Raw genomic sequence first — 230686 nt, 5'->3', positions numbered from 1 at the left:
TTGCCTCCACCAGATCCCGTTGTTCGGTCGGGCCGTGATTGACGAGCTCGAGGAGGACCGCGAAATGGCGCATCTCGATTCCGAGCGGGTGAAGCGCCTCCGACATGACCTCCGCCGCATGCCAATGGGCGCGCCTCAGCAGCAATCCGAGAGCGAACGGCGAAGCGTCGCCGGGGCGGTCGGTGGCCCGAGGGGTGGAGGCCTCCCTGGGGGCGTCGGCGGTCATGTCGCGACCGTAGACGCCAAAGACGCCGAATGGCCGGTTATCGCACGGTGATTCGTAGTCCGTGCGACAACCGGCCAAGCGGTGGGCTGTGTCAGTGCAGCGGGCGCAGCACGATCGGCATGCCGTCGATCGGCACCGGCATGCCGCCGTAGTCGTAGTGCGGCCGGTAATCCGGGCTGGCCAGCTCGAGCTTGTAGCGACGCAGGAGCCGGTGCATCACGGTCTTGATCTCCAGCTGGCCGAACACCATGCCGATGCACTTGTGCGCGCCACCGCCGAACGGGGCGAACGCGTAACGGTGGCTCTTGTGTTCGCTGCGCGGCTCGGCGAACCGCTCCGGGTCGAACTTGTCCGGATCGGTCCACAGCTCGGGCAGCCGGTGGTTGATCGACGGCCAGGTGACCACGCTGGTCCCGGCGGGGATGAAGTAACCCAGCAGCTCGGTGTCACGCACGGCCTCGCGGAAGTTGAACGGCAGCGGTGTCTGCATCCGCAGCGACTCGTTGATCACCAGGTCGTAGGTTTCCAGCTTGTCCAGCGCCTCGAAGTCCACTGGCCCGTCGCCGATCCGCGCCGAATCGTCGCGCATGCGTTCCTGCCACTCCGGATTGGCCGCGAGGTGGTAGGCCATCGTCGTCATCGTCGAGGTCGATGTGTCGTGGGCGGCCATCATCAGGAAGATCATGTGGCTGATGATCTGGTCGTCGGTGAAGGTCTGCCCATCCTCGTCCGCGGAATGACACAGCACGCTGAACATGTCGGTGCTCTCTGACCGTCGCTTCTCGCCGATGCGGCTGGCGAAGTAGTCCTCCAGGGTCTTGCGGGCCTGGATGCCCCGCCACCACTTCAGCGGGGGCACCGACGTCCGCACGATGGCGTTGCCGGCCCGCGTCGTGGTGGTGAACGCGTTGTTGATCGTGGTGACCAGGGCGCGGTCGGTTCCCGCCGGAACGCCCATGAACACTTCCGAGGCGATGTCGAGGGTGAGCTCCTTCATCGCCGGGTGCACCAGGAACCGCGGGTCATTGGCCACCCAGTCGTCGGCCAGCACTCTCGAGGCCACCGAATCAATGTGAGAGATGTAGCCGCTCAGCCTGCTGCGGGTGAACGCCTCCTGCATGATCCGGCGGTGGAACATGTGCTCGTCGAAGTCGAGCAGCATCAGGCCGCCTTCGAAGAACGGGCCGATCACCGGGTCCCAGGCGCGCTGCGAGAAATCCTTGTTGCGGTTGGAGAAGACCGCCTGGGTGGCGTCTGGGCCCAGCGCCATCACCGAGGACAGGGCGGGGGACTGCGCGTAGTAGAGCGGACCGTTCTTGCGGTACTGCTCCAGGATGTAGTCGGGGCCACCGCGGAAGATCTCGATCATGTGGCCGATGATCGGCAAACCGGAGTCGCCGAAGATCGGCTTGAGGCCGCTGCCGGCAGGGGGCTCGGCGAAGACGAACTGATCCCAGTCCTTGGCCTTGAGGCGCTTTTCCAGTGCACCCATGCCCGGCAAGGTGTTGGGCGTCGGGGTGAACCGGCGCTTGGCCTGATCGAGCAGGTAATTCGGGGTGCTGATGGTTGCCATGGGCCGCTCCTGACCAACAAAGTCCGACGAAGTGTGGTCGATGTCACCACTTGAGGCCATCCTGACTGTCAGACTTGACGCATGTCAAGTTTTGAACTGGCGCGTCGTGGATGCAAAGGTCTAATGCCATGACCGCCGAATCGATACCGGGGAGCAGCAATGGCTCCACCGGGCGTCCGCAGGCCCGTCGCAGCCGAGGCGACCGGCAGCGCGAGGCCATCGTGGCGGCCGTGCGGGACCTGCTCGAAGAGCAGTCGTTCGCCGATCTGTCGGTGAGCACCATCAGCGAACGCGCTGGGGTGGCCCGGTCGGGCTTCTACTTCTATTTCGATTCGAAGTACGCGGTGCTGGCCGTGATCGTGTCCGACGCGATGGAACAACTCGCGGCGTTGACGCACAACTACGCGCCCCGGGACGCCGGTGAGACACCGGCCGCCTTTGCCAAGCGGATGGTCGGCAGTGCCGCAACCGTCTTCGCCACCAACGACCCGATCATGTCGGCCTGCACCGTCGCGCAGAACACCGACGCGCAGATCCGGGAGTTGATGAACGACTACGAGGACGCCGTGATCGACCAGATCGTGGGCCTCGTCGAGCAAGACGCAGGTGCCCGCCCGATCTCGGACGACCTCCCGGCGCTGGTACGGACCCTGGTGGCGACCACGGCGATGACGCTGTCGCACGACTCTGCCTTCGTGGGACGGGGCACCGACCCGGACCGTGCGCTCGACGTGGTCGAGCGACTGTGGCTCAACGCACTGTGGGGTGGCCAGGAGGGCTAGCGTCACAGGTAAGGTCACCGCTATGGGGAGTGATACCGCGGGTAACGCCCGGGCGGACTTTCGGGGCAAGAAGTGCTTGATCACCGGCGCGGCCAGCGGAATCGGCCGCGCCACAGCCTTGGCCCTGGCAGCCAGGGGCGCCGAGTTGTACCTGACCGACCGGGACGAGGTCGGTCTGGCCCAGACCGTTGCCGATTCCCGTGCGCTGGGCGCCCAGGTCCCCGCCCACCGGGCCCTGGACATCTCCGACTACGACCAGGTGGCGGCGTTCGGTGCCGACATCCATGCGGCGCATTCGTCGATGGACGTGGTGATGAACATCGCCGGGGTGTCGGCATGGGGGACCGTCGACCAACTCACCCATCAACATTGGCGCTCGATGATCGACGTCAACCTGATGGGCCCGATCCACGTGATCGAGACGTTCCTGCCGCCGATGGTGGAGGCCCGCCGAGGTGGACACCTGGTGAATGTGTCCTCGGCCGCCGGCATCGTCGCACTGCCCTGGCACAGCGCCTACAGCGCCAGCAAGTACGGGTTGCGCGGGCTGAGTGAAGTGCTGCGCTTCGATCTGGCCCGGCACCGCATCGGGGTGTCGGTCGTGGTGCCGGGTGCGGTGAAAACCGGTCTGGTGCAGACCGTTCAGATCGCCGGTGTGGACCGGGAGGATCCGAACGTGCAGAAGTGGGTGGACCGGTTCGCCGGCCACGCCATCTCGGCGGAGAAGGCGGCCGACAAGATTCTGGCCGGGATGGCGCGCAACCGGTTCCTGATCTACACCTCGGTCGACATCCGCGCCCTGTACGCCTTCAAACGCGCCGCGTGGTGGCCCTACAGCGTGGCCATGCGACAGGTCAACGTGTTGTTCAGCCGGGCGTTACGGCCGAAATCCGTGCAGCCCTAGCGTTTTCCCCAATGCCAGGACGGCGTGTTGAGCATGCCGAACCCTTCCACCTTCGTCTCACCCCACTGCTTGTAGAGCTCCACCTCGATCGCCGTGCTCCGCTGCTCGTCGGCGGCCGGCGTGGTGTCCAGGAAATCCAGCAGCGCGCGTGAGTGCGTCACCACGACCACCTGGGACTGTTTGGCGGCGGTCTTGATGAGGGCGGCCAGCGGCCGGACCAGATCGGGATGCAGCGAGGTCTCGGGCTCGTTGAGCACCATCAGCGACGGTGGCCGTGGGCTGGCCAGGGCTGTCGCCCACAGTAGGAAACGCAGTGTGCCGTCGGATAATTCGGCCGCGCGCAACGGACGCAGCATGCCGCGCTGGCGTAGTTGCAGGTCGAACAGCCCGTCGTTGACCGCAACCGAGACGGTGGCCCCGTCGAACGCGTCGGCCACCGCGCGGGCCAGATCGTCGAAGGTCGTTTCGACGATCGTCTGAACAGCCGCGGCCAGATCGGAGCCGTCGTCGGAGAGCACCGGGGTGCGGGTCCCGACCTGCGGTTGGCGGGCAGGCGCTCCCGCGTCGACCCGGAATCCGTCGTAGAACCGCCAGTCGCGCAGCCGATCCGACACGGCCGACAGCTCCGGAAGCGCGTCCGGGTGTGCGTATTCGGCGAGCACGCTGCGGTAGGAAGGCAGCGAGCGGGTCAGCTCGTCGAAACCCCGGCCCGATTGCGCGGCGACCTCGGCGTACTCGCGGGTGCGGCTCACCAGCGTCGAAGCCGGACGCAGCACCGGCCCGGCGAACACCACTTCGCGTTTGATCTCGGGATCCTGGGCGAATGCCGACGGCTCGCCACCCGATCCGGCCATCTGCGGCAGGCCCAGGTCCACCAGGTATCCGAAATCGTCTGCGGAGAAGCCGAGTTCGAGCGACACCGGGCGAGTCCGGACGGTGCCCTGGGTCTGCTCGTTCGGCTGCTCGGGACCCGCCCACAAGACTGACTGCAGGCCACCCTCGCGGGCCAGTGAGCCGATCACCTGGCCCCGGCCGCAGTCCGCCAGTAGCCGCAGCGCGCGATAGATCGATGACTTGCCGGTGCCGTTCGCGCCGGTGACCACCGTGAGGTCGGTCAGCGGCAGGATCACCTCCCGCAGCGAGCGGTAGCCCCGGATCGCGATGGTCTGCAGCATGGGTTCGAGGCTATTGGTCGACTGTGACAACTTGGCCGGTGGGAATCCCGTCCATGGACAGTTCCAGCCGAACACCCAGCAGCCGGATCGGTCGGTCCAGCTCGAACTGGTCGAAAACCGCCAGTGCGGTCTCGGTGATGACGCCGGCGTCGGTGCTCGGTGTGGCCAGCTTGCGGATCTTGGTGCGGGTGTAGAAGGTGCTGGTGCGCACCGTGACCGCCACCCGCGTGACGATGCGGCCCTGCTCGACCACCTCGTCGAGGGTCCGCCGGGTCAGCTCGCGGATCGCGTCGTCCATCTCGCCGCGCTCGGTGAGATCGGCGGCGAAGGTGATGACGTGACTGCGGGAACGCGGGATCCAGGGTTCGGAGCTCACCTCGGTATCGCCGCCGCCTTTGGCCAGCAACAGGATCCACAGCCCGGTGCTGGGCCCGAACACCGAGGTGAGCACGGTCGCATCGGTGGCGGCCAGATCGGCAACCGTGGTGATACCCAGCGTGGCAAGCTTTTTCGTGGTCTTTGGGCCGACGCCCCACAGCGCATCGGGCGGACGGTCACCCATCACCGACATCCAGTTGGCTTCGGTGAGCATGTAGACGCCCGGGGCCTGATCTGCTCCTCGCGTGCTCTCCTGTTGAATTGCTCCTTGCGTGCTCTCCTGTTGTATTGCTCCTTGCGTGCGCAGCGGCTTGGCGAGCCCCGTCGCGACCTTGGCCCGTTGCTTGTTGTCACTGATGCCCACCGAGCAGGACAGTCCGGTCTCGGCGGCGATGACGGTGCGGATGCGCTCGGCCAGCTCGACCGGGTCGCTGACCTCGGCGCCGAGGTAGGCCTCGTCCCATCCCCAGACCTCCAACGGGTGGCCGAGATCGCGTAGCAGACCCATCACCTGTTCGGACGCCGCGTCGTAAGCCTCCGGGTCCGATGGCAGAAAGGTGGCGTCGGGGCATTTGCGGGCCGCCGTGCGCAGCGGCATGCCGGCGTGCACACCGAACTCACGTGCCTGATACGACGCGCAGGTGACCACCTTGCGGGGTTCGGTCGGATCGCCGTTGCCGCCGACGATGACGGGCAGGCCCTCGAGTTCAGGGTGACGGCGCAGCTCCACCGACGCCAGGAACTGGTCCAGGTCGACATGCAGCACCCAGGCGGTCATGGTGCTAGTGGCCACACAACTTGCGGGCGGTGTCCTGCCACGCCGCCGTGAGCTCGTCGAGGTTCCGGCCGTGGGCGAGTTGGTGTGCCAGGTAGTCGGGGTTCAGCAGTGCGATCAGGGCGTCGGCCTGGGCATCGAGATCACCTGTGGTGCCCGCGGTTTCGAGCAGCATCCGGACGTGGGTGCGGTGCAGGGTGAACGGGCCGGCGTAGCGCAGGGCGGGATCGCGGATGGCGTCGGACAGCAACGCTTGGTGGCAGTGCACGAAGCGGAGGCGATCGGCGCCGTAGGCCAGTAGCCGTTCCAGCGGGGGCGCGCCTGGTCCCAAGGGGGGCGGGCCGAACATGAAGGCGTCCTGTTCGGCGGTCTCGTCCTGGTCGAGCAGCACCATCATCAGCCCCGCACGGCTGCCGAACCTTCGGAACACCGTGCCCTTCCCGACGCCTGCCTCTACCGCGATATCGTCGGTGCTGACCGCGTCGGGTCCGCGTTCGGCGATGAGCCGGCGCGCGGCATCGAGAATAAGGGCACGGTTTCGCGCGGCATCGCCGCGTTCCTGTGGCGCCGGGTCGAAGCCCGCAAGCTGGGTCGGGCGGTCGGAGGCTGCCACAACTGCACTTTAACTCAGGTGGAATTAATCGGACCACAGTCCGGTTGATCGTTGCGAGAATCGGGTCAGACGAACAAGGGAGTGGTGAACATGGCCGATGTGAAGGTCCTGGTGTTGGTAGGAAGCCTGCGTGCGGCGTCGATCAACCGGCAGCTCGCCGAACTGGCGGTGGAGCAGGCGCCCGATGGGGTGGAACTGCGGATCTTCGACCGGCTGGGGGAGCTGCCGTTCTATAACGAGGACATCGACACCGACGACGTGGCCGAGCCTGTGGTCGCGCTGCGCGCGGCGGCCGCCGAGGCTGACGCCGCGTTGGTGGTCACTCCTGAATACAACGGCAGCATCCCGGGTGTGTTGAAGAACGCGATCGACTGGCTGTCGCGGCCATGGGGCAACGGCGCGCTCAAGGACAAGCCGCTGGCGGTCGTGGGTGCCGCGCTGGGGCAGTACGGCGGCGTGTGGGCGCACGACGAGACCCGCAAGTCATTTGCCATCGCCGGGCCGCGCGTGGTCGAGGATCTCAAGCTCTCCGTGCCGTCCAAGACTCTCGACGACAAGCATCCGAGGGAGAACGCGGAGGTGGCCGAGGCGCTGCGCGACATTGTGGGCAAGCTCACAGTTGAGGTCGACTGAGGGTTCGTCTTCGCGTTTTGCCGTTCGCGCCGCTTTGCGGCAAAATCTTGCCGCCGGCTGGGTCACTGCGACCCGGCCGGCGGCTTTGCTATTGGGGGGTCTTGCGCTTTGCGGCGGCCTGGCTTGTCGGTGGCTGGTGGTACATCTAGGGGTGCGGCGCGACACGGTCTGTCAAGTCGGGCACGACACGCCGTCGGTGTGGTTGCTGGCAAGCTTACGACCAGGGAATTTCAGAAATGTTATTCAGAACATGTTGTATGGCTTCGAACTGTCGGCCACTAGGTGTAGTGTCTGTGAGACCGACAGGCCACCACAGTTCGGGAGCCGGCCGGAGCGTAGCGAATCCGGCCGAGTCGGTTTCAAGACCAGCCGGAGAGCGGCTTCGACCGGCAGGAATTTTGGCGGCCCGAAGGTCGCTGAACTTAAGCGAAACGTAAGACCCGATCAGTTGCCAGTCACCTGTCTAGTTTTTTCACTTTCCGCAAGAGGAGCCGTACCGAAGATGACCGTCACCGTGTACACCAAGCCCGCATGCGTGCAGTGCAACGCCACCTACAAGGCGTTGGAAAAGCAGGGCATCGAGTTCGAGAAGGTCGACATCACCCTCGACAGCGAGGCCCGTGACTACGTCATGGCGCTCGGCTACCTGCAGGCCCCGGTTGTGGTGGCCGGCAATGACCACTGGTCGGGCTTCCGGCCGGATCGGATCAAGGCACTCAGCACGGTCGCGGCCAGCGCGTAACGGAAGGTCATCAACGGGGGAGGACGGAGAACACGATGAGTCATCTCGTCTACTTCTCCAGTGTCTCGGAGAACACCCATCGCTTCGTCGAGAAGCTGGAGTGGCCCGAAGGCCGAGTCACCCGGATCCCGCTGCACGGCCGCATCGAGGTGAACGAGCCCTATGTTCTGATCCTCCCGACCTACGGCGGCGGCCGTTCGACCCCCAACATCAACGACGGTGGCTATGTGCCCAAGCAGGTCATCGCGTTTCTGAACAATGAACACAATCGGTCGTTGATCCGCGGCGTCATTGCCGCGGGCAACAACAACTTCGGTGCGGAATTCGCCTACGCGGGCGACGTAATTTCGCGCAAATGCGGCGTGCCGTACCTGTACCGCTTCGAACTGATGGGAACTCCGGACGACGTAGAAGCCGTTCGCACGGGGTTGAAAGACTTTTGGAAGGACCAGACGTGCCACCAACCGTCACAGCTGCAGAGCCTGTAACCACCGCCGCGCACGCGCTTCCCGGCGAGACGGATTACCACGCTCTCAACGCGATGCTGAATCTGTACGACGCCGACGGCAAGATTCAGTTCGACAAGGATGTGCTCGCCGCGCGGGAGTACTTCCTGCAGCACGTCAACCAGAACACGGTGTTCTTCCACAGCCAGGACGAGAAGCTCGATTACCTGATCGAGAAGGAGTACTACGAGCGCGAGGTGCTCGATCAGTACAGCCGCAACTTCGTCAAGCAGCTGCTGGACCGCGCCTTCGCAAAGAAGTTCCGGTTCCCGACGTTCCTGGGTGCGTTCAAGTACTACACGTCCTACACACTCAAGACCTTCGACGGGAAGCGTTACCTGGAGCGTTTCGAGGATCGCGTCGTGATGGTGGCGTTGACCCTGGCCGCCGGTGACACCGTGCTGGCCGAGAAGCTCGTCGACGAGATCATCGACGGCCGCTTCCAGCCGGCTACTCCCACGTTCCTCAACTCGGGCAAGAAGCAGCGCGGCGAGCCGGTGTCCTGCTTCCTGCTGCGCATCGAGGACAACATGGAGTCCATCGGGCGCTCGATCAACTCGGCCCTGCAGCTGTCCAAGCGCGGCGGCGGAGTTGCCTTGCTGCTGACCAATATTCGTGAGCACGGCGCGCCGATCAAGAACATCGAGAACCAGAGCTCGGGCGTCATCCCGATCATGAAGCTGTTGGAGGATTCGTTCTCCTACGCCAACCAGCTCGGTGCCCGTCAGGGTGCCGGCGCGGTGTACCTGCACGCGCATCACCCCGACATCTACCGGTTCCTCGACACCAAGCGCGAGAACGCCGACGAGAAGATCCGGATCAAGACGCTGTCGTTGGGCGTGGTGATCCCGGACATCACCTTCGAGCTGGCGAAGAAGAACGAGGACATGTACCTCTTCTCGCCGTACGACGTCGAGAAGGTTTACGGCGTACCGTTTGCCGACATCTCGGTGACCGAGAAGTACCACGAGATGGTCAACGACGGCCGGATCCGCAAGACCAAGATCAAGGCGCGCGAGTTCTTCCAGACGCTGGCCGAGCTGCAGTTCGAGTCGGGTTACCCATACATCATGTACGAGGACACGGTGAACCGGGCCAACCCGATCGCCGGCAAGATCACCCACTCCAACCTGTGCTCGGAGATCCTGCAGGTCTCCACCGCCTCGGAGTTCAACGACGATCTGTCCTACTCCAAGGTGGGCAAGGACATCTCGTGCAACCTGGGGTCGATGAACATCGCGAAGACGATGGACTCACCCGACTTCGCCCAGTCGATCGAGGTGGCCATCCGGGCGCTGACCGCGGTGAGCGATCAGACCCACATCTGGTCGGTGCCGTCGATCGAACAGGGCAACAACAGCTCGCACGCGATCGGCCTGGGGCAGATGAACCTGCACGGCTACCTGGCCCGCGAACGGATCCACTACGGCTCCGAAGAAGGTGTCGACTTCACCAACATCTACTTCTACACTGTGCTGTTCCACGCATTGCGGGCCTCGAATCTCATTGCGATCGAACGTGGTACGAGCTTCGGCGGGTTCGAGGACTCGAAGTACGCCTCCGGTGAGTTCTTCGACAAGTACACCGAGCAGGTGTGGGAGCCGGCCACCGACAAGGTCCGGCAGATCTTCGCCGACGCGGAGATCCACATCCCGACGCAGGACGACTGGAAGCAGTTGAAGGAGTCGGTGCAGAAGCACGGCATCTACAACCAGAACCTGCAGGCAGTCCCGCCGACCGGGTCGATCTCCTACATCAACCACTCGACGTCCTCGATCCACCCGGTGGCGTCGAAGATCGAGATCCGCAAGGAAGGCAAGATCGGCCGGGCTTACTACCCGGCGCCGTACCTGACCAACGACAACCTGGAGTACTACCAGGACGCGTACGAGATCGGGTACGAGAAGATCATCGACACCTACGCCGCAGCCACCCAGCACGTGGATCAGGGGCTTTCACTGACGCTGTTCTTCAAGGACACCGCCGACACCCGCGAGGTCAACAAGGCGCAGATCTACGCGTGGCGCAAGGGAATCAAGACGCTGTACTACATCCGATTGCGGCAGATGGCCCTGCAAGGCACTGAGGTCGAAAACTGCGTCAGCTGCATGTTGTGACGCTGTAAGCACGCACGTTCAATAGCCAGTTACTACACGCAGATTGCGAAAAAGCGTGTGGTAACTGGCTATTCGACATTCGGCAGACTGTGTGTGGAAGGCATTGAGTGGCTCTGAGGGGGATTGACGATGGCCGCACTGGCAGGACAGCTGCTCTTCTTCGCGATGGTCGCGGCGCTGATCGGCGGTGTGATCTGGGCGGTGTTCGTGATGCGTGAACCGCGCCAGCCGCTTGAGGACGACGACGATGGCGACGATGGCGACGATGGCGAGTGGTGACCCGATTCTCCGCGGCGAACACAGCACGTAGGGACGGCCACGATGCGGGAGGCACTGGAACGGCAGTGCCGCTGGCAAACACGGAGTTTCGCTCGGCAGCTATTATCGCGCGGTGACCGATAACGGCGTTCCTCCTCAGTATTCGCATGACCCGCAGAACCCGTACGCGGCGCAGAACCCGTACGGGGCGCCCAACCCCTACGCGGCACCGAACCCCTACGGGGCGCCCGCACCGGGCCCGGCGGCCTTCGAGGTGCCCGAGAAGTGGCGCAGCCGGTTCGACTTCTTCTCGCGCTACGGCCAGCCCGCATCCTCGCCCGAGGCGACGGCCGCGTTCAAGCAGCTCTCGTTCGGACAGCGGATGCGGCTCGGGGCGAACGGTCCGGCATTCTTCTTCGGTCCCATCTACTTTGCGATCAAGGGGCCTTGGCGCAAGGGCCTCAGCCTGTTCGGCATCTCGTTCGTCGTGGGCTTCATCATCGCGCTCATCGAATTCGCCCTGAACTTCACCTTCCCGCCGGCCGCCTACGGCGCCGCGATCGGCGCGCTCTACTCCAGCACCGCGAACTGGGCCTACTTCCTCCACGTCACCCGCGGCAGTACCAGTTGGAACCCGTACGAGGGCGTGCCGCTCTTCCGCCGGAAGAGCTGACGTCCGACTACTCGGCCGAGCGGCAGCAGGGTAGACCTCTGGGACGCAGCTCGGAGGGGGAGAAGATGTTCCGATGTCGACAACCGTTGAGGCAATCCTTGTCACCGCTCTGGTTTTCGGGATCGTCGTCGCGATGTTCGGCGTGATTTATGTGTGGGAGAAGTGGGGCAAAGGCACGCGACTGGAGCAACGCATCGATCGCTTCTTCGATCGCGTCAGCGACCTCTTCGACCGGTAGCGGTGCGGTTCAGAATCAGCTCTCGCGAGCCTGTTCCGCACGCAGCGCCTTCAAGCGTCGCTGTTCGGTCAGCACGTTCTGGTAGCTCTCGCGTTCGGCGACCAACCACTCCGGCTTCTCCTCGAGCAGCTGATCGATCTGCTCGGTGGTAAGGGCATCCCCGACGCCGCCGCGTGCGAGGCCGGCGATCGAGATGCCCAGCTTGGCCGCCACAAGGTTCTTCGGGTGCGGCCCGTCCTTGCGGAGATCCTTGAGCCACTGCGGCGGGTCCGCCTGCAGGGCGGCGAGATCAGCGCGGGTGATCGCGTTCTCCTGGAATTCCACAGGCGTCGCGGGCAAGTACACGTCCAGCTTCTTCGCCGCTGTGGCGGGTTTCATGGACTGCGCGTTTGGCCTGCTCATGGATTCAGCGTATCGGTAACCTGATGCGGTGACCCCGCAGTCCCTCACCCTCGGGTATGTCCCCGGCGGGACGCCCGCGAAGTGGGCTCGGATCTGGGCGGAGCGCCACCCCAGCGTGCCGCTGCTGTTGCATGCCGTCGCCGCGGCAGATGCCGCCGACGCTGTGCGCGACGGCACCGTCGACATGGCGTTGCTCCGGCCGTCCGCCGACACGTCTGGGCTGGCCATCATCCCCCTTTACGAGGAGACGACGGTCGCGGTGGTCCCGGCCGATCACCTGCTCACCGCCGTCGACGAGATCACCGCCGCCGACCTCGACGGCGAATCTGTCCTGGTGCCGCTCGATCACGTCGTCGACTGGGCGAATGCTCCCGGCGTTGTCGTCGATCACCGACCCGAGACCACCGGCGACGCAATAGAACTCGTGGCGGCGGGGATGGGCGCCCTCATCGTTCCCCAATCGCTGGCGCGGCTGTATCACCGCAAGGACCTCACGTACCGTCCGATCACCGATGCACCCACCTGCCCCGTGGCGCTCGCTTTCCCCGAGGGGCCGCAGCCGGAACTGGTCGAGGAGTTCATCGGAATTGTGCGGGGCCGTAAAGCCGGTTCGTCGCGGGGGCAGGCCCAGCCTGCTCCGAAACGTACCGCGCGGGAGAAGACTCTCGCGAAGCAGGCGGCCCGCGCCGCGGCCGGAAAAGTCGCCCGCAAGCCGGGCCCGACCAAGCGCGGGCGACGCTGACGGTACCGGCAAAGCGGCGTGAGCGGACCGGTGAAAGGTTGGCAAAGCCGTTGTGTCCGCGGGGGACACCAGTGGGCATTCTGCCGGCGGCAAGATTCTTGAGGTTTGCCAATTATGCAATTGCTGGTTTGTCTGGTGATTGTTGAGCCTGTTTGAATAACGGACGCAGGTATGGGTTCGAGAGTTTCGATACGTAGTTTTTCACAGTGACGATGGGGTCGATTCGTTCAAAACCCTGGTTATTGCCATTATCTGTCCGGGGGTTAGCCGAGTGGCCGGTATCGCGAGTGGTCGGCCAACAACCTGTTCCGGCAGTGCCGCTCAATGTTCTTTGGTGCGAATTGAATGTTTGCCGTCAAGGACGGAGCAATTCGACTGTCGTCATCGTCATTATTGTGTATGAATTGCCCAACGCAATTTTTCGCGAACGATGGATAGGGCACTAACCTCCACATTATTCTTCTCCGGTACGGGAGATTGGCGGGCCAGGTGTGACGGGTTTGGGGACCGTAGCCGTCGATTCTCGGGGGAGGAATCATGAGTGGAGACCCGTCACTGCGATTACTGTCGATCGACTTGCTCGATGACGACGAGCACGACAGCTTGGATGTCTGGGGCAACCGCGCTGCCCTGACTCGGCCGGCGGCCGCGCCCGCATCAATTCCGGAGTTGTTCTCGGCTCAGGTGACCCGGACCCCCGCTGCGGCGGCATTGGTATGCGGCGAGCGGTCGTGGACCTACCACGAGCTGGACCGGGCCGCCAACCTGCTGGCGCACCAACTGGCCCGCCACGGAGCGGGCCCGGGCGCGACTGTCGCGCTGCTGTTCACCCGTTCCGCCGAAGCGATCATCGCGATTCTGGCCGTACTCAAATCCGGGGCGGCTTATCTGCCGATCGATCCGGCGCATCCTGACGCGCGGATAGCCTTCATGATCGCCGATGGCGCACCGGTCGCCACACTCACGACAACTGATCTGAGCCCGCGGTCGGCCGAGTTCGGTGTCCCGGTAATCGAAGTCGACGGCCCTGCTCCCGACGCGCCGTCCGGCAGCCGATTGTCCGATCCGGCCCCCGAGGATCTGGCGTACCTGATCTACACGTCGGGAACGACGGGTGTGCCCAAAGCTGTTGCCGTGACGCATCACAATGTCACCCAACTGCTCCAGTCGTTACCCGCCGTCTTGCTGTCGATGCCGGAACAGGTCTGGTCACAATGGCATTCGCTGGTTTTCGACGTGTCGGTGTGGGAGATCTGGGGTGCTCTGTTGCACGGCGGTCGACTGGTGGTGGTACCCGAGTCAGTGGCAAGTTCACCGGTGGATCTGCACGATCTGCTGGTCACCCAGAAGGTCACGGTGTTGTGTCAAACCCCTTCCGCGGCAGGCATGTTGTCCCCGGAAGGTTTGGACTCGACGACGCTGGTGGTGGCCGGTGAGGCCTGCCCTGCTGATCTGGTCAGGCGCTGGGCGCCCGGGCGCGTGATGATCAACGCCTACGGGCCGACGGAGACCACGATCTACGCGGCTGTCAGCGCACCGCTTTCGGGACACACGAGCGTGGTGCCGATAGGTCATCCGGTGCCGCGCGGTGCGGCGTTTGTGCTCGACGAATTCTTGCGGAACACGCCCGATGGCGCGACGGGCGAGCTCTATGTGGCCGGGGCGGGGGTGGCGGTCGGATACATGCGGCGGAGCGGCATGACCGCATCGCGGTTCGTGGCCTGCCCGTTCGGTGCGCCGGGGCAGCGGATGTATCGCACCGGGGACCTGGCGCGATGGGGCGCCAACGGGCAGTTGGAGTATCTGGGGCGTTCCGACGAGCAGGTCAAGATTCGTGGTTACCGCATCGAACTGGGCGAGATCCAGGCCATGCTGGCGGAGTCGGACGGTGTGCACCAGGCCGTGGTGATCGCCCGGGAAGACCGTCCCGGCGACAAGCGGCTGGTGGGTTACATCACCGGTCCTGCCGATCCGGCCGGGATTCGCACCGAACTGGCCAACCGATTGCCGGGATACATGGTCCCGGCCGCTGTGGTGGCGCTGGAATCGTTGCCCCTGACAGTCAACGGAAAGCTCGACCGGCGCGCCTTGCCGGCTCCGGAATACCGCAGCGGTGCAGATGAATTCCGGGCTCCGAGCACCGAGCTCGAGACGATTCTGGCCGAGATCTACGCCCAGGTGCTGGGCCAGGGGCGGATCGGCGTCGACGACTCGTTCTTCGCCCTGGGTGGGGACAGCATCCTGTCGATGCAGGTGGTGGCGCTGGCCCGGGTGCACGGCGTGCAGTTCCGGCCGCGTGATGTGTTCGTCGAGCAGACGGTGGCTCGGCTGGCGGCGGTGTGCCGTGCGGTTGGTGCCGATGACGTCGTCGACGAAGGTCTCGGCCCGGTGGCTCCGACACCGATCATGCGGTGGTTGCAAACCGTCAAAGGCCCTGTCGGACAGTTCAATCAGGCAGTGGTGTTGCAGGCGCCCGGGGAGGCGACCGAAGCCGGTCTGATCGCTGTGCTCCAAGCCCTGCTGGACCGCCATGCAACGTTGCGGCTAGGGGTTCGGGTGGAAGAAAGCGGCTGGTCGCTGAGCGTGCCGGATACGGGTTCGGTGGATGCCAGTGCCTGTCTGCGAACCGTCGAGGCGCTGTCGGACGAGGCGTTGGCGGCGGCACGGGACCGCCTTGACCTGTCTGCAGGCCGAATGCTCTCGGCATTGTGGCTGCCGGCTACCGGGCAGCTGGCGCTGCTCATCCATCATCTTGCGGTCGATGGGGTGTCATGGAGAATCCTCTTGGAAGACTTCAATATCGCCTGGTCTCAACTGGAGCGTGGCGAGCCGGTGCACTTGCCGCCCGGTGGAACTTCGTTCGCCCGGTGGTCAGCGGTACTGCACGACTACGCCAGTAGCGCCGAGGTGGTCGAGCTGGCAGACACCTGGCGGCAGGTGATCTCGAACCCGCCCGCCCTGCCCGGAATCGACCCCGCCCGTGACACCTACGCCAACGCCGGGCACCTGTCGGTGTCACTGGATCCCAAGACCACCGGCCAGTTGCTCGGTGCGGTGCCTGCTGCGTTTCGTGCTGGGGTACAGGACATCTTGTTGATCGCATTCGGATTGGCATGGAACGAATTCCTGGGAGCCGGCGCGGCACCTGTCGGTATCAATGTGGAAGGACACGGCCGGAACGAAGAGCTGGCATCCGATATCGACCTGTCGCGTACCGTGGGCTGGTTCACCAACAGGTATCCGGTCTCGTTGTCGACCGGTAGTCCGAGTTGGGAGCAGGTCGCCGCCGGCGCGGACGCTGTCGGCCCGATCGTCAAGGCTGCCAAGGAGCAGTTGCGTGCCGTGCCGGACGGACTCACCTACGGACTGCTGCGACATCTGAACCCAGAGGTGGATCTGGATGGTTCGGAGCCGACCATCGGGTTCAACTATCTGGGGCGCGTCGGTGCCGGTGGGGCAGTGGACTCGGACAGCTTGTGGCGCATCGACCAGGAAGCGCTGGCTGTCGCTGACGCGGCATCGACGGTGTCCATGCCGTTGATGCACACGGTGGAACTCAACGCGGGTACCCAGGACAGCGCTGACGGCCCGAGCCTCCGCGCCACGTGGACCTGGGCGCCGGCGCTCGTGGACGAGGCACAAGTGTTTCGACTGAGCCAGTTGTGGTTTGAGGCGCTGACCGGGATCTGTATGCATGTGTCCGCCGGAGGTGGCGGCCTGACTCCGTCGGACATCGCGCCCGCCCGGCTGAGCCAGCAGGAGATCGACGAACTGGAGCAGCAGTACCGCATCGCCGACGTACTCCCGCTGACCCCGGTACAGAAAGGACTGCTCTTCCACACCGGCATCGGGCATGGGTCCGATGACGCAGCAGCGGCTGATGTGTACACGGTGCAGCTGGATCTCACCGCCACCGGGGTACTGGATCACGATCGGTTGCGCGACGCGCTGCACACGGTGGTGGGCCGGCACCCCAACCTGGCGGCCAGGTTCTGCGTGCAGATGGGTGAGCCGATGCAGGTCATTCCCAGCGATCCGGTGCTCGCCTGGCGGTACCTCGATCTGCGGGCAGACGACCGCAAGCCCGACGCCGAGGTCGACCGGCTGTGCGCGGCCGAACGGGCCGCGGTCTGCGACCTGCGCAGCCGGCCGGCATTTCGGGCGGCGCTGATCCGGACCGGAGGCAATGAGCACCGAATAGTGCTGACCTTCCACCACATCGTCATCGACGGCTGGTCGCTGCCGATCCTGATGCAGGAGATCTGCGCCAGCTATTTCGGACAGCGGTTAGCGGTGACCGGCGCGTACCGGGACTTCGTGAGCTGGCTGGCCGGACGGGACGACGACGCCGCGCGGGCGGCCTGGCGCCACGCGCTGGACGGATTCGAGCATCCCACCCTGGTCGCCGCACCGGCAGATCCCGGGCCACGCGGCGTCGAGTCCTATCGCGTTTCAGCCGATGTCACGAAAGCCGTTGGGGAACTGGCACGCTCGTGTCACACCACCGTCAACACAGTGCTGCAGGCAGCGTGGGCGCAGCTGTTGATGACGCTGACCGGCCGGCGTGACGTGGTGTTCGGCACGGCGGTCTCGGGCCGCCCGGCGGAGTTGGCCGGGTCCGACACGATCGTGGGTCTGCTGATCAACACCGTGCCGGTCCGGGCCCACGCCACGGCGGATCACACCGTCGTCGATCTGTTGCGCCAGTTGCAAAGTGCCCACAACGACACCGTCGAGCACGAACATCTTGCGCTGAGCGAGATCCATGAGCTCACCGGTCACGACCGGCTGTTCGACACGCTGTTCCTGTACGAGAACTACCCGCTGGACCTCAGCGCCTTCACCGGCGCCCAGGAACTGGCGTTCACCGGCTTCAGCACCCGCGAGTTCAACCATTACCCGCTGTCGGTGATCGTGATTCCCGGCCATGAGCTCGGCATTCGGGTGGAGTTCGATACGGCGGTATTCGACGTGGCGAGCATCGACTTGCTGATCGAGCGGTTCCGGCGGCTGCTGGCCGCGATGATCGCGGAGCCTGGCCGGCCGCTGTGCGCCATCAGCGTGCTCGATGCGGTCGAGCGCGAGCAGCTCGACCAGTGGGCACACCAAGAGGCGTTGTCCGGGCCCTTGGGCACACCCACCTCCATTCCGCAGTTGTTCGCCGAACAGGTGGCGCGGACCCCGCAGGCACCCGCAGTGACGTTCGAGGACCGCTCCATGAGCTATCGCGAGCTCGACGAGTCGGCTGACCGGCTGGCGAACCAGTTGGCGGTGCGGGGTGCGGGACCTGGTGAATTCGTGGCTCTGATGGTTCCCCGCTGTGCCGACGCGATCGTGGCGATGCTCGCGGTGCTGAAAACCGGGGCGGCATATCTGCCGATCGATCCCGCGGTGCCACTCGCCCGGTTGAGTTTCATGATCGCCGATGCCGCGCCGATCGTCGCGGTCACCACGAGTGAACTGCGTCCGCGGTTGGACGGCTTGGACGTATCGGTCATCGAAGCCGACTCTGCGGCCGATGGCGTCGGCCACGCCGCCGAACTGCATGCGCCCGTGCCCGGAGACGTCGCCTACGCGATCTACACCTCGGGTACCACCGGAACTCCCAAAGGCGTTGCCGTCACGCATCACAACGTCACCCGACTGTTCGATTCACTAGATGTCGGCCTCGCGTCGGCGCCGGGGCAGGTGTGGACGCAGTGCCATTCCTATGGTTTCGACTACTCGGTGTGGGAAATCTGGGGAGCTCTGCTACACGGAGCGCGGCTGGTGGTGGTCGCCGACTCGGTAGCCGCGTCGCCGCGGGATCTGCATGAATTGGTGATCACCGAAGGGGTCACCGTTCTGAGTCAGACGCCCGCCGCATTGGCGGCGCTCGAACAAGCGGGTCTGGAATCCACGGCGCTGATGGTGGCCGGCGAGGAGTGCCCGTCTGAATTGGTGGGCCGGTGGGCTTCTGGTCGAGTGATGGTCAATGGCTACGGTCCGACCGAGACCACCATCTATGCCGCGATCAGTGCTCCTTTGACGACCGGCACGGCCGTCGTCCCGGTCGGCTCGCCGGTGGCCGGGGCGGCGTTGTTCGTTCTGGACGACTGGCTGCGGCCGGTGCCGGCCGGCGTGGTGGGCGAACTGTACGTGGCCGGACTCGGTGTGGCTGTCGGATACATCGGCAGGCGCGAGCTGACCGCATCGCGATTCGTGGCGTGCCCGTTCGGCGGGTCTGGAGCGCGCATGTATCGAACCGGGGATCTGGTCCGGTGGGGCGAAGACGGGCAACTGCAGTATCTGGGGCGATCCGACGAGCAGGTCAAGATCCGCGGTTACCGTATCGAGCTGGGTGAGATCCAGTCCGCCCTGTCAGAACTCGACGGCGTGGTTCAGGCCGCGGTGGTTGCCCGTGAGGACCGTCCAGGCGACAAGCGTTTGGTCGGCTACGTCACCGAAACATCGTCCGGCAGAGTCGATTCCGCTGAGATGCGACGTGCGCTGACCGATAGGCTCCCGGCGTACATGGTGCCGGCTGCGATCGTGGTCGTCGATGCGCTGCCGCTCACGGTCAACGGCAAGCTCGACAAACGTGCACTACCCGCGCCGGAATTCCAGAGCGCCGATCCGTACCGGGCACCGGCCACCGAGGCCGAGGCGACGGTGGCCGGCATCTATGCCCAGGTTCTCGGAGTCGAGCGGGTCGGGGTCGACGATTCCTTTTTCGAGCTGGGCGGTGACTCGATCTCAGCGATGCGGGTTGTCGCTGCGGTCAACACCGCACTGGATGCAGACCTCGCTGTACGCACATTGTTCGAAACGCCCTCGGTGAGCGGCTTGTGCCGGCAGCTGGAACGCGAGGCCGAATCGCATGTCCAGCCGGGTGTCGGCGGAGGCGACTTCGAATCCGTGCACGGCGTTGGAAGCAACGAACTGCGGGCCAGTGACCTGATGCTGGAGAAGTTCGTCGACGGGCCCACGCTGCGTACCGCCCCAACCCTGCCGCGCCCCGACCGTAGGCCACAAACCGTGCTGCTGACCGGGGCCACCGGCTTCCTCGGCCGCTATCTGCTGCTGGACTGGCTCAGGCGCCTGCGCCGTGCCGACGACGCTGTTGTCTGTCTGGTGCGCGCCGCCTCCGACGCCGACGCGCGACGCAGGCTGGAGACGACATTCGACACCGACCCGGTCCTGTACCGCCATTTCCGCGAACTGACCGACGGACGGCTCAAGGTGATCGCCGGGGACAAGGGCGAACCCAATCTCGGGTTGGACGAACCCACCTGGCGTCAGTTGGCCGAAACTGTCGATGTGATCGTCGATTCCGCGGCGTTCGTCAACGGAATCCTTCCCTACAGTGAGTTTTTCCAACCCAATGTGGTGGGCACCGCCGAGCTGATCCGGTTCGCGATCACCACGAAGCTGAAACCGTACACGTTCGTGTCGACCGCCGACGTACGCCATCAGATCGAGCCCTCGGCGTTCACCGAGCACGCCGACATCCGGGGTATCAGCCCGGTTCGCGCGCTCGACGGAAGCTTCGCCAACGGTTACGGCAACAGCAAGTGGGCTGGGGAAGTGCTGCTGCGCGAGGCCCACGACTTGTGCGGTCTTCCGGTCGCTGTCTTCCGCTGCGACATGATCTTGGCCGACACCAGCTACGCCGGCCAGCTCAACGTGCCGGACAATTTCACCCGGATGGTGCTGAGCGTCGTGGCCACCGGACTCGCGCCGGCGTCGTTCTATCAACTCGACCCCGATGGCAACCGTCAACGAGCCCACTACGACGCATTGCCCGTCGGGTTCGTCGCTGAGGCGATTACCACGCTGGGCTGGCGGATGGCCCGTGCAGGCTCGGCCGACTTCGAGACGTATCACGTGATGAACCCGCACGACGACGGAATCGGCATCGACGAATACGTCGACTGGCTGATCGAGGCCGGCTACCGGATCGAGCGCATCGCCGATTTCGGAGAATGGTTGCAGCGCTTCGAGATTGCCTTACGGGCGTTGCCCGAGCGGCAGCGCAGGCATTCGGTGCTACAGATCCTGGCGTCTCAGTTCACAAGGGATTTGAAAGCCCCGGAGCCCACCCACGGATCCTATGGCCCGACCGATCGATTCCGGGCCGCGGTGCGGGAAGCCGGAATCGGTCCTGACACCGAGAATCCCGATATTCCACGCATCTCACCGCCCATCATCACCAAGTACGTCACCGAACTGGAGCGGTTCGGCCTGCTTCCGCCGCTGGAATCGTCGGCATAGCGGGTTGTACTCGTGAGGTGGGACTCGGGAGTACGGGAATCGCAAGCCGGTGTGCACGGTTCGTCCACATATGACAACAAACGTTGATGTTGCGTCGTTCGGTCCTAACGCGCCCGGATACGTATGGAAATCGACTACGGACGTCGAACCGATCGAAGTCTTTCCCGGAATCACCGTTCAACCGCTCTGGCGGGGAGCCAACGGCGCCAAGGCGGCGGTCACGACGATCGCGCCAGGCGCTGTCTGGGACGGCGAAGACCTCCATGACCCGGGCCCCGAAGAGGTCTATGTCGTCTCCGGGGTCTTCAACGACGGAGTCAACGACTACGCCGCAGGCACATTCCTGCACGCACCGGCCGGGTCGTGGCACGTTCCGCAATCCGCGGAGGGTTGCGTGCTGTTCCTTTTCTATCCGGAGGGTTAGGGCGGGCGAGCCGGGGCGCGACCGCGGCGCCGTAGGTCAGATGACCGAAGCTCCCGCGCGCTTTCCATGCTGGGGGTTACCAGCCTGTCGTTTGACCGTTATTTCGCTATAGCAGAACGCCATTCGGCATACAGGGCATCGATCAGTACCGCGACCTCGTCGTAGGTATCCCACGTGTCGGGTGTTTCGTATGTCGAGTCATGGCGGGCGACGGCAGGTACATCCCGATACTGTCGAAGGTAGGGGCGGTAGGCGGCCGAGGTGAACGCATTGCCGGTGTCGGTCAGCATGAACGGATCGATCTGGGCGACACAGTGCCGCCGTAGGTATTCACCCGGCGTGATCGTCCGCTCGTGTAACTCTGACGGGGCATAGTCGGGCTGCGCCATTCCGTGCAGCGCGAGCCATGCCATGAACATCCCGATGTGCGTGCCGGCAGCTGCCGGCTGCAGACCGTTTTCGATCGCCGTGTCGTAGTGCCAGCCGGCGTCGTCATACGTCATGGGTCGAGGCTAAGCCCTGCGAGGCGTGCTCTGCCGCACCAATTTTCCATCTACGAACCGTGATCCGCTGTCGGTGTGTTCACTTTGCAATTGGTGAATATTCATTTGCTGATTTGGTAGCGTCCCCGTCAATATCACTCTCGGGTTGGGGGACCCACGTTGACAATCACACCTACTTCTCTTCTGCGTGCCCGGATCGCGGCCGGCGCTCTGGCGGTCGCCGTTCTGGCCGGAACCGCTGTTGCGCAACCGCCGGGCATGACTGTCGCAGCTCAGCCGCGCCACGTGGTCCAGATCGATGTGCAGCTGCTCACCGGAATCACCGACACCCCAACAACTTTTGGGGTAGCAGATTCCAACCTGTACAACCTCGATCAAGCGCAGTTGGTCGAGCGGCTCAACGCCATGAAGGGCTTGGGGGTCACCGACCTGCGTATCGGCGTGCCCTGGGTGTACATCCAGCCGACCAGTTCCACGTCCTACGACTGGACCAAGATGGACAACGTCGTCAACACGGCGACGTCCATGGGCTTCTCCGTCACCGCTGACATCACGGGCAACCCGGCGTGGGACGGCTTGGTCCTGGCGGGGGCGCCCGACCCCTCCGCCTACGCGAACTTCGCGTCCGCGGTCGCCACCCGCTATGGCAATCAGATCTCCACCTACGAAATCTGGAACGAGCCCAACGGGATCGTCTTCTACGCTCCGGTCAGCGCTGCTTCATACACTGCCGTGCTCAAGGCCGCCTACACCGCGATCAAGGCGGCAAACCCGGACGCCACCGTCCTCGCGGGCGCGCTCGGCGCGACCAAGACCATCAACGGGATCAGTGTCAGCCCACAACAATTCCTCGCCCAGATGTACGCGGCGGGCGCCGGGGGGTATTTCGACGCCCTGTCCTACCATCCCTACCACTACACGTTGCCGTTCTCGGCGGGTGAGGGCGTAACGGACTCCCCTCCGGAGCAGGTTCGAGCGTTGTACGCGATCATGGCCGCGAACGGTGACGGCGACCTGAAGATATGGGCCACCGAGTACGGCACCGCCACCACGCCGGGCATAGGTAATACGCAGGCCGAGCAAGCCCAGCTCATGCGGGACTTCCTCACCGCCTGGTCCAGGCTCTCCTTCGCCGGGCCGGCGTTCATCTACACCGCGCAGGACATCAAGACCGGTGATCTGAATGCCGAGGCGAACTTTGGTCTGTTCACCTCCGACGGCAGACCCAAACAGGCCGCGCTGATCTTGGCTGCCCTCATCTCCGAGCTCGACAGCACGGGCAGTTTGACCGACTACACCGCGCCGACAATGCCTCTGTCGCGGGAGCTGTACCTGCAGCTCGCCTCCCTCGGCTTCGGTCTCGTCAATCAGGCGCTGGTCATCCCCAACGCGCTCGTCGCGGCCGTACTGAGTGCCCTGCCGGTTCCTGTTCGACGGGCGTTCACCGTCGTCGCCGATGCGGTCTCAGCCGGTGTGGCACATGTAGTGACGATCATCGCTCCCATTGCGCAGGCCGCCATCGGCCTTCTGGTCGATGCTGGACCGAACCTGCGCAACACAGAAATCACCGTCAAGAATGCTGCGCAGAAGCTCGGCGATACGATCGCCGAAGACCTGCACAACTCTCAACTGACACTGCAGAAGAATCTGCGTGACACCGGACTGACGTTGGCCGGGGCGCTTCGCGGCACACGGATCACGTTGAGCCGTCTGCATGACGCCAACGTACTGAAAACCGCCGGTGTGGCTACCGATCTCGATGAACCGTCATCTGTGGCATCGCCGGAACCAGGTGCGCTCGACACTGTCGATCAGGGTGCATCAGGGGGTACGGATTCGCCGCGGTTGTCGAGTGCCAAGACCGTCGATGCCGCGGCAGGCTCCTCCGCAGAACCGCACTCGTCCACGGTGCGTGCCCGGGTCCGTTCGCTCTTGCCGGGCGAGAAACGTTCGGAACTGGGCGCGAAGCATCGAAAGGACCTGTCGAAACCTGAAGATGCGTCGACGAATTCAGGCGCACCGGCTGCTACCAAGGGCGGCAAGAGTCCCTCCCTGAAAACTCGGCACGCGCGAACGGAGCAGGCCGCGAAGAAGCCCGGACAAGCCCGCTGACCGTGAGGCCGCGTCGATCACTCCGGGATGATCCGGTGCCGTTGCCATGCACAGTGTTTCGAGCCTGGCGGTGAATCAGGCAGGAAGCGCCTTGAGGATTTCGGATGCCGCCCGCGTCCACGCTGCGACGTCGGGTGGCGCGGGGATGTTGCCGACCACGAGTACCACGTTCGCCAGGTAGTTGTCATTGGCCACTCGCATCGCCGGGAAATCCTCTGGGCGCGTCAGCGGTTCGATGATCATGCGTCGTCCGATACCGGGAACGTCGGTGGCACCCGGTTTTCCGATGTCTGCCAGGAGCGCCTCGGTGATGACACCGGTGGACGGTGCCTGGACTTTGATGGTTGCCGTGAACGACAGGACGCCGCCGGCGGCGGTGTAATAGCTGCAGTTGTGTCCGACGGTCCCGTCGGCCTTCTTGATGTCGGTATCCAGGCCGTCGTCCAGTTCGACGCCCGCGAGGTCCGACATCTGTCTACCGCTGAGTAGACAGTCCGAGGGCAGGACGTGTTCACGCCACGTCACGGTGGGCGAGCCCTGAGTCGCTGCATCGTGCACCCCGGCGACTGGTTGCCCGGTCACGACTTGCGAACAGGCGGTGACGCACGCCAACGCCCCGAGGGTCGCAGCTGATGCGCAGCTCTTGCTGAATCGGCGTAGCCCATGCACATGGCCACGTTAACTGCGGATCCGCTCGCAGGTGTTGCGACCAGCTCTGGATCGTGCATATAGTACGAATCGCAGATAATACGAATCTCGTAATAAATGCTCGGAGGAGTCAGCCCATGGCTGAGAGATACCCGCCCCCACCATTCGGTGCCGTCATTCCCGATCCGTTCGTGTACGTGGGATGGAGCGTCGACCCGGTGCGATTCGGGCCGTTCTTGCGGCCCAGCGCTGCGCGCCGCCACGAACTTGTCAGGTTGGGGGCCGTTGCCCGCGACTTGTCCGAACGTGCAGATGTGTTGGACGTGCGTCTGTTTCAGACGAGCGTCATCGTGCCCATCGCCGGAGCGCCGTTGCACGACGTGGTCATGCTGATACGTGCTCGCGACGTGCCGACCGCGGCAGCGGTGCTCAACGATGCGGCCCTGACGCACACCAGCCCGCTGACGGCATTCACGGCAAAAAACCGGGCGCGGTTCGGTGCCACCGAGGACGATTCACCGACTCCGAACATTCTGCTCAACCATTTCACCGGCCCGGCTGAAGAAGAATCTGCGATCGATACCTGGCGGGCGCTAGCGGCCTGGTTCGGCGCGAAAACCGGGATCGACAATTCCACGCTCCTGGTTCCCGACCGGTCTGCGCCCTACGTGTTGGTCAACTATGCCCGCATTCCCGGTGCCGTACCTGCGTTCATGGCGCGACAACTGTTGCGTCCGAGCTTCTACCGGTTCGTGCGGCGGTTACTCGCTCAACAGCACCTCACCTCACTGCCGATCTTCGTGCGACCCGTCGATCTGAAAGGGCAATGATGGCTGAGCAACCACCTGGCGTTGAAGTCGGCAACGACGCAACCCTGCGTACGGCATTGCAGGACCTACGCATCGCGCTGGCATTGAGCACGCGAAAGGTGGCCGCGATTGCGGGTTTGAAGGATTCGGATCTGGAGGTGCTGGACGTCCTCACGCGCGGGGGACCGCAATCACCGACCGCGTTGGCCCGCAGACTGTCAATGCAACCAGCCACCATGACCGGCGTCCTGCGACGATTGGAGGACGCCCAGTGGGTCGTTCGCCGACACCAGGACCACGATCGTCGCAGCGTCGAGATCGAATCCGTGGGATTCGCGCGCTTGTCCGACATCTACCGCGACGGCAGCAGCCGACTAGACGCCCTTCAAGCGAGCATGACCCCTTCGCAGGTAACCACCGTACTGGCCTACCTCAACGATGCATGCGCCCTGGTCACGGAAGCCACCCGGGCACTGGATGATTCACCGCAGGCACGCGCCGCGACGAAGGCGGCACGACCGTGAAAGTCACCGTGTTCGGGGCCAGCGGCCCAACCGGCAAGTTGTTGACCGCGCGGGTTTTGGCCGACGGCCACGACGTGGTCGCCATGGCACGACGTCCGACCATGTTCCCGGTCACGGCCGACAGGTTGCGCGTCGTTGGCGGCGACGCCACATCGCCGGAGGATGTTTCGGCAGCGATCGCCGGATCTGATGCCGTCGTGTCCGTACTCGGTGCCAGCTTCAGCCGTCACCCCATCCATCTGTATTCCGCATCGGCACAGGCGATTTGTGCCGCCATGGCGCGGGTCGGCACCGGACGGCTGATCGTCACCAGTTCTGCGGTCCTGAGCGACTGGACAGATCCGGAGTGGGGATGGGCCGAGCGGACCGTGGCCCGGCAAATCCTGGGACGCCTGGGCCGCACGCTGTATGCGGACATGGCCCGGATGGAATCCATCGTTGCCGCCTCCGGCGCGGACTGGACGATCATGCGTCCGCTCGGGCTGGCCAACCTCGACCCGCCCACCACCTACTGCATTGCCGAAGACCACGTCGCCGGACGCCAGACGGCACGCCGCGATCTGGCGGCGGCAATCGTCGACCAGCTCACCCGAACCGACTATCACCGCAAGGCGGTCGCCGTTGCCACCACCAACCGGCACCAGAGCGTTGCGCAGACGATCTGGCGCGAAGGGATCAAACCCAACCTGCCCGCCGCACTTCACCGCAGCTGGGCCGGATCTCACAGCGGAAGAGAGAAGGTAACCCAATGACCCATCCGGACAACAACTCTGACATCGGAGATCAGACGCTGACCCTGATCAACACCGTGGACGTCCCCGCCGACCGTGTCGATGAGTTTCTGGCCGACTGGCAACAGCGTGCCACCTTGATGAGCACCCTGCCCGGGTTCATCGATTACACGCTGCACCGCGCGGTGGACCAGGACGCTCGATTCCAGCTCGTCAACGTGGCGCACTGGGAAAGCCGGGAAGCGTTTGAGGCAGCGCTGAGCAATCCCGAGTTCAACGCCCTGCGTGATGCCGCTCGCCGGGCATTCGATTTCACCGTGACCGCCACCCCTGCGCTCTACCGGGTGGTGGCCAGCGCTCGTCGCCATGAGTAGGTTCAGGTGCTGACGATGCTCGCGGCGAGGGCGCACTCCGGTTCCCTGGCAGTACATCTCGACGAGATCGACGTCCCTGTTCTCGGGCCCGACGAGGTGTTGATCAAGGTGGTCGCGGCGGGAATCTCACCAGGAATGCTGCGGGTCTTGGAAATGGGCCGCTTCTCGCACCTGCCGTCCACGCTGGGCCCGGACGGTGCCGGCACCGTCGTCGCCGTCGGCAGCATGGTCGACACCGTGAATGAGGGTGATCGGGTGCGCATCCATCCGAACCTCAACTGCCGCAACTGTGTCCACTGTCGAAGCGACCGGGACATGATGTGTCCGCGGCTGGCGATCATGGGGCACGGGGCGTTCGGCGACGGTCCGCTGCCGCTATATGCCCGCTATCACGACGGGGCCTTGGCTGAGTACATCCGCGTCCCGTACTGGCTCGTCGACCCGCTGCCCGACCGGGTCAGCTTCGAGGTCGGCGCGAAGGTCAACCATCTGGCGACCGCCGCACGCGCTCTCGCCTGTGCCCGCATCGCACCCGGCGCTACGGCGATCCTCACGGCCGCCACCGGCAGTATCGGCGCGGCGACGGTGCTGCTGGCCAAGGTCTTCGGAATTGCCCGCCTGGTCCTTGTCGGCCGAAATCGGCAGCGTCTCGCAGCGGTCAGCGCCCTTGGCGGCGGCATCGCAACCGACCTCATCGCAACGGACGAACTGCCGTCGGGGTGGGCCGCCGACGGTGCCCTGTCGAGCGCGCTGAAAGCCCTGCTGCCCCATGGGGCGGATGCCGTCATCGACTACACGCCCAGCGGTCCGACGGTGGCGCAATGTGCTGCAGCCCTGTCCACCGGCGGGTGCCTGGTGCATCTGGGATCGAACGCCGACCCACCTCCGTGGCCGTTGAGCACGGTCATGATGAACTGCTGGACCATCGTCGGAATCCGCGGTGCCACCCGCAACGATTCCGACTACATCCTCGCCTTGCTCGGCAGCGGAGCAGTGAGTGCCGACACGCTGATCACTCATCGGTACCCGTTACGCGATACACCCGAAGCGGTCCGCGCCCTGCGCGAGCGCAGGGGTGATCAGCCGATGTGGATGGTGGTGGCGCAGCCGTGAGTGCCGCTCGAAAACCAGTGGCGATCGTGAGATCGAGCAGCCACGCTGGTACGAGTGGAGGCCCACCTGTATCAGTCGCCGGCCGACTTCGAATCGGCGGAGCGGTCCGTGTACCGCCCGGACCCGGTGCTGTTCACCTTGGAGCTGACCACGCTGCACACGATGCCCTGGCCCGCCGAGCGGATCTTGTTGTCGGTCACCAACGGAAACGGTGTCGCAGGCGCGGCGGTGCAGACGCGCGACTCGGTGCTGTTGGTGAACGGCCTGCCACCCGCGACTGCGCCGGCTGCAGCCCAGGCGCTGGCTGTCACGGGGGCGAACCTGTCGGGGGTGCGCGGAACACCGTCGACGGCAACGGCTTTCGCTCAGGCGTGGCATGCGGTGACAGGTGTGCAGGCGAGTGAGTCATCACGCGACGTGCTCTACCGGCTGGGTGAGCTGGCAGTTCCGAATGGTGTGGCCGGTGAATGGCGAACCGCCAGAACCGGGGACGCCGAGACTGTCGTGCAGTGGCTGAACGAGTTCTTCATCGAGGCATTCGGCGAGCCGTCGAACGTCGAGGCGAGTCGGGAGATGCTCACCTCGATCGTCGATGCCGGTGACCGCGTCCTGCTGTGGGCGGTGGACGGCGAACCGGTCACCATGGCTCGGGTGCGCGCCGCCGTCGTCGGTGCCTCACGTATCGGCCCGGTCTATACCCCGCCCGGACACCGTGGCCACGGGTATGCGGCCGCGGTCACCGCCGCAGCCGCGCAATACGCGCGCAGCGAAGGCGCGCGCGAGGTGGTGTTGTTCGCCGACACCGACAATCCGGTGTCCAACCGGGTCTACCGGCGCATCGGGTTCGAGGCCGTCGCCGAGGACGTGCGGTACTCGTTGCGCGAAGTCTGACGCTCACCGGCGCTCGCCTGGTCGTCCGTGTATGCGGGCCTGATGGTCGCGTTTCTCCGTAGTCGCGGAAGAGGCCTCTAGACGCTGGCAACTTACGCGCATAAGCTCGCGGTGATTTGGTGCAGCGCGACGAAAGGATGAAGGACATTGAGTAGCACCATTGCGGTCTTCAACCCGTCGAACGAGGAGCAGATCGCGGAGGTCCCTGATTCAGATCAGGCTGCCGTCGACGCGGCGGTGGCCCGGGCGCGTGACACGTTCGAGTCGGGGGTGTGGCGCAAGTTGCCCGCCGCGCACCGAGCGGAGGTGCTCTTCCGGGCGGCCGAGATCATCAAGGCGCGCACGGAGGAACTCGCTGAGATCGAGGCGCGCGACAATGGCATGAACGCGATGGCTGCGCAGCAGATCATCAAGGTGGCCAACGAGATGCTCATCTACTACGCGGGCTGGGTCGGCAAGATCCATGGCGAATCGGCCAATCTCATCTCCGACGGGCTGCTCGGCCATTTCGAGGAGTACCACACCTTCACGCAGCTCGAGCCGGTCGGCGTCGTCGGCCTCATCATCCCTTGGAACGGACCGTTTTTCGTCGCGATGCTCAAGGTCGCTCCGGCTCTGGCGGCCGGATGCAGTGCGGTGCTCAAGCCGGCCGAGGAAACTCCGCTCTCGGCGCTGAAGCTCGAAGAGATCTTCCGCGAGGCGGGGCTGCCCGATGGTGTCCTCAACGTCATCACCGGCTATGGCGAGACCACGGGTGCGGCGCTGACGGCGCACCCCGATGTGGACAAGATCGCGTTTACCGGGTCGACGGAGGTCGGGCGGCTGATCGTGCAGGCCGCTGCGGGCAACCTCAAGCGCCTGACACTGGAGCTCGGCGGGAAGTCGCCGCTGATCATGTTCGACGACGCCAACCTGGACAAGGCGATCATGGGTGCCGGCATGGGCCTGCTCGCCGGTTCCGGGCAGAACTGTTCGTGTACTTCGCGGATCTATGTGCAGCGCAAGATCTATGACCAGGTCGTGGAGGGCTTGGCGGGGTTCGCCCAGATGTTGCCGATGGGTGGATACGAGGATCCCACCTCGGTGTTGGGGCCGCTGATCAGTGAGAAGCAACGCACGCGGGTCGAGGGCATCGTCAGCGACGGCGTGGCCGGCGGTGCGGAGGTGATCACCGGCGGCAAGCCGATGGACCGCAAGGGCTATTTCTATGAGGCGACGATCGTCACCAACACCACCCCGGACATGCGGCTCATCACCGAGGAGATCTTCGGACCGGTCGGTTCGGTGATTCCCTTCGATGACGAAGAAGAGGCGATCGCGGCGGCCAACGACACCGAGTACGGGTTGGCCGGGGCCATCTGGACCGAGAACCTCGGCCGCGCCCATCGGGTGGCGAATGCGCTTCGCGGCGGCCAGATCTGGGTGAACTCGGCGTTGGCAGCCGACCCGTCGATGCCGATCTGCGGTCACAAGCAGTCGGGTTGGGGCGGCGAACGCGGCAAGAAGGGGCTGGAGGCCTACTTCAACACCAAGTCGGTCTACATCGGCCTCTAGCGGCCGGTGCAAAAAGTGAAGCCTCTGCGACAACATCGCAGAGGCTTCACTCTTTGGTGCTCCGAACGGCTACGTGTGCTGTGGGCTCTGCGCCTTCTTGTACAGAGACTTGAGCAGCAGGTCACGGAAGGTGTGGTTGTCCAACGCCTTCAGGCCCGCGCCGGCGACCGCGGGATACCCGGCGAGCTTGTTGAAAAAGCGGCCGCGGCGGTATTCACGACCCCACGCCGCGCGCATGCGCTGCTCGTAGTTGGTGAAGTCGTCGGGGCCGCCGTTGGTGAGCGCGGCAATCGCGCATTCGCCCGCGGTCAAACCGGATTCGAGCGCCTTGGAGATACCCGCACCGGACACCGGCTTGCCCGCACCCAGCGAGTCACCGGCGAACAGCACGCCCGGACGCCACGGCGGCCACGCTGTGAAGCCCATCGGCAATCGCCAGGCCCGAACGCTCTTGTTCTTCTTGAGTTCCTCGATCGGCGGCAGTTCCCATTCGGCCGGCAGGGTCCGCATGAAGTCGCCGAGGAATTGGGTGGCGTTGATCGACTGCCAGTTCTTGTAGCTGTTCACGTAGCCCAGGCCGATGTTGAACCGGCCCCCGCCCATCGGGAAGATCCAGCCGTACCCGGGCAGCTGATCACCCTGGAACATCAGCTTGAGGTAGATCTCGAAGGCATCGCTGTCGGGGCGGTTGGCGTGCATCTCGGACCGGATGGCGATGGCCGAGTAGCCGTTGTACTCCGAGTCGATCTTGAGCGCGCGCTTGATGGGGGAGTAGGCGCCGTCGGCCGCGATGACCGCGTCGCCGTAGACCTTCTCACCGCTCTTGAGCACGACGCCGACCACGCGGCCCTTGGCGTCGAACTCGGGTCCGGCGACCTCGGCGCCCTGGCGCACCTCGGCGCCGGCCGACTCGGAGTGCTTGAGCAGCAGTGTGTCCAGTTCGGTCCGGCTCACGGTGTGACCGTGGTCGGGCATACCGGGACGCCGAGGGAAGGACAGATCCCACTCGCTGGGGCTGTACACGGTCACCTTGTTGACCCGATGGAACTTCGAGACCTCGTCGGACAGGCCCATCTTCTGCAGGTAGCTCACCGCGCGGGCGGTCAGCCCGTCACCACAGGGTTTGTCGCGGGGGAACTCTGCCTTGTCCAGGACCAACACCTTGGCGCCGGTCTGAGCGGCCTGCCACGCCGCGGCTGACCCCGACGGGCCGCCACCTGCTATGACCAGGTCGTATCGCTGCGTCATGAGCCTCGTCTCATCGGTTGACTGTGGCTGCGATAGTACCCAAGCGAGGTGTCGGTGGCTTGACAGGCGAACGCCCGGGTCAAACGGTACAACCGCGTGTTGTGAGGCGGTCTGGGCAGGTCAGCGCTATCAGGGCGGGTACAGTGATCGCGTGCGGCGAACGTCGAGATCACATTCCAGCGATAGCCCGGGCGTCAAGGTTGACGCCCGCAGCGAGCGCTGGCGTGAGCACCGAAAGAAGGTGCGGTCGGAAATCGTCGACGCCTCGTTCCGGGCGATCGACCGGTTGGGCCCCGAGGTCAGCCTGCGGGAGATCGCCGAAGAGGCCGGTACGGCCAAGCCGAAGATCTACCGTCACTTCGCCGACAAGTCCGACCTGTTCCAGGCGATCGGCGAGCGGCTGCGCGACATGCTGTGGTCGGCGATCTTCCCGGTGATCAACCTCGGAGCCGATCCGGCCCGGGAAGTCATCCGCCGCAGCGTCGAGCAGTACGTGCTGTTGGTCGACGAACACCCCAACGTGCTGCGGTTCCTGATTCAGGGCCGGTTCGCCGAACAGAGCGAATCGACCATGCGCGCACTCAACGAGGGCCGCGGCATCACCCTGGCGATGGCCGACATGTTCTCCAACGAACTGCGCGAGATGGAGCTGGACGGGGCCGCGATCGAACTGGCGGCGTTCGCCACCTTCGGTGCGTGCGCGTCGGCCACGGACTGGTGGCTGGGCACCGAAGAGGACAGCCCGCGCCGGATGCCGGCCGAGGAGTTCGTCAACCACCTGACGACGATCATGGTCGGTTCCATCAACGGGACCTGTGAATTGCTCGGCATCTGGATCGACCCGGATCTGCCGCTTCACGAGGGTGTCCAGCGTCGCCAGCACGCCAGCTGATCATCTCGTTGACAGTCGGGTCCCGGGTCCGGAGACTGGGAAATATCCGGTACCGCCGTTCCCAGAAAAGGACCTGAGCTATGACGGCTGCCCAACCCTCTCCGCAGGGTCAGCAACCAATCCACACCCGCGCCCTGATCATCGGCAGCGGGTTCTCGGGGATGGGGATGGCGATCGAGCTGCAACGCCGTGGCGTCGATTTCCTCATCCTGGAGAAGGCCGACGAGTTCGGCGGGACATGGCGCGACAACACCTACCCCGGGTGTGCCTGCGACATCCCGTCGCACATGTACTCGTTCTCCTTCGAACCGAAGGCCGACTGGAGTCACATGTGGTCATTCCAGCCCGAGATCCAGGACTACCTGCTGGGCGTGGCCGCCAAGTACGGGCTACGCCGGTACACCCGGTTCGGTACCCATGTGGACCGCGCGCACTGGGACGACCAGGAGCTGCGCTGGCACGTGTTCAGCGACACCGGCCAGGAATTCATCGCCCAGTTCCTGGTCTCGGGCGCCGGCGGCCTGCACATCCCGCAGATTCCTGACATTCCAGGCGCCGAGGAATACTCGGCCGCTGGAGGCGCAGCTTTCCATTCCGCGGAGTGGGACCACAGCGTCGACCTCACCGGCAAGCGGGTCGCGGTGATCGGCACCGGTGCCAGTGCGATCCAGATCGTGCCCGAGATCGTCCGGGACGTCGCCGAGCTGCATCTCTACCAGCGCACCCCGGCGTGGGTCATGCCGCGGGTGAACAACAAGTTCCCGCAATGGATTCGGCGCACGTTCAGCTATGTGCCCGGCACCCGGGCGGCGATGCGCGCGGCCATCTACTGGATCCACGAGGGCGTCGGCTTCGCCATGACACAGCAGCCGCGGCTGCTCAAGATCGGCGAGGCGATGGGCCGCTACAACATCAACCGCAGCATCGAAGACCCCGAGCTGCGCCGCAAACTCACGCCGCGCTACCGCGCCGGGTGCAAGCGAATCCTCAACTCCGACACCTACTACCGCGGGATCGCCAATCCCAAGACGCAGGTGATCACCGAGTCCATCGCCCGGATGACCCCCACCGGCATCGTCACCGCCGACGGCGTCGAGCACCCGACCGACGTCGTGGTGTTCGCCACCGGTTTCCACGTCACCGACTCCTATACCTACGTCGACATCAAGGGTGCCGGCGGCGAGGACCTGGTGGACCGCTGGAACCGCGAGGGAATGTCCGCCCACCGTGGCGTCGCAGTCGCGGGGATGCCCAATCTGTTCTTCCTGCTCGGGCCCAACACCGCACTGGGGCACAACTCGGTGGTGTTCATGATCGAGCAGCAGATCCGCTACGTGGGGCAGGCGATCGGCGCCGTCGACAAGGCCGGGGCCGAGGCGCTCTCACCCAGCCCCACCGCCCAGGCGGAGTTCAACGCCGAGTTGCAGCACGATCTGGCGCACACGGTCTTCAACACCGGAGGTTGCCGGAGCTGGTACATGGACGCTCACGGCATCAACCGCACCCTGTGGAGCGGCATGACCTGGCAGTACTGGCTGGCAACGCGCAGGCTGGACCCCGCCGAGTTCGATTTCATCCATGAGGCGCGCGACACGAAAACACAAGGTGTTGCGGTCACCGCGGGTAGCTGACCCCAGGGGTAGTGTCGTAAGTACTGTCCGGCAAACAAAACAACCTGGTGGAATGGGGTCCTGGTGAGCGAAGGCATGAAGCTGATCGACCGTGTCTCAGCGATCAACTGGAACCGGCTCCAGGATGAGAAGGATGCCGAGGTCTGGGATCGGCTCACCGGCAATTTCTGGTTGCCGGAGAAGGTGCCGGTGTCCAACGACATCCCGTCGTGGGGCACGCTGACCGCGCACGAGAAGCAGCTCACCATGCGGGTGTTCACCGGTCTGACGCTGCTGGACACGATCCAGGGCACCGTCGGTGCGGTCAGCCTGATTCCCGATGCGCTCACCCCGCACGAGGAAGCCGTCTACACCAACATCGCCTTCATGGAGTCGGTGCACGCCCGCAGCTACTCCAACATCTTCTCGACGCTGTGCTCGACGGCTGAGATCGACGACGCGTTCCGCTGGTCGGAGGAGAACCCGAACCTGCAGCGCAAGGCAGAGATCGTCATGCAGTACTACAAGGGTGACGAGCCGCTCAAGCGCAAGGTGGCCTCCACGCTGCTGGAGAGCTTCCTGTTCTACTCCGGCTTCTACCTGCCGATGTACTGGAGCAGCCGGGCCAAGCTGACCAACACCGCCGACATGATCCGGCTGATCATCCGCGACGAAGCTGTGCACGGCTACTACATCGGCTACAAGTACCAGCGCGGGCTGGCCCTGCTCGACGAGGAAAAGCGTACGGAGCTCAAGGATTACACCTACGAGCTGCTCTTCGAGCTCTACGACAACGAGGTCGAGTACACCCAGGACCTCTACGACGAGGTCGGACTGACCGAGGACGTCAAGAAGTTCCTGCGCTACAACGCCAACAAGGCGCTGATGAACCTCGGCTACGAAGCTCTGTTCCCCAAGGACGAGACCGATGTGAACCCGGCGATCCTGTCCGCGCTCTCGCCGAATGCCGACGAGAACCACGACTTCTTCTCGGGCTCGGGGTCGAGCTACGTGATCGGCAAGGCCGTCGTCACCGAAGACGAGGACTGGGACTTCTAGTCTTTGCAGCCGATCTCGCGATCAGTTGGCGTACGGGTTGCGTCCCTCGCCGGTGTTGAGCAGCAGTGGATTGTTCACATCGAGGGTATGGCTGCCGCCCGGGTTGAGGACGAACCCTGCACCGTCATAGGAGTTGGCGCACATCGTCACCGTGCCGTCGGTCCCGCACGTCACATCGCGGAAGCTGATGCGTGATCCGGGCAGCAGCCGGTTCGGCAGCTTGTCGAACACGAACAGCGGCCGGTTGTCGCTGACGAACGTGGGCAACCCCCGCTGTCCGCCGGTGACCGCGTTGGCTCCGTCGGGTGCTGCGGGCAGCGGGCCGCTGCAACCGTAATTGCCCGACCCGCGACTGATGGCGCATGCGATGTCGCCGGGCACCGCAAATGCGTAGTATTCGCCGTTCTGCATCGCGAAGTCCGACGGCTTCACCGGCGTCAGCGCGTTGAGATTGAGTGGCGGTGGGGGCGGAGGCGGCGGCGGGTCCGCTGCAGCCACGCCGGGGGCACCAGGGCCCGCGCCGACCGCCGCGCTCACCAGGGCTGCCAGCAACATCCTTCTCATCACGTCACTGTAGAGCGTCACGCGCCGGCAGTCGTGCCCAAGCGCACTGTGCTGCCGCGGTGACCGCCGTTCTTCGGTCGCTCGCTCAGCGTCCGTCCAGTGAGCTGCCAGCTGGCGTTGATATGAAATGAGCTGATGTACCAGCTCATTGCGCCGATCTCGCTGATCCACGGCTGGTTCCCCGTCGTCGTGCAACTGATCGCCGCGTTGCTGCTGGGAACCGCCGTGGGCTGGCGTTCGCCACGCTGGCGCTTCCGGATGTTGCCGGCGCTGGTAGCCGCGGCGGCAGTGCTGGCGGGCGTGACCTATTGGTACATCGATTCGATCGGGGTGGCCGGCAACGCCGGCCCACCGGAGTTGTGGGTATGGATCGCGCTGACCGCGCTGGCCGTCGGTGTGGCGCTGCTGGGATGGCTGAGTGCCCGGTGGTGGCGGCGCACCGCGTCGGTGGCGGCGATCGGGGTCTGCGGGCTGGCTTGCGTGCTGACACTCAACATGTGGGTCGGATATTTCCCGACCGTGGACGCCATGTGGAAGCAGCTCACGTCGAGCCCGCTGCCGGGGCAGACCGATCGGTTGACCGTGACCAAGATGCAGCTGGCCCACTTCCGGCCGCCGAGCGGGGTCCTGGTCCCGGTGACCATCGATTCGGCTGCGTCCGGCTTCGCGCACCGCGGTGAACTCGTCTACCTTCCACCGGCGTGGTTCGCCAGCAACCCGCCGCCGCGGCTTCCCGCGGTGATGATGATCGGCTCACAACTGAACACCCCGGCCGACTGGCTGCGGGCGGGCAACGTGCTGGGCATCATTGACGGATTCGCGGCCACCCATGGCGGCAATGCGCCGGTGTTCGTGTTCGTCGACGCAACCGGTTCGTTCACCAACGACACCGAGTGCGTCAACGGGACCCGGGGCAACGCCGCCGACCACCTCACCAAAGACGTTGTTCCGTATCTGATCTCGAACTACGGGGTGCGCGCCGACCGTGACGGGTGGGGGATAGCGGGCTGGTCGATGGGCGGCACCTGCGCGGTGGACCTGACCCTGATGCACCCGGATATGTTCCGGTCGTTCATCGACATCGCCGGCGACCTGCGACCGAACACGGGAGACAAGACGCAGACGATCAACCGGCTCTTCGGTGGGGACACCGACGCGTGGGCGGCCTACGATCCGGTCACCATCCTGCGTCGCCACGGTCCGTACTCCGATGTGACGGCGTGGTTCGAGGTGCCTGTTTCCCGGCGTGGCGGAACCACTCACGATCCCGCGGCGAATCCCGAGTCGCAGGATGTCGCCGCCACCACGTTGTGCAACGCGGCCCGTACCGATGCGATCGCTTGCTCGGTGCAAACGGCGCCTGGCCGGCATGACTGGGCATTCGCGGCCAACGCCTTTGGCGCCGCACTACCGTGGCTGGCCGGTCAGCTCAATACGCCCGGGGTGGAGGAGACCGACCTGCCGCCGTCGACGGTGGGGCAGCAACCCACCAACGTCCAGGCCGCGCCTCGCTAGATTGACCGGGCGAGCAGACGCATAAGTACCCGAGAAGGCTGGATTTTGGGTACTTTCACGTCTGCTCGGCGAGCTAGCGGCCCCGCGCCGGCTGAGCAGCCGTGGACGCAGACGAGGACGGCAGCGTCGACGGACGCTCGATGATCGTCGAATTGGGCCCGCCCACCCGGTAACCGGCGCCGCGGTGCTCGTCGGCGAGACGGTCGCCGTGCCCCAGCAGCTTGTTGCGCAGGCTGCCCGGTGCGTACGCCGACTGGTAGGCACCGCGTTCGGTGAGGACCGGAACGACGTGGTCGATGAACTCCGCGAAGGATCCGGGCGTGATCGCATAGGCCAGGTTGAAGCCGTCGACGTCGGTCTCCTCGACCCACTCCTGCAGGGTGTCGGCGACGTGCACGCCCGAACCGACGATGCGCGGTCCCATGCCGCCGATCTCACCCCACTCGGCGATATCGCGGACGTTCCACTCGCCGCCCTTGTCCGAGGCCGACTGAAAGGCCTTGACCGCGGACAGGATCGCGTTGGAATCGACATTGCCGATCGGCTCGTCGAGGCCGTAGCGGGCCAGGTCCACGCCCATCCAGCCGGACATGAACACCAGTGCGCCCTCGGGATCGCCGTAGGCCAGGTACTCGGCATGCCTGGCGTGGGCTTCTTCGTCGGTTTCGCCGGTGATGATGGTGGTGAGGTTGAAGATCTTGGCCGCGTACGGGTCCCGGCCCGCCAACTCCAGTTCTGCCCGGATCGTGGAAACCGTCTCGCGTAGAAGAGCTTTGGTGGGCGCCGCGGTGAAGATCGCTTCGGCGTTCTCGGCGGCGAATCGCACCCCGCGTGGTGAGGAACCGGCCTGGTAGATGACCGGGGTGCGTTGCGGCGACGGCTCGGCCAGATGCACGCCCGGGACGCTGAAATGCGCACCGGAATGGCCGATGTGGTGCACCTTGGCCGGGTCGGTGAAGACTCCGCGCTCGGCGTCGCGTACCACCGCGTCGTCTTCCCAGGAGCCTTCCCACAGCTTGTAGAGCACCTCGAGGTACTCGTCGGCATGGTCGTAGCGTGCGTCGTGTGCCGGCTGGTCCGTCTGGCCCATGTTGCGTGCAGCGGCAGGCAGATACCCGGTGACGACGTTCCAGCCCACCCGGCCGTTGGTCAGATGATCGAGGGTCGACATGCGTCGGGCGAACGGATAAGGATGCTCGAATCCGGTTCCGGTGGTGATCCCGAACCCCAGGTTCTCGGTCACCAGTGCCATCGCCGACACCAGCAGCATCGGGTCGCCCACCGGGATCTGCGCGGCCTGGCGGATCGCCGCCTCGTCACTGGCCCCGTACACGTCGTAGGTGCCCAGCACATCGGCGATGAACAAGCCGTCAAAACGGCCGCGTTCCAACAACTTCGCGAGTTCGGTCCAGTAGGTGATGTCCTTGTAGCGCCAGGACTGGTCCTCTGGGTGGCGCCACAGGCCCGGCGACTGATGGGCGACGCAGTTCATGTCGAAGGCGTTGAAGCGGATCACACGAGTCACTGTGCCGAGCATGCCGGGATGCGGGCAAAAGGTCAGCGGTTGCGCTCAGCGGGATTGTTTTTGGCAATGAACCACGAATGAATGGCCCACCAACTGTCGGCTCCTCCAGTGGTGGGTTTGCCGGCTAGCCGCGAAACTTACCGCGTGTCAACAAAGTCGCTACTGATCTCGGTCCTGAACTGGTTGCGCGCCGGCTATCCGGAAGGAGTGCCGGGGACCGATCGGGTGCCCCTGCTCGCGCTGTTGCGGGCCACCCCACTCACCGAGGAGCAGGTGGCCGAGGTGGTGCGCAACATCGCTGAAGCCTCAGCGCCCGCCGACGTTGACGATCCCATCGAACGCGACGAGATCGCGGAGTTCATCGCCGAAGTCACCGACCACGATGCGGGTCCGGAGAACATTGCGCGGGTGGCGGCCAAACTGGCCGCCGCCGGTTGGCCGTTGGCCGGCGTCGATCTGGTGCCCGATCCTGCCTCCGGCTCAGACGGCCAATAGCGCGTTACGCCGAGGATTGCGGTCACCAGTTGACCGCAATCCTCGGCGTTGACGGATTGTAGAGACGGACTGCTAGCCGCGCAGCGAGGCGGTGTCGATCACGAAGCGGTACCGCACATCACTGGCCAGCACACGCTCGTAGGCCTCGTTGATGTAATCGGGCTGGATGACCTCGATCTCCGGGGTCACGTTGTGCTCGGCGCAGAAGTCGAGCATCTCCTGTGTCTCCGGGATACCGCCGATCATCGAACCGGACAGGCTGCGGCGCATACCTGCCAACGGGAACGGCGGAACCTCCATCGCATGCTCGGGCATGCCCAGCTCTACCAGCGTGCCGTCGACGGCCAGCAGGCCCAGGTAGGCGCCCAGGTCGAGATTGGCCGACACGGTGTTCAGAATCAGGTCGAACTTGCCGCGCAGCTTGCGGAAGGTGTCCGGGTCGCTCGTCGCGTAGTACTCGTCGGCGCCCAGCCGGAGGCCGTCTTCCATCTTCTTCAGCGACTGCGAGAGCACGGTGACGTGTGCGCCCATGGCATGGGCGAGCTTGACGCCCATGTGACCCAGGCCGCCCAGCCCGATGACGGCGACCTTCTTGTCCGGCCCCGCGCCCCAGTGGCGCAGCGGAGAAAACAGTGTGATGCCCGCGCACAGCAGGGGAGCGGCCGCGTCCAGCGGGATGCTGTCGGGGATGCGCAGGACGTAGTTCTCGTCGACGACGATCGCGCCGCTGTAGCCACCGTAGGTGGGGGAGCCGTCGCGTTCGGTGGAGTTGTAGGTGCCGTGCATGCCGTAATCGCCGGTGCAGTACTGCTGCAGACCGGCCTTGCAGTTGTCGCACTCCCGACAGGAGTCGATGAAACAGCCGACCCCGACGTGGTCGCCGACCTTGTACTTGGTCACCTCCGAGCCCACCTCGGTGACGACACCGGCGATCTCATGACCGGCCACCACGGGGTAGTTGGGGGTGCCCCACTCGCCCTTGACGGTGTGGATGTCGGAGTGGCAGATGCCGGCGAAATGGATGTCGAAGGCCACGTCATGCGGGCCTACTTCACGGCGGGTGATGGTGGTCTTGGCCAGCGGCTCGGTCGCCGAGTTGGCGGCGTAGGCATAAACAGTGCTCATCAAAGCCCTCTTTGTTCGTCGTCTGTGTGCGTATCCCGGAAAGGTTAGTCCGGTTAACTGACTACTGCCTGACAAGGCAGTGCGTAGCGTGCAACGACGCAGGCGGCGACAGTAATCCCGCTACCAGGTGTGACATATCTCCCGACCCAAGGCCGGCGCGGTCACAACCCGGGCGCGCGGAACGCCCCGTTGAAGGAGGTGCGCTCGCAGCGGATCAGCCCGGCCAGGGTGTAGGGATCGCGGGCGATGACATCCTCGACCTCCTCGTCGCTGAGGTCCCCGGTGACGAGCACCGCGCCGGTGGCCGATTCCAGACGTCCGGCCAACACGATGCGGCCCGCGGCCACTTCCTCCTCGAGCCACGCGATGTGGGCGGGGCGGGTCTGGTCGACGACGTCGATGGGTTGCACGTAAGTCGTGGTGAGGACGTGGAACATGCCATGCAGACTACGGGTCGGATGAGCTGTTCTCGTTATGCCTGTCGATTTCGCGGTGACTACGCGAACGCAGGGCCGCGGCCGCATCGTCGGTGATGCCCAGGACGCGCATACAAGCATCCGCCACGTGGAACGGCATTTCGGAACGTTCCGGACCGGGCGGCATCGACCACACGTTGACCAACGATTCGACGAGCCGGAACGGGAGGTCGGCGGCGGCTTCGTGAACGCCGGTCCGCCGGCTCAGCGCGCGACTGACGGACAGGTAGTGCAGCCGTAGCCGCTCCCGGTCCGACCAGAACGGTTCGAGCTTGGCTTCACGCAGTTCGGGCAGCAGATAGAGCGCACCGAGATTCCACCGGCCCGACATCAGTTGGGCGCCGTCGAACGCCGCCAAGGCGTGCAGATGTTCATCGGCGGTCAAAGCGGGTTCGGTGCCCAGCAGGCTCGGGATGAACTCGAGGGTCGGCGCAACGGTCTGCTCGAGCAGCGCGCACAGTATGTCGTCCTTGGTCTTGAAGTAGTGATAGAGGGATGCCTGGCGAACGCCGACCGCTTCGGCGATCGCGCGCGTCGATGTTCCCGCGTAGCCGGTCGCGGTGAACAATTCCCCTGCGGCGTCGAGGATTTCGTCACGAGCGGTGTGCCCTTGCCGGCGCTGGGCGTGTACCCGTGGTCTTCCTGCCATAGGGCCATGGTTGGCTCTTCGGCCGCGAAGGGCCAGCGCACGCGGTATCGGTCACTCGATAGAAACGCGCGACACGTGACGGTTACCGGGCCCGTCAATTCCTTTACACCTCATTAACGCGTGTGACACCCAGCGACGCGGCCCCCGGTGAAAACTGTCGCTCGACAGGCTGCGGCACACGGTGGTGGCGCGGAATTGCCAAATCGCTTCTGGGAGGCCCACGATGGCTGAGGTCACGATCGACATGACCTTCCCCGCGGATCTCGGCGCAGATGACCCCGCGACTGAGGAATCGGCTGCACGCGCCCAGACGGCGTCACTCTCACCGCCGCAACCGGTTGCCGCCATCGACGACCTGCGCGTCACCTTTCGCCGCAACGGCCGCGACGTCCACGCGTTGCGCGGAGTCTCCCTTTCCATCGCCCCGGGGGAGATAGTCGGCCTGGTCGGTGAATCCGGTTCGGGCAAAACCGTTCTGGGCTTCACGATGCTCGGTCTGCTGCCCGAGAGCGCCAAGATCGGCGGGTCGGTCCGCGTGGCGGACTCCGACATGGTGAACGGCGGAACCAAGGCGTTGCGGAAGGTGCGCCGCCTCGACCTCGGAGCGGTGTTCCAGGACCCGATGACCTCGCTCAACCCGACGATGCGTATCGGCAAGCAGGTGGCGGAGGCGGCAGGCAGCGAGCAAGAGGCGCTGCGACTGCTCACCGCGGTCGGCATCCCCGAACCCAAGCGTCGGATGCGGGCCTATCCGCACGAACTCTCCGGCGGGTTGCGTCAGCGCGTGATGATTGCGATGGCGGTCGCGGGTGACCCCGAACTCGTCATCGCCGACGAACCGACCACCGCACTCGATGTCACCGTTCAAGCCCAGGTATTGCGGCTGCTGCAGCGGTTGCGGGACGAGATCGGTTGCAGCATTGTGCTGATCACCCACGACCTGGGTGTCGCTGCGCAGATCTCGGACCGCATCGCGGTGCTCTACGCGGGGCGTATCGCCGAGATCGGCCCCGCCGCCGAGGTGCTGGCCCGCCCCGCCCACCCCTACACCAAAGGACTCCTCGGCAGCCGGCTCACCCTGGATACCGCACGGGACCGGAAGCTCGCGGCGCTGCCCGGTTCAGTGCCCAGCCCGGCGTCACCGCTGCCCGGATGTGCCTTCGAGCCGCGGTGCACCGCGGCCACCGGAGAATGTTCGGCGTCATTGCCGGAACCCGTTTTCGTTGCACCCCAACGGGTCAGCGCTTGTATCCGGCCGATAGCGGACATCGGCGGCATGCTGGCATCGTCGGACGTCGGCGAGTTGTTCCCGGTCAAGGAGCCTGACAGCGTCGACCAACCACCGGCTGTGGCGCTGGCCAATGTCACCAAGACGTTCGCGGTGTCTCGGCGGTGGCTGGACCGTTCGGCCGACAATCACGGAAAGCTGCACGCGCTGCGCGGCGTGACCATGCGTGTGCGCCAGGGCGAATCCGTGGCACTGGTCGGCGAGAGCGGTTCGGGCAAGTCGACACTGTTGCGGATCATCGCCGGGCTGGAGACTCCGACCTCGGGATCTGTCCAGGTGGCCGGCGGTCAACGCCCGCAGATGGTCTTCCAGGACGCGGGTGCCTCGCTGACACCGTGGCTGTCCGTCGGTGAGTTGATCGCCGAGCGGTTGCGGGCCACAAAGATGTCGGCGGCTCAGCGCCGCACCGCCGTGGCAGCGGTACTCGAACGGGTCGGTCTTCCGGCCGAGGTGGCGAAAGCGCGCTCAGGGGAGCTGTCCGGCGGTCAGCGCCAACGAGTTTCGCTGGCGCGGGCCACCGTCGTGCCACCGTCGGTGCTGCTGTGCGACGAGCCGACCAGCGCGCTCGACGTGTCACTGGCGGCATCCGTCCTCAACCTGATCGGGGATCTGCGCCGCAGCCTGGACATGTCCGTCGTCTTCGTGACCCACGATCTGTCGGTCGCCCGGGTGGTGGCTGACCGGATCGCCGTGATGTACCTGGGTCGCATCGTCGAGATCGGACCGGCGGATCGGGTGATCGGCGATCCAGCCCATCCGTACACCCGGGCACTCGTTGACGCGATCCCCGACCTGGGCCGCGAATCACACGTGCTGCCCGGCGAGCCGGCCAGCCCATTGTCCCCGCCGGATGGCTGCGCATTCCATCCCCGATGTCCGATCTCGGTACCGGCATGCGGCGGTAGCGAACTCGACGTCCGGTTGGAGGGCACCCCGGGCAACCCCCATCACGTTGCATGTATCGAAAGGCGGGCGGTCTGATGGCGATTGCCGTTGCGTTCCCCACGCTGGCCGGCGGGCGGACCCGGCCGCGGTTGTCGTGGTCATGGCCACGGTCCACGGTGCTCAACTGGGCCGGATTCTCGATGGTGATCGTGCTGACGATGCTCGTCATCGCGGTGCCGCTGATCGCCCCGCACGACCCGCTCACACCGGTGGGTATGCCGCTGCAGGCGCCGGGCAAGAACGGGTTCTTGCTCGGCACCGACAGCGTCGGCCGCGACATCCTGTCCCGCGTTCTCTACGGCGCCCGGTCCAGCTGGTTCGCCGCGCTGGTCGTGGTCGCCGTCGGCCTGGCGATCGGCGGACTGGTCGGCCTGATCGCCGGCGCGTCGGGAGGCTGGATCGACTCCCTGCTGATGCGCATCACCGACGCGTTCCTGTCCCTGCCCGCCCCGGTGCTCGCGATCGCCGTAGTCGCCGCGCTCGGACCGAGTTTCGTGCACACCCTGATCGCGGTGTCGATCGTCTGGTGGCCGTTCTACGCCAGGCTGGTACGCGGCGAGGTTGCGCGCATGGCCGCCCGGCCACACGTCGAGGCCGCCAAACTAGCTGGGGTGAGCCGATTCCGGCTCGCGACGCGCCACCTGCTCCCGGGTGCGGTGCCGAACGCCCTCGTCGCCGCCAGCCTGGATCTGGGCACCCTGATCCTCACCGTGGCCGCACTGTCGTTCCTCGGGCTCGGGCAGGCCGCGCCGGCGCCCGAACTGGGTGCCGACTCGGCCCGAAACCTCAGCTATTTCCTGCAGCAGTGGTGGATCCCGGTGATGCCGGGTCTCGGTGTCCTGGTTCTGGCGCTCGTCGGCAACATCGCCGGGGACTGCCTGCGCAACCTGATGAAGAACCGCTGAGTGAGAGGAGAACCGCCGATGAGCGCTTGCGCGAAGAGAGGAGTGCCGCCGATGAGCGCTTGCGCGAAGAGAGGAGTGCCGCCGATGAGCGCTTGCGCGAAGAGAGGAGAACCTGAGTGAAGACTTTCGTTGCCTCCCGGCTGAGCGCGATGGTGGCCATCCTGATCGCCCTTACCGGAGTGATGTTCGTGCTCCAGCACGTCTCGCCGCTGGACCCCGTGAAGGCGCAATTGGGCGCACAGGCTTCGGCGCAAGCGGTCGCCGCCCGGCGCGAGGAACTCGGTTTGAACCAGCCGGTGCTCGTGCAGTTCTGGCACTACCTGACCAATGCGGTGACCGGTGATCTCGGAACCTCCTACCGCACCCGTCACCCGGTTTTGTCGGACCTCGGCAGCTTCCTGCCGGCCACCTTGGAACTCGCGTTGTTCGGGATCGCCATCGCACTGGTGCTGGCGGCCCTGCTGGCATTCAGTACAACGTTGAAGTGGCCTGGTGCGCAGGCACTTCGGGCGGTGTTGTTCACCGGTGCGGCGGCGCCGATGTTCCTGCTCGGCATCCTCGGGCTGATCGTGTTCTACCAGAACCTGGGGTGGGTTCCGGCCAACGGGCGTATCGCGGTGGCGAATCCACCCACCGGGCCGACAGGCCTGCTCACCTTCGACGGACTTGTGCACGGCCGGCTCGACGTGGTGGTCGACGCCGTGCAGCACCTGATGCTGCCGGCCCTCGTGATCGCGATCGGCCCTGCCGTGGCGATCGGGCGGGTGCTGCGCAGCAGCCTGATGACCGACATCGACAGCGACTACGCGCGGACTGCCCGGGCCAAGGGGCTGTCCGAGGGCCGGATCATGACGCAGCACGTGCTGCGCAACTCCGTCGGGTCTGCGCTGTCGATGACCGGTCTTCAAGTGGGCCTGATGTTCTCGGGTGTGCTCGTTGTCGAGCAGGTGTTCGGGTGGCCGGGCATCGGCCAGTACATCGCGCAGAGCATCCCGGTCGCCGACTTCCCGGCCATCGCGGGCGTCACCTTGATGTTGGGTGCGCTCTATGTAGTCATCAACACCGCCGTGGACCTGCTCCAGGCGGCAGCCGATCCCCGTATCGCAGTAATAGGAGGTTAGGTGCCCAAACAGCCACTCATCGTGGGTAATCCAGTTCTTGTCGTGGTCGACATACAGGAAGGCGGTGGAATGTCGGCCCAGGATGCCGGGATTCCGGTGATGCCCGGTCACGCCGAGCGCGTCGCCGTCGCCGAGAAGCTGCTCGCCGCGGCTCGTGCGGCGGATGTTCCGGTGGTGTTCTTCCAGGAGGTGCACCGGCCCAGCGGCATCGACTTCGGCCGAGAGCTCGACGGCACCGAGGGCGTCCACTGCGTCGAGGGGCGGCCCGGCACCGACCTGGAACCCACCCTGCGGCCGCTGCCCGACGAGTTCCACATCGTGAAGCGGCGTTACTCCGGTTTCATCGGAACGGATTTCGAGATCGTGCTGTCAGGCCTCAAAGCCTCGACGCTCATCCTCATCGGCGGACTCACGGACGTGTGTGTGCACTACACCTTCGCCGACGCCCACCAGCGTGACTTCTACGTCCGCGTCGTCACCGACTGCGTCGGCGGGTCGTCGCAGTACCGGCACGATGCCGCACTCGACGCCATGGAGTACCTGCAGACCGGTGCACTACGAACCTCCGACGAGATCCTCGCCGCCTTCTCCGAACTCGCCACGTCCCAACCCGTTCTCGAAGGAGCCGCCCGATGATCAAACGATGGAAGACCATGGCCGCCGTGAGCGCGGCGGCGGCATTGATGCTCAGCGCCTGTGGCGGTGCGGATTCCGGGAGCGGCACACCCAGCGCGGCGCCGACCGACAAGGTGCTGCACCTGTCGTTCCTGCAGGACCCGGGCCAGCCGCCCGACCCTGACATCTACTACGCCGGCCAGGGCCTGCTGCTGACCACCAACATCTACGAGGGCCTGCTGCAGTACAAGGCGGGGACCGACAAGCCCGTGCTGGAACCCCTGCTCGCCACCGAGTGGAAGGTGTCGCCGGACAACAGGGTCTTCGATTTCAAACTGCGTGAAGGCGTCAAGTTCCATGACGGCACCCCGTTCACAGCGGATGCCGTCAAGGCGTCCTTCGATCGCAGACTGGCGGTCAACCAGGGTCCGGCCTACATGGTCAAGGACGTGGAATCGGTTACCGCGAAGGGCGATTACGACGTCACCATCACCCTGAAGGCGCCCAACGCGGCCTTTCTCGACTATCTCGCGTGCGCATACGGGCCCAGGATGATGAGTCCTGCGGGCCTACAACAGAACGCGGGCTCCGATCACGCACAGAGCTACCTGACCAACCACGATCTGGGGACCGGCCCGTACACGCTCACCGCGGCCGAGGTCGGATCGCGCTACGCGCTGGCGTCATTCCCCGAGTACTGGGGCGCCAAGCCGTATTTCGAGAAGGTCGAGATGCCGGTGATCACCGACGTTTCGGCGCAACAGCTCCAGTTCAACAACGGGCAGCTTGCCGCGATCCTGCATGACCTGCCCTCGTCAGCGGTCCAGTCCTATTTGGACAACAAGGCATTCGCGAACTACTCACTGCCGACCATGATGTCCAACTACCTGTACGTGAACCCGCACAAGGGCATGATGACCGATGCCAAGAACCGCACCGCGGTGCTGCAGGCGATCAACGTCGACGAGCTGGTCAAGCAGACGTACTTCGGGCGCGGCGATGTGGCCGGACAGATCTATCCGCCGAACATGATGGCATCGGACTTCGCCAATCAGGGCGTGGCTCACGATCCGTCGGTGCTCAGCGGCATCGCAGGGGGACTGCCCGCCGACCAGAAAGCCATCACGATCGGCTATGACTCGAGTAATCCCGACAATCAGCTGGTCAGCAATCTTCTTCAGACACAGCTTGCCGCTGCGGGACTGACCGCCAAGGTTCAGGCATACCCGACGTCAGAAATCTACGGCTGGGTCGGTACCGACGGTCAGTCGGCTCCGGAGATCTTCACCGCCCTGGCCTGGCCGGACGCGCCGTCGCCGTACACCTGGGGGCACATCTCGTGGGATCCCGACGGCGGGCTGAACTACCTGGGCTGTTCGGCACCGCCGGTCACCGACGCCTTGGCCAGTGGCTTGCCCACCGGCGATGCCGCGGTGTTCTCGCGGGCCGGGCTGGAAGCGGTGAAGACCGGCTGCTGGCTGAACATCGCCGACGTCAACGACTTCATGGTGGCCCAGCCCTGGCTCAAGGGCGTCGAACAGTCCCACGTGGTGACCAATCCCAACTCTCTGCGGCTCGCCGCACTGTCGGTGGGCTGATGGCGACGCTGGTCCGCAAGAGCGGAGTCCGCCACATCATCCTGCTCACCCTGGGTTGGGAGGAACTGCCGAAATCGGTGTCGGTGTACGGGGCGCCGGCCGAGGAGCGCGTGCGCGAACCCGTTCCGGGCGTGTTGCTCCAGACCGACGGGGGCTGGGTGCTCCTCGATACGGGATTCAACACCGCGCTCGTGCGGGACCCCGCGTTGTACCGGCGGTTCTTCCCGACTGTGGAATACCGACCGGTGCTACCGGGGCCCGGCGAGCCGATCGAGCAGCGGCTCGCCGAGGTCGGGGTGGACTTCGACGACATCCACACCGTCGCGGTGAGCCATCTGCACCACGACCATGCCGGTGGACTCAAGCTGTTCGCAGGCAAGGTCCCGGTGCATGCCCAGCGCCGCGAGCTCGAATACGGTCTGTCGAACCACCCTGAGCCGGAACGCAATGCGATCGTCCGGGTGGACTTCGACGATCCGAACATCGACTGGCGGCTGGCCGACGGCGAGGCCACGATCGCTCCCGGCATCACCGCGATCCCGACGTACGGACACACGCCAGGGCATCAGAGTTTCGCGGTGGAGCTCGACGAGTCCGTCGGCGGAGGAGGGTTCGTGTTCGCCTTCGATGCCGCGGATCTGACGGAGAACATCGAGCATGAACTCCCGATCGGCGGGTACATCGACGTCGAGCCCGAGGAAACGGTCGAACCGATCCGCAGGCTCAAGAAGTTGGCGCGCGACAAGGGATACCAGTTGATTCCCGGCCATGACCCAGAGGTGTGGCCCGGTCTGACCGAGCACTTCCACGGGCGCTTCGGGCCCGTCACCTCGGAAGCCCATCATGGCTGATCTCGTGCTCCGGGCGCAGCGGGTGCTGCTCGACGGGGAGCTCCGGCCGGCGTCCGTGGTGGTCACCGGCGGAGTCATCACGGACGTCGGGGACGTGGACGCCGACGCGCGGGCACCGATCCAGATCGATGTCCCGGCTCACGCGGTTCTGCTGCCCGGTTTCGTCGACACCCATGTCCACGTCAACGAACCGGGCACGGACTGGGAGGGTTTCGTAACCGCGACCGCCGCGGCGGCCGTCGCCGGGATCACCACCATCGTGGACATGCCGCTGGATTGCCGTCCCGTGACGACCACCGTGGCGGCATTGCAGTCCAAACAGGCAGTGGCCGAGGGTAACTGCCGTGTCGACGTCGGGTTCTGGGCGGGCGTCGTGCCCGAGAATCCGGGTGAGCTGGGGGCGTTGGCATCCGCAGGCGTCCGCGGGTTCAAATGCTTCCTCGCCGACTCCGGGAACCCCGACTTCGGGCATCTGACTCCCGCGCAGTTCCGTACCGCGATGAGCCGGATCGCCGAACTCGGTTCGGTGCTGTTGGTACACGCCGAAAGCCATCGGGTGATCGCCGGCAGTGCGCCGCCGCACGGGCGGCACTACTCGTCGTTTCTGCGATCCCGTCCCGATGCCGCCGAAGAGGATGCGGTGGGGCTCGTGATCGATACGGCGGCCGCGAGTGGCGCACGTGCCCACATCGTGCACGTGTCCAGTGCGAACGTGCTGCCGATGCTTGCCGAAGCCAAACGCGCGGGTATCCCGGTGACAGCCGAGACCTGTCCGCACTATTTGACGTTCACAGCCGAGGCGATTCCCGACGGCGGCACGGAGTTCGCCGCCTGCCCACCTGTCCGAGACGCCGCCAACCGTGACCGGCTGTGGGACGGCCTGCTGGACGGGACCCTGGACATGGTGGTGTCGGATCACTCACCGTGCTCCCCGAAGCTCAAGGCAGACGGGGATTTCGGGCGGGCCTTCGGCGGTGTCAGCTCATTGCAGGTCGGGCCGAGCGCGGTGTGGGCACATGCGGCGCAACGCGGGTTCGGACTGCCCGATCTGAGCCGCTGGATGGCGCAGCAGCCCGCCGCGCTCGCCGGGTTTGCCGACCGGGGGAGCATCGCACCCGGTCTGCGGGCCGACCTGTGCGCCTTCGATCCCGATGCGGAAACGCCCGTGCGCACCGATGAACTGCGCCACCGCCACCGCGTGAGCCCGTACGACGGCGTGACGGTCCGGGGCGCGGCGTTGCAAACCTGGGTGGCCGGCGTGCCGGTGCTGGAGACGGTGGCTGCATGAGGATCCTGGTACTCAATCCCAACACCTCAGGGTCGATGACCGCCGAGATCGCCGCTGCTGCCAACGAAGTGGCTCATGCCGACACCGAGATCATCTGTCTGGCACCGCGGTTCGGCAGCGTGGCGATCGACTCGGCCGCCGAGAGCTATCTGGCCGCCGTCGGCATGATGGACCAGGTCGCCAGGCTGACCGAAGCCGGCGAGTTCGATTTCGACGCCGTCGTCGTCGCCGGATTCGGTGAGCACGGCAGGGATGCACTCGCCGAAATGCTGACCGTGCCGGTGTTCGACATCGCCGAATGTTCGGCTCACGTCGCGCATCTGATCGGCCGGAGGTTCTCCGTCGTGACCACGCTCGCCCGATCGATCGCGCCCATCGAGGACCGGCTGCTGCTGGCCGGGCTCGACGCACACTGTGCGTCGGTGCGGGCCTGCGGACTCGACACCGCCACAGTCGATGCCGATCCGGAAGGCGCGATCCAGGCCATCTTGGATGAGGCGGCGCGAGCGGTCAGCGAAGACGGGGCCGACGTGATCTGCCTGGGGTGTGCGGGGATGGCCGGGGTCGTCGACGCGGTCACCGCCAAGCTGGGCGTGCCCGTCGTCGACGGGGTTGCCGCGGCCGTCGGTCTCGCCCAGGCCGTGGTCGGACTGGGGTTGTCGACCAGCAAGGCCGGGGTCTACGCAGCGGGTCCGGACAACCCGCGCAGCCACTGGCCGATCTCGCACGCCCTCGGAGTGGACGGATGATCCCGGCAGTGCCGAGCGTGGACCTCGCCTCACGGGTCCTCGGCGGCAGCGTGGTGGCCGCCAGCGACGAATCGTTCGGCTTCAAGGAGCGGCTGGTCGATCCGGCCGAACCGGCGTTCGTGCCGGGCACCTTCGATCTGCGCGGGGAGGTCGTCGACGGCTGGGAGACCCGTCGCCATGCCGGGCCCGGCGGCGATTGGGCGATCGTGCGTCTGGGCGCGCCGGGGCGGCTGCGGGCTGTCGATGTCGACACCCGCTTCTTCTCGGGCAACCATCCGCAAGCCTGCCGCCTGGACGCGGCCGTGCTCGCACCGAGCGCCGACGCGACGGATCCCGACGTGCAATGGACCACCATCGTGGAATCCACCGCGTTGAAACCCGATTCGAACAACCTGATGACGGTGACCGACCGCCGTCGCTGGACGCACGTACGGCTGTCTCTGGCGACTGACGGTGGTGTGGCTCGGTTGCGCGCCTATGGCGAGGTGATACCCGACCCGGCGTTGTGGTCCGACGTCACCATCGAGGTGTCGGGCCTGGAGCAGGGCGGCCGCGTCGAATGGTGCAGCGACGCGTTCTATTCCGATGCCGGTTCGCTGGTGGCCCCCAACCGGCCGCGCAACATGGGTGATGGCTGGGAAACACGCCGCCGCCGGGACGTCGGCCCGGAGGATCACGATGCGGTGGTGATCTCCTTCGCCGTACCGACCGATCTGAAGCGCATCGAGATCGACACGTCCTACTTCGTGTTCAACGCGTCGCTGGAGGTGGCCGTTCTCGGCACCGCGGTGGATCTGGACGACGAACAAGGCTGGGCGGCCGTGTCATTCGACATTCCGGTGCTCAGCCGCGTCCGGCTGGCCGCCGACGCCAGGCAGGTGTTCGTGGTCGACGCCCGTGGCGTCACCGCATTGCGGGTGCAGGCGTATCCCGACGGCGGGATTGCCAGGGTGCGCGCATCGGGCACGCCGACCGCCCAAGGGCTGCAACAGCTTCGAGAGCAGTGGACGGAGTGCTCGTGAGCGATGTTCTCGCATCGGACTGCGCGGGATTGTGGCGGCGCACCTTGCTGATCGAGGCCGACGGATCGCGTGACACCGGGACGGACGTCTTGTGGCTCCAGGCCGGTAGCGCTTACGTCGACTCCCGCGGCTTCGGCGGTGAGCTGGTTCAGCGTGGCACCGTGTTCTCCTGGCGACGTGATGTCGAGCTGACGCCGTCGGGCCCGGCTCCCGACGAGGGTGAGATGCGTTGGGACGGTGACACGCTGATCGAGACCGGCGTGCATGAGGACTACGTCGAGCATTGGGTGCGCGATCGGTGTCCGACGACGCCTCACGGCGGGTTTTTCCTGCGCGCACCCGACGGAGACCAGGCCCTCCTGGTGCGGGTCGGGCCGATCTTCGGGTGGCTGGGCGCCGGTGAGGCGGTGATCGACACGGTGGGCGGACCGCGATGGGCCGCACTCGCCATCGAGTTTGAAGGTAAGCAGATTCAGGCCAACGGCGTGCTCTGGGTCGTGGAACGAACTGAAGGGACAGTGAATCTGTGAGTGGCACAACATCGTTGGCGGCATTCAACTCCGTGCCGATCATCGACATCAGCGGGCTGCGTTCGCCCCGGCGCGACGAGCGGGAACGGGTCGCGGCCGAGATCGGCGCGGCGGCCCGCGAGGTCGGCTTCTTCTACATCAGCGGATCCGGCATCGAGGAAGCGGTGTTCGAGCGGATGCTCGCCGCCACCAAGCATTTCTTCGCACTGCCGCTGGACGAGAAGATGCGCAGCTACATCGGGCTGTCGCAGTGTCACCGCGGTTACGTGCCGGTAGGGGAGGAGGGCCTCGAATCCGACAGCCCTCCCGACCTCAAGGAAGCCTTCGACACCGCGCTCGACCTGCCGGCCGACGACCCCGACCATCTGGCGGGCAACCCGATGCTCGGCCCGAACACCTGGCCGGATCTCCCCGGATTCGCCGAAGCGGTGACGCCCTACTACCAGGCTGTGATCGACGTCGGCCGGCAACTGTTGTGGGCGTTCGCGGTGGCGCTGGGGGAGGACCCCGAGGTGTTCTCCCGGCACGCCACGAAGACACCCAGCCAACTCCGGTTGATGCACTACCCGTACAACGCCGACGCGCAGGACGGACAGGGTATCGGCGCGCACACCGACTACGAGTGCTTCACGCTGCTCAAGCCCACCGCGCCCGGCCTGGAGGTGCTCAACGGTGCCGGCGAGTGGATCGACGTGCCGCCGGTGGACGGGACGTTCGTCGTCAACATCGGGGATCTGCTCGAACTGTGGACCAACGGAACATTCGTGGCGACCAGTCACCGGGTGCGCCGAGTGGCGCAGGAGCGCTACTCGTTCCCGCTGTTCTTCAACGTCGACTATCACACCGAGGTGAAACCACTGCCCCGGTTCGTCACGGCCGACGGGCCCCAGCGCGCGACGCTGCGAGCCGGTGAGCATCTGTTCGCCCAGACCGCGCAGACCTTCGCGTATCTGCGCCGCCGCATGCAGGCCGGGGAACTGGTGCTACCCGACGGGTCGCTGGCCCTCGGCCAGTTCGGCCAGCAGGCCGTGTACGGAGTCGACGGCCGGATCAGTTGATGGGCGCGTTCACCCAGCGCAGGTCATCGAGGATGCCGCGGGCGGCCACGATGTTCTGACCGGTCTGCCAGACCTCGTTGTTCACCACGAACACCCGGTTGTCCTTGGCGGCGGACAGGGCCCGCCAGGCTGGGCTCTGCAGGATCTTGGGTGCGTTGTCCTTGGCCGCCGCGGATGCGAACGAGACGTAGACGATGTCGGCGTCGGCGATGCGGTAGTCGGCGTCGGTGGTGCCGAGCTCTTCGTAGGGTTTGTCGGTAAACCGTTGCGCGGCAGGGCGATCCAATCCGACCGTGGCCAGCACGCTGCCGGCGAAGGTATCAGCGCCGTACACGCGGACGGTGTTCTCGGTCAGCTGCACCACCGAGGCCTGGAAGTGCCCGGCGTCATTCTGCGCTCCGGTGTCGCGGGCGGCATCGTCGAATTTCGCGATCAGGTCGCCTGCGGCGTCCCTGCGACCCGTCGCCTCGCCCACCGCGCGCAGTGTGTCGCGCCAAGCGGCCCCGGGTGCCCCGGTGAACACGGTCGGGGCGATCGCCGAAAGCGCGCCGAACGACGCAGGAGTGAGGCTCGCGGAGCCGAGGATCAGTTCAGGGTTGGCCGACTTGATGGCGTCGAGGTCCGGCGCGTTCCGGGAACCGGCCGGGGCGACCCCGTGCACGACGGCTCCCAGATAAGAGGGCTGCTCGGATGAACCGTCCGGAAGCGCCGCCGCGACGATGCGGGACTGCAGACCCAGCGCGCACAACGCGTCGAGCTGGTCCCCGGACAGCGCGACGATGCGCTGCGGGTCGCCGCGCACCTCGGTGGACTCCGGGATGTTCGAGCCGTCTGCTCCGTTTCCTCGGGCATTGCGGACGTCGCGCGCCGACTGATCGGCGGCGGCCGGCTCGGCCGCGCAGGATTCGTCGGGGCGGCGCTGATTGCCCAGCACGCCGGAATCGGCGATCTTGGTGACACTGGTCGTCATCGACGTCTGCGCCTGCTGCGTCTGTTCGGCAGAGCCGCACCCACTGGCGAGGGTCGCGGCCGCGGCGATCACCGCGACTGCGGCGCGGGGTCGGTTGGTCAGCACCGGGCGACCGTAACATTCACCGCTTTCTCGCTGGTCAGGACCTCGCAGCTGAAAGAAGCGACGTTGCGGCGCCACGCAGTACGACAGTTTGTAGGACCCAGGGACGCCGAGGCCGCCGGGAGCGTTAGGATTCAGTTCGATAAGCGGGATTTCCCGACGAATCTTTGGAGGATCTCTTGGTAGCCGAAGCGCCCCCAATCGGAGAACTCGAGGCACGTCGTCCTTTTCCGGAACGGATGGGCCCCAAGGGCAACCTGATCTACAAGCTCATCACCACGACCGATCACAAGCTGATCGGCATCATGTACTGCGTCGCCTGCTTCGCCTTCTTCTTCATCGGCGGGCTGATGGCGCTGTTCATGCGTACCGAACTGGCGATGCCTGGCCTGCAGTTCCTGAGCAATGAGCAGTTCAACCAGCTGTTCACCATGCACGGCACGGTGATGCTGCTGTTCTACGCCACCCCGATCGTGTTCGGGTTCGCCAACCTGGTGCTCCCGCTGCAGATCGGCGCGCCCGACGTGGCGTTCCCGCGGCTGAACGCCCTGTCGTTCTGGCTGTTCCTGTTCGGCGCGCTGATCGCCCTCGGCGGGTTCATCACGCCGGGCGGTGCCGCGGACTTCGGTTGGACGGCCTACTCGCCGCTGACCGACGCCATCCACTCGCCGGGCGCCGGCGGTGACCTGTGGATCCTGGGTCTGGCCGTCGGTGGTCTGGGCACGATCCTCGGTGGCGTCAACATGATCACCACCATCGTCTGCATGCGTGCGCCCGGTATGACGATGTTCCGGATGCCGATCTTCACCTGGAACATCCTGGTGACCTCGATCCTGGTGCTGATCGCGTTCCCGATCCTGACCGCCGCGCTGTTCGGCCTGGCGGCCGACCGCCACCTCGGCGCACACATCTACGACCCGGCCAACGGCGGTGTCCTGTTGTGGCAGCACCTGTTCTGGTTCTTCGGCCACCCCGAGGTGTACATCATCGCGCTGCCGTTCTTCGGCATCGTGTCCGAGATCTTCCCGGTGTTCAGCCGCAAGCCGATCTTCGGTTACACCACGCTGATCTACGCCACCATCAGCATCGCGGCCCTGTCGGTCGCGGTGTGGGCGCACCACATGTACGCCACCGGCGCGGTCCTGCTGCCGTTCTTCTCCTTCATGACGTTCCTGATCGCGGTCCCGACCGGCATCAAGTTCTTCAACTGGATCGGCACGATGTGGAAGGGCCAGCTGACATTCGAGACACCGATGCTGTTCTCGGTCGGCTTCCTGATCACCTTCCTGCTGGGTGGCCTGTCGGGCGTGCTGCTGGCCAGCCCGCCGATCGACTTCCACGTCACCGACAGCTACTTCGTCATCGCGCACTTCCACTACGTGCTCTTCGGCACCATCGTGTTCGCAACCTACGCGGGCATCTACTTCTGGTTCCCGAAGATGGTGGGACGTCTGCTCGACGAGCGCCTGGGCAAGCTGCACTTCTGGCTGACCTTCATCGGCTTCCACACCACGTTCCTGGTGCAGCACTGGGTCGGTGACGAGGGCATGCCGCGCCGTTACGCGGACTACCTGCCGACCGACGGCTTCACCACGCTCAACGTGATCTCCACGATCGGTGCCTTCATCCTGGGCATCTCGACGCTGCCGTTCGTGTGGAACGTGTTCAAGAGCTGGCGCTACGGCGAGCCCGTGACGGTCGATGACCCCTGGGGTTACGGCAACTCGCTGGAGTGGGCGACCTCCTGCCCGCCGCCGCGGCACAACTTCACCGAGCTGCCCCGGATCCGTTCGGAGCGCCCGGCGTTCGAGCTGCACTACCCGCACATGGTCGAGCGGATGCGCGCCGAGGCCCACGTGGGCCGCACGCATCACCCAGAGCTCGAGTCTGCGGACAGCTCCAGCTGACGGGTGGCAGCATCCGGGGGTGAGCACGTCGAGGATGTTTCGATGATCGGTGCTCCGCGAGAGCGCTCGTCGGTACTGATCACCGTCACCGGAGTCGATCAGCCCGGTGTCACATCGGCGCTGTTCGAGGTGCTCGCCCGCCATCAGGTCGAACTACGCAACGTCGAACAGGTCGTGGTCCGCGGCCGGCTCACCCTGGGTGTGCTGGTCGCGGCGCCGGCCGAGACGGTCGACGGCGATGCGCTGCGCAGCGACGTCGAGACGGCGATCCACCGGCTCGGCCTGGACGTGACGATCGAGCGCAGTGACGACATGCCCGTCATGCGCGAACCTTCGACCCACACCATCGTGGTGCTGGGCCGGCCGATCACCGCCGAGGCGTTCAGTGTGGTGGCCCGTGCGGTCGCGGGTCTTGGCGTCAACATCGACACGATCCGCGGGGTGTCCGACTACCCGGTGACCGGCCTGGAACTCCGGGTCTCGGTGCCGGCCGGAGCCGCGTACAGCCAACTGCAGTCGGCGTTGGCGCAGGTGGCCGTCGACGAAGGCGTCGACATCGCACTCGAGGACTACAGCCTGGCCCGGCGGGCCAAGCGGCTCATCGTCTTCGACGTCGACTCGACCCTGATCCAGGGTGAGGTCATCGAGATGCTGGCCGCCCGGGCCGGTATGGAAGCCCAGGTGGCCGCTGTCACCGAAGCGGCGATGCGCGGTGAACTGGATTTCGCCGAATCCCTGCACCGCCGGGTGGCGACCCTGGCAGGTCTGCCCGCCTCCGTGCTCGACGACGTCGCCGAACAGGTAGAGCTGACGCCCGGTGCCCGGACCACCATCCGGACCCTGCGCCGGCTCGGCTTTCACTGCGGCGTGGTGTCAGGCGGCTTCCGTCAGGTCATCGAGCCACTCGCGCACGAACTCATGCTCGATTACGTGGCCGCCAACGAACTGGAAGTCGTCGACGGCAAGCTGACCGGGCGGGTCATCGGCCAGGTCGTCGACCGACCCGGAAAAGCCAAGGCGCTGCGCGATTTCGCCCAGCAGGTCGGCGTGCCCATGGAGCAGACCGTGGCCGTGGGCGACGGGGCCAACGACATCGACATGCTGGCGGCAGCCGGCCTGGGTGTCGCGTTCAACGCCAAACCCGCGTTGCGTGAGGTCGCCGACGCGTCGCTGAGCCATCCCTACCTGGACACGGTGCTGTTCATCCTCGGTGTCACCCGCGGTGAGATCGAGGCCGCCGACGCCCAGGACGGCGTGCTGCGCCGCGTCGAGATCCCCGAGGACTGACATCGCGAAGGGTGAACCGGCAGCCACCCTGAAGTAGGGTGTGGGCATGGCGAACCTGAAGCACACGATCTTGGTTGGCGCGTTCGCCGTTGCGGCAGTCCTGGGACAGTTGGCGGTCGCGGCCCCGGCCGAGGCCAAGCGATGCCCGTCGGGAACCGTGCAGACAAAGTTCGACGGCGTGTGTGTGGCCGGTTCGTCCGGCGGCGGGATGGGTGCGGTGGCACCGCCTGTGATGGCACCCAGCGCCGGGGGAACCAACATCACGAACCAGCCGGGCCAGCTGCCGACGGTGAACGGGATTCCGTGCACCATCGAGCACTACAGCACCTGCTACGCGATGTCGCAGCAGCCCTGATCGCCGACTAGACCACCAGCGTCTGTGGTTGCGCACTCAGCGTGCCGGTGATGCTGTGCCAGGCGCGCACCAGTAGATTCACGGCCTCTTCGAGTTCGGGTTCGGGCAGCGCATAGGGCAGCCGGATGAACCGCTCCAGCGTGCCGTCCACCCCGAACCGCGGCCCGGCGGGCACGTCCAGACCCAGCCGCATCGCCGCGGCCGACAATGCCGTGCTCATCGGCGCGGGGAGCTTCACCCACAGCGACATCCCGCCGCGGCCGTGCCCCGGCTGCCAGTCCGGAAGCTCCCGGGCCAGCAGTGCCACCAGGAACTCCCGCCGGGCCCGGATGATCTCGCGCCGTTCCGGCAGTACCTCGGCGCGCATCGCGAGCAACCGCGCTGCCGCCAGCTGTTCCAGGATCGGGGTACCCAGATCCACCGACGGCCGGATCGCGGCGATGGTGGCCAGCGTGCCGCGCTCGGCGCGGATCCAGCCGACCCGTAGGCCGCCCCAGAACGACTTCGACATCGAACCGATGGTCAACACCAGATCGGTGCGGGGCACCGAGGCCGCCAGCGGCTCGGGCGGCGCCTCGTCGATCCACATGTCGACGATCGATTCATCGACGATGGTGCGGGTGCGGGTATCGGAAATGATCTGCCCCAACCGCTTTCGCTCGGCGGCCGGCAGAGTGAACCCGGTCGGGTTGTGGCTGTCGGGAACCAGATAGGCCAGGCTCGGGGCGAGCTGCCGAAGAGCGGCCTGCACGGCGTCGAGCTCCCAGCCATCCTCGGTGAGCGCGACCGGGACCGCCCGCGCTCCCGCCGTCGAGATCGCCGACAGCGCACCGTGATAGGTGGGCTGCTCGACCAGTACCCGGTCGCCGGGCTGGGTGTGGCTGGCCAGGATCAGTCCGATGGCGTGCTGGGCACCGCTGGTCACCATGATCTGGCTCGGATCGGTGGGCAATCCTCTGGCGCAATATCTTTCGGCGATCGCCGCGCGGAGTGGGCCGACGCCCATCAGTTCGTGACCGGGCTCGCGCAGATACGGCGCGATATCGCGAGCGGCTTCGGCGAAGGCCTCCAGTACGGCGGTGCCGGGTGCGGACAGGGCGGCGGCGGCCAGGCTCACGGTCGGTGTGGTGGCGTCGGGCTCGATGTGGCCGGCGGCCGGCAGGGCGGTGATGCTGCGGGCGCCGCGACGGGCGTGCAGGTAGCCGTCGTCGCGAAGCTGGGCGAAGGCCGCGGTGACCGTGGTGCGCGACACCCGCAGCGACTCCGCCAGCGCCCGTTCGCTGGGAATGCGCGATCCGACCGGAACCCGGCCGTCCACGATCAGCAGCCGGATGGCGTCGGCCAGACCGAGGTAGGCAGGTCCACTTTGGCTGGAGGTGCGCCAGTTTCCCAGCTCACGGGCCAACAGGTCCACATCGAGGGTGCGAGCCGCCATATCTGTCGACATAATGAGGCCAGTATGTGCCAACTGGATATTGATAGGCAAGCCACATCGCCGTGATCATGGATGAATGGCTCGGAACTGGATATCCCGATTGGCGGAGAATCTCCGCCGTGTGTACGACGCCGGCAACTACGCCCGAGAGTGCGACGTTGACGCCCGCCGGGTGCGCAGCGAGCTCGACGCGATCCGCGTCCGATTCCCCGACCACGCATGAGGACGGCAGTCAAACGCGGTGCCCTGCTCCTGATCGGCCTCTGCGGCTACGGCGCGTCGATGGCGATGATGGTGCGCGCCGGGCTCGGCCTCGATCCGTGGGACGTCTTCCACCAGGGTCTGACCCGGCACACCCCGCTGTCTCTCGGGATGGCCTCGGCCGTCGTCGGCGTCGTCGTCCTGCTGGCCTGGATCCCGTTGCGTAACCGGCCCGGGATCGGGACCGTCGCCAACGTCATCGTCATCGCCGTCACGGTGGACGCGACGTTGGCCGTCCTGCCCGCGCCCTCGGCACTGCCGGTACGCATCGCGATGATGATCGGCGCCGTCGTGCTCAACGCGATCAGCACGGTGCTCTACATCGGTGCCGGCCTGGGTCCCGGACCCCGCGACGGCCTGATGACCGGACTCGTCGCCCGCACCGGGTTGTCGGTGCGATTGGTGCGCACCGGAATTGAGGCGACCGTACTGGCCGTGGGCTGGCTGATGGGCGGCACCGTCGGGATCGGCACCGTCGTCTACGCGGTCGGGATCGGGCCGCTCGTGCAGCTGTTCCTGCGGCTGATGCCACGATCATTGTTGTTCCACGATTTCAGCGGCGGGCGTGCCCGAGCGGATCGGGAACCGGTCACTACGATGAGCGAGTGGCCTCAGGGGAACGCACCGACTCGACAATCACCGATGACGGAGACGGAACCGACCCCGACCTGTTGATCGACTTCGCCCGGGTCACCCTGCGGCGCGGCGGCAACACCCTCGTCGGACCCATCACCTGGGCCGTCGAACTCGACGAACGCTGGGTGGTGATCGGCCCCAACGGGGCAGGCAAGACCTCGCTGTTGCGGATCGCCGCCGCCACCGAATATCCCTCGTCGGGCACCGCCTACGTGCTCGGTGAACGGCTGGGCCGCACCGACATGTCCGAGCTGCGCGCCCGCGTCGGACTCAGTAGCTCGGCGCTGTCGCAACGGATTCCCGACGACGAGGTGGTGCGCGATCTGGTCGTGTCGGCCGGCTACGCCGTGCTGGGCCGCTGGCGCGAGGATTACGAGGACGTCGACTACGCCCAAGCCGTCGACATGCTGGAGAGCGTCGGCGCCGAACACCTGGCCGAGCGGACCTACGGGACGCTGTCGGAAGGCGAACGCAAACGGGTCCTGATCGCCCGGTCGTTGATGACCGACCCCGAACTCCTGCTGCTCGACGAGCCCGCGGCCGGCCTCGATCTGGGCGGCCGCGAAGAGCTGGTGGCCCGGTTGACCGACCTGGCTGCCGACCCCGATGCACCGGCCATGGTCCTGGTCACCCATCATGTCGAGGAGATTCCGGTCGGATTCAGCCACGCGCTGATCCTCTCGGAAGGCAAGGCGGTTGCTTCGGGTCTGCTGACCGAGGTGTTGACTGCTGAGAACCTCTCCAAGGCGTTCGGCCAGTCGATCGCCCTGGACACGATCGACGGGCGCTACTTCGCCCGGCGAACCAGGACCCGAGCGGCGCACAGGAGGCGTGAATGACGAGCAGCGACGATCCGCTGGTGGCCCGGCCGGCGGCGACCGTGATGCTGGTCCGCGATGTGCACCGCGGTAGTGCCGCGGACATCGAAGTCTTCATGATGCGCCGGCATGCGGCGATGGAGTTCGTGGCCGGGGTGATGGTGTTCCCGGGCGGGGGAGTCGACGACCGCGACCGCAATGCCGACATCGCCTGGTTCGGACCCGAACCGAACTGGTGGGCGGAGCGACTCGGTGTGGAAACCGGGTTGGCCGAGGCGCTGGTGTGCGCTGCGGCCCGGGAGACCTTCGAAGAATCAGGCGTGCTGTTCGCCGGGCCTCACAGCGGTTCTGGCGACCCGGGCATCGTCTCCGATGCCTCGGTGTACGGCGATGCCCGTGCCGCCCTGGCCAACCACTCGCTGTCCTTCGCCGATTTCCTGCGCGACGAGAAACTCGTCCTGCGCGCCGACCTGCTCCGGCCGTGGGACAACTGGATCACCCCCAAAGAGGAACGCACGCGCCGCTACGACACCTTCTTCTTCGTCGGTGCACTGCCCGAGGGCCAGCGGGCCGACGGCGAGAACACCGAGACCGATCGGGCGTTCTGGAGCACCCCGCAGGCCGGTCTCGACGACTTCGAGCAGGGCAATTCGTTCCTGCTGCCGCCGACCTGGACCCAGCTCAACTCGCTGGCCGGCCGTTCCGTCGCCGACGTGCTGGCAACCGAACGCAAGATCGTCGCCACCGAGCCCAACCTCTCCCTCGGGGAAGGGAGCTGGCAGATCGAGTTCTTCGACAGCGGCCGCTACAACGCCGCCAGGAACCACCGGGCCCCGTTGGGTCGGGGTGGGGAATCGAATCAATGAACGAGTTCGTCAGTGTGATCACGGGGGTGCCCGAGCAGGACGGCGTCGGCACCCTGATGTTGTCGCGGCCCCCGACCAACGCCCTGACCCGGCAGATGTACCGCGAGATCATCGCCGGCGCCCACGAGCTCGGCGCACGCACCGACATCTCGACAGTGATCTTGTTCGGCGGTCATGAGATCTTCTGCGCCGGCGACGACGTTCCGGAGCTACGCACGCTGAACACGGGCGAGGCCGCCGCCGCGGACGCGGCGTTGCGCCAGTGCATCGAGGCCGTCGCCGCCATCCCGAAGCCCACGGTGGCCGCGATCACCGGCTACGCGTTGGGCAGCGGGCTGACCCTGGCGATGGCCGCCGACTGGCGGGTCAGCGGCGACAACGTGAAGTTCGGAGCGACCGAGATCCTGGCCGGCCTGGCTCCCCGTGCCGGTGGCGGTGCGCGGCTGGCCGAGGTCATCGGCGCCAGCAAGGCCAAGGAACTGGTGTTCAGCGGCCGGTTCGTCGGCGCCGAGGAGGCGCTGGAACTCGGGCTGATCGACCAGATGGTGGCACCCGACCACGTGTACGACGAGGCACTGGCCTGGGCGCGGCGATTCGTCGACCATCCGGTGGACGTTTTGGCCGCGGCGAAGGCCGCCGTCGACGGACAGGTGGACCGGCCCTGACAGCCACCCCGCCCGGGCCGTTAGGCTGCCCTGCATGACTGACATCAAGGATTCCGGTACCGACGCCGATATCGCCGGCATGCCGACTCCTAACCCGCACGCCACGGCCGAGCAGGTCGAAGCCGCGATGCATGACAGCAAGCTCGCGCAGGTGCTGTACCACGACTGGGAAGCCGAAACCTACGACGAGAAGTGGTCGATCTCCTACGACCAGCGGTGTATCGACTACGCCCGGGGAAGGTTCGACGCCATCGTCCCCGAATCCGAGCAGCGTGAGCTGCCGTACGACCGGGCCCTCGAGCTCGGCTGCGGCACCGGATTCTTCCTGCTCAACCTGGTCCAGTCCGGTGTGGCGCGGCGCGGTTCGGTCACCGACCTGTCCCCGGGCATGGTCAAGGTCGCCACCCGCAACGGTCAGTCACTCGGCCTGGACATCGACGGACGGGTTGCCGACGCCGAGGGCATCCCGTATGAGGACAACACCTTCGACCTGGTGGTCGGGCACGCCGTGCTGCACCACATCCCTGACGTCGAGCTCTCGCTGCGTGAGGTGGTCCGGGTGCTCAAGCCCGGCGGCCGTTTCGTCTTCGCCGGCGAGCCCACCACGGTCGGCAACAAGTACGCTCGCGAGCTGTCCACGCTGACCTGGCACGCCACCACCAACCTGACCAAGCTGCCCTGGCTGAGCAACTGGCGCCGGCCGCAGGCCGAACTCGACGAGTCCTCCCGTGCCGCGGCGCTGGAAGCCGTCGTCGACCTGCACACCTTCGATCCGGCCGATCTGGAGCGGATGGCCACCAACGCCGGTGCGGTCGAAGTGCGTACCGCCAGCGAGGAATTCACGGCGGCGATGCTCGGCTGGCCGGTGCGCACCTTCGAGGCCGCGGTGCCGCCGGGTCGCCTGGGCTGGGGCTGGGCCAAGTTCGCGTTCAACAGCTGGACCACGCTGAGCTGGGTCGACTCCAACGTCTGGCGCCGCGTGGTGCCCAAGGGCTGGTTCTACAACGTGATGGTCACCGGGGTTAAGCCGTCAGGAGATTAGGTCCCGACGCTGTTTGACGCAGGAGCTGTCGCGTACCTGCGCTCGGAGGCGGGAGCGCAGGCCCTGGGTGAGGTGGCCGGACGCCGTCTCACCGGGGCCAGCCTGGTCAGCGACATCGCCGCTGTCCGAACACAATTCGGTGACCGTGCCGGAATCCTGGTGGAAACCGTACAGCTGAGGCGCCGGGCCGCGGCCAAGTTCGACGACCCGGGGCAGTGGCTGTTCACCGACGAGGCGCTGCAACAGGCCACGGCCGCGCCGGTGGCCGCCCACCGGGCGCGCAGGCTGACCGGGGCGCGGGTCCACGATGCCACCTGCTCTATCGGCAGTGAGCTTGTGGCACTGCGTGATTGTGCCGCACAGCTGGTCGGCAGCGATCTCGATCCGGTACGGCTGGCGATGGCTGCCCACAATCTGGAGGACGGCGGCCCGGCTGTCCCACTGTGCCGCGCAGACGCGCTGGCACCGGTCACCCGCGACACCGTGGTCATCATCGATCCGGCTCGCCGCTCCGGTGGACGGCGCCGCTTCGATCCGCGGGCCTACACCCCGGCGCTCGACGCCGTCCTGGACGTCTACCGCGGCCGGGACCTCGTGGTGAAGTGCGCTCCGGGAATCGATTTCGACGCTCTCACCGAGATGGGGTTCGGCGGGGAGATCGAGGTGACCTCGGTCGGCGGCAGCGTGCGCGAAGCCTGCCTGTGGTCACCCGGGCTGACCGAACCCGGTGTCCGCCGACGGGCCAGCATGCTCGAAACAGGGGAGGAGATCAGCGACGCCGAACCCGACGACTGCCCCGTCGCCCCGGCCGGGCGCTGGATCGTCGACCCCGACGGTGCGGTGGTGCGTGCCGGACTGGTGCGCCACTACGCGGCGCGGTACGGACTGTGGCAGCTCGACCCCGACATCGCCTATCTGTCCGGTGACGAGTTGCCCGCCGGGGTGCGCGGTTTCGAGGTCCTCGAACAGCTGCATTTCCAGGAGCGGCGACTGCGGGCCGCGCTGGCGGCCCGATCGGTGGGAGCACTGGAGATCCTGGTTCGTGGCCTGGACGTGGATCCCGACGCGCTGCGGGCCCGGATGCGGCTGCGCGGCACCGAGCACCTGGCTGTGGTGATCGCCAGGCTCGGTTCCGGGGCGGCCAGCCGGGCAACGGCATTCATTTGTCGCCCGTCGCGATGACCGCCAAGTAATCTGGTCCCAAACACGCCGGTGGATCCACCGGTGTGAGTTGATCGCCTGCGAGGACGACTGACGATGCGAATTCCCCCTGTGACAGCGCTGCTGGCGGCCGGTGCGCTGCTCGGCTGGCTCGGCGTGCCCGTGGCGGCCGCGCAGTCGGCCTGCGCCGACCTGGGCGGCAACGTCGACGGTGACCAGATCTGTCAGGTGCACACCGCCAATGCCACCTACACACTGGATTACACGTTCCCCGTCGCCTATCCGGATCAACAGGCAGTCGCTGCCTACCTGATCCAGACCCGCGACGGCTTCGTCAATGTCTCGGACATGCCTGGCTCGCGCGATCAGCCCTACGTCCTGGACGCCAAGGGCACCGCCTACAGCTCCGGGACGCCGGCGCACACCCAGAGCCTGGTGTTCGAGGTGTATCAGAACGTCGGCGGCGCTCACCCGCAGACCTGGTACAAGACGTTCAACTACAACGTGGCGACCCGGGCACCGATCACCTTCGACAATCTGTTCAAGCCGGGCTCCCGGCCGCTGGACGTGATTTTCCCGGTCGTGCAGCGCGAATTGCAGAAACAGTCCGGGGTCGAACAGGCCATCCCACCGGCGGTCGGCCTGGACCCCGTGCATTATCAGAACTTCGCGATCACCGACGACTCGGTGATCTTCTTCTTCGGGCAGGGTGAACTGCTGCCCGAAGCCGCCGGAGCCAGCCAGGCCAGTGTCCCGCGGTCCGCCGTGGCGGCTCTGCTGGCCTGACGCGCGGTCAGGCCGGAGCGAACCCGTAGACCTGACCGTCACTGGTCGCGGTGACGATCCGATGGTCGTTACCGATCGACACCCCGACGGGCCAGCCGGTGGCCTCCGGCACGGGATAGGCATTGAGGGTGTGCCCGTCGGCGGTGTCGAACACCAACAGCGTCTGGCCGTGCCCGCCCTCGCGGGCGACCGTGTAGCCGACACCGTCGGCGCGGCTCGACGTGGTCAGCGGCACGACATCGTCACGGGTCCAGGCCACCTCGCCCTGGTCCCCGGTATCGCGCACCGCGGTCAGCTTGGCCTCCGGCCCGCCGCCGGCCACGATCAGCCCGTCGGGTGACACCGACGGCGGGGTCTGGGCCAGATAGTTCAGTGGCACCGACCATTTCGGCGAACCGTCGGCGGAGTTGAGTGCCCACAGCTTCTGGTCGCGGCCGTTGACGTACACCGTCGAACCGTCGGCGGACAACACCGGACTGGCCAGCGGCCCGCGGCCGACGGCGGTGCTGGTCCATTCCTGCGTCAGCAGTGTCTGCTCACCGGGGTGGTAGCGCAATCCGATCAGTACCGGCGCCTCCGCCCCGGGCTGCCACACGCTGAGCACCACGATGCCGGCCTGACGGGAGAACGCGGGTGCGGCCGCCACCGGGCACCGCGACCGGGCCGGCTGGCAGTCGCCGAGACCGCGCTGCGAATCGGTCGGGTCCACACCGGAGACCAGATCCAGCGGTGTGCCCACCACCGTGCCCCGGTGGGCGTCGAACACCAGCACCTGTCCCAGATGGGTGACCACCAGCAGTTGGCCGTCGTCGAGGAGCCTGGGCGTGGTCGGCATGCCGATCACCGGCTGGCGCCAGCGGATCCACTGTGTCGGCGGGAAGGACAGGATGGTGCCGGGCTGGCCGACATAGACGTTGTCGAATCCGTCGAACAGGGGACTGGACCAGCCGCCGCCCAGCACCAATCGCGTGCACCAGCGCTGCCGGGCGTTGTTGTCGGCCTCCCACACCATCAACGAACAGCCGCCCGCCGTCTGCGCGTTGACCGCCAGGCGGTTGTCCGCGCTCAACGCCACCTGGGCACCCAGCTCACCCTTGACCGACCGGCTCCACTCCAGCCGGAGCGCCTCGGGACCACGGGATCGGGTGTAGCTGCTGTTGGCGGCATCGCCGTACTGCGCTGACCAGCCCTGTGCGGCGTGGGCGTCCACCCAGGAATCGGTGTTCTCGCAACCGGCGAGCAGGCCCGTGAACAGCACCGCGACAGCCAGTGCAAGGTATCGCCGGAACACGATGTCCTTTCGTCGCCGAACACGCAGGGCGCTCGTATTTGTGACCCACGTGAGGGTAACCGTTCCGCCGTGGGGCCCGGAGCGCAGTGACCCGCGACGAGTGGGGCAGTACCTGGGCGGAGCGACCGGGATACCCTCGAATGCCCTCGCGTAGGCTGTCCGGCCATGACGACGATGTGGGGCGCCCCGATTCACAAGCGCTGGCGGGGCTCCCGGCTGCGTGATCCTCGCCAGGCCGATTTCCTGACGAGAGCGTCGCTGAAATGGGTCATCGACAACCGCGCCTACACCCCGTGGTACCTGGTGCGGTACTGGCGGCTGCTGAAGTTCAAGCTGGCCAACCCGCACATCATCACCCGCGGCATGGTCTTCCTCGGCAAGGGTGTGGAGATCCAGTGCACGCCGGAGCTGGCGCAGATGGAGATCGGTCGCTGGGTTCACATCGGCGACAAGAACACCATCCGCTGCCACGAGGGCTCGCTGCGCATCGGCGACAAGGTGGTGCTGGGTCGCGACAACGTGATCAACACCTACCTCGACATCGAGCTCGGCGACTCCGCGCTGATGGCCGACTGGTGCTACGTGTGCGACTTCGACCACAAGATGGACAACATCGACATGCCCATCAAGGACCAGGGCATCATCAAGGGCCCGGTGCGCATCGGCCCGGACACCTGGATCGCCGCCAAGGTCACCATCCTGCGCAACACCTCGATCGGCCGCGGCTGCGTGCTGGGTGCCCACGCCGTGGTCAAGGGTGAGATCCCCGATTACTCGATTGCCGTCGGCGCGCCGGCCAGGGTGGTCAAGAACCGCAAGCTGGATTGGGAGACTTCGGCCGCCGAGCGCGCCGAACTCGCCGCCGCCCTGGCCGACATCGAACGCAAGAAGGCGGCCAACAGCAACTGACGGTGCCGCTCAGGCCCCGTTGCACACCCCGGAGTCGCGGATCACGTTCCCGTAGACATTCGCGGTGGCGATGTTGGCGTTGATGACCCCGGCCGGCTGCTGGTTGGCGATCTTGTCGCTGATCTGGGTCAGCTGGTACCACAGGTGATAGATCGAATCACCGTTGTACAGCGGTGAATACTGGCTCTGGTCCGGGTAATTGGTGATGTACAGGGTGTGAGCGCGGGGATCCAGGAACGCCGCCGACTGGTCCACGTTGGCTCTGACGGCGTTGCCTGCGGCCTGCACACCGGGCGCGGTCCAGTAGTCGTGCTGCCCGCCCAGGAAATTCTGGAAGCCCACGATCTGAGTCATCAACGTGCCGTACTGGGCGTTGAACCACTGACAGGACTCGCGCTGGGCGTCGATCTGCTCGGGAGTGACGCGCACCTGCCACAGGTTGTAGGGGAACACCGTGTAGTTCGGGGACCAGTCCGAGGGCTGGGGCACGAACGCGGGCAGTGACGGTGCGGTGCCATTGGGCTCGGCGGTCGCCGGTGCGGCCAGGCCGAGTGTGAGCGTCGCGCCGACGAATGCGGCGCAGGCCGTACGTAGATGTCTGCGGATCTGGACCACGCCTCGATTCTGCTCGGTCAGTGCCGCGTCGACAGCGGATCGGCGATTCTCGAACGCGCGCGTCAACCCGTCCAGTCGATGCCGAAGCGGGCGCTCAGGGCAGCGCGGCCCGAATCGGTCACCGTCAGGGCGCGGTGGCGCGGGGCGCGGCGCAGCCAGTCCGCGGCCAGGAAATGGTCCAGAATCGCCCGGCCCAATCCGCCCGCGAGGTGGTGCCGCTGCTCGGTCCAGTCGACGCAGTAACGCACCAGGGGCCTTGGGCCGGTGGGTAATTCGATACCCATCTGATGCAGTAGGCCGCGGCCGCCGTCGGTGAGCTGATAGGGCACGTCATGGCCCGGACTGCTCAGCCGGTCGGTGCCGCCGGGATGAAACCATCCGTCCCCGCCGGTGAGTACACCGCGATCGAGCAGGCTGCCCATGAGCTGGACGCCGAGCCGGCCGGCGATGTGGTCATAGCAGGTGCGGGCGGAGCGTAGCCGCGCCGCGCGGGTGCCCTCCCGCAGCGAGGTGACGGGCCGAGCGGGCGCCAGCCGGCCGAGTTGCTCGATGAGCGCGCCGACCTCGGGCCCGGCCAGCCGGTAGTAGCGGTGCCGGCCCTGGGTGCGGACGGTGAGCAGGCCGGCATCGGTCAGTTTGGCCAGGTGGCTGCTGGCCGTCGGGCGGCTGATGCCCGCTTCCTCGGCCAGGACACCGGCCGGCAGCGCACGGCCGTCGTCGAGTGCCAGCAGCACCTTGCAGCGCGCCGGGTCGGCCAGCAGTGCGGCCACCGCCGCGATGTCCACCTCGGTCGCCGAGGCCAGTTCCTGCGCCTCACGCATGGCAGGACTCCTTCCCGACGGGTTGGTCGCGTCGTTCAGCCGGGGCCCGGGTGCGCCGCGTCAGCCGCAGCGCCAGCACCGCGCCGATCAGTTGGCAGGTGGCACCGATCAGCAGTGCGATCCGAACTCCTGCCGCGCCGCCGACGACCGTCATGGCACTACCCAACACCGCGACCCCGACAGTGATACCCAGCAGCCGGGCCAGATTCACCACCCCCGCGGCCAGACCCGCCCGCTCCACCGGGATCGCGTCCATCGCCAGCGTCACCGCCGGGCCGGTGTTGAGGGCCAGTCCGGCACCCGCGAGCACGAATGACAGCTCCAGCCAACCGATCGTGCCCAGTGGCCCCGCCGCGGCGTACAGCAGCGAGCCGGCCGCCATCAGCACCAGTCCCGCCGCCATCGCCGGGCGCGGACCGGTGCGGCGGGCCCACGAGGTGGCCACGGGGATCAACAGCAGGTACACGATCGCCATCGGCAGGAACCACACGGCTGTCGTCAACGCACTGGAGCCCCGGAGCTGTTGGAAGGCAAAGCTGTTCACCAGCAAGAGCCCGTAGACACCGAACGTCATCGCGAAGGTGGCCAGCAGAGCGCCGACCAGCCGGCGGCTTCCGAACAGGTCCAGCGGCAGCATGGGGTGCCGGCTGCGACGCTGGGCGGCCAGGAATGCTGCGAACGCGGCCAGGGCCACCGCGCCGATCGCCACGGTCTGTTGCCAACGCCAGTCGTGACCCTCGACCAGCACGAGCGTGGCGGCGCCGAGCGTCAGGACGGCCAGGCACTGACCCGGCAGGTCGATACGCGCCGCGTCCGGATCGCGCGAATCGGGCAGATGCGAGACGCTCATGATCAACGCCAGGATGCCGATCGGCACATTGACCCAGAAGATCCAGCGCCACCCGGTGGTTTCGGCCAGGACACCACCCAGCAGGGGCCCGAGTGCGGTGCTGCTCGCCGCGGCCATCGCCCACGCCGCGGTGGCACGGGCCCGCCCGCGCGGATCCGGAAAGACCGCCGCGGCGATGGCCAGACCCTGCGGCAACATCATCGCCGCACCGAGCCCCTGAACCGCCCGTGCCACCAGCAACAGCGTCAGTGACGGGGCCAGCCCGCAGGCGATGGACGCCGCGACGAAGGTCGCCAACCCGATCCGCAGCATCCGGCGCCGGCTGAACCGGTCGCCGAGTGATCCTGCGGTCAGCAGAAACGCCGCGAACGTCACGTTGTAGGCGTCGATGGTCCATTGCGCACCGGTCACCCCGCCGCCGAGATCACTGCCGATTGCGGGTAGGGCCAGGTTGACGGCGTTCGCGTCGACCAGCCCGACGAACAGTCCGAGGTAGGCGGCGATCAGCGTGAGGACGGGCGAACGTCGTGGTGCCATATCCGCACGCTAGGTGCGGATTGATTCGATGCCGGTCGAATCAGCGGTCAGGCAGGGCGTGCTCGACGATCGGCCGGCGCGGATGTGGTTCGCGTTCGGCACGTTTGGCGGCCAGATAAACCTGGCTGGTCTCGGCGGCCACGGTGTGCCAGTCGAAGTCGGCGCTGAGCCGCTCGCGGGCGGCGATCGCCCGGCGCTGCGCCGCCTCGGGGTCGTCGAGCACGGCGCGGACCGCCGCGGCCAGCCCCACCACATCCCGTGGTGCGAACGACATTCCGGTCTGGCCGTCGATCACCGCTTCGCCCAGGCCGCCCACATTCGAGGTCACCAACGGGGTCCCGGTGGCCGCGGCCTCCAGCGCCACGATGCCGAACGGCTCGTAGTGGCTGGGCAGCACCGCGGCGTCGGCGGACTGCAGGGCCTGCAGCAGTTCCTCGTGCCCGAGCCGTCCGACGAACCGGGTCGCCTTGAGCACCTTGTGCTTCCGGGCCTGCTCGACGAGCCATTGCTGCTGGGTTCCGTCGCCGGCGATGGTCAGCGTGGTGCCGGGATGTGCGCGCCGGATCCGGGGCAGGGCGGCGATCGCGTCGTGCACGCCCTTCTCGTATTCCAGGCGGCCGAGGTAGAGCAACTCAGGCGGGCCCTGGCGGGGGCGTCGCGGCGCGAACGGCCAGAGATCGGCGTCGATCCCGTTGCGAATCACCCTGATCTCGGACAGTTCGGGTCCGAACAGTTCGGTGATCTCATCGCTCATCGACGCCGAACACGTGATCAGCGAATCTGATTCGCGCACCAGCCAGGATTCCACGGCGTGCACCTGGCGGCTGATCGGGCCGGAGACCCAGCCGGAGTGCCGGCCCGCCTCGGTGGCGTGGATGGTGGAAACCAGTGGTACATCGAAGAATTCGGCCAGCGCGATGGCGGGATGGGCCACCAGCCAGTCGTGGGCGTGGACCAGGTCGGGCACCCATCGGTCACCCGAATTGTCCTTGACGGCAAGGCCGGTGCGCACCATGGCGTGGCCCATCGCCAGGGTCCAGGCCATCATGTCCGTGCCGAACACGAACTCATGCGGATCCTGGGCGGCGGCCACCACCCGTACACCCTCGCTGACCTCGTCGGTGGACGGGTGCGTGCTGGGATCGGTGTCGGTGGGTCTGCGACTGAGCACCACGATCTCGTGTCCGGCTTCGGCCAGCGCGGTGGCCAGGTGGTGCACGTGTCGGCCCAGACCGCCGACGACGACGGGTGGGTACTCCCATGACACCATCAGGATCTTCATGACTGCGTGCCTTCGTGCCGGTGCGAGTGTGCGCACAATGCTGGGGATTGCCGGGGTGTCGAGCGGCAGAACCGCACGCTCGCGCTGGTGGTCATTTTGGCAGACGCCGGGCGTCGAGGGCGCCGAACAGTCCGTCGGCTTTGTTCCAGCCGTCGGCGAGCCGTTCGGCGTGGTCGCGACGGCCCGAGGCCAGTGCGTCGGAGATCTCGCGGGTGGCGTGGGCGTGCAGATGCGCGCGGTAGCGCGCATAGTCGGCGGCCGAATCCTTGCTGACCATGAACGGCCAGTCGCTCGAGACAGTCAGCAACGTCTCCCGCAGGATCTGATCGGCCACGCGGTCGCGCGGGGTCGGTGCACCGACCGCGGCGTGCTGGGTGAGCGCCTTGTCCACGGTGCTCAGTGCGCCGTCGACCACCTCGCTGTTGAGCTGCACCAGATCGGCCACCTTCTCGCCGTTCCAGACCTGCCAGTTCTTGCCCGAACCCCATGAGCTGGGCGGCAATTCGACCGGGGCACCGACATATCCGCCGGCTTTGGCATCCGCGAGGGTGCCCACCCGCACGCCGGCCGCGGGCAGTGCACGCAGCACCCGGCCCAACCATTCCGGGCCCTCGTACCACCAGTGCCCGAACAGCTCGGTGTCGAACGCGGCCACGACATGCGCCGGGCGGCCGATCCGCCGGCTCTCGCTGACCAGCCGGCGGCGGACCACCTCGACGAAGTCGGCGACGTGCTCGTCGATCGCGCGGTCGGCGCGCTGCGGATCGTAGGGCGCCTTCTCCTCGGACGGGACGTTGCGGCCGGTGACCCGGGCCGGCTTGAGGCCCGTGGTGTGGTCGTAGGTGTGGAAATCCCGGTACGCGGCATGACCGGGGTAACCGGACTTGGGTGACCACACGCGGTAGCTGACCTGCAGGTCGCGTCCGAAGGCCACCACGTCGGAGTCACCGACCGGCCGGCCGAGGGTGGTGTCGCCGTGCAACGACGGGCCGTCCACCATGAAATGCCCGACACCGGCCGCGGCGTAACCGGTCTCCATACCCGGTGCGTATGCGCATTCGGGTGCCCAGATGCCGACCGGGGTGTGCGCGAACCGCTGCTGGGCATCGGCCAGGCCTTCGCGTAGCGCGAACTCGCGCAGTCGGGGGTTCAGCAGGGGCTGGAACGGGTGCGACAGCGGGCCGCCGAGCAGTTCGATGGTCTCGGCGTCGATCAGCTGGCGCAGCAGCCCGCTGGCGCCGTGCCGCCAGTGGGTGGTGAATTCCTCGATGGCCGCGCCGGCCTCGGCGTACTCACGAATCCCGAACTGCTGTAAGGCTGGTTCCTCGCGCAGCGTCGTCGCCTCCTGGGCGCGCAGCTGCCAGTTGGCCAGCCAGTGGTGCATTCCCGTCAGGCAGTAGGGGTCATCGAGCTGCGCGGTGACCACCGGCGTCATGCCGAGAGTGATCAGGTGGCTGCGGTCCTCGGCGGCCAGCCCGCGCAGCACCCGCATCAACGGCAGGTAGGCCGCTGCCCAGGACTGGTAGAGCCATTCCTCGCCGACCGGCCAGCGTCCGTGGTGGGCCAGCCAGGGCAGATGGGTGTGCAGGACGAGCGTGAACAACCCCGGAGCCGGATCGCCGGCGACATTGGGCCGGGGTACCGGTTCGGGTTCAGGCTCCGGAGTGGGATGCGTCACGGCCGCACCGCGATCGCGACCAGGTCGAGGCTGTCATCAATGTTGCGTTCGTCGGCAGACGTGAGATCGAAGTCGTCGATGCCGACTGCGGCGACATCGGCGAGCAGCTGCTCGGGCCACGGAGCGTCGGCCACGGCGCGCTGCACCTGCGCTTCGATGATCGAGCCGCCGTGCCGGGCGTCGAGCTCTGCCAGCCCGGCGCCGTGAAAGACCCCGAGCATCGACTCGACGGTGAAACCGGCGTCGTGCAGCAGTTCGGTCAGCTCCGCGCCGTTGAGTTCACGGGTGTGGAACGGGTTGAGCGGGGTGTCGCGACCGGGGGAGAAGGTGATCCGGTTGGGGGTGGAGACCAGGAACACTCCGCCCGGCCGCAGTACCCGGAAGCATTCGGAGACGAATTGGCCCTGATCCCACAGGTGTTCGATGACCTGGAAGTTCACCACCACGTCGACGGACTGGTCGGCCAGGGGCAGCTCGGCGAGGTTGCCGTGCTGGATCTCCACCCTCGGGTAGCGGGCCCGCACGTGGGCGACCGTGGCCTCGTCGTAGTCCAGCGCGACGACGCGGCGGGCGACGTCGGCGATCAGATCGGCGCCGTAGCCTTCACCGCAGCCGGCCTCCAGGACCTCACGATCGACGCAACGGCCGGCCAATCGCTGATACACCACCTCATGACGGCGAAACCAGTAGTTCTCCTCGGCCAGGCCGGGGATGGTCCGCTCGCCGGTCAGGGGTAGGGCCCGGGATTCGACGTGGGTGAGGACACTGTCCGGGCCCTCCGCGTTTGCGCTCATTGGAAGGCAGGCTAACCCAGGCGAAGCACTGGTGGACTATCCGCGAACGGTTCCCCTACCTCAGGGGTGTGGTAGGGGAGGCCGGAATACAAACTCCGACCAGCTATGGTGATCCTGCGAACCATCAAAAGTTACCGACCGGTAACATGATGCTAGTTGCCTAGAACGTGATATGAGCCCGGGTCACCGGTCTCATCGAGGAGGACGAACCAGAGTCATGACGAACATCGTGGTCCTGATCAAACAGGTCCCAGACACTTGGTCGGAGCGCAAGCTGTCCGACGGCGATTTCACCCTCGACCGCGAGGCTGCCGACGCCGTGCTCGACGAGATCAACGAGCGCGCCGTGGAAGAGGCGCTGTTGATCAAGGAGCGTGAGGGCGGCGACAGCACTGTCACCGTGCTGACCGCCGGCCCGGAGCGCGCCACCGAGGCGATCCGCAAGGCGCTGTCCATGGGTGCCGACAAGGCCGTGCACCTCAAGGACGACGGCCTGCACGGCTCCGACGTGATCCAGACCGGGTGGGCACTGGCCCGCGCGCTGGGCACCATCGAGGGCACCGAGCTGGTCATCGCCGGTAACGAGGCCACCGACGGTGTCGGCGGCGCAGTCCCCGCCGTGATCGCCGAGTACCTGGGCCTGCCGCAGCTCACCCACGTGCGGAAGCTGACCGTCGAGGGCGGCAAGGTCACCGCCGAGCGTGAGACCGACGAGGGCGTGTTCAGCCTCGAGGCCTCGCTGCCGGCCGTGGTCAGCGTCAACGAGAAGATCAACGAGCCCCGCTTCCCCTCCTTCAAGGGCATCATGGCCGCCAAGAAGAAGGAAGTCACCGTGCTCACCCTCGCCGAGATCGGCGTGGAAGCCGATGAGGTCGGCGTTGCCAATGCCGGTTCCAAGGTGCTGTCTTCGACCCCGAAGCCTCCGAAGACCGCCGGTGAGAAGGTGACCGACGAAGGTGACGGCGGCACGAAGATCGCCGAGTACCTGGTTGCCCAAAAGCTGATCTAGCCCACCCACTTCCGAAAGACGTAACGAGAACTCATGGCTGAAGTACTTGTGCTCGTTGAGCACTCCGAAGGCGCATTGAAGAAGGTCAGCGCCGAGCTCATTACCGCTGCCCGCGTGCTGGGCGAGCCTGCCGCCGTTGTGGTGGGCAAGCCGGGCACCGCGGCCCCGCTGGTCGACGGCCTCAAGGCCGCCGGTGCGGCCAAGATCTACGTCGCCGAGTCCGACGACGCTGAGAGCTACCTGGTCACCCCCGTCGTCGACGTGCTGGCCGGACTGGCCGAGTCGGCCGCCCCCGCCGGCGTGATCGTCGCCGCCACAGCTGACGGCAAGGAAATCGCCGCCCGCCTGGCCGCGCGTATCGGCTCGGGCCTGCTGGTCGACGTGGTCGAGGTCCGCGAGGGTGCAGTGGGCGTCCACTCCATCTTCGGTGGCGCCTTCACCGTCGAGGCCCAGGTCACCAGTGACACCCCGGTGATCACGGTCCGTCCGGGTGCCATCGAGGCCGCCCCGGCCGACGGTGCCGGCGAGGTCGTCAACGTCGAGGTCCCGGCCCAGGCCGAGAACGCGACCAAGATCACCAAGCGCGAGCCCGCCGTTGCCGGTGACCGCCCCGAGCTCACCGAGGCCAGCGTCGTGGTCGCCGGTGGTCGTGGTGTCGGCAGCGCCGAGAGCTTCTCGGTCGTCGAGGAGCTGGCCGACTCGCTGGGCGGTGCCGTCGGTGCCTCCCGCGCCGCGGTCGACTCGGGTTACTACCCGGGCCAGTTCCAGGTCGGCCAGACCGGTAAGACCGTGTCGCCGCAGCTGTACATCGCCCTCGGTATCTCCGGCGCGATCCAGCACCGCGCCGGCATGCAGACGTCGAAGACGATCATCGCGGTGAACAAGGACGAGGAAGCGCCGATCTTCGAGATCGCCGACCTCGGCATCGTCGGTGACCTGTTCAAGGTCAGCCCGCAGCTGACCGAGGCCGTCAAGGCCCGCAAGGGATAATTCCCCCAAGGCGTCAACGCAGAACCCCGGTGCACCTCGGTGCGCCGGGGTTCTGTGCTGTCTGGGGGCAACTGTGTGGGGCAAACGGGCGCACACACCGTGCACCGGGTGTCACGCTGGAGTGGCGCTTCGAGCCCGAGAACCACTCTCGCGTGACAGGGCGGCGCGGCGGTGCGGCGGCGGTGTGGCCGGCCGTCTGGACTACGGACTTTCCAGGGTTTGAATCTCGGCATGCGGTGCCAGTGTTGGTTCTGTCAGCACGTTGAGAAAGGGATTCGCACAATGAAAATCACAGTCATAGGTGCCAGTGGCCAGATCGGCTCGCGGGTCGTGCGGTTGCTCACCGAAGCCGGGCACGACGTGGTGGCCGCTTCCCTGTCGTCGGGTGCCAACGTCCTGACCGGCGAGGGCCTGGTCGACGCGCTCAACGGCGCAGAGGTGTTGGTCGACGTGGTCAACTCGCCCTCGTTCGAGGACGGCGCCGTGATGGACTTCTTCACCACGTCCGCACGCAACCTGGCGGCCGCCGCGAAGGAGACCGGTGTCGGGCACTACGTCGCGCTGTCGATCGTGGGCACCGACGGCCTGCCGGACAGCGGCTACATGCGGGCCAAGGTGTCCCAGGAGAAGGTCATCACCGAGTCCGGGCTGCCGTACACGATCGTGCGCGCCACGCAGTTCCAGGAATTCGCCGAGGCGATCACCGCGACGCTGGTGGTGGGCGACGAGGTACGCGTCCCCGATGCCCGGATCCAGCTGATCTCCGTCGACGACGTCGCAGCCGAGGTGGCCAAGGTCGCCCAGGCCGCACCGCTGGGCGGCATCGTCAACATCGGCGGGCCCGACAAGATCTCGTTCGCCGACATGGCACGCGCGGTGCTCGCCGAGCAAGGTGACGACAAGCCGGTCGTGATCGATCCGCGGGCAACATATTTCGGCACCGCCGTCGATGACGACAGCCTGGTGACCGGCGACGACGGGATCCTTGGTGAAACTCGTTGGGTCGCATGGACCGGGGCGCACTGACATGCCTGTCACAGCGGAGCAGGAAAAAGCCCTCCACGATGCGATGACTGTGATCGCCACCGCGACACCGCCGTTCATTCCGCCGAATGCCGAGGTGATGACGACCATCATCGAGTGGCCCGCGGGATCCCCTGGGGCGCCGCCACACCGGCATCCCGCCGGACCCGCGTTCGGCTATGTGCTGGAGGGCGAGATGCTGTTCGAACTGGAGGGCGAGGCGCCGCGGGTGGTCAAGGCGGGGGAGGCCTTCTGGGAACCCGGCGGTGACGTCATCCACTACTCGGATGCCAACAACCGTGACGACATACCGCTGAAGTTCCTCGTCAACATGCTGTGTGTGCCAGGCGAACCCATGCTCGTCATCGTCGAAGACGAGGAGCTCGAGGCCCGCAAGGACCGGCGAGTTCGCTGATGGCCGAGTTCGGAGACGTCGTCCGGTCGCGTCGTTCGTCACGAATGTTCCTGCCGGACAAGCCTGTTCCACGTGAGCTCCTGGATGAGGCGCTCGCGTTGGCAGTGCGGGCGCCGTCGAACTCGAACACACAGCCCTGGCACGTCTTCTTCGCCACCGGCGAGCGGCGCGTCCGATTGGTGGACGCGCTGCTCGCCGCGGTCGAGGCGGCGCCGCCGGCGGTGGGCTCCGCGGGCCTTCCGCCGCGGTTCGCTCACCTGCGCCGCGAGAGCGGTGCCCTGGTCTACGGTGCGATGGGGATCGCCCGCGACGACGCCGAGGGACGCTGGGCCGCCCAGAAGCGGAACTGGGAGTTCTTCCACGCGCCCGTCGCCGGGGTGGTCTGCATGCACCGGGATTTCACCAACGTCGACGCGATGGGGGTCGGGATGTTCCTGCAGACCCTGCTGTTGGCGTTGAACGAACGGGGTCTCGGCAGTTGCGTGCAGGTGTCCATCTCGTTCTATCCGGACGTCCTGCGCGAACAACTGGACATTCCCGACGATCTGACCATCCTGAGTGGGCTGTCGGTCGGCTATGCCGACCCCCAATTTGCGGCGAATCACCTGGACACACCGCGCAACCCGATCAGCGAGAACGTGGTGTTCCTGCAGGACTGACCGGGAGCCCAAAAAGTCACCTGGCGCTCACAGACATGTCACACGGGCGATGCCGTATGGAGACCCGGCTGGGCGACCGTGCTGGTTATGAGCACTGCATCTGTACTCATCGCCGCTGATCACACCGACAGCGCGGCGCCCGATGCGCCGCGCTACACCCTGTTGTTGTCCGCCGATCCCGAGCTCATCGAAGCCGCCCAGCGGCTCCGCCACGACGTGTTCACCTCCGAACCCGGATTCGCCCTCACCGCGGCTGCCGACGGACGTGACGCCGACCGGTTCGACGAGCATTGCGACCACCTGCTGGTACGTGAGGACCGCACCGGCGAGTTGGTGGGTTGCTACCGGATGCTGCCGCCGCCTGGCGCCATCGCCGCGGGCGGGCTGTACACCGCAACCGAGTTCGACGTGCGCGGCCTCGACGCACTGCGGCCGTCCCTGGTCGAAATGGGCCGTGCGGTGGTGCGGACCGACCACCGCAACGGTGCCGTCGTCCTGCTCATGTGGGCGGGCATCCTGGCCTACCTCGACCGTTCCGGGTACGACTACGTGACGGGCTGCGTTTCGGTGCCGGTCGCCGGGAACGCCGACGGCCCACCGGGGACCCAGATCCGCGGGGTCCGCGACTTCGTGCGGCGTCGCCACGCCGCTCCTGCCGAACACACCGTGTACCCCTACCGGCCGGTGGTGCTGGACGGCAGAGGGCTCGACGACATCGACCCGCCCTCGCGGACCACGGTGCCGCCGCTGATGCGGGGCTACCTGCGGCTGGGCGCGCAGGTGTGCGGGGAACCGGCCCACGACCCCGACTTCGGGGTGGGGGACTTCCCGGCCCTGCTGGACAAGCGCCGCGCCGACGTCCGCTACCTCAAGCGCCTGCGCTCGGTGTCGGCCGCGGCCGACATGGCCGACGGGACGGCCGGGGGCGCGTCATGACCACATGTGACCAATCGTGGCTGCCCAAGGCCTCGTGCGACGGCAGTTGCGTATATGCCGGCGGCGCCGACGCCGGCCGTCGGCTTGTGGTCTGGATCCGCACCACCATCCGGGTGGTGATGGCCGTCGTCCTGTTCCCCTGCGCGGTGCTGCTGGCGGTGCCGATGCCGGGCCGCTCGCACGTGCAGCGGTTCTACTGCCGGTTGATGCTGCGCTGCTTCGGCGTCCGGGTCACCTTGTCGGGCGGGCCCATTCGCAATCTGCAGGGCGTGCTCGTGGTCAGTGGCCACGTGTCGTGGCTCGACATCTTCACGATCGGTGCGGTGCTGCCCGGTTCGTTCGTGGCCCGTGCCGACCTGGTGGAGTGGCCCGCGCTGGGCCGGCTGGCCCGGGTGATGAAGGTGATCCCGATCGACCGGGGCAGCCTGCGCCGGCTGCCCGCGGTGGTTCACACCGTGGCCGAGCGCCTGCGCGCCGGACACACCGTGGTGGCCTTCCCCGAGGGCACCACCTGGTGCGGCCTGGCCTACGGACCGTTCCGGCCGGCGATGTTCCAGGCCGCGATCGACGCGGCCCGGCCAGTGCAGCCGTTACGCCTGGTCTACCGCCACCGCGACGGCCGGCCGTCGACGATTCCGGCCTTTGTCGGGGAGGACACCCTGCTCCGGTCGGTGCGGCGGGTCATCACCGCACGTCGCACGGTGTGCCACGTCCATGTGGGGTCGTTACAGCTGCCGGGAGACGACCGACGGGTACTGGCCGGACGCTGCGAGGCGGTGGTGCGCGGCCACCAGGAGCTGCCTGGAGCTCCCGCGCACGTGCTGGCGGCCTGAGGCGGCTGGAGGGAGGGTCGCCTGCCAGCGGCTATCCTAGGAGGGTTATGGCCTCCATCCTGACCTCCTCCTCAGGCGGGCCGGTCTATCTCGATCACGCCGCCACCACCCCGATGCACACCGCTGCCATCGAGGCGATGACCGCTGCGCTGGCCACCGTCGGCAACGCGTCGTCGCTGCACGGTTCCGGCCGGATGGCGCGCCGCCGGATGGAGGAGGCCCGCGAGACGCTGGCCCAGCTGCTGGGCTGTCGCCCCTCGGAGGTGATCTTCACCGCCGGTGGGACAGAGAGCGACAACCTGGCCGTCAAGGGCATCTACTGGGCCCGCCGCGATGCCGACCCGGCGCGCCGCCGGATCATCACCACTGCCGTCGAGCATCACGCCGTCCTGGACGCCGTGCAGTGGCTGGTCGACCACGAGGGTGCCGAGGTGACCTGGCTGCCGGTCGACGCCGGGGGCGCCGTCGCACCCGAGTCGCTGCGTGCCGCGCTTGAGGCCGGCGACGGACCCGCTGACGTAGCCCTGATCAGCATCATGTGGGCCAACAACGAGGTCGGCACGATCATGCCGATCGCCGAGCTGGCCGCCGTCGCGACCGAGTTCGAGGTCCCGATGCACAGCGACGCCATCCAGGCCGTCGGCCAGATCCCGGTCGACTTCACCGCCACCGGGCTGGCGGCGATGAGCGTGGCCGCGCACAAGTTCGGCGGCCCGATGGGCATCGGTGCCCTGGTGCTGCGTCGTGACACCGCCTGTGTGCCGCTGCTGCACGGCGGCGGTCAGGAGCGCGACGTCCGCTCCGGGACGCCCGACGTGGCCGGTGCGGTGGCGATGGCCGCGGCCGCCGAGGTGGCCATCGGCGGGCTCGCCGAGCACAGCGCCCGCGTGCAGGCGTTGCGGGACCGGCTGATCGACGGTGTGTTGTCCATGATCGAGGACACCTATCTCAACGGGCCGCAGGGAGCCGGCCGGCTTCCCGCCAACACCCACTTCACCTTCCGCGGCTGCGAAGGCGACTCGCTGCTGATGCTGCTCGACGCCAAGGGCGTCGAATGCTCCACCGGGTCGGCGTGCACCGCGGGCGTGGCGCAGCCGTCGCACGTCCTGATCGCCATGGGCGCCGACCCCGCCACCGCGCGGGGTTCACTGCGATTCTCGTTGGGGCACACCAGCACCGACGCCGACGTCGATGCGGTGCTGGAGGTGCTGCCGGCGGCGGTCGAGCGGGCCCGGCAGGCGGCGCTGGCCAGCGCCGGGAGGACCTTCTCATGAGAGTCCTGGTCGCGATGAGCGGCGGCGTGGATTCCTCGGTGGCCGCCGCCCGGATGGTCGATGCCGGCCACGACGTCGTCGGAGTGCACATGGCGCTGTCGTCGGCACCGGGGACGTTGCGCACCGGATCCCGGGGGTGCTGCTCCAAGGAGGATGCGGGCGATGCCCGCCGGGTGGCCGACATTCTCGACATCCCCTTCTACGTCTGGGATTTCGCCGACCGGTTCAAGGACGACGTGATCGACGACTTCGTCGAGTCGTACGCCCGCGGCGAGACCCCGAACCCCTGTGTGCGGTGCAATGAGCGGATCAAGTTCTCTGCGCTGGCGGCGCGGGCGCTGGCGCTCGGTTTCGACGCGGTGGCCACCGGTCACTACGCACGGCTGGCCGATGGCCAGCTGCGCCGCGCGGTCGACGCCGACAAGGACCAGTCCTATGTGCTGGGTGTGCTGACCGCCGAACAGCTGTCACATGCGCTCTTCCCGATCGGTGACACGCCCAAGTCGCAGATCCGGGCCGAAGCCGCCGAGCGTGGCCTGGCCGTCGCGAAAAAGCCTGACAGCCATGACATCTGCTTCATCCCCTCCGGGGACACCCAAGCCTTCCTGGGCGCCCGGATCGGGGTCCGTCGCGGCTCGGTGATCGACAACGAAGGTGCGGTGCTCGCCGAACATCAAGGCGTGCACGGCTTCACCATCGGACAGCGAAAGGGTCTGGGTATCGCGGGGCCGGGTGCCGACGGCCGGCCGCGCTACGTCACCGCGATCGACGCCGAGACGGGCACGGTGCGGGTCGGACCGGCCGAGGACCTCGAGATCTGGGAACTGGTCGGCGACAAGCCCGTGTTCACCAGCGGGGCTCCGCTGCACGGGCCGGTCGAATGCCAGATTCAGGTGCGGGCGCACGGCGGGATCACCGACGCGGTGGCCGAGCTGCGCGACGGCCGGCTGGCGGTTTCCCTGCGGGCACCGCTGCGCGGGGTGGCCCCGGGCCAGACCATGGTGCTGTACCGGCCCGACGCCGACGGCGACGAGGTCATCGCCAGCGCGACCATCGCGCGCGCGTGAGCATCGACGGATGAGCGTCTTCGCAGCGGCAACCGGTATCGGTTCGTGGCCGGGCGACCAGCCGCGGGCTGCCGCTGAAGTTGTCGTCGGTGAACTGCACACCCTCTCGCACCTCGTGGAACTGCCGGCGAGGGGGATCGGCGCCGACCTGATCGGTCGGGCCGGGGCCCTGCTGGTCGACATCGGCATCGACACCGTGCCGCGCGGTTACCGCATCGCCGGTGGCCGCAGCGCCGCGCTGCGGCGCGCCGTGAGCCTGCTCGGCGAGGACATCGACGCGCTGGAAGAAGCGTGGGAGCGTGCGGGGTTGCGGGGCAGTGGGCGCGCCGTCAAGGTGCAGGCGCCCGGTCCGATCACGCTGGCCGCTCAGCTGGAACTGCCCAACGGGCATCGGGCGATCACCGACCACGGTGCGCTGCGGGATCTTTCGGCGTCCCTGGCCGAGGGGCTGGCGATCCACCGGGCCGAGGTGGCCCGGCGGTTGGAGACCCCGGTGGTGGTCCAGCTGGATGAACCGTCGCTGCCTGCCGCGTTGGCGGGCCGGCTGCCGGGGGTCACCAGATTCACCCCGGTACATGCCGTGGACGAGCCGTTGGCGATGAACCTGATCGACGCCTGCGTCGCAGCGGCCGGGTCCGACGTCGCATTGCACAGTTGCGCACCCGAGCTGCCGTGGAAGGCCTTGTTGCGCAGCACTCTTCACGCTGTTTCGGTCGACGTCTCGACCCTGACGCCGGCGGATCTGGACGGTGTCGGGGAGTTCGTCGACTCCGGACGTACCGTGCTGCTCGGTGTGGTGCCTGCGATCGCGCCCGAGGGCAGGCCGTCGGCCGAAGAAATCGCCAAGGCGGCGGTGGCGCTCACCGATCGACTCGGGTTCGCCCGGTCCGTGTTGCGGGACCGCATCGGCATCACGCCGTGCTGTGGGCTGGCCGGGGCGACGTCGCAATGGGCGCGCACCGCGGTGGAACTCACGCAGAAGGCCGCCGACGCGTTCGCCGAAGATCCAGACGCCATTTAAAAAAGCAACCGTCGCGTCGACCGCCTGCGGGCCTACGTCGAGGACTAGCTGCCGCGCAGCTCCCGGCGCAGGATCTTGCCTGCTGACGACTTGGGGATCGCGTCGATGAACTCGACCTGGCGCACCTTCTTGTAGGGCGCCACCAGGCCGGCCACGAACGCCATCACCTCATCGGCGCTCAACTCGGACGAAGGCTGTTTGACCACAAAGGCTTTCGGCACTTCCTCGCCGGATTCCTTGTCCTGCACCCCGATCACCGCGGCATCGGCGATGCTGGGATGGCCCAGCAGCACAGCCTCCAGTTCGGCCGGCGGGACCTGGTAGCCCTTGTACTTGATGAGTTCCTTCAGCCGGTCGACGACGTAGACGCATCCGTAGGAATCGACCTGGGCCAGATCTCCGGTGTGCAGGAACCCGTCTGCGTCGATGGTCTCCCGCGTGGCCGTTTCGTTGTTCAGGTAGCCGGCCATCACGTTGGGCCCCTTGAACCACAGCTCGCCGGTTTCGCTCAAACCCTCGGCCGGGATGTCGATTTCCTTGCCGGTGTCGGGGTCGACCAGCTTGCTCACGCTGTTGGGGACGGTCCAGCCGCACGAGTCCAGCGGTGCGACCGTGCCGACCGACGCCAGTCCGCCGTCGTGCGGGGTGATGTGGCTGACCGGGCTGAGCTCGCTCATGCCGTAGCCCTGAGACACCGTGCAGCTCAATCGATCTGCCACGGCCCGGCCCAGATCGGCATCGAGCGAGGCGGCGCCGGACAAGACGGCCCGCAGTGAGGACAGGTCATAGGACTCCACCAGCGGGTGCTTGGCCAGGGCGACGGCCACCGGCGGGGCGATGTAGACGAACGTGCACCGGTGCGTCGCGATGTTCTCCAGGAATTCAGCGAGGTCGAAGGACGGCATGATGACCAGTTGTGCGCGGGCGTGCAGGGCGGCGTTGAGCAGCACCGTCATGCCGTAGATGTGGAAGAACGGCAGCACGGCCAACAGCCGGTCATCGGAGGTCAGGCCCTGCAGCGGGCGGATCTGGGCCACGTTCGCCGTCAGGTTGGCGTGGGTGAGCATGACGCCCTTGGGGTTGGCCGTGGTGCCCGAGCTGTAGGGGAGCGCGGCCAGGTGCGTGGCCGGATCGAAGCTCACGTCGGGAGCCGGGCCCTCGGCGCCGAGGCCGTCGCCGTCGAGCACCACCACCTGGTCCTCGGTGAGGCCCGCCGCCAGTGCGCCCTCGAGGGCCTGCGGCAGCAGCGCGCTCACCGTGACCATCAGGCGCGCCTTCGAATCCTTGAGCTGCTTGGTGATGTCACGCGCGGTGAACAGTGCGTTGACGGTGGTGGCGGTGGCGCCCGCGCGCAGGATCCCGTGGAACGCGATCGCGAAACCCGAACTGTTGGGGGACAGCAGTGCGACGACGTCGCCGACTCCGATCCCGCGGGCCGCCAGCCCGCCGGCGAACGCGTCGATCCGGCTCACCAGGTCGCCGTAGCTGGTCTCGGTACCGGACTTGGCGTCCACCAGGGCGGTCCGGCCGGCGTCGGCCGCCGACATGTCGGCGAAGAGATAGTCGTAGACGCTGACGGCCGGCAGGGCGACGTCGGGGAAGGGACTGGCGAAACTCATGGGGCTTCCGATCAGTTCTCGTCGAGTTGTTTGATGAGTCGGCGCGAGGCGACCAACCGGAACGAGGCGTCGATGAGTTCGCGGACCTCGGCCCAATCTACCTTCGCCGCAGTGAAGTCCAGACCGAGCCAGCCGAAAGGGCCCATGTAGGCCGGAAAGAAGAAGCGGCTGTCCTGTTCGAGTGCCCGGCGGTCGCTCTCGTCGACCTTGATCAGCAGCGAGTGGGGATACGGCACCATCTCGCCCCGAACCTCGGGTTTGACGTTGCCGCCGTACATGGCGAACATCTTCGGCGCGCAGAACACCGGCCGGCCCCACGAGACCTTCTCGAAGGCCTCGGGGAATCCAAGGGCTACCGTGCGGAGTTCGGCCAGGCCCAGGTCGTCATCGCTGAACATGATCGGGTGCGGCATGTCGACAGGTTAGCGGTAGGGGACCGCCCCGTCCGTTGATAATTAGGCTAGCCTTACCTTGCTTAATCGCAGGAAGGTTGACATGCCCACGACTTGGTTGGATTCCCTCACCCGGCAAACCCGCCGGACGGGTGGTTATCCCTATCCCCATCAGGCCGCCTATTTCCTCAACAATCCGTTGCGCCGACTCAGCGGAGATGACGAGCGGGCCGTCAAGCGGCTGGACCTGACCGGATTCGAGCGGGTACTCGAAATCGGTCCGGGCCCTGGATACTTCAGCGTCGCGATCGCCCGCAACCTGCACCGGGGGCGACTGGACCTGCTCGACATTCAGCTGGAGATGCTGGACAAATCGCGCAGCGCACTCGACCGTGCCGAGTGCTACAACGTCAGTTTCCACACCGGCGATGCCGAGGAAGAGCTGCCGTTCTATGACGACAGTTTCGACGTGGCGTTCCTGGCTTCGGCATTCGGCGAGATATCGGATAAGCGGGGCTGCATCCGCTCCTTGCATCGGATTCTCAAACCCGGTGCGCTACTGGTGTTTCGGGAAGGATTCCCGGACCCGGACCGCCTCAGCGTAGACGATCTGCGTGAGCTGGTGGAAGCCGACGGTTTCGAGTTCTGCGATGCCACCGGGAACCGCTGGCACGACGTCGTCAGGTTTCGGCGCTTGCCGCTGCCTTGAGCTGTCGGAGGGCTCCGCTAGCCTGCCAGGGTGAGCGAGAAGCCAACCGTGGACGCCGGCGCCGCACTGCCCGAACAGGCCGATGCCGACGTGCGGCGGCGCTGGCAGGAGCTTGCCGACGAGGTACGTGAACACCAGTTCCGGTACTACGTCAAAGACGCGCCCATCGTCTCGGACGCTCAATTCGACGCCCTGCTGCGCGAACTGCAGGCCCTGGAGGCCGATCACCCGGAGTTACTCACCCCGGATTCCCCGACCCAGCTGGTCGGCGGGGCCGGTTTTGCCACCGAGTTCGCGCCCGCCGAGCATCTGGAACGGATGTTGTCCCTGGACAACGTGTTCGATTCCGATGAGCTCTCGGCCTGGGCGGCCCGGATCAGCGGGGAGACCGGCGACGCCGCGCACTATTTGTGCGAGCTGAAGATCGACGGCGTCGCGCTGGCGCTCGTGTACCGCGACGGCAGGCTGGTGCGGGCTGCTACCCGCGGTGACGGGCGCAGCGGTGAGGACGTCACCCTCAACGCCCGCACCATCACCGACATCCCGGAGAAATTGACGGCCTCCGACGAGTTTCCGGTGCCAGCCGTGCTGGAGGTGCGCGGCGAGGTGTTCTTCCGGGTCGCCGACTTCGAGGAGCTCAACGCCGGGTTGGTCGCCGAGGGCAAGCCCCCTTTCGCCAACCCGCGCAACAGTGCGGCGGGCTCGCTGCGTCAGAAGAATCCGGCGGTCACCGCGCGGCGCCGGTTACGGATGATCTGCCATGGGCTCGGGCATATAGATATAGAAAGCGCTGGAGGGTTTCCGTTCAAATCCCTGCATGACGCCTATCGGGCGCTGGGTGCGTGGGGTCTGCCGGTCTCCGAGCACACCGCCAGGGTGTCCGGTGTCGCCGCGGTCGCCGAGCGGATCGCCTACTGGGGTGAGCACCGCCATGACGTCGACCACGAGATCGACGGTCTGGTCGTCAAGGTCGACGAGGTGGCGCTGCAGCGCCGGCTCGGCGCCACCTCGCGCGCACCTCGATGGGCGGTGGCCTACAAATACCCGCCGGAAGAGGCCACCACGAAGCTGCTCGACATCCGGGTGAGCGTGGGGCGGACCGGCCGGGTCACCCCGTTCGCCTATATGGAGCCGGTCAAGGTGGCCGGTTCGACCGTCGGCCTGGCCACGCTGCACAACGCGACCGAAGTTCAGCGCAAGGGGGTGCTGATCGGCGACACCGTGGTGATCCGCAAGGCCGGCGACGTCATCCCCGAGGTCCTCGGCCCGGTGGTCGACCTGCGCGACGGGTCCGAGCATGCGTTCGTCATGCCGACCAACTGCCCCGAATGCGGCACCGTGCTGGCGCCTGCCAAGGAGGGCGACGCCGACATCCGCTGCCCGAATACCCGCAGTTGCCCGGCGCAGTTGCGGGAGAGGGTGTTTCATGTCGCAGGGCGCGGCGCGTTCGACATCGAGGGGCTCGGCTATGAGGCGGCGACCGCGCTGCTGCAGGCCGGGGTGATCGCCGACGAGGGCGATCTGTTCACCCTGACCGCCGACCAGTTGCTGCGCACCGAGCTGTTCACGACGAAGGCCGGCGAGCTGTCGGCCAACGGCAAGCGCCTGCTGGCCAATCTGGACAAGGCCAAGGCCCAGCCGCTGTGGCGGGTGCTGGTGGCGTTGTCGATCCGCCACGTGGGGCCCACCGCGGCGCGGGCGCTGGCCACCGAATTCGCCAGCCTGGACGCCATCGTCGCGGCGAGCGAGGAGCAGCTCGCCGCGGTGGAAGGGGTCGGCTCGACGATCGCCGCCGCCGTGATCGACTGGTTCAGCGTCGATTGGCACCGCGCGATCGTGGACAAGTGGCGCGCCGCCGGGGTCCGGATGGCCGACGAGCGCGACGCGAGCATCGAGCGCACGCTGGAGGGTCTGTCGATCGTGGTGACCGGGTCCCTGCCCGGGTTCTCCCGCGATGAGGCCAAGGAGGCCATCATCAGCCGCGGCGGCAAGGCCGCCAGCTCGGTCTCCAAGAAGACCGCCTATGTGGTGGCCGGTGACGCGCCCGGATCCAAGTACGACAAGGCCGTGGAACTCGGTGTCCCGATCCTCGACGAGGACGGCTTCCGCACGCTGCTCGCCGAAGGCCCGCAAGCGGGGCCGGACGCCGCGGAGCCCGAAGAGAGCTAGCCGCAGGGCATTTCAGCGCAGGATCGTGGCGACGATCCCGGCCAGATAACCCAGGCGGGCCACCTCGGAGGGCCGGAACCCCGGACCGCCGGGGCGGCCCAGCACCACCGCGGTGTTCGGGTCACCCAGGGGTGCGGCGGCCAGTGTGGTGTCCATGTCGCGCCACACCTGTGGCACCCAATCCTGGGTGCCGTCGAGAGCGCTGGCCTGCTGCAACGGCAACCACGGCGCCGACTGGGCCTGCGTCTCGGGAGCGCCGTGACTGCCGGCGATGCGCTCGACGCCGGTTGCGGTGGACCGCACCACGACACACCAGCTGACGCGCAGCACCCGGGGTGCCTCTTCGGCCAGCACCTTCAGCCGGGCGGCCTTCGAATGCGCTGCGGCGACATGGTCGATCAACTCGAGCTCGCGGTGTGCCTCCAGCAGCCCGGTGTGGGGACGGATGCTGTCGACGAAGACGCCCGACAGGTTCTCGGCGGCGGTGATCAAGGTGTCCGGCATGGAGCCCTGCGGCAGATCGACGACCAGATCGTCGATCGCGTAGCCGGTCCCGCGCTCGACGACGTCGAGCGACAGGATGTCGGCACCGACCGAGCCGAGCGCCACGGCGAGCGAGCCGAGGCTGCCTGGTCGGTCCTCTAGCTGGACCCGCAGCAGATACGAAGGCACGCGCATCACCTTTGCACAGCGGGCGCAGCGGGGCATGCCGGTGACCCGCCCGAAGCACTGCCGAGGCTGGACCGATCCCCAAGTCGCTGCGCTCGTGCCCGCCGAAACCCGATTTGGTGGCTTGACTAGGCTGCTTTGTCGTGTCGAAGATCTCCCGAGACGAGGTAGCCCATCTGGCGCGTCTGGCGCGCCTGGCGCTGACCGACGACGAACTGGACAGTTACGCCGGCCAGCTGGATGCCATCCTCGGCCACGTCAGCCAGATCCAGTCCGTCGACGTCACCGGCGTGGAAGCGACGGACAACCCGCTCAAGGACGTCAACGTCAGCCGGCCCGACGTTGTCGAGCCGTGCCTGACGCAGGAGGAAGCGCTGGCCGCCGCGCCGCGTGCCGAAGACGGGCGCTTCGCCGTGCCGCGGATTCTCGGAGAGGGTGAATGACGAGCATGAGTGAGCTGATCCGCAGCGATGCGGCGACCCTGGGTGCCCAGATCGCGGCCAAGGAGGTCTCCTCGACCGAGGTGACCCAGGCCCACCTGGACCAGATCGCGGAGACCGACGAACGCTTCAACGCCTTCCTGCACGTGGCAGCGGAATCCGCGCTGGAGACCGCGGCGCGGATCGACGCTGCCGTGGCCGCCGGTGAGACGCTGCCCTCGCCGCTGGCCGGGGTGCCGCTGGCACTCAAGGACGTCTTCACCGCCACCGACATGCCCACCACTGCGGGCTCGAAAATCCTTGAGGGATGGCGTGCGCCGTACGACGCGACCGTCACCGCCAAGCTGCGCGCCGCGGGTATCCCGATCCTGGGCAAGACGAACATGGACGAGTTCGCCATGGGATCGTCGACCGAGAATTCGGCCTACGGCCCGACCCGCAACCCGTGGAACACCGAGCGGGTGCCCGGCGGATCGGGGGGCGGTAGCGCTGCGGCGCTGGCCGCTTATCAGGCCCCGCTGGCCATCGGCACCGACACCGGCGGGTCGATCCGTCAGCCTGCCGCGCTCACCGCGACCGTCGGCGTGAAGCCGACCTACGGCACGGTCTCGCGCTACGGCCTGATCGCCTGTGCGTCCTCACTGGATCAGGGCGGTCCGTGTGCCCGCACGGTGCTCGACACCGCACTGCTGCACCAGGTGATCGCCGGCCACGACCCGCGCGACTCGACCTCCGTCGATGCCCCGGTGCCCGATGTGGTCGGTGCTGCGCGGGCCGGTGCGGCAGGCGATCTCAAGGGTGTGCGCGTCGGCGTCGTCAAGCAGCTGCGCGGCGAGGGATACCAGCCCGGAGTGCTGGAGTCGTTCAACGCCGCTGTCGCCCAGCTGACCGCGCTCGGCGCTGAGGTCACCGAGGTGGACTGCCCGCACTTCGACCACGCGATGGATGCCTACTACCTGATCCTGCCGTCGGAGGTGTCGAGCAACCTGGCACGGTTCGACGCGATGCGGTTCGGGCTGCGCGTCGGCGACGACGGCACGCACAGCGCCGAGGAGGTCATGGCGTTGACCCGGGCCGCCGGATTCGGGCCGGAGGTCAAGCGCCGGATCATGATCGGCACCTACGCGTTGTCTGCGGGCTACTACGACGCCTACTACAACCAGGCGCAGAAGGTGCGGACGCTGATCGCCCGCGACCTGGAGCGGGCCTACCAGAGCGTGGACGTGCTGGTGTCCCCGGCGACGCCCACGACTGCGTTCCGGTTGGGGGAGAAGGTCGACGATCCGCTGGCCATGTACCTGTTCGACCTGTGCACGCTGCCGCTGAACCTGGCCGGGCACTGCGGCATGTCGGTGCCGTCGGGTCTCTCGCCCGACGACGGCCTGCCGGTCGGACTGCAGATCATGGCGCCGGCCCTGGCCGATGACCGGTTGTACCGCGTCGGCGCGGCCTACGAGGCTGCCCGCGGCCCGCTGCCCAGCGCGCTGTAATTCCTCGCGAGCAGACGCAGAGTCACATGAAAATCGTGTGTCTCGTGCGATTCTGCGTCTGCTCGGACCACTGAAACGGTCGGCGGGGGGCAAGATGGTGCCCATGCGCATCGGAGTTCTCACCGGCGGCGGTGACTGTCCTGGCCTGAACGCGGTGATCCGGGCGGTGGTGCGTACCTGCGACCAGCGTTACGGCTCGTCGGTGGTCGGATTTCTCGACGGTTGGCGGGGCTTGTTGGAGGACCGCCGTATCCAACTGGCCAACGACGACCGCAACGATCGGCTGCTGGCCAAGGGCGGAACCATGTTGGGTACCGCGCGGGTCAACCCGGACAAGCTGCGGGCGGGTCTGGATCAGATCAAGCAGACACTCGAAGACAACGGGATCGACGTGTTGATCCCGATCGGCGGTGAAGGCACTCTGACCGCCGCGCACTGGTTGTCCGAGGAGAATGTCCCGGTGGTCGGGGTGCCCAAGACCATCGACAACGACATCGACTGCACCGACGTCACTTTCGGCCACGACACGGCGCTGCAAGTGGCGACCGAGGCCATCGACCGGCTGCACAGCACCGCTGAATCGCACCAGCGCGTCATGCTGGTCGAGGTGATGGGCCGGCATGCCGGCTGGATCGCGCTGAATGCCGGTCTGGCCTCGGGCGCGCACATGACGCTGATCCCCGAGCAGCCTTTCGACGTCGAGGAAGTGTGCCGGCTGGTCAAGAAGCGCTTCCAGCACGGGTCGTCACACTTCATCTGCGTGGTGGCCGAGGGCGCGAAACCGGCAGAGGGCACCATGCAGCTGCGCCAGGGCGGCATGGACGAGTTCGGGCACGAGAAATTCACCGGCGTGGCACAGCAATTGGCGCTCGAGGTGGAGAAGCGGATCAAAAAAGATGTGCGCGTCACGGTCCTCGGCCACGTCCAGCGCGGCGGTACCCCGACGGCCTATGACCGCGTGCTGGCCACCCGGTTCGGCGTGAACGCGGCCGACGCCGCCCATGCCGGCGAGTTCGGGATGATGGTGTCGTTGCAGGGGCAGGACATCGGCCGGGTGTCGTTGGCCGATGCGACCCGCCACCTCAAACTGGTACCGCAGTCCCGTTACGACGACGCCGCCGAGTTCTTTGGCTGATCACGTCTGCTCGCGGGGAAATCACGCGCTCTTGAGCGCTTCGCGGCGTAGCAGCTGCCACATGGACGGGGTGTCGACCGTCGTGGAAATGGTCACGGTCGCACCGGTTTCCGGTGACTCGGCCAGCTGCAGCAGGTAGTCGGCGAGATCGGTGCGCGAGGTGAACGCGCCCACCGGGTCGCGCCGGCCGGCGACGTACTGGGTGACGTCGGGCAGGTCGAACAGGCCGGACGGTCGCACGATGGTCCAGTCCAGTCCACTGCCGGCGACGATGTCCTCCATTCGGCGCATGTCGGCGTAGAGGGTTCTGCCGAAGATGCGGCTGATCACCGGCTGGACCACGCGCAGCGCGAACGGCGTATCGGTGCGGCCGGGGTAGTCGGCGATCGCGGTGGAGCTCACGACGGCCAACCGATCGACTCCGGTGGCGCGCATCGCGGTGACGATGTTGCCCACGCCGACCGAATACGTGTCGACCGGATCCATGGTGAAGGTGACGCCCAGGGCGGACAGCACCGCGTCGGCGCCGTCGATCACGGAGGTGACCGCTGCTGCGTCGCGCACGTCGGCTTCGGCCACCGTGAGCGCGGCATCGGCGATCGGGAATTGCCCGGGGTGGCGGGTGACCGCCACGACGGTGTGGCCGGCGTCGAGCGCGCGGCGGGTGAGCAGACGTCCCGTCGCACCGTTGGCACCGAAGATGACGATTCGCATGAGAGCCTCCCAATTAGTCACTAATAGTGACAATCACGCTATATGACAATCACTGTTAGTGCTAGTGTCGGTTCGTGGCCGATGAACCGATCGGGGTGTCCGCGCTCGACCAGCGCATTCCCTTTCTGCTGTCCCAGCTCGGTGCGTATGTCGCCGAGGGTTTCAAGGCCAGGCTCGAGCCGCTGGGTCTGCATCCGCGGGCCACTGCGGTCCTGCTGGCGCTGGCCGCGGTCGACGGGCAGTCACAGCGCGAGCTGTACGGGCGACTCGGTCTTCATCGCAACGTCATGGTCACGCTGATCGACACGCTGGAATCCGAAGGGCTCGTCGAACGTCGGCCGCACCCCGAGGACCGGCGCGCATTCGCGGTGTCGCTGACCGAGCGGGCGCGTGAGCTGATCCCGGCGCTCGACGAGGCGGGTCGTGCGCTCGAGGACGAGGTGACGGCGTCGCTGTCCGATGAGGAACGCGCCGTGCTGAGGCACACGCTGCGGCGGTTGTCTGCCGCGGCGGGTCTGATCCCCGGCGTCCACCCCGGACTGTCCTGAAAAGGCGCCCAACTAGGATCGACACCATGTCTGTCGCTACCGCTGAACTCGTCGACTACGACGACGTCATCGCCGCCTACGAGCCCGTGATGGGCATGGAGGTGCACGTCGAGCTGTCCACGGCCACCAAGATGTTCTGCGGCTGCGCCAACCGGTTCGGTGCGGAGCCCAACACGCTGGTCTGCCCGGTCTGCCTCGGGCTGCCGGGTTCTCTGCCGGTGCTCAACGAGGCGGCCGTGGAGGCGGCGATCCGCATCGGCCTGGCGCTCAACTGCGATATCGCCCCGTGGGGCCGGTTCGCCCGGAAGAACTACTTCTATCCGGACCAGCCGAAGAACTACCAGATCTCGCAATACGACGAGCCGATCGCGATCAACGGATACCTCGACGTGCCGCTCGATGACGGCACCACCTTCCGCGTCGAGATCGAGCGTGCGCACATGGAGGAGGACACCGGCAAGCTGACCCACCTGGGCAGCGACACCGGCCGCATCGCGGGTGCGACGACCTCGTTGGCCGACTTCAACCGCGCCGGCGTTCCGCTGATCGAGATCGTCAGCAGGCCCATCGAGGGGACCGGGGCGCGTGCGCCGGAAATCGCCCGCGCCTACGTCACTGCCCTGCGAGATCTGCTGCGCGGCTTGGACGTATCCGATGTGCGGATGGACCAGGGATCGATGCGGTGTGACTCGAACCTGTCTCTCAAGCCGATCGGCGCCACCGAGTTCGGCACCCGCACCGAAACCAAGAACGTGAACTCGCTCAAGAGCGTCGAGGTTGCGGTCCGGTACGAAATGCGCCGTCAGGCAGCAGTTCTCAATGCCGGTGGCACCATCACCCAGGAGACCAGGCATTTCCACGAGGACGGCTACACCTCGCCGGGGCGCAGCAAGGAGACCGCGGAGGATTACCGCTACTTCCCCGAGCCCGACCTGGAACCGGTCGCTCCCAGCGCCGAGCTGGTCGAGCGGTTGCGCCAGACCATCCCTGAGCTGCCGTGGTTGGCGCGCAAGCGGATTCAGGAGGACTGGGGTATCTCCGACGAGGTGATGCGCGATCTGGTCAACGCCGGTGCGGTCGAGTTGGTGGCGGCCACCGTCGGGCACGGCGCCTCCAGCGAGGCCGCCCGCGCCTGGTGGGGCAACTTCCTGGTGCAGAAGGCCAACGAGTCCGAGGTCGAGCTCGAGGCATTGCCCATCAGCCCAGCCCAGGTGGCCGCCGTCGTCAAGCTCGTCGACGAGGGCAAGCTGTCCAACAAACTGGCCCGCCAGGTGATCGAGGGCGTGCTGGCCGGTGAGGGAGAACCCGAGCAGGTGATGACCGACCGCGGGTTGGCGCTCGTGCGCGATGACTCGGTGATCCAGGCCGCTGTGGACGAGGCGCTGGCCGCCAACCCTGACGTCGCGGAGAAGGTCCGCGGCGGCAAGGTCCAGGCCGCCGGCGCGATCGTCGGTGCGGTGATGAAGGCGACCAAGGGCTCGGCCGACGCCGCCCGGGTTCGTGAGTTGGTCCTGGCCGCGTGCGGCCAGAGCGGGTAACCGCCCGTCAGCTCACCGGACCGGCGAACATCGTCATCGCCGCCGCGGCATATTGCTCGAGCCGCTCGCGCGGGTAGTTGTCCGGATCGTGTACGGCCAGGCGGCCCAGCATCTCGGCGAACGAGAGCAGGGTGTGGCCGAGCAGCTCGGGGTCCAGCGCGGACAGCCGTGGGTCCACCGCGATGCCGGCTTTCGCCATTTGCTCGACCTGAGTGAGGATCTGGTTTCGGGCGTTGCGGACCGCCGCGCGGTAGTCCCGCGGAGCGCTGTCGGGCACGGTGAGGATGAGCCGCCAGCGCGTCGGGTTCTCCAACACGCAACGCAGGAATCCGGTGACGGTCGCGGTGTAGGCGTCCGTCGGGCCCGCGACGGACAGCTTCTTGGGCAGGGCGCTCAGTACCTGGCTCAGCCCGTTCTGGTGTTCGCGGATGAGCAGGGCGGTCACCAGCTCGGTGCGCGTCCGGAACGCGGTGTAGAGGACAGGTTTGCCGACCCCGCCGGCCTCGGCGACCGCCTCCATCCTCAGGTCGTGCAAGGGGCAGTCGTGGAGCACGGTCATCGCCGCGTCCAGCAGTTGCTCGCGCCGTTCTTCACGCGGTAGCCGCGGTGCATATCTGCGGCGCTGGCGGTCAGGCACCCGGACAATGGTACGTGATAGTCGAACCATTTCTAAGGGCGCATTGTGCGCGTTGGATTCATATCGCCCCGTCGCCCCGGCTGCGTCGCATCAGGGCCGGAGGGACGATCTAGGGCGAAATGTCTTGTGGCTCAGGTGTTGTCGGCATTGCTGCGCGGGAAGCCACCGCCCTGCGGGAAGAGCGGGAAGACGACGTCGTCGAAGCTCTCCGCATCTCCGGCCGTCCGGTTCACGGTCGCGCCCCACACGTTGCCGTCGGGGGAGAGCTGCAACGCCCACGCGTGACCGCGCACGTTCTCCCGGACCACCTCAGGGTCGCCGGTGACCGCGCCGGTGTCGGGTGCCAGCCGTACGGCGACCGTCTTCTTGGAGTTGACCAGGTTGACCAACACCGTGCCCTCCAGCGCAGCGCACCCGGCGACGCCGGGTCGGTCCGGCCACGTCCACACCGTGGACACCTTGGAATCCTTGGTGATCCGCTGCAGCCGATCTGCGCTCGGAGTGCGGTCGGTGACGTAGAGCGAGCCGTCCGACGCATCGACACACATGGCGCCGGCGGCGCCCAGGCCGCTGAGCGCCGTGGTGACCGGGGCCTGGTTGACCGTGGTGGGCTGCTCGATGCGCAGCACCTTGCCGGCCAGTGATGCGGGATCGGCGGCCAGGGCCGGATCGCCCGCATCGCCGGTCTGCACCAACAGAGTGGTCTTGCTGGTGAAGGTCAGCGACCCCATATTGCCGCTGGCGCCCTTGGGGATGCCGGTGAGAATCGGCTTCGGCACGTCGCCGTCGGCGATGCGGATCACCCGGTTGTCGGTCGGCGTGCTGACGTAGGCGTACATCAGCCGGTCCTGGCCGTAGGTCGGCGACAACACGATGTCCATCAGGCCGCCGTCGCCGGACGGATCGACGGGGATCATCACCTTGACCTTCGGCTCGGCTTTCACCGACACCTGCTTGACCGCGCCGGTGAGCCGCTCGCCGACCAGCGCGGACTGGCTGTCGGGGAGCATGATCAAACCGCTGGTGCTGTCCAGGCAGCCCTGCATCACGCCCGTTGCCTTGCATTCCTTGGGAAACGGCTTGGCAGGCAGTGGTGGCGGTGGCGGCGGGGTCGTAGTCGGCCCCGGCTCCATCTTCGGTGCAGTGGTGAAAGGCTCGGACTGGGCCGCGTCGAATCGGGCACAGCCCGAACCGACCAGCATCGCGGCGCACAGAACGGCGGCCACCCCCGTCATCCGCCGGCGCGATTTCATGCCCGCAAGATTACGGATGCCTCGGCAGTGCGCGCCACGTCGGGACCGCACGTCCTGCCCATAGCAGCCCGATACCAGGCAGAAGCGCCGGGGTAAATACCCGGATCGAACCGGACTTGCACTTACCCTGGCAGCTGTGACCAGTCACTCGCAGGACCCGCAAGCCTGGCAACGACCGGGTTACTCGGACGATTCCGCCAGGCCGGCCGGAGCCAGCCTGGTCGACCCGGAAGACGACCTGCCGTCGGCGACGTACGGCGGGGACTTCGAAACCACCGCGATTCCGCGCTACGACGCCAAATCGGGCGACCAGTCGGCATTCAGCCTGGTCTCCGACCCTGAACCACTGCCATATGTGCAATCCGGCGGGCCCGCCCCGATGGGCCCCTTCGCGGCCGAGCCGGCCGAGATCGAGCGCGACGAGTTCGTAGACGACCGCATCAAGGCTGCCGGGCGGCGCGGCACCCAGGACCTCGGACTACTGATCCTGCGCGTGGCTCTCGGCGGGCTGATGATCATCCACGGCCTGCAGAAGGCGTTCGGTTGGTGGGGCGGCCCGGGATTGGACGGGTTCAACACCTCACTGGGTGAGATGGGCTTCAAGAACGCCGACATCCTGACCTATGCCGCCACCGGTGGTCAGATCGCGGCGGGTGTCCTGCTGGTTCTGGGGCTGTTCACGCCGATCGCGGCGGCAGGCGCACTGGCTTACCTGATCAACGGGGTGCTCGCCACGGCGATGGCCGCCCACGAGCAGGCCCGGCTCTCGGAAGTCATCACCGACGGCACCGAGTACCGGATGATCGTCGTCGTGGCCGCGGCCGCGATCATCCTGACCGGCCCGGGTCGCTACGGGTTCGACGCCGGTCGTGGCTGGGCCCGGCGGCCCTTCGTCGGATCATTCGTGGCACTGCTGCTCGGTGTGGCCGGCGGCATCGCCATCTGGGTGTTCCTCAACGGCGGTAACCCGCTCGGCTGATCGCGCGGAACTGCTCAGGCGTACGGATTCGGTACGCGGCCACCGCTCACCTCGGTCAGCAACGGCAGTGTTGCGAAGGTCACGGCGGGCAGGCGCAGGTCGGTTCCGTCGTTCAGATCGGCGATCGCCCAGGACGACCGGTCGAACCGCAGCCCCTTGATATCGCCCCATGCCACCGTGCGGCTGCGCGTGAGTGACCGCGCGGTGACGGCGTCGGCATCGGCGGTGGTGCGGTACCGGATGATGGCCGCCGACAACGCAACCGGGATCACCAGCAGCACCGAGAACAAGGTCGGATTGCTCAGCACCAGGGTCAGCAGGCCGAGCGTCAGGAAGCCGACTGCCAGGTGCGCCATGGGCGATATCCGGATGACGACAGGGGCGGTTGCCGATCGTGCGCTCACAGGTTCATCCTTGCATCACCTGAAGGGCAGGCCCGCCCGCCATCACCCGGTAGCGGCCGCGGGGTGAAGCAATTTGACCTTTAACCTGTACGGCAGCTACCGTCGGGTGCTATGCAGACCCCCGGATTGCTCGTAGTAATTGGTTGGCGCGTTGATGCCGCGCTGGCCCTCTGCCGGGCATAGCCAACAGCATCGACGCGCCACCCTCGTACAGCTACCGGCTGACGGGGGTTTTTTGTTTGCCCAACAAGCGCGCCGAAATCATTGAAAAATTGAAATTCCTGAACAGGAACGTGACGCAAACCGTGAAGAGGACATCGTGAGCGCACCGACAACGCGACCGCCGGCCCGGTCAGGAGCCGCGCCTGCCAATGGCGCAGCCAAGACCCAATCAGATTCGGGACAGCCCAAGCGGGTTGCACCGCAGCAGCTCACCGGCGCCCAGGCGGTCGTCCGGTCGCTGGAAGAGCTCGGCGTCGACATCGTCTTCGGGATCCCCGGCGGCGCCGTGCTGCCGGTCTACGACCCGCTGTTCGACTCGCAGAAGGTGCGCCACGTGCTGGTGCGCCACGAGCAGGGCGCCGGTCACGCGGCCAGCGGTTATGCCCACGCCACCGGCAAGGTCGGCGTGATGATGGCGACATCGGGTCCTGGCGCGACCAACCTGATCACCCCGCTGGCCGACGCCCAGATGGACTCCATCCCGGTCGTGGCCATCACCGGGCAGGTGGGTCGCAGCCTGATCGGCACCGACGCTTTCCAGGAAGCCGACATCACCGGCATGACCATGCCGATCACCAAGCACAACTTCCTGGTGCGCAACGGTGACGACATCGCCCAGGTGATGGCCGAGGCCTTCCACATCGCCAGCTCGGGCCGCCCGGGCGCGGTGCTCGTGGACGTCCCCAAGGACATCCTGCAGGGCCAGTGCACCTTCTCCTGGCCGCCGCAGCTGGACCTGCCCGGCTACAAGCCGAACACCAAGCCGCACAGCCGTCAGGTGCGCGAGGCCGCCAAGCTGATCGCCGCCGCGCGCAAGCCGGTGCTCTACGTCGGCGGCGGTGTCATCCGTGGTGAGGCCAGTGCCGAACTGCTCGAGCTGGCCGAGCTGACCGGCATCCCGGTCGTCACCACGCTCATGGCCCGCGGCGCGTTCCCGGACAGCCACCCGCAGCACCTGGGTATGCCGGGCATGCACGGCACCGTGGCCGCGGTGGGCGCCCTGCAGAAGAGCGACCTGCTGATCGCCCTGGGCACTCGGTTCGACGACCGGGTCACCGGCCAGCTGTCCACGTTCGCCCCCGATGCCAAGGTGATCCACGCCGACATCGACCCCGCCGAGATCGGCAAGAACCGGCACGCCGACGTGCCGATCGTGGGTGACGTGAAGGCGGTCATCACCGATCTGATCGAGGTGCTGCGCCGCGACGGAACGACCAGCGCCGCACTGAAATTGGACGGCTGGTGGGAGTACCTGTCCGGCCTGAAGTCGACCTACCCGCTGAGCTACGGCCCGCAGAGCGACGGCAGCCTGAGCCCCGAGTACGTGATCGAGAAGCTGGGCCAGATCGCCGGACCCGAAGCGGTTTACGTGGCCGGGGTGGGCCAGCACCAGATGTGGGCCGCGCAGTTCGTCAAGTACGAGAACCCCAAGACGTGGCTGAACTCGGGCGGTCTGGGCACCATGGGCTTCGCCGTCCCGGCAGCCATGGGCGCCAAGTTCGCCCGCCCCGAGGCCGAGGTGTGGGCCATCGACGGCGACGGCTGCTTCCAGATGACCAACCAGGAGCTGGCCACCTGCGCCATCGAGGGCGCGCCGATCAAGGTGGCGTTGATCAACAACGGCAACCTGGGCATGGTGCGGCAGTGGCAGACGCTGTTCTACGACCAGCGCTACAGCCAGACCGATCTGGCCACGCACTCACGCCGGATTCCGGACTTCGTCAAGCTGGCCGAGGCCTTGGGTTGCGTCGGGCTGCGCTGCGAGCGGCCTGAGGACGTCGAGGACGTGATCAACCAGGCCCGGGCCATCAACGACCGCCCGGTGGTCATCGACTTCATCGTTGGTGCCGACGCGCAGGTGTGGCCCATGGTCGCCGCCGGTACCAGCAACGACGAGATCATGGCGGCCCGCGACATCCGGCCGCTGTTCGACGAGAACGACGCAGAGGGGCACGCCTGATGAGCAACTCCACCCCTACCCACACCCTCTCGGTGCTGGTCGAGGACAAGCCCGGCGTGCTCGCTCGGGTGGCCACGCTGTTCTCCCGTCGCGGCTACAACATCCAGTCCCTGGCGGTTGGTGCCACCGAGCAGAAGCACCTGTCGCGGATGACGATCGTGGTCAGCGTCGAGGAATCGCCGCTGGAGCAGATCACCAAGCAGCTCAACAAGCTGGTCAACGTGATCAAGATCGTCGAGCAGGAGGAGGACAATTCCGTCTCCCGCGAGCTCGCGCTGATCAAGGTGCGCGCTGACGCGTCGAACCGTGGTCAGGTCATCGAAGCGGTGAACCTGTTCCGCGCCAAGGTCGTTGACGTTTCGACCGAGTCCCTGACGGTCGAGGCGACCGGTACGGCGGAGAAGCTGGAGGCCCTGCTGCGGGTCCTTGAGCCCTACGGTATCCGCGAGATCGCACAGTCGGGCATGGTGTCGGTCTCGCGTGGACCACGTGGTATCAGCGCAGTGAAGTAAGCACGTCAAGTAGCGTTAATCGGCTGTAGAGCTAGAAAGAGAAGGATAATTTCGCATGGCAGTTGAGATGTTTTACGACGCCGACGCGGACCTGTCGATCATCCAGGGTCGTAAGGTCGCCGTCATCGGCTACGGCAGCCAGGGACACGCGCATTCGCTGTCGCTGCGCGATTCGGGCGTGCAGGTCAAGGTCGGCCTGAAAGAGGGCTCGAAGTCCCGCGTCAAGGTCGAGGAGCAGGGCCTTGAGGTCGACACCCCGGCCGAGGTGGCCAAGTGGGCCGACGTGATCATGGTGCTCGCGCCCGACACCGCGCAGGCCGAGATCTTCAAGAACGACATCGAGCCCAACCTGGAGGACGGCAACGCGCTGTTCTTCGGCCACGGCCTCAACATCCACTTCGGCCTGATCAAGGCCCCGGCCAACGTCACCGTCGGCATGGTCGCCCCCAAGGGCCCCGGCCACCTGGTGCGTCGCCAGTTCGTCGACGGCAAGGGCGTGCCCTGCCTGATCGCCGTCGACCAGGACCCCAAGGGCGAGGGCCAGGCCCTGGCGCTGTCCTACGCCGCCGCCATCGGCGGCGCCCGCGCCGGCGTCATCAAGACCACGTTCAAGGAAGAGACCGAGACCGACCTGTTCGGTGAGCAGGCCGTGCTCTGCGGCGGCACCGAAGAGCTGGTCAAGGCCGGCTTCGAGGTCATGGTCGAGGCGGGCTACGCCCCGGAGATGGCCTACTTCGAGGTGCTGCACGAGCTCAAGCTCATCGTCGACCTGATGTACGAGGGCGGCATCGCCCGCATGAACTACTCGGTCAGCGACACCGCGGAGTTCGGCGGCTACCTGTCGGGCCCGCGGGTCATCGACGCCGACACCAAACAGCGCATGCGCGACATCCTCACCGACATCCAGGACGGCACCTTCGTCAAGCGCCTGGTCGCCAACGTCGAGGGCGGCAACAAGGAGCTCGAGGCGCTGCGCAAGGCCAACGCCGAGCACCCGATCGAGGTCACCGGCAAGCAGCTGCGCGACCTGATGAGCTGGGTCGACCGGCCGATCACCGAAACGGCATAACTGCTGCGTTCACTGGCCAGTTATTGCACGCGATTTAGAAAAATGCGTGCAGTAACTGGCCTTTCGGCTCTTCTAGATGATCGTGTAGCCGATCGCGGCCAGCGTGCGGGCCACGTCCCTGCCTTCGGCGCTGCCCGGAAGCTTTCCGGCGCCGTCGATCTGTAGAGCTTCACCGACGACGCCGTAGAGCTCGGTGGACACCGGGTCGTCGGGCTCGGCCGGTTCGATCCGACCGTCCGGGTAGATGCACTGCGCCCGCATGGCCCACATCGTCTGTGCGGCCGCGACGACGTTGTAGCCACACAGCGGCGGGCTGACGTGATAGAGCTTCATGTCGCCCACCGCAATGATCTTCATGACCGGATCCGTGTGTGGCACGGAACCCACCAACCGAGCGATGCCAGTGTTCACCGCTCAAATCTAAGCGCCGCTGGGGCGGGTGCAGCGCAGCAGTTTTCGTCAGATCAGCTGGCGCAGCCGATGGGCGTAGGGCCGCCGTTTTCTTGGGCGTTCGCACACGCTTCCTTGAACCAGGCGCCGCCGGCATTGCCGGTCGCATAGCCGCCGCCGGCCGCGCCGCGCGCGTATCCACCGCCGGCATCACCGGTCGCGTATCCGCCGCCGGCATCACCGCGCGAGAATGCGCCGCCGGCGTGGTCGTTGACGTAGCCGCCACCGCCGGGATCGCCCGGGGCGGCGTGTGCGGTTCCCGCCGGAACGAACAGCCCTGCCAATGCCAGCGAAGCGGCTGCGGCGGCTCCACCCAGGACCACCCTCAGTCGCATTGTCGTGTGTTCCATCATCGACACCCCCGGTCGTGGCCCTGCGCGTCGCCGTCGGATCTGCCGGGCTCGCACATGAGCGCCTGGGGCAGAGTTTACGTGATGTACGTCACACTGACCATTGTCCGGCCGGCCCCGGGCCCCGTTATCCGAATTGAGCAGGCGCGTGGGCGGTCATGAACCCAGTCGCGCGGCCACACTGACCACGCGGCGGGCCAGGTGATCGAGCGCGTCGTAGGTGGCATCGTCGAATTCGCTGATGTTGTCGTGGTTGGCGATGAGGCTCGCGCCGTACGGGTTGCCGTCGACGAACTTGAGCGGGTCGGTGTAGCCGGGCGGCACGATGATCCCGCCCCAGTGCATCAGCGTGACGTACAGCGTCAGCAGCGTGGTCTCCTGACCGCCATGTGCGGTGTTGGTCGAGGTGAACCCCGCGTACACCTTGTCGGCGAGCTTGCCCTGTGACCACAGGCCGCCGAGCGAGTCCAGAAATGCGCGCAATTGCGAAGCGACGGAACCGAATCGGGTGGGGGAGCCGAAGATCACCGCATCCGCCCACACGATGTCCTCACCGGTGGCCGTCGGAAGATCTTTGGTGGCTTCGTAATTGGCGGTCCAGGCGGGATTGTGGGCGAACGATTGCGGATCCTGGGTCTCGGCGACATGGCGTAGGCGCACCTCGGCACCCGCGGATTCCGCGGTGGCGGTGACCCGCTGAGCCATCGTGGTGCCGTGGCCGGTTGCGGAGTAGTAGATGACGGCGACCTTGGGCGCGGAGTTGGTCATGGCGCCAGCTTAGGCAGATCCGTGATGCCGAACTCGCGTTTCAGGACCGTGCGAGCCGCGTAGAAGCCGGCCATCCCGTGCACGCCGCCACCCGGCGGAGTCGCCGATGAACACAGGTACGCCTTGGGGATCGGTGTGGTCCAGGGATCGAACCGCGGGGTGGGCCCCAGCAGCGCGCTGGCCATGTTGTTGCCGCCGACACCGATGTCGCCGCCGACGAGGTTGGCGTTGTGTTCGTCCATCCGCGACGCGGGCACGCTGCGCACGGCGACCACCAGATCGCGAAAGCCGGGCGCGAACCGTTCGAAGATCCCGGTCACCGTCTCGGCCAGATCCAGCGTGGAGTTGTTGGGTACGTGGACGTAGGTCCACAGCGGGCGGCGGCCGGCGTCGTCGACTCGCGACGGGTCGGCGATATGGGGGAGTGCGGCAAGCACCATGGGCCACTCGGCGTGGCGGCCCGCCGCGATCTCGGACTCGGCCAATGCCATCTGCGCGCGGCTGCCGCCCAGGTGCAGCGTCGGCGCCTGCGCCAGACGTGGGTCGCTCCAGGGAATCTCGCCGCTCAGTACGAAGTCGACCTTCGCGACCCCCGGCCCGTAGGCGTAGCGGCTCAATGCCCGGGCATAGCGAGGCGGCAGGGTCTTGCCGTAGATCGCCAGCAGCGCGGTCGGTGCGGTGTCGTACAGCACCACACCCGACGGCGGCTCGGTGACCTCGTGCCCGAGGACCAGTTCGCCGCCGTGTGCGGTGAGATCCGCGATCAGCGCATCGGGGATGGCCTGGGATCCGCCGATCGGGATGGGCCAGCCCACCGCGTGCCCCAGCGTCGCCAGCATCAACCCGGCGCCGCCCGAAACCAGAGACGGCATGGTTGAAATCGTGTGTGCGGCAACACCGCTGAACAATGCCCTGGCGTCCTCGCCTTTGAGTGACCGCCACAACGGCGTGCCCTGGGCCAGAAGCCGGGGTGCGACGCGCGCCGCCGCGCCCAGCGACGGGGGAATCGACCGCTTGTCGCCGAGAATGAGGCCCACCACGCCGTCGCAATCGGCGGCCAGCGGCCCGAGCAGCCGTCGCCAGGAATCGCCGGAGTCCAATTCGGCGCAGGTGCGCTCGATGTCGCGGTAGCCGACCGCGGCGGGCCGGCCGGTCAGCGGGCTGGCATAGGAGATCTCGGGGACGGCCAGGCGCACCCCGCGGGCCTGCAGGTCGTAGGCGGCGAAGAACGGCGACGCCAGGGCCAGCGGGTGTACCGCCGAACAGATGTCGTGGCCGACGCCGGGAAATTCCGGATCGGGCAGCGTGCGGGCGCCGCCGCCCGGGGTCGGCTGCGCTTCGATCACGCGTACCGACAATCCGGCTCGGGCGCATATGACCGCGGCGGACAGGCCGTTGGGACCGCTGCCGACGATTGTGACGTCCACGCCCATCAGTACACCGCACGCGGTTCGGCTGTGGTAGGGCCCACACACTAGGCTGTCCGCGTGAGTCTTCCCGTTGTTTTGATTGCCGACAAGCTCGCGGAATCGACCGTCGCCGCCCTCGGCGACCAGGTAGAGGTCAGGTGGGTCGACGGTCCGGACCGCGAGAAGCTGCTCGCTGCCGTGCCGGAAGCCGACGCGCTTCTGGTGCGCTCCGCCACCACGGTGGACGCCGAGGTCATCGCCGCGGCCCCCAAACTCAAGATCGTCGCCCGCGCCGGTGTCGGTCTGGACAACGTCGACGTCGACGCCGCGACCGCCCGCGGGGTGCTCGTGGTCAACGCGCCGACCTCCAACATCCACAGCGCCGCCGAGCACGCCCTGGCCCTGCTGCTGTCCACGGCCAGGCAGATCCCCGCCGCTGACGCGACCCTGCGCGATCACACGTGGAAGCGGTCGTCGTTCTCGGGTGTCGAGATCTTCGACAAGACCGTCGGCGTCGTCGGTCTGGGCCGCATCGGGCAGCTGGTCGCCCAGCGCCTGGCCGCCTTCGGCGCGCACATCGTGGCGTACGACCCCTATGTCTCGCAGGCTCGCGCTGCCCAGCTCGGTATCGAGTTGCTGCCGCTGGACGAGCTGCTCGGCCGCGCCGACTTCATCTCGGTGCACCTTCCCAAGACCAAGGAGACCGCCGGTCTGCTCGGCAAGGAGAACCTGGCCAAGACCAAGCCGGGCGTCATCATCGTCAACGCCGCCCGCGGCGGTCTGATCGACGAGCAGGCCCTGGCCGACGCCATCACCAGCGGCCATGTGCGTGCCGCCGGCCTGGACGTCTTCTCGACCGAACCGTGCACCGACAGCCCGCTGTTCGAGCTGCCCCAGGTCGTCGTGACCCCGCACCTGGGTGCCTCCACCGCTGAGGCGCAGGACCGGGCCGGCACCGACGTGGCCGCCAGCGTGAAGCTGGCGCTGGCCGGCGAGTTCGTGCCGGACGCCGTCAACGTCGGCGGCGGAGCCGTCGGCGAAGAGGTGGCGCCCTGGCTGGACCTGGTGCGCAAGCTCGGTCTGCTGGCCGGTGCCCTGTCCGATGCGGCGCCGGTGTCGCTGTCGGTACAGGCGCGTGGCGAGCTGGCGTCCGAAGATGTCGAGATCCTGCGGTTGTCGGCGTTGCGGGGCCTGTTCTCCGCGGTGGTCGACGAGCAGGTGACGTTCGTCAACGCACCGACGCTGGCCGCCGACCGTGGTGTGGCGTCCGAGATCAGCACTGCCACCGAGAGTCTGAACCACCGCAGCGTGGTGGATGTGCGCGTCGTGCACGCCGACGGCAGCGCGGTGAACGTGGCAGGCACCTTGTCGGGGCCGCAGCTGGTCGAGAAGATCGTCCAGATCAACGGGCGCAACTTCGACCTGCGGGCCGAGGGCTACAACCTCATCGTCCATTACAACGATCAGCCGGGCGCGCTGGGCAAGATCGGCACCCTGTTGGGCGGGGCCGACGTCAACATCCTGGCCGCGCAGCTGAGCCAGGACGTCGACGGCGACAGCGCCATCGTCATGCTGCGGCTGGATACCGATGTGCCCGAGGATGTGCGTTCCGCGCTCGCCACCGCGGTTGACGCCACGACGCTGGAAGTGGTCGACCTGTCATGAAACTCGCTGTAATCGCCGGTGACGGCATCGGTCCGGAGGTCATCGCCGAGGCACTGAAGGTGCTCGATGCGGTGCTGCCCGGGGTGGACCGGACCGAGTACGACCTGGGTGCGCGTCGCTACCACGCGACGGGGGAGACCCTGCCCGATGGCTTCGTCGAGGAGCTCAAGGGCTACGACGCGATCCTGTTGGGCGCCATCGGCGATCCGTCCGTACCCAGCGGCGTGCTCGAGCGTGGACTGCTGCTGAACATGCGGTTCGCGTTGGACCACCACGTGAACCTGAGGCCGTCGAGGCTGTTCGCCGGGGTCTCCAGCCCGCTGGCAGGCAACCCGGAGATCGACTTCGTGGTGGTGCGCGAGGGCACCGAAGGTCCCTACACCGGAACCGGCGGCGCGATCCGGGTGGGCACCCCGCACGAGGTTGCCACCGAGGTGTCGACCAACACCCGGTTCGGTGTGGAGCGGGTGGTGCGTTACGCGTTCGAGAAAGCCCGCGCGCGGCGCAAACACCTCACTCTCGTGCACAAGAACAACGTGCTGGCGTTTGCCGGCTCGTTGTGGAAGCGCACCGTCGACGAGATCGGTTCGGAATACCCGGACGTCGAGACTGCCTATCAGCACATCGATGCCGCGACCATCCACATGGTCACCGATCCTGGCCGGTTCGACGTGATCGTCACCGACAACCTGTTCGGCGACATCATCACCGACCTGGCGGCTGCGGTGTCCGGCGGTATCGGCCTGGCCGCATCGGGCAATATCGATGCGACGGGCACCAACCCGTCGATGTTCGAGCCCGTGCACGGTAGTGCACCCGACATCGCGGGGCAGGGTCTTGCCGACCCGACCGCCGCCGTGATGAGCGTGTCGCTCCTGCTGACCCACCTCGGCGAAACCGACGCGGCGGCCCGGGTCGACAAGGCTGTCAGTGAGCACCTGGCCACCCGCGGTGACGCGAAGCTCTCGACCAGTGAGGTCGGCGAGCGGATCCTGTCGCTGCTGTAGGCGTTGGCGCTGCACTGAGTCGGCGATGACCGCCCGGTTCGCCACGCTGGAGCGGCAATGCTCGCTGTTCGCCATCGGATCATCGTTCTTCGCGCTCGCCACGGTGCCGGGTTTTCCGGCGCTGGCGGGTGCGGGGACGACGAATACGCTGTGCTTCGTCGGCTCGTGGTTCTTCACCACGGCCGCCGCCATGCAGCTCGTGCTGGCCGGGCGCGGCCTCGGGTGGTGGTCGGCGGCCACTCAATTCGCCGGGACGTTGCTGTTCAACCTCAGCACCGGAGTGTCGGTGTGGGCCCACGCGGTTCTGGCTGAGCGCCGGTTCGTCTGGGCACCCGATGCGACCGGATCGCTGGCCTTTCTTATCAGCGGTGTGCTTGCGGTGCTGGCGGTCGGCATGTGGTCACCGAAATCCGTTGACTGGCAGGCAGCGTGGATAAACCTGGCCGGTTGTGTGGCGTTCGGTGTCTCCGCGCTGGCGGCGTTCGTTCGCAAGACCGGGGTGACCGTCGATGAGCGGCTCGCCAACTTCGGCACGTTCGTCGGTGCGCTGTGTTTTCTGGCGGCTGCCTTGCTGATTCATCCGCGCCGGTCGAGGTGGTTCACCCGGGCGTCGGACCGGCGCACCGCGGCGTCACATCGGGAATGACGACTGCCCGACGAATCCGAAGTCCGCGACGAGGGCGTGGCCGCTGATGGTCGCCGCAGCGGGGGAGGCCAGGAACGTCAGGTAGCGCGCGATGTCGTCGGGCTCGTGGATCGGGTAGCCGTCGCCGAGGTCGGCGTCGTCGGACAAACCGATGTCGTTCTTGGGCATTCGGGTGTTGACCACGCTCGGACACACGCAGTTGACCCGGATGCCGTCGGCACGAAGATCGACGGCCATCGCGTTGACCATCATGATCAGCGCACCCTTCGAAGCGCAGTAGGGCACATGCAGCGGCGACGCGACCAGCGCGGAGTCGGAGGCGACGATGGTGACCGAGGCCTTCGAGCTGAGCCGCAGGAACGGCAGCGCATGCTTGACCGGCAGCCATTGCCCCTTCACGTTGATGTCGAACATCCGGTCCCACTCACCGGTGCTGATCTCGTCGATCGAGCGGCCGTAGAGGCCGGAGATCCCGGCGCACAGCACCAGTGAATCGAGACTGCCGAGTTCGTGGGCAGTCGTCGCGATGGCGTCGGCGACCGACTCCTCGTCGCTCACATCTGCCTGTACGGCAATGGCTTCGGCGCCGTGGGCGGTGAGTTCGGCGACGGTGGCGCGGGCCGACTCGATGTGGATGTCGGCCACCGCGACGGCCGCACCTTCGGCCGCCAGGGCCAGAGCGGTACAGCGGCCGATTCCCGTACCGCCGCCGGTGACGAATGCGACGGAGTCGCGCAGGCCGATATCCATGTGTACGCCTCTCAGAGTGTGGTCGAGTGGTCGAGTCCGTCGCGCCAGAACTGCACGCTCTCGTGTAGCTCGTCGAGGACGGCCGAGTCGGGATACTCGTTCGAATGGATGATCTCGAAGAACAGATGGACATCACCGTTCCAGCCGGACAACTTGGCCAGCACCGCATCTCGGTCGACGGTGCCGGTGGCATTGGCTGCCGCGGTGAACGGGCCATGGTGGTCCGCCCCAGCCGGTGACTGCTGCAGCTGCACCACCGGGGTGTTCAGCCACTTCTCGGCCAGCCAGGCCAGAGGGTCGGAGCTGGGGGTACCCGGCGTCAGTGATGCCGGATGCCCGAGATCCAGACAGAGTCGCCAGGGCACGGCGGTAGCGGCCAGCTCGGCCTCGATGGTGTGAGCCTCATCGATGCTGTGCCCGTATTCCCTTGTGACTGCCAGATTTTCGAACTGCAGATGATCTAGCCCGGCGTCGGCGGCGGTCTCGGCAAGTTCGCGCATCAGGTCCAGTTCGGTTGCGATGAGCGTCTTCGCCAGCGTGGGGTCGGCGGCAGCGGGCACCGACAGTGCGCCGATGTGCCCGCCGAGTCCGGTGGCTCCGACGGCCGCGGTGAAGGTGATCATCTCCTGGTACCACTCGAATGCCGCGGCGCGGTCGGATGGGTCCTCGGAGAGCAGCAGCGGGGAGGAGTAGGCGGCCAGCCCGGTGAAGACGCTGTGAATGGTGATGCCGAACTCGTCGACCGCGGCGCGGACTCGTTCGGCGTAGCGCCGGATGGCGTCCTTACTCAGCCCGAAAGGCACCAGGTCCAGGCTGAGCTGGACGCTGGACAACCCGAGTTCTTCGGCGACGATGCGGGCCCAGTCCTGCGGTTGGGGCCAGCGCTTGACCGCGAAGCAGGTGTTGATCCCGAGGACGAGGTTGGGTCCGTCGGTCGAAGTGGTTGTCATCTCAGTTGATTCGCTTTCCGGTCGAATGATCGAAGAAGTGGGCGGTGTCCGGTCTGACGTGCAGGCTGACCGGCGCGCCGGGGGTGACCCCGCTGAGCCGACCGACCTCCGCCACCGCCGTGAGCTCCGCCTCGCCGGTCGCGACCGTGACGATGGCACGCGGCCCCAGCAATTCGACGAGGGTCACGGTGGCGGTGGCCTCCGCCGCCGGGGTGAGCAGCAGATCATCGGGCCGCACGCCGAGTACGACCGGGCCGTCGTCCGGCGCGGTGAGATCGAGATGCAATCCGGATTCGGTTCGGAATCTCCCGGTTTCGTTCGCGCCCGGGATCAGGTTCATCTTCGGGGAGCCGACGAAGGTGGCGACAAAGGTGTCCGCCGGTTTCGAGTAGACCTCCAGCGGCGTCCCGGCTTGGGCCACACTGCCTTCCCGCATCACCACCATGCGGTCCGACAGTGTCATGGCCTCCTCCTGGTCGTGGGTGACGTAGAAGGAGGTGATGCCGAGCCGGCGCTGGATGTGCAGCAGCTCGGTGCGGGTTTCCACCCGCAGTTTCGCGTCCAGGTTGCTCAGCGGTTCGTCGAACAGGAACACCGAGGGTTCCCTGACGATCGCACGGGCGATCGCGACACGCTGCTGCTGACCGCCGCTGAGATCCTTGGGCCGCCGGTTGAGCAGGCTGCCGAGCCCGATCGACTCGGCGACCTCGGTGGCCCTCCGGTGTGCCTCGGCCTTCTTGACCTTCTTGGCCCGCAACGGGAACGCGATGTTGTTCAGCACGTTCAGATGCGGGTACAGCGCGTAGTTCTGGAACACCATCGCGATGTCACGGTCCCTGGTGTCGACGTGTGTGACGTTTCGCTCGCCGATGAAGATGTCGCCGGACGTGATGGGTTCCAGGCCGGCCAGCATGCGCAGGGACGTGGACTTCCCGCACCCGGAGGGCCCCACCAGGACCGTCATCGAACCGTCGGGCAGGTCGAGGCTGAGATTGTCGACGATGCGGTGCTGACCGTAGTCCTTGCACACATCGCGGAAGGTGATAGTTGCCATGTGATCTCCAAAAATTGCCGAGGCGGCTAGAACTTGACGGCTCCGCCGCCCATGCCTTGGATCAGGCGTCGCTGCACGAAGAATGCCGCGATGATGACGGGAACGATCGAGATGATGATGGCGGCGCTCATCGAGCCGAGATCGACGCCGCGGAACGTATTGAACGATGAGATGGCCACCGGCAGAAGCTGATTGTTGTTCGGCGCCAAGATGAGTCCGTAGAACATGTCGTTCCAGGACAGGATGAAGCCGAAGATCGCCGAGGCGCCGATGCCCGGATAGACCTGCGGGATCATCACCTTGCGGAACGCGGCGAACCGGGTAAGTCCGTCGACGAGGGCCTGTTCCTCCAGGGACCGGGGAACGGCTTCCCAGAGCCCGATCAGAAACCACGTGACGAACGGCAGCACGAAACTGATGTGGGCGAAGATGACCGGGATCAGCGTTCCGCTCAGATTCATCGCGTAGCCCGCGGTGAGGAAGGGGAACACCAGAACCGCAGGCGGCAGCACCTGGGCGGCGAGCATGCCGAATCTGGTTGCCGAACCACCGGTCTTGTAGCGGCTGATGGAGTAGGCCGCCATGCTGCCCACGGTGATGCTGATGCCCACCGTCACGAATGCGACGATGGCGCTGCGGAAGACGGCGCTGACGATCGTGCTGTCGAGCACATGTTTCCAGTTGTCCATCGACGGTGAGAACGCGATGAGCCACGGATCATTGAGTTGTCCAGGCGTCTTGAAGCTGGCGAGCGCGATCCAGGCCAGTGGCAATACGACGATCGCGACACCGGCGAGGAGGAACCCGATGCGAAGTGCGCTGAAGGACTTGCGCCTTAGGTCACTCATGCTGCGGACTTCTCCATTCGGCGGTACACGACGACGATGACGGCCAGCACGAAAGCCAGTACGAGGCACGCCATGGCGCTCGCCTCACCGAGCCGGAAGAACTGAATCCCGGTCTGGTACATCAGGTACTGGATGGTCTCCGTCTCGGTGCCCGGGCCGCCTCGCGTCGTTGCGTAGACGTACTCGAAGACCTTCAGCGCATCGAGCGCGCGCAGCATGACCGCGACGGTCAGCACCGGAGACAACAGCGGCAGGGTGACCCTGAACAGGGTGTACAGCCCGCTGGCTCCGTCGACCCTGGCGGCTTCGAGCGGCTGTTTGGGCAGCGACTCAAGCCCGGCGACCAAGAGCAGAACGAGAAATGGTGTCCACTGCCAGACATCGATGGCGATCAGGGTGAAAAGCGCCGAGCCGGAACCGAAGAAGTCGTGGTCGATGCCGATCTTGTGCAATGCGTTGGGTATCACCCCGAGTTGGCTGTTGAGCAGGAAGCGGAACACCAGCGCCACGGCGATCGGGGTGATGAACATCGGGATCAGCAGGACCGATCGGGTGAGATCTTTCATCCAGCGCTGCCGCTGCAGTGCCAGCGCGATCAGCAGCGCGAGGACGAGCTCGGCGACCACCGCGATCACCACATAGGTAGCGGTGACGCCCAGTGAGCCGATGAACTTCCCGTGAAAAGCCTTGGTGTAGTTGTCGATCCCGGTGAACTGCGCCGGTCGCTGTGAGGTCAGCTTCTTGTCGACGAAGCTGAGGTACACGGCGTACACCAACGGGAAACCGATGGCAACGGCGAATACCGTTGCGAACGGTGCCATCATGCCGTAGCGGAACTTTGTCATTGTGCTCTCTCCAGGCGATTTCCGCGGAGCGCTGGAGGGGGAGCGCTCCGCGGAAACCGGGTCAGCGGCCGGTGATCTGGTTGGCCGCGGTCTGCGCGTCGGCCAGCGCCTGATCGATGGTCTTGGCACCGATCACCGCTTCATTGAGTTGTGTACCGACCTCCTGCACCATCTGTTCGGCGTTGAGCCCCTGCGCGAACGGGACGTTGTTCTTCAGGATCTCGTCGACCGCGGCGAAGTAGCTCTCACCGTTGCCGGACTTGCGGACCTCAGGGTCGGCCACCGTCGAGATCCGGGTGGGCGCTCCGCCGCGCATGACCCGTTGCTTGTCGGTGTCCTTGTCGGTGATCCAGGAGATGAACGCCCACGCACCGTCCGGGTTCTTGGAGTTGGCCGGGATCGCCCATGACCAGGTGCCCAGTGCGCCCCGGCCACCGGGCATCGGTGCCAGCTTGAACTTCCCGGCCAGTTCCCCGGACTCGGGTGCGTTGAGGCTGGAGGTCAGCCAGTTGTAACCCACGATCGAGGCCGACCCGCCGGAGGACAGCGACCGGATGGTCTCGTCCTGTGCCCAGTTCACACTGTTGGGTGGGGCCGCGGTCTTGAGCGTGTCGATGTAGATCTGCAGCGCCTTGTGGGCTTCGGGGGTGTCGATCGTCGGCTTGCCGTCCTTGTCGAACATCGAGCCGCCCGCGGCCGCATACCAGCTCGACCACTCCTCGAGGATCTTGTAGCCGCGTTGCGGGCTGTGCGCGATACCGGCGTGCTGCGGTGTCGTCAGCTTGTTGACCGTCGTCACGAGTTCGTCGAGGGTCGTCGGTACCGGCAGCCCCGCCTGTTGCAGCAGATCGTCGCGGTAGATGTAGCCCTGGGCGTAGTTGTACATCGGGATGCCATAGGTGGATCCGTCGATCTCGTTGACCCCGCGCAGTGACGGGTAGAAGTCGTCGTAGTCGAGCTTGCTGGCCGACCCGATCCGGCTGTCCAGCGGCGCCAGGAATCCGGCGTTGACGAAATCGTCGGTCCACGGGTTGTCGATCATGATCAGGTCATAGGTGCCCTGCGGGGCCTGAAACGACGCCACCAGCTTGTCGCGCATCGAGTCGTAGGCGAGCTTCTCGATCTCGACGTTGATGTTCGGGTACGCCTTCTTGAAGCCGTCGAGCAGGGACTCGACGGCTTCGGTGTCGTGTTCGTCCTCCATGAGGATCTTCACGGTGCCGGCGTGGTCGGCGGGAATATCACCTGCGCCGCTTCCGCTTTCGCTTGCCGGGCCGGAACTCGAACAGCCGGCCAGCGCCAATGTGGTCGCCCCTAACAGCGCGGCGACCGAGGACAACCACTTTCTTGTTGCTGCCATATCCCTTCCAATCCTGTCGATTCGGTGGGTGATCAATCCATGAAGGCGCCGCCGTTGACGGCAAGTGCCTCGCCGGTGATGAACCGGGCGTCCTCGGAAAGCAGGAAGGTCAGCGCCTTGGCGATGTCTTCTGGCTGCTCGACCCGTCCGAGCGGGGTGTCATCGATCCACATCTGTTTCACTGCTTCGGCGGTCGTACCCCGCAACGAGGCCTCCCACTCGAGTTCGCGCTCTTGCATCGGGGTGGCGACATAGCCGGGACAGATGCTGTTCACGGTGATGCCGTGCTCGGCCAGTTCGTAGGCCATCGACTGGGTCAGTCCGATGACACCGAATTTGGAGGCGATGTAATCGCTGAGGAACGGAACCCGGCCCTGCTTGCCACCCATCGACGCGGTGTTGACGATGGTGCCCTTGCTGTTGGTGCGGACCATTGCCCGGGCTGCCGCCTGACCGCAGATGAACACGCCCTTGAGGTTGATGTCGAAGGTCTTCTCGACCCGGTCCAGCGGCATGTCCAAGAAGCGCTCCATGAACGAGATGCCGGCATTGCTCACCCAGGCGTCCAGTCCGAGGCGATCGGCGACATCGTCGGCGACGCGAGCGGCACCGGCCGGGTCGGTCACATCGAGCTGTAGATACTCGTGTTGCTGACCGGCTGCGGTGTCGAGTTGCTGCGAGCAGTTCTTGGCAGCCTGCTCGTCGACGTCGGTCACCACGACCTGCCAGCCCCGACGGGCCAACTCGGTCACCATGGCCTTGCCGATGCCGGATCCCGCGCCCGTGACTACGACTGTCTTCGTCAATGTTCTTCCTTCTCTTGCTGTGATCGGTGGGTGCGGACTGCCGAGATCACTCGCGCGCGACCCGCACATCGATGCCTTGCTGTCGGGCCGCGTCCAGTACCGGGTCGTCCTGTGGGCCATCTGTCACGATGGTGTTCACCGCGCTCAGCGGCGCGATGTTGATCAGCTGGACACGCCCGAGCTTGCTGGAGTCGACGGCGAGAATGACGCGGTCGGCGGACTCCATGGCCGCGCGCTTCACATCGCTTTCCTCGCTGTGATAGTCGGTGAGTCCACGTTTGGCATCGACTCCGGCGACGCCCATGATGTAGGTGTCGCAGTTGTACCGCCGGTAGGTCGCCTGCGCATCGGAGCCGATGAGGCTGAGTTCCCCGGGCCGCAGCCGTCCGCCGGTGAGGAACACCGTGGTGTTGGGCTCGTCGACGAGTTCAAGCGCGGCAAGCACACTCGGGGTGATCACGGTCAAACCCAGTCCGCGGCCGCGGATCTGATGCGCCACGGCCAGTGCGGTGCTGCCGCTGTCGATGATGACGGTCTCGTGTGGCTCCAGGAGCTCGACCGCGGCGGTTGCGATGTGAGCCTTCTCGGCGGTGGCCGACTCGACCCGGGTGCCGAACGCGGGCTCTTCGGCCTTGTGCGAATAGGCGATCGCACCGCCGCGCACCCGGCGTACCGCGCCTTGGGACTCCAAGACGTCGATATCACGCCGAATCGTCATCTCCGAGACCTCGAACATCGCGGCCAGCGAGGCGAAGTCCACTTCGCCGTCAGACCGCAGCCGCTCTTCGATGAGGGCTCTTCGCTCTTCGACTGACATCGGCACCCCTGTGACTATCTGTGAATGATTGACAGTTTCCACTGTGATCTTTCAACTCACGGACGAATGTCGTTAATGTTTAACATAGTCAGGTGTGAGATGGGAAGAGGTAACAAAGGTGGATTCTGAGCAGCGCGGCAGTGCATCGGGGCTGGCAGCCGAACTGGCCGACGTGGCGCTGGAGGCGGCGCGTGCGGGTGCGGCGGTACTCCGTTCGCGACCGCGGGCGAGCGCCAGCGTGACGGTCAAGGGTGAGCAGGGCGACCTGGTGACCGATGTCGATGTCGCCGCCGAGCGCGCGGTGCGCGCGGTGTTGAGCAGTCGCAGGCCGAATGACCACGTCACCGGCGAAGAGCTCCCCGGGACGGCCCCGGCCGGCGCGCGGGTGCGGTGGTCGATCGATCCGCTGGACGGTACGACCAACTTCACCAGGGGAATTCCGTACTACGCCACCTCGGTGGGCGCCGTCTGTATTCGCACTGGACAGTGGCTCGCGGGTGCGGTCGACGCGCCAGTGCTCGGCAAGACGTACTACGCCTACAGGGGAGGCGGAGCATGGCTGGCCGAGGGGGCGGGCGTGTACCGGTTGACCGGGCCGACTGCGGGGGGTGACGGCGCCGCGCGGCTGTTGGGAATGGGTTATGCCTACTCGGCAGAGGTGCGCCGGGCGCAGTGCGGCATGACTGCCGAGATGATGGCCGGTTACACCGATGCCCGGGCCCTCGGCTCGGCGGCACTGGCGATCTGTGCTGTAGCCGAAGGTGCGCTGGATGGTTACGTCGAGAGCCACCTCGGTGAGTACGACTGGGCGGCGGCGGCCTTGGTGGCCGAAGAGGCGGGCTTGGCGGTGCGGCGACCGGCAACGGTGGCCGAAGAGCTTCGGGTCACCGTCTCAGAGCCCCATCATTCGTGAATTGTTAACAGAAGGTTGATAGTTCTTCACACTCTCGGCTAGTGTCAGCGACACGTTGCGCTGGCATCGTGAACTCTGGACAGGAGAAGTTCTTTGCGGGGCACCTATCTGATCGGTGTCGATATCGGCACCACCGGAACCAAAACGGTTCTGCTGCACGAAACGGCCGGCATCGTGGCGCAGGCGACGTTGAGCTCGCCGATCTTCTCGGACGGGCCGGCCTACGCAGAGGCCGACGCCGCGGCCTGGGTCACCAACGCGGTAGAGGGAATTCGGCAGGTACTGGCCGAATCTCAGATCGACCCGGGGATGGTGGCCGCGGTCGCGGCGACCGGCATGGTTCCCGCGGTGGTCTGCCTCGATGCCGACCTGAAACCGGTGCGCCGACCGATCCTGCAGAACGATGCCAGGGCCACCCGTGAGATCGACGAGCTGTCGGCGGTGATCGACGGCGCGGAGATGTTGTCCCGCACAGGATCCGCGCTGACCCAGCAGTCGGTGGCACCCACCGTGCGGTGGTTGCAGCGCAACGAACCCGAATGCTGGTCGGCGACGCGCTATCTGGTCGGGTCCTATGACTATGTACTGATTGCGTTGGGGGCGGAACCCCACGTCGAGCAGAACTGGGCGCTGGAGTCCGGCCTGTACACCCTCGACGGGAAGCACTTCGATCCGGCGCTCGAGGCAGTCGACCTACCGGTTTCGTCGCTGTGCGAGGTGTACCGGCCAGGTACCAGGGTCGGCACGATCAGCCCGTCGATGGCCGAAAGCACCGGCCTGCCGGCCGATGTCGCGTTGGTGGTGGGCGGCGCCGACCATGTGCTGTCGGCCTACGCCGCCGGGGTCGACACCGCCGGTGACTGGTTGATCAAGCTGGGCGGTGCCGGTGACATCCTCACCGCCTGCGCCGATCCCGTCGTCGATGCGCGCCTGTATCTGGACGCACACCCCCGGCAGGGCACCTGGCTGCCGAACGGTTGCATGGCCACCAGTGGCAGTCTCATCCGCTGGTTCCAGACCCTCATCGGCGGAACGCCGTTGACGGATCTCGACACCGAGGCCGCCGTACGCCGACCCGCGGCGGTGTTGTGCCTGCCGTACTTTCTCGGTGAGAAATCGCCGATCCACGATCCGCAGTTGCGCGGCGCGTTCATCGGCCTCGAGCTGGCCCACACCGGTGCGGACATGTACCGCTCGGTGCTGGAGGCGATCGCTTTCGGGTTCCGGCACAACGCCGAGGTCATGAGATCGGCGGGAATCACGTTGTCCCGGGCCAGGGTGACAAACGGTGGCAGCAAGTCCACGCTGTGGAAACAGATCCATGCCGATGTGCTCGGCACCGAATTGTCGCCGGTGCGTGACCATCCGGGAGCTTCGCTCGGAGCCGCCATCTTGGCGGGTGTGGGGACCGGTGCGCTCGGTCTCGACGATGCCGCGCGATTCCTGCAATTCGACGCACCGGTGGTGCCCGACCGTGAGCGGTCGGCGATCTATGAAGACGCGTATCAGCTCTGGCGGCAGGCCGGTGATGCACTGGCGCCCATTTCGCACGGACTGACGAGGAGGGCGCAGTGAAGATCCGTCACGACTACAAGGTTGCCGTGGCCGACGGCGGCTGGCGCATGGTCGATCTCGGCCTGACCACCGGTCTGGATTCCGGCGACATCACACTGTTCGACCGGGAGAACGACGTCGTCTATGCGCTGCCTGCGCCATCGGACCGGCTGCCGATCCGGAGCTGGAAAGATGTTCGCCCGGAAGATGTCGCGGTCGTCGACGCTGACGGCAACACCCTGCCGGAGTCGCTCACCGAGCCGACGGTGGAGCTGCCGATGCATCTTGCGATCTATGCGGCCCGACCCGATGTCAACGCCATCGTGCACACCCATGCCGAGGATTCGCAGGTGTTCGCGGCCGCCGAGAAGGACATTCCCACCGCGACCATCGACTCGTACACGCGTGTCGGGTTCGGCCCGATCCGGTGCGGGAAGTTCGGGGTCGTCGCATCGAAAGAACTGGGCGACAACATGGTCGCGGTGCTTGCCGACGGCAGCAAGGCGGCCCTGATGGCCCGGCACGGCGCCGTGGCGCTCGGCCCCGACCTGGCTGACGCACTCTTCACGGCCACCGTCATCGAGAAAGCCGCGCGGCAGGCGATGAAGGTGGCGTCGCTGGGGGTCACACCCGAACAGCTGAGCCTGTACCACATTTTCGACCATGACCTCGCACGCGACATCGAGGAAGGACGCGTCCACCTCGACACCCAGACCGTAACGATCCAGCGCTTGTCCTGAGAGACAAGAAGAACAAGAGGAGATAGGTAAACCATGCAATGGCTTGAAGATGTGTTCGGGGTGCACAAACCGGTGATTGCGATGCTGCACCTGGATGCGCTGCCGGGCGATCCGTCTTTCGACACGGCGGCCGGGATGCGAGCGGTGGTGGACAACGCGCGTCGCGACCTCGATGCGCTGCAGTCCGGCGGGGTTGACGCGGTGATGTTCTCCAATGAGTTCAGCTTGCCGTACCTGACGAAGACCGAGCCGATCACCGCGATCGCCATGGCCCGCGTGGTCGGAGAGCTTCTGGACGAAGTCCGGGTGCCGTTCGGCGTCAACGTGCTGTGGGACGGTGTGGCATCGATCGATCTCGCCGCCGCGACCGGCGCGAGGTTCGTGCGGGAGATCTTCACCGGCGTCTACGGCAGTGATTTCGGGTTGTGGAACACCGACGTGGGCCAGGCGGCCCGGCACCGCCGCCGCGTCGACGCCGGCGGTGTCCGCTTGTTGTTCAATGTGGTCCCGGAGGCCACGGCGTATCTGGGCGAGCGGGATCTCGCTGACATCACCCGATCCACGGTGTTCAATGCCAAGCCCGACGCACTTGTCGTCTCGGGGCTGACCGCCGGTGCACCGACGGACACCTCGGCACTGTCGACGGTCAAGAACAACGCCGGTGACGTCCCGGTATTCGTCAACACCGGCATGCGCGTGGAGACCGCCGAGGCGCAGTTGAGCATCGCCGACGGCGCGGTGGTCGGAACCGCGTTCAAGAAGGACGGGGTCTTCGAGAACCGATCGGATGCCGAGCGGGTGGAGAAACTGATGACCGTGGTGAAGAACTTCCGGCAGAGCTAGCCGTCAACCTTGGCGTCGCCCTGAGTCGAGTCGGTCCTCGGCTCGGGGTGAGCCGATACCCAGTCGCCTCGGCGATGAGTCTGCCGGTGCCCACCGGTCTACCTTTCGAAAGAGCAACCAACTCATCGGGAGTAACGCCATGGGCCTCATCGAGATCGAAATGTTCGCAACCCTGGACCTCGTCGCGCAGGCGCCCGGCGGCCCGGACGAAGACCCCGAGGGGTTCTCGTTCGGCGGCTGGCAGGCGCCGCTGATCGACGAGGTCTCGGGCGAACAGGTCGGCTCCGCCTACGAGGGCACCGATGCGCTCCTGCTCGGACGCCGGACGTACGACATCTTCGCCGCCCACTGGCCGCACCAGACCGACGAATTCGGCAAGCTGTTCAACAGCATCCCGAAGTACGTCGCCTCCCGCGGCAAGCCTGATCTCTCGTGGTCCGGCTCCACGCAACTCGGCTCCGATCTGGGCGCCGCGGTGCGCGAGATCCGGGACAAGCATGAACATGTGAAGGTCGTCGGAAGCCTGAACCTGGTTCAGACGCTCCTGCGCGAGAAGCTCTTCGACCGTCTCGACCTCTGGCTGCATCCGATCCTGCTCGGCGCGGGGAAGAAGGTGTTCGACGGTGGCGCGGTGCCTTCCAATGTCTCGCTGCTGCAACCGCCGGTGGCCAGCCCCAGCGGCATCGTGTACCTGCGCTACGGCCTCGCCGACGGCACGCCGGGCACGGGGGACATGAACGAGCGCGATCAGTGAGCGTGGTCGGGTCCGGTCAGGGCTGGGTCGGCCCGACCGCGACGGCGGTGGCGTCCACATCCGCGATGTGGACGCGCTGATCGCCCTGGTGCAGGAACAAGCTTGTGACGGTGGACGGTTGGGTGGGCTGCTGTGCATCCGGCGGCCGGGGCACGCGGGCGATCACGACCGCGTCGCCGTTGGGTAGCGGGTAGTCGCGGTAGGTACCGTCCGGGGCGACCTGTGTCCACCGCATGCCATTCAGTTCCCAGGCGCCACCGTCCGGCGTGGGCTCGGACCGATTCGTCGGACACTGCTCGACGCCGGCGGTGGCCCGCAGCTTCCCGTCGGGCGTCCACCACACCGCGCCGTTCTGGTTGCCGTAGAAGTAGGGCCTGGGCGTCGCGTCGAAGGGGCCCTGTGGAAATCCGGCAGCCTGCTGACCGGTGGCCGAGTCGAACACCGTGACCTGGTGTCGGTCGCAGGCGCCGTTCTCGGCGTTGCTGCCGGTCTCGTACGCGAATCGGGTTCCGTCGGGGCTGAAGTCCGCTGATATCCACTGCCTGGTCGGTTGGTGCGCGACATCGCGGACCGCGCCGTCGGGGTCGACGACAAACAGGCGGTCGGCCTGGGCGAATCTGTCGGAGCCGTACTTTCTGACGATGGCCACGCGTCCATGACCTGCACCGATCACATTCCCGGTGAAGTCTTGGGCCTCGGTTGGGACTGCTTGTTGCTCGGGTGTTCGCGGCGGCAACTGGACGGTGTGCCACACGCTCGGCGTCGCATTCGGCCGGCCGACGTCCAGCTGCATCAGGGTCACCTGCCCGTCGGGAGCGTCCGCTGAAGACGGGGCCTGCCAGATGACTGTGCTGCCCTGCAACGCATATGGGGCGCCGGGCCGACCCGGCCGTTGAGAATCCGTTCGTGATTCGGCCGGGATGTCCGCCTCGTGTGTTTGACGGCTTGCCACGTCGATCCATACCAATCTGGCGTGAATATCGCCGCCGTCATACGGATATCGACCAGCCTGCTCATCGGAGTGCAGCGCAAAGGCGTACTTTCCATCGGTGGTGAAGCCCGGTGCGCTCAACCCCACGAACCTGGATGCGCCGACTTGTCCGGTCCAGGTGGCAACGGGGTTCGGTCCCTGTGCCAGTACGAAACCCACCTCCCCGGAGTCGAACCACGGGGTGGTTCTGGGGACCGTGTAGGCGATCAGCGGGCCGTGAGTCTCCGGCGCAGCGGTTGGGACGGGCGGGCTCGACGGCCGGTCGCGCACCTGACATGCGCTGGTTGCCAGCGCGAGTGCCACGAGGGCGCCGACGAGACGGCCCGTTCTGGCGGGCCACCGTGAAGCCTCAAGTCGAGTGGAAATGCCCGATCTCATCAGAGCAGCGTATGTCTCACACCGAAGCCAATCGCCGATCCCGGTTCAGGGTGCCTCGACCACCGGATCGTCAGGCACCAGGGGGACCGCCAACAACGGCAACAAGGCGCACACCGCGAAAGCCGCAGGGTAGCCCGCCACACCGATCAGCGCACCGAACAACGGTGCCGAGCTGGCGGTCGCCAGATGCTGGCTGGTGTTTTGCGTGCCCAGGGCGCGTCCGCTCCAGAACGGGCCGGCGATCTCGGCGATCGCCGTGAACGCCAAACCGTTGTCGGACACCGTGATCACCGAGGCAATCACGATCAACGCGACGCTGATCGGTGAACCCAGCCAATCGGTGAGTGCCAGCAGCCCCATCGTCGCTGCGGCCGCCAGCGCGATGGTCCGGATGGGCCGCAGCCGCTGGCCGACCACGTCGGACCAGCGACCGGCGGCGATCCGCCCTGCCGCGCCGAGTAATTGAGCGACGGTCACCAATGTGCCCGCCGACGCAGCCGACCAACCACGATCGCTCATCAGCCACACCAGAGTGAACGTCCACACCATGCCCTGGGGCACCACCAACAGCACCGACACCGCGTGGATGCGCCACAACACGTTTGAGCCGCGGTACGGGTTGGCCAGATGTTCGGCCGGCGCCTCATGGCGGGGCGGACGTGGCGGATCGAGCACTCCCACAGCGCAGATCACCGCCGACAGCACACACACCACGGCGGGGAACAGCAGCGCTGTCGCGGTGCCGTGACTCTCGGCCAGGCGCGGAATCACCAACGCGCCCAGGCCGACACCCAAAGGCGTTGCCGTCTGCCGGATTCCCATCGCCAGCCCGCGCTGTTCGGGTGGGAACCAACCGACCACGACCCGCCCGCTGGCCGAATTGCTGCTGGCCGCAGCCATTCCACCCAGGAGCAGGAACAGTCCGACGGTCACCAGGGAGTGCGCCGCGGCGGCCCCGAACGCCGCCGCGGCGGTCAGCGCCGAGCCCACCGTCAGCACGATCCGTTCGCCCACCCGGTCGACGACGTATCCCCAGGCGATCAGGGTGACCACCAGTCCGAAGCTCGGCATCGACGACAGCAGACCGGCCTTGGCCAGATCCAGGCCGAGCTCGGCGTGCAGGGTGGGGATGAGGAACGCCGCGCCGTTGATGAACACGTTGGCGCATGTGGTCGCGGTGAGCGCGATCGCCAACATCGACCAACGGCGGAACGTGCTGATCGACGAAACGGGCATGGGTGCATCGTTTCACGGATATCTCAGAATATTGAACTGTGATCTCAATATATGAGACGTACAAAAGCTGCCATAAGCTGTGGCGGTGAAGTTGTGGCTGACAGCAACCGTTTTGCTGATGTGTGGACTCCTGACGGCACCGACTGCGGCGGCGGCCGCGCCGAACTGGTCCGGCCTGGATGCTCGTCGCTACGACGCGCCTATTCCAGTGGCCGGCACGTTGATCGAGACGGTCCCGTTGGATGCCGCACTGTCGGTGCCGGGCGCGGCGAGCGCCTACCGCATCCTGTACTCGACTGTTGACCAACATGATTCGCCTGCGCTCAGTACCGCCGTGGTGTTGATCCCGCCGGGCCAGGCACCCGAGGGTGGCTGGCCCACGATCGCGTGGGCTCACGGCACGGTCGGACTCGGTGACGATTGCGCACCGTCGGCGCAGCCGCGCAGCGCAAGGGATGTCGAGTATCTGACGCACTGGCTCGAACAGGGCTACGCCGTCGTCGGCTCCGATTACGCCGGACTGGGTACCCCGGGACTGATGAGCTACCTCAACAGCGTGGCCACCGCCCACAGCGTTGTCGACTCGGTGATCGCGATGCACCGGATGGACCTGCCGTTGTCGCCGAAATGGGCCATCGTCGGTCAGTCTCAGGGTGGCGGGGCCGCGGTCAACAGCGCGCGCTGGGCCACCGAATTCAGCCGCGGGACCGGTCTGGACTATCGCGGCGTGGTCGCCACCGGCACGCCGTTCAACGTCGAGAGCATCGTCAAACAGGCCGGCCCCGACATGGCGCTGCCGCCGAATCTCGGTCCTGCGGCCAACAGCTACACCGGGTACATCCTGGCCGGCCTGCGGGAGGCGCGGCCCGACCTGGACATCGACAGCGTGCTCACCCCTGCCGGGCTGGATGCGGTCAACAAGGCCGAGGTGCTGTGCAAGCCGCAGCTCGACCAGGCGCTCGCCGGCATGACTCCGACCGGTTACTTCCGTGCGCCGCTGGCCACCCTGCCCGGTGCCGCGGAAGCTCTCGACGCCTACCTGGGCACGCCGACCAGCGGTTACGACCGGCCGATCTTCCTCGGCGTCGGACTCCTGGACCGGGATGTCCCGCCGAACATGTCGCTGCAGCTCGACGATCAGCTGCGGGCAAACGGACAGAACGTCACCCTGAAGGTCTATCCCGACGAAGATCACTCGGGCACCGTGCTGGCTTCGGTTCCGGACTCCACGCCGTTTCTCGCCGCGGCGTTCGCCGGCTGACGGAAACTGACAGGAGGCGTCAGCACTGGCGGTAAGACGCTGCGCACTACCCTGGTCAAAATGCGCTTAGGTCGAATCGCCAGTCCCGACGGCGTCGCTTTCGTCAGTGTCGAAGGCGACGGTGCCGATGCCGTCTGCAAAGAAATCGCCGAGCATCCGTTCGGCAATCCCAACTTCACCGGACGGAGCTGGCCGCTGGCCGACGTCCGCCTGCTGGCACCCATCCTGGCCAGCAAGGTGATCTGCATGGGCAAGAACTACGAGGCCCACGCTGCGGAGATGGGTGGGGTAGCTCCCGAGGATCCGGTGATCTTCCTCAAGCCCAACACCGCGATCATCGGCCCCAACGTGCCGATCCAGCTGCCGGCCGACGCCCATCCGGTTCACCACGAGGGCGAGCTGGCCATCGTCATCGGGCGTCCCTGCAAGGACGTGCCCGCCGCACGCGCCGCCGAGAACATCCTGGGCTACACCATCGCCAACGACATCTCGGCGCGTGATCAGCAAGCCAAGGACGGTCAATGGATGCGGGCCAAGGGCCATGACACCTTCTGCCCGGTGGGCCCATGGATCGTCAACGACCTCGACCCGTCGGACCTGGAGATCCGCACCGAGGTGAATGGCGAAGTGCGGCAGCTCAGCCGGACCTCGCTGATGATCCATGACATCGGTGCCATCGTCGAATGGGTCTCGGCGGTGATGACCCTGCTGCCGGGTGATCTGATCCTCACCGGCACCCCCGAGGGCGTCGGCCCCATCGAGGACGGGGACACCGTGAGCGTCACCGTCGAGGGCATCGGCACTCTTACCAACCCCGTTGTACGCAAGCAGAAGTAGAGGTAAGTGATGACATCTCCCTCTGGTCATGTCAGGGTGCGGTTCTGCCCGTCGCCGACCGGAACCCCGCACGTCGGGTTGGTGCGCACCGCGCTGTTCAACTGGGCCTACGCCCGGCACACCGGCGGGGCATTCGTCTTCCGGATCGAGGACACCGACGCCGCGCGGGACAGCGACGAGAGCTACGCCGCGATCCTCGACGCCCTGCGATGGCTGGGTCTGGACTGGGACGAGGGCCCCGAGGTCGGTGGCCCGTACGAGCCGTACCGGCAGTCGCAGCGCAGCGAGATCTACCGCGACGTGATCGCACGTCTGCTCGAGGCCGGCGAGGTCTACGAGGCCTATTCGACACCGGAAGAGGTCGAGGCGCGCCATGTGGCGGCCGGGCGGAATCCCAAACTCGGGTACGACAATTACGACCGCGACCTCACCGACGAGCAGCGCAAGGCATTTGCCGACGAGGGTCGTAAACCCGTGCTGCGCTTGCGTATGCCCGACGAGGACCTCGGCTGGACCGATCTGGTGCGCGGTCCGGTGAGCTTCCCTGCGGGCTCGGTACCGGATTTCGCGATCACGCGAGCCAACGGAGATCCGTTGTACACCTTGGTCAATCCGGTCGACGACGCGCTGATGAAGATCACCCACGTGCTGCGCGGCGAGGACATCATGCCCTCGACACCGCGTCAGATCGCGCTGTACCGGGCGCTGATGCGGATCGGTGTGGCCGAGCGGGTGCCCGAATTCGCTCATTTGCCAAGTGTTCTCGGCGAGGGCAACAAGAAGCTGTCCAAGCGTGATCCGCAGTCGAATCTGTTCCTGCACCGCGACCGCGGCTTTCTGCCGGAGGGGCTGCTGAACTACTTGGCGCTGCTGGGCTGGGGCATCGCCGACGATCACGACGTGTTCAGCCTCGACGAGATGGTGGCCGCGTTCGACGTGGCCAACGTCAACTCCAACCCGGCCCGCTTCGACCAGAAGAAGGCCGACGCGATCAACGCGGAGCACATCCGGCTGCTCACGCCGGAGGATTTCACGGCTCGGCTGCGCGCCTATCTCGATGCCCACGGTCACGACACCGGCTTGGACGACGCGGCATTCGCCGAAGCCGCCGCGCTGACCCAGACCCGCATCGTCGTGCTCGGCGATGCGTGGGGACTGCTGAAGTTCTTCGACGACGACTCCTACGAGATCGACGAGAAGGCCGCCGCCAAGGAGCTGCGTGAGGAGGCCGCGCCGGTCCTGGATGCCGCTCTGAGCGCACTGGAGGGGGTCGGGGAGTGGAACACCGCCAACATCGAGGCAGCGCTCAAGACGGCGCTTCTGGACGGTCTTGAGCTCAAGCCCCGTAAGGCGTTCGGACCCATCCGCGTCGCCGTCACGGGCGCGACGATCAGCCCGCCGCTGTTCGAGTCCATGGAACTGCTGGGCGCCGACCGCAGCCTGACGAGGTTGCGGGCCGCCCGGGCCGCGCTGTGAACGCCCGGGCGTGACGGGGCTTGGTAAAGAGAGCCGAAAATCTTTGGTAGTCTGCTCGTCGGCCCGAAAAGCAAAACGGGGAAGCCCCCGCTGAGCCGATCGGATCGAAATTGCCTGTGACCTGCGGTGATGGGCAATTATTGGGGTATGGTGTAATTGGCAACACAGCGGTTTCTGGTACCGCCATTCTAGGTTCGAGTCCTGGTACCCCAGCCATCCGGACGGCATCAGACGGATTAGGTGAGCAGGACCGCCTAGGCTATGCTGACCATCCGGAAGTTCTAGCCCCCGTCGTCTAGCGGCCTAGGACGCCGCCCTCTCACGGCGGTAGCGTGGGTTCGAATCCCATCGGGGGTACAGAAGTAAAAGCGCTCAGTTCTCATGAACTGGGCGCTTTTGCGTTACCTGGACACAGCGCCCTCCCGCCACTCCCTTCACCACGGCAGAGTGGCTCTGGGTGTCGAACGTCACGCCGGCGTGCCGGCCGTCGGATTTCGACGCGACGCGGGCCCGCCACGCCGGGCGCTCAACCGTGTGCTGAGATTCGCCTCACAGTCGGCGGGTGAGCGCGTCGGCGGCGGCGAGCAGATCGGCGGCCCAGCGGGCTCCGGGTCGCCGGCCCATGCGGTCGATCGGTCCGGACACCGACACCGCGGCGATCACGGCGCCCCGGCCGTCGCGCACCGGTGCCGAGACGCTGGCCACACCGGGCTCACGCTCGGCGGCGCTCTGCGCCCAGCCGCGCTTGCGGACCTCGGCCAGCGTGCGGTCGGTGAACTTGGCGGCCGGCAGCACCGCCTGCTGGGTCGCCGGGTCGGCATAGGCCAGTAGCACTTTGGCGCCCGAACCGGCCGTCATCGGGAGGTGGGTGCCCACCGGCACGGTGTCGCGCAACCCGGCCGGAGGCTCCAGCGCCACCACGCAGACCCGGGACTGCCCTTCGCGCCGGTACAGCTGCACGCTCTCGCCGGTGATCTCGCGCAGGCGGGGCAGGACCGCGGCCCCGGCCGCCAGGAGCGGATCGTTGACGTGGGAGGCCAATTCGGTCAATGCCGGGCCGAGCCGCCAGCGTCCGTCGCCGTCGCGGGCCAACAGGCGGTGGGTTTCGAGCCCGGCGGCCAACCGGTGTGCGGTCGCCCGCGGCAGCCCGGTCCGCTCGCAGAGTTCGGCCAGCCCGCAAGGTGACTCGGCCACGGTGTGCAGCACACCCACGGCTTTGTCGAGAACGCCGATGCCGCTATCATTTCTCACAGAGAGATACTAGCGTCTCGCATTGTGAGATGGCAGATGAGATGGCGACAGTAACTCCCAGCCCTGGCGGACTCTTGATGCAAGCCCGCATTGCCGTTAATCGAATCGAGAAGTAGCGATGGACCAATCGACACAGACATCCGTGAAGCCGCGCACCCTGGCCGAGAAGGTTTGGGAAGACCACGTCGTGGCGCGCGGTGAGGGAGAGGGCGCAGCCAGAGAGCCCGATCTGATCTACATCGATCTGCATCTCGTGCACGAGGTCACCAGCCCGCAGGCGTTCGACGGCCTGCGATTGGCGGGCCGGCCGGTGCGACGGCCTGACCTGACGATCGCCACCGAGGACCACAACGTGCCCACGGTCGACATCGACAAGCCGATCGCGGATCCGGTTTCTCGCACCCAGGTCGAGACATTGCGGCGCAACTGCGAGGAATTCGGCATCCGGCTGCACCCGATGGGCGATGCGGAACAGGGCATCGTGCACATCATCGGCCCGCAGCTGGGGTTGACGCAGCCGGGCATGACGGTCGTGTGCGGGGACAGTCACACCTCGACCCATGGTGCGTTCGGCGCCATCGCCATGGGCATCGGCACATCCGAGGTCGAACACGTGATGGCCACGCAGACACTGCCGCTCAAGCCGTTCAAGACCATGGCGGTCAATGTCGACGGCGTGCTGCCGCCCGGCGTGAGCGCCAAGGACATCATCCTGGCCGTGATCGCCAAGATCGGCACCGGCGGCGGCCAGGGCCACGTCATCGAATACCGGGGCAGTGCCATCGAGGCGCTGTCCATGGAAGGCCGGATGACGATCTGCAACATGAGCATCGAGGCCGGGGCGCGGGCCGGAATGGTCGCTCCGGACGAGACCACCTTCGAGTTCCTCAAGGGCCGTCCGAACGCTCCCGAGGGGGCCGACTGGGACGCCGCCATCGCGGCGTGGAGCCAGTTGCGTACCGATGAGGGCGCCGAATTCGACACTGAGGTCTACCTGGACGCCGCCACGTTGAGCCCGTTCGTGACGTGGGGCACGAACCCGGGGCAGGGAATCCCGCTGTCGGCGTCGGTCCCGGATCCGGAGTTGATGGGCGACGACGGAGAGCGTCAGTCGGCGGAGAAGGCTTTGGCCTACATGGACCTTCGGCCCGGGATGGCGATGCGCGACATCGCCGTGGACACCGTGTTCGTCGGGTCCTGCACCAACGGCCGGATCGAGGACCTGCGGGTTGTCGCTGACGTGCTGCGCGATCGCAAGGTCGCCGACGGGGTTCGGATGCTGGTCGTGCCGGGCTCGATGAGGGTCCGGGCCCAGGCCGAATCGGAAGGTCTCGACCGGATATTCACCGCCGCGGGCGCCGAATGGCGTCAGGCCGGCTGCTCGATGTGCCTGGGCATGAACCCCGATCAGCTGTCCCCGGGGCAGCGCTGCGCCTCGACTTCCAACCGGAATTTCGAAGGCCGGCAGGGTAAGGGGGGCCGCACCCACCTCGTCTCGCCGGCCGTCGCGGCAGCCACCGCAGTACGCGGAAAGCTGGCGTCCCCTGCCGATCTGCCTGCCGCGTCCCGCTGAGAGGAACCCAAGAATGGAAGCGTTCAACACTCACACCGGCATCGGCGTCCCGCTGCGGCGGTCCAATGTCGACACCGACCAGATCATCCCCGCCGTCTATTTGAAGCGGGTCACCCGAACGGGTTTCGAGGACGGATTGTTCGCCGCGTGGCGCACGGATCCGTCGTTCATTCTGAATCTCCCGCCATTCGACAAAGGCTCGGTGTTGGTCGCCGGACCCGATTTCGGCACCGGATCATCACGCGAACATGCCGTCTGGGCGCTCATGGACTATGGCTTCCGGGTGGTTATCTCATCTCGTTTCGCCGATATTTTCCGCGGCAACGCCGGCAAGGCCGGGCTATTGGCGGCTGAAGTCGCTCAAGATGATGTCGAGCTCTTATGGAAGCTGATCGAGCAGAATCCTGGGCTGGAAATCACTGTGAATCTTCAAGATCGAAATATCGTCGCCGGAACGGTTGTGGTGCCGTTCAGAATTGACGACTACACGGCTTGGCGCCTGCTCGAGGGACTCGACGATATAGGCCTTACGCTGCGGAAACTCTCGTCGATCGAGGAGTACGAGAAGCACAGGCCGAGCTGGAAGCCGCGCACTCTGCCGGCCTGATCCGGGGCCTTGTACGGGTGCTTCTGCGCCCGAATTCGCCGCCTGCCGAACCGGTTCTGGACCCGGCCTGGCGGAGTCCAAGTGGGGCAAGCGGATTGCCAGATTGTTCGCTAGCTACGCCTGAAATTGCGCGTGGCTCTTGGAAATCAGTGGTCACAGGGTTTACCGTGTCCTCTAGTCGGTCCAAGGAGGACCACTGGTTTCGGAGGTTTTGAATGAACAAAGCGGAGCTCATCGACGTACTCACAACCAAACTGGGCACCGATCGTCGGCAGGCTACCGCCGCGGTGGAGAACGTTGTGGACACCATCGTCCGCGCGGTGCACAAGGGTGACAGTGTCACGATCACCGGCTTCGGTGTGTTCGAGCAGCGCCGCCGCGCTGCCCGTGTGGCGCGCAACCCGCGTACCGGCGAGACGGTGAAGGTCAAGCCCACCTCGGTGCCGGCTTTCCGTCCGGGTGCACAGTTCAAGGCGGTTGTCTCTGGCGCGCAGCGTCTCCCGTCTGACGGTCCCGCCGTCAAGCGCGGCGTGACCGCGGGCCCGGCCAAGCGCGCCGCTGCCAAGAAGACCGTCGCCAAGAAGGCGCCGGCCAAGAAGGCCGCGACCAAGGCACCGGCCAAGAAGGCCGCGACCAAGGCACCGGCCAAGAAGGCCGCGACCAAGGCTCCCGCCAAGAAGGCCGCGACCAAGGCTCCCGCCAAGAAGGCCGCGACCAAGGCTCCCGCCAAGAAGGCCGCGACCAAGGCTCCCGCCAAGAAGGCCGCGACCAAGGCTCCCGCCAAGAAGGCCGCGACCAAGGCACCGGCCAAGAAGGCCGCGACCAAGGCTCCCGCCAAGAAGGTGGCTGCCAAGAAGGCGCCGGCCAAGAAGGGCCGCAAGTAATTACGGTAAAGGCACGTCGTGAGCCGTAGGTCAGCTCACGACGTGCCTTTCCTCGTGTTGGTCTAGCTGCCGGGAGGCAGCGGACTGCCGAGGTGATCCGCAGCGATCAGCCGGCCGTCCGCCATCGACAGCACCCAGGTGCTGCCCTTGCGATTTCCGGTCGTCTGCGGGCGAACCTGTGAGCGCGAGCACCACCACGAGATGAGATCGGGAATCACCTTGCCCTGGGTGCAGATCACGGGCGTCCCCGCCCGGGTCGCGAGTTCGAGCACGCGGTTGCGACCGGCCTTGTGGTCGGAGTTGTAGGCCTCCTCGGTCAGCGCCGGCTCATTGTGGATGTCCACGCCGAGTTCCTGGGCCAGGGGTTCCAGGGTCTGATGGCAGCGCAATCGATCGGCCGCGTAAAGCGTTGTGGCACCGAATGCCGATAGTTGGGCGACCAGGGCCTCGGCCTGTGCCCGGCCCTTCTTGTCCAGCGGACGCTTGCGGTCATCGCCCTTGAAACGTGATCGCCGTCCGGCCGTACCGTGCCGGACGATCAGCACCGTCTTGGTATCGGGTGGCTGTTTTGCGAAGCGCCGCAACACTTTTCGATCGTGCGGGTAAACCAGTTGATCCGCTGCCGCATGCACCGGCAGCCAGATGAGCTTGTCCACCTCGTCGTTGGGGGTGAAGTCACCTCCCGTCGCGCGGGCAGCCCAGTACCAGACCCTTTTGGTCCCCTGTGGGATGTCGTACGAGATCGAGCCGAGCCGTCGACCGAGCTGCGCGGTGTAGCCCGTCTCCTCGTGGACCTCGCGCACGGCGGCCACCGGATCGGTTTCGTCGAGCTCGACCTTGCCCTTCGGCAGGGACCAATCGTCGTACCGCGGGCGGTGGATGACGGCCACCTCGGTCACGGCTACGCCCGCGGCGTCCTCGCCGCCGCGCCACAACACGGCGCCCGCCGCGGGCACCAGCTTGGTGCCCGGCTTGGCCGCCTTCGTGCTGTCGTCGGACACCTCAACTCCTGCAGGTCATTCACCGGCCAGGGCAGTCGGCCCGGTGGGGATCAGGGGTGCCGGTGACGTTCCATCAGCGACACCTGGTGGTCGCGGACTGTCTGCCCCTCCTGGGGCAGCGCTGTCCAGTGACCATCGTGTCGCAACTCCCAGCACCGGGTGGCCGGATCCATCGCGGACTCGAACACCTCGTTGAGTTGCGCGGTCAGCCTCGGATCCTTGACCTGAGCCATCACTTCGACACGGCGGTCGAGATTACGATGCATCATGTCGGCACTGCCGATCCAGAACTCGTTGGTGGCGCGGAAGTGAATAATCCGCGAGTGCTCGAGGAAGCGCCCCAGGATCGAGCGCACCCTGATGTTGTCGGAGTATCCGGGAACGCCCGGGCGTAGGGCGCAGATGCCCCGGACCACGATCTCGACCGGGATGCCGGCCTGCGACGCCCGATAGAGCGCATCGATCACCTGCTCGTCCACCAGGGCATTGGCCTTCAACCGGATTCCGGTCGTGGCCCCCTCGTGATGCGCGGCGATCTCGCGATCGATGCGCTCGATGATGCCCTTGCGCACACCCCGCGGTGCCACCAGCAGATTGCGGTAGGAGTCCTTGCGCGAGTAGCCGGTCAGGGAATTGAACAGGTCGGTCAGGTCAGCGCCGATGTCGGGATCGGCGGTGAGCAAGCCGACGTCTTCATACAGCCGCGCGGTTTTCGGGTTGTAGTTTCCGGTGCCGATGTGGCAGTAGCGCCGGATCGTCGACCCTTCACGCCGCACCACAAGGCAGGTCTTGCAGTGGGTTTTCAGGCCGATCAATCCGTAGACCACGTGTACCCCGGCTTGTTCGAGAGCCCTGGCCCACTTGATGTTGGCCTGTTCGTCGAAGCGGGCTTTGATCTCGACGAGCGCGACCACCTGCTTGCCGGCCTCGGCCGCGTCGATCAGCGCGTTGACGATCGGTGAATCGCCGGAGGTGCGGTAGAGAGTCTGTTTGATCGCCAGCACGTTGGGGTCGGCCGCGGCCTGCTCGATGAAGCGTTGCACCGTGGTGGAGAACGAGTCATACGGGTGGTGCACCAGCACGTCCCCGTCGCGCAGCGTCGAGAAGATGCTCTTGGGGGTCTCACGCTCGCCGAAAGCCGGTGGGGTGGCGGGCACGAACGGCCGATCCTTGAGGGCGGGCCGGTCCACGGCGTAGATCTGCCAGAGCGCGGACAGATCCAGCAGCCCGGGCACCTCGATCACGTCACTCGGGGCCACATCCAGTTCCCGCAGCAGCAATTCGAGCATGCTCTCGGTCATGTCGTCCGACACTTCCAACCGGACCGGCGAGCCGAACCGCCTCCGGGCGAGTTCCCGTTCGAGCGCTTGCAGCAGATCCTCGTCGCGGTCCTCTTCGACCTCGAAGTCGGCGTTGCGGGTGATCCGGAACGCGTGGTGCTCGACGATCTCCAGGCCGGGGAACAACACCGGCAGGAACGCGGCGATGAGTTCCTCCATCGGCAGGAACCGCACCACGGTCGATCCGTCGGTCGGTGCGCTCAGCTCCACGAAGCGCCCGACGTTGTCGGGGACCTTGATCCTGGCGAAGTGCTGCCCGCCGTCTTCGGGATGTTTGACGGTGATGGCCAGATTCAGGCTCAGCCCGCTGACGAACGGGAACGGGTGCGCCGGGTCCACCGCCAGCGGGGTCAGGACCGGAAAGACCTGTTCGTGGAAGTAGGTGGAGAGCTTTGCGCGCTCGGCCTCGTCGAGCTCGGCCCAGTTGACGATGACGATGCCCTCTTCGGCCAGCGCCGGGCGGACCGAGCTGAGGAACACATTGGCATGACGGCTGGCGATCTGCTGGGTGCGTTCGTTGATGCGGCGCAGCTGCTCGCGCGGCGACAGACCGTCGGCCGAGCGCACCGAAAGCCCCATCTCGTCGCGGCGTTTGAGGCCGGCCACCCGGACCATGTAGAACTCGTCCAGATTGGACGCGAAGATCGCCAGGAACTTTGCCCGCTCGAGCAGTGGCAGTGACGGGTCTGCGGCCAGTGCCAGCACACGCGCGTTGAAGTCCAGCCAGCTCAGCTCGCGGTTGAGGTAGCGGTCCTCGGGCAGCGCGTTGTCAACGGCCGGCCAGGTGGCCGCCGGTGGAGCTTCAGGTGTCGCAGACTCGATGGGCTGCCCCGATGCGGTTGAGGTGGTGTCCCGTTCAGAGTTGTCGGACCGGGTCGTTGGCTCGGCTTCGGTGGCTTCGCTCATCTGTCCGATCATTCCCTATGCCAGGGGTGCGGGGCTACCTACTGGCGTGCCTGCCGAGGGTGCGCGCGGTTGCGGCTCCGACACCGAGGCGTCGAGCCACCTGGAGATCGTCGGGTGTGTCGATGTCGCAGCGCAGACCGGGCCACGCGCCGGTGAGTTCGATCGCACCGGAGTGCCGATGGCGCGCAGCCGAATCGGATCCGAAGTGCGGAGCCAGCGAAATGCCGAATGCGAACAGCGCAGAGGTGCCCGTGCCGTGCCGATCTCCGACGAAGCTGCGTTGGTAGCCGCGGGCCAGGGTCAGGGCCTCGGCCAGCTCCTGGGGCTGCAGGGCAGGCAGATCGCCTTGGAGAACAACGATATTCGGTGCGGTGGAGCGGAGTTCGGCCTCGGCCGCGGCGATGGCGTTGTTGAGTGGGTCACTATGACCGGGTGGTGTCGGGTCCATCAGCACCCCGGCGCCGAGTTGCCTGGCGGCGTCGGCCGCGGTGTCGTCGGGGGTGACGACTGTCACCGGGGCGATGGACGACGCGGCAGTGATGGTGTCGACGAGCATCGCCAGCACCACGGCCTCGCGGGTGGCCGCGGAGAAGATGGGCGCCAGCCGGGTTTTGGCGGCCGACAGCCGTTTCACCGCAATCACCAGCGTGACGTCAGCGGCCTGCGTTGCTGCTGCGGCGTTGTCGCTTCGGGAGCCGCTCATGGGTTCATCCTGCCAGCCCGGCCGGCGTCGGCGAGTGGCGCAGCCGCCGGGATAGGGTGAGCGGGTGGTAGAGGCTGCGGTGATGGGTGCCGGTGCGTGGGGGACGGCGCTGGCCAAGGTGCTGGCGGACGCGGGTAACCCGGTGACGATGTGGGCCCGGCGCCCCGAGGTTGCCGACGAGATCAACACCGAACATCGCAACAGTCGCTACCTCGGCGACGTCGTGCTCCCCTCGACGATCAGGGCCACCAGCGATCCGGCCGAGGCGCTGGCCGGCGCCTGCACGGTGTTGCTCGGGGTTCCCGCGCAGCAGCTGCGGGCGAACCTGGAGGGCTGGAAGCATCTGATCGGTGACGACGTGACGCTGGTGAGCCTGGCCAAGGGAATCGAACTCGGCTCACTCATGCGGATGAGCCAGGTCATCGTCCAGGTGACCGGCGCCGATCCGTCCCGGGTGGCGGTGGTGACCGGGCCGAACCTGGCCAGCGAGATCGCCGACGAGCAGCCCGCGGCCACCGTCGTCGCGTGCAGCGACTCCGGCCGCGCGGTAACACTGCAACGCGCCCTGGCCACCGGATACTTCCGGCCCTACACCAACGCCGATGTGATCGGTGCCGAGGTGGGCGGGGCCTGCAAGAACGTCATCGCGCTGGCCTGCGGAATGGCCGTCGGTGTGGGGCTGGGGGAGAACACCGTTGCCGCCATCATCACGCGCGGCCTGGCCGAGGTGATGCGGTTGGGTATCGCGCTCGGCGCCACCCCCGCGACGCTGGCCGGGTTGGCCGGCGTCGGGGATCTCGTGGCCACGTGCACCTCCAGCCATTCCCGTAACCGCACCTTTGGTGAGCGGCTGGGCAAGGGCGGCACCATGGAATCGGCCTTGACCGCGGCAGGCGGACATGTGGCCGAGGGCGTGGCCTCGTGCGAATCGGTGTTGGCGCTGGCATCCAGCTATGGCGTCGAGATGCCGTTGACCGACGCCGTTCATAGGGTGTGCCACAAGGGATTGTCGGTTCACGAGGCAGTCGCAGGATTGTTGGGGCGCAGTACCAAACCGGAGTGACGGCCTCCGGACGTGAGGAGGTATCAGGTATGGACGGCATGTACGGCGATTCCACCAGGAGCGTCAAAGCCGTTGGTCTGGAATCGATTCCGGGACAACCCGTGGCCCCGATCCCGGTGCCGGCGTCGACGTACCATCTCTCGCCCGACGAGACCGAGCCGCTGGACAGCTACGGGCGCAGCTCGAACCCGTCGTGGCGACAACTGGAATCAGCGCTCGCCGAGCTGGAAGGGGCCGGCACCGCGCTCACGTTCGGGTCCGGCATGGCCGCGATCACCTCGACGCTGCGGGTGCTCGCCAAACCCGGAACCACGCTGGTGGTCCCGGCCGACGGCTACTACCAGGTCCGCCGGTATGCGGTCGAATACCTTGCACCGCAAGGCATCACGGTGATCGAGGCGAATGTCGCCGATATCTGTGATGCGGCCGCCCACGCCGACGTGGTGCTCGCCGAGACGCCGGCCAACCCCGGGCTCGACGTCGTGGATCTGCACCGGCTGGCGATGACCTGCCGCGGTCGCGGTGCCACGCTCGTAGTCGACAACACCACCGCCACACCGCTGGGCCAACAACCGCTTTCGCTGGGCGCTGACCTGGTGGTGGCCAGCGCCACCAAATCACTTTCGGGTCACAGCGATCTGGTGGCCGGCTACGTGGCGGGCAGCCAGCCCGAGCTGATGGCCGCGGTGGAGCGGGACCGGCTGCTGGCCGGGCCGATCCTGGGCGCGTTCGAGGCGTGGCTCGTGTTGCGCAGCCTCGGCAGCGCCGGGCTGCGTTTCGAACGGCAATGCCAGAACGCCGCCGCCCTGGCGCTGATGCTGCGCAGCCATCCGGCCGTGCGCTCGGTGCGCTATCCCGGGTTGCCCGAAGACCCGGCGCACGAGCTGGCGGCCACCCAGATGAAGCGGTTCGGCGGATTGGTGTCGATCGAGCTGGCCGATGCCGCGGCTGTCCATGCTCTGGTGGACCGCAGCGCCCTGCTCATCGCCTCGACCAGCTTCGGCGGGATTCACACCTCGGTCGACCGCCGGGCCCGGTGGGGTGACCCGGTGCCTGCCGGGTTCGCCCGCATCTCGGCCGGGATCGAGGACACCGAAGACCTGCTGACCGACGTCGAGCAGGCGCTTCGGACATGAAAGCCCAGGTCAGGATCCGCCGAAATGCAGGGACCGACCGGGACGGTAGCCTCTCTAGGTTGTGACAGGGCGTAATCAGACCGGATCCCGCACGCGCGTCGCCGTCGTCTACGGCGGGCGTAGCTCGGAGCACGCGATCTCCTGCGTATCGGCAGGCAGCATCCTGCGCAATCTCGACCCCGAGCGATTCGAGGTGATCGCGGTCGGGATCACGCCCGACGGTTCGTGGGTGTTGACCGACGGACGTCCCGAGACCCTCGCGATCACCGACGGTCAGCTGCCCGAGGTCACCGAGACGTCTGGTACCGAACTCGCGCTGCCCGCCGCCCCCAACCGCAGAGGCCAGCTGCTGGCGCTGAGCAACGGTCCCGGTGAGCTGCTGGCAGCCGTCGACGTGGTCTTCCCTGTGCTGCACGGCCCCTACGGCGAGGACGGCACCATTCAGGGCCTGCTGGAGTTGGCCGGGATTCCGTACGTGGGGTCGGGTGTGCTGTCCAGCGCTGCCGGGATGGACAAGGAGTTCACCAAGAAGCTCCTCGTCGCCGAGGGCCTGCCCATCGGCGACTTCGTCGTGCTGCGTCCCAACCGCGACGACTCGGTACCCACGCTCAGTCTTGAGCAGCGGGAACGTCTCGGCCTGCCGGTGTTCGTCAAGCCCGCCCGGGGCGGCTCCTCGATCGGCGTCAGCCGGGTCGCGGCGTGGGATGAACTGCCCGCGGCGATCGAGCTCGCGCGCCGCCACGATCCGAAGGTCATCGTCGAGGCCGCGGTGCCGGGCCGCGAACTGGAATGCGGTGTCCTCGAATTCCCCGATGGCAGCGTCGAAGCCAGCACATTGGGCGAGATCCGAGTGGCCGGAGTGCGCGGACGCGAGGACGGCTTCTACGACTTCGCCACGAAATACCTTGTCGACGCGGCCGAATTGGACGTGCCCGCCAAGGTCGACGACGACGTGTCCGAGGAGGTCCGCCGGCTGGCCGTGCGCGCGTTCACCGCGATCGACTGCCAGGGGCTGGCCCGCGTCGACTTCTTCCTGACCGACGACGGACCCGTGATCAACGAGATCAACACCATGCCCGGGTTCACCACCATCTCGATGTTCCCGCGTATGTGGGCGGCCAGCGGCGTCGACTACCCGACGTTGCTGACCGCGATGGTCGAGACCGCGCTGGCCCGGGGCACCGGCCTGCGCTGAAATTCAGCGCACCGGGGCCGGTGCGGGTTCCTGGGCGGTCATGGTGCGGGCGATCTGACCGGAGATCTGCTGAATGGGTGTCGGCCCCGAGCCGGCGGGCAGGGTCAGCGCGACGTACACCGGGCGGTCCACGGCATACCAGGTGCTGCGGCCCTGGTCATCGGCGGCCGGGCCGGCTTCTCCCACTCTGAACCACTGGATCTCGTCGACCACCTGCAGCGGGGTCCCCACGACGAAATCGGTGGGGCGTTCCAGCCCGCACCGCAAGACGACGGGCTCGGTGTCGGGCTCGGCACGCCAGGCCGCGGTGCCAGGAGGCGTGGGGTCGACGGTCGGGGCGCGGCGGAAATCTCCAAGCTGCTGGGGGAGTGCGTTCAGCAGGTCGTGGCACTGCTGGCTGTCGGCCTGCGGTGCCGGGATCGCCGGGATGGCGACGGGTTGCTGCTCGGGTGAGCGTTGCCGGGACGCCGCGATTCCGAGGACGGTGATCAGCACCGAGACCGCGACGACGACCGCCGCGATCAACAGGGCGCGGGGCGGTCCATCGGTGGTGTGCGAGTCGGTCACACCACCAACTCTATGGCTGGCCGGCGTTGGCGATCGGGCAGGTCAGGGTCCGGGTGATCCCGGGTACCTGCTGCACGGCGGGGACCACGTCGGACTGCAGCAGCGCCAAGGTGTCGGCAGTGATGCGCAGGACCACGTCATAGGGCCCGGTCACGTATTCCGCGGACACCACGCCCGGCAGGGCGGAGAGTTGTTTGGCGACGACTTCGGCGCGGCCCACCTCGGTCTGGATCAGCACGTAAGCCTCCACCACCGGCTATCTCCTCCGTCTCGCTGCATAAACTGCTGGCCGCAGGCACCAAACGTACCGCAGGTCGGGTTCGGGTTCAGGACGCGGCAGCCGACCGGCAGGAGGCCACATGACCGGCGACACCATCGGCAGCGATTCCGCTGACGACAACGACGACACCTTGGCAGGAGCCGGGGAATTCGCGGTCATCGACCGATTGGTCGCCGGACGCACGCAAGCCGACGCGGTGACCCTGGGCCCCGGTGACGACGCGGCCGTCGTGACGGCCGCCGATGGCCGCACGGTGGTCTCCACCGACATGCTGGTGCAGGACCGCCATTTCCGGCTGGATTGGTCGACGCCGCACGACATCGGCCGCAAGGCCATCGCCCAGAACGCCGCCGACATCGAAGCGATGGGTGCGCGGCCCACGGCATTCGTGGTGGCGTTCGGCGCCCCGTCGGACACCTCTGTCTCTGTCGCGGCGAGCGTGACGGACGGACTGTGGGACGAGGCGCGTCAGCTGGGCGCCAGCATCGCCGGCGGCGATCTGGTCAGTGCCCCCCTGTGGGTGATATCGGTCACGGTGCTCGGCGACCTCGGCGGCCGGGAACCGGTGCGCCGCAGCGGTGCCCGGGCCGGCGACACCGTGGCGGTGGCCGGTGAACTTGGTCGTTCGGCAGCCGGATACGCGCTGCTGCACCGCGGCATGGCAGGGCAGGCCGGGTTCTCCGAACTACGGCAGCGGCACCTGACCCCGCAGCCGCCCTATGGGCAGGGCGCACGCGCCGCCGACGCCGGCGCCACCGCGATGACCGATGTGTCCGACGGTCTGCTCGCCGACCTGGGCCACATCGCGACGGCCTCGGGGGTCGGCATCGACGTGGACAGGCGCCTTCTCGACGGCGATCGGCAGGCGGTCGCCGAGGCCGCCGTGGCAGTGGGTGCGGACCCCTGGGAATGGGTGCTCGGCGGCGGTGAGGACCACGCGCTGGCCGCGACGTTCCCCGGCGCGCCACCTCCGGGCTGGCGGGCCATCGGACGAGTGCTCGACGGCCCGCCGGAAGTCCTTGTCGACGGCGGCGCGTGGGCCGGAAATGCGGGATGGCAATCGTTTGACTGAGGGCTCACGCTAAGTTGGCTTTCCGTGACTGCTGCGGATGCGACGAGCGATTCAACAGGTGCACGCCCCCTCAATGAACTTGTCGAGGACGGCTGGGCCCGCGCGCTCGAGCCGGTGGGGGCGGACGTCGCGCAGATGGGGGAGTTCCTGCGCGCTGAACTCGCCGCCGGCAGGCGCTATCTGCCCGCCGGTCAGAATGTTCTGCGCGCCTTCACCTTTCCTTTCGACAAGGTGCGGGTGCTGATCGTCGGTCAGGACCCGTATCCGACACCGGGGCATGCCGTCGGCCTCAGTTTCTCGGTGGGTGCCGACGTGCGCCCGCTGCCCCGCAGTCTGTCGAACATCTTCACCGAATACGCCCAGGATCTCGGCCATCCGCAGCCGGCCAACGGTGACCTCACCCCGTGGGCGCAGCAAGGCGTGATGCTGCTCAACAGGGTGCTCACGGTGTCCCCGGGGACGCCGGCCTCGCACCGGGGCAAGGGCTGGGAAGCGGTGACGGAATGCGCGATCCGCGCGCTGGTGGCGCGCGAGCAGCCAATGGTGGCGGTGCTGTGGGGCCGTGATGCCTCGACGCTGAAACCGCTACTGGCCGAAGGTGACTGCGCGACGATCGAATCGCCGCATCCGTCGCCGTTGTCGGCGTCGCGAGGATTCTTCGGGTCACGCCCGTTCAGTCGTGCCAACGAACTGCTGCAGCAGAAGGGCGCCGACCCGATCGACTGGCGGTTGCCCTGAGCGGATCAGGGCATCGGGCCCGGCCGCTGCGGAATGGACGGCGGAGCCGGAACACCCGGTGAGGGGATCTCGATGGTGACGTCACCTGGAGAGCCTTCAGAGGTCACCGGTGCCTCGGTCGTCGAAGACGTCTCCGAGATGGTGTTGCCATCGGTGGACGTGCCCCCACACGCGGTCAGCATCGAGCCGACCGCGATGGCGGCAGCGAATGTACAGAGCGGTGCATGTGATGCACGACATAGGGCCATGACGGCAGCACGTACCCTGCCGTGCCCTTGAATAAACGAGCCGGTTGCGCGCCGGTCAGGCGCGCGACGCGCGCAACGTCAGCCGCGCGAGACCTTGCCGGCCTTGATGCAGGAGGTGCAGGCGTTCACACGCTGCTTGTTGCCACCCGGACGTGCCACGGCACGCACCGACTGGATGTTCGGATCCCAGCGCCGGCTGGTCCGCCGATGCGAGTGCGACACCGACTTGCCGAAGCCCGGGGCCTTTCCGCAGATATCGCACACGGCAGCCATATCAACAACTCCTCGAAATCAGTCCTTGGGGGGTCTGGGCCCGCTCGCCGCAAAACGGCGGGGCTCAACCCGACAACCTGATCAGAATACCGGGAGGCCAGAGGATCGCCAAAACGGCCCGTGAACACGACCCCAGGTTGTCCACAGCAGGCGGTGCTCTGATCAAGTTTGTCGCTGTCAGTCGATAGGCTGGCGCCCACGGCGGTGACCGCGGGGGATGGCCGCGGATTTCTGTGGGATCTGATGGGGATTGGGAGGTCCGATGTCGGCTCGGCGGCTGGATGCCCCCGCTCTGCGGGCATGGGCCCACGCCGCCGTCGACGACCTGATCACCCATACCGACGAGATCAACCGGCTCAATGTCTTCCCGGTGGCCGATGCGGACACCGGGACAAACATGCTGTTCACGATGCGTTCGGCATGGGCGCATGTCGACGCCGAGCCTGCCGACGGGGACATCCCCGCAGTGGCCAGTGCGTTGGCGGCCGGGGCGTTGCAGGGGGCCCGGGGGAACTCCGGGGTGATCCTGTCGCAGATCCTGCTCGGCCTGGCCGAGGTCATCACCACCGCGGCGGCCCAGCGTGACGGCGACCTGTCGGCCGTGGATGCCGCGCTGTTCGGAGCCGCGCTGCGCCACGCCGCCGCCTTGGCCGTCACCTCGATGGGTGAGCCCGTGCCGGGGACCATCGTGTCGGTGCTGCAGGCCGCGGCCGAGGCCGCCGCACGCTGCGCGGCCGAGGGCGGTGACGTCGCTGACGCGGCCGCGGCCGCAGGCGAGGCCGCGTCAGCCGCCCTGGATCGCACACCGCAACAACTCGACGTACTGGCCAAGGCCGGCGTGGTCGATTCCGGCGGCCGCGGCCTGTTGGTCCTGCTGGACGCGATGACTGCCACACTGGCCGGGCAATCGCCCCGCCGGCCGGTCTACACCCCGGCCTCGCCGCAGGCCGCGCTTGCCGCCACGGAACTGGCCGCCACACAGGCCCCGCCTCAGTTCGAGGTCATGTACCTGCTGACCGGATGCGGCGCCCCCGCCGTCGAGGGGTTACGGGCCGCACTGGAGCAGATGGGTGAGTCGGTGGCGATCGCCGCTTCCGGCGGTGATCAGTACTCGGTTCACGTCCACGTGGATGACGCCGGGGCGGCGGTCGAGGCCGGGCTCGCGGTCGGGTCCTTGAACCGCATCCAGATCACCGCGTTGACCGTGGCCCCTGGCCTCAGGTCTGCCGGGGGCTGGGCCCGTGAGCGCGCCGTGCTGGCCGTCGTGGACGGGGACGGTGGCGTCGAGCTGTTCGCGGGTGAGGGCGCGCACGTGTTGCGGCCCGACGAGGGCGAGCCCGTCAACGCCCAGCAGTTGTTGCGCGCCCTGGTCGACGTGGGTGCTGCCCAGATCATGGTGCTGCCAAACGGGTACGTCGCCGCCGAGGAACTGGTGGCGGGCTGCACGGCGGCGATCGGGCGGGGCATCGATGTCGTGCCGGTGCCGGCCGGATCGATGGTGCAGGGGCTGGCCGCGCTGGCCGTTCACGACGCGAGCAGGCAAGCGGTCGACGACGGGTACACCATGGCGCGAGCGGCCGCGGGTGCGCGGCACGGCGCGGTGCGGATTGCCACCGAAGAGGCGTTGACCTGGGCAGGTTCCTGTAAGCCAGGCGACGGGCTTGGCATTGCCGGCGATGAGGTGCTGATCGTGGGACCCGACATCACCACGGCTGCCGCCGGGTTGATCGACCTGTTGATGGTGGCGGGCGGGGAACTGATCACGGTGCTGACCGGCGACGGGGTGGACGTCGCCGTGGGGCAGGCGCTGAAGGCTCATGTGCACCGGGCGCACCTCGGCGTCGAGTTGGTGACCTATCACACCGGCCACCGCGGCGACGCCCTGCTGATCGGGGTGGAGTAGTGGTCAATCTCGGCGACCGCCTCGAGTTCGTGATCGGAAAGAAGAACGCGGACAAGCTGAACGCGAATTTCGGCCTGCGTACGGTCAACGATCTGCTGCGGCACTACCCGCGTAAGTACAGCGACGGCATGTCGGTGCGCGGCGAGGGCGAGGCTCTCGACCTGGAGGAGGGTGAGCACGTCACCTTCATCGAGGTTGTCACCGAAACCAAGGTGGGCGACATGAAGCCGACCTTCAGCAAGAAGACGGGTCGGCCGCAGAGCCGAAAGTGGTTGCGGGTCACCCTGGGTGAGCACCGGCCCTCGGTGACGGCGACGTTCTTCAACGCCGGGTGGATGGTCGACAAGCTGGAAACCGGCACCCGGCTCATGCTCTCCGGTGAGGTCAAGTACTTCCGCAATGCGCTTCAGCTGGACCACCCGGCCTTCCTGGTCTTGAATCCACCGCCCGGCAAGCAGATCGGGACCAAGTCGCTCAAGACCATTGCCACCGCATCGGGCGCCACCGGAGAAGAGATGCTCGCGGAGTTCGAGCGGGATTTCTTCCCGATCTACCCGGCGTCGGCCAAGGTACAGACCTGGGAGATCTACGCGTGTGTCCGGCAAACCATCGACATGCTCGACCCGATCCCGGATCCTCTGCCGGAATCCTTTGTCCGCGAACACAATCTGATGTCCGAGGATGCTGCACTTCGAGCCATTCACCTCGCCGAGAACGCCGTTGAACGTGAGCGGGCCAGTGAGCGGCTGACCTTCGACGAGGCGATCGGTCTTCAGTGGGGTCTGGTGGGCCGTCGCTACAGCGAGCTGAGCGAATCCGGCCCTGCCGCACCGCCTGTCGATCACGGACTGGCCGCTGCGATGCGCAGTCGGATGCCGTTCGAGCTGACCGCAGGCCAATCTGAAGTGCTGGAAGTGATCTCGGGCGAACTGGCCTCCACGCGGCCGATGAACCGGATGCTGCAGGGCGAGGTGGGTTCGGGCAAGACCATCGTGTCGGTGCTGGCGATGCTTCAGATGGTCGACGCGGGCTACCAGTGCGCCTTGCTCGCGCCCACGGAAGTGCTTGCTGCCCAGCATGCGCGCTCCATCCGTGACGTGCTGGGGCCGCTGGCGATGGCCGGGCAACTCGGCGGCGCCGAGGCGTCGACCGGTGTCGCGCTGTTGACCGGATCGATGACAGCTCCGCAGAAGCGTGCCGTGCGTGGCGAGGTGGCCTCCGGGCAGGTCGGCATCGTCGTCGGCACGCACGCCCTGCTGCAGGATGCGGTGGAGTTTCACAACCTCGGCATGGTGGTCGTCGACGAGCAGCACCGATTCGGTGTCGAGCAGCGGGATGCGTTGCGTGCCAAGGCCCGTGATGGGCTGACACCTCATCTCCTGGTGATGACGGCCACGCCGATCCCGCGCACGGTGGCACTCACGGTGTACGGCGATCTGGAGACCTCGACGCTGCGCGAGCTGCCCCGTGGCCGTCAACCCATCACCACCAACACCATTTTCATCTCGCAGAAGCCCACCTGGCTGGACCGGGCCTGGGCGCGCATCCGCGAGGAGGTGGGCACGGGGCGACAGGCCTACGTGGTCGCCTCACGTATCGATGAGTCGGACAAACCCGGAGGCGCGAACGACGGGCGCGGCGGCCCGCCGCCCGTCACGGTGGTCGAACTGTTCGACCGGTTGAGCGCGGGCCCGTTGTCCGGGTTGCGGCTCGGGCTCATGCACGGCAGGTTGTCCGGCGACGAGAAGGACGTCGTGATGGGCGCGTTCCGGGCCGGCGAGATCGATGTCCTGGTGTGTACCACCGTCATCGAGGTCGGTGTCGACGTGCCGAACGCGACCATGATGGTGGTGATGGACGCCGACCGGTTCGGCATCAGCCAACTACATCAGCTGCGCGGCCGGATCGGTCGTGGTCAGCATCCCAGCCTGTGCCTGCTGGCCACCCGGCTGCCCGAGACCTCCAAGGCCGGTGAGCGGATCACCGCCGTCGCCGGGACACTCGACGGCTTCGCCCTGGCCGATCTCGACCTCGATGAGCGTCGTGAGGGAGATGTGCTGGGCCTCAACCAATCCGGGCGCACCATCAACCTGCGATTCCTGTCCCTGCGGGACCACCTCGAGGTGATCCAGGAGGCCCGGGCGTTCTGCGAGCAGCGTTACGAGCAGAGTCCGCACGATCCCGGAATGGATCTGCTGGCAGCGCAATTCGTGAACACCGACCGCGTCGAATACCTGGACAAGGCATGACCCGCCGCCGGGTGTGGGGGCTGGCCGCGGCCGTCGCACTCGCGGTGGTGGTCGCCATCCAGGTGACCACGTCGACACCGCACTCCGTCCGGTTCGCCGCCCAGGCGCAACCGCCCAGCATGGCACCCGGGGTCGATCCGCTGGCCGGGGTGTCAGAGTTGCCGGTGCGCGTGCGCGGCAACGACTATCGCCGCGCGGCGTTCGGTGAGGCGTGGGACGACGACAACAGTGCGCCCGGTGGTCACAACGGCTGCGACACCCGCAACGACATCCTCAACCGTGACCTCGTCGACAAGACGTTCGTCGCGATCAAGCGCTGTCCGTCCGCCGTGGCGACCGGCACGCTGCACGATCCCTACACCAATGCGGTGGTGTCGTTCGTACGCGGCAATCAGACGGGTGCCTCGGTGCAGATCGACCACATCGTGCCGCTGGCGTTGGCCTGGGATCTGGGCGCCCGTGACTGGCCCGACGATCTGCGGCTGCGGTTCGCCAACGACCCGGCCAATCTGCTGGCGGTCGCGGGTAAACCCAATCAGGACAAGGGCGATCAGGAGCCCGCCCGCTGGATGCCGCCCAACCGGGCGTTCTGGTGTCAGTACGCGGTGCAGTTCGCCGAGGTGCTGCGCGGTTACACGCTCCCGGTCGACGTCGCGTCGGCCGGAGTTCTGCGTGAAGCCGCGGGCACCTGCCCGAGGGGCTGATTCACCCCGGCGGGCAGTGCCCCGCAAGCGGGAGGGGCCCCAGCTGCGGTACCCGAAATCAGCGGATTCGGGGTGCTTTGGCGTCTGCTTGCGCAGAAAACCTAGCCCGTGAAAGTCGCCGGGTCCGGCCGGAACCGGGTGCCGTCATCGAGGCCGTTGAGGCTGTCCATCTGCTCGTCGGTCAGCTCGAAGCCGAACACGTCGAGGTTGGACGCGATCCGCTCCGCGTTGGTCGACCGCGAGATCACGATGTTGCCCAGCTGGATGCTCCAGCGGATCAGCACCTGCGCCGGGGTCCTGCCGTGCGCGGCGGCGATGGCCGTGACGGCCGGGTTGTCGAGCAGATTGCCGACGCCGAGCGGGCTGTAGGCCTCCGTGACGACGTTGTACTGGGCGTTGGCCGCCCGCCAGGCACTCTGGTTGAGCAGCGGGTGCAGTTCGATCTGGTTGACCGCGGGAGCGACGAACGTCAGGTCGACGATCGTCGACAGATTCTCGGGGCTGAAGTTGGACACCCCGGTGGAGCGGGCCAGTCCCGCCTGCTTGAGCGCCATCAGCCCACCCCAGCTGTCGACGTACTTGCCGATGTCGTTGCCGGGCCAGTGGATCAGGTAGAGGTCCACGTAGTCCAGGCCGAGCCGCTCCAGGCTGGCCCGCCCGGCATCCTGGGAAGACGTGAAACCCTGATCGGTGATCGCCAGCTTGGTGGTGACCGAGATCTCTTCGCGCGGAATGCCCGATGCCGCAATGGCCCGCCCGACGCCGGCCTCGTTGCCGTAGGCGGCGGCCGTGTCGATCAACCGGTGGCCGGCCTCCAGGGCCGCCGACACCACGCGCTCTGCCTCGGAATCCGAGAGTCCGCCGACGCCCAGACCGACGACGGGGATCGTACGGTCGTCGTTGAGCGTGACGGTGGGAATCGCAGCCCCGTCCGAGGAGGTCATGGCACCTATCCTGTGAAGTTGAAGGTTCGCGGATCGGGGCCCAGGCGGGTGTCCGTCTCCAACGAGGCGATGGCCGCCATGTCCGTTTCGTCCAGGTCGAAATCGAACACGTCGAAATTACTGACAATCCGCTCGGGGTTCACCGACTTGGGGATGACGATATTACCCAGATGTATATGCCACCTAATCAGTACCTGTGCGGGGGTTTTACCGTGCCGGTCGGCGATGCCGGTGATCACCGGATCGGCGAGTAACGACCCCTGTCCGAGGGGGCTCCATGCCTCGGTGGCGATGCCCAATTCGGCGTGCACCTCCCGAAGCTCGTGTTGCGGTAGCAGCGGGTGCAATTCGATCTGATTGACCACGGGCACGATGCCGGTGGAGTCGATGAGGACGGTGAGGTGTTCGGGCGCGAAGTTGCTCACCCCGATGGACCGGACCCGGCCCTGATCGCGTAGGTGCGCGAAGGCCTTGAACGTGTCGACGTAGGCGTTGTTGGCCGGCACGGGCCAGTGGATGAGATACAGGTCGAGGTAGTCCACACCGAGCCGATCCAGGCTGGCGTCGAACGCCGCCAGCGTCGAGTCGTACCCCTGGTCGCTGTTCCACAGCTTGGTCACCAGGAACACGTCCTCGCGGGGGACCCCGGATTCGACCAGGCCGCGGCCCGTCTCGGGCTCGTTGCGGTACGCGGCGGCGGTGTCGATGTGCCGGTAGCCTGCCTGCAGCGCCGCGGCCACTGCGCGTTCGGTCTCTTCGGCAGGGGTCTGCCAAACCCCCAACCCGACTTGCGGTATCGAATTACCGTCGTTGAGCGTGACACGAGGACTCACAGAGGGATCAGCCATGACTGAAAGTCTGCCAGCAGGGCAGGCCCGAGGGGGATCTGACGGTCGCCCCGGGGACACCGTCAAACAGCAGTTGCTCGTGCAGGCGACCAAGGTCACGCTGGCCGCGATCCCGCGGATCTCCGACCGGATCAAGCGCCTGTTGCTGGGCGGGCGTTCGGTGACCGTAGACGGCAACACCCTGGACACCACGCTGCAATTCACGCTGGCCGCCGAACATGCGGCCGGGGTGGGAGGCCTGGTCGCCGATCACAGCCCGGAGTCGGGCGTCGCCGTCTCGCGAGCCGCGCTGCGGGCCACCGCAGCCATGATGAAGGTCCGCATCCATGCGGACGTGAGCGAGATTTCGATTCCGGGACCGGCCGGGCCCATCCCGGCGCGACGATATGTCCCCGACGGCACGGGCTCCCCGGCGATATCCGCGCTGTTGCTGTACTTCCACGGCGGCGGCTTCGTGATCGGTGACCTCGACACTCATGACAGCCTGTGCCGGCTGATCTGCCGGGACGGCGGAATTCAGGTGATCTCCGTCGACTACCGGCTCGCGCCCGAGCACAAGGCGCCGGCCGCCGTCGACGACGCGTATGCCGCCTACCGCTGGGCGCTCGACCACGCAGCCGGTCTGGGCGCCACGCGCATCGTGGTCGGGGGAGACAGCGCGGGCGGCAACCTGGCCGCCGTGGTGGCGCAGCAGGCCCGTGATTCCGAGCTGCCGCTGCCTGCGCTGCAGCTGTTGCTCTATCCGGTCACCGATATGTCGAGTGACACGCGATCCAAGACACTGTTCGCCGACGGCTACTTCCTGAGCAAGCGCGACATGGACTGGTTCACCGGGCACTATCTCGACGGTGCCGACGCGACCGCCGATGATCCGGTGATCTCACCGCTGCTGAACGAGGATCTCACCGGCTTGCCGCCCGCGCTGGTGGTCACCGCTGGGTTCGATCCGCTGCGTGACGAGGGCAACCGCTACGCGAGGGCACTGCAGGACGCCGGGGTGGTGGTGGACCTCCGCGAGGAGCGCTCGATGATCCATGCGTTCGCCAACTTCTTCCCGCTGGGAGGCGGTAGCGCCACCGCGACGAGCGCGATGATCTCTGCCCTGCGCGCACATCTCAGCCACGCCGAAAGCTGACCTGGCAGCGCCGGTACGCTTGTCGACGTGGCCAAACCGAAGAAGACCGCGAAGTACGACCTCAAGGCGGCTGACCGCAAGCGCAACCTGTGGGTTCAGATCGGGCTGACAGCCGTTGTGGTGCTGTTCGCCGTCGGCCTGGTGCTCTACATCGTGACGACCGGCCACAAGCGCCCGGCCTCCGGCGAGGCCCGGGCCGTGCATGTGGCGGCGCCCAACGTGATCACCAAAGAGGGCACGACTGAGCCCAAGGTGACGCTGAGCCTCTTCGAGGACTTCCTGTGCCCCGCGTGCGGTCATCTGGAACAGCAGTTCGGCCCCACCATCAACAAGCTCATCGACGCCGGTGCGGTAGCCGTCGACTACCACATGGTGGCGATCCTGGACAAGGCGGGCAACGGCTACTCGTCGCGGGCCGGAGGTGCCGCCTACTGCGTCGCCGACGAGTCCATCGATGCCTTCCGCCGCTTCCACTCCGCGCTCTACACACCCGGAATCCAGCCGGAGGAGGGCAGCGGGGTCTACCCCGACAACGCCCGGATCATCGAGCTCGCGCGCCAGGCCGGTGCCGCCGGTGAGGTGCCCGACTGCATCACCAAGGGCCGCTACGTGGAGATGGTCCAGGGCATGGCCGCAGCCACCGGGATCAACTCGACACCGACCGTTCGGTTCAACGGCGAAGAGTACAACCCGACCACTCCCGATGCCCTGATCGCGAAGGTCAAGGAGATCGTCGGAGACCTGCCCGCCCTGAAGGGCCCGGCCCCGGCCCCGGAGCACCCGCCGCGCCTGCTCCTGCCGCACCGGCCGCGCCCGCTCCCGCAGCGCCGGCACCGGCACCGGCACAGCCATGACCGACACCGCCGCGTCCGAGCTAGACGAGTCGGGGACCGAGAAGGCTCCGGGAGTGGCCGTCGGCAAGGCCGGGGCGGTCTGGATCCTGATTGCCGGTGTCCTCGGTCTGGCCGCCGCGTTGGCGCTGACGGTCGAGAAGATCGAGCTGCTGATCGATCCAAGTTATGTGCCGTCGTGCAGCATCAACCCGGTGATCTCCTGCGGGTCGGTGATGACGACCTGGCAGGCATCGGCCTTCGGATTCCCCAACTCGCTGATCGGGGTGGTCGCCTTCACCCTCACCCTGGTCACCGGTGTGCTGGCCGTGGCCGGTGTTCGGCTGCCCCGGTGGTACTGGTCGGGGTTTGCCGCCGGCACCCTGCTCGGTGCCGTCATGGTGCACTGGCTGATCTTCCAGAGTCTCTACCGCATCGGCGCCCTGTGCCCGTACTGCATGGTGGTGTGGTCGGTGACCATCCCGCTGCTCGTGGTGACGAGCTCCATCGCGCTTCGGCCGCTGCACACCAACGCGGTTGCCCGGGCGATCTATCAGTGGCGGTGGTCGCTGGTGGCGCTCTGGTTCACCTCACTTGTGCTGTTGATCTTGGTGCGTTTCTGGGAATACTGGTCAACGCTGCTGTAACACTTCCGAAATAACTTGTCGGTTAGGTCTACCCGTGATTTCCAAGCTGTTAGTCGCCAATCGTGGCGAGATCGCGATCCGTGCATTTCGTGCTGCCTATGAGATGGGCATCGCAACGGTGGCGGTGTATCCGTACGAGGACCGCAATTCGCTGCACCGCCTGAAGGCCGATGAGTCGTATCAGATCGGCGAGATCGGCCATCCGGTACGGGCGTACCTATCGGTGGACGAGATCATCAGGGTCGCCAGGCATTCCGGCGCGGATGCGGTGTATCCGGGTTACGGCTTCTTGTCGGAAAATCCGGAACTGGCCTCGGCCTGTGCGGAGGCCGGAATCACCTTTGTGGGGCCCTCGGCGCACGTTCTGGAACTGACCGGCAACAAGGCGCGGGCGATCGCGGCGGCGAAGGAAGCGGGACTGCCGGTGCTGGCATCCTCGGCGCCGTCGTCGTCGGTGGACGAATTGGTCGCTGCCGCAGGGGATATGACGTTCCCGCTGTTCGTCAAGGCGGTGTCCGGTGGTGGTGGGCGCGGAATGCGCCGCGTCACCGACCCCGAGGCGCTGCCCGAGGCGGTGGAGGCTGCTTCGCGTGAGGCGGAGTCGGCGTTCGGCGATCCCGAGGTGTACCTGGAACAGGCCGTCATCAACCCGCGCCACATCGAGGTGCAGATCCTTGCCGATACGCAGGGCAACGTGATGCACCTGTTCGAGCGGGATTGCAGCGTGCAGCGGCGGCACCAGAAGGTGATCGAGCTGGCGCCCGCGCCGAATCTGGATCCTGCTCTGCGCGAACAGATTTGCGCTGATGCGGTAGCCCTGGCCCGCCAGATCGGCTACAGCTGCGCGGGCACCATCGAATTCCTGCTCGACGAGCGCGGTCATCACGTGTTCATAGAGTGCAATCCACGGATCCAGGTGGAGCACACGGTGACCGAGGAGATCACCGATGTGGACCTGGTGGGCTCACAGTTGCGGATCGCGGCCGGGGAGAGCCTGGCGGATCTGGGTTTGAGCCAGGACTCGCTGGTCATCCGCGGGGCGGCGATGCAGTGCCGGATCACGACCGAGGACCCGGCCAACGGATTCCGTCCGGACACCGGGCGGATCACCGCCTACCGATCGCCGGGTGGCGCCGGTATCCGCCTGGACGGTGGATCCAACCTGGGTGCGGAGATCTCCGCACATTTCGACTCGATGCTGGTCAAGCTGACCTGTCGCGGACGGGACTTCTCCACGGCCGTCTCACGGGCCCGTCGCGCGCTGGCCGAGTTCCGCATCCGCGGTGTGTCGACGAACATCCCGTTCCTGCAGGCCGTGATCGAGGACCCGGATTTCCGGGCCGGACGGGTCACCACCTCGTTCATCGACGATCGCCCGCAGTTGCTGACCGCGCACACCCCTGCCGATCGCGGCACCAAGATCTTGAACTACCTGGCCGATATCACCGTGAACAAGCCGAACGGGGAACGGCCGACGGGGGTGTATCCGCAGGACAAACTGCCTGCGCTGGATCTGTCGTCGGTACCGGCGCCGGGCTCCAAGCAACGCCTGGTCGAGCTGGGGCCCGAAGGCTTCGCGCGGTGGATGCGTGACAGCAAGGCGGTCGGGGTCACCGACACGACGTTCCGTGACGCGCACCAGTCACTGTTGGCCACCCGGTTGCGGTCCACCGGTCTGCTCAAGGTGGCGCCGTATGTGGCCCGGACGATGCCGCAGTTGCTGTCCATCGAGTGCTGGGGTGGCGCGACTTACGATGTGGCGCTTCGGTTCCTGAAGGAAGATCCGTGGGAGCGGCTGGCCGCCCTGCGGGAGGCGGTCCCCAACATCTGTCTGCAGATGTTGCTGCGGGGCCGGAACACCGTGGGGTACACGCCGTATCCGGAGTTGGTGACCTCGGCCTTCGTGGACGAGGCGACCCGCACCGGGATCGACATCTTCCGGATCTTCGACGCGCTCAACAACGTCGAGTCGATGCGTCCGGCGATCGATGCGGTCCGCGAGACGGGCACGGCGATCGCCGAAGTGGCGATGTCCTACACCGGGGATCTCAGTAACCCCAGCGAGAACCTGTACACGCTGGACTACTACCTGAAGCTGGCCGAGCAGATCGTCGATGCGGGCGCGCACGTGCTCGCGATCAAGGACATGGCCGGGTTGTTGCGTCCGCACTCGGCGCACACGCTGGTCTCGGCGTTGCGGTCGCGGTTCGACCTGCCGGTGCATGTGCACACCCATGACACTCCGGGTGGGCAGCTGGCGACGTACCTGGCGGCCTGGCAGGCGGGGGCGTCGGCGGTGGACGGTGCCGCGGCCCCGTTGGCCGGCACCACCAGCCAGCCGGCGTTGTCCTCGATCGTGGCCGCCGCCGCGCACACCGAGTACGACACCGGGCTGTCGCTGGACGCGGTCTGCGATCTCGAGCCCTACTGGGAGGCGTTGCGCAAGGTCTACGCGCCGTTCGAATCGGGACTGCCCGCGCCGACCGGGCGGGTGTACACGCACGAGATCCCCGGCGGACAGTTGAGCAACCTGCGCCAGCAGGCCATCGCCCTGGGGCTGGGGGACCGGTTCGAGGAGATCGAGACCAACTACGCCGCGGCCGATCGGGTTCTGGGCCGGCTGGTGAAGGTGACCCCGTCGAGCAAGGTGGTCGGGGATCTGGCGCTGGCGCTGGTGGGTGCCGGGGTCAGCGCGCAGGAGTTCGCCGCCGATCCGGCCCGCTACGACATCCCCGACAGCGTGATCGGGTTCCTGCGTGGCGAACTCGGTGATCCTCCTGGCGGATGGCCGGAACCGTTGCGCACCAAGGCACTTGAGGGCAGGGAACCGGCCAAGCCGATTCAGGAGCTCTCGGTCGAGGACGAGGCGCTGCTGGCCGCACCCGGGCCCAAGCGTCAGGCGGCGTTGAACCGGTTGTTGTTCCCGGCGCCGACCAAGGAGTTCGAGGCGCACCGCGAAACCTACGGCGACACCTCGAGCCTGAGTGCCAATCAGTTCTTCTACGGGCTGCGCTACGGCGAGGAGCATCGCGTCGAGCTCGAGCGCGGTGTGCAGTTGCTGATCGGTCTTGAGGCGATCTCCGACGCCGACGAGCGCGGGATGCGCACGGTGATGTGCATTCTCAACGGGCAGCTGCGTCCGATCACGGTGCGTGACCGCAGCATCGCCAGTGAGGTCCCGACGGCGGAGAAGGCTGATCGCAACAACCCGAATCATGTCGCGGCCCCGTTCGCGGGTGTGGTCACCGTCGGTGTCGCCGCGGGCGACACCGTGGAGGCGGGCGCGACCATCGCCACCATCGAGGCGATGAAAATGGAAGCCGCGATCACCGCCCCCAAGGCCGGCACCGTCGAACGCGTCGCGGTGGCTGCCACGGCGCAGGTCGAGGGTGGCGACCTGCTGGTGGTAGTGAACTGACCCGCATCATCGCCGGTGCACTCGGCGGCCGCCGGATTGCGGTGCCGCGCAGCGGTACCCGGCCCACCTCCGATCGGGTCAGGGAGGCGGTGTTCAACGCGTTGACGGCGCGGCTGGATTTCGCGGGATTGTCCGTGCTGGACCTGTACGCAGGTTCGGGAGCGCTTGGCCTGGAAGCGCTTTCGCGTGGCGCGACCTCGGCGACCTTTGTCGAGGCCGACGCGCGCGCGGCCGGCGTCATCACCGGGAACATCGCCTCTCTGGGGGTTCGCGGCGCCACCGTGCGTCGCGGCAATGTGGACACGGTGTTGGCCGGGGGCACCACGCGGCCGGTCGATCTGGTTTTCGCCGACCCGCCCTACGACCTCGACGACGGTTCGGTCGATGCGATGCTCACGGTGTTGGCCGACGCAGGATGGGTGACCGCCGGCAGCGTCGTCCTGGTGGAGCGGCGCGCGTCGAGCCGGCCGGCGAGCTGGCCCGCGGGCTGGGATGAGCTGAGTACCCGTCGATACGGCGATACCCGCGTCGAACTCGCCGAAGTGGGCTAGCGGATTCGTTGATACGGCGGCCTGTACCGTCGTCACCCATGAGTGGCGCGGTATGCCCCGGCTCCTTCGACCCGGTAACCCTTGGCCATGTCGACATCTTCGAACGTGCGGCGGCGCAGTTCGACGAGGTCGTGGTGGCGATTCTCGTGAACCCCAACAAGAAGGGGATGTTCGACCTCGACGAGCGAATCGCGATGATCGTCGAATCGACCACACACCTGCCGAATCTGCGGGTCGAATCCGGCCAGGGCCTGGTGGTCGATTTCGTCAAGGCGCGCGGTCTGACGGCGATCGTCAAGGGGCTCCGCACCGGCACCGACTTCGAGTACGAGCTGCAGATGGCGCAAATGAACAAGCACGTGGCTGGAGTCGACACGTTCTTCGTCGCGACCACCCCGCAGTACTCGTTCGTGTCGTCGTCGTTGGCCAAGGAGGTCGCCTCCCTGGGCGGCGACGTTTCTGCGCTGCTTCCCGAGCCGGTTAACCGCAGGTTGCAGGCCAAACTGAACGGCTGACCCCAGTTGCCGGGCATGGTCCGGCGGCGACACACCGATTGTGCTCCCAAGTCACAGGCGTAACACCAGGCACACTGGTTACTAACAACGACGACCTGGAGGGTTTTGCCGTGTACCGAGTTTTTGAAGCGCTCGACGAGCTCGGCGCGATCGTCGAAGAGGCGCGTGGTGTGCCGATGACCGCCGGTTGCGTGGTCCCGCGCGGTGATGTGCTCGAACTGATCGATGACATCAAGGACGCGATCCCCGGTGAGCTCGACGATGCCCAGGACGTGCTCGACGCGCGTGATTCGCTGCTGCGCGAGGCCAAGGAACACTCCGAGTCGGTGATGTCCAAGGTCAATGCCGACGCCGACGGCATGATCAATCACGCCAGGGGTGAGGCCGATCGCCTGCTCGCCGACGCCAAGGCGCAGGCCGACCGGATGGTCGCCGAGGCCCGTCAGCACAGTGAGCGCATGGTCGGGGAGGCGCGTGAAGAGGCGGCGCGGGTCGCGACCGCGGCGAAGCGCGAGTATGACGCGACCACGGGCCGCGCCAAGGCCGAAGCCGATCGTCTGACCGAAAACGGCAACATCTCCTACGAGAAGGCCGTGCAGGAAGGCATCAAGGAGCAGCAGCGTCTGGTGTCGCAGACCGAGATCGTCTCGACCGCCACCGCCGAGGCCACCCGGCTTATCGACGCGGCGCACGCCGAGGCCGACCGGCTTCGCGGCGAGTGCGACATCTATGTCGACAGCAAACTGGCCGAGTTCGAGGACTTCCTCAACGGCACGCTGCGCTCCGTCGGCCGCGGACGTCACCAGCTACGCACGACCGCCGGCACGCACGACTACGCCACCCGCTGACGACCTTGCGCAGTTGTCGGTGCGCACTGCGTCGTGGCGTGATCTGACGCCGCCGTAGGATCGATGCATGGCGACGCATGCGAAATCAGCTGGACGGGGAGGGCCTGAGAGGCGCTTTGATTCCCGATCGCCGCTGGTGATCGATGTCTCCCGACTGGGCCGGCGCCCGGGCTCGTTCCTGGCCTACCAGGAGACGGTGCCGAGTCCCGTGCGGATCGGCGCCGAGCTGGTCGCCATCGAGAAGGGCGCACCGCTCGACCTCGACCTGCAATTGCAGTCGGTGTCGGAGGGCGTGCTGGTCAGCGGGACCGTATCGGCTCCCACGGTCGGCGAATGTGCGCGCTGCCTGACCGAACTCACCGGTGACGTCGAGATCGACCTCACCGAGCTCTACGCGTACCCCGACAGCACCACCGACGAGACGACCGAGGCCGACGAGATGGGCCGGGTGGGCGCCTCCGGTCATGCCGACACGGTGAACCTGGAACAGCCGATCATCGACGCTGTCGGATTGGCGTTGCCGTTCTCGCCGCTGTGCCGTCCGGACTGCCCGGGACTGTGCCCCGATTGCGGTGTCCCACTGGCCACCACAGAGCCGGGGCACCACCACGACAAGATCGATCCCCGCTGGGCCAAGCTGGCGGCGATGATGCCCGACGACGAGCGCCCCGGGGGCGACGAGTGACCGACGCGACCGACTCGCATGCGGCGCTGCTGGCAGTACTCGGCGTCGACTTGCCCGCCGAATTGCTCACCATCGCGTTGACGCATCGCAGCTACTCCTACGAGAACGGCGGCCTGCCGACCAACGAGCGGCTGGAGTTTCTCGGCGACGCGGTACTGGGGTTGACGATCACCGAGGAGCTCTATCACCGCCACCCCGAACGGTCGGAGGGTGACCTGGCCAAGCTCCGGGCCAGCATCGTCAACACCCAGGCTCTCGCCGATGTCGGCCGTGGGCTCACCGACGGCGGTCTCGGCAGTCACCTGCTGCTGGGCAAGGGGGAGGAGAACTCCGGCGGCGCCGACAAGTCGAGCATTCTCGCCGACGGCGTCGAATCCCTGCTCGGCGCAATCTATCTGCAGCACGGACTGACCACTTCGCGCGAGGTGATCCTGCGGTTGTTCGGCGAACTGCTCGACACCGCCCCGACGCTGGGAGCCGGTCTGGACTGGAAGAGCAGCCTGCAGGAGCTGACCGCCTCCCGCGGCCTCGGTGCACCCACCTACGTGGTGACGTCCACCGGGCCCGACCACGACAAGGAATTCTCGGCGTCGGTGGTGGTGGCCGATGTGGAATACGGCAGGGGCGTGGGGCGCAACAAGAAAGAGGCCGAGCTCAAGGCGGCGGCCGCGGCCTGGAACGCACTCGACAATGCGTGAGCACCGATGCCCGAACTGCCCGAGGTAGAGGTCGTCCGCCGCGGGTTGCAGGAACATGTCGCGGGCAAGACGATTTCAGCGGTACGTGTGCATCATCCCCGTGCCGTACGCCGTCATGAGGCCGGTCCCGCCGATCTGACCGCGCGACTGCTGGGCGCCCGCATCACCGGAACCGGACGCCGGGGCAAGTACCTCTGGCTGACGCTGGGGGAGGCTGGCAGCGACGACGCGACTGATGCGCTGGTGGTGCATCTGGGGATGAGTGGCCAGATGCTGTTGGGGGCGTTGCGCGACGACCGGCATCTGCGGATCGCCGCGCTCCTCGACGACGGCACGGCCCTGAGCTTCGTCGATCAACGGACGTTCGGGGGCTGGCAGCTGGCCGATCTGGTGACGGTCGACGGCGCCGCGTTGCCTCAGCCTGTCGCTCACATCGCGCGTGATCCGCTCGACCCGCAGTTCGATCGAGACAGCGTGGTTACCGTGTTGCGGCGCAAGCACTCTGAGATCAAACGTCAGCTGCTCGACCAGACCGTGGTGTCCGGTATCGGCAACATCTACGCCGACGAGGCGCTGTGGCGGACCAAGGTCAACGGCGCCAGAACCGCCGCGCTGCTGCCGCGCCGCCGGCTGGCCGAGGTGCTCGATGCCGCCGCCGCGGTGATGACCGATGCGCTCAGCCAGGGCGGGACGTCATTCGATTCGCTCTATGTGAACGTCAACGGCGAATCCGGTTACTTCGAACGGTCTTTGGACGCCTACGGCCGCGAAGGGGAGCCGTGCCGGCGGTGTGGCGCGGTGATGCGTCGCGAGAAGTTCATGAACCGATCGTCGTTCTACTGCCCGAAGTGTCAGCCCCGGCCCCGGGGCTGACCCGAACGGATCACGGCATGCTGGGCATGCCCGGCATATCGGACATGCAGATCTTCCACGATCCGCTTTCCTTGCGCAGGTACAGCTTGCCGGGGCCCGCGCTGCTGGAGATGTCGACGACGGCCTTGCTCCCGTTCACCGTGATCTTGGTGATCTCCGCCGTCCCGCTGGAATCAGTGGTCTTCGGAATGTCGATGGCATCCAGACCGCCGATCTTGTCGAACAGGTCCTGATCGGCCTGGCAGAAATAGGGCAGGGCTTCGTTGAGGTCGCTGCTACTCGACATCACCTCATCGAGGAAATCCCGGACCTCCTGCTCGGCCGCGCTCTCGCTGGATGACTGTGACGACCCCGCATTGGTGCGGCCGTCCTTCGAATCGCCGCTCAACGCGAAGATGGCGACGCCGCCGACCAGGATCACCACGGCCAGTACGGCGCCGGCGATCGCCAGCCACTTACCGTTGCCGCTCTTGGGTGGCTGGGGAGCGGGATAGCCGTACGGCTGCTGCGGCGCGCCGTATGGCTGTTGGGCTCCATAGGGCGAGCCGTAGGGCTGTTGGGGCGCGCCGTACGGAGCTCCGTACGGAGGCTGGGGCTGCTGAGGTGTGCCGTAGGGCTGCTGAGGTGCACCGTAGGGCGAGCCGTAGGGCTGCTCGGGCTGCTGGGGTGCTCCGTAAGGGGAACCGTAGGGCGGCTCGGGCTGCTGGGGTGCTCCATAGGGCGAGCCGTAGGGCTGCTCGGGGTTGGCGCCGGTGTTCGGATATCCCTGAGGCCCGCCCGGCTGATACGGCTGCTGCCAGGGCTCGGGGGAGCCTGATGGCGGGGTGGGCGGATTGCTCGGCGGGTACGTCACGGTGCTCCTCGGCGATGTCGGTCTGCCGAGTCTATCGTCGCTGCATGGTTCACCGCTGTGGTGAACTGGGCCCCCGAGCAGGGTGCGCGGCCATCGCCGCTGGAATAACCGTGTGTCGCGACGTGTAGAAATACCGCATGACCGAACTTTGGGTTGACCGCACCGGCGTGCGCCGGTATGTCGGGCGCAGTTCACGCGGTGCAGAGGTACTCGTCGGCAGTGAGGACGTCGAGGGCGTGTTCACCCCGGGCGAGCTGATGAAGATCGCCCTCGCGGCGTGCAGCGGGATGTCCAGCGATCAGCCACTGCGCCGGCGTCTGGGCGACGACTATCCGGCGACCATCAGGGTGTCCGGGCCGGCGGACCGGGAGCAGGAGCGCTACCCGTTGCTGGAGGAGAAACTCGAAATCGATCTGTCGGGTCTTTCGGAGTCGGAGGTGGCCAGGCTGTTGACCGTGGTCGAGCGCGCCATCGACCAGGTCTGCACGGTGGGCCGCACCCTCAAGTCCGGCACCGAGGTGAAGTTCGAGGTCGCCACTCGATGACCGGCCCGGAACTCCCCGCGGCCGGGCCCGACGCCGAAGTGCGTCTGAGCGCCTGGGTGCACGGTCATGTGCAGGGCGTGGGGTTCCGGTGGTGGACCCGGGCACGGGCGCTGGAGCTCGGTCTGACCGGGTTTGCTTCGAATCGGCCCGACGGCCGGGTGCACGTCGTGGCGCAGGGGCCGCGCGCGAAATGTCAGCGATTGCTTGAGCTGCTGCAGAGCGGTGAAACCCCAGGGTCGGTGGATAACGTCGTCGCAGATTGGGCGGATGCCGACGCCCCGATGGCGGGGTTCAGCGAACGGTAGCCGAGTCGGCGGTAGGGTTTGACTCCGTGCACCTCAAGAGTCTGACGCTGAAGGGCTTCAAGTCCTTCGCCTCGCCGACGACTCTGCGGTTCGAACCCGGCATCACCTGCGTCGTCGGCCCCAACGGGTCGGGCAAATCGAACGTGGTCGACGCCCTCACCTGGGTGATGGGCGAGCAGGGCGCCAAGACGTTGCGCGGCGGCAAGATGGAGGACGTCATCTTCGCCGGTACGTCCTCGCGAGCGCCGCTGGGCCGCGCCGAGGTGACGCTGACCATCGACAACTCCGACAACGCGCTGCCCATCGAGTATTCCGAGGTGTCGATCACCCGCCGCGTGTTCCGTGACGGCGCAGGCGAATACGAGATCAACGGCAGCAGCTGCCGGCTGATGGACGTTCAAGAGCTGCTGAGTGATTCAGGCATCGGCCGTGAGATGCACGTCATCGTCGGCCAGGGCAAGCTCGCCGAGATCCTGGAGTCGCGTCCCGAGGATCGCCGCGCCTTCATCGAAGAGGCCGCCGGGGTTCTCAAACACCGCAAACGCAAGGAAAAGGCGGTCCGCAAGCTCGACTCGATGGCGGCGAACCTGGCCCGTCTGACCGATCTGACGACCGAGTTGCGCCGCCAGCTCAAACCGCTGGGCCGCCAGGCCGAGATGGCGCGGCGCGCGGCGACGATCCAGGCCGATCTGCGTGACGCCCGCCTGCGCCTCGCCGCCGACGATCTGGTGAGAAGGCAGGTCGAGTTCCACAACACCAACCAGGCCGAGACCACGCTGCGCCGCGAGCATGACGAGGCGACAGTCCGGCTGGAGACGTCGACGGTCGAACTGCAGGCGCACGAGGCCGCGGTGGCCGAACTGACCCGGCGCGCCGAGGCCGCCCAACAGACCTGGTTCCGGGCCTCGGCCCTGGCCGAACGGGTGAGCGCCACCGTGCGCATCGCGACCGACCGGGCTCAGTCGTTCGAGGCGGAGGCCGAGGTTTCCACCGGGCAGGACCCCGAGGCGCTGGAAGCCGAGGCCGACGAGGTCGCCGAGCTCGAGATGGAGCTGCTGGGCGAGCTCGAAGAGTCGCGCATCGTCCTGGAGAGCGCCCGCGCCGAGCTGGCCGAACGTGAACAGATCGCCGCGGAGGCCGAGCGGGCGCATCTGGCCGCGGCCCGGGCCGAGGCGGACCGTCGCGAGGGGCTGGCCCGGTTGGCCGGGCAGGTCGACACGATGCGCACCCGGGTCGAGTCGATCGACGACGGGGTCATGCGGATGTCGGTCAACATCGAGGAAGCCGGCGCCAAAGCCCAACTGACACGGGCCGAATTCGAGACCGTACAGAGCCGGGTCAGTGAACTCGATGCCGGGGAAGTGGGTCTGGACGAGCAGCACGACCGCTCGGTGGCAGCCCTGCGGATCGCCGATGAACGGGTGGCCGAACTTCAGTCGGCCGAGCGTGCCGCCGAGCGGCAGGTCGCCTCGCTGCGGGCCCGCATCGAGGCGCTCTCCGTCAGCCTGGACCGACGCGACGGTGCCGCCTGGTTGCAGAAGAACCACAGCGGCTCAGGGCTTTTCGGCACCATCGGGGAATACCTGAAAGTGCAGCCGGGGCATGAGGTGGCGGTGGCCACCGTTCTGGGGGCCGCCGCCGACGCGTTGGCCGCCGAGGATTTCGGTGTTGCCGCCGCCGCCGTGGCCGCGCTCAAGGAATCCGACGGCGGGCGGGCTGCACTGCTGCTGGGGGACTGGAAGGTCAACGGCTCGGCAGCATCGGGCACGCTTCCCGACGGTGCGATCTGGGCCAACGATGTGGTCACCGTCCCGGATCGGTTGCGCGGGGCGATCACCGCGATGCTGGCCGGGGTGGCGGTGGTGACCGATCTGCCCGCCGGGGTGCAACTGGTGTCGGCTCGCCCGGACCTCCGCGCGGTGACTGCGGACGGTGATCTGGTCGGTGCCGGCTGGATCAGTGGCGGGTCCGACCGCAAGCCCTCCACCCTTGAGATCAGTTCCGAGATCGACAAGGCGAAACACGAACTGGAGATCGTCGAGCGGCAGACCGGTGAGCTGGCGGCCGCCTTGTCAGGTGCGCTGACCGAGCAGGCGGCCCGACAGGAGTCGGCCGAAGAGGCGATGGCCGCGCTCAACGAATCCGACGCCGCGATCTCGGCCATCTACGAACAACTGGGCCGACTGGGGCAGGATGCCCGTGGCGCCGGTGACGAGTGGCAGCGGCTGATCCGCCAGCGCGACGAACTCGAGGCCGGGCGTACCAAGACAGTCGAGGAACTCACCGAACTCGAGTCGCGGCTGCACAACGCCGAACAGCTTCCGACGTTCGAGGCCGAGCCCGTGGACCGCCAGGCCTCGATGGCCGCTGCCGAGGCGGCGCGCTCGGTCGAGGTGGAGGCCCGGCTGTCGGTGCGCACAGCCGAGGAACGCGCGAATGCGGTTCGCGGACGGGCTGATTCACTACGCCGCGCCGCTGCCGCCGAGCGTGAGGCCCGGGCGCGGGCGCAACGGGCCCGGGAGGCGCGCGAACATGCGGCGCGGGTGGCCGCGGCGGTGTCCGAAGCGGGACGCATTGTGGCGGGGCGGTTGAGCGCTGTGGTTTCGGTGGCTTCGCGGATGCGTGACGAGCTGGCCACCGAGCGCCAGATTCGGGCCACCGCGCTGTCCCAGGTGCGCGAGACGGTCACCGAACTCAACGCGAGGATCACGACGCTGACCGATGCGCTGCATCGTGATGAGATGGCCAAAGCGCAAGCGTCCCTTCGTATCGAGCAGCTCGAGGCTCAGGTGCTCGAGCAGTTCGGGATGCCGGCTGCCGATCTGATCGCCGAGTACGGCCCCCAGGTGGCGCTGCCGCCCACCGAGCTGGAGATGGCGGAGTACGAGCAGGCACGCGAGCGGGGCGAACAGGTCATGGCGCCCGCGCCGATGCCGTTCGACCGGCCGACCCAGGAACGTCGGGCCAAGAAGGCCGAACGCGAGCTCTCGGAGTTGGGCCGGGTCAATCCTCTTGCACTGGAAGAGTTTGCGGCCCTGGAGGAGCGTTACAACTTCCTGTCCACGCAACTTGAGGACGTCAAGGCCGCCCGCACCGATCTGCTCGACGTGATCGCCGATGTCGACACGCGCATCCTGCAGGTGTTCACCGAGGCATATGTCGATGTCGAGCGCGAGTTCGAGCAGGTGTTTTCCACGCTGTTCCCCGGCGGCGAGGGCCGGCTGCTGCTGACCAACCCCAGTGACATGCTGACCACTGGCATCGAGGTCGAGGCCAGGCCGCCGGGCAAGAAGATCAAGCGACTCTCCCTGCTGTCCGGCGGCGAGAAGTCCCTGACGGCGGTGGCCATGCTGGTGGCCATCTTCCGGGCCCGCCCGTCCCCGTTCTACGTGATGGACGAGGTCGAGGCCGCGCTCGACGACGTGAACCTGCGCCGGCTGATCAGCCTGTTCGAACAGCTGCGGGAAAAGTCGCAGCTGATCGTGATCACCCACCAGAAGCCCACCATGGAGGTCGCCGACGCGCTCTACGGTGTGACGATGCGCGGTGACGGCATCACCACCGTGATCTCGCAGCGGATGCGGGGACAGGAACTGGCGGCCAACCCGAGCTGATCGGGTGCCGAGCGTGGGGGTGAGATCCGGATTCCCCCGCGGATCCGGATCTCACCCCGCACGCTCGACGGATGTGCCCCTATGCCGCGTCAGAGTGTGCGGTGCGGTGGTTTCGGCGCGGCTTCTCGTGTGTACCGCTGTCTTTTGCCTCCGCAGTTCCGGATGTGGGCTGGGCCGAACCGCTTTCGTCGGCGCGATGAACCCTGCGGGTCGAACGCGAGTCGGAGCCCGATTCGTCGGCCTTGACGCCGTCGGATGCCTTGGGCGAGAGTGCCTGCCGCACTGACTGCCTGATTCGCTCGGCCGCCGATCTCGGCTTCGGTGGCGTCTTGGTCTTGACCTCGGTCTTGATGTCGCCCTCGGTCTTGACGGCGGTGTCGACGGCGGTGTCGACTGCGGTGTCGGCCTCGGGATCCTTTGTCTCGAGATCGGACTTCGGGGTGTCGGCGTCGGCTACGGCGAGGACGTCGGTGTCCGTTTTGGGATGCAGACGGGGCACGTGCAGCCGGGTCGGTCCGGGCTGAGGCTTCTCCGGTGCCGAAACGCCGGGCGTCACCTTCTGTGGCGCCGACTCATCCGGTGCGGCAACGGTTTCTGGGTGGCGATCGGCGGTGTCGGCGGTGTCGATCCCCAGGCCGGCGAGGGCGTTGCGCACGCCTTCCTCGGCTGCGGCTCTCAGATCCGACGCCAACTTGTCGAGATTGATGTGGGGTATCAGCCCGGCGCGGGTCGGGACACCCATGTTGGCAGGCGTGCGGTCATAGGCGAGCTCGATCAACACCCGCAGGGTGGGCTCGACCAGGTCGATCACCGGCGCCGGGATTCCTATGTCGCGGAACGGCTGCAGCAACGGAAGGTGCTCGGTGTGCACCAGGTAGTAGGTGGTGTTGCCGGAGGTGTAGGAGTCGTATGTGCTCGGATCGTCCAGGTCGACCACCGATGACCCGTAGTTCGGATGCAGGTAGACGTAGCCCATCAGGGCGTTGAGATCGGCCAGCAGATTGAGTGGATATTTGGGAAAGTCGGCGATCAGGTCGTACTGGCGCGCGACGTCGATCGTCTTGTATTCGTCATCCGGGGTGGCGCCGTCGAAGCTGACCCCGAGGATCGGGATGTAGAGGCCCTCGAACCGGGCCAGGATTCCGCCGTTGGGCCGGTTGGGGTTGGCCACGAACACGAACGACAGCTCGTCCGGTGAGGGCACCGTGGCGCCCTGGGCTCGCAACTCGGCCAGGTTCCGCTTCTCCCGGGTGGCGATGTTGGCGCTCTGTGAGTAGCCGACGACGACTTTTTCGCCCGGTGTGCTCAGTACAGAGTTGTTGAGGCTGAGGACGCCGCGGGCGACCGAGGTGTCGAAGCTGATGTCGGTCAGGCTGGTCGCGGGCCAGAACTGCTCGGGTGTCTGCACCCATTTCAAGTCGTCCTCGTCGAGGTGCCGATCGGACAGATAGGTGTTGTTCACCTGGTCCAGATAAGTGCCGGCACCCCACTGATGCGGATCTCCCAGCGCCTTCATTCCGGTCCCGCCCATGATGAGCGCTGTGGCCGCCAGTTGAACCAACGTCGTCATGCTCGCCGTCACGACGAGCCCGACGGTGCCCACCAGGGCGACCAGCGTCAGTGCCAGCCCCCGAAGCGCACGAATGTGCATCCTGTTCCTCCCTTTCGCGAAAATCCCAAGGGAAGGACCACATGCCGACCAAACGCTGAAGCCATTCCCGACCCATGTGGATCGTGAACCACATTCCGGCCTGCTGTCAGCGAATTGAAAGAAATGCGCTTGAAATAGAAAAGGTGCAGTTAGTAGGCGATTTAAGAATGGTTGTTGCCATCACGTCAGCTAAGCCGTAGAGGATATCTACGGCTGGAGTGAGCGCGTTCATCCGGCGGCGTGGTGAATGAAAGATACCGCGTCGGTACGTGTGTGTACCACGGTTTTGAGTAATCCGTTGGGACGAGGTTTCGCCGGGATCGGTGGGCACGACAATCGGCGGCAGGTAGGCGGGCAACGGGGCCGGTCGTTCCCGCACTGCCGTCCTGAGACAATGGCGGCGTGTCAGAAGGTGCGTTGTTGGGTCTGTGGATCGCTATCGCGGTCGTCGCCGTTCTCGTTGTCGTCGCTCTCACCGTGGGGCTGGTGCGATACCGCCGGCGGCGGATCAGCCTGTCCGAGCGTGACGCCGCGAAACCGATCGACCGCTCTGGCGGCTACACGGCTTCGTCGGGCATCACGTTCAGCCAGTCGGGCACCGCGACCGCCGAGCGCATCGACACCAGTGGGCTGCCCGCCGTCGGCGATGACGCGACCATTCCGCGCGACGCTCCCAAACGCACCATCTCCGATGTGCAGCTGCCGGAGCCGCCGGTCGAGGCGGTCGCACCGCAGACACCGATCGAACCGGCCGAACCGGAACCAGCCGTCGAACCGGAACCGGCCGTCGAGCCGGCCGAAACCGCCGATCCGGTCGCGGCTGCCGTCGAGGACATCGCCCCGGCCGAGGGCCGGATGGACCGGCTGCGCGGACGCCTCGCCAAGTCACAGAACGCGTTGGGCCGCAGCATGCTCGGGTTGCTCGGCGGCGGCGATCTCGACGAAGACTCCTGGGAGGCTGTCGAGGACACCCTGTTGATCGCCGATCTAGGCCCGGTGGTCACCGAATCCGTCGTCGCGGCATTGCGTGAGCGGATGGCCAGCAAGAGCGTGCGCAGCGAAGCCGATGCGCGTGCGGTGCTGCGCGAGGTGCTGATGGCGGAGCTGCGACCCGAGATGGATCGTTCGATCAAGGCGCTGCCGCATGCCGAGAAGCCGTCCGTGCTGTTGGTGGTCGGCGTGAACGGCACCGGTAAGACCACCACCGTGGGCAAGCTGGCGCGGGTGCTGGTGGCCGACGGCCGCCGCGTCGTGCTCGGCGCCGCCGACACGTTCCGTGCCGCGGCCGCCGACCAGCTGCAGACCTGGGCCGCGCGCGTCGGCGCAGAGGTGGTGCGGGGTGCCGAGGGGGCCGATCCCGCATCGGTGGCGTTCGACGCCGTCGACGAGGGCGTCAAGGCCGGGGCTGATGTCGTGGTGATCGACACTGCGGGCCGTCTGCACACCAAGACCGGCCTGATGGACGAACTCGGCAAGGTCAAGCGAGTGGTGGAGAAGCGGGCCGCCGTCGATGAGGTGCTGTTGGTGCTCGATGCCACCATCGGGCAGAACAGCCTGCCGCAGGCCAAGGTGTTCGCCGAGGTCGTCGACATCACCGGGGTGGTGCTGACCAAACTCGACGGCACCGCCAAGGGCGGGATCGTGTTCCGGGTCCAGCAGGAACTCGGTGTCCCGGTCAAACTCGTCGGACTCGGTGAGGGCCCCGACGACCTCGCCCCGTTCGAGCCGGCGGCCTTCGTCGACGCCCTTCTGGGCTGAAAAACCCGCTGAAAACCCCCGGGAAACGCACGGTGTAACACCGGCGAAACGCAGCCTGGCTATCCGTTCACACGAGCGAAACGCAACGGCGCCGTGGCTGAAACATCCACTCAGCATTGTCTTGGACCAGGTCAATGGTCGTAAATCCTTGCGGCCGTGGCGTGGTGAAGGAGGAAACTGCGAGTGGAGCAATTCCCGATATTGGGTGCGCCGGACACCGGTGACACAGCATGGATGCTGGCCAGCGCCGCACTTGTGCTGCTGATGACACCGGGCCTGGCCTTCTTCTACGGCGGCATGGTCCGTGCCAAGGGCGTGCTCAACATGATCATGATGAGCGTCAGCGCCATGGGTGTCGTGACCGTCCTATGGTCGCTGTACGGCTATTCGGTCGCATTCGGTGACAACACCGCCGGCGTGATCGGCAACCCGGCACAGTTCTTCGGTCTCAAGGGCCTGATCGGCGGGAACGGTTCGGCCGATGCGCCCATCGCGCTGGCCGGGACCATCCCGGCCTCCGTGTTCGTGGGCTTCCAGCTGATGTTCGCCATCATCACGGTCGCACTGATCTCCGGTGCCGTCGCCGACCGCATCAAGTTCGGTGGCTGGCTGCTGTTCGCCGCGCTGTGGGCGACCGTTGTCTACTTCCCGGTTGCGCACTGGGTCTTCGACTTCGACGTCAAGGGCGCCGACGGTGAGACCGTGATTCACCACGGCGGATGGATCGCCAACCAGCTCAAGGCAATTGACTTCGCGGGTGGTACCGCGGTGCACATCAACGCAGGTACGGCCGGCCTGGTCCTGGCCATCATCCTCGGCAAGCGGCTCGGGTGGCCCGGTACGCCGATGCGCCCGCACAACCTCCCGTTCGTGATGCTCGGCGCCGGCCTGCTGTGGTTCGGTTGGTACGGATTCAACGCCGGTTCTGCGGTGTCGGCCAACGGAGTTGCCGGTTCGACCTTCGTCACGACCACTGTGGCGACCGCGGCGGCCATGCTGGCATGGCTGCTCACCGAGCGCATCCGTGACGGCCACGCCACATCTCTGGGCGCGGCTTCTGGCATCGTTGCGGGCCTGGTGGCGATCACGCCGTCCTGCTCGTCGGTGAATGTGGTGGGCGCACTGGTGATTGGTGTTTCCGCAGGTGTGCTGTGTGCGCTGGCGGTGGGCCTGAAGTTCAAGTTCGGTTTCGATGATTCGCTCGACGTCGTGGGTGTCCACCTGGTCGGTGGCATCGTGGGCACGTTGCTGGTCGGCCTGGTGGCCACCAAGGAGGCGCCTGCCGCTGTTGCCGGTCTGTTCTACGGTGGCGGGTTCGATCAGTTGTGGCGACAGGCCGTCGGGGCGGGTGCTGTTCTGCTCTATTCGGCGGTGGGTACGGCTATCTTGGCGTTGATTGTGAAATACACCGTGGGCCTGCGCCTGGACAAAGAAGAGGAGGCTTCCGGTATCGACGAGTCCGAGCACGCGGAGAGCGCTTACGACTTCGTCGCTGTCGGAACCGGTTCTGTTCTTGGTCGTCACGGCGGGGAGGAATAAGGAAATATGAAGCTGATCACTGCGATCGTCAAACCGTTCACGCTGGAGGATGTCAAGACCGGCCTTGAACAGACGGGCATTCTGGGAATGACCGTCAGTGAGGTGCAGGGCTACGGCCGTCAGAAGGGCCACACCGAGGTCTACCGCGGTGCTGAGTACTCGGTCGATTTCGTGCCGAAGGTCCGGGTGGAGGTCGTTGTCGACGACTCCGCGGTCGACAAGGTCGTGGATGTCATCGTGCAGGCCGCACGTACCGGAAAGATCGGTGACGGCAAGGTCTGGGTCAGCCCGGTCGACACCGTGGTTCGGGTGCGTACCGGTGAGCGAGGAGCTGACGCGCTGTAGTCGGAGCGTCCGTCGAGACGCCTTCTCCCCGGCCAGCAATCGCGTGAGCACAACCCGGTGATCGGCCGGGGAGGAGTCGAAATGACAGAGAACAACGCAGAATCCGCCGGAGTCTCTCCCCAAGGGGCTCCGGCGGTTTCGTCCCGGCCGGCCAACGATCTGACGGCGGCCACCAAGCAGTTGCTCAGCGGGGGATCGCGCCAGCTGGATGCGGCCGCGCTGCGCAACGCGTTACTCGATCTGCACGAATTCTGGCTCACCACAAAGGCTGCCGAGATCGGGATCACCGCCACCAGCGGGTTCTCGATCGTGGCCACGGGTGGTTTGGGCCGCGGCGAGATGCTGCCCTACTCCGACCTCGACCTCACGTTGCTGCATGACAACATGCCTGTCGAACTCGTCTCCGAAGTGGCCGAGAAACTCTGGTACCCCTTGTGGGACGCCAACATTCGTATCGATCACAGCGTGCGCACCGTGCCCGAGGCGCTCAAAGTCGCAGGTGAGGACATCTCGGTGGGTCTGGCGATGCTCGACGCGCGTCATATCGCCGGTGATGCCGATCTGTCGGCACTGCTGGTCGGCGGCTCGCGCCGGCAGTGGCGAATCGGAATCGCTTCGCGGTTCGACGAACTCGTCGAGCATGCGCAGGCGCGGTGGGAGCGCAGCGGCCAGATCGCGCACCGAGCCGAACCGGACCTGAAATCGGGCCGGGGCGGTCTGCGGGACGTCCAGCTGCTCAACGCGCTCGCGATAGCGCAACTGGCCGACGTGTATCCGAGCCGGGCTCTGGCCTCGCCGACCGGAACGCTGGGTGATGCCCACCTGGCGCTGCTCAATGTTCGGACCGAACTGCACCGGGCTTCCGGCCGGGGCCGGGAGTTGTTGCTGGCTCAGCATGCCGACGAGATCGGCGCGGCTTTGCGGATCGGGGACCGATTCGATCTGGCCCGCACCCTCTCGGATGCCGCGCGCACCGTCAGTTACTACGTCGATTCCGGGATTCGCACAGCCGCCAACGCCTTACCGCGGCGTGGCTTCGCCGCTCTGCGCCGCCCGGTGCGCCGTCCTCTCGACGAAGGGGTGATCGAGTACGCGGGCGAGGTGATCCTGGCCCGCGACGCCCGGCCGGAACGCGATCCCGGCCTGATTCTGCGGGTGGCGGCCGCGTCGGCCAGTACAGGGTTGCCGATGGCGGTGTCCACGTTGAGCCGACTGGCCGAAACCGCACCCGAACTGCGCACGCCCTGGCCTCGCCAGGCGCTGAAGGACCTGCTGGTGCTGCTCGCGTCCGGCCCCGCAGCGGTCGCCACCATCGAGGCACTGGACCGTACCGGTCTGTGGGGCCGGCTGTTCCCGGAGTGGGGCGCAGTGCGAGACCTACCCCCGCGGGATGTCGTGCACACCTGGACAGTTGACCGACACCTGGTCGAAACTGTCTCGCGAGCAGGTGCTTTCACCACCCGGGTGTCACGTCCGGACCTGTTGCTGCTGGGTGCGCTGTGCCACGACATCGGCAAGGGGCGTGGCGGCGACCACAGCGTGATCGGTGCAGAATTGGCCACCCAGATCGGCACCCGACTGGGGCTGTGGCCATCCGACATCGACGTGCTGTCGAAGATCGTCCGGTACCACCTGCTGCTGCCCGACACCGCGACACGGCGAGATCTGCAGGATCCCAAGACCATTGACGGCGTAGCCGATGCACTCGGCGGCGATATGGTGCTGTTGGAGCTGCTCCACGTACTCGCCGAGGCCGATTCGCTGGCCACCGGACCGGGGGTGTGGGGGGACTGGAAGGCATCGCTGATCGGTGACCTCGTCCGCCGATGCCGGCTGGTGATGGCCGGTGAATCGCTACCGAAACCCGATCCCATCGAGCCGCGGTTCATGGCGCTGGCCGCTGAAGCGGGTGTCCACGTCGAGCTCACCGAGGGTGACAGCCCGCACATCTACAACGTGACGATGATCGCCGCGGATCGGCGCGGTCTGCTGTCCAAGGCGGCCGGCGTGCTGGCGTTGAACACCCTGCGGGTCCACTCGGCCTCGGTCAACAGTCACGAGGGCTCGGCGATCAACACCTTCGCGGTGTCCCCGCATTTCGGTGCCCCGCCACCTGCCGAGCTGCTGCGTCAGCAGTTCATCCTGGCGCTCGACGGCGAACTGGACGTGATCGGTGCGCTGGAACGGCGCGATCTGGAGGGTGCCCAGCATCCGACGACCCGGGCCGGCGAGATCCTGGCCTCGGTACCGGCCAATCACGTGCCCGCCCCGCCGCGCATCCTGTGGTCGGCGGGAACCGTGCCCGAAGACCTGATCGTCCAGATCCGCACGATCGACCGGTCCGGTCTGTTGGCCCGCCTGACCGCGGTGTTCGAGCGGGACGGCGTGGACGTCTCGTGGGCGAAGGTGACCACGCTGGGCTCTTCGGTGGTCGACGTGTTCTGCATCACCGCGCCGGCACTGGCTGCCGACGAGGAGCGGCGGGCCGCGTTCCGCGAGGAACTGGAGCGCGACATGTTCGCGATCCTTCCCGCGCCGCCGCCGGCCAAACCGGCCAAACCGGCCGAGCACGCCAGCTGACCTTTGAGCGGGTTGGCTGGTGGGCTCACCACCCCGCCCGCGCCCGGCCGCTAGGCTTACCACGTGTTTGAGAGCTTGTCTGACCGGTTGACCGGAGCCCTGCAGGGCCTACGCGGCAAGGGGCGGTTGACCGACGCCGATATCGACGCCACGGCGCGCGAGATCCGGTTGGCCCTGCTGGAGGCCGACGTCTCGCTGCCGGTGGTGCGTTCCTTTGTCACGCGCATCAAGGATCGTGCCAAGGGCGCCGAGGTCTCGGCCGCGCTGAACCCAGCGCAGCAGGTGGTCAAGATCGTCAACGAGGAGCTGATCGGCATCCTCGGTGGCGAGACCCGTCAGCTGGCGTTCGCCAAGAACCCGCCGACGGTGATCATGCTGGCCGGTCTGCAAGGTGCCGGTAAGACCACCCTGGCCGGCAAGCTGGCGAAATGGCTTAAGGGACTGGGCCATACCCCGTTGCTCGTGGCGTGTGACCTGCAGCGGCCCGGCGCGGTCAACCAGCTGCAGATCGTCGGTGAGCGCGCCGGTGTGGGTGTCTTCGCCCCGCACCCGGGCACCTCGCCCGACGGCCTGGAGATCGGCGGTCACGGCGATCCCGTGGCGGTCGCGTCGGCCGGTATGGCCGAGGCCCGGGCCAAGCACTACGACGTCGTCATCGTCGACACCGCCGGCCGGCTGGGTATCGACGACGAGCTGATGGGTCAGGCCGCGGCCATCCGCGATGCCGTGAAACCCGACGAGACGCTCTTCGTCCTCGACGCGATGATCGGACAGGACGCGGTCGCCACCGCCGAGGCGTTCCGTGAGGGAGTCGGCTTCACCGGTGTCGTGCTGACCAAGCTCGACGGCGACGCCCGTGGTGGCGCGGCCCTGTCGGTCCGCGAGATCACGGGTGTGCCGATCCTGTTCGCCTCCGCGGGGGAGAAGCTCGAAGACTTCGACGTCTTCCACCCCGACCGGATGGCCAGCCGCATCCTGGGCATGGGCGATGTGCTCACCCTCATCGAGCAGGCCGAGCAGGTCTTCGATCAGCAGAAGGCCGAGGAGGCCGCTGCCAAGATCGGCTCCGGCGAGCTGACGCTGGAGGACTTCCTCGAGCAGATGCTGGCGATCCGCAAGATGGGCCCGATCGGCAATCTGCTGGGCATGCTGCCCGGGGCGGGCCAGATGAAGGACGCGCTGGCCGCGGTCGACGACAAGCAGCTGGACCGCGTGCAGGCCATCATCCGCGGCATGACCCCGGCCGAGCGGGCCGACCCCAAGATCATCAACGCCTCGCGCCGGCTCCGTATCGCCAACGGCTCCGGGGTCGAGGTGTCCGAGGTCAACCAGCTCGTCGACCGGTTCTTCGACGCCCGCAAGATGATGTCGTCGATGGCCGGCCAGATGGGCATGCCGTTCGGGCGCAAGAACTCTCCGCGCAAGGCCGCCAAGGGCAAGAACAAGCAGGCCGGCAAGAAGAAGGGCCGCGGTCCGACCCCGCCGAAGAACCCGTTCGGCGCCGGGATGCCCGCCGGTTTCCCGGACCTGTCGAACATGCCGAAGGGCCTGGACGAATTGCCACCCGGTCTGGCCGATTTCGACCTGTCGAAGCTGAAGTTCCCCGGCCAGAAGTAGCGCTGTGCTCCACGTCCGGGGACGCGGCCTACCCGACGGCGAACCCGTCGAGTGGTGGGTGCACCGGGGCGTGCTGTCGGCGGAGCCGATTGCCAATGCCGACACAGTGTTCGACGGCGGCTGGATCATCCCCGGCCTGGTCGACGCGCACTGTCATGTGGGGCTGGGGCCCGGTGGCGCGGTGTCACTGGACGAGTCGGTGGCACAGGCCGAAACCGAACGCGATGCCGGCGCATTGTTGTTGCGGGATGCCGGTTCACCGGTGGATACGCGGAGCTTCGACGAGCGCGACGACCTGCCACGGATCATCCGGGCGGGCCGGCACCTGGCGCGGCCCAAGCGGTATTCACCCGGGCTGCCGATCGACATCGAGGACGAGTCGCAGCTGCCCGATGAGGTGGCCCGGCAGGCCCGCTGGGGCGACGGCTGGGTGAAGCTGGTCGGCGACTGGATCGACCGGGGCGTCGGGGACCTGGCGCCGCTGTGGTCCGACGAGATACTCAAGGCGGCGATCGACGCCGCCCACGCCGAGGGGGCCCGGGTCACCGCGCACGTGTTCGGCGAGGATGCGCTGCCCGGGCTCATCAACGCCGGAATCGACTGCATCGAGCACGGCACGGGGATCACCGACGACACCATCGAGTTGATGCTCGAACACGGCACGGCGCTGGTGCCCACCCTGATCAACATCGACAACTTCCCGGGCATCGCCGATGCGGCGGCCAAGTACCCGGCGTACGCCAAGCACATGCGCGATCTCTACGCGTCCTGCCGCAGCCGGGTCGGCGCGGCCCACGAGGCGGGCGTGCCGATCTTCGCGGGCACCGATGCCGGCGGGATGATCGCCCACGGCCGCATCGCCGACGAGATCGAGGCACTCAAAGGCATCGGGATGAGCCCCACCGCCGCGTTGGGGGCGGCCAGCTGGGACGCCCGGGCCTGGCTCGGCCGGCCCGCGCTGGAGCACGGGGCGTCGGCGGACCTGGTCTGCTACACCGAGGATCCGCGGCACGGCGGGGTCAGCCATCCCGATCTGGTGATCCTGCGCGGCCGGGTGTACTGATCTTTCGCGGCGTGGGCTCAGTAGACGTCGCGCAGGTAGCGGTGGGTCTTGATCAGGTCGTTGACGTAGGCGTGTGCGGCCCCGGAGTCCATGCCGCCGCTGTCGGCGACGATCTCGTGCAGGGCGGCGTCGACGTCCTTGGCCATGCGGTCGGCGTCGCCGCACACGTAGAGGTGGGCACCGTCTTGCAGCCAGGCGAACAGCTCGGCCGAATTCTCCCGCATACGTTGCTGCACATACACTTTGGTGTCCTGGTCACGGGAGAACGCCACATCGAGCCGGGTCAGCGCGCCGGACTCGACGAATCCCGTGAGCTCCTCGCCGTAGAGGAAGTCGGTGGCCCGGCGCCGGTCCCCGAAGAACAACCAGGACCGGCCGGACGCGCCGGCGGCCTGTCGTTCCTGCAGGAAGGCGCGGAACGGTGCGATACCGGTGCCCGGCCCGATCATGATGATCGGTACATCGGCGGCTGGCAACCGGAAATGATGGTTGGGGCGCAGGTGAATCCGAACGGTCTGGGTGCGCTCCGCCAGGTAGGTCGAGGCCACGCCGCCGTGTCGACGGTCGGCGGCGGGGTAGCGCACCGTGGCCACGGTCAGGTGCACGTGATCGGGGTGCACCAGGGGGCTTGAGGCGATCGAGTAGTCGCGGAACTGCAACGGGCGCAACGTATCGACGACCTCGTCGACGGTGAGGTCGGCACGCTTGATGAGGTCGAGGACGTCCTCGCCGTAGGCGGCGGGGCCCGCCAATTCCTGCAGTGCCCGCGACGGTGTGCGGATCTCGAGCTGCTCGGCGAGCAGGGTGCCCAGGGTCTGGTCGGATTCGGCGACGCGGTGCTCGGGGCCCACCTTGAGTTCAGCCAGGATCGCCGCGACCAGGTCAGGATCGTTGAGCGGGTGGACCGCCAGCGAATCGCCTGCCTGGTAGGCGATCCCGGAACCGGCGAGGTCGAGCTCGTAGTGGCGAACCTCCTTGTCGGATTCCGCCGAGGTGAGCAGTCGATTGACCGTCAGGGGTGCTTCGAAGGGGTGGTTGCGTTCCTGGCTGCGTTGTGGGGGATCGGCCGGGGGGCTTTCGACGACGGTGGCAGCACCGGTCGAGGGTCCGCTCTGGGTGGCGGTGAGCTGCTTGACGAGGTCGGTGGTCCAGGCGGCGGCGGGTTGTTCGTAGTACCCGTCGACGTCGACCCGGTCGGTCAGCCGGGTTGCGCCGAGCTCCTCCAACCGCGCGTCGAGGAGTATTCCTGCGTTGCAGAACAATTCGTAGGACGTGTCTCCGAGGGCGAGCACTGCGAAACTCATGTGCTCCAGCCGCTCGGTCGAGGCACTGATCGCCTCCCAGAACAACGTGGCGGTGTCAGGGAACTCGCCGTCGCCGAAGGTTGACGTCACCACGATGAAATGCGTTGTGGTGGTGAGATGATCGAGTTCCACCTGGTTGAGTTCGACGGCCTCGGCGGGAATTCCGGCGGCGGTGGCGGCTTCGGCGAACGACATGGCGGCGTCTTCGGCGTTGCCCATGTCGGTGCCATAGGCGACCACCAACGAGAATTCACGGTCGGACAAATCGGCTCCCCTCATCGCGCGCGGGCACACCACGCGAATTTAGGGTGACCTTAGTTTGTTGTGAGTCCCGGTGGGGCCCTACCTCTTACCCCTCGGCGTTCACCGTCAGTGCGAGAAGCCGTAGTCGAACAAGTCGATCGCCTGACCGTACAGATCGCCGGTGCCGTACATCTGCACCACGACGAGACGGCGGTTACCGCGTTGGGCAGCACCCACGTACGTCTTGCGGGCGAGATCGGTGTATCCGGTCTTGCCTGCGATGTCACCGGGGTAGCGCTGCAGCAACTCGTTCTGGTTTGTCAGGGTCTTGCCCGGGAACTGGGCCGACGGTTGCCCCATGATCTGGGCGATCAGCGGGTATTTCAACGCCGCCCGCAGGATCACCGCGAGGTCGTGCGGGGTGGTGACGGTTTCCCAGCCCGGGCCGTCGAGGCCCGATGGTGAGCCGGCCCGGGTGCTGCGGGCGCCGACGCTGGCCGCCTTGCGCGTCATCGCGGCCACGGTGGCTGGCCGCCCGCCGAGCATGTCGGCGAGCATGTTCGCCGCATCGTTGCCCGACACCATCAGCAGTGCTTCGAGCAGCTGGCGGGTGGTGTACGGCTGCCCTGGCTTGAGCCCCACGCACGAGCATTCGACCTTGGTGTGCGACTCGTTGGCCCGGGCGAAATTGTCGGGCCGAAGGTGGTCGAGCACGACCATCGCCAGCAGCGGCTTGATGGTGCTGGCCGGGGCGTACGAGCCGTTGGGATCCTTGGACGCCAGCACCTGGCCGGTGTCCATGTCGGCGACCAGCCAGGCCTTGGCCGGTCCGTCGGGAATCTGGGCGCCAGCCGGCTGAACACCGGGCTGCGCTGCGACCGGCGGGGACCCGATGGCCGCGGCGGTCATTGCCGTGCCGAGGGCGAGCGCGAGCGCCCCGAACAGTCTTCGCACGAGCGCCGACGCTACGGAGCTTCGGACTCGATCAGCGCGCGGTCAGGTTTCCTTCGGATATCGACTGAACCGCGCAGCCTAGAGCGACCCGATGCTGGCGGACCGATCCTGGGCGAAACCCCAGTCCAGAAGTGTGGCGGCCTGGTCCCAGTAGGTCGGGCCACCCTCCTTGATCAGCCCGTACATCATCGTCACCATCAACCGGCGGCCGTCACGCTGTGCGGCGCCGACGAATGTCTTGCGAGCGATGTCGGTGAAGCCCGTCTTGCCGCCGATGGCACCGGGGTAGCGATGCAACAGCTCGTCCTGATTGACCAGGACCCGATTGCCGGTCTTGCCGGGGAATGTGGTCGAGGGCATCGCGGTGATCTGCGCGAAGACCGGGTTGGCCATCGCTCCGCGGAAGATCGTCGCCATATCGTGCGGTGTGGACCAGAACGGCATGCCGGGACCGTCCAACCCGGACGGTGTCGCGACGTTGGTGCTGTTCGCCCCGAGCGCGACCGCCTTGGCGTTCATCTTGGCCACGGCCGCTTCGGGGCCGCCGACCATTCGGGCCAGGGTGTTGGCGGCGTCATTGCCGGAAGCCAGGAGCGCCGCCTCCAGCAGTTGCCGCGCGGTGTAGGTCTGCCCGGGTGCGACGCCGGCGCAGTTGCACTCGACCTTGGTATCGGCGTCGTCGGCCACGATCGTGGTGTCCAGCGGCACCTCGTCGAGCACCACCTGGGCCAGCAGGGTCTTGATCGTGCTCGCCGGTGCGTAGCGGGTGTTCTCGTTACGGGCGGCCAGCACCTGGCCGGTGTCGAGGTCGGCGACCACCCAGCCCTGCGCGGGACCGTCCGGGATGGGTGCGGGTCCGACCTGCTGCACTTCGAGATCGGCTCTGGCCACGGGCAGTGCCCCGGGCACCGATGAGAGCGGGATCAGCGCGACGGCAACCGCCGCCGTCGCTGCAACAGAGAACCTGACGAACCTCCCCATGGCTGGCCACCCTAATCGTGTTGAATCGAGACATGTTGAGCCTGGCCGAGATTTCGGATCGTCTGGAGATCCAGCAGTTGTTGATCGACTACTCCACGGCGATCGACCGCCGACTGTTTGATGACCTCGATGCGGTGTTCACTTCTGACGCCTACATCGACTACCGGGCGATGGGCGGTATCGACGGCCAGTTTCCGGAGGTCAAGGCGTGGTTGGCCGAGGTGCTGCCGAACTTCCCGGCCTACGCGCACATGCTCGGCAACTTCGATGTCAAGATCGAGGGTGACAAGGCATCCTCCCGCACGATCTGCTTCAACCCCATGGTGCTGCCGGGGCTGGAGCAACAGGTGCTGTTCTGCGGGCTCTGGTACGAGGACGAGTTCGTCCGGACTGCCGACGGCTGGCGGATGAGCCGCCGCGTCGAGACAAAGTGTTTCGACAAGGTCGTTTAGGCGGTGCTCCGCTGGTGCCGGTGAGGCTGTATCAGGACCGTGGGGCCAGCTTCGGATCTTCGGCCATGCAGAGTTTCCAGTCGCCATCTTCCTTGCGGAAGTAGGCGGAGCCGTCGGGTTCCCCGTCTGTTGTGACAGTGGCTGTGGCCCGGTCACCGTCGACCTTCACGTCGGTGATCTCGGTCGAGCCCGGTCGCCCCGTGCCTTCGGGGAGGTCGGCGTCGAAGCTTTCGGGCATGCTCGATTCGTACTTCTTCAGCATCTGCTGATCTTCTGCGCAGAAGTACTTCATCGACTCTGAGGCTGATCCGGTCGCGCCGATGTCTTCGAAGACCTGCTTGATGGCGCGCTCGTCGCTGGACGACCCGGTGCCTATCACGATCGCCATGACGATGACGACGAGCAGGATGACCGCCCCGCCGATGCCGCCGAGGATCAAGGCGGTGCGCTTGCTGTTGTTCCGACCCGGCGGGGGCATGCCGTAGCCGTAAGGCGCGGGTGTGCCGTAGCCGTAGGGCGAGGATGCCTGATACGGCGGCGGGCCTCCGTAGGGCTGTCCAGGAACCCCGAACGGATTCGGGGTTCCTGGCTGCTGCGGCACCCCGAATTGCTGCGGGGGCGCTGATGACCACGGGTCTGGCGGTCCCGGCGGAAACGTCACGAAGACTCCTCTTGCTGCAGGGCTGTCAGAACCCTAACGGTGCGACCGACCACCGCCACGCACCAAAATGTGGGACGCCGCAGTCGCCTGAGCAGGCGATCATTCGCAGCGGTGAGCGAGCGCCTGTTCGTCTCCGCCGACTCCGCGCGATTTTGGCCGGTACTGCCTGCTCTGGCACAATTGGCGGCTGTCTGCCGTGCGACTCGTTCAATGCGCTGCGCGGCGGTCACACACGTAAGGCAAAACCGGATCGGGCAACTCCGCCCGCATCGCTGAATTGCAGCGTGACACTCAAGGAGAAGTCTTAACCATGGCTGTCAAGATCAAGCTCACCCGGCTTGGCAAGATCCGCAACCCCCAGTACCGCATCGCCGTCGCCGACGCGCGCACCCGCCGCGAAGGCCGCGCCATCGAGGTCATCGGCCGCTACCACCCCAAGGAAGAGCCGAGCCTGATCGAGATCGATTCGGAGCGCGCGCAGTACTGGCTGGGTGTTGGCGCCCAGCCCACCGAGCCGGTGCTGGCCCTGCTGAAGATCACCGGTGACTGGCAGAAGTTCAAGGGCCTGCCGGGCGCCGAGGGCACGCTGAAGGTCAAGGAGCCCAAGCCGTCCAAGCTGGAGCTGTTCAACGCGGCGCTGGCCGAGGCTGAGAGCGGCACCGGTGCCGCGGCCGTCACGCCCAAGAAGAAGAAGGCTCCCAAGAAGGACGAGGCTGCTGCCGAGACCGCCGAGGCCGAGGCGCCGGCTGCTGAGGCCGCTGCCGACGAAGCCGCAAGCGAGAGCTGAGCATCGCAGTGAGTTCTGTCGTGGTCGACGCCGTCGAGCACCTGGTCCGCGGCATCGTGGACAATCCCGACGACGTACGCGTCGACATGGTCACCAGCCGCCGCGGGCGCACCGTCGAGGTGCACGTGCACCCCGATGACCTGGGCAAGGTCATCGGGCGCGGAGGCCGTACCGCCACTGCGCTGCGGACCCTGGTCGCAGGCATCGGTGGGCGCGGCATCCGCGTCGACGTGGTGGACACCGACCAGTAGCGTCGGATCCATGGACCTGGTTGTCGGGCGGGTTGTCAAAGCTCACGGCATTTCCGGTGAGGTTGTCGTCGAGGTCCGTACCGACGACCCTGACGCTCGGTTCACCCCTGGCGTGACCCTTCGGGGCCGCGCCAAGGGGGGTACCGAGCGCACTTTCTCAGTCGAGTCCGTGCGTGATCACGCGGGTCGGCTACTGATCCGGCTGGCCGGTGTCGGCGACCGCAATGCGGCCGACGAACTGCGCGGCACGGTGTTCATCGTCGACACCGCCGACCTGCCCGCGATCGATGATCCCGACGAGTTCTATGACCACGAACTCGAAGGACTGCGGGTCGTCACGGTTGACGGCACCGCGGTGGGGGCGGTCCGCGAGGTACTGCACACCGCCGCGGGCGAACTGCTGTCGGTCAAGGCCGACGCGGATGGCCGCGAAGTACTGATCCCGTTCGTCAGCGCCATCGTCACCTCGGTGTCCCGGGAAACCGGAACCGTCGTCATCGATCCTCCGGACGGTCTGCTGAACCTGGACCTGGTCTAGAAGGTGCGCAACTGTGCACATTGACGTCGTCACGATCTTCCCGGCCTACCTCGATCCCATTCGGCAGTCGCTGCCGGGCAAGGCCATCGACGCCGGAATCCTCACCGTGGCCGTGCATGACCTGCGGAACTGGACCCACGATGTGCACCGTTCGGTGGATGACTCACCGTATGGCGGGGGACCCGGAATGGTCATGAAAGCGCCGGTGTGGGGTGAGGCGCTCGACGAAATCTGTTCCGAGGAAACACTTCTGGTCGTACCGACTCCCGCGGGACGGCCGTTCACCCAAGCCGTCGCCGAACGCTGGAGCGCGGAGTCTCACCTGGTGTTCGCCTGCGGACGCTACGAGGGGATCGACCAGCGGGTGGCCGACGACGCGGCCCGCCGGATGCGGGTCGAAGAGGTTTCCATCGGCGACTACGTCCTCAACGGCGGCGAGTCCGCGGCGCTGGTCATGATCGAGGCTGTGGTCCGGTTGATGCCCGACGTGTTGGGCAATCCCGCATCGCACCAACAGGATTCGCATTCCGACGGCCTGCTCGAGGGGCCGAGCTACACCCGGCCCCAGAGCTGGCGCGGGCTCGAAGTGCCCGATGTTCTGCTGTCCGGGGATCACGCCAAGGTGGCGGCGTGGCGCCATGAGCGATCCCTGCAACGGACCCGCGAACGCAGGCCGGATCTGCTCGACGAGTCCTAGATCCGGCCGCCGGGGAACATCGTCTTGACGGCATCGGTGATGGTGTCGCGCGCGGTGGCGGCGTCCGTGGGCTGCAGTGAACCGATCACCATGATGAAGCGACGGTCGGGGCCGATCACGCCGGTCGACAGGTGCATCCAGTCCGAACCGATACAGCACATCCAGCCCTGCTTGACCGCGACCGGTTCGGCGTAGAGACCTTCGGGAATGCCGAATCGCTGGGGGTAGATGCCGCCCGGTTGCGTGCCGTCGATGGCGTTCGGGGTGGACTGGGCCAGGTTGGCCAGGATCACGTTGGCCTGTTCGGCGGGAAGGCCGCCGCTGCCGTTCATCAGCATGTCGTAGTAGCGCACCAGGTCGGCCGCGGTGCTGATGGTGTTCCACCATCGCCCGTCGTTCGGCTGCCGGGTGGAACCCAGGCCGTAGCGGGCCGCCACCCGGTTCACGATCGCGCTGCCGCCGCTGCGGTTCCAGAACACCTCGGCGGCGCTGTCGTCGGAGGACCGCAGCATCACATCGAGCTGTTCGCGGTCGTCGGGGGTGATCACCGTTTGTCCCTTGGCCTCCTGCAGCAGGAGGTCATCGGCGATGAACAACTTCACCACCGACGCGATGGCGATGGTCGTTCCGTTTCCGTTGGAAACCAGCTGGCCGGTGTTGCGGTCGAGGACCAGCAGGGTGATCTCGGCGCCGGCGTCGGCGGCGTTTTCGGTGGCCAGCTGGGCTCGGTCCCCGAGCCCCATGAAGGCGGCGGCGGGTTCGCCGGGCGGCGCCTCGGGCAGCGGAGCCAGGCTGCCCTGGGGGACGACGACGGTCAGCTGCGGTGCACCCGCCGGGGCTGGGGGCGTTCCGTAGACCCGAGCTTCGCAACCAACCGTTACGACGGCCATCGCGACCACTGCCGTCAGGCCGGCTGCGTTCGCAATCCTCAGCTTCGACGGCCGCCGTCGCATGGTCCTCCTTGCACCGTCAAGAAAATCCGATGGGCTCTGCAGGACCGGCGCATCGGTGTGTGCAGCCTAACTGTTCGGCTTGTGGCTCGCGTGCTTAGTCGTGCTCGAAGTATGCTGCCCGAGTCGGTGCAGATGGGTCTGGAGACTCGCCGGATTTCACGGTATGGGGACCCGTCTGGCACAATTGAGCAGTTGTCTGCGCAGGACTGGGCCGGCTTGTCCGCGTTCCGCTGCGAGATACACCCCGATACACCCGAAAATAGCTTCGGCTGCGCGCCACGTGCGTGCTCGTCCGGAGCCGCGAACAACAAGGAAGTGTCACCGATGAACACGCTGGACTTCGTCGATCAGGCGTCGCTGCGCGACGACATCCCGACCTTCAGCCCCGGCGACACCGTCAACGTGCACGTGAAGGTGATCGAGGGCTCGAAGGAGCGCATCCAGGTCTTCAAGGGCGTCGTGATCCGTCGCCAGGGCGGCGGCATCCGCGAGACCTTCACCGTGCGGAAGGAGAGCTACGGCGTCGGCGTCGAGCGGACCTTCCCGGTGCATTCGCCCAACATCGATCACCTCGATGTCGTGACCCGCGGTGACGTGCGTCGCGCCAAGCTCTACTACCTGCGCGAACTGCGTGGCAAGAAGGCGAAGATCAAGGAAAAGCGCTGAGCGCGCTGCTCCGTCTGACGAAGCTCTCGTCGCGGGACCGGTCACAACGCTCGCTACTGTGGTGCCTGTGACCGGACCCACCGATTCCGCCGACGCGCGCTCGGAGGGCAGCGTCGAATCGGACTCAGAGCAAGATTCCGCCTCGGATTCGGCGGAGTCCGCCACCGGCGAAGCGCCGGATGAGTCACCAAAGCGCAAGCATTCCACTGCGCGCGAGATCGCCATTCTGGCCACCATCGCCCTGGTGCTCTACTACGTGACGCTCACGTTCATCGCGCGGCCCTATCTGATTCCGTCGGAGTCCATGGAGCCGACGCTGCACGGCTGTGCCGGCTGCGTGGGTGACCGGATCATGGTCGACAAGGTCACCTACCGGTTCTCCAAGCCAGAGCCTGGCGATGTGGTGGTCTTCAAGGGCCCGCCGTCGTGGAACATCGGCTACAAGTCGATCCGTTCGGACAACACCGCCATCCGCTGGGTGCAGAACGCCCTTTCGTTTGTCGGGTTTGTGCCGCCGGACGAGAACGACCTGGTCAAGCGGGTGATTGCGGTCGGCGGTCAGACCGTGCAGTGCCGTGCTGACACCGGTCTGACGGTCGACGGAAAACGCCTCAACGAGCCGTACCTGGACCCGGCCACGATGATGGCCGACCCGGGCATCTACCCGTGCCTGGGTCCTGAGTTCGGGCCTGTCACGGTCCCGTCCGACCGCCTGTGGGTGATGGGTGACAACCGGACGCACTCGGCCGACTCACGCGTGCACTGCAGCAACCTGCCCGCCGACGCGCGGAATGGACTTCAGTGCACCGGCGATCCGATGGCCGGCACTGTTCCGGTGGAGAATGTAATCGGAAAGGCACGGTTCATCGCCTGGCCACCGTCCCGTTGGGGCGGTATCAACGGCGTGAACCCGCAGACCGACTCCTAGGAGCTGCCCTGTGCCTCCAGTGGTGAAGACGTCGTGGCCGCCGCGAACGGTCATCCGGAGGTCATCCGGCCTGCGCACCCTGGAATCCGCGCTGTATCGCAACGGTCTCGGCCCGGTCGCCGGGGTGGACGAGGTGGGCCGCGGGGCCTGTGCGGGACCGCTGGTGGTGGCGGCCTGTGTACTGGGCCCCAACCGGATGGACAGCCTGGCGTCTCTCGATGATTCCAAGAAGCTCGGAGAGCGGGAGCGGGAGCGGCTGTTTCCACTGATTCGCCGGTATGCGCTGGCCTATCACGTGGTGTTCATCCCTTCCGATGAAGTGGACCGGCTCGGTGTTCACGTGGCCAATATCGAGGGCATGCGGCGTGCGGTGGCGGGGTTGTCCCTGCGGCCCGGGTATGTGCTGTCCGACGGGTTCCGGGTGCCGGGCCTGGCGGTGCCGTCCTTGCCGGTGATCGGGGGAGACGCCGCGGCGGCCTGCATCGCGGCGGCCAGCGTGCTGGCCAAGGTCAGCCGGGACCGGTTGATGGTCGAGATGGAGCAGCACCATCCCGGCTACGGGTTCGCGGAGCACAAGGGGTACAGCACGGCGGCGCATTCCGAGGCGTTGGCCGAGTTGGGGCCGTGTGTGGAGCACCGCTACTCGTATGTGAACGTGCGGCGGGCCGCGGAGAGCACCGGCGTGCGGCGGGCCGCAGAGAGCACCGGCGTGCGGCGGGCCGCAGAGATGACAGACGTACGACCGGATGTGGCACCGATACGGCATGCTGAAGTGGGGTACGCAAAGATGATCGACAGGGCATCAGCACAACCAGAAGGACAGCACACCAGATGAGCGCCGAGGATCTCGAGAAGTATGAAACCGAGATGGAGCTCTCGCTTTACCGCGAATACAAGGACATCGTCGGGCAGTTCAGCTACGTCGTTGAGACCGAGCGCCGGTTCTACCTGGCCAACAGCGTGGAACTGATTCCGCGCAATTCCGAGGGCGAAGTCTATTTCGAGCTGAGGCTCGCCGATGCCTGGGTGTGGGACATGTACCGCCCGGCGCGGTTCGTCAAGCAGGTACGCGTCATCACGTTCAAGGACGTGAACATCGAAGAGGTCGAAAAGCCCGAGCTGCGGTTGCCGGAGTAGAGGCGGACGGGGGCGACGTGACGGCGACTGTCAGTACCGGACCCGACGATGTGCGCCGCCGCGCCGAGGCTGTGCTGGCGTGCCTGCCCGAGGTGCGCGCATGGCAGGAGCCGCTCTATCGCGACCTGCATCAGCATCCCGAGCTCTCACATCAGGAACGGCGCACTGCCGGTGTGGTTGCCGCGCGCCTGCGGGAGTCCGGCCTGACGGTCCATGAAGGTGTCGGGGGGACCGGGGTGGTCGGCGTGCTGAGCAACGGCGACGGTCCCCGGGTGCTGATGCGTGCGGACATGGACGCGCTTCCGGTGACCGAAGCGTCGGGGCTGCCGTATGCGAGTAGCGAGCCAGGCGTGATGCATGCCTGTGGCCACGACACGCACGTGACCTGTCTGCTGGGTGCGGCGGAATTGTTCGCCCGGGCGACGGATCACTGGCGTGGCACCGTGATCGCGGTTTTCCAGCCCGCCGAAGAGGTGGGCGACGGGGCCCGCGGGATGGCCGATGACGGCCTGGCCGATCTGGTCGGCCCGATCGATGTGGCGTTGGCCCAGCATGTTTTTCCGGCGCCAGCCGGGCAGCTGCGTACCCGCAGCGGACCGGTATTGTCGGCGGCCGACAGCATGAGAATCACGGTCTACGGTCGTGGTGGGCACGGTTCGATGCCGCAGGCCACGGTGGATCCGGTGGTGCTGGCGTCGATGATCGTCATCCGCTTGCAGACGATCGTGTCGCGCGAGGTCGATCCAAGCCAGACGGTCGTCCTGACCGTCGGCAGCATTCAGGCGGGGACCAAGAGCAACGTCATCGGCGATCATGCGGTACTCGAACTCAACCTGCGCACCTTCGACGAGTCGGTGCGGACCGCGGTGCTCGCCGCGATCCGGCGCGTGGTGATCGCCGAGTGCCAGGCGTCCGACTCGCCGCGCGACCCGGAATTCGAGTTGTACGCCAACTTTCCGCTGACCGTCAACGACGATGCGGTGACGGCTCGTGTCGAGGCCGCGTTCAGCAAGTACTTCGGCGACCGGGCGCAGACCATGCCGGCCGGGTCGGCCAGTGAAGACTTCAGCGACATCCCGGCTGCACTGGGGGCGCCCTACACCTATTGGGGCTTCGGCGGCATCGACGAGGAGGCCTTTCGTGCGGCGGTGGCCGCGGATCGCGCTCGCGTGGACATTCCGGTGAACCATTCACCGCGGTTCGCCCCGGTGCTTCAGCCGACGTTGGACACCGGTACCGAGGCGCTGGTGGTGGCCGGGCTCAGTTGGCTTTAGCCGCCAGGTGCTCGCCGAAGAACGCGAACACCCGCGACCAGGCGTCGGCGGTGGCGGCCTCGTTGTAGCCGAAACCGGCGATCCGTAGAAAGGCCTGTCCCGGCAGCTGATTGGCGAAGCTGTGCCCGGCGTCGGGGTAGACCTTGATATCAGCCGGGATGCTCTTGTCGTCCACGACGCGCTGCAACCGGGCGGGTGCACCGATGCCCATCGGATCGCGGCGGCCGAAGCTGGCCACCACCGGGCACGAGGCGTCCAATGCCTGGTCGAGCCGCCGCGGCAGCGGGGTGCCGTAGAACGGCGCTGAGGCGCCGAATCCTTTGGGGCCCAAGATCAGTGCGAACTGGCCGCCCATGCAGAACCCGGCGATGCCGATGGTCCCGGTGCACTGCGGGTGCGCGCGCAGATGATCGCGAGCGGCCAGGATGTCGTCGAGCGCCCGGCCGCGCTGGGTCAGCAGCTCGCGGAACACCCGGGTGATACACCGGGCCCTGCCGCCGCGTGAGTAGAGGTTCGGCGTGAGCGCGACGTAGCCGGCCGCCGCGACGCGTTCCGAGATCGCCTCATTGTCGGGTCCGTGGCCGATCGCGTCATGAATGATCACCACCCCGGGCCACGGTCCTTCGCCGCTGGGGAGGCTGAGGAGAGCGTCGATCGGGCCGTCCGGAGTGTCCATCGTGATCGTCGTCACCCGACCTACGGTAGCGGCTGGTCCTCAGGTTCCGCAGAACGTGCGATAGGCACCGAAGTCGGCGGGGGCGGCTGCGGCATATCGTTCGAGCCCGGGGCGCTCGTCATACGGCGCCGTGAGGGCGTCCATCAGATGCTCGACGGGTTCCAGGTCGCCGTTCGTGGCGGCGTTCAATGCTTCCTCGACGAGGTGATTGCGGGGGATGTAGACCGGATTCACCCGGTCCATCGCGGCGGTGTCGGGGTCGAGGGCACGCCACCGCGCCAGCCACTCGTCGAATCCGGCGGCGACCCTGCTCTCTCCGCCCACGGTACGGCCGAGGTCACGGAAGAACGACGTGTAGTCAGTTCGGTTCTGCTGCAGCAGCGCAAGCAGGTCATCGATCAGAGTGCGTGCCGCTTCGTCGGTGACATCGGCGGGCAGGCCGAGCTTGGCGCGCATACCCGCCGACCAGGCCGCGTCGAACTGCGGCCCGAACCCGTGCAGCGCTCGGGTGGCCAGCTCGACGGCCTGCTCACCGTCATCGGCGAGCAGGGGGAGCAGGGTTTCGGCGAAGCGGGCCAGGTTCCACGCGGCCACGGTCGGCTGGTTGCCGTAGGCGTACCGGCCGCCATGGTCGATCGAACTGAATACCGTTGCGGGATCGAAGGTTTCCATGAATGCGCAAGGCCCATAGTCGATGGTCTCGCCTGAGATGGTCATGTTGTCGGTGTTCATCACGCCGTGTACGAACCCGACCAGCATCCACTGCGCGAGAAGCGAGGCCTGCGCGGAGATGACCGCCTCGTACAGGGCCAGGTATGGATTGGCGGCGTCGGCCGCGCCGGGATGGTGGCGGGCGATGGCGTGGTCGGCCAGCCGGCGCAGCAACCCGATGTCTCCGGCGGCCTGGGCGTGTGCGATGGCGTACTGGAAACTGCCGACGCGCAGATGGCTGCCGGCGATCCTGGCCAGCACCGCGCCGGGCAGCAGGGTTTCGCGCCGGACGTCGCGTCCGGTGGCGACGACGGCCAGTGCCCGGGTCGTGGGAATGCCCATGGCGTGCATGGCCTCGCTCACGATGTACTCGCGCAGCATGGGCCCGACCACGGCCAGGCCGTCGCCGCCCCGGGCGAACGGGGTGCGTCCCGATCCTTTGAGATGCAGGTCGCGGGGACGGTCACCAGGACCGACGAATTCGCCGAGCAGCAGCGCACGGCCATCGCCCAGTCGTGGGACATAACCGCCGAACTGATGACCGGCGTAGGCCTGTGCGACGGGGGTGGCGCCGTCGGGGACCACGGTGCCCGACAGCAGCCCGAGCCCGTCGGGGCTGCGCAGCCAGGAGGTATCGAGGCCGAGCTCATCGGCGAGCTGCTCGTTGAGCACGAGCAGCCGCAGCGCCGGAGCCGCCTCGGCCTGCCACGCGACGGCCATCTCGGGAAGCGCGCGGGCGAAGCGGTTGTCCAGGATGACGGTCGGATCAGGTGCGACGCTCACAGCTTGAGCCTACGGAGCCTCAGAGGCTGCCCAGGTCGTCGGGCACATCGACGGCGTACTGCTGGAGCACGTCGAGAGGCACCAGGTCGAGGGTGCGCTCATGGGTGGCGGCCAGCACCACCGGGGCCGCCTTGCCGTCATCGTGTGCGCGCAGCCAGTTGACCGCGGTGACGCACCAGCGGTCCCCGGGTGTCAGGCCGGGAAACCGGTACTGCGGTGCCGGTGTCGACAGGTCGTTGCCGATGGACTGCTGATGTTCGAGGAATTCGGCGGTCACCACGGCGCAGATGGTGTGCCGGCCCGCGTCGGCGTCGCCGGTCGAGCAGCAGCCGTCGCGGTAGAAGCCGGTGAGCGGGTCGGTGCCACACTCTTCGAGCTTGCCACCCAGCACGTTGCGATCAGCCATCTCGGTATCGCCTCTCCAGAGTTCTGCGCGGGTTCACAATGCCGCGGAGATTCGTTGCGCGGTCTCGCGCACCGCACATCCGAACCTAGCGAACTTGTCGGCAGTAATCCTGCTGCTCGGTCCCGATATCGAGACCGAGCCGATCGGCTCGCGTTGTGCGTTGACGATACTGGCGCCGAGGGCGGTGATGCCGGCGTTCAGGCCCTGCTCGTTGACCGAGTACCCCCGCGTCCGCACCAAGTCGATGGTCTCGCTCAACCGGTCCGGATCGGTGATCGTGTGTTCGGTCTGCGGCGCGAGCTGCTGTGAAAGGTATTGCGCGACATACTCGTGGGTGCTGGCAGCGAGAAAGGCGATTCCGGTTGCGGAGGCGTGCAACGGAATTCGCGATCCCAGCGGCATGAATGCACGCAGCGGATGCGGGGTGTCCAGGCGTTCGATGAGTACCAACTCCGGGCCGTCCGGTGCGGCGAGGTGAATGGTCTCGGTGGTATCGAGCTGCAACTGGTTGAGGAAGGGGAGCGCGGTTTCGCGCATCAGCTGATGATCGCCGGCCCGGCTGCCGACGGAGAACGCTCGGTATGTCAGGTTCCATCGGGTGGGTTGCGCGGAAGTCGGTCGTAGCCAGCCGATCTCGTGCAGCGTGAGCAAACACCTCTGCACTGTGCTCTTGGGCAGGCCGACTGCGCGCGTGAGCTCGGACAGGCCCACGGGCTGCATTCTTGCGACCGTTTCCAGCACCTGAAACGCGGACACCACGCTGTTCGTCGACACGCGCCCTCCTCGGCGATCCACATTGACCCGCGGCACGGATGTGAGCTAGCTTACCCGCACCGGTTCATACAGTAGACCACTGTGCCACACAGTGGACCAGTTGGGGAAGCGGGTCCAACGTTTCGAAAGGCGATGGAATGACAATTCAGCTGCTGGCGCTGGCGATCTTTGTCGGTGTCTTCGCGGTTTCGGCATGGCGTAATGCCCACCTGGGCGTGTTGATGTTCGCCGCGGCGTGCGGGGTGGGGCTCGGAATGGCGGGCATGCCGATCGACGACATCATCGACGGCTTCCCGATCGACATCCTGGTGCTGCTGGTCGGGGTGACCTATTTCTTCGGGATCGCCCACGCCAACGGCACCATCGACCGGATCATCGAGGTCACCCTGGCCAAGGTCGGGCACCGGACAGTGCTGTTGCCCCTGGTGTTCTTCCTGCTGACCGCGGCGATCTCGGCGATGGGCTCCCCGCTGGGCGGGTTGGTGATGGCTCCGATCGGCATGATGGTGGCCGACAAGCGCGCGATCGATCCGATGCTGATGGCTCTGTCGATCGGCACCGGCCTGAGCGCTGGGGCGTTCGCGCCCACCAGCCTGTTCGGCATCGTCACGTACGGCACCGCGCACCAGGCCGGCATCGACCTCAACCCGTTCGTGCTGTTCGTCGTGGCATTGATGGTCAACCTGGTCTTGCTGGCGGCGGCATACGTCCTGTTCGGAGGGCTGAAACTGCTGCAACGCAGCACGGTCACCGAGCCTTCCGCGGCGCTGCCCGCCGAGGATCGACTGGTCACGGTCGGCGGTGGCGGCGGTGGGCGGGGCATGCCCCGTGGCGGTGCATCGAGCCCGGAGCTGCCATCCGGACCGCAACGAAACCCCTTCACGCCCAACCAGATTGTCACCGTTGCTGCCATGGTCGGCCTGATCGGCGCGGTCATCGGGATGTCGCTGGCAGGCATGGATCCCGACATCGGCGTATTGGCGTTCGCGCTCGGCGCGGTGCTCACCCTCGTGGATCCACGGTCGGGCAACAAGGCGATTCCCCGGATCGACTGGTCGACAGTTCTGCTGGTGGGCGGAATCATCACGTTCGTCGGCGTGCTCGACAAGCTGGGATCGGTTGATCTGCTCGGTGAATTCGCCGGCCACATCGGCGTCCCGCTCGTCTCGGCGCTGTTCATATGCCTTGTGGCAGGGCTTGTCTCGGCGTTCGCCTCGACCACGGGCATGCTGGCGGCACTCGTTCCGCTCGCTCTGCCCCTGGTGGCCGCGGGAGGCATCCCCGGCTGGGCGTTGATGTGTGCACTCGGCGTGTGCGCGTCGATCGTCGACGTGTCGCCGTTCTCCACGGTGGGCGCGACGCTGGTGGCAACGACCGTCGACGAGGCGCAACGGCCCCGCATGACCAGACTGCTGATGCGCTGGGGGCTGTCGATGGTGGTGATCGGCCCGGTGCTGCTGGTCGGAGCCCTCGTCCTGCCGGGCACGGTGTTGTAAGTGCCCGATACCAGCAATGAAAGGACTTGTCCGCCGATGCTTTTGACGTCTCTGGACCCTGCTTGCGGCGACTCGGTCGACACTGCCGCCGCACTCTCTGTAGGTGCACGGAGCGTGTCGCGGGCGCAGCTGTTCGAGGCTGCCTGCGCGCTTGCCGGCGCATTGCCCGACGGGGGACCGGTTGCCGTGTGTGCCCAACCGACGCTGGAGACGGTCGTCGCTGTGGTCGGCTGCCTGTTGGCCGGCGTTCCGGTGGTGCCCATTCCACCCGACTCCGGCTCTGCCGAACTGCGGCACATGCTCACCGATGCACGTGTCACATGTTGGGCGGGACCGCCGCATCGGGACTCGGAACTCCCCGCGATACCCGCAACGGTTAGGCGCTCCAGTGCCGAATTGCCGAATGCGCCGTCACCCGAAGCAGTCGCGATGATTCTGTACACGTCGGGGACCACCGGTGCCCCCAAGGGTGTCAATCTCAGCCATCGGGCGCTCGCGGCCGGTATCGACGCCGTGGTCGACGCCTGGCAGTGGACCCGCGACGACACGGTGGTGCACGGTCTGCCGTTGTTCCACCTGCACGGACTGATGCTCGGCGTGCTCGCCTCGTTGCGCATCGGCTCCCGGGTGGTCCATACCGTCAAACCGCGGCCGGAACGCTATGCCGCCGCGGCCGGGACCATGTACTTCGGCGTGCCCACGGTGTGGTCGCGCATCGCCGCCGACGAAGGATCGGCGCGGGCGCTGCGTGGTGCCCGGCTGTTGGTATCCGGTAGCGCGCCGTTGGTCACGCCGGTTTTCCACCGCATCGCCGAGCTCACCGGTTGCGCACCGATCGAGCGGTACGGCATGAGCGAAACGATGATCACCCTGTCCACGCGCGCCGACGGCGAGCGCCGGCCCGGTTCGGTCGGTCAACCCGTCCTCGGCGTCGACACCCGGCTGCGCACGGAGGACGGCCAGCCCGTTCCCGACGACGGCGCCAGCATCGGACGGCTTCAGGTTCGCGGGCCCATGCTGTTCGACGGCTACCTCAATCGACCCGAGGCCACGGCGGACGCTTGGACCGACGACGGCTGGTTCATGACCGGAGATGTCGCTACCCGCGACGCGGACGGATTCCACCGAATCGTCGGGCGGGAATCAGTGGACCTGATCAAATCGGGCGGATACCGGATCGGCGCGGGCGAGGTGGAAACCGCGCTGCTGGCTCATCCGTCGGTGCGTGAGGCAGCTGTTGTCGGGCGCGCCGATGCCGACTTGGGACAGCGGGTCGTGGCATACGTGGTGGCCGATGACGGGAACCGTCCTCAGCTCGCCGACGGTCTCATCGAGTTCGTGTCCCAGACGCTGTCGCAGCACAAGCGGCCGCGTGAAGTCGTGTTCGTCGGCGAGCTGCCGAGAAACGCGATGGGCAAGGTGCAGAAGAAGCTGCTCACCGATTGAGCGGATCAGGGTGCCGTCTGCGGGCTGGCGCTGCGCTGGGCGTCGAGGATGAGCAGCGCCACGTGCAGAGAGGTCATCGATTCGCCGTCGTCGAGGTTGACGCCGAGACGGCGTTCGATCGCGGCCAGCCGGCTGTAGAGGGCCGGACGGCTCATGTGCAGGCGTTTGGCGAGCGCGGATTTGTTGCCCGCCAGTTCCAGGTAACCGCGCAGCACTGCCACGTCGTCGCTGCCCTGTTCGGCGTCGTGGATCAGCAGCGTCCTGAGTTCGGTTTCGGCGAACATCTGGACTCGCGGATCGTCGAGCAGCAGCGTGATCAGCCCGCGCAGCCGGACATCGGAGGCGCGCACGAACGGGCGCGTCAGATCCGACATCGACGCCGCGACCTCGGCCACGTGAGCGGCCTCGCGCAAGCCGTGGACGGCGTCGGCGAACGCACCGGCGTCACCGCCGACGGCGATGACGACCTTGTCGGTGTCGCCACCGCGCGCGATGGCCTCCCGCCAACCCTCGGCCAGGCGGCTCAGCGTGGCATCGGCGCTGGACCCGCGCCGGTGGTTCAGTGCCAGCACCAGGCCGATCTCGCCGTCCCGCCGGATCGAGCAGATCGCGCTGTGCCCTTGGGCTTTCACACTGTGGGCGACCGCGTCGAGGATGCGGATGTTCCGGCGTTGCGTGCCGACCGGGTCGAGCCGGTCCGGTGGCGCACCGACCCGGACCGTGGCCGGGAGGTACGGGCCCCCGGACCGTAGACCGAGGGCCAGGGCCCGCGCGTCCGCTTCGCGGTCGTCGTCGATCCGTCCGCCCAAGACGTCGTCGATCAACCCGCTCTGGGCCTGATGCTCGAGACCGGACCGGCCACGTTCGGCCATCCGGTGCAGGGCCAGCGCCTGGGCGGCGCGTTCGAGGACCATCTTGGTCTTGGCCGGCGCGGATGGGGCGCGCGGCACGATCAGCCGGCCCCACTCCTCGGAGCGAGGGCCCACGGCGGTGGTGGCCCACGGTTCGGTCATCGCCCGGGACCGGCGTTGCCAGTCGGACAGGACGCCGGTGGCCGGCTCGTTGCGTGGTGAGATCGCCAGCACCTGGTGCGACAGATCCTCGAGCACCACCGATTCGTCGATCATCTCGGCCGCTGCCCGCACGATGTCCGCCATCGTCGGGCGCTTCATGCTCAACTCGGTGAAGGTCTTGTGGGTGCGGTGGGCGAATTCGAGTTCCTCGTACTGGTCGGCGACGATGAGCCGGTGCACCGCCTCGGTGACCTCGACGAACTTCGTCTCCTGGTGCAGCACGACAAGCGCGAGGCCGAGGGTTTGGGCTGTCTGGCCGACGCTGTCGGGAAGCGATTCGATGCGGGTGCCCAGTTCGACCACCACGCCGACCGCGCCGGCACGCTGCATCCCTCGCAGGTAGTCACGGGGCGCGTCGCGCAGCGCGGCGCCGGTGGTGAGCACCAGTTCGCCGCCTTGCAGCAGCCCCGCGAGGTCGGGCATATCGCTGACGTGGACCCACCGCACCGGGCGGTCGAGTTGTTGCGCGCTGAGTACATCGGGCTGGCCGGCCTGGACCACCGGGAGCCCGATGATGTCGCGCACGGTCGGGATCATTGACAAAGTGTAATGAACAAACGGATGAGACTTACAAATTGATCTCCCCGACAGTGTGGATGGTGGCCCAGAGTGATAGCCGTACCCCAATGCCGCAGGAAGGTTCGGACCCATGAGCAATGTCATCCAGCACTGGCGCGACGGCAAGATCTTTGCCGGGACTTCGACCGCCACCGCTCCGGTAACCAACCCGGCCACGGGCGCGGTGACCGGTGAGGTCGCACTGGCCAGCGTGGATGACGCGCGCGCGGTGATCGATGCCGCCGTGGCGGCCTTCCCGGCCTGGCGCGACACGTCGCTCGCCAAGCGCACTTCGGTGCTGTTCGCGTTCCGCGAGTTGCTCAACGCCCGCAAGGAGGAGGTGGCCGCGCTCATCACCGCCGAGCACGGCAAGGTGCTCTCCGATGCCCTCGGCGAGGTCAGCCGGGGCCTCGAGGTCGTCGAATTCGCGTGCGGCATCCCGAGTCTGCTCAAGGGCGGATTCAGCGAGAACGCCTCGACCAACGTGGACGTGCACTCCGTGCTGCAGCCGCTGGGACCGGTCGGCATCATCTCGCCGTTCAACTTCCCGGCCATGGTGCCGATGTGGTTCTTCCCGATCGCCATCGCCGCGGGCAACACCGTGGTGCTCAAGCCGTCGGAGAAGGACCCCAGCGCCGCGCTGTGGATGGCCCGCCTGTGGGCCGAGGCCGGCCTGCCCGAGGGCGTGTTCAACGTGCTGCAGGGCGACAAGACCGCGGTCGACGAGTTGCTGACCAACCCCAAGATCAAGGCGATCTCCTTCGTCGGCTCCACCCCGATCGCGCAGTACGTCTACGCCACCGCCACCGCGGCCGGCAAGCGCGTGCAGGCACTGGGCGGGGCCAAGAACCACGCCGTGATCCTGCCCGACGCCGATCTGGACCTGGCCGCCGACGCCATGGTCAACGCCGGTTTCGGCTCCGCCGGTGAGCGCTGCATGGCCATCTCCGCCGCGGTCGCCGTCGGTCCCATCGCCGACGACCTGGTGGCCAAGATCGCCGAGCGCGCCGCCACCATCAAAACCGGTGACGGAACCAAGGATTCGGACATGGGCCCGCTGGTCACCAAGGTCCACCGCGACAAGGTGGCCTCCTACATCGATGCCGGCGAGGCCGACGGGGCCAAGGTCGTGCTCGACGGCCGCACCGTCATCGCCAACGGCGGAGCCGACGGGTTCTGGCTGGGCCCGACCCTGCTCGACAACGTCACCCCCGAGATGAGCGTCTACACCGACGAGATCTTCGGCCCGGTGCTGTCGGTGCTGCGCGTCGAGTCCTACGACGAGGCTCTTGAGCTGATCAACAACAACCCCTACGGCAACGGCACGGCGATCTTCACCAACGACGGTGGCGCCGCGCGGCGTTTCCAGAACGAGGTCGAGGTCGGCATGGTCGGCATCAACGTACCGATCCCGGTTCCCATGGCCTACTTCAGCTTTGGCGGCTGGAAGGCATCGCTGTTCGGCGACAGCCACGCCCACGGCGCCGAAGGCGTGCACTTCTTCACCCGGACCAAGGCCATCACCACCCGCTGGCTGGACCCCAGCCACGGGGGCATCAACCTCGGCTTCCCCGAGAACAAGTGAGAGAATTTCACCCATGACTGTGATTCAAGAGTCCGCCGCGCTGCCCAACGGGTTGACCGTCGAGGCGGCGAAGGCCGAGGCCGCGCGGGCCTATGAACTCGACCGCGCACACGTGTTCCACTCCTGGTCGGCGCAGGAGGAGATCTCGCCGATGACGATCACCGCCGCGCAGGGTTCGTACGTGTGGGACGGCGACGGCAACCGATTGCTGGACTTCTCCTGCCAGTTGGTCAACACCAACATCGGCCACCAGCACCCGAAAGTTGTTGCCGCCATTGCCGAGCAGGCCGCCAAGCTGTGCACGGTGGCCCCGCAGTACGCCAATGCGGCCCGCTCGGAGGCGGCCCGGCTGATCGCCGAGCGCACCCCCGGTGAGCTGAACAAGGTGTTCTTCACCAACGGCGGTGCCGACGCGGTCGAGCATGCGGTCCGCATGGCCCGTCTGCACACCGGCCGCTACAAGGTCCTGTCGCGGTACCGCGCGTACCACGGTGGCACCGACACGGCGATCAACCTGACCGGTGACCCGCGGCGCTGGCCCAACGACCGTGGCAACACCGGCACCGTGCACTTCAACGGACCGTTCCTGTATCGCTCGTCGTTCTACGCCGAGACCGAGGAACAGGAATCGCAGCGCGCGCTGGAGTACCTCGACAAGCTGATCCAGATGGAGGGCCCGGCCACCATCGCCGCGATCATCCTGGAGTCGATCCCGGGTACCGCCGGCATCATGGTGCCCCCGCCCGGATACATGGCCGGGGTGCGGGAGATCTGCGACCGCTACGGCATCGTGTTCATCGCCGACGAGGTGATGGCGGGATTCGGCCGCAGCGGAAAGTGGTTCTCGATCGACCACTTCGACGTGGTGCCGGACCTGCTCACCTTCGCCAAGGGCGTCAACTCGGGTTATGTGCCGCTCGGTGGGGTGGCGATCAGCCCGGCCATCTACGAGACGTTCGCGCATCGGGCCTACCCGGGTGGGCTGACCTACTCGGGGCACCCGCTGGCCACCGCGGCCGCCGTCGCGACCATCAACGCGATGGCCGACGAGGGCATGGTCGAGAACGCGGCCAAGATTGGCGCCGAGGTTCTGGCGCCGGGCCTGGCCGAGCTGGCCGCCAAGCACCGCAGCGTCGGTGAGGTGCGCGGTGCCGGCGTGTTCTGGGCCGTCGAACTGGTCGCCGACCAGGAGACCCGGGAGCCGTTGGCGCCCTACGGTGGCTCCAGCCCGGCGATGAACGCCGTGGTCGGTGCGTGCAAGGCCAACGGCCTGCTGCCGTTCGCCAACTTCAACCGCGTCCACGTGGTGCCGCCGTGCAACGTCACCGCGGAAGAGGCGCGCGAAGGTCTGGCGATCCTGGACAAGGCGCTCGACGTCGCCGATCAGCACACGAACTGATCTCCAGGCTGTCCTTCACTGAGACTGCACTCAGGGACGAGAATCGCGAGATTTCTGTCCCTGGGTGCAGTTTCGGTTTCCGCTGCGGGGCTTTCGCCCGCTGTTGAGGCCGACGATCAGGTCTTTGATCTCGGCGGCGTGCTCATGGACCGAACGTAGGAGCTTCGAGGTCTTCCAACGCGGCCATCGCCACATCGTAAGTGCGCGCGAATGCGTCGGCCATGACGTCCGCACTCTGTGGATAACTTCGTTGGCCCCTGATCCGCGGCGCAAGTTGGGACACTGGACTCGTGCGTTCACCTGCCCAGTGCTGGCTAACCGACATGGACGGCGTCCTGGTGCGCGAAGAACATGCGCTCCCGGGTGCCGCCGAATTCCTGCAGACATTGGCCGACAAGGAACGGCCATTCCTGGTGCTGACCAACAACTCGATCTTCACGCCGCGCGACCTGGCCGCCCGGCTGGCGCGCTCGGGCCTGATCGTCCCCGAGGCGGCGATCTGGACGTCGGCGCTGGCGACCGCGGCGTTTCTCGACGATCAGCTGCCGGGCGGCTCGGCCTATGTGATCGGCGAGGCGGGGCTGACCACCGCGTTGCACGAGGCCGGTTACACCCTGACCGACATCGCGCCGGACTACGTGGTGCTGGGGGAGACCCGCACGTACTCGTTCGAGGCGATCACCAAGGCCGTCCGGCTGATCCTCGGCGGTGCCCGGTTCATCGCCACCAACCCTGACGTGAGCGGCCCGTCGGCGGAGGGGCCGCTGCCCGCGACCGGATCGGTGGCCGCGATGATCACCAAGGCCACCGGGCGTGACCCTTACTTCGTCGGCAAGCCCAACCCGATGATGTTCCGTAGCGCGCTCAATCGGATCGAGGCGCACTCGGAGAACACCGTGATGGTGGGGGACCGGATGGACACCGATGTGGTGGCCGGGATCGAGGCGGGCCTGGAGACCATCCTGGTGCTCACCGGATCGACATCGGTGGAGGACATCGAGCGTTATCCCTTCCGGCCCAGCCGGGTGCTGCCATCGATCGCCGAGGCGATCGAGCTGATCTGATGACCTCCGTCGAGCTGATCGGGGTGCCGTTCGATGGTTATGGCCGCCGCGGCAACCAGGCGCGGGCCGCGCACGCACTGCGGGATGCCGGATTGCTCAACGCTTTTGGTGACGACCGCGTGGTCCGAGCCGACGATCTCGACCTGCCTGCCCCCGATCCTCGGCGTGGACCGTCGACCGGCTTGATCAACGAGCCCGCACTACTCGAGATGACGTCGTCGCTCCATGACAGAGTTCGCAATGCATTGGCGGCCGACCGATTCCCGGTCGTGTACGGAGGTGACTGTTCCACTCTGCTGGGCATCGCCACCGGGCTGCGTGACCACGTCGAGAACGTTGGCTTGGTCTTCATCGACGGCCACGAGGACACCATGCCGCTGGACGTATCCGAGGACGGGGAGGCGGCGAACACCGAGATCGGGTTGCTCCTCGGTCTGACGGGACGGACGCTCACCGGGCCGCTGGCGAGACAGCTGCCCGCGTTGCAGCGCGAATTGCTCGTGGTGCTGGGCCCCCGCGACGACAACTGGCGGCGGCAGTTCAACGTCGGCACCCTCGCCGACTGCGGCGTGTGGCTGGCGCCGCTGGCCGAGGTGGCGCGCGACCCGGCCGCCGTCGGTCGCCGGGCCTTGGGGCACCTGAGGCGTAGTGCGGAGCGTTGGTGGCTGCACATCGACTTCGACGTGCTGGACCCGGCCGAGTTCCCGGCCCAGGGACTGCCCGACGTGCCCGACGAGCCGGGGGGCCTGACCTGGAGCCAGCTCACCGAGCTCGTCCTGAGCCTGCGCGATACCGCCATGCAGTGCATCGGGTGCAGCATGGCGATCTACGACCCCGACCAGGATCTGTCACTGGCGGGCGCCGGTCAGGTCGTCGAATTCGCCACGGCAGCGCTGGCGCTGATTCAGGGGGCCCGGTGACCGAACCCATCGATGAAAACTTCACCACCACCGTCTCGACGCTGACCGGGGTCGGGCCGGCCGGCGACTGGACGCTCACTGAGCGCCAGGCGCTGGACCTGTTCGACGCCCAAATCGGCAGCCGGCACCTCGATCTCGCCGCGCGCTGGCTGCGCTCGCAGGGGCGGGGTTTCTACACCATCGGATCGTCCGGACACGAGGGCAATGCCGCCGTCGCCGCGGCCCTGCGCCCCAGCGATCCGGCGCTGCTGCACTACCGGTCGGGCGGCTTCTACCTGGCCCGCGCCGCGCAGGTCGACGGGTCCGATCCGCTGCGCGACGTGCTGCTCGGGCTGGTGGCGGCGACGGCCGAACCGATCTCCGGCGGACGGCACAAGGTGTTCGGCCGTCACGACCTGAGCATCATTCCGCAGACCTCCACCATCGCCTCGCATCTGCCACGGTCGGTCGGGGTGGCCTTCTCGATCGCCCGTGCCCGCAAGCTCGGTGTGGCCTGCCCGTGGCCGGAGGATGCGGTGACGGTGTGCAGTTTCGGCGACGCCTCGGCCAATCACTCGACGACCGTGGGCGCCGTCAACGCGGCCCTGCACGCTGCCTACCAGGGCCTGCCGATGCCGCTGCTGTTCGTCTGCGAGGACAACGGCATCGGGATCAGCACGCCGACACCGCGCGGCTGGATCGCGCGCGCCTACGGGGACAGGCAGGGGCTGAGGTATTTCGCGGCCGACGGTTGCGATGTCGTCGACGCGTTCGACACCGCACGCGCCGCTGCCGATTGGGTTCGCCGCGAACGCAAGCCGGGGTTCCTGCATCTGCGCACCGTGCGGCTGATGGGACATGCCGGCACCGATTACGAGCAGGCCTACCGGCGGTCCGCCGACATCGTTGCCGACTATGACCGTGACCCGGTGCTCAACACCGCGAGAACACTTGTGGCCCATGGCATCCTGACACCGGAACAGGTGCTGGAACGGTACGAGGGCAAACGTGCCGAGGTGATGAGCCTGGCCCGGGAGGTCAGCGGTTGTCCGCAGTTGGACAGCGCGACGGCGGTGATGCAACCGCTGCGCGACACACTGGACGATGCCAGGGCGGTGTCCGTCGACGCGCCGGGTGAGCCTGGTGGCCCGCCGCTGACGCTGGCTCTGGCCATCAACCGGTCGCTGCAGGAAGTCTTGCGGGTGCACCCGGAGACGATCGTGTTCGGCGAGGACATCGCCCGCAAAGGTGGGGTGTACGGCGTGACCCGCGGCCTGCAGGCCGCCGCCGGGCCCGCGCGGGTATTCGACACCCTGCTCGATGAACAGACCATCCTGGGGCTGGCCCTGGGCGCCGGCGTCTCGGGCCTGGTGCCGATCCCCGAGATCCAGTACCTGGCCTATCTGCACAACGCCGCCGACCAGATCCGCGGTGAGGGGGCCACGCTGCAGTTCTTCTCCAACCGTCAGTACCGCAACCCGATGGTGGTGCGGATCGCCGGCTACGGCTACCAGAAGGGATTCGGCGGTCACTTCCATAACGACGACTCGATCGCCGCAATCCGCGATATCCCTGGGGTGGTGATTGCCTCACCGGCCCGGCCCGACGATGCCGCGGCCATGTTGCACACCTGCGTTATCGCCGCGAAAACCGCTGGTGCGGTGTGCATTTACCTGGAGCCGATCGCCTTGTATCACACCAAGGACCTCTACGCGGACGGTGACCAGCGGTGGCTGGCGCCTTATCCAGACGAGCCGGTGCGCATCGGTGCGGCCCGTACCTACGGCGAGGGCGCCGACCTGACCATCCTGACGTTCGCCAACGGGCTGTGGATGAGCCTGCGGGTGGCACGTCGCCTGGAGCAGGCCGGGATCGCCGCGCGGGTGGTCGACCTGCGGTGGCTCTCGCCGCTGCCCGTCGAGGACATGCTGCGTGAGGCGGACGCGACCGGGCGGGTACTCATCGTCGACGAGACCCGCCGCACCGGGGGTGTGGGGGAAGGTGTGCTGGCCGAACTCGCCGACCACGGCTTCACCGGCCGGGTGCAGCGGGTGGCCAGCGCCGACAGTTTCATCCCGCTGGGCGATGCCGCACTGGAGGTGCTGCTGTCCGAGGACACCATCGAGGCTGCCGCGGTGAAGCTGGTCGGCGAGCGGGCTTGATAGCTTGACTCTCATGGCCGAATCCGTAACGCCGGACCCGACCCGCCCGCTGGCCGGAGTGCGGATCATCGAGATCTCCAGCTTCGTGGCCGTGCCGCTGGCCGGCATGACCCTGGCCCAGCTGGGTGCCGAGGTGGTGCGCGTCGATCCCATCGGCGGTGCTGCCGACTATCACCGCTGGCCGCTCACCGACGGCGGCGACAGCATCTACTGGGCCGGGCTGAACAAGGGCAAGCGCTCGCTGGCCGCCGACATGCGCTCACCCGAGGGGCAGCAGCTGGTACAACGGCTGATCGCCGAGGCCGGCGTTCTCATCACGAATGTTGCCGGGCGGCAATGGCATTCGTACGACGTGCTGTCCGCGCTGTGTCCCGACCTGATCCATGTCGAGGTGTCGGGGCGCGCCGACGGTGGCACCGGGGTGGACTACACGGTCAACGCCGGGCTGGGCTTCCCGATGGTCACCGGGCCTGCGCAGTTGTCCACCCCGGTCAACCATGTGCTGCCGGCCTGGGATGTCAGCTGCGGGCTGTATGTGGCGCTGGCGGTCAGTGCCGCGCTGCGCCATCGTGATTCCACCGGTGAGGGCGCACGGATCAGCATCCCGCTGGAGAACGTTGCACTCGCCACGGCGGGCAATCTCGGATTCCTGACCGAGGTGATGATCAACGGCACGGGCCGCGAGCGGCTCGGCAACACCCTGTACGGCACCTACGGGCAGAACTTCACCAGCAGCGACGGCGTCGGCTTCATGCTCGTGGCGCTGACCGGCCGGCATTTCCGCGATCTCACCGAAGTCACCGGGACCACCAAAGCCGTTGCCGCCCTTGCCGAGGCATTCGGTGCCGACTTCAGCGACGAAGGTCAGCGCTACACCCACCGCGACGCGCTGACCGGACTGTTCACCCTGTGGTTCAGTGAGCACACCGCCGAAGAGATTAGCGCAGCGCTCTCGGCCACGTCGGTGCTCTGGGAGCGGTACCGCAGCTTCGCCGAGGTCGCCGTCAACGAGCGGGTGGTCGCCAACCCGCTGTTCACCCCGCTGGAGCAGCCCCGCATCGGGACCTACCTGGCGCCGGGCCTACCGGTGTCGATCGGCGGGATGTATCCGCCCGCTGTTCCCGCGCCCGCACTCGGGGATGACACGACCGCCGTGCTGGCCGAACACCTCGGTCTCGGTGCCGACGCGATCGTGGCACTGACCGAATCCGGCACCGTCGCAACGGGTGCCGGCGAGCGGTGAGCGCCCTGCTGACGCTGTTGGACGTCCTGGCAGATGCTGCCGCCGGCGGGGAGGTGTTCACGGGGCGCGCCAGCGGTCCGGCCGGCAAGCGGGCTTACGGCGGTCTGATGGCCGCGCAGAGCCTGGCGGCCGCCTGCCGGACGGTGGGCGATGACCGGGCGCCGACCAACATGCACCTGCAGTTCCTGCGTGGCGGGGACGCCGGGGAAGCCGCCGAGTATCGCGTGCAGCACGTGTACGACGGGCGCACGGCCTCGGCCCGGCGCGTCGAATCGTATGAGCACGGCCGCATGCTGACGACGGCGACGGTGTCGTTCGCGACGGCGCTCGCCGGGCCCGAGCACGGGTTGAGTGCGATGCCGCACGATCCTGAGGTGCTGCCGTGCACCGGCCCGCCGCCGGCGCCTTCCCTGCCCCTCGACGAGTTCGACATCCGCATCGCCGACGACGGTTCGGGCGAGGAATTCGTGCGCCGGATGTGGTGGCGGGTCACCACCGACCTGCCCGAGGATCCGTTGGTGCACACGCTGATCGCGGTGTACATCACCGATCTGTACGGGATCGATCCGGCGCTGGCCGTGCACGGGCACAGCATGCGTTCACGCAGTCACCGCAGTGGCACGACCGATTCGTCGATCTGGTTTCACCGTCCGGTGCGCGCCGGGGAGTGGAATCTGCTGGAGTCGCGCTCACCGGCCGCGGCGCGGGGCCGCGGGCTGATCACGTCAAGCCTGCTGCGCGCCGACGGTGCGATCGCCGCCACCCTGGTGCAGGAGGGTCTGGTCGCCGAGCGCTTGGCGGACTGATCGCTACGGCTTCGGTCCCAGACAGTTGTCCGCACTCCAGTCGTTGAGGTGGCGTACGCCGTGGAGCACGTCGACGTAATGCGGTGCGATGAAGGTCTTCGTGATCGTCATCAACACCATCAGGATGCCGATGGTGGCGAACCCGGACACGACGGTGGTGCTCAGCGGGGTGCGGTCGCCCGGTCGGCGATCCCAACGGGTGTAGAACAGCATCGCCGCGAAATGCCATGAACCGTAGATCAATACGTTCAGCCCCCACATGCCGACGCCGTTGTCGAAGCAGTAGTTGGAGCCCGAGTAGGCGAAGGTCTCGCCGAGGGGCATGATGCCGGCCAGGAGCAGGCACAGAATGGCGTGACGGGTCAGTGAGTCGCGGGCCAGGACCCCGCCGGTGCGGTCCAGCAGTTGGCTGAGCACCCGGTAGAGCGTGCCCAAGATGACGGTGTAGAAGCCGAACACGCTGATGGTCATGGGCAACATGAACAGCGGTACACCATTGGGATTCCAGGCGGTGTTGAAGGCGAAATGGCCGTGTAGGACCTCGTACCACGGGTCGGTGCCGACGAATCCGCCCAGCACGGCCCAGATGGTCAGGAAGACGCCCATCCTGAAGCCGTACAGCTCGGACAGCGGACGTCCACGGTCGTCGGGTACCCGGAATACGAGCGGCCAGATGAGTGTGCCGAGTGCCATCACGATCGCCTGACCGACCAGTGCGGGATCATTGGGACGGTCGTAGCTGAGGTTCATCACCACCAGCCCTTGCAGCGGAACCGTGAGGAGAAACCACACCAGATAGATGATCTCGGTACGCCGCTTGCCGGGATTCGCCGCCAGGAGAAGGAACTTCGGCGGTTCGTCCTGGGTCACCGCCCGCGGGCGAGGTCGAAGGGTGTCATCACCATGTCGAGGATTTCGGGGGTGAGCAGCGCGCCGGCGTATTCGACCCAGCACCAACTGCGGGAGGGTGGCCTGCCCGACGAACAGGAGGTGAGACGGCCGAAGTAGTGGATGTAGCTGCCGGACGAGTCGAACCTGAAGGTGTACGTGTCCGCTCCGATATTGGTGTCCAGCCTGGTCAACTTGCCGGCGTCGTCAAACGTCGGCGTTGCGGTGATGTCGTCGTATGCGGTGGTCACTCCGTCGACGACCTGATAGCCAGGACCGAAGGCGACGCCGTCGCGCCCCTGCCAGAAGCACCCGCCGCCCCACTGTCCGTCCGGGTATTCGTGCATCCACGACACCCACATCCCCTGCAGGTGCCGGGCGATGGGGAGCTCCGGGTACACCCGTCCTGCCGGGCCGTAGGCATAGTCCTGATGCAGGTAGCCCGAGACGGGTACGCCCTCGATGGTTCCGGTGGCGGCCATCAACTCGTGCCGGTAATACACCTGCTCGGCGACGCCGTTCTGCACCGGAACGTGAACGGTGAATATGTCGGTGACGTTGGTGCCGTGCATCTCCCAGCGCCCGCTCGCGTCGTGCCAGTGGAACCCTTCGGCTTCGCGTTCGATGCGTCCGCTGGGATAGCTCAGCGTCACCTTGTCACCGGTGTCGACGTAGGCCATCGGTTCGAACCAGTCGATCGTCGCGTACTCCGCGAACAGATGCGGTTGTTCAGGGTCGAATGTCGGCCGGAGCTTCTTGAACCCGGTGATCGGTGACACCACATGCGTCATTCCGGTGAGGAAGTCATCGGCCCCGCGCAGTCCCCAATAGGTCTGCCCCGCATCGTCGTTGACCACCGCGCCGATCCACATACCGGCCAGCCCGACATCCGGCCCCGGAGTCCAGGCTCGCCGATAGTGGTCGAGGGTGGGTGGATGCGTCGCCACGGTGAACTCGAAGTCGCTCACTGTCATGCCCCCAAACTGAAGTCGATCACGCCGGCGTCATGGTCCACATTTAAATCTCTAGAGGTATCGTTGTAAAGGGATGTGCTCGCGCGGGGACGCCTGCGTGCTGCGGCCGATCGGATAGTTTGATCTCCGCCTCACGTGGTTGCCCACATCGATTGGACGGTAGGGAGAGAAGTGGCCAAGCCGACGGCAGGTAAGGGTGGGGTGTCGGGCAGTTCTGCATCCGGAAAGCCCAAACAGATCGCCGACGAGCTGCGCGGTTTGATCATCTCCGGCGGGCTCGATGAGGGGGACCTGCTCGGTACCGAGGCGGATTTGTTGAAACGCTTCGAGGTGTCCCGGCCGTCGCTTCGTGAGTCGTTGCGGATCTTGGAGGCCGAAGGCCTGATCTCGGTGGTGCGAGGCGCGCTCGGCGGAGTGGTCGTACACCGCCCCGATCAACGGATGACTGCCCGGGCCGCGGCGCTGGTGCTGCAGACACGCAGCGTTTCGTTGACCGATGTGTTCGAGGCCGCCGCCGTTATCGAACCCGCACTGGCGCGAATGGTCGCCATGTCACGTGGCCGCGAGCGTGCCGCTCAGCGATTGCGCGAACTGGTGATCGAGATGAAGCGCACTGTCGACGATCCTGTGGCATGTACCACCGCCATGGTCGGATTCCACAGTGACATGGTGGAGTTGGCTGGCAATCAAACGCTCATCGTGATCTGCGAGATGATCAATGAGGTGATCACCCGTGCGGCGGTGGCAGATGTGCTCACGCGGAGTCAACAGGAGCCGATCGCGTCGCGGCGCCGCACGATTCGCGAGTTCGAACAGCTTGTCGACTTGATCACCGCGGGCGACGGCGAAGCCGCACAGGCCCACTGCGCTGCGCATATGGCCCGCCTGCGCCGGACCCTGCTAGGGAAACGTGGCAGTTCGACGGTCGAGGTGAACAGTCATCTCTGACGCCGGTTACGAACTCGGCCGAAAAAACATATAAAGGTTTCTCTGGACTCCAGCTCTGATGGTGGGTTAGCTTTGACGGACCCGAATTGTCAGATGTTTCGCCGGCGCTCTGCCGGCGCTCGACATGCTGGAGAGTAGCTCTATGGCCGACGTGACCCCGGCGCGCATCGGATTGCTCATCGATTACCTGGACGAAGACGGCAATTACGACGAGAACATCCTTCCAACACTGCAACTCGTCGCTGACGAGTTCCTGGAGCGCGGAATATCCGAACGACCGATCGAATTCGTCGTACGTGCGGTTCAGGGACTGCCGAACGGGACGTTTCGTGCGGTGCGCGACGCTTTCCATGAGCTGGTCGAAGCGGATGCGTTGGTCATCTTCGGGCCGTGGGTGTCGGAGAACGGCGTCGCATTGCGCCGCTACGTCGAGGACCTCGCCGAAGTCCCGATCATCACGATGGCTGCCTCGGAAAGCATGTTGGGGGAGTGGGTTTTCGGGCTTCCGGCAGGGTCCATGGAAGAAGAACCGATCATCTTGGCCACTGTCGCGGCTCTCGATGGGTGTGACACTGTCGGGCTTGCCTTCGAGGACAGTCTCATCGGCGGCGAATACCTGCGATCCACCCGAGCGGCCTGTCTGGACGCAGGATTGAAGATCACGGCCGAGGTGGCTATTCCCCAGGTTGAACGCGACAAGCAAGCCGCGATGTCCGCGCTGGCCCAAGGCAAGCCCGACGCGATCATGCATGTCGGTTTCGGCCTGGGCATCATCGGCATGAATGCTGCGCTTGAAGGTATCGGTTGGATGCCGCCGCGGTACACGACGACCGCGTTCGAGTTCGCCGCTACCGGGCCGTGGTGGCGTGAGCAACTCGCAGGCTGGGTTGGGCTTGATCAGTACGATGAGCGCAATCAGACCGGGCAAGTATTCCTGGATCGGTTCGAGCGGGCCTACGGGCGGCGCCCGGCATATTTCTTTCCTTTGTACTGCTACGACGTTGGCCGGCTCATGATGACCGCGGTTGCTGGTGCTAGGCCGTTGACGGGCCCGGGTGTCAAAGATGCGTTGGAGCGCGTCAAGATGCTGCCCGCGGCGACCGGTGCCCCCGGAACGCGGCTGAGGTTCGGAAAGTTCATCCGGCACGGCTGGGTCGGCAGTGAATTTCTGGTCGCGCGAAGAGTGCTCCCCGACGGCAGCGCCTCAGTGCTGCACGCCACGATCGAGGGCCACGTGAGCGGTCCGACCATAGCGCGATAGTTGGCGTTATATCTACATATATCCATGCCGGCTACCAATCGCTATGAGGTGGTGGTCCGTTGAACGTGTCGCACACGGTGGCCTGGTGTGTCAGCCATCGTCAGCTCCGAGGTCGCTCACAGATCCTTTGAACTGTGCATTCATTGCGGAGTAGCGCGGCGGATCAGTCGGTTTGCACGCATCGAGTCTTGCTCGAAAGGGGTAGACAACCGGACACGTACTGCGTTATACCTTTAGAGGTATCGGTCGTTCGGCACTTGGATTGCCGTTCAGCGGAACAGGTGCGAATCAGCTCGCTGTGGTCAGGGGTGGAGGGCTGTGGACCGCCGCAACATGTATCGGTATCGCGAAAGCGTTGCCGCTGCTGCGGTTTGGGTACGCGGGCCTACGTAATGGGGGTGAGGGATGGTGAGTCGACGTAGGAGTGACTCCGTCACCACCGAAACGCTCGGTCGCCCAAGAGCGGACCGGCGCGCCACAGAACCCACCCCGGTTGCGAACGTCGGCGCCGGACGTGCTTGGTTGCGCCCAGTGGCCGGATTGACAACGGTGCTGAGCATTGGGCTGACCATCACTCTGGTGGCGGTGCTGTTTCGTGGTGATCTGAGCTCGACGGTCCAGGTGACTGTGCTGTCGTCACGAGCGGGGCTGGTGATGAATCCCGACGCCAAGGTCAAATTGCGGGGGGTTCAAGTCGGGGCGGTCAAGTCGTTGGAGACGCTGCCGGACGGGCGTGCGGTGCTGCACCTGGCGATGGATCCAGCACAGCTGCAGCAGATTCCGGCGAATGTCGGGGTCGATATCGCATCGACCACGGTGTTCGGTGCGAAGTATGTTCGGCTCACCGACCCTGTCGATCCGTCACCGCAGACGATGGTTCCCGGTCAAGTGCTCGATGCCTCGCGGGTGACTGTCGAAGTGAACACGGTTTTCGAGCAACTCACCGCGGTGCTGTCGACGATCGATCCGGCCAAACTCAACCAGACACTGGGCGCGATCGCCTCGGCCATCGATGGGCGTGGACAGTCGATCGGTCAGATGCTGGTGGACCTGGACACCTACCTCGCCACCCTGGATCCTGGACTGCCGGCGTTGAGCCACGACTTGACCACTGCGCCAACAGTGTTCAACGCATATGCCGATGCGGCACCCGATCTGCTCACCGCCGCCGGCAACGCGAGCCGGATCAGTCAGAGCATCGTTGACGAGCAACACAACCTCGATGCGTTTCTGGTCAGCATGATCGGGCTGGCCGATGTGGGCAACGAGGTCTTGACGGCCAACCGTGTTCCGCTGGCTGATGCCGTGCATCTGCTGGCACCGACCACCGACTTGACGAGCCAGTACAACCAAGCGTTGTACTGCCTGATGGGAGGCTTGATCCAAGCCGCCTACATCAAGCAACCACAAGTGCCCGGAGCCATGGTCAACGCGGGGTTCGTCCTGGGCAAGGAGCGCTACCGGTACCCGACCGATCTGCCCAAGGTCGCTGCGACCGGTGGTCCACAATGCGTCGCGGGCTTGCCGAACGTGCGCTATCTGTCTCGTCCGCCGTTCGTCATCGCCGACGTCGGCACCAACCCAGCTCGATACGGCAACGAAGGCATCCTGCTGAATACCGATGCGCTCAAGCAACGGCTGTTCGGGCCGATCGACGGGCCGCCTCGCAACTCCGCGCAAATCGGGCAACCCGGATGATGCGCTCGACAACGGTCACGGCAGTCAAGTTCGGTGTCTTCGGCGTCGTGATGGCAGTACTGACCACCTGCTTGTTCGTTGTCTTCGGCCAGTACCGGACCGGATCGTCGCAGGACTACTCAGCAGTCTTTGCCGACGTTTCCAGTTTGAAAAAGGGGGACTCGGTGCGGGTCGCCGGCATCCGTGTCGGCACGGTCAACAGCGTCAGACTCCGGCCGGACACCATGGTTGTGGTCACCTTCGATGCCGATCGCACTGCGGTGCTCACCACTGGAACCAGGGCAGTAGTGCGCTATCTCAACCTGACCGGGGACCGCTACCTCGAACTCGCCGCTGCCCCAGGACCCACCGTCATCTTGCCCGCCGGCGCCCAGATCCCCGTCGAACGGACTGCACCAGCCCTCGACCTCGACTTGCTCCTGGGCGGCCTGCGGCCGGTAACCCAGGGGCTGAATCCCGACGACGTCAACGCGCTCACCCAATCGCTGCTGCAAGTCCTGCAGGGGCAGGGGGGCGCCCTCCAATCACTGCTGTCAGAGACGTCTTCGTTCACCAATCACCTGGCCGACAACGATCAACTCGTTCAGCAACTCATCGACAACCTCAACACGGCGGTGGGCACGCTAGCCAATGACGGGGAGAAGTTCTCCGGCACGATCGACCGCCTACAACAGTTCGCCAGTCAACTCGCCGCAGATCGCGATCCGATCGGAAGTGCGATCACCGCCCTGGACAACGGAACCGCGTCGTTGGCCGATCTGCTCACCCACGCGCGCACACCGCTGGCCGGTGCCGTCGACGAACTCAATCGCCTGGCCCCCAACCTGGACACGCAGAAAGATCACCTCGACGCCGGGCTGCAACGGATGCCGCACAACTACCGCAAGCTGGCGCGGCTGGGCGCCTACGGCAGCTTCTTCAACTACTACCTCTGTGGCGTGACAGTCCGGGTCACTGATCTGCAAGGACGCACGGCGGTCTTTCCCTGGATGAAGCAAGAAACGGGAAGGTGCTCGGACAACTGATGCTGAAATATCGTGGGCCCCAATTGGTCCGACGTGGCTTCATCGGCTTCGTTGTCATTCTTCTGGTGATCGCCGTCGGGCTGCGGACCCAACAGTTGGTGTCCTATGCGACCGAGATCCGATACCAAGCCCTTTTCGATCAAGCCGGCGGGTTGACCGTAGGCAACAACGTCACGATGTCGGGCACGAAAGTCGGCACGGTATCGGGGGTGGAGCTCGATGACGGGCAGGCTCTCGTCACCTTTTCTCTCAGCAGCGGAACATCGCTGGGGCTGAAAACCACCGCCCACATCCGCACCGGCTCGCTGCTGGGACAGCGGGTGCTGACCGTGAACGCCGCCGGGCCCGGACGGATGCGAGCCCTTGAGGTCATCCCAGCGACGCGTACCTCCTCGCCCTACTCGCTGACCGAAGCCGTGGGTGACCTCACCACCGACATCGCCGGCACCGACACGAACACTCTCAACCAGTCCCTCGACGCCCTCTCCGCCACCGTCGAGGCGATCTCTCCAGATCTGGGATCGACTTTCGACGGCCTCACCCGTCTGTCGCGGGCGCTCAATGCTCGTAACCAAACCCTGGGCGAACTGTTCAAACACATCAGCGATGTCAGTGCGGTCCTCGCCGAGCGCAGCCAACAGGTCAATACCCTCATCCTCGACGGCAACGCATTGCTCGACGTTCTCGTGGAAGTGCGCCAAGCCATCGTTGAACTGCTCGCCAACACTTCCGCAGTGGCCAACCAGCTCACCGGCCTGGTACACGACAACGAGGCAGAACTGGCGCCCACGCTCGACAAGCTCAACGCTGTCACCGCTGTCCTTGAGAAGAACCGTGACAACATTGCCAAGGCGCTGCCCGGATTGGCCCAGTACGAACTCAGCACCGGCGAGCTGGTATCCAGCGGCCCGTACTACCAAGCCCAGATCGCCAACCTGAGCATGCCTCAACTGTTGCAGCCCTTCTTGGACTATGCCTTCGGATTCCGCCGCGGAGCCGATGCCGGGCAGCCACCCGACAATGCGGGACCGCGTGCAGAATTCCCATTCCCGCGCAACGGGATCCCGCAACCACAAGAACGGTGGGGACCGCCATGATCGCTCGCCGACAGACCGCGCTCGCAGGTGCGCTGATCGCGCTGATCCTCGCCGCCGGTGCCGTGCTGGTGCACGCCTCGTTCTTCGGCGCGAAAACGGTCACCGTCTACTTCACCTCTGCCACCGCCATCTATCCGGGCGATGATGTCCGAGTAGCCGGAATCAAGGTCGGCACCATCGCCGCTATCGCCCCCGAAGGCGGCCAGGTGAGGATGTCGTTGGATATCGACGGTCGCGTGCCCATTCCCGCGGATGCCAAAGCTGTTATCGTCGCTGCCAATCTGCTCGCTGCCCGCTACGTCGAACTCACGCCGGCCTATCGGTCCAGTGATCCCCACGCCAACGGCCCCGTCATGGCCGACCACGCCGTGATCCCGATCGATCGCACCGCCGTCCCGGTCGAATGGGACGAAGTCAAATCCCAACTGATGCGCCTGGCAACCGAATTGGGTCCGAACAGTCAGGTATCGACTCCCGCGATCGCACGATTCATCGACAGCACCGCCAACGCACTCAGCGGCAACGGCGACAAACTCCGCGAAACGCTGAGCCAACTCTCCGGCGTTGGGCGCATCCTTGCCGACGGCAGCGGCAACATCGCCGACACCGTGAGAAACCTGCAGACGCTGGTTACCGCGCTGCGTGACACCAACCCCCAAATCGTGGAATTCCAAGGCCGATTCGCCACGTTGACCAGCGTCCTCGACGACAACCGCACCGACCTCGACGCCGCCCTGAACAATCTGTCCTCGGCGCTCGGTGAAGTCCAACGCTTCATCGCCGGCACCCGCGACAAGACCAGCGAGCAGGTCCAACGCCTGGCCAATGTCACCTCAAACCTCGTCGAGCATCGCAAAGACCTTGAGCAACTCCTGCACGTGACACCTACCGCACTGGCCAATGGCTACGCCGACTACAACCCCGACACCGGCACCATTCTCGGCTCGATTTCGTTCACGAACTTCTCCAACCCGGTGCAGTTCATCTGTGCCGCCATTGGAGCCGTCAAGAACACCACCGCATCCGAAACCGCGAAACTCTGCGCGCAGTACCTCGGTCCGGCGCTGGATCAACTCAACTTCAACAACCTGCCTTTCCCCATCAACCCCGCGCTGGCGCCCTCGCCGCGCAACGTCATCTACACCGACCCCGCGCTGGCGCCCGGCGGGACCGGAGGCGCACCCGCACCGGCCGAACAACCTCCTTCTGTTTCGGCCTACACCGGGGCAGGCGATGTTCCCCGCCGCCGGGCTGGAACCAACCACCCGCGCCGCCGGGCGTCGAAAACTTGTTGCTGCCGGCCCCGGCGCCGCAGCCGGCCGCACCGGCCGAGGAACCCGCACCCGTGGCTCCCTCAGAAGGGACACCCCCGTCATGATCGGCCGGCATTCACTGGGAAAGGGCGTGGCCGTCAGTGCCGCCACGGTGCTCGCGATGACGGGATGTGCCTTCAACGGGGTGAACTCTCTGCCCCTGCCCGGCACTGTCGGGCAGGGCTCTGGGGCCACCGTCTACCACGTTGAGATCGCCAATGTTGGTACACTCGAATCAAATTCGCCGGTCATGATGAACGATGTCGTGGTCGGAAGCGTCGGTACGATGACGCTGCGCGGTCAGCACGCCGACGTCGAAGTCAGGCTTCAAAGCGGGGCCAAGGTCCCGGCCAACGTCCTCGCCACCGTCGGGCAGACCAGCTTGCTGGGCTCGCAGCACCTGGCGCTGGACCCGCCGCCCGGGCAGTCGCCAGTAGGGCAGATCGCACCGGAATCCACCATTGCCTTGAACCGATCATCCACCTATCCGTCGACCGAACAGACGTTGTCGTCATTGTCTGCGTTGGTCAACGGCGGCGGCCTGGGCCAGGTCGGCGACATCGTTCACAACTTCAATGCGGCGTTGTCCGGGCGCCAGGACGCCATCCGCGACCTGATCACCCGCCTCGACAGGTTCGTCGGTGTGCTGAATCGCCAACGCGGTGATCTGACCGCCTCGATCGATGCCCTCAACCGGCTGACCGGCACGCTGGCCGGACAGCACGACGTGATCACCGAGACGCTGCGCAAACTTCCCCCCGCGCTCGACGTGCTCCTGGCCGAGAAGCCGCGCATCGTCGTCGCGTTGGACAAGTTGCGGGCCTTCAGCGACACCGCTACCGCACTCGTCAATGACACGCAGGCCGACCTGGTGAAGAACCTGCAGAACCTACAGCCCACGATTCGAGCATTGGCCGATGCCGGGCCGGGTCTCATCGACGGCCTGATGTATGCCACGGTATTTCCATACGGCCAGAACGTGATTGACCGCGGACTCAAAGGTGACTATCTGAATCTGTTCGCCGTTGCTGACCTGACCGTTCCCCGCCTGAAACGCGGCCTGTTCCTCGGAACCCGCTGGGGCGTCGACGGAGCACCGTTGGTGCCGGCCCCCGGAGATCCCGGCTATGACTGGCACTACACCAACAATCCACTGGGCGCTCCGCTGGCGGTACCGCCGGAGGGTACTGAGTTTCCCCCGCCGGCGCCGCCGGCAGGTCCGCCGGTGATCCTTCCGGGTGGGCCCGTCCCACCCGCGGCCGCGCCGCCATCGAGTGCACCGGCGGGATCGCCGCCGATCGACCAGGGAGGTGGCTAGATGCTGACACGGTTGGTCCGGATTCAGTTGGTCATGTTCGCGATCGGCTCGATCGTGGGGCTGGTCACCATGGTTGTGGTCTATCTGCAAGCGCCCGCGTTGCTGGGTGTGGGGCGTATCACCGTGACTGTGGAGCTGCCGGGAACCGGTGGGCTGTACCGCTTTTCCAACGTGACCTACCGCGGCGTGCAGGTGGGCAAGGTGACGGCGATCTCGCTCATTCCGCGCGGCGCGAAAGCGATTCTGTCGCTCGATGATTCACCGAAGATACCGGCTAAGTTGAAAGCCGATGTGCGCAGCGTGTCGGCAATCGGCGAGCAGTACCTCGACCTGAAACCTGTTTCGGACGCACCTCCGTACCTGCACGACGGTTCGACTATCGCCATGGCGGACACCACTGTTCCGCAGCAAGTCGGTCCACTGCTCGACCAGACCAGCGCACTGATCAAGAGCATCCCCAAGGACAAACTCGAATTGCTTCTTGACGAGAGCTTCAAGGCGACCAACGGTGCCGGCTACGACCTCGGTTCGCTGATGGACTCATCGGCGAGAGTCTCGGATGGCCTCAGCGATGTGCGCGACTCCACAAGAGCCCTCGTCGAGGACTCAGTGCCCTTACTCGATTCCCAGGCCGCCGGTACCGACGATCTGCGGACCTGGGCACATAGCCTGGCCAATATCACCGGCACACTGGTTGACGACGATCAACAGATCCGGACGGTGCTCAAAGATGGTCCTGCGTCTGTCAATCAGGCAACTCGGCTCTTGGAACAGGTCAAGCCGACACTGCCGGTGTTGCTGGCCAACCTGACGTCGATCGGACAGATTCTCGTCACCTACCGGCCCGGCCTCGAACAAATCTTGGTGTTGCTGCCCCCCTTCGTCGCCAACATCGTGTCGGCGGCACCTGACCACAACCCGACCGGGCTGGGACAAGGCGATTTCACTCTCTCATTCGGGGATCCACCGTCATGCACTGTTGGTTTCCTGCCGCCCAGCCAGTGGCGGTCTCCTGAAGACACTTCCGAAGTAGATACGCCAGACGGTCTGTACTGCAAACTGCCCCAGGACTCGCCGCTGGCGGTGCGTGGGGCCCGGAACTATCCCTGCATGAACAAGCCGGGAAAGCGGGCGCCCACGGCCGAGATCTGCGACAGCGACAAACCGTATGTGCCCCTGGCGATGCGCGAACACCTGACCGGCCCTTACCCGCTGGATCCCAACTTGATCGCGCAGGGCGTACCGCCCGACGCTCGAGTCACCAACAACGACCACATTTTCGGTCCGGTCAATGGCACGCCAATGCCGCCGTCAGCTACGCCCGACCCTGCGATTGCCGGGCCCAGTCAAACGCCGCCACCTGCACCACCACCGGCGCCCGGCCCCGACCCCGACGGCGCGGTCCCGGCGGCACCAAGTGCCTTCGGCGGAAACACCACTCATCCACAACCCTCAGTCGTATTCGCACAATACGACCCCAATTCGGGGCGCTATGTCACAGCCGACGGCCAGACCCATCAGCAGGCCAACCTCGTTGCCTCCAAGCGGGCAGCGACTTGGAAAGACCTCGTAATGGAGGATCACCCATGACATCGGCACGGGCCCTGAAGCAGAAGCCGACGATCGCCGCACTGCCAACAGTCGTACTGGTCGCTTCGGCAGCTGCCGCGGCCCTGACCAGCGCCCCGAACGCCGCCGCAGCATTCTGTGATCCCACTCTCAACGGCGCTTATCGTGCGGTGTCAGACGGGACGTGGGCGAAAACCAACGAGATCTTCCACGACGAAGCCACTGTGACCAGTACCTGGACAGTCAGTACGACGTGCAGCGCCGAAACTTATGACTGTGCAGGCCACGTGCGGAGCAGCCAAGGATGGAACGCACCCATCCGGTGCGACTCAGCCGGGCTGTGGTCAGTGAGACGACACCTTGACCGGTGGGAACCGTGTCAAGACGGCACCGCCGCAACGGCCGAGCAGTTGATGTACTTCTCACCCGATCTTTCTGGATCGCCGAGCTTCGACGAGGTGACGACGTTCTCCGGCTGGGACCGCACCGTCGGGACAAGCGGGGGCTGCGGAATCAACAGGCCGCTGGTCATCGAGATGCCATTCCAACTCACCCGGATTCCATGATCGACGAGGCTCCGTGAGCCGAATGCGTCAGTGTCCGTAGGCAATTCAGAGTATGAAAATAGATGTGGGTCAACGAAAGGTCTTGGGATGAAGCGAGCGCCGGTGACCAAGGGTTCGGCTGGGTTGGAGTCTGCGGACTACGTTGTCGTGGGGTCGGGGAGTGCGGGGGCGATCGTGGCCCGGCGTCTGGCTGACACAGGTGCCGAGGTCATCCTTATCGAGTCGGGACGGCAGCGGCGTGGCCCCTTGGTGACGGTGCCCGGTATGTGTGGGGCCATTCATGCGGCTACGGCTCTGCAGCGGTTGGTCACTTGGCCCGCTTATAGCGTTCCGCAACGACATATGAAGGGCCGCACGCTTCCCCAGTCGCATGGTCGGATTCTTGGCGGGGGCAGCGTGATCAACGGGATGGCGTTCGTACGCGGGAATCGGCGGAACTACGACGACTGGGCGGCCGATGGGGCGAAAGGCTGGGGGTTCTCCGAGGTGTTGCCGTGCTTCCGGCGGCTGGAGAGTTTCGAGGACGGCCCCAGCGATCTGCGGGGTGGGGATGGCCCGATTGCGGTGGAACGGGCCACAGGCCTGGCCAACATCACCGAACGCTACATGGCCGCGCAGGCAGCGACCGCAGCCGTCGGCATGAACGACGACTACAACGGAGCCCAGCAAGCCGGAGTAGCGCCACTACAGCAGAGCGTCGGCGCCGGCCGGAGAGTGGGCACCGATCGTGGCTATCTGTGGGACGCGCCGCCGAATCTGCGGGTGCTCACCGGCGCCACCGTGACTCGGGTGATGGTGCAGGGCGGTCGTGCCGTGGGTGTGGAGTTGGTCGCGGGCCGTAGCCGGCGGCCGATCGGCCCTGTACGTGCCGGCCGTGAGGTGATCATCAGCGCCGGTTCCCTCGGTTCGCCGCGGCTTCTGATGCTGTCCGGCATTGGCCATGCTGCGCACTTGCGTGACCATGGGATCGAGGTGATCGCCGATCTTCCGGTTGGTGACAATCTGCACGATCATCTCTTTGTGCCGATGTCCTACCGGGCTCGCGGAGGGCGCAGCGCGTCGCCGTTGAGTTTCGCCGGAGCGGCGGCCCGTGAATGTGTGCGTCCGCGGTCGACGTATCTGGCGCACACCCTGTTTGAGGGGGTGGCTTTCGTCGACAGCGGAGTGCGGACGGGCGTGGACGTGCCCGACCTGCAGATGTTCATCCTTCCAATGAGTTATCCAGAGAACCAGGACGCACCTGGGCTGCACCTGGCCGCTGAGTCGTCATCGTCGTTGACGCTCATGCCGACGCTGATCTACCCCGAGAGCCGGGGAAGCGTGCGCTTGGCGTCGACTGATCCATTCACCGCTCCTCTGATCGATCCGAACTACCTGGCTGAGCCTCAAGATTTGGAAACCTTGGTGGCAGGCATGGAACTCGTCCGCGAAACCTTGGTACACCCGGCAATCGCAGGTGAGGTCGGTCGCGAGGTGCTACCCGGCTCCGATCGGTCCGGCGCCGACCTCGCGGAGTTCGTGCGGCGAAACGCCTCTGGCGTGTATCACCCGGTCGGGACGTGCCGGATGGGCACCGACGAACGTTCCGTTGTCGATCCCACGCTGCGGGTCCGGGGTGTGGCGGGATTGCGCGTGGCCGATGCATCGATCATGCCGAGCATCGTCGGCGGCAACACGAATGCCGCGGCGATGATGATCGGAGAGCGAGCCGCCGAACTGATCATCGGCGCTTGAAACCGATCAGTTGTGCGGCCCGCCTGCCAGATAGACATCGAGCAACTGCCGCAGGCTCGCCCCGACCGCGCGGTCGTCGGTCAATGGAGCGACGATGGCAGCCTCCGCCGCCTCCCGCAGCGACAGGCCTGCCTCGGTCAGGCGGGCGGCCGCGATGAGTACGCGGGTCGAGGAAACCTCCCGAAGACCCGCACGGTCGATGCGCCGGATTGCCTGCGCGAGGCGGACCAGATCGTCAGCGACCTGTTCGGTGGTGCCGCTCTCGCATCGCACGATGTCGATCTCCACATCTGCGTCCGGATAGTCGAATTCGATCGCAACCATGCGTTGCCGCGTGGAGTCCTTCAAGTCTTTGAGAATGCTCTGGTAACCCGGGTTGTAGGAAACGACCAGGCAGAATCCAGGTGCGGCCGTGAGCGTTTGACCGAGGCGCTCGATCGGCAGCGTTCGCCGATGATCGGCGAGGGGATGTAGTACCACCGTGGTGTCCTGACGGGCCTCAACCACCTCGTCCAGGTAGCAGATCGCACCTTCACGAACTGCGCGCGTCAGCGGGCCGTCGACCCATTCGGTATCCCCACCGCGCAGCAAGAACCGGCCGACGAGGTCGGCGGTGGTGAGATCGTCATGACACGCCACGGTGATCAGCGGCCGCCCCACCTCGTGAGCCATTGCCTCGACGAATCGTGTCTTTCCGCACCCCGTCGGCCCCTTGAGTAGCACTGGGAGTTGTTGCCGGAAAGCGGCTGCGAACACCCGTTCCTCGTTGCCGACAGCCCGATAGAACGGACGCTCCGTCAGTCGGCCAGAGTTCTCGGTGCCGTCCGCTGCCAAGGTCACTGCGGATTGTTGCAGCGGTCAGACGTGACGGCGATGTCCGTCGGTCGGCCCTCGGGTTGAGCGATCTGCCACGAGCTTGCCTTGCCGGCAGTGAATGGTCCTGGGGCGCTCTGGGATTGGTAATAGCCTCGCGGATCCCAGGTCTTGGCCTGGGGGTATGGCCATGGGCAGGCCACAGTGGATGCCGCGCCGGTCGTGCGTGCCAGCCAGAACGCTGAGCTGAAGCTCATCATCGCGACATTCACCACGACTGCCATCACCAGGAAGGTAGCCAACTTCGGGTGACGCGCATGTAGGCGCAGCCGCTGGGCAATCTTGCCTGCCTGGGATTTTCCGGTGTCATCGCGATAAAGCAAGATCGACGCCGGGATCATGATGACTGTGATGAGCACGCTGGCCATCAACAGGGGGAACTGACTGTTCTTGCCGACGTCGATCGAGCCGAGTTCGACGACATGGCTGTAGGTGAGGAACTGGGTGCGGGTCAGGAGAATCTCTTGGGCAGCGTCCCAGATGACGCCGATCACGAACGTCAGCACGCCAATCGAGATCAGCGGGTGGCGCCAGACGAAAGTTTCCGGGGCGCGGCGTCGTTGAATTGCCCGCAGGACCGGCATGGCCAGGAAGTACGGGAGCAGGACGTAGGGCGCGTAAATGACCGAGGTCAACGGTTCGATAACCGGAGAAATGTTGAGCCACGGCCAATCCCGAGGAAAGTGCCAGAGATTCGGGTTGTACACCAGGCCGATTGCCCAGTTGTTGATGGGGTCCCACCAGAACAGCGTGCTCGAGGCCAGGATCATGAGAATGACCGGATGCCCGGGATGGCGCCGCCAGACCAGAATTGAGGCGGCGATGGTGATGACCAGGAGCGCAGCGCCCAACACCTGGCCCCAGAACACAAAGTCGATGCTGGGCCACAGCGGCTCCACCGGCGGCGGTTTGCCCACGCCGTCTGGATTCTGATTCTCGGGCGATGCCGCTCCATGCTTCTCCGCAGTCACCAGAATGAAGATCGCCAACACAGCGACGATCGCCCAACCGAGCAGGACCTTCCAGTGCGAGGCGGTCGGTGTCGATGTGGTGCGGTCGGCGACGGGCCTTCCGGCAGGAATTGATGGCTTCATGGCACTCCGTGTAGCTCCCCGCGATCGTGGTGACGGGTGAGGCGAACCTCGCCTCGGTGGAGCGTAACGCATATATTTCAGATAATGAACTAGTTTCCTGTGGCCACGGAAGGGAGGCGTGGCCAGGTATGGTGTGGCGTCGTGACCGACACGATTGGCGCTGCCGACGACGCCGACATCGTCGACTTCTTGGGCGCTGCAACGGACATCCGACGCATGATTTCGGTCCTCACCATGCCCGTCGCACGCGAGTACGGAATCTCGGAACGTGCCCTGGGCATCATTTTTCTGGTTCATGCCGGGCTCGACCGTCCCGGCCTGCTGATCGACTACCTCAACGTATTGCCGAGCACGATCACCTCGGACATCGACAAACTCGTCGCCACGAATCTGCTCAGGCGGGCGCCATCTGATGACGACCGACGAGTCACCCGCATCGAGGTCACTCCGAGAGGCGCAGCAGCCCAACAGGAATCACTGCGCCGACTACACGAGTTCTTCCGTGACAAAGCGACCGGCGTGGGCCTCGAAGAACTCCATGCATGCGTCGCTACGCTTCGCAAGCTCAGCGGCGTTCCACAGTCGTCGGTTCCCAACCCGCTGCGTAAGGCGGACGACGTTCGCTGATGATCGAGTCCCCCGGGGCTGCGTTGTCGGATCGGCAGGCCGGATCGTGCATGTCCGGCCGGATGCCACCGGAACGGTCTGACCAGGCGTGGACCTGGTCCGGTACGGTCGCCCGGGGACGGCTGCGCAGCACCGCCGCCCTTGTGCCCGTCAGTCGCCTGCGTGCCACGTTGACCGCATAGGTGAGTGCCACGCCCACGATCAGCGCGGCCAGCACACCGAGCACGCGGTGGTCACCGAACAACGGATAGACCTGGTAGTGCGTCAAGTACGTGTACAGCGACGCCTCGGCGAGTACCCCGCAGCCCGCCGCCACCACGGCGGGGCAGCGCAGCGCGGGCAGCCAGATCAGCAGTACGAACCCCGCCAGCACCAGGGTCTCTCGACCGCTGTTGTTGAAGTAGCCGTGCACGCCGATCATCAGCGCCACCGTGACGATCAGGCGCTGCCAGGTGGTCGTGGCCTTGGCCGCCGCCCATCCGGCAGCGAAGAACCAGAACGCCAGCACCGTGAACCAGGCTTCACGGCCCAAGCCGAAGCCGGGTAGGTCGTAACGCAATACCAGCCCCAACGCCAGGAACGCGGCGGCGAAGGCGAACGGGCGGTGCCGTTCCCATCGATCGGCGCTCGGCAGCGCGCACAACGCGGTCAGCGCCACCAGGATCCAGAACAGCACTTCGACGAACCACAACCGTCCAGCGGTCATGCTGTCGTGCGGCCCGAGGAACTTGTTGGCCAGCAACAGGTTCGACGCGTGGTAGTCGTCGGTGATGATCAGCACGACGGCGACCCACACGATCGAAGGGACTGCGATCCAGGCCATGGTGTTGCGCAGGTGACACAACCGCGTGAGCCGCGGCACCGGTGTCAGGCAGAACCGGCCGAAGTTGTAGCCGGCCACTCCGAGCAGGACGTGGGCACCGCCCCACAGGGCGAACAATTCGGCGTGTGAGCCGACGATGAGAACGATGGCCGCAGTGCGCAGGGCGACACTGGTTTCCACGGTCGCCCATCGGCGTGGTCGGGGTGTGCAGCTGTACTCCAGCTCCCGCAGTGCCATCCGGTGCCAATCTTTCGGCAGCCGGCCCAGGGCGCGTTCCAGCCGGACCGACATGGCCACATAGGACAGGGAGTTGCCTCCGAGGTCGACGAAGCTGGCGTCGCGGTCGATGGATTCGGCGGGGAGATGAAGGACCTCGGCGAACATCTCACGGAGGTCGGAAGCATCGGCAACGGGCGGCTCGGCGGCCAACGTGCGCACCGCGGTGTAATCGGGCTTGCCGGAGACCAGCCGGGGCAGTTCGGCGACGAGCACGGCGCGCACCGCGCCGGCGGGCACGCCCGCCGCGGTGGCGGTCAGCTGTTGCACCTGGGAGACGGTGGCTCCGCCGGTGTCGACGGCTGCGACGGTGAGGGTGCCACCGTCGTCCGTGCACAACATGGTCACCCCCTGTTCGGCCAGGGCGGCTTGTACACGGTCCAGGTCGATGCGCAGTCCGAACAGTTTCACGAACCGGCTGCTGCGGCCGATGATCTCGTACAGGCCGTCAGGGTCGCGCCGGGCGATGTCGCCGGTGCACAGCTCCTCGACGGTGGCGCCCCGGGTCAGATCCTCGGGCTGTTGTGCGTACCCGAGCATCACGTTGGCCCCGCGGTAGATCAGTTCGCCGGTGCCGTCGGGCCACGCCGCGCCGGGTCGGATGGACAGGTTGCCGCCTGGGATCGGACGTCCGATGGCCTTTGGGTGCGATAGGGCCAATTCCGGTGGCAGATAGGCGATCCGGGCGGTCGCCTCGGTGGCCCCGTACATCACGAACAGCTGCCAGCCGCGGCGTCGTCCCAGTGCTGCGAAGTGGCTCACCCGATCGGGTGCCATCTGCCCGCCGGCCTGGGTGATGTAGCGCAGGTGGGGCAGGTCCATGGACTCGAAGCCGATGCGGTCGAGCAGCTCGAACGTGTGGGGTACCCCGGCGAAGGTGGTGGCACGGTGGCGGGTGAACAGGTCCCAGAACTCGTCGTCGACCACCGAGCGGTCCGTGAGGATCAGGGCGGCGCCGCGCAGCAGGTGGCTGTTGACCACCGAAAGGCCGTAGCAGTACGACAGCGGCAATGTGGTTGCGGCCCGGTCAGTCTCACTGATATCGAGGTACTCGGCGATGGCGGCCGCGTTGCTTGCCAGGTTGGTGTGGGATAACCGGACCAGCTTCGGTGACCCGGTGCTGCCCGAGGTCGACATCAGCAGGGCAAGGTCGTCGTGCAGTCGGTGCGTGCTGTGGATGCGCCGATGGTGGATGCCCGCGGCGTCGATCACGGTATCGGGGGAGTAGATCCGCAGGATCTCGCGGTGATCGCCGCCCGCGGGTACCGGCAGGGAGACGTGGCCGCCGGCGAGTGCGCCCAGGTAGTGCACCAGGGTGGGCAGGTCGTTACGTGCTTCGAGGAGCACGAGCCGACGTTCGGGGCCCAGCGCCGCCGAGGCCCGCGACACTAGATCGGCAAGAGTCGAGTAGCTGACCTGTTGGGTCTCGGTCACCACCGCGATCCGGTCACCGTGAGCCCGCAACGCTTCGACGATGTGGTTCAAGGCAATGCCGTCCCGATGCCACGCACGTCGATTCGGACCTCGGTGTCGCATGCCGGCGGATTCAGGCTGTGCTGGCGCACGACGATGGGCTCACCGGCCGCCGGCGGTTCGATGGTGAGCAGCACGTCGTGGCCGAGGAACTCGGTCGCGACCACGGTCCCCACGGTGGCCGCCGCTTCGGCATCATCCGCACTGTCCGAAATCGCGGTCGCGACAAGCTGTTCAGGCCGCAACACGAGTGTGCACGGACCGTCGGCGGCGCCGGACTGGACCGGTATGCGGCCCAGCGAGCTGTCGGCCCATCCGGACGTGACGGTTCCGGGCACCGTGATGCAATCTCCGAGGAACTCGGCGGTGAACCGGTCGGCCGGTTGGCGGTACACCTGCTCGGGTGTTCCGACCTGGGTGAATCTGCCCTCGCGCATCACCGCGACCTGATCGGAGATCGAGAGCGCCTCCTCCTGGTCGTGCGTCACGATCAGGGTGGTGACCCCGGTGTCGGACAGCGCCCTTGCCACGGACTTGCGGGTGGCCGCCCGCAGCCCGGTGTCCAGGGCGCTGAACGGCTCGTCGAGCAGCATGATCACCGGCCGGCGGGCCAGGGCCCGGGCCAGTGCGACGCGCTGCTGCTGTCCGCCGGACAGTTGGTGCGGCCGGCGTTGCGCGAACGAGGAATCCAGGGACACGGTATCCAGCAGCTCGCTGACCCTGGCCCGGGCCGCGGCGCCGCGTTCGCGCAGGCCGTACGCGACGTTCTGTGCCACCGTCAGGTGCGGAAACAACGCGCCGTCCTGCGCCACATAGCCGACGTCGCGACGGTGCGGGGCGACAGTGTTTGTGGGGCTTGCCATCTGGCGGCCGGCGATGGTCACGGTGCCCCCGTCGGGGGATTCGAAGCCGGCGATCACCCGCAGCAGCGTGGTCTTGCCGCAGCCGGACGATCCGACCACCGCCGTGATGGTCCCCGGCGTCAGGGTCAGGTCGATACCGTCGAGCACCGCAGTGCCGTTGAAGGACTTGCGAAGTCCACGTACCTGTAGAACGTCGTCGGTCACAGGGCGGCCACCTTCGTCGACTGGCGCAACAGGATCAGAGTCACGGGGATCGACAGGGCGATCAGCATCAGGGCGTAGGGTGCCGCCGCGGCGTAGTCCAGTTCACTACTCAGCGACCAGAACCGCATCGCCAGGGTGCGGGTGCCCGTGGGTGCCAGCAGCAGCGTCGCCGTCAATTCCGTTGCCACCGCGACGAATACCAGCGAGGCGCCGGCGGCGGCGGCCGGGGCGGTCAGCCGGAGGGTGATACGCACGAACGTGCGCGCAGACGAAGCGCCGAGCGAACGGGAGGCCTCTTCCACAGACGGCGGCACCTGCGCCAGGCCCGAGCGCAGGCTGACCAGCGCGCGGGGCAAGAACAGCAGCACGTAGGCGCAGATCACCAGCGTCGCAGTCTGATAGAGCGGCGGCGCGTACCGGATCGCGACGGTGACCAGGGCCAGCGCGGTGACGATACCGGGCATCGAGCTGGTGATGAAGTTGGCGCCTTCGATCGAGCGGGCCAGCAGGCCGCGGTAACGGACGGCGACCCAGGCGAACGGGAAGGCCAGCACGGTGGTCAGGACCGCGGCAGCAGCGGCGAGTGCCGCTGTCTGGGCCAGCGCGGTGCCGATCTGGTCGAGCTCCCACACCTGTGCGCCGCCGATCCAGAGCCATCGCGTGAGCGTCCACAACGGCACCCCCAACGCCAGCGCGGCCAGTACCACCAGCCCGGCGGTGGCCGGCAACATGGTGCGGCCCAGGCGCATCGGCACGCCGGCACGCTGGGCGCCGGAACCGATCCGCGCGAACCGGGAGTTGCCGCGGGCGGCGGCCTCGGTGACCAGAAGCAGTAGGCACAACAGCACGAGGACGGCGGCCAGGGTTGCGCCGGCGGCGCCGTCGAAGGTGGCCTGAAACTGTTCGAAGATCGCGGTGGTGAAGGTCGAGAAGCGGATCATCGCGAACGCGCCGTACTCGGACAGCAGGTGGACACCGATCAGCAGGCCGCCACCCAGGATGGCCAGACGCAGCTGCGGCAGCACCACCCGGAAGAACACCCCGGACGATCCGGATCCCAGCGCCCGGGCCGATTCCTCCAGCGCCGGGTCGATGCGACGCAGGGTGGCCGCGGCGGGCACGTAGACGAACGGGAAGTACGACAGCGTCGCGATCAGAATGCCTGCAGGCATTCCGTGCAGCGTCGGCAGCACGCTGACCCACGCGTAGCTGTTGACGAACGCCGGAACGGCCAGGGGCGCGACGAACACCGGCCGCCACCACGTGCGTCCCGGCAGATCGGTGCGCTCAACCAGCCAGGCCGCACCCACCCCGAGCACCACGCACACCGGCACGGTGATCACGACCAGGCCCACGGTGTTGAGCAGGAGTTCTCCGACCCGGGGCCGCACCACCAGCTCGATCACCCGGTGCGGACCGGTGGTGATCACCGACCAGGCGACGTAGCCCAGCGGGATGAACGTGGCCGCCAGCAACAGCACCACGGCGGTGCTCAGCCCTGGCCCCGGCCGGGCACCTGCGGAGCGCTGCGGCGGTGCCTGCTGCGTTGACGGGGGCTCGGTCGCGACCAATTACAGCAAGCCAGCCTTTGTCATCAGGTCGGTGACCTTGGCGGCATCGAGTGTGGACGGGTTGACCGCGGGAGCCTGCAATGTGTCCAACGGCGGCAGCGCCGGGTTGGCCGCGACGCCACTGGCGACCGGATATTCGAACGAGGTGCCCTTCTGCAGAACCTCTTGACCGGCCTTGCCCGTGACGAACCGAAGGAACTGCTGGGCCTGGTCCTGCTTCTTGCTGGATTTCAGCACCCCGCCGCCGGACAGGCTGACGAAGGCTCCGGGATCTTGGTTCTTGAAGTAGTGCAGTGCGGTGTTGCCGCTGATCTCCTTGGTCTTGGACTGATCGCGGAACCAGTAGTAGTGGTAGATGATCCCGCCGTCGACCTGGCCGTCGTTGACGGCGCGCAGCGTCGCGATATTGTCTTGGAGCACAACGGCATTGGTCTTCAAACCGGCCAGCCATTGCGCGGTGGCCGGCTCGCCCTTCAGTTCGAGTATGGCCGCGACGATCGCCTGGAAATCCGCCTTGGCCGGCGGTGCGCCCCATCGGCCCTTCCACTGCGGCTGCTGCAGATCCATGATCGAGCGCGGCAACTGGTCGGCCGGGAGCTTGGCCTTGTTGTAGACGAAGACCGTCGAGCGCGCCGCCACGCCGGTCCACTTGCCCGACGACGGCCGGAACTGGGCCGGGACCTGATCGAGGGTCTGCTGCTCGACGTCGGAGAACAGCCCGGCCTTCTCGACAGCGGCCATCGCCGGGGAGTTCTCGGTGAGGAACACGTCGGCGGGTGAAGCGTTACCCTCGGCCACCAGCTGGTTGCCGAGCTCGGTGTCGCCACCCTGCCGGTAGGTGACCTTGATCCCGGTCTCCTTGGTGAACGCGTCGATCCACTCCTTGGTGAGGGACTCGTGCTGGGCGTTGTAGATCAGCAGCTCGTCAGACCCTGAACTGGAGCACCCGACCATGCCGGCCGCGACCGCGACGGCAGACAGGACAACAGCAACCCGGCGGCTCCAACGTGTGGGCATCAAGTGAATCCTCTCGGTATTAGCTGAGCATCACCTAAGGACACTACCGGGGTGGACGGGCGCGAAGCCGGAGACAGCGGGAATCGCCGAGCGGCGGACACTCTCGAATAGTCGGGCTAACCGAAGGCGCCCGAGTTCTCGTTCACGCCGACCGACGTCGGACCGGTGGGACCTGTGGATGAAATCCACGCTGGGGATAACTCGGCCTGACTGAGCCGGTTCTGTCGGACCGCGTCCGCACGGTGTGGGCATGAGTTCTCTGACACGGGCCGAGATCGGCGCACTGGGTGAACAGCTGGCGGTCGAGCATCTGGCGGCACAGGGGTTGCGCACGCTGACGCGCAACTGGCGGTGTCGTTACGGCGAGCTCGACGTAATCGCCGTGGACAAATAGGAGGAATTGCATCGGATACAACATTCGTCCCGTTGTAGGTGCGGACAGCCTATTGGGGTTGCGGTCGGTACGAATGGCCGACACGCGGTTTAGGGCATTGCTCGTCCCTTCCGACCCAGAATCCAATGTGCGGCAGCGTAAAAGCAGACGTGCAGCCCTCCTTGCGGTGTGCTGTCCAGCACAGCCGGAGCGTACAGCGGGCGATGAGGTGGACTAAGATCCGCGACAACCGACCTCCGACTGTTGCCATATTCTTGTGGAGCTCGGGTGATCGCGCCGCGACCATACGGTCTGCCGGTATGTCCTTGGGGCGCACCGTATTTCATCAACGCGTTGGCGCGGCAATAAGTGGTAGATGTCCTCTGTCCACGAACATGGGCCCACGCGGAACGCCCTCGCAGCGAAGTGTTGGTTGCTAGCCCAGCCCGGGTTGGCTCATCGACAGCTGCGGTTTCCCTGGCAGGCGGCGGGGAATACTAGACGCCCAGTTGCCGGCGCACGCCGTTGAGATCTTCGTATGCGAGGTTGAGGATGCCAGCGGTGGCCGACAGGCAATACCTGGTGGCATTGTCGTTTTCGACGATAACCAGATGTGTGTCCCGAGCCAGCAGTAGGTGTGCCTTGCTTCCCCGGCGATGGGCTGCGCGCAGCCGTTCGTGGTTGGTTCGGGGCGTCTCAACGCGGACGTGGCGCAGTATCGCTTTGGTGGGCATTCCGACTCCTGTCGGTAAGGACCGGTTTGTGCGAGCGGTGTTGGCGCAGTTGGGTCTGCATCGTGTCGAGTACGGTGTCGGCGATCTGATCGATTTGCTCGAAAATCGTTGTGACCTGTTCGCGTGACCACTCACCACAGCTGCCATTGGGCATCCCCACCTCTGCGTTGACGGCCGCGGAGAGTCGAAGGATCACAATGACCAAGTTGTGTTGGCGGGGCGGCAGCGGCGTCCTTCGCTAACCGCAATTTGTGTTACTTCCCAATGCGCTCGGGCAATGGATGTTAGTTCACCGGGTCCGCTATCCATTCTGCTTTGAGAATGTGTCCACGCCCGCGGTCGCGGCTATTCCCTGCGCCGGTCACAGCTTTGGGCAACCTCGATAACGCTGGCTTATCCCGCTAGCTAAGTCGGACGGTTTTTACCGCTGCTCAGCGCACCGGCGGGATTACTCTTGCAGGGTGACCGATAGCAAAGAGGTGGACTTCCTCAATCACCCCGACTTGGACGTTCGGGACCTGTCGTACACCCGCAGCCGTGTCGGCCAACTCCTTGACCTAACCAAAGGGTCGTTCTTCGATATGGGCTTCGGTCCGCGGGATGATGACGACGTCACCGCAGATCGGCTCGACAACGACGACGATTGGCCAAGCGACCGTCTCGAGGTTTACGTGAAAGAGCATCCGCGCGGACCTGGATACGTGTGCGACGTCGTCTATCACTCCGAGCGGCTCCCGGTCACCGTCTATGGCGTTCTCGTTAACCGCGGACATGGCTTAGAAGTGGCTGAACTCGAACTGTTCCGCCGCACTTGGGGCTACTTCGACGGATCGGACAACTACGCAATGCCGGAGAGCGACGATCTACCGGACGGCCACGATCCGCCGACGCTCATCACCAGCGACATCCTGCGTCGGATTCCGCTGGGTGACATCGTTGCCCGTACCCAGCGGTGGCTCGCAGACGCCTCCTGGCGCACCGAAGGAATCCGCACCTTGCCAGGGCCGGACCTTCGACCCGACGACCTCACAGACCAACAACGCCGCGCCCTGGAGAACTCCTCTAACAGCATGCTGCGCCGCCGCGGCAGACCCGAGCTCAGCGACGAGCTGCTCGTCGATGTCGCCGAGGCATACATCCAGGAGGCAGGGCGCGGTCGTGGTGCGATTAACCGCATGGCCGACATCTTCAACCGGCCCGAAGCCACAATTCGCGACTGGATCTCTATCGCACGGCGTCGCGGCTACCTGGCCCCGACAAAACCGGGACGACGCGGCGCCGCACCTGGGCCACGACTGTCCAAACCCAGCAAATCTGACGAAGTCGACGACGATGGACCTGAGTTTCGTCCCAACCTGAGCCGCGAACGCCGCCGCCACATCATGCGGCTGATCGAAGGGGAGGGCCTCCTCGACGCCGACCTGACCGAGGATGCCCGCATCCTCTACATCGTGGGCGGCCTGGTCTGCAACGACGTCGGGTTTCTTCGCCAGTCTGATCTGCACACCGCTATGGCTGAACCCGACATCCTCGAGGCGGCCGTCGAGATTCTCGCGAAGGCGCGACAACGCGCTGACAAACGTCGCTCCGGCACCAACCCAAGTCGCTCGAAGTCGCCGCGGAAGACACGCACATGATGCGCGTTTACGAATTGGCTCGGCAGCTCGGCTGGAGCCCCAAGCAGTTGATGCAGGTACTCAACGATCGCGGCGAGTACGTCAACTCGCCGATGAACAAAGTGGAGGCACCCATCGTCCGATCAATACTCCGCGACTTCGCGGCGCAATCCCACATGTGTAACGCAACAGAGGCCGACACGGCCCTTGACTCATTGCAGTTCGGTCGTTCAGCGGCCATCACTGAAGCCAAAGAGACGGGGTCATCGTTCGCAGCCGACCTCGCACGAGTCCGATCTACCTCGTCGCCGGCGGGCTTGCTACCCGCCGCGGGGGGCAAATGGCTACCAGCCGTATTGCGAGCACTGCTGGACGAAATCATCGTGCCCAACCGACGAGAAGATCTCGGTGCTCCCACAGACGGTAGGGCTTACTACCCCTGGGAGATGGGGAAAGCTAAAGCGCTCCACAAAGAATGGGCTCGCCAACAACTCCTCGGTCTTGACGGCAGCAGCGAGACCATCATCGAATGGATCCGTCTCACTGGTGACGGGCAACGTCCCTACCTAGCGACCAACCTCGCACTTTCTGGCATCACAGCGCAAGAAGCAGCGCTGCGGCTCCGCTATGGTCGGCTAGATCCACTGTGTGACAACATCTTTAGCCGATACCGGGACAAACGCATTAGCAAGACCGAAGCAGTGGCAGAAATCTATCGCTGGCGACGCAACCAGCAGGCCGGCTAATCGCACAGATCGATCACGGCTGGTGTGGCGGTATCAAAGTCGTTGCGATCAACCATCGGTGCGCAGCACGCCAGCCGCAGTTGGCGATGAAGTACGGCTTCACCGCTGATCGGCTCACTGGTCGGCTGCGGCCACAGGTCCGTCATTGTCTCGACCTCCACATCAAACGTCCCTTCACCCACAAACTCGCAGTCCTGCACACCTTGCTGACCATCGCTGGAAGTGGTTCACCGGCCTTTGCCCGTACGGAAGCGGATGCCGACGATCGGTGTGACGATAA

Annotated in this window: 215 protein-coding genes, 2 tRNA genes and 3 pseudogenes (1 of these 220 only partly in view); 144 read left to right on the top strand and 76 right to left on the bottom strand. The window is 66.6% G+C overall.

Annotated features, from left to right (window positions below; genetic code table 11):
- Both ACNQVK_RS26090 and ACNQVK_RS26085 read right to left on the bottom strand, forming a co-directional pair.
- Positions 1-226, bottom strand: the 5' portion of a protein-coding gene (locus tag ACNQVK_RS26090; RefSeq protein WP_418031828.1) for a MarR family winged helix-turn-helix transcriptional regulator. Its footprint begins 254 nt before the window's first position; 226 of the gene's 480 nt are visible here — the first part of the coding sequence; it begins with the start codon at positions 224-226; its stop codon lies beyond the left edge, outside the window.
- 91 nt (positions 227-317) lie between these two features.
- Complete coding sequence (locus tag ACNQVK_RS26085) at positions 318-1799, bottom strand: cytochrome P450 (RefSeq protein WP_418031827.1); 1482 nt, start codon at positions 1797-1799, stop codon at positions 318-320.
- A gap of 128 nt (positions 1800-1927) precedes the next feature.
- Here ACNQVK_RS26085 and ACNQVK_RS26080 point away from each other — a divergent pair, with 128 nt between their 5' ends.
- A complete protein-coding gene (locus ACNQVK_RS26080) occupies positions 1928-2581 on the top strand; it encodes a TetR/AcrR family transcriptional regulator (RefSeq protein WP_044517313.1) in 654 nt (217 codons plus the stop codon).
- Positions 2582-2603: 22 nt separating this feature from the next.
- Positions 2604-3485: an SDR family oxidoreductase gene (locus ACNQVK_RS26075; RefSeq protein WP_418031826.1), complete on the top strand. Its 882-nt coding sequence runs from the start codon at positions 2604-2606 to the stop codon at positions 3483-3485.
- On the opposite strand, the gene ACNQVK_RS26070 is transcribed toward ACNQVK_RS26075, so the two are convergent.
- From ACNQVK_RS26070 to ACNQVK_RS26060, 3 genes are read right to left on the bottom strand one after another with little or no spacing between them, the layout of a single operon-like run.
- Positions 3482-4660, bottom strand: a complete 1179-nt coding sequence (locus ACNQVK_RS26070) for an AAA family ATPase (protein WP_418031825.1) — start codon at positions 4658-4660, stop codon at positions 3482-3484. The two genes, ACNQVK_RS26075 and ACNQVK_RS26070, sit on opposite strands and share 4 nt — an antisense overlap.
- 10 nt (positions 4661-4670) lie before the next feature.
- Complete coding sequence (locus ACNQVK_RS26065; RefSeq protein ID WP_418031824.1) at positions 4671-5816, bottom strand: DNA polymerase IV; 1146 nt, start codon at positions 5814-5816, stop codon at positions 4671-4673.
- Between the two features lie 4 nt (positions 5817-5820).
- Positions 5821-6426 carry a TetR/AcrR family transcriptional regulator gene (locus ACNQVK_RS26060; RefSeq protein ID WP_418031823.1) on the bottom strand — a complete coding sequence of 202 codons (606 nt, stop codon included), beginning with the start codon at positions 6424-6426 and terminating at the stop codon, positions 5821-5823.
- Positions 6427-6516: 90 nt separating this feature from the next.
- Between ACNQVK_RS26060 and ACNQVK_RS26055 the strand changes: the two genes are divergently transcribed.
- The 7 genes from ACNQVK_RS26055 (at position 6517) to ACNQVK_RS26025 (ending at position 11593) form a co-directional block, all read left to right on the top strand.
- Positions 6517-7059, top strand: a complete 543-nt coding sequence (locus tag ACNQVK_RS26055; protein WP_211153723.1) for an NAD(P)H-dependent oxidoreductase — start codon at positions 6517-6519, stop codon at positions 7057-7059.
- A gap of 502 nt (positions 7060-7561) precedes the next feature.
- Entirely contained in the window at positions 7562-7801 is a 240-nt protein-coding gene (locus tag ACNQVK_RS26050) for a redoxin NrdH (RefSeq protein ID WP_044517322.1), read from the top strand.
- 35 nt (positions 7802-7836) lie between these two features.
- On the top strand, positions 7837-8289 hold the full coding sequence (gene nrdI, locus ACNQVK_RS26045) for a class Ib ribonucleoside-diphosphate reductase assembly flavoprotein NrdI (protein ID WP_418031822.1): 453 nt from the start codon (positions 7837-7839) through the stop codon (positions 8287-8289).
- Positions 8256-10424 (top strand): class 1b ribonucleoside-diphosphate reductase subunit alpha, encoded by a 2169-nt coding sequence (gene nrdE, locus ACNQVK_RS26040; RefSeq protein ID WP_418031821.1) that lies wholly within the window; start codon positions 8256-8258, stop codon positions 10422-10424. The genes nrdI and nrdE overlap by 34 nt, the downstream gene beginning before the upstream one ends.
- Before the next feature lie 129 nt (positions 10425-10553).
- A complete protein-coding gene (locus tag ACNQVK_RS26035) occupies positions 10554-10703 on the top strand; it encodes a hypothetical protein (RefSeq protein WP_418031820.1) in 150 nt (49 codons plus the stop codon).
- A 112-nt stretch (positions 10704-10815) separates the two neighbouring features.
- Entirely contained in the window at positions 10816-11355 is a 540-nt protein-coding gene (locus tag ACNQVK_RS26030; protein WP_418031819.1) for a DUF2628 domain-containing protein, read from the top strand.
- 73 nt (positions 11356-11428) lie between these two features.
- On the top strand, positions 11429-11593 hold the full coding sequence (locus ACNQVK_RS26025; protein WP_418031818.1) for a hypothetical protein: 165 nt from the start codon (positions 11429-11431) through the stop codon (positions 11591-11593).
- Positions 11594-11608: 15 nt separating this feature from the next.
- On the opposite strand, the gene ACNQVK_RS26020 is transcribed toward ACNQVK_RS26025, so the two are convergent.
- Positions 11609-11995, bottom strand: a complete 387-nt coding sequence (locus tag ACNQVK_RS26020; protein ID WP_418031817.1) for a DUF5997 family protein — start codon at positions 11993-11995, stop codon at positions 11609-11611.
- A gap of 28 nt (positions 11996-12023) precedes the next feature.
- On the opposite strand from ACNQVK_RS26020, the gene ACNQVK_RS26015 reads away from it, so the two are divergent.
- From ACNQVK_RS26015 to ACNQVK_RS26005, 3 genes are all read left to right on the top strand, one after another.
- Positions 12024-12737 (top strand): LysR family substrate-binding domain-containing protein, encoded by a 714-nt coding sequence (locus tag ACNQVK_RS26015; RefSeq protein ID WP_418031816.1) that lies wholly within the window; start codon positions 12024-12026, stop codon positions 12735-12737.
- 537 nt (positions 12738-13274) lie between these two features.
- Positions 13275-20990 carry an amino acid adenylation domain-containing protein gene (locus ACNQVK_RS26010; protein WP_418031815.1) on the top strand — a complete coding sequence of 2572 codons (7716 nt, stop codon included), beginning with the start codon at positions 13275-13277 and terminating at the stop codon, positions 20988-20990.
- 70 nt (positions 20991-21060) lie between these two features.
- A complete protein-coding gene (locus ACNQVK_RS26005) occupies positions 21061-21414 on the top strand; it encodes a cupin domain-containing protein (protein WP_418031814.1) in 354 nt (117 codons plus the stop codon).
- Between the two features lie 98 nt (positions 21415-21512).
- Here the strand turns inward: ACNQVK_RS26005 and ACNQVK_RS26000 are convergent, their stop codons facing one another.
- Entirely contained in the window at positions 21513-21917 is a 405-nt protein-coding gene (locus ACNQVK_RS26000) for a hypothetical protein (RefSeq protein ID WP_418031813.1), read from the bottom strand.
- Between the two features lie 384 nt (positions 21918-22301).
- On the opposite strand from ACNQVK_RS26000, the gene ACNQVK_RS25995 reads away from it, so the two are divergent.
- A complete protein-coding gene (locus tag ACNQVK_RS25995; RefSeq protein ID WP_418031812.1) occupies positions 22302-24029 on the top strand; it encodes a cellulase family glycosylhydrolase in 1728 nt (575 codons plus the stop codon).
- Positions 24030-24104: 75 nt separating this feature from the next.
- Here the strand turns inward: ACNQVK_RS25995 and ACNQVK_RS25990 are convergent, their stop codons facing one another.
- Positions 24105-24500: a hypothetical protein gene (locus ACNQVK_RS25990; protein ID WP_409549179.1), complete on the bottom strand. Its 396-nt coding sequence runs from the start codon at positions 24498-24500 to the stop codon at positions 24105-24107.
- Between the two features lie 314 nt (positions 24501-24814).
- On the opposite strand from ACNQVK_RS25990, the gene ACNQVK_RS25985 reads away from it, so the two are divergent.
- From ACNQVK_RS25985 to ACNQVK_RS25955, 7 genes are all read left to right on the top strand, one after another.
- The gene (locus ACNQVK_RS25985; protein ID WP_418031811.1) at positions 24815-25507 is read left to right on the top strand and encodes a hypothetical protein; all 693 of its coding nucleotides are present in this window, start codon (positions 24815-24817) and stop codon (positions 25505-25507) included.
- Positions 25507-26010 carry a MarR family winged helix-turn-helix transcriptional regulator gene (locus ACNQVK_RS25980; RefSeq protein ID WP_418031810.1) on the top strand — a complete coding sequence of 168 codons (504 nt, stop codon included), beginning with the start codon at positions 25507-25509 and terminating at the stop codon, positions 26008-26010. The genes ACNQVK_RS25985 and ACNQVK_RS25980 overlap by 1 nt, the downstream gene beginning before the upstream one ends.
- Complete coding sequence (locus tag ACNQVK_RS25975) at positions 26007-26762, top strand: NAD(P)-dependent oxidoreductase (protein WP_418031809.1); 756 nt, start codon at positions 26007-26009, stop codon at positions 26760-26762. Before ACNQVK_RS25980 ends, ACNQVK_RS25975 begins: the two co-directional genes overlap by 4 nt.
- Positions 26759-27115 carry an antibiotic biosynthesis monooxygenase family protein gene (locus tag ACNQVK_RS25970; RefSeq protein WP_418031808.1) on the top strand — a complete coding sequence of 119 codons (357 nt, stop codon included), beginning with the start codon at positions 26759-26761 and terminating at the stop codon, positions 27113-27115. Before ACNQVK_RS25975 ends, ACNQVK_RS25970 begins: the two co-directional genes overlap by 4 nt.
- A 15-nt stretch (positions 27116-27130) precedes the next feature.
- Positions 27131-28228, top strand: coding sequence for a zinc-dependent alcohol dehydrogenase (locus ACNQVK_RS25965; RefSeq protein WP_418031807.1), 1098 nt, complete (start codon positions 27131-27133; stop codon positions 28226-28228).
- Positions 28229-28282: 54 nt separating this feature from the next.
- The gene (locus ACNQVK_RS25960; RefSeq protein WP_418031806.1) at positions 28283-29119 is read left to right on the top strand and encodes a GNAT family N-acetyltransferase; all 837 of its coding nucleotides are present in this window, start codon (positions 28283-28285) and stop codon (positions 29117-29119) included.
- 147 nt (positions 29120-29266) lie between these two features.
- Complete coding sequence (locus ACNQVK_RS25955; protein WP_418031805.1) at positions 29267-30673, top strand: aldehyde dehydrogenase family protein; 1407 nt, start codon at positions 29267-29269, stop codon at positions 30671-30673.
- Between the two features lie 69 nt (positions 30674-30742).
- Here ACNQVK_RS25955 and ACNQVK_RS25950 read toward each other — a convergent pair whose 3' ends face one another.
- A complete protein-coding gene (locus tag ACNQVK_RS25950) occupies positions 30743-31921 on the bottom strand; it encodes an NAD(P)/FAD-dependent oxidoreductase (RefSeq protein ID WP_044517342.1) in 1179 nt (392 codons plus the stop codon).
- Between the two features lie 151 nt (positions 31922-32072).
- Between ACNQVK_RS25950 and ACNQVK_RS25945 the strand changes: the two genes are divergently transcribed.
- The 3 genes from ACNQVK_RS25945 to nrdF all read left to right on the top strand — a co-directional run bounded on the left by ACNQVK_RS25945 (position 32073) and on the right by nrdF (position 35482).
- Entirely contained in the window at positions 32073-32813 is a 741-nt protein-coding gene (locus ACNQVK_RS25945) for a TetR/AcrR family transcriptional regulator (RefSeq protein ID WP_044517344.1), read from the top strand.
- Between the two features lie 80 nt (positions 32814-32893).
- The gene (locus tag ACNQVK_RS25940) at positions 32894-34444 is read left to right on the top strand and encodes a flavin-containing monooxygenase (protein ID WP_418031804.1); all 1551 of its coding nucleotides are present in this window, start codon (positions 32894-32896) and stop codon (positions 34442-34444) included.
- 75 nt (positions 34445-34519) lie between these two features.
- Positions 34520-35482: a class 1b ribonucleoside-diphosphate reductase subunit beta gene (nrdF, locus tag ACNQVK_RS25935; RefSeq protein WP_065510781.1), complete on the top strand. Its 963-nt coding sequence runs from the start codon at positions 34520-34522 to the stop codon at positions 35480-35482.
- 21 nt (positions 35483-35503) lie between these two features.
- Here nrdF and ACNQVK_RS25930 read toward each other — a convergent pair whose 3' ends face one another.
- Positions 35504-36046: a hypothetical protein gene (locus tag ACNQVK_RS25930; RefSeq protein WP_418031803.1), complete on the bottom strand. Its 543-nt coding sequence runs from the start codon at positions 36044-36046 to the stop codon at positions 35504-35506.
- A 135-nt stretch (positions 36047-36181) separates the two neighbouring features.
- Here ACNQVK_RS25930 and ACNQVK_RS25925 point away from each other — a divergent pair, with 135 nt between their 5' ends.
- Entirely contained in the window at positions 36182-37561 is a 1380-nt protein-coding gene (locus ACNQVK_RS25925; protein ID WP_418031802.1) for an alpha/beta hydrolase-fold protein, read from the top strand.
- 73 nt (positions 37562-37634) lie between these two features.
- On the opposite strand, the gene ACNQVK_RS25920 is transcribed toward ACNQVK_RS25925, so the two are convergent.
- Complete coding sequence (locus ACNQVK_RS25920; protein ID WP_418031801.1) at positions 37635-39086, bottom strand: LLM class flavin-dependent oxidoreductase; 1452 nt, start codon at positions 39084-39086, stop codon at positions 37635-37637.
- 144 nt (positions 39087-39230) lie between these two features.
- Between ACNQVK_RS25920 and ACNQVK_RS25915 the strand changes: the two genes are divergently transcribed.
- Positions 39231-39581, top strand: coding sequence for a DUF3349 domain-containing protein (locus ACNQVK_RS25915; RefSeq protein WP_418031800.1), 351 nt, complete (start codon positions 39231-39233; stop codon positions 39579-39581).
- A 72-nt stretch (positions 39582-39653) separates the two neighbouring features.
- Here ACNQVK_RS25915 and ACNQVK_RS25910 read toward each other — a convergent pair whose 3' ends face one another.
- The 3 genes from ACNQVK_RS25910 to ACNQVK_RS25900 form a co-directional block, all read right to left on the bottom strand.
- The gene (locus ACNQVK_RS25910; protein WP_418031799.1) at positions 39654-40706 is read right to left on the bottom strand and encodes an NAD(P)-dependent alcohol dehydrogenase; all 1053 of its coding nucleotides are present in this window, start codon (positions 40704-40706) and stop codon (positions 39654-39656) included.
- Positions 40707-40867: 161 nt separating this feature from the next.
- Entirely contained in the window at positions 40868-41143 is a 276-nt protein-coding gene (locus ACNQVK_RS25905) for a YciI family protein (protein WP_418031798.1), read from the bottom strand.
- A gap of 10 nt (positions 41144-41153) precedes the next feature.
- Positions 41154-41831: a TetR/AcrR family transcriptional regulator gene (locus ACNQVK_RS25900; RefSeq protein WP_418031797.1), complete on the bottom strand. Its 678-nt coding sequence runs from the start codon at positions 41829-41831 to the stop codon at positions 41154-41156.
- A 223-nt stretch (positions 41832-42054) separates the two neighbouring features.
- On the opposite strand from ACNQVK_RS25900, the gene ACNQVK_RS25895 reads away from it, so the two are divergent.
- From ACNQVK_RS25895 to ACNQVK_RS25845, 11 genes are all read left to right on the top strand, one after another.
- Complete coding sequence (locus ACNQVK_RS25895; RefSeq protein ID WP_418031796.1) at positions 42055-44100, top strand: dipeptide ABC transporter ATP-binding protein; 2046 nt, start codon at positions 42055-42057, stop codon at positions 44098-44100.
- Positions 44100-44969 (top strand): ABC transporter permease, encoded by an 870-nt coding sequence (locus tag ACNQVK_RS25890; RefSeq protein ID WP_418031795.1) that lies wholly within the window; start codon positions 44100-44102, stop codon positions 44967-44969. Before ACNQVK_RS25895 ends, ACNQVK_RS25890 begins: the two co-directional genes overlap by 1 nt.
- 116 nt (positions 44970-45085) lie before the next feature.
- Positions 45086-46090, top strand: coding sequence for an ABC transporter permease (locus ACNQVK_RS25885; RefSeq protein WP_418031794.1), 1005 nt, complete (start codon positions 45086-45088; stop codon positions 46088-46090).
- Positions 46091-46726 carry a cysteine hydrolase family protein gene (locus ACNQVK_RS25880; RefSeq protein WP_418031793.1) on the top strand — a complete coding sequence of 212 codons (636 nt, stop codon included), beginning with the start codon at positions 46091-46093 and terminating at the stop codon, positions 46724-46726.
- A complete protein-coding gene (locus tag ACNQVK_RS25875) occupies positions 46723-48303 on the top strand; it encodes an ABC transporter substrate-binding protein (RefSeq protein WP_418031792.1) in 1581 nt (526 codons plus the stop codon). Before ACNQVK_RS25880 ends, ACNQVK_RS25875 begins: the two co-directional genes overlap by 4 nt.
- Complete coding sequence (locus ACNQVK_RS25870) at positions 48303-49154, top strand: N-acyl homoserine lactonase family protein (protein ID WP_418031791.1); 852 nt, start codon at positions 48303-48305, stop codon at positions 49152-49154. Before ACNQVK_RS25875 ends, ACNQVK_RS25870 begins: the two co-directional genes overlap by 1 nt.
- Positions 49147-50442 carry an allantoinase AllB gene (gene allB, locus ACNQVK_RS25865; RefSeq protein WP_418031790.1) on the top strand — a complete coding sequence of 432 codons (1296 nt, stop codon included), beginning with the start codon at positions 49147-49149 and terminating at the stop codon, positions 50440-50442. Before ACNQVK_RS25870 ends, allB begins: the two co-directional genes overlap by 8 nt.
- On the top strand, positions 50439-51191 hold the full coding sequence (locus ACNQVK_RS25860; protein WP_418031789.1) for an aspartate/glutamate racemase family protein: 753 nt from the start codon (positions 50439-50441) through the stop codon (positions 51189-51191). Before allB ends, ACNQVK_RS25860 begins: the two co-directional genes overlap by 4 nt.
- On the top strand, positions 51188-52213 hold the full coding sequence (alc, locus tag ACNQVK_RS25855) for an allantoicase (protein WP_418031788.1): 1026 nt from the start codon (positions 51188-51190) through the stop codon (positions 52211-52213). Before ACNQVK_RS25860 ends, alc begins: the two co-directional genes overlap by 4 nt.
- Positions 52210-52743 carry a hypothetical protein gene (locus ACNQVK_RS25850; protein WP_409549156.1) on the top strand — a complete coding sequence of 178 codons (534 nt, stop codon included), beginning with the start codon at positions 52210-52212 and terminating at the stop codon, positions 52741-52743. The genes alc and ACNQVK_RS25850 overlap by 4 nt, the downstream gene beginning before the upstream one ends.
- Positions 52740-53801, top strand: coding sequence for an isopenicillin N synthase family dioxygenase (locus ACNQVK_RS25845; RefSeq protein ID WP_418031787.1), 1062 nt, complete (start codon positions 52740-52742; stop codon positions 53799-53801). The genes ACNQVK_RS25850 and ACNQVK_RS25845 overlap by 4 nt, the downstream gene beginning before the upstream one ends.
- Here the strand turns inward: ACNQVK_RS25845 and ACNQVK_RS25840 are convergent.
- Positions 53794-54876, bottom strand: coding sequence for an iron-siderophore ABC transporter substrate-binding protein (locus tag ACNQVK_RS25840; RefSeq protein ID WP_418031786.1), 1083 nt, complete (start codon positions 54874-54876; stop codon positions 53794-53796). The two genes, ACNQVK_RS25845 and ACNQVK_RS25840, sit on opposite strands and share 8 nt — an antisense overlap.
- A gap of 176 nt (positions 54877-55052) precedes the next feature.
- Between ACNQVK_RS25840 and ctaD the strand changes: the two genes are divergently transcribed.
- The 3 genes from ctaD to ACNQVK_RS25825 are packed head-to-tail and all read left to right on the top strand — an operon-like array spanning position 55053 to position 58422.
- Positions 55053-56780: a cytochrome c oxidase subunit I gene (gene ctaD / locus ACNQVK_RS25835; RefSeq protein ID WP_124711733.1), complete on the top strand. Its 1728-nt coding sequence runs from the start codon at positions 55053-55055 to the stop codon at positions 56778-56780.
- Between the two features lie 42 nt (positions 56781-56822).
- Positions 56823-58067, top strand: coding sequence for a phosphoserine phosphatase SerB (gene serB / locus ACNQVK_RS25830; RefSeq protein WP_209447056.1), 1245 nt, complete (start codon positions 56823-56825; stop codon positions 58065-58067).
- Positions 58068-58113: 46 nt separating this feature from the next.
- Positions 58114-58422, top strand: a complete 309-nt coding sequence (locus ACNQVK_RS25825; RefSeq protein ID WP_409549153.1) for a hypothetical protein — start codon at positions 58114-58116, stop codon at positions 58420-58422.
- Between the two features lie 7 nt (positions 58423-58429).
- Here ACNQVK_RS25825 and ACNQVK_RS25820 read toward each other — a convergent pair whose 3' ends face one another.
- A complete protein-coding gene (locus ACNQVK_RS25820; protein WP_418031785.1) occupies positions 58430-59869 on the bottom strand; it encodes a PLP-dependent aminotransferase family protein in 1440 nt (479 codons plus the stop codon).
- 64 nt (positions 59870-59933) lie between these two features.
- Here ACNQVK_RS25820 and ACNQVK_RS25815 point away from each other — a divergent pair, with 64 nt between their 5' ends.
- From ACNQVK_RS25815 to ACNQVK_RS25780, 8 genes are all read left to right on the top strand, one after another.
- Entirely contained in the window at positions 59934-60080 is a 147-nt protein-coding gene (locus tag ACNQVK_RS25815; RefSeq protein ID WP_167333295.1) for a hypothetical protein, read from the top strand.
- On the top strand, positions 60077-60793 hold the full coding sequence (locus ACNQVK_RS25810; RefSeq protein ID WP_418031784.1) for a YczE/YyaS/YitT family protein: 717 nt from the start codon (positions 60077-60079) through the stop codon (positions 60791-60793). Before ACNQVK_RS25815 ends, ACNQVK_RS25810 begins: the two co-directional genes overlap by 4 nt.
- The gene (locus ACNQVK_RS25805; protein ID WP_044517388.1) at positions 60724-61593 is read left to right on the top strand and encodes an ABC transporter ATP-binding protein; all 870 of its coding nucleotides are present in this window, start codon (positions 60724-60726) and stop codon (positions 61591-61593) included. Before ACNQVK_RS25810 ends, ACNQVK_RS25805 begins: the two co-directional genes overlap by 70 nt.
- Positions 61590-62438, top strand: coding sequence for an NUDIX hydrolase (locus ACNQVK_RS25800; protein ID WP_418031783.1), 849 nt, complete (start codon positions 61590-61592; stop codon positions 62436-62438). Before ACNQVK_RS25805 ends, ACNQVK_RS25800 begins: the two co-directional genes overlap by 4 nt.
- Entirely contained in the window at positions 62435-63103 is a 669-nt protein-coding gene (locus tag ACNQVK_RS25795) for an enoyl-CoA hydratase (RefSeq protein ID WP_418031782.1), read from the top strand. Before ACNQVK_RS25800 ends, ACNQVK_RS25795 begins: the two co-directional genes overlap by 4 nt.
- A gap of 79 nt (positions 63104-63182) precedes the next feature.
- Complete coding sequence (locus ACNQVK_RS25790; protein ID WP_418034340.1) at positions 63183-64145, top strand: class I SAM-dependent methyltransferase; 963 nt, start codon at positions 63183-63185, stop codon at positions 64143-64145.
- 9 nt (positions 64146-64154) lie between these two features.
- Positions 64155-65327 (top strand): THUMP-like domain-containing protein, encoded by a 1173-nt coding sequence (locus ACNQVK_RS25785; RefSeq protein ID WP_418034338.1) that lies wholly within the window; start codon positions 64155-64157, stop codon positions 65325-65327.
- A 75-nt stretch (positions 65328-65402) separates the two neighbouring features.
- Positions 65403-66092, top strand: a complete 690-nt coding sequence (locus tag ACNQVK_RS25780; RefSeq protein ID WP_418031781.1) for an esterase — start codon at positions 65403-65405, stop codon at positions 66090-66092.
- A gap of 7 nt (positions 66093-66099) precedes the next feature.
- On the opposite strand, the gene ACNQVK_RS25775 is transcribed toward ACNQVK_RS25780, so the two are convergent.
- Entirely contained in the window at positions 66100-67383 is a 1284-nt protein-coding gene (locus ACNQVK_RS25775; protein ID WP_418031780.1) for a PQQ-binding-like beta-propeller repeat protein, read from the bottom strand.
- A gap of 165 nt (positions 67384-67548) precedes the next feature.
- On the opposite strand from ACNQVK_RS25775, the gene ACNQVK_RS25770 reads away from it, so the two are divergent.
- Entirely contained in the window at positions 67549-68292 is a 744-nt protein-coding gene (locus ACNQVK_RS25770) for an acyltransferase (RefSeq protein WP_044517403.1), read from the top strand.
- Between the two features lie 9 nt (positions 68293-68301).
- On the opposite strand, the gene ACNQVK_RS25765 is transcribed toward ACNQVK_RS25770, so the two are convergent.
- The 6 genes from ACNQVK_RS25765 to ACNQVK_RS25740 all read right to left on the bottom strand — a co-directional run bounded on the left by ACNQVK_RS25765 (position 68302) and on the right by ACNQVK_RS25740 (position 74869).
- Entirely contained in the window at positions 68302-68898 is a 597-nt protein-coding gene (locus ACNQVK_RS25765) for a hypothetical protein (protein WP_418034336.1), read from the bottom strand.
- A gap of 71 nt (positions 68899-68969) precedes the next feature.
- Complete coding sequence (locus ACNQVK_RS25760) at positions 68970-69728, bottom strand: ArsR/SmtB family transcription factor (RefSeq protein ID WP_418031779.1); 759 nt, start codon at positions 69726-69728, stop codon at positions 68970-68972.
- Positions 69721-71115, bottom strand: a complete 1395-nt coding sequence (locus tag ACNQVK_RS25755) for an MFS transporter (RefSeq protein ID WP_418031778.1) — start codon at positions 71113-71115, stop codon at positions 69721-69723. The genes ACNQVK_RS25760 and ACNQVK_RS25755 overlap by 8 nt, the downstream gene beginning before the upstream one ends.
- Before the next feature lie 40 nt (positions 71116-71155).
- Complete coding sequence (locus tag ACNQVK_RS25750) at positions 71156-72397, bottom strand: glycosyltransferase family 4 protein (RefSeq protein ID WP_044517409.1); 1242 nt, start codon at positions 72395-72397, stop codon at positions 71156-71158.
- Positions 72398-72488: 91 nt separating this feature from the next.
- Complete coding sequence (locus tag ACNQVK_RS25745; RefSeq protein ID WP_418034335.1) at positions 72489-74000, bottom strand: 1,4-alpha-glucan branching protein domain-containing protein; 1512 nt, start codon at positions 73998-74000, stop codon at positions 72489-72491.
- A 71-nt stretch (positions 74001-74071) separates the two neighbouring features.
- Positions 74072-74869: a class I SAM-dependent methyltransferase gene (locus ACNQVK_RS25740; RefSeq protein WP_418031777.1), complete on the bottom strand. Its 798-nt coding sequence runs from the start codon at positions 74867-74869 to the stop codon at positions 74072-74074.
- Between the two features lie 217 nt (positions 74870-75086).
- On the opposite strand from ACNQVK_RS25740, the gene ACNQVK_RS25735 reads away from it, so the two are divergent.
- The 10 genes from ACNQVK_RS25735 to ACNQVK_RS25690 all read left to right on the top strand — a co-directional run bounded on the left by ACNQVK_RS25735 (position 75087) and on the right by ACNQVK_RS25690 (position 84096).
- The gene (locus tag ACNQVK_RS25735) at positions 75087-75878 is read left to right on the top strand and encodes an electron transfer flavoprotein subunit beta/FixA family protein (RefSeq protein ID WP_044517415.1); all 792 of its coding nucleotides are present in this window, start codon (positions 75087-75089) and stop codon (positions 75876-75878) included.
- 33 nt (positions 75879-75911) lie between these two features.
- Entirely contained in the window at positions 75912-76868 is a 957-nt protein-coding gene (locus tag ACNQVK_RS25730) for an electron transfer flavoprotein subunit alpha/FixB family protein (RefSeq protein WP_044517417.1), read from the top strand.
- 282 nt (positions 76869-77150) lie between these two features.
- On the top strand, positions 77151-77894 hold the full coding sequence (locus tag ACNQVK_RS25725) for an SDR family oxidoreductase (protein WP_418031776.1): 744 nt from the start codon (positions 77151-77153) through the stop codon (positions 77892-77894).
- Between the two features lies 1 nt (position 77895).
- Complete coding sequence (locus ACNQVK_RS25720) at positions 77896-78306, top strand: cupin domain-containing protein (protein WP_044517420.1); 411 nt, start codon at positions 77896-77898, stop codon at positions 78304-78306.
- On the top strand, positions 78306-78965 hold the full coding sequence (locus ACNQVK_RS25715; RefSeq protein WP_418031775.1) for a nitroreductase: 660 nt from the start codon (positions 78306-78308) through the stop codon (positions 78963-78965). The genes ACNQVK_RS25720 and ACNQVK_RS25715 overlap by 1 nt, the downstream gene beginning before the upstream one ends.
- Before the next feature lie 87 nt (positions 78966-79052).
- Positions 79053-79901, top strand: coding sequence for a GNAT family N-acetyltransferase (locus tag ACNQVK_RS25710; RefSeq protein WP_418031774.1), 849 nt, complete (start codon positions 79053-79055; stop codon positions 79899-79901).
- Positions 79898-80734, top strand: coding sequence for a lysophospholipid acyltransferase family protein (locus ACNQVK_RS25705; protein WP_418031773.1), 837 nt, complete (start codon positions 79898-79900; stop codon positions 80732-80734). Before ACNQVK_RS25710 ends, ACNQVK_RS25705 begins: the two co-directional genes overlap by 4 nt.
- A 47-nt stretch (positions 80735-80781) precedes the next feature.
- Positions 80782-82008: a cysteine desulfurase family protein gene (locus ACNQVK_RS25700; RefSeq protein WP_418031772.1), complete on the top strand. Its 1227-nt coding sequence runs from the start codon at positions 80782-80784 to the stop codon at positions 82006-82008.
- Positions 82005-83075 carry a tRNA 2-thiouridine(34) synthase MnmA gene (gene mnmA, locus ACNQVK_RS25695; RefSeq protein ID WP_418031771.1) on the top strand — a complete coding sequence of 357 codons (1071 nt, stop codon included), beginning with the start codon at positions 82005-82007 and terminating at the stop codon, positions 83073-83075. Before ACNQVK_RS25700 ends, mnmA begins: the two co-directional genes overlap by 4 nt.
- A gap of 10 nt (positions 83076-83085) precedes the next feature.
- On the top strand, positions 83086-84096 hold the full coding sequence (locus ACNQVK_RS25690) for a methionine synthase (RefSeq protein WP_418031770.1): 1011 nt from the start codon (positions 83086-83088) through the stop codon (positions 84094-84096).
- Positions 84097-84140: 44 nt separating this feature from the next.
- On the opposite strand, the gene ACNQVK_RS25685 is transcribed toward ACNQVK_RS25690, so the two are convergent.
- Positions 84141-85715 carry a 4-coumarate--CoA ligase family protein gene (locus ACNQVK_RS25685; protein ID WP_418031769.1) on the bottom strand — a complete coding sequence of 525 codons (1575 nt, stop codon included), beginning with the start codon at positions 85713-85715 and terminating at the stop codon, positions 84141-84143.
- Between the two features lie 11 nt (positions 85716-85726).
- A complete protein-coding gene (locus tag ACNQVK_RS25680) occupies positions 85727-86128 on the bottom strand; it encodes an MmcQ/YjbR family DNA-binding protein (RefSeq protein ID WP_211153778.1) in 402 nt (133 codons plus the stop codon).
- 97 nt (positions 86129-86225) lie between these two features.
- Between ACNQVK_RS25680 and ACNQVK_RS25675 the strand changes: the two genes are divergently transcribed.
- Together ACNQVK_RS25675 and ligA are read left to right on the top strand one after the other, a co-directional pair.
- Positions 86226-86816 (top strand): class I SAM-dependent methyltransferase, encoded by a 591-nt coding sequence (locus tag ACNQVK_RS25675; RefSeq protein ID WP_418034334.1) that lies wholly within the window; start codon positions 86226-86228, stop codon positions 86814-86816.
- 66 nt (positions 86817-86882) lie between these two features.
- The gene (ligA, locus tag ACNQVK_RS25670; RefSeq protein ID WP_418034332.1) at positions 86883-88985 is read left to right on the top strand and encodes an NAD-dependent DNA ligase LigA; all 2103 of its coding nucleotides are present in this window, start codon (positions 86883-86885) and stop codon (positions 88983-88985) included.
- Positions 88986-88997: 12 nt separating this feature from the next.
- On the opposite strand, the gene ACNQVK_RS25665 is transcribed toward ligA, so the two are convergent.
- The gene (locus tag ACNQVK_RS25665; RefSeq protein WP_418031768.1) at positions 88998-89657 is read right to left on the bottom strand and encodes an amino acid-binding protein; all 660 of its coding nucleotides are present in this window, start codon (positions 89655-89657) and stop codon (positions 88998-89000) included.
- A gap of 140 nt (positions 89658-89797) precedes the next feature.
- Between ACNQVK_RS25665 and gatC the strand changes: the two genes are divergently transcribed.
- From gatC to ACNQVK_RS25650, 3 genes are all read left to right on the top strand, one after another.
- Positions 89798-90097: an Asp-tRNA(Asn)/Glu-tRNA(Gln) amidotransferase subunit GatC gene (gene gatC / locus ACNQVK_RS25660; RefSeq protein WP_044517434.1), complete on the top strand. Its 300-nt coding sequence runs from the start codon at positions 89798-89800 to the stop codon at positions 90095-90097.
- 5 nt (positions 90098-90102) lie between these two features.
- A complete protein-coding gene (gene gatA / locus ACNQVK_RS25655) occupies positions 90103-91584 on the top strand; it encodes an Asp-tRNA(Asn)/Glu-tRNA(Gln) amidotransferase subunit GatA (protein WP_409542465.1) in 1482 nt (493 codons plus the stop codon).
- A 103-nt stretch (positions 91585-91687) separates the two neighbouring features.
- A complete protein-coding gene (locus tag ACNQVK_RS25650; RefSeq protein ID WP_019343140.1) occupies positions 91688-92719 on the top strand; it encodes an ATP-dependent 6-phosphofructokinase in 1032 nt (343 codons plus the stop codon).
- Between the two features lie 21 nt (positions 92720-92740).
- Here the strand turns inward: ACNQVK_RS25650 and ACNQVK_RS25645 are convergent, their stop codons facing one another.
- Positions 92741-93433 (bottom strand): NAD(P)-dependent oxidoreductase, encoded by a 693-nt coding sequence (locus ACNQVK_RS25645; protein ID WP_418031767.1) that lies wholly within the window; start codon positions 93431-93433, stop codon positions 92741-92743.
- 74 nt (positions 93434-93507) lie between these two features.
- On the opposite strand from ACNQVK_RS25645, the gene ACNQVK_RS25640 reads away from it, so the two are divergent.
- Together ACNQVK_RS25640 and gatB are read left to right on the top strand one after the other, a co-directional pair.
- Positions 93508-93981, top strand: coding sequence for a MarR family winged helix-turn-helix transcriptional regulator (locus ACNQVK_RS25640; protein WP_418031766.1), 474 nt, complete (start codon positions 93508-93510; stop codon positions 93979-93981).
- Positions 93982-94007: 26 nt separating this feature from the next.
- The gene (gatB, locus tag ACNQVK_RS25635) at positions 94008-95519 is read left to right on the top strand and encodes an Asp-tRNA(Asn)/Glu-tRNA(Gln) amidotransferase subunit GatB (RefSeq protein WP_418031765.1); all 1512 of its coding nucleotides are present in this window, start codon (positions 94008-94010) and stop codon (positions 95517-95519) included.
- Between the two features lie 7 nt (positions 95520-95526).
- Here the strand turns inward: gatB and ACNQVK_RS25630 are convergent, their stop codons facing one another.
- Entirely contained in the window at positions 95527-96186 is a 660-nt protein-coding gene (locus tag ACNQVK_RS25630) for a TetR/AcrR family transcriptional regulator (protein ID WP_418031764.1), read from the bottom strand.
- 101 nt (positions 96187-96287) lie between these two features.
- On the bottom strand, positions 96288-97409 hold the full coding sequence (locus ACNQVK_RS25625) for a PQQ-dependent sugar dehydrogenase (protein WP_418031763.1): 1122 nt from the start codon (positions 97407-97409) through the stop codon (positions 96288-96290).
- A gap of 136 nt (positions 97410-97545) precedes the next feature.
- Between ACNQVK_RS25625 and ACNQVK_RS25620 the strand changes: the two genes are divergently transcribed.
- Positions 97546-98388, top strand: coding sequence for a DoxX family protein (locus ACNQVK_RS25620; protein ID WP_418031762.1), 843 nt, complete (start codon positions 97546-97548; stop codon positions 98386-98388).
- 14 nt (positions 98389-98402) lie between these two features.
- Here ACNQVK_RS25620 and ACNQVK_RS25615 read toward each other — a convergent pair whose 3' ends face one another.
- The gene (locus tag ACNQVK_RS25615) at positions 98403-98744 is read right to left on the bottom strand and encodes a PH domain-containing protein (RefSeq protein ID WP_418034330.1); all 342 of its coding nucleotides are present in this window, start codon (positions 98742-98744) and stop codon (positions 98403-98405) included.
- Between the two features lie 367 nt (positions 98745-99111).
- Here ACNQVK_RS25615 and ACNQVK_RS25610 point away from each other — a divergent pair, with 367 nt between their 5' ends.
- The 3 genes from ACNQVK_RS25610 to ilvC all read left to right on the top strand — a co-directional run bounded on the left by ACNQVK_RS25610 (position 99112) and on the right by ilvC (position 102555).
- The gene (locus ACNQVK_RS25610; protein WP_409553046.1) at positions 99112-100974 is read left to right on the top strand and encodes an acetolactate synthase large subunit; all 1863 of its coding nucleotides are present in this window, start codon (positions 99112-99114) and stop codon (positions 100972-100974) included.
- Positions 100974-101486, top strand: a complete 513-nt coding sequence (gene ilvN / locus ACNQVK_RS25605) for an acetolactate synthase small subunit (RefSeq protein WP_418031761.1) — start codon at positions 100974-100976, stop codon at positions 101484-101486. The genes ACNQVK_RS25610 and ilvN overlap by 1 nt, the downstream gene beginning before the upstream one ends.
- Before the next feature lie 67 nt (positions 101487-101553).
- A complete protein-coding gene (ilvC, locus tag ACNQVK_RS25600; protein WP_210115643.1) occupies positions 101554-102555 on the top strand; it encodes a ketol-acid reductoisomerase in 1002 nt (333 codons plus the stop codon).
- Between the two features lie 72 nt (positions 102556-102627).
- Here the strand turns inward: ilvC and ACNQVK_RS25595 are convergent, their stop codons facing one another.
- From ACNQVK_RS25595 to ACNQVK_RS25580, 4 genes are all read right to left on the bottom strand, one after another.
- Positions 102628-102912, bottom strand: a complete 285-nt coding sequence (locus ACNQVK_RS25595; RefSeq protein ID WP_418031760.1) for a hypothetical protein — start codon at positions 102910-102912, stop codon at positions 102628-102630.
- Between the two features lie 107 nt (positions 102913-103019).
- The gene (locus ACNQVK_RS25590) at positions 103020-103355 is read right to left on the bottom strand and encodes a hypothetical protein (protein ID WP_418031759.1); all 336 of its coding nucleotides are present in this window, start codon (positions 103353-103355) and stop codon (positions 103020-103022) included.
- 156 nt (positions 103356-103511) lie between these two features.
- Positions 103512-104123, bottom strand: a complete 612-nt coding sequence (wrbA, locus tag ACNQVK_RS25585) for an NAD(P)H:quinone oxidoreductase (protein WP_418031758.1) — start codon at positions 104121-104123, stop codon at positions 103512-103514.
- Entirely contained in the window at positions 104120-105550 is a 1431-nt protein-coding gene (locus ACNQVK_RS25580; protein ID WP_418031757.1) for a phytoene desaturase family protein, read from the bottom strand. Before ACNQVK_RS25580 ends, wrbA begins: the two co-directional genes overlap by 4 nt.
- 60 nt (positions 105551-105610) lie before the next feature.
- Between ACNQVK_RS25580 and serA the strand changes: the two genes are divergently transcribed.
- Genes serA through ACNQVK_RS25565 form a run of 3 tightly spaced genes read left to right on the top strand, consistent with a single transcriptional unit; the run spans position 105611 to position 108850 of the window.
- Positions 105611-107197 (top strand): phosphoglycerate dehydrogenase, encoded by a 1587-nt coding sequence (serA, locus tag ACNQVK_RS25575; protein WP_044517456.1) that lies wholly within the window; start codon positions 105611-105613, stop codon positions 107195-107197.
- On the top strand, positions 107194-108204 hold the full coding sequence (locus ACNQVK_RS25570) for a 3-isopropylmalate dehydrogenase (RefSeq protein ID WP_418031756.1): 1011 nt from the start codon (positions 107194-107196) through the stop codon (positions 108202-108204). The genes serA and ACNQVK_RS25570 overlap by 4 nt, the downstream gene beginning before the upstream one ends.
- Before the next feature lie 25 nt (positions 108205-108229).
- The gene (locus ACNQVK_RS25565; protein ID WP_418031755.1) at positions 108230-108850 is read left to right on the top strand and encodes a hypothetical protein; all 621 of its coding nucleotides are present in this window, start codon (positions 108230-108232) and stop codon (positions 108848-108850) included.
- Here the strand turns inward: ACNQVK_RS25565 and ACNQVK_RS25560 are convergent.
- The 8 genes from ACNQVK_RS25560 to ACNQVK_RS25525 form a co-directional block, all read right to left on the bottom strand.
- The gene (locus ACNQVK_RS25560) at positions 108836-109600 is read right to left on the bottom strand and encodes an SDR family NAD(P)-dependent oxidoreductase (RefSeq protein ID WP_418031754.1); all 765 of its coding nucleotides are present in this window, start codon (positions 109598-109600) and stop codon (positions 108836-108838) included. The genes ACNQVK_RS25565 and ACNQVK_RS25560 overlap by 15 nt on opposite strands.
- Before the next feature lie 11 nt (positions 109601-109611).
- Positions 109612-110550 carry a sugar phosphate isomerase/epimerase family protein gene (locus tag ACNQVK_RS25555; RefSeq protein ID WP_418031753.1) on the bottom strand — a complete coding sequence of 313 codons (939 nt, stop codon included), beginning with the start codon at positions 110548-110550 and terminating at the stop codon, positions 109612-109614.
- 1 nt (position 110551) lies between these two features.
- Entirely contained in the window at positions 110552-111604 is a 1053-nt protein-coding gene (locus ACNQVK_RS25550; RefSeq protein WP_418031752.1) for an ABC transporter ATP-binding protein, read from the bottom strand.
- Positions 111605-111630: 26 nt separating this feature from the next.
- A complete protein-coding gene (locus ACNQVK_RS25545) occupies positions 111631-112452 on the bottom strand; it encodes a carbohydrate ABC transporter permease (RefSeq protein ID WP_418031751.1) in 822 nt (273 codons plus the stop codon).
- Positions 112449-113297, bottom strand: coding sequence for a carbohydrate ABC transporter permease (locus tag ACNQVK_RS25540; RefSeq protein WP_418031750.1), 849 nt, complete (start codon positions 113295-113297; stop codon positions 112449-112451). The genes ACNQVK_RS25545 and ACNQVK_RS25540 overlap by 4 nt, the downstream gene beginning before the upstream one ends.
- Positions 113298-113358: 61 nt before the next feature.
- Positions 113359-114657 (bottom strand): ABC transporter substrate-binding protein, encoded by a 1299-nt coding sequence (locus ACNQVK_RS25535; RefSeq protein WP_418031749.1) that lies wholly within the window; start codon positions 114655-114657, stop codon positions 113359-113361.
- Between the two features lie 32 nt (positions 114658-114689).
- A complete protein-coding gene (locus tag ACNQVK_RS25530; protein ID WP_418031748.1) occupies positions 114690-115463 on the bottom strand; it encodes an SDR family NAD(P)-dependent oxidoreductase in 774 nt (257 codons plus the stop codon).
- A gap of 46 nt (positions 115464-115509) precedes the next feature.
- Entirely contained in the window at positions 115510-116280 is a 771-nt protein-coding gene (locus ACNQVK_RS25525; RefSeq protein ID WP_418031747.1) for a DeoR/GlpR family DNA-binding transcription regulator, read from the bottom strand.
- A gap of 118 nt (positions 116281-116398) precedes the next feature.
- Here ACNQVK_RS25525 and ACNQVK_RS25520 point away from each other — a divergent pair, with 118 nt between their 5' ends.
- From ACNQVK_RS25520 to ACNQVK_RS25500, 5 genes are all read left to right on the top strand, one after another.
- Positions 116399-117193, top strand: a complete 795-nt coding sequence (locus ACNQVK_RS25520) for an inositol monophosphatase family protein (RefSeq protein ID WP_418031746.1) — start codon at positions 116399-116401, stop codon at positions 117191-117193.
- A gap of 93 nt (positions 117194-117286) precedes the next feature.
- A complete protein-coding gene (locus tag ACNQVK_RS25515) occupies positions 117287-118768 on the top strand; it encodes an FGGY-family carbohydrate kinase (protein WP_418031745.1) in 1482 nt (493 codons plus the stop codon).
- Entirely contained in the window at positions 118765-119487 is a 723-nt protein-coding gene (locus ACNQVK_RS25510; protein ID WP_418031744.1) for a class II aldolase/adducin family protein, read from the top strand. The genes ACNQVK_RS25515 and ACNQVK_RS25510 overlap by 4 nt, the downstream gene beginning before the upstream one ends.
- A gap of 33 nt (positions 119488-119520) precedes the next feature.
- A complete protein-coding gene (locus tag ACNQVK_RS25505) occupies positions 119521-120330 on the top strand; it encodes a BtpA/SgcQ family protein (protein ID WP_418031743.1) in 810 nt (269 codons plus the stop codon).
- 139 nt (positions 120331-120469) lie between these two features.
- Positions 120470-121084 (top strand): dihydrofolate reductase family protein, encoded by a 615-nt coding sequence (locus ACNQVK_RS25500; RefSeq protein WP_418031742.1) that lies wholly within the window; start codon positions 120470-120472, stop codon positions 121082-121084.
- A 16-nt stretch (positions 121085-121100) separates the two neighbouring features.
- Here the strand turns inward: ACNQVK_RS25500 and ACNQVK_RS25495 are convergent, their stop codons facing one another.
- Both ACNQVK_RS25495 and ACNQVK_RS25490 read right to left on the bottom strand, forming a co-directional pair.
- Positions 121101-122453, bottom strand: a complete 1353-nt coding sequence (locus tag ACNQVK_RS25495; protein WP_418031741.1) for a hypothetical protein — start codon at positions 122451-122453, stop codon at positions 121101-121103.
- A 45-nt stretch (positions 122454-122498) separates the two neighbouring features.
- On the bottom strand, positions 122499-123689 hold the full coding sequence (locus tag ACNQVK_RS25490) for an MFS transporter (protein WP_418031740.1): 1191 nt from the start codon (positions 123687-123689) through the stop codon (positions 122499-122501).
- Between the two features lie 118 nt (positions 123690-123807).
- Here ACNQVK_RS25490 and ACNQVK_RS25485 point away from each other — a divergent pair, with 118 nt between their 5' ends.
- From ACNQVK_RS25485 to ACNQVK_RS25465, 5 genes are all read left to right on the top strand, one after another.
- Complete coding sequence (locus ACNQVK_RS25485; RefSeq protein ID WP_418031739.1) at positions 123808-124950, top strand: alpha/beta hydrolase family protein; 1143 nt, start codon at positions 123808-123810, stop codon at positions 124948-124950.
- A 60-nt stretch (positions 124951-125010) separates the two neighbouring features.
- Positions 125011-125787 (top strand): fumarylacetoacetate hydrolase family protein, encoded by a 777-nt coding sequence (locus ACNQVK_RS25480; RefSeq protein ID WP_044517465.1) that lies wholly within the window; start codon positions 125011-125013, stop codon positions 125785-125787.
- Between the two features lie 9 nt (positions 125788-125796).
- Positions 125797-127263, top strand: coding sequence for a glutamate--tRNA ligase (gene gltX / locus ACNQVK_RS25475; protein ID WP_418031738.1), 1467 nt, complete (start codon positions 125797-125799; stop codon positions 127261-127263).
- A gap of 141 nt (positions 127264-127404) precedes the next feature.
- A tRNA-Gln gene (locus tag ACNQVK_RS25470) sits at positions 127405-127479 on the top strand.
- A 68-nt stretch (positions 127480-127547) separates the two neighbouring features.
- Positions 127548-127620: transfer RNA gene (locus tag ACNQVK_RS25465), tRNA-Glu, on the top strand.
- A gap of 192 nt (positions 127621-127812) precedes the next feature.
- On the opposite strand, the gene ACNQVK_RS25460 is transcribed toward ACNQVK_RS25465, so the two are convergent.
- Entirely contained in the window at positions 127813-128514 is a 702-nt protein-coding gene (locus ACNQVK_RS25460) for an IclR family transcriptional regulator (RefSeq protein WP_029111385.1), read from the bottom strand.
- Between the two features lie 118 nt (positions 128515-128632).
- Here ACNQVK_RS25460 and leuC point away from each other — a divergent pair, with 118 nt between their 5' ends.
- The 3 genes from leuC to ACNQVK_RS25445 all read left to right on the top strand — a co-directional run bounded on the left by leuC (position 128633) and on the right by ACNQVK_RS25445 (position 131578).
- Complete coding sequence (leuC, locus tag ACNQVK_RS25455; protein ID WP_276128017.1) at positions 128633-130087, top strand: 3-isopropylmalate dehydratase large subunit; 1455 nt, start codon at positions 128633-128635, stop codon at positions 130085-130087.
- Positions 130088-130100: 13 nt separating this feature from the next.
- On the top strand, positions 130101-130694 hold the full coding sequence (gene leuD / locus ACNQVK_RS25450; RefSeq protein ID WP_409553068.1) for a 3-isopropylmalate dehydratase small subunit: 594 nt from the start codon (positions 130101-130103) through the stop codon (positions 130692-130694).
- Between the two features lie 215 nt (positions 130695-130909).
- Positions 130910-131578 (top strand): HU family DNA-binding protein, encoded by a 669-nt coding sequence (locus tag ACNQVK_RS25445; protein ID WP_409553069.1) that lies wholly within the window; start codon positions 130910-130912, stop codon positions 131576-131578.
- A 62-nt stretch (positions 131579-131640) separates the two neighbouring features.
- Here the strand turns inward: ACNQVK_RS25445 and ACNQVK_RS25440 are convergent, their stop codons facing one another.
- From ACNQVK_RS25440 to cofC, 3 genes are read right to left on the bottom strand one after another with little or no spacing between them, the layout of a single operon-like run.
- Positions 131641-132579: an NUDIX hydrolase gene (locus ACNQVK_RS25440; RefSeq protein ID WP_418031737.1), complete on the bottom strand. Its 939-nt coding sequence runs from the start codon at positions 132577-132579 to the stop codon at positions 131641-131643.
- Positions 132580-132629: 50 nt separating this feature from the next.
- The gene (locus ACNQVK_RS25435) at positions 132630-134837 is read right to left on the bottom strand and encodes an RNA degradosome polyphosphate kinase (protein WP_418031736.1); all 2208 of its coding nucleotides are present in this window, start codon (positions 134835-134837) and stop codon (positions 132630-132632) included.
- Between the two features lie 22 nt (positions 134838-134859).
- Positions 134860-135528 carry a 2-phospho-L-lactate guanylyltransferase gene (cofC, locus tag ACNQVK_RS25430; RefSeq protein WP_418031735.1) on the bottom strand — a complete coding sequence of 223 codons (669 nt, stop codon included), beginning with the start codon at positions 135526-135528 and terminating at the stop codon, positions 134860-134862.
- Positions 135529-135610: 82 nt separating this feature from the next.
- Here cofC and ACNQVK_RS25425 point away from each other — a divergent pair, with 82 nt between their 5' ends.
- From ACNQVK_RS25425 to ACNQVK_RS25415, 3 genes are all read left to right on the top strand, one after another.
- Complete coding sequence (locus ACNQVK_RS25425) at positions 135611-136591, top strand: NAD(P)H-dependent glycerol-3-phosphate dehydrogenase (protein WP_418034328.1); 981 nt, start codon at positions 135611-135613, stop codon at positions 136589-136591.
- A gap of 29 nt (positions 136592-136620) precedes the next feature.
- On the top strand, positions 136621-137727 hold the full coding sequence (locus tag ACNQVK_RS25420) for a cystathionine gamma-lyase (protein ID WP_418034326.1): 1107 nt from the start codon (positions 136621-136623) through the stop codon (positions 137725-137727).
- Positions 137728-137788: 61 nt separating this feature from the next.
- Entirely contained in the window at positions 137789-138922 is a 1134-nt protein-coding gene (locus ACNQVK_RS25415) for a D-alanine--D-alanine ligase family protein (RefSeq protein WP_418031734.1), read from the top strand.
- A 3-nt stretch (positions 138923-138925) separates the two neighbouring features.
- Here ACNQVK_RS25415 and ACNQVK_RS25410 read toward each other — a convergent pair whose 3' ends face one another.
- Together ACNQVK_RS25410 and ACNQVK_RS25405 are read right to left on the bottom strand one after the other, a co-directional pair.
- On the bottom strand, positions 138926-139489 hold the full coding sequence (locus ACNQVK_RS25410) for a DUF3515 domain-containing protein (protein WP_418031733.1): 564 nt from the start codon (positions 139487-139489) through the stop codon (positions 138926-138928).
- Positions 139490-139499: 10 nt separating this feature from the next.
- Entirely contained in the window at positions 139500-139742 is a 243-nt protein-coding gene (locus ACNQVK_RS25405) for an Lrp/AsnC ligand binding domain-containing protein (protein WP_418031732.1), read from the bottom strand.
- A gap of 106 nt (positions 139743-139848) precedes the next feature.
- Here ACNQVK_RS25405 and ACNQVK_RS25400 point away from each other — a divergent pair, with 106 nt between their 5' ends.
- Both ACNQVK_RS25400 and ACNQVK_RS25395 read left to right on the top strand, forming a co-directional pair.
- Complete coding sequence (locus tag ACNQVK_RS25400) at positions 139849-140841, top strand: thiamine-phosphate kinase (protein WP_418031731.1); 993 nt, start codon at positions 139849-139851, stop codon at positions 140839-140841.
- Between the two features lie 24 nt (positions 140842-140865).
- Positions 140866-141579, top strand: coding sequence for a uracil-DNA glycosylase (locus ACNQVK_RS25395; protein WP_418031730.1), 714 nt, complete (start codon positions 140866-140868; stop codon positions 141577-141579).
- A gap of 326 nt (positions 141580-141905) precedes the next feature.
- On the opposite strand, the gene rpmB is transcribed toward ACNQVK_RS25395, so the two are convergent.
- Positions 141906-142100 (bottom strand): 50S ribosomal protein L28, encoded by a 195-nt coding sequence (gene rpmB / locus ACNQVK_RS25390; protein ID WP_003881125.1) that lies wholly within the window; start codon positions 142098-142100, stop codon positions 141906-141908.
- Positions 142101-142362: 262 nt separating this feature from the next.
- Between rpmB and ACNQVK_RS25385 the strand changes: the two genes are divergently transcribed.
- Genes ACNQVK_RS25385 through ACNQVK_RS25375 form a run of 3 tightly spaced genes read left to right on the top strand, consistent with a single transcriptional unit; the run spans position 142363 to position 146956 of the window.
- On the top strand, positions 142363-144003 hold the full coding sequence (locus ACNQVK_RS25385) for a DAK2 domain-containing protein (protein ID WP_418031729.1): 1641 nt from the start codon (positions 142363-142365) through the stop codon (positions 144001-144003).
- Entirely contained in the window at positions 144003-146252 is a 2250-nt protein-coding gene (recG, locus tag ACNQVK_RS25380) for an ATP-dependent DNA helicase RecG (RefSeq protein WP_418031728.1), read from the top strand. Before ACNQVK_RS25385 ends, recG begins: the two co-directional genes overlap by 1 nt.
- Positions 146249-146956 carry an HNH endonuclease family protein gene (locus ACNQVK_RS25375; RefSeq protein ID WP_418031727.1) on the top strand — a complete coding sequence of 236 codons (708 nt, stop codon included), beginning with the start codon at positions 146249-146251 and terminating at the stop codon, positions 146954-146956. Before recG ends, ACNQVK_RS25375 begins: the two co-directional genes overlap by 4 nt.
- A gap of 101 nt (positions 146957-147057) precedes the next feature.
- Here ACNQVK_RS25375 and ACNQVK_RS25370 read toward each other — a convergent pair whose 3' ends face one another.
- Positions 147058-147900, bottom strand: a complete 843-nt coding sequence (locus tag ACNQVK_RS25370; protein WP_418031726.1) for an aldo/keto reductase — start codon at positions 147898-147900, stop codon at positions 147058-147060.
- 5 nt (positions 147901-147905) lie between these two features.
- A complete protein-coding gene (locus ACNQVK_RS25365) occupies positions 147906-148733 on the bottom strand; it encodes an aldo/keto reductase (RefSeq protein WP_418034324.1) in 828 nt (275 codons plus the stop codon).
- A gap of 13 nt (positions 148734-148746) precedes the next feature.
- Between ACNQVK_RS25365 and ACNQVK_RS25360 the strand changes: the two genes are divergently transcribed.
- The 10 genes and pseudogenes from ACNQVK_RS25360 (at position 148747) to mutM (ending at position 158948) form a co-directional block, all read left to right on the top strand.
- Positions 148747-149883 carry an alpha/beta hydrolase gene (locus ACNQVK_RS25360; protein WP_418031725.1) on the top strand — a complete coding sequence of 379 codons (1137 nt, stop codon included), beginning with the start codon at positions 148747-148749 and terminating at the stop codon, positions 149881-149883.
- 27 nt (positions 149884-149910) lie between these two features.
- Positions 149911-150657 (top strand): annotated as a pseudogene (locus ACNQVK_RS25355) (DsbA family protein); the annotation flags it as partial.
- A gap of 76 nt (positions 150658-150733) precedes the next feature.
- On the top strand, positions 150734-151360 hold the full coding sequence (locus ACNQVK_RS25350) for a vitamin K epoxide reductase family protein (protein ID WP_418031724.1): 627 nt from the start codon (positions 150734-150736) through the stop codon (positions 151358-151360).
- Between the two features lie 34 nt (positions 151361-151394).
- Entirely contained in the window at positions 151395-154778 is a 3384-nt protein-coding gene (locus tag ACNQVK_RS25345; protein ID WP_418031723.1) for a pyruvate carboxylase, read from the top strand.
- A complete protein-coding gene (rsmD, locus tag ACNQVK_RS25340; RefSeq protein WP_418034322.1) occupies positions 154775-155329 on the top strand; it encodes a 16S rRNA (guanine(966)-N(2))-methyltransferase RsmD in 555 nt (184 codons plus the stop codon). The genes ACNQVK_RS25345 and rsmD overlap by 4 nt, the downstream gene beginning before the upstream one ends.
- A 38-nt stretch (positions 155330-155367) precedes the next feature.
- The gene (coaD, locus tag ACNQVK_RS25335) at positions 155368-155844 is read left to right on the top strand and encodes a pantetheine-phosphate adenylyltransferase (protein WP_418031722.1); all 477 of its coding nucleotides are present in this window, start codon (positions 155368-155370) and stop codon (positions 155842-155844) included.
- Positions 155845-155954: 110 nt separating this feature from the next.
- A complete protein-coding gene (gene sepIVA, locus ACNQVK_RS25330) occupies positions 155955-156692 on the top strand; it encodes a cell division protein SepIVA (RefSeq protein ID WP_044517497.1) in 738 nt (245 codons plus the stop codon).
- Between the two features lie 67 nt (positions 156693-156759).
- Positions 156760-157377 carry a YceD family protein gene (locus ACNQVK_RS25325; RefSeq protein ID WP_418031721.1) on the top strand — a complete coding sequence of 206 codons (618 nt, stop codon included), beginning with the start codon at positions 156760-156762 and terminating at the stop codon, positions 157375-157377.
- 26 nt (positions 157378-157403) lie between these two features.
- A complete protein-coding gene (rnc, locus tag ACNQVK_RS25320) occupies positions 157404-158075 on the top strand; it encodes a ribonuclease III (protein WP_418034320.1) in 672 nt (223 codons plus the stop codon).
- 6 nt (positions 158076-158081) lie between these two features.
- Positions 158082-158948, top strand: coding sequence for a bifunctional DNA-formamidopyrimidine glycosylase/DNA-(apurinic or apyrimidinic site) lyase (mutM, locus tag ACNQVK_RS25315; protein ID WP_418031720.1), 867 nt, complete (start codon positions 158082-158084; stop codon positions 158946-158948).
- Positions 158949-158958: 10 nt separating this feature from the next.
- Here mutM and ACNQVK_RS25310 read toward each other — a convergent pair whose 3' ends face one another.
- Positions 158959-159801, bottom strand: coding sequence for a hypothetical protein (locus ACNQVK_RS25310; RefSeq protein WP_418031719.1), 843 nt, complete (start codon positions 159799-159801; stop codon positions 158959-158961).
- 137 nt (positions 159802-159938) lie between these two features.
- On the opposite strand from ACNQVK_RS25310, the gene ACNQVK_RS25305 reads away from it, so the two are divergent.
- From ACNQVK_RS25305 to smc, 3 genes are read left to right on the top strand one after another with little or no spacing between them, the layout of a single operon-like run.
- Complete coding sequence (locus ACNQVK_RS25305; protein ID WP_044517502.1) at positions 159939-160346, top strand: OsmC family protein; 408 nt, start codon at positions 159939-159941, stop codon at positions 160344-160346.
- The gene (locus ACNQVK_RS25300; protein ID WP_418031718.1) at positions 160343-160651 is read left to right on the top strand and encodes an acylphosphatase; all 309 of its coding nucleotides are present in this window, start codon (positions 160343-160345) and stop codon (positions 160649-160651) included. The genes ACNQVK_RS25305 and ACNQVK_RS25300 overlap by 4 nt, the downstream gene beginning before the upstream one ends.
- Positions 160652-160677: 26 nt before the next feature.
- Entirely contained in the window at positions 160678-164265 is a 3588-nt protein-coding gene (smc, locus tag ACNQVK_RS25295; RefSeq protein ID WP_418031717.1) for a chromosome segregation protein SMC, read from the top strand.
- 79 nt (positions 164266-164344) lie between these two features.
- Here the strand turns inward: smc and ACNQVK_RS25290 are convergent, their stop codons facing one another.
- Positions 164345-165916, bottom strand: coding sequence for a PE-PPE domain-containing protein (locus ACNQVK_RS25290; RefSeq protein WP_418031716.1), 1572 nt, complete (start codon positions 165914-165916; stop codon positions 164345-164347).
- 417 nt (positions 165917-166333) lie between these two features.
- Between ACNQVK_RS25290 and ftsY the strand changes: the two genes are divergently transcribed.
- The 6 genes from ftsY to ACNQVK_RS25260 all read left to right on the top strand — a co-directional run bounded on the left by ftsY (position 166334) and on the right by ACNQVK_RS25260 (position 174818).
- Entirely contained in the window at positions 166334-167674 is a 1341-nt protein-coding gene (ftsY, locus tag ACNQVK_RS25285) for a signal recognition particle-docking protein FtsY (RefSeq protein ID WP_418034318.1), read from the top strand.
- A gap of 183 nt (positions 167675-167857) precedes the next feature.
- A complete protein-coding gene (locus ACNQVK_RS25280) occupies positions 167858-169213 on the top strand; it encodes an ammonium transporter (RefSeq protein WP_418031715.1) in 1356 nt (451 codons plus the stop codon).
- 6 nt (positions 169214-169219) lie between these two features.
- Complete coding sequence (locus ACNQVK_RS25275) at positions 169220-169558, top strand: P-II family nitrogen regulator (protein WP_003881099.1); 339 nt, start codon at positions 169220-169222, stop codon at positions 169556-169558.
- Positions 169559-169639: 81 nt separating this feature from the next.
- Positions 169640-172138, top strand: a complete 2499-nt coding sequence (locus ACNQVK_RS25270; protein ID WP_418031714.1) for a [protein-PII] uridylyltransferase — start codon at positions 169640-169642, stop codon at positions 172136-172138.
- A gap of 63 nt (positions 172139-172201) precedes the next feature.
- A complete protein-coding gene (gene ffh / locus ACNQVK_RS25265) occupies positions 172202-173755 on the top strand; it encodes a signal recognition particle protein (RefSeq protein ID WP_044517508.1) in 1554 nt (517 codons plus the stop codon).
- Between the two features lie 4 nt (positions 173756-173759).
- The gene (locus ACNQVK_RS25260; protein WP_418031713.1) at positions 173760-174818 is read left to right on the top strand and encodes an amidohydrolase family protein; all 1059 of its coding nucleotides are present in this window, start codon (positions 173760-173762) and stop codon (positions 174816-174818) included.
- Between the two features lie 17 nt (positions 174819-174835).
- On the opposite strand, the gene ACNQVK_RS25255 is transcribed toward ACNQVK_RS25260, so the two are convergent.
- The 3 genes from ACNQVK_RS25255 to ACNQVK_RS25245 all read right to left on the bottom strand — a co-directional run bounded on the left by ACNQVK_RS25255 (position 174836) and on the right by ACNQVK_RS25245 (position 178300).
- Positions 174836-176401 carry a diflavin oxidoreductase gene (locus tag ACNQVK_RS25255; RefSeq protein WP_418031712.1) on the bottom strand — a complete coding sequence of 522 codons (1566 nt, stop codon included), beginning with the start codon at positions 176399-176401 and terminating at the stop codon, positions 174836-174838.
- Between the two features lie 90 nt (positions 176402-176491).
- Positions 176492-177319: a D-alanyl-D-alanine carboxypeptidase gene (locus ACNQVK_RS25250; RefSeq protein ID WP_418031711.1), complete on the bottom strand. Its 828-nt coding sequence runs from the start codon at positions 177317-177319 to the stop codon at positions 176492-176494.
- A gap of 78 nt (positions 177320-177397) precedes the next feature.
- Positions 177398-178300 carry a D-alanyl-D-alanine carboxypeptidase family protein gene (locus tag ACNQVK_RS25245; RefSeq protein ID WP_418031710.1) on the bottom strand — a complete coding sequence of 301 codons (903 nt, stop codon included), beginning with the start codon at positions 178298-178300 and terminating at the stop codon, positions 177398-177400.
- Positions 178301-178332: 32 nt separating this feature from the next.
- Between ACNQVK_RS25245 and ACNQVK_RS25240 the strand changes: the two genes are divergently transcribed.
- Positions 178333-178752 carry a nuclear transport factor 2 family protein gene (locus ACNQVK_RS25240; RefSeq protein WP_418031709.1) on the top strand — a complete coding sequence of 140 codons (420 nt, stop codon included), beginning with the start codon at positions 178333-178335 and terminating at the stop codon, positions 178750-178752.
- Between the two features lie 31 nt (positions 178753-178783).
- On the opposite strand, the gene ACNQVK_RS25235 is transcribed toward ACNQVK_RS25240, so the two are convergent.
- Positions 178784-179413: a hypothetical protein gene (locus ACNQVK_RS25235; protein ID WP_418031708.1), complete on the bottom strand. Its 630-nt coding sequence runs from the start codon at positions 179411-179413 to the stop codon at positions 178784-178786.
- A 310-nt stretch (positions 179414-179723) separates the two neighbouring features.
- Here ACNQVK_RS25235 and rpsP point away from each other — a divergent pair, with 310 nt between their 5' ends.
- From rpsP to trmD, 4 genes are read left to right on the top strand one after another with little or no spacing between them, the layout of a single operon-like run.
- On the top strand, positions 179724-180200 hold the full coding sequence (gene rpsP, locus ACNQVK_RS25230) for a 30S ribosomal protein S16 (protein ID WP_036445451.1): 477 nt from the start codon (positions 179724-179726) through the stop codon (positions 180198-180200).
- Positions 180201-180208: 8 nt separating this feature from the next.
- Complete coding sequence (locus ACNQVK_RS25225) at positions 180209-180451, top strand: RNA-binding protein (protein WP_003881089.1); 243 nt, start codon at positions 180209-180211, stop codon at positions 180449-180451.
- Between the two features lie 10 nt (positions 180452-180461).
- Positions 180462-180989, top strand: a complete 528-nt coding sequence (gene rimM, locus ACNQVK_RS25220; RefSeq protein ID WP_418031707.1) for a ribosome maturation factor RimM — start codon at positions 180462-180464, stop codon at positions 180987-180989.
- A gap of 13 nt (positions 180990-181002) precedes the next feature.
- Positions 181003-181686: a tRNA (guanosine(37)-N1)-methyltransferase TrmD gene (gene trmD / locus ACNQVK_RS25215; RefSeq protein ID WP_418031706.1), complete on the top strand. Its 684-nt coding sequence runs from the start codon at positions 181003-181005 to the stop codon at positions 181684-181686.
- On the opposite strand, the gene ACNQVK_RS25210 is transcribed toward trmD, so the two are convergent.
- Entirely contained in the window at positions 181683-182639 is a 957-nt protein-coding gene (locus ACNQVK_RS25210) for a hypothetical protein (protein WP_418031705.1), read from the bottom strand. The genes trmD and ACNQVK_RS25210 overlap by 4 nt on opposite strands.
- 324 nt (positions 182640-182963) lie before the next feature.
- On the opposite strand from ACNQVK_RS25210, the gene rplS reads away from it, so the two are divergent.
- From rplS to ACNQVK_RS25185, 5 genes are all read left to right on the top strand, one after another.
- Positions 182964-183305, top strand: coding sequence for a 50S ribosomal protein L19 (gene rplS / locus ACNQVK_RS25205; protein ID WP_029111328.1), 342 nt, complete (start codon positions 182964-182966; stop codon positions 183303-183305).
- Positions 183306-183372: 67 nt separating this feature from the next.
- Positions 183373-184233 (top strand): signal peptidase I, encoded by an 861-nt coding sequence (gene lepB, locus ACNQVK_RS25200; protein ID WP_418031704.1) that lies wholly within the window; start codon positions 183373-183375, stop codon positions 184231-184233.
- Positions 184234-184255: 22 nt separating this feature from the next.
- Positions 184256-185068 carry a ribonuclease HII gene (locus ACNQVK_RS25195; RefSeq protein ID WP_418034316.1) on the top strand — a complete coding sequence of 271 codons (813 nt, stop codon included), beginning with the start codon at positions 184256-184258 and terminating at the stop codon, positions 185066-185068.
- Positions 185065-185370, top strand: coding sequence for a DUF2469 domain-containing protein (locus ACNQVK_RS25190; protein WP_003881082.1), 306 nt, complete (start codon positions 185065-185067; stop codon positions 185368-185370). Before ACNQVK_RS25195 ends, ACNQVK_RS25190 begins: the two co-directional genes overlap by 4 nt.
- Positions 185371-185441: 71 nt before the next feature.
- On the top strand, positions 185442-186644 hold the full coding sequence (locus ACNQVK_RS25185; RefSeq protein WP_418034314.1) for an amidohydrolase: 1203 nt from the start codon (positions 185442-185444) through the stop codon (positions 186642-186644).
- On the opposite strand, the gene ACNQVK_RS25180 is transcribed toward ACNQVK_RS25185, so the two are convergent.
- The 4 genes from ACNQVK_RS25180 to ACNQVK_RS25165 are packed head-to-tail and all read right to left on the bottom strand — an operon-like array spanning position 186631 to position 189994.
- A complete protein-coding gene (locus ACNQVK_RS25180) occupies positions 186631-187335 on the bottom strand; it encodes a dienelactone hydrolase family protein (protein ID WP_418031703.1) in 705 nt (234 codons plus the stop codon). The genes ACNQVK_RS25185 and ACNQVK_RS25180 overlap by 14 nt on opposite strands.
- 24 nt (positions 187336-187359) lie before the next feature.
- Positions 187360-188814 (bottom strand): protein adenylyltransferase SelO, encoded by a 1455-nt coding sequence (locus ACNQVK_RS25175; RefSeq protein WP_418031702.1) that lies wholly within the window; start codon positions 188812-188814, stop codon positions 187360-187362.
- Between the two features lie 19 nt (positions 188815-188833).
- Positions 188834-189220 (bottom strand): DUF2237 family protein, encoded by a 387-nt coding sequence (locus ACNQVK_RS25170; protein WP_044517521.1) that lies wholly within the window; start codon positions 189218-189220, stop codon positions 188834-188836.
- Positions 189221-189253: 33 nt separating this feature from the next.
- On the bottom strand, positions 189254-189994 hold the full coding sequence (locus tag ACNQVK_RS25165) for an IclR family transcriptional regulator (RefSeq protein ID WP_418031701.1): 741 nt from the start codon (positions 189992-189994) through the stop codon (positions 189254-189256).
- A gap of 137 nt (positions 189995-190131) precedes the next feature.
- Between ACNQVK_RS25165 and ACNQVK_RS25160 the strand changes: the two genes are divergently transcribed.
- Positions 190132-191490 (top strand): SLC13 family permease, encoded by a 1359-nt coding sequence (locus ACNQVK_RS25160; RefSeq protein WP_418031700.1) that lies wholly within the window; start codon positions 190132-190134, stop codon positions 191488-191490.
- A gap of 36 nt (positions 191491-191526) precedes the next feature.
- A complete protein-coding gene (locus ACNQVK_RS25155; protein ID WP_418031699.1) occupies positions 191527-192936 on the top strand; it encodes an acyl-CoA synthetase in 1410 nt (469 codons plus the stop codon).
- Between the two features lie 5 nt (positions 192937-192941).
- Here ACNQVK_RS25155 and ACNQVK_RS25150 read toward each other — a convergent pair whose 3' ends face one another.
- Positions 192942-194546, bottom strand: coding sequence for a PucR family transcriptional regulator (locus tag ACNQVK_RS25150; RefSeq protein WP_418031698.1), 1605 nt, complete (start codon positions 194544-194546; stop codon positions 192942-192944).
- Between the two features lie 112 nt (positions 194547-194658).
- Between ACNQVK_RS25150 and ACNQVK_RS25145 the strand changes: the two genes are divergently transcribed.
- From ACNQVK_RS25145 to ACNQVK_RS25115, 7 genes are all read left to right on the top strand, one after another.
- Positions 194659-196152, top strand: a complete 1494-nt coding sequence (locus tag ACNQVK_RS25145) for a CoA-acylating methylmalonate-semialdehyde dehydrogenase (RefSeq protein WP_044517523.1) — start codon at positions 194659-194661, stop codon at positions 196150-196152.
- A 13-nt stretch (positions 196153-196165) separates the two neighbouring features.
- Positions 196166-197551, top strand: coding sequence for an aspartate aminotransferase family protein (locus ACNQVK_RS25140; protein WP_418031697.1), 1386 nt, complete (start codon positions 196166-196168; stop codon positions 197549-197551).
- Positions 197552-197841: 290 nt separating this feature from the next.
- The gene (locus tag ACNQVK_RS25135) at positions 197842-198615 is read left to right on the top strand and encodes an HAD-IIA family hydrolase (protein WP_418031696.1); all 774 of its coding nucleotides are present in this window, start codon (positions 197842-197844) and stop codon (positions 198613-198615) included.
- On the top strand, positions 198615-199535 hold the full coding sequence (locus ACNQVK_RS25130) for an arginase family protein (RefSeq protein ID WP_418031695.1): 921 nt from the start codon (positions 198615-198617) through the stop codon (positions 199533-199535). The genes ACNQVK_RS25135 and ACNQVK_RS25130 overlap by 1 nt, the downstream gene beginning before the upstream one ends.
- Entirely contained in the window at positions 199532-201676 is a 2145-nt protein-coding gene (locus ACNQVK_RS25125; protein ID WP_418031694.1) for a thiamine pyrophosphate-dependent enzyme, read from the top strand. Before ACNQVK_RS25130 ends, ACNQVK_RS25125 begins: the two co-directional genes overlap by 4 nt.
- A 13-nt stretch (positions 201677-201689) precedes the next feature.
- Positions 201690-202919: a CoA transferase gene (locus tag ACNQVK_RS25120; RefSeq protein ID WP_418031693.1), complete on the top strand. Its 1230-nt coding sequence runs from the start codon at positions 201690-201692 to the stop codon at positions 202917-202919.
- Positions 202916-203725, top strand: coding sequence for an acyl-CoA thioesterase (locus ACNQVK_RS25115; protein WP_418031692.1), 810 nt, complete (start codon positions 202916-202918; stop codon positions 203723-203725). The genes ACNQVK_RS25120 and ACNQVK_RS25115 overlap by 4 nt, the downstream gene beginning before the upstream one ends.
- 3 nt (positions 203726-203728) lie before the next feature.
- Here ACNQVK_RS25115 and ACNQVK_RS25110 read toward each other — a convergent pair whose 3' ends face one another.
- Both ACNQVK_RS25110 and ACNQVK_RS25105 read right to left on the bottom strand, forming a co-directional pair.
- Positions 203729-204595, bottom strand: coding sequence for a hypothetical protein (locus ACNQVK_RS25110; protein ID WP_418031691.1), 867 nt, complete (start codon positions 204593-204595; stop codon positions 203729-203731).
- On the bottom strand, positions 204592-205587 hold the full coding sequence (locus tag ACNQVK_RS25105) for a hypothetical protein (protein ID WP_418031690.1): 996 nt from the start codon (positions 205585-205587) through the stop codon (positions 204592-204594). The genes ACNQVK_RS25110 and ACNQVK_RS25105 overlap by 4 nt, the downstream gene beginning before the upstream one ends.
- A gap of 171 nt (positions 205588-205758) precedes the next feature.
- Here ACNQVK_RS25105 and ACNQVK_RS25100 point away from each other — a divergent pair, with 171 nt between their 5' ends.
- The 8 genes and pseudogenes from ACNQVK_RS25100 to ACNQVK_RS25065 all read left to right on the top strand — a co-directional run bounded on the left by ACNQVK_RS25100 (position 205759) and on the right by ACNQVK_RS25065 (position 215837).
- Positions 205759-206535 (top strand): FadR/GntR family transcriptional regulator, encoded by a 777-nt coding sequence (locus ACNQVK_RS25100; RefSeq protein ID WP_409553108.1) that lies wholly within the window; start codon positions 205759-205761, stop codon positions 206533-206535.
- A gap of 142 nt (positions 206536-206677) precedes the next feature.
- Complete coding sequence (locus ACNQVK_RS25095; RefSeq protein WP_418031689.1) at positions 206678-207796, top strand: ABC transporter substrate-binding protein; 1119 nt, start codon at positions 206678-206680, stop codon at positions 207794-207796.
- Positions 207797-208201: 405 nt separating this feature from the next.
- Positions 208202-209494 carry an MCE family protein gene (locus tag ACNQVK_RS25090; protein WP_418031688.1) on the top strand — a complete coding sequence of 431 codons (1293 nt, stop codon included), beginning with the start codon at positions 208202-208204 and terminating at the stop codon, positions 209492-209494.
- Positions 209494-210519 (top strand): MCE family protein, encoded by a 1026-nt coding sequence (locus ACNQVK_RS25085; protein WP_418034312.1) that lies wholly within the window; start codon positions 209494-209496, stop codon positions 210517-210519. Before ACNQVK_RS25090 ends, ACNQVK_RS25085 begins: the two co-directional genes overlap by 1 nt.
- Positions 210519-211616 (top strand): MCE family protein, encoded by a 1098-nt coding sequence (locus ACNQVK_RS25080; protein WP_418031687.1) that lies wholly within the window; start codon positions 210519-210521, stop codon positions 211614-211616. Before ACNQVK_RS25085 ends, ACNQVK_RS25080 begins: the two co-directional genes overlap by 1 nt.
- Positions 211613-212994, top strand: a pseudogene (locus ACNQVK_RS25075) (MCE family protein). The gene ACNQVK_RS25080 and the pseudogene ACNQVK_RS25075 overlap by 4 nt, the downstream one beginning before the upstream one ends.
- A complete protein-coding gene (locus ACNQVK_RS25070) occupies positions 212991-214247 on the top strand; it encodes an MCE family protein (RefSeq protein WP_418031686.1) in 1257 nt (418 codons plus the stop codon). Before ACNQVK_RS25075 ends, ACNQVK_RS25070 begins: the two are co-directional and overlap by 4 nt.
- Entirely contained in the window at positions 214248-215837 is a 1590-nt protein-coding gene (locus ACNQVK_RS25065; RefSeq protein WP_418031685.1) for an MCE family protein, read from the top strand.
- Positions 215838-216195: 358 nt separating this feature from the next.
- On the opposite strand, the gene ACNQVK_RS25060 is transcribed toward ACNQVK_RS25065, so the two are convergent.
- Positions 216196-216369, bottom strand: coding sequence for a hypothetical protein (locus tag ACNQVK_RS25060; RefSeq protein WP_418031684.1), 174 nt, complete (start codon positions 216367-216369; stop codon positions 216196-216198).
- Positions 216370-216469: 100 nt separating this feature from the next.
- Between ACNQVK_RS25060 and ACNQVK_RS25055 the strand changes: the two genes are divergently transcribed.
- Entirely contained in the window at positions 216470-218116 is a 1647-nt protein-coding gene (locus ACNQVK_RS25055; protein ID WP_418031683.1) for a GMC family oxidoreductase, read from the top strand.
- 6 nt (positions 218117-218122) lie between these two features.
- Here ACNQVK_RS25055 and ACNQVK_RS25050 read toward each other — a convergent pair whose 3' ends face one another.
- Positions 218123-218956, bottom strand: a complete 834-nt coding sequence (locus ACNQVK_RS25050) for a CbbQ/NirQ/NorQ/GpvN family protein (protein ID WP_418031682.1) — start codon at positions 218954-218956, stop codon at positions 218123-218125.
- Complete coding sequence (locus ACNQVK_RS25045) at positions 218953-220083, bottom strand: spirocyclase AveC family protein (protein ID WP_418031681.1); 1131 nt, start codon at positions 220081-220083, stop codon at positions 218953-218955. The genes ACNQVK_RS25050 and ACNQVK_RS25045 overlap by 4 nt, the downstream gene beginning before the upstream one ends.
- Before the next feature lie 141 nt (positions 220084-220224).
- Here ACNQVK_RS25045 and ACNQVK_RS25040 point away from each other — a divergent pair, with 141 nt between their 5' ends.
- Complete coding sequence (locus tag ACNQVK_RS25040; RefSeq protein WP_409553098.1) at positions 220225-220710, top strand: MarR family winged helix-turn-helix transcriptional regulator; 486 nt, start codon at positions 220225-220227, stop codon at positions 220708-220710.
- On the opposite strand, the gene ACNQVK_RS25035 is transcribed toward ACNQVK_RS25040, so the two are convergent.
- The 4 genes from ACNQVK_RS25035 to ACNQVK_RS25020 are packed head-to-tail and all read right to left on the bottom strand — an operon-like array spanning position 220649 to position 226937.
- Positions 220649-223294, bottom strand: a complete 2646-nt coding sequence (locus ACNQVK_RS25035) for an AMP-binding protein (RefSeq protein WP_418031680.1) — start codon at positions 223292-223294, stop codon at positions 220649-220651. The two genes, ACNQVK_RS25040 and ACNQVK_RS25035, sit on opposite strands and share 62 nt — an antisense overlap.
- Positions 223291-224349 (bottom strand): ABC transporter ATP-binding protein, encoded by a 1059-nt coding sequence (locus tag ACNQVK_RS25030; RefSeq protein WP_418031679.1) that lies wholly within the window; start codon positions 224347-224349, stop codon positions 223291-223293. The genes ACNQVK_RS25035 and ACNQVK_RS25030 overlap by 4 nt, the downstream gene beginning before the upstream one ends.
- A complete protein-coding gene (locus ACNQVK_RS25025; RefSeq protein ID WP_418031678.1) occupies positions 224346-225920 on the bottom strand; it encodes an ABC transporter permease in 1575 nt (524 codons plus the stop codon). Before ACNQVK_RS25025 ends, ACNQVK_RS25030 begins: the two co-directional genes overlap by 4 nt.
- On the bottom strand, positions 225921-226937 hold the full coding sequence (locus ACNQVK_RS25020) for an iron ABC transporter substrate-binding protein (RefSeq protein WP_418031677.1): 1017 nt from the start codon (positions 226935-226937) through the stop codon (positions 225921-225923).
- Between the two features lie 250 nt (positions 226938-227187).
- Here ACNQVK_RS25020 and ACNQVK_RS25015 point away from each other — a divergent pair.
- Positions 227188-227325, top strand: a pseudogene (locus tag ACNQVK_RS25015) (YraN family protein); the annotation flags it as partial.
- A gap of 482 nt (positions 227326-227807) precedes the next feature.
- On the opposite strand, the gene ACNQVK_RS25010 reads toward ACNQVK_RS25015, so the two are convergent.
- Positions 227808-228044, bottom strand: coding sequence for a hypothetical protein (locus tag ACNQVK_RS25010; RefSeq protein WP_418031676.1), 237 nt, complete (start codon positions 228042-228044; stop codon positions 227808-227810).
- 461 nt (positions 228045-228505) lie between these two features.
- On the opposite strand from ACNQVK_RS25010, the gene ACNQVK_RS25005 reads away from it, so the two are divergent.
- Together ACNQVK_RS25005 and ACNQVK_RS25000 are read left to right on the top strand one after the other, a co-directional pair.
- On the top strand, positions 228506-229681 hold the full coding sequence (locus ACNQVK_RS25005) for a hypothetical protein (RefSeq protein ID WP_418031675.1): 1176 nt from the start codon (positions 228506-228508) through the stop codon (positions 229679-229681).
- Complete coding sequence (locus ACNQVK_RS25000; RefSeq protein WP_418031674.1) at positions 229678-230406, top strand: translation initiation factor IF-2 N-terminal domain-containing protein; 729 nt, start codon at positions 229678-229680, stop codon at positions 230404-230406. The genes ACNQVK_RS25005 and ACNQVK_RS25000 overlap by 4 nt, the downstream gene beginning before the upstream one ends.
- Here ACNQVK_RS25000 and ACNQVK_RS24995 read toward each other — a convergent pair.
- Positions 230403-230552 (bottom strand): hypothetical protein, encoded by a 150-nt coding sequence (locus ACNQVK_RS24995; RefSeq protein ID WP_418031673.1) that lies wholly within the window; start codon positions 230550-230552, stop codon positions 230403-230405. The two genes, ACNQVK_RS25000 and ACNQVK_RS24995, sit on opposite strands and share 4 nt — an antisense overlap.
- Positions 230553-230686: the final 134 nt, after the last annotated feature.

Origin of the sequence: Mycobacterium sp. 134 (assembly GCF_048282715.1) — a bacterium.
GTDB lineage: Bacteria > Actinomycetota > Actinomycetes > Mycobacteriales > Mycobacteriaceae > Mycobacterium > Mycobacterium septicum.
The sequence above is the reverse complement of the archived record's forward strand: the minus strand, read 5'-3'. Positions and strand labels throughout refer to the sequence as shown.

Bases quoted from the DNA above. Each gene is read 5' to 3' on its own strand.
- ACNQVK_RS25010 (WP_418031676.1), bottom strand. From the start codon at position 228,044: ATGCCCACCAAAGCGATACTGCGCCACGTCCGCGTTGAGACGCCCCGA.
- ACNQVK_RS25240 (WP_418031709.1), top strand. From the start codon at position 178,333: ATGTTGAGCCTGGCCGAGATTTCGGATCGTCTGGAGATCCAGCAGTTG.
- ACNQVK_RS25980 (WP_418031810.1), top strand. From the start codon at position 25,507: ATGGCTGAGCAACCACCTGGCGTTGAAGTCGGCAACGACGCAACCCTG.
- ACNQVK_RS25780 (WP_418031781.1), top strand. From the start codon at position 65,403: ATGCGAATTCCCCCTGTGACAGCGCTGCTGGCGGCCGGTGCGCTGCTC.
- ACNQVK_RS25275 (WP_003881099.1), top strand. From the start codon at position 169,220: ATGAAGCTGATCACTGCGATCGTCAAACCGTTCACGCTGGAGGATGTC.
- ACNQVK_RS25190 (WP_003881082.1), top strand. From the start codon at position 185,065: ATGAGCGCCGAGGATCTCGAGAAGTATGAAACCGAGATGGAGCTCTCG.
- ACNQVK_RS26010 (WP_418031815.1), top strand. From the start codon at position 13,275: ATGAGTGGAGACCCGTCACTGCGATTACTGTCGATCGACTTGCTCGAT.
- ACNQVK_RS25870 (WP_418031791.1), top strand. From the start codon at position 48,303: ATGGCGACGCTGGTCCGCAAGAGCGGAGTCCGCCACATCATCCTGCTC.
- ACNQVK_RS25445 (WP_409553069.1), top strand. From the start codon at position 130,910: ATGAACAAAGCGGAGCTCATCGACGTACTCACAACCAAACTGGGCACC.
- ACNQVK_RS26050 (WP_044517322.1), top strand. From the start codon at position 7,562: ATGACCGTCACCGTGTACACCAAGCCCGCATGCGTGCAGTGCAACGCC.
- ACNQVK_RS25090 (WP_418031688.1), top strand. From the start codon at position 208,202: ATGGTGAGTCGACGTAGGAGTGACTCCGTCACCACCGAAACGCTCGGT.
- ACNQVK_RS25385 (WP_418031729.1), top strand. From the start codon at position 142,363: ATGTCGGCTCGGCGGCTGGATGCCCCCGCTCTGCGGGCATGGGCCCAC.
- ACNQVK_RS25290 (WP_418031716.1), bottom strand. From the start codon at position 165,916: ATGCACATTCGTGCGCTTCGGGGGCTGGCACTGACGCTGGTCGCCCTG.
- ACNQVK_RS25770 (WP_044517403.1), top strand. From the start codon at position 67,549: ATGACGACGATGTGGGGCGCCCCGATTCACAAGCGCTGGCGGGGCTCC.
- ACNQVK_RS25350 (WP_418031724.1), top strand. From the start codon at position 150,734: ATGACCGACACCGCCGCGTCCGAGCTAGACGAGTCGGGGACCGAGAAG.
- leuC (WP_276128017.1), top strand. From the start codon at position 128,633: ATGGACCAATCGACACAGACATCCGTGAAGCCGCGCACCCTGGCCGAG.
- ACNQVK_RS25740 (WP_418031777.1), bottom strand. From the start codon at position 74,869: ATGAGCGCAAACGCGGAGGGCCCGGACAGTGTCCTCACCCACGTCGAA.
- ACNQVK_RS25685 (WP_418031769.1), bottom strand. From the start codon at position 85,715: ATGAGTTTCGCCAGTCCCTTCCCCGACGTCGCCCTGCCGGCCGTCAGC.
- ACNQVK_RS25305 (WP_044517502.1), top strand. From the start codon at position 159,939: ATGACCGAACTTTGGGTTGACCGCACCGGCGTGCGCCGGTATGTCGGG.
- ACNQVK_RS25725 (WP_418031776.1), top strand. From the start codon at position 77,151: ATGAAAATCACAGTCATAGGTGCCAGTGGCCAGATCGGCTCGCGGGTC.
- ACNQVK_RS25155 (WP_418031699.1), top strand. From the start codon at position 191,527: ATGCTTTTGACGTCTCTGGACCCTGCTTGCGGCGACTCGGTCGACACT.
- ACNQVK_RS25615 (WP_418034330.1), bottom strand. From the start codon at position 98,744: ATGGCGCACCTGGCAGTCGGCTTCCTGACGCTCGGCCTGCTGACCCTG.
- ACNQVK_RS25325 (WP_418031721.1), top strand. From the start codon at position 156,760: ATGGCGACGCATGCGAAATCAGCTGGACGGGGAGGGCCTGAGAGGCGC.
- ACNQVK_RS25940 (WP_418031804.1), top strand. From the start codon at position 32,894: ATGACGGCTGCCCAACCCTCTCCGCAGGGTCAGCAACCAATCCACACC.
- ACNQVK_RS25825 (WP_409549153.1), top strand. From the start codon at position 58,114: ATGGCGAACCTGAAGCACACGATCTTGGTTGGCGCGTTCGCCGTTGCG.
- ACNQVK_RS25095 (WP_418031689.1), top strand. From the start codon at position 206,678: ATGGCCGACGTGACCCCGGCGCGCATCGGATTGCTCATCGATTACCTG.
- ACNQVK_RS25950 (WP_044517342.1), bottom strand. From the start codon at position 31,921: ATGACGCAGCGATACGACCTGGTCATAGCAGGTGGCGGCCCGTCGGGG.
- ACNQVK_RS25820 (WP_418031785.1), bottom strand. From the start codon at position 59,869: ATGTCGACAGATATGGCGGCTCGCACCCTCGATGTGGACCTGTTGGCC.
- ACNQVK_RS25500 (WP_418031742.1), top strand. From the start codon at position 120,470: ATGGGCCTCATCGAGATCGAAATGTTCGCAACCCTGGACCTCGTCGCG.
- ACNQVK_RS25550 (WP_418031752.1), bottom strand. From the start codon at position 111,604: ATGGCAACTATCACCTTCCGCGATGTGTGCAAGGACTACGGTCAGCAC.
- ACNQVK_RS26000 (WP_418031813.1), bottom strand. From the start codon at position 21,917: ATGACGTATGACGACGCCGGCTGGCACTACGACACGGCGATCGAAAAC.
- ACNQVK_RS25965 (WP_418031807.1), top strand. From the start codon at position 27,131: ATGCTCGCGGCGAGGGCGCACTCCGGTTCCCTGGCAGTACATCTCGAC.
- gatA (WP_409542465.1), top strand. From the start codon at position 90,103: ATGAGTGAGCTGATCCGCAGCGATGCGGCGACCCTGGGTGCCCAGATC.
- mutM (WP_418031720.1), top strand. From the start codon at position 158,082: ATGCCCGAACTGCCCGAGGTAGAGGTCGTCCGCCGCGGGTTGCAGGAA.
- ilvC (WP_210115643.1), top strand. From the start codon at position 101,554: ATGTTTTACGACGCCGACGCGGACCTGTCGATCATCCAGGGTCGTAAG.
- ACNQVK_RS25905 (WP_418031798.1), bottom strand. From the start codon at position 41,143: ATGTTCCACGTCCTCACCACGACTTACGTGCAACCCATCGACGTCGTC.
- ACNQVK_RS25595 (WP_418031760.1), bottom strand. From the start codon at position 102,912: ATGAAGATCATTGCGGTGGGCGACATGAAGCTCTATCACGTCAGCCCG.
- ACNQVK_RS25170 (WP_044517521.1), bottom strand. From the start codon at position 189,220: ATGGCTGATCGCAACGTGCTGGGTGGCAAGCTCGAAGAGTGTGGCACC.
- ACNQVK_RS25085 (WP_418034312.1), top strand. From the start codon at position 209,494: ATGCGCTCGACAACGGTCACGGCAGTCAAGTTCGGTGTCTTCGGCGTC.
- rpsP (WP_036445451.1), top strand. From the start codon at position 179,724: ATGGCTGTCAAGATCAAGCTCACCCGGCTTGGCAAGATCCGCAACCCC.
- ACNQVK_RS25720 (WP_044517420.1), top strand. From the start codon at position 77,896: ATGCCTGTCACAGCGGAGCAGGAAAAAGCCCTCCACGATGCGATGACT.
- ACNQVK_RS25375 (WP_418031727.1), top strand. From the start codon at position 146,249: ATGACCCGCCGCCGGGTGTGGGGGCTGGCCGCGGCCGTCGCACTCGCG.
- gltX (WP_418031738.1), top strand. From the start codon at position 125,797: ATGACATCTCCCTCTGGTCATGTCAGGGTGCGGTTCTGCCCGTCGCCG.
- ACNQVK_RS25680 (WP_211153778.1), bottom strand. From the start codon at position 86,128: ATGCCGCACCCGATCATGTTCAGCGATGACGACCTGGGCCTGGCCGAA.
- ACNQVK_RS25020 (WP_418031677.1), bottom strand. From the start codon at position 226,937: ATGCCCACACGTTGGAGCCGCCGGGTTGCTGTTGTCCTGTCTGCCGTC.
- ACNQVK_RS25495 (WP_418031741.1), bottom strand. From the start codon at position 122,453: ATGAGATCGGGCATTTCCACTCGACTTGAGGCTTCACGGTGGCCCGCC.
- ACNQVK_RS25055 (WP_418031683.1), top strand. From the start codon at position 216,470: ATGAAGCGAGCGCCGGTGACCAAGGGTTCGGCTGGGTTGGAGTCTGCG.
- ACNQVK_RS26070 (WP_418031825.1), bottom strand. From the start codon at position 4,660: ATGCTGCAGACCATCGCGATCCGGGGCTACCGCTCGCTGCGGGAGGTG.
- rimM (WP_418031707.1), top strand. From the start codon at position 180,462: ATGGACCTGGTTGTCGGGCGGGTTGTCAAAGCTCACGGCATTTCCGGT.
- ACNQVK_RS25560 (WP_418031754.1), bottom strand. From the start codon at position 109,600: ATGGATATCGGCCTGCGCGACTCCGTCGCATTCGTCACCGGCGGCGGT.
- ACNQVK_RS25715 (WP_418031775.1), top strand. From the start codon at position 78,306: ATGGCCGAGTTCGGAGACGTCGTCCGGTCGCGTCGTTCGTCACGAATG.
- ACNQVK_RS25705 (WP_418031773.1), top strand. From the start codon at position 79,898: ATGACCACATGTGACCAATCGTGGCTGCCCAAGGCCTCGTGCGACGGC.
- ACNQVK_RS25120 (WP_418031693.1), top strand. From the start codon at position 201,690: ATGGCCGAATCCGTAACGCCGGACCCGACCCGCCCGCTGGCCGGAGTG.
- ACNQVK_RS25245 (WP_418031710.1), bottom strand. From the start codon at position 178,300: ATGGGGAGGTTCGTCAGGTTCTCTGTTGCAGCGACGGCGGCGGTTGCC.
- rpmB (WP_003881125.1), bottom strand. From the start codon at position 142,100: ATGGCTGCCGTGTGCGATATCTGCGGAAAGGCCCCGGGCTTCGGCAAG.
- ACNQVK_RS25790 (WP_418034340.1), top strand. From the start codon at position 63,183: ATGCCGACTCCTAACCCGCACGCCACGGCCGAGCAGGTCGAAGCCGCG.
- ACNQVK_RS25555 (WP_418031753.1), bottom strand. From the start codon at position 110,550: ATGACAACCACTTCGACCGACGGACCCAACCTCGTCCTCGGGATCAAC.
- cofC (WP_418031735.1), bottom strand. From the start codon at position 135,528: ATGAGCGGCTCCCGAAGCGACAACGCCGCAGCAGCAACGCAGGCCGCT.
- ACNQVK_RS25540 (WP_418031750.1), bottom strand. From the start codon at position 113,297: ATGACAAAGTTCCGCTACGGCATGATGGCACCGTTCGCAACGGTATTC.
- ACNQVK_RS25000 (WP_418031674.1), top strand. From the start codon at position 229,678: ATGATGCGCGTTTACGAATTGGCTCGGCAGCTCGGCTGGAGCCCCAAG.
- nrdF (WP_065510781.1), top strand. From the start codon at position 34,520: ATGAAGCTGATCGACCGTGTCTCAGCGATCAACTGGAACCGGCTCCAG.
- alc (WP_418031788.1), top strand. From the start codon at position 51,188: ATGATCCCGGCAGTGCCGAGCGTGGACCTCGCCTCACGGGTCCTCGGC.
- ACNQVK_RS25525 (WP_418031747.1), bottom strand. From the start codon at position 116,280: ATGTCAGTCGAAGAGCGAAGAGCCCTCATCGAAGAGCGGCTGCGGTCT.
- ACNQVK_RS26055 (WP_211153723.1), top strand. From the start codon at position 6,517: ATGGCCGATGTGAAGGTCCTGGTGTTGGTAGGAAGCCTGCGTGCGGCG.
- ACNQVK_RS26065 (WP_418031824.1), bottom strand. From the start codon at position 5,816: ATGACCGCCTGGGTGCTGCATGTCGACCTGGACCAGTTCCTGGCGTCG.
- ACNQVK_RS25750 (WP_044517409.1), bottom strand. From the start codon at position 72,397: ATGAAGATCCTGATGGTGTCATGGGAGTACCCACCCGTCGTCGTCGGC.
- ACNQVK_RS25590 (WP_418031759.1), bottom strand. From the start codon at position 103,355: ATGGAACACACGACAATGCGACTGAGGGTGGTCCTGGGTGGAGCCGCC.
- ACNQVK_RS25645 (WP_418031767.1), bottom strand. From the start codon at position 93,433: ATGCGAATCGTCATCTTCGGTGCCAACGGTGCGACGGGACGTCTGCTC.
- ACNQVK_RS25755 (WP_418031778.1), bottom strand. From the start codon at position 71,115: ATGGCACCACGACGTTCGCCCGTCCTCACGCTGATCGCCGCCTACCTC.
- ACNQVK_RS26020 (WP_418031817.1), bottom strand. From the start codon at position 11,995: ATGAGCAGGCCAAACGCGCAGTCCATGAAACCCGCCACAGCGGCGAAG.
- ACNQVK_RS25065 (WP_418031685.1), top strand. From the start codon at position 214,248: ATGCTGACACGGTTGGTCCGGATTCAGTTGGTCATGTTCGCGATCGGC.
- ACNQVK_RS26035 (WP_418031820.1), top strand. From the start codon at position 10,554: ATGGCCGCACTGGCAGGACAGCTGCTCTTCTTCGCGATGGTCGCGGCG.
- ACNQVK_RS26005 (WP_418031814.1), top strand. From the start codon at position 21,061: ATGACAACAAACGTTGATGTTGCGTCGTTCGGTCCTAACGCGCCCGGA.
- ACNQVK_RS26075 (WP_418031826.1), top strand. From the start codon at position 2,604: ATGGGGAGTGATACCGCGGGTAACGCCCGGGCGGACTTTCGGGGCAAG.
- gatB (WP_418031765.1), top strand. From the start codon at position 94,008: ATGTCTGTCGCTACCGCTGAACTCGTCGACTACGACGACGTCATCGCC.
- ACNQVK_RS25810 (WP_418031784.1), top strand. From the start codon at position 60,077: ATGAGGACGGCAGTCAAACGCGGTGCCCTGCTCCTGATCGGCCTCTGC.
- ACNQVK_RS25210 (WP_418031705.1), bottom strand. From the start codon at position 182,639: ATGCGACGGCGGCCGTCGAAGCTGAGGATTGCGAACGCAGCCGGCCTG.
- ACNQVK_RS25425 (WP_418034328.1), top strand. From the start codon at position 135,611: ATGGGTGCCGGTGCGTGGGGGACGGCGCTGGCCAAGGTGCTGGCGGAC.
- ACNQVK_RS25420 (WP_418034326.1), top strand. From the start codon at position 136,621: ATGGACGGCATGTACGGCGATTCCACCAGGAGCGTCAAAGCCGTTGGT.
- ACNQVK_RS25435 (WP_418031736.1), bottom strand. From the start codon at position 134,837: ATGATCGGACAGATGAGCGAAGCCACCGAAGCCGAGCCAACGACCCGG.
- ACNQVK_RS25370 (WP_418031726.1), bottom strand. From the start codon at position 147,900: ATGACCTCCTCGGACGGGGCTGCGATTCCCACCGTCACGCTCAACGAC.
- ACNQVK_RS25930 (WP_418031803.1), bottom strand. From the start codon at position 36,046: ATGAGAAGGATGTTGCTGGCAGCCCTGGTGAGCGCGGCGGTCGGCGCG.
- ACNQVK_RS25535 (WP_418031749.1), bottom strand. From the start codon at position 114,657: ATGGCAGCAACAAGAAAGTGGTTGTCCTCGGTCGCCGCGCTGTTAGGG.
- ACNQVK_RS25105 (WP_418031690.1), bottom strand. From the start codon at position 205,587: ATGACAGTGAGCGACTTCGAGTTCACCGTGGCGACGCATCCACCCACC.
- ACNQVK_RS25480 (WP_044517465.1), top strand. From the start codon at position 125,011: ATGCGCTTAGGTCGAATCGCCAGTCCCGACGGCGTCGCTTTCGTCAGT.
- ACNQVK_RS25990 (WP_409549179.1), bottom strand. From the start codon at position 24,500: ATGTCGGACCTCGCGGGCGTCGAACTGGACGACGGCCTGGATACCGAC.
- ACNQVK_RS25150 (WP_418031698.1), bottom strand. From the start codon at position 194,546: ATGATCCCGACCGTGCGCGACATCATCGGGCTCCCGGTGGTCCAGGCC.
- rplS (WP_029111328.1), top strand. From the start codon at position 182,964: ATGAACACGCTGGACTTCGTCGATCAGGCGTCGCTGCGCGACGACATC.
- ACNQVK_RS25985 (WP_418031811.1), top strand. From the start codon at position 24,815: ATGGCTGAGAGATACCCGCCCCCACCATTCGGTGCCGTCATTCCCGAT.
- ACNQVK_RS25970 (WP_418031808.1), top strand. From the start codon at position 26,759: ATGACCCATCCGGACAACAACTCTGACATCGGAGATCAGACGCTGACC.
- ACNQVK_RS26025 (WP_418031818.1), top strand. From the start codon at position 11,429: ATGTCGACAACCGTTGAGGCAATCCTTGTCACCGCTCTGGTTTTCGGG.
- ACNQVK_RS25735 (WP_044517415.1), top strand. From the start codon at position 75,087: ATGACGAACATCGTGGTCCTGATCAAACAGGTCCCAGACACTTGGTCG.
- ACNQVK_RS25650 (WP_019343140.1), top strand. From the start codon at position 91,688: ATGCGCATCGGAGTTCTCACCGGCGGCGGTGACTGTCCTGGCCTGAAC.
- ACNQVK_RS25070 (WP_418031686.1), top strand. From the start codon at position 212,991: ATGATCGGCCGGCATTCACTGGGAAAGGGCGTGGCCGTCAGTGCCGCC.
- ACNQVK_RS25160 (WP_418031700.1), top strand. From the start codon at position 190,132: ATGACAATTCAGCTGCTGGCGCTGGCGATCTTTGTCGGTGTCTTCGCG.
- ACNQVK_RS25910 (WP_418031799.1), bottom strand. From the start codon at position 40,706: ATGAGCACTGTTTATGCCTACGCCGCCAACTCGGCGACCGAGCCGCTG.
- ACNQVK_RS25690 (WP_418031770.1), top strand. From the start codon at position 83,086: ATGAGCGTCTTCGCAGCGGCAACCGGTATCGGTTCGTGGCCGGGCGAC.
- allB (WP_418031790.1), top strand. From the start codon at position 49,147: ATGGCTGATCTCGTGCTCCGGGCGCAGCGGGTGCTGCTCGACGGGGAG.
- ACNQVK_RS25400 (WP_418031731.1), top strand. From the start codon at position 139,849: ATGACCGGCGACACCATCGGCAGCGATTCCGCTGACGACAACGACGAC.
- ACNQVK_RS25700 (WP_418031772.1), top strand. From the start codon at position 80,782: ATGGCCTCCATCCTGACCTCCTCCTCAGGCGGGCCGGTCTATCTCGAT.
- ACNQVK_RS25730 (WP_044517417.1), top strand. From the start codon at position 75,912: ATGGCTGAAGTACTTGTGCTCGTTGAGCACTCCGAAGGCGCATTGAAG.
- ACNQVK_RS25145 (WP_044517523.1), top strand. From the start codon at position 194,659: ATGAGCAATGTCATCCAGCACTGGCGCGACGGCAAGATCTTTGCCGGG.
- ACNQVK_RS25795 (WP_418031782.1), top strand. From the start codon at position 62,435: ATGAACGAGTTCGTCAGTGTGATCACGGGGGTGCCCGAGCAGGACGGC.
- ACNQVK_RS25800 (WP_418031783.1), top strand. From the start codon at position 61,590: ATGACGAGCAGCGACGATCCGCTGGTGGCCCGGCCGGCGGCGACCGTG.
- ilvN (WP_418031761.1), top strand. From the start codon at position 100,974: ATGAGCAACTCCACCCCTACCCACACCCTCTCGGTGCTGGTCGAGGAC.
- ACNQVK_RS25490 (WP_418031740.1), bottom strand. From the start codon at position 123,689: ATGCCCGTTTCGTCGATCAGCACGTTCCGCCGTTGGTCGATGTTGGCG.
- serB (WP_209447056.1), top strand. From the start codon at position 56,823: ATGATCGGTGCTCCGCGAGAGCGCTCGTCGGTACTGATCACCGTCACC.
- ACNQVK_RS25815 (WP_167333295.1), top strand. From the start codon at position 59,934: ATGGCTCGGAACTGGATATCCCGATTGGCGGAGAATCTCCGCCGTGTG.
- ACNQVK_RS25890 (WP_418031795.1), top strand. From the start codon at position 44,100: ATGGCGATTGCCGTTGCGTTCCCCACGCTGGCCGGCGGGCGGACCCGG.
- ACNQVK_RS25875 (WP_418031792.1), top strand. From the start codon at position 46,723: ATGATCAAACGATGGAAGACCATGGCCGCCGTGAGCGCGGCGGCGGCA.
- ACNQVK_RS25485 (WP_418031739.1), top strand. From the start codon at position 123,808: ATGTGTGGACTCCTGACGGCACCGACTGCGGCGGCGGCCGCGCCGAAC.
- ACNQVK_RS25565 (WP_418031755.1), top strand. From the start codon at position 108,230: ATGACCGCCCGGTTCGCCACGCTGGAGCGGCAATGCTCGCTGTTCGCC.
- ACNQVK_RS25080 (WP_418031687.1), top strand. From the start codon at position 210,519: ATGCTGAAATATCGTGGGCCCCAATTGGTCCGACGTGGCTTCATCGGC.
- ACNQVK_RS25860 (WP_418031789.1), top strand. From the start codon at position 50,439: ATGAGGATCCTGGTACTCAATCCCAACACCTCAGGGTCGATGACCGCC.
- coaD (WP_418031722.1), top strand. From the start codon at position 155,368: ATGAGTGGCGCGGTATGCCCCGGCTCCTTCGACCCGGTAACCCTTGGC.
- ACNQVK_RS25505 (WP_418031743.1), top strand. From the start codon at position 119,521: ATGCAATGGCTTGAAGATGTGTTCGGGGTGCACAAACCGGTGATTGCG.
- ACNQVK_RS25140 (WP_418031697.1), top strand. From the start codon at position 196,166: ATGACTGTGATTCAAGAGTCCGCCGCGCTGCCCAACGGGTTGACCGTC.
- ACNQVK_RS26080 (WP_044517313.1), top strand. From the start codon at position 1,928: ATGACCGCCGAATCGATACCGGGGAGCAGCAATGGCTCCACCGGGCGT.
- ACNQVK_RS25270 (WP_418031714.1), top strand. From the start codon at position 169,640: ATGACAGAGAACAACGCAGAATCCGCCGGAGTCTCTCCCCAAGGGGCT.
- ACNQVK_RS26085 (WP_418031827.1), bottom strand. From the start codon at position 1,799: ATGGCAACCATCAGCACCCCGAATTACCTGCTCGATCAGGCCAAGCGC.
- ACNQVK_RS25045 (WP_418031681.1), bottom strand. From the start codon at position 220,083: ATGAAGCCATCAATTCCTGCCGGAAGGCCCGTCGCCGACCGCACCACA.
- wrbA (WP_418031758.1), bottom strand. From the start codon at position 104,123: ATGACCAACTCCGCGCCCAAGGTCGCCGTCATCTACTACTCCGCAACC.
- ACNQVK_RS25900 (WP_418031797.1), bottom strand. From the start codon at position 41,831: ATGGCAGGAAGACCACGGGTACACGCCCAGCGCCGGCAAGGGCACACC.
- ACNQVK_RS25710 (WP_418031774.1), top strand. From the start codon at position 79,053: ATGAGCACTGCATCTGTACTCATCGCCGCTGATCACACCGACAGCGCG.
- ACNQVK_RS25630 (WP_418031764.1), bottom strand. From the start codon at position 96,186: ATGGTTCGACTATCACGTACCATTGTCCGGGTGCCTGACCGCCAGCGC.
- ACNQVK_RS25255 (WP_418031712.1), bottom strand. From the start codon at position 176,401: ATGAGGGGAGCCGATTTGTCCGACCGTGAATTCTCGTTGGTGGTCGCC.
- ACNQVK_RS25545 (WP_418031751.1), bottom strand. From the start codon at position 112,452: ATGAGTGACCTAAGGCGCAAGTCCTTCAGCGCACTTCGCATCGGGTTC.
- leuD (WP_409553068.1), top strand. From the start codon at position 130,101: ATGGAAGCGTTCAACACTCACACCGGCATCGGCGTCCCGCTGCGGCGG.
- ACNQVK_RS25360 (WP_418031725.1), top strand. From the start codon at position 148,747: ATGACTGAAAGTCTGCCAGCAGGGCAGGCCCGAGGGGGATCTGACGGT.
- ACNQVK_RS25130 (WP_418031695.1), top strand. From the start codon at position 198,615: ATGACCTCCGTCGAGCTGATCGGGGTGCCGTTCGATGGTTATGGCCGC.
- ACNQVK_RS25925 (WP_418031802.1), top strand. From the start codon at position 36,182: ATGTACCAGCTCATTGCGCCGATCTCGCTGATCCACGGCTGGTTCCCC.
- mnmA (WP_418031771.1), top strand. From the start codon at position 82,005: ATGAGAGTCCTGGTCGCGATGAGCGGCGGCGTGGATTCCTCGGTGGCC.
- ACNQVK_RS25300 (WP_418031718.1), top strand. From the start codon at position 160,343: ATGACCGGCCCGGAACTCCCCGCGGCCGGGCCCGACGCCGAAGTGCGT.
- ACNQVK_RS25895 (WP_418031796.1), top strand. From the start codon at position 42,055: ATGGCTGAGGTCACGATCGACATGACCTTCCCCGCGGATCTCGGCGCA.
- ACNQVK_RS25570 (WP_418031756.1), top strand. From the start codon at position 107,194: ATGAAACTCGCTGTAATCGCCGGTGACGGCATCGGTCCGGAGGTCATC.
- nrdI (WP_418031822.1), top strand. From the start codon at position 7,837: ATGAGTCATCTCGTCTACTTCTCCAGTGTCTCGGAGAACACCCATCGC.
- ACNQVK_RS24995 (WP_418031673.1), bottom strand. From the start codon at position 230,552: ATGACGGACCTGTGGCCGCAGCCGACCAGTGAGCCGATCAGCGGTGAA.
- ACNQVK_RS25760 (WP_418031779.1), bottom strand. From the start codon at position 69,728: ATGCGTGAGGCGCAGGAACTGGCCTCGGCGACCGAGGTGGACATCGCG.
- ACNQVK_RS25625 (WP_418031763.1), bottom strand. From the start codon at position 97,409: ATGAAATCGCGCCGGCGGATGACGGGGGTGGCCGCCGTTCTGTGCGCC.